Source organism: Nesterenkonia suensis (genome assembly GCF_054782935.1).
In genome coordinates this window covers 284,477-501,593 of the sequence record NZ_BAAGRN010000009.1, presented here as the reverse complement: position 1 = coordinate 501,593, position 217,117 = coordinate 284,477, and the positions used below count along the sequence as shown (strand labels likewise).

270 protein-coding genes, 5 tRNA genes and 1 pseudogene (2 of these 276 cut by a window edge) are annotated in these 217,117 nt (G+C 67.2%); 128 read left to right on the top strand and 148 right to left on the bottom strand.

Translation table 11 applies throughout. The features are described 5' to 3' along the window. The 11 genes from ACYVKI_RS11315 to ACYVKI_RS11265 all read right to left on the bottom strand — a co-directional run. Window positions 1-680, bottom strand: the 5' portion of a protein-coding gene (locus tag ACYVKI_RS11315; RefSeq protein ID WP_460690447.1) for a Ppx/GppA phosphatase family protein. 361 nt of this gene lie to the left of the window's left edge; only the first 680 of its 1,041 coding nucleotides appear in the window; it begins with the start codon at window positions 678-680; its stop codon lies beyond the left edge, outside the window. Beyond that, window positions 677-1,279 carry a DUF501 domain-containing protein gene (locus ACYVKI_RS11310; protein ID WP_460690446.1) on the bottom strand — a complete coding sequence of 201 codons (603 nt, stop codon included), beginning with the start codon at window positions 1,277-1,279 and terminating at the stop codon, window positions 677-679. The genes ACYVKI_RS11315 and ACYVKI_RS11310 overlap by 4 nt, the downstream gene beginning before the upstream one ends. A 66-nt stretch (window positions 1,280-1,345) precedes the next feature. Then, the gene (locus tag ACYVKI_RS11305; protein WP_460690445.1) at window positions 1,346-1,960 is read right to left on the bottom strand and encodes an FtsB family cell division protein; all 615 of its coding nucleotides are present in this window, start codon (window positions 1,958-1,960) and stop codon (window positions 1,346-1,348) included. A 188-nt stretch (window positions 1,961-2,148) separates the two neighbouring features. Beyond that, the gene (eno, locus tag ACYVKI_RS11300) at window positions 2,149-3,429 is read right to left on the bottom strand and encodes a phosphopyruvate hydratase (RefSeq protein WP_460690444.1); all 1,281 of its coding nucleotides are present in this window, start codon (window positions 3,427-3,429) and stop codon (window positions 2,149-2,151) included. Window positions 3,430-3,451: 22 nt separating this feature from the next. Further along, entirely contained in the window at window positions 3,452-4,267 is an 816-nt protein-coding gene (locus ACYVKI_RS11295; RefSeq protein WP_460690443.1) for a MazG nucleotide pyrophosphohydrolase domain-containing protein, read from the bottom strand. Beyond that, entirely contained in the window at window positions 4,264-5,421 is a 1,158-nt protein-coding gene (locus tag ACYVKI_RS11290; RefSeq protein ID WP_460690442.1) for an adenosine deaminase, read from the bottom strand. Before ACYVKI_RS11290 ends, ACYVKI_RS11295 begins: the two co-directional genes overlap by 4 nt. Window positions 5,422-5,662: 241 nt before the next feature. Further along, window positions 5,663-6,388, bottom strand: coding sequence for a DedA family protein (locus ACYVKI_RS11285; RefSeq protein WP_070161492.1), 726 nt, complete (start codon window positions 6,386-6,388; stop codon window positions 5,663-5,665). 35 nt (window positions 6,389-6,423) lie between these two features. Next, on the bottom strand, window positions 6,424-7,812 hold the full coding sequence (locus ACYVKI_RS11280; protein ID WP_460690441.1) for a thymidine phosphorylase: 1,389 nt from the start codon (window positions 7,810-7,812) through the stop codon (window positions 6,424-6,426). Window positions 7,813-7,867: 55 nt separating this feature from the next. After that, entirely contained in the window at window positions 7,868-8,392 is a 525-nt protein-coding gene (locus ACYVKI_RS11275; protein ID WP_460690440.1) for a cytidine deaminase, read from the bottom strand. Between the two features lie 40 nt (window positions 8,393-8,432). After that, complete coding sequence (locus ACYVKI_RS11270) at window positions 8,433-9,671, bottom strand: amidohydrolase (protein ID WP_460690439.1); 1,239 nt, start codon at window positions 9,669-9,671, stop codon at window positions 8,433-8,435. After that, complete coding sequence (locus ACYVKI_RS11265; RefSeq protein WP_460690532.1) at window positions 9,661-10,785, bottom strand: mannose-1-phosphate guanylyltransferase; 1,125 nt, start codon at window positions 10,783-10,785, stop codon at window positions 9,661-9,663. Before ACYVKI_RS11265 ends, ACYVKI_RS11270 begins: the two co-directional genes overlap by 11 nt. Window positions 10,786-11,202: 417 nt before the next feature. On the opposite strand from ACYVKI_RS11265, the gene sdhC reads away from it, so the two are divergent. The 5 genes from sdhC to ACYVKI_RS11240 all read left to right on the top strand — a co-directional run bounded on the left by sdhC (window position 11,203) and on the right by ACYVKI_RS11240 (window position 16,264). Beyond that, window positions 11,203-11,583, top strand: a complete 381-nt coding sequence (sdhC, locus tag ACYVKI_RS11260) for a succinate dehydrogenase, cytochrome b556 subunit (RefSeq protein ID WP_460690438.1) — start codon at window positions 11,203-11,205, stop codon at window positions 11,581-11,583. 3 nt (window positions 11,584-11,586) lie between these two features. Next, a complete protein-coding gene (locus ACYVKI_RS11255; protein WP_460690437.1) occupies window positions 11,587-12,084 on the top strand; it encodes a succinate dehydrogenase hydrophobic membrane anchor subunit in 498 nt (165 codons plus the stop codon). Window positions 12,085-12,217: 133 nt separating this feature from the next. Continuing rightward, window positions 12,218-14,005, top strand: coding sequence for a succinate dehydrogenase flavoprotein subunit (gene sdhA, locus ACYVKI_RS11250; protein WP_460690436.1), 1,788 nt, complete (start codon window positions 12,218-12,220; stop codon window positions 14,003-14,005). Then, the gene (locus ACYVKI_RS11245; protein ID WP_460690435.1) at window positions 14,005-14,793 is read left to right on the top strand and encodes a succinate dehydrogenase iron-sulfur subunit; all 789 of its coding nucleotides are present in this window, start codon (window positions 14,005-14,007) and stop codon (window positions 14,791-14,793) included. Before sdhA ends, ACYVKI_RS11245 begins: the two co-directional genes overlap by 1 nt. Window positions 14,794-15,223: 430 nt before the next feature. Next, window positions 15,224-16,264, top strand: coding sequence for a hypothetical protein (locus tag ACYVKI_RS11240; RefSeq protein ID WP_460690434.1), 1,041 nt, complete (start codon window positions 15,224-15,226; stop codon window positions 16,262-16,264). Here ACYVKI_RS11240 and ACYVKI_RS11235 read toward each other — a convergent pair. The 9 genes from ACYVKI_RS11235 to ACYVKI_RS11195 all read right to left on the bottom strand — a co-directional run bounded on the left by ACYVKI_RS11235 (window position 16,194) and on the right by ACYVKI_RS11195 (window position 23,782). Beyond that, complete coding sequence (locus tag ACYVKI_RS11235) at window positions 16,194-17,279, bottom strand: YihY/virulence factor BrkB family protein (protein ID WP_460690433.1); 1,086 nt, start codon at window positions 17,277-17,279, stop codon at window positions 16,194-16,196. The two genes, ACYVKI_RS11240 and ACYVKI_RS11235, sit on opposite strands and share 71 nt — an antisense overlap. 39 nt (window positions 17,280-17,318) lie before the next feature. Then, complete coding sequence (gene trpS, locus ACYVKI_RS11230; protein WP_460690432.1) at window positions 17,319-18,362, bottom strand: tryptophan--tRNA ligase; 1,044 nt, start codon at window positions 18,360-18,362, stop codon at window positions 17,319-17,321. A gap of 144 nt (window positions 18,363-18,506) precedes the next feature. Then, entirely contained in the window at window positions 18,507-19,289 is a 783-nt protein-coding gene (locus tag ACYVKI_RS11225; RefSeq protein WP_460690431.1) for an alpha/beta hydrolase fold domain-containing protein, read from the bottom strand. Continuing rightward, window positions 19,286-20,557, bottom strand: a complete 1,272-nt coding sequence (gene kynU / locus ACYVKI_RS11220) for a kynureninase (RefSeq protein WP_460690430.1) — start codon at window positions 20,555-20,557, stop codon at window positions 19,286-19,288. Before kynU ends, ACYVKI_RS11225 begins: the two co-directional genes overlap by 4 nt. 4 nt (window positions 20,558-20,561) lie before the next feature. Beyond that, complete coding sequence (kynA, locus tag ACYVKI_RS11215) at window positions 20,562-21,428, bottom strand: tryptophan 2,3-dioxygenase (protein WP_460690429.1); 867 nt, start codon at window positions 21,426-21,428, stop codon at window positions 20,562-20,564. 29 nt (window positions 21,429-21,457) lie between these two features. Further along, window positions 21,458-21,739, bottom strand: coding sequence for an Lrp/AsnC family transcriptional regulator (locus tag ACYVKI_RS11210; protein WP_460690428.1), 282 nt, complete (start codon window positions 21,737-21,739; stop codon window positions 21,458-21,460). A 54-nt stretch (window positions 21,740-21,793) separates the two neighbouring features. Further along, window positions 21,794-22,558, bottom strand: a complete 765-nt coding sequence (locus ACYVKI_RS11205) for an exodeoxyribonuclease III (protein WP_460690531.1) — start codon at window positions 22,556-22,558, stop codon at window positions 21,794-21,796. Window positions 22,559-22,806: 248 nt separating this feature from the next. After that, window positions 22,807-23,460 carry a hypothetical protein gene (locus ACYVKI_RS11200; protein ID WP_460690427.1) on the bottom strand — a complete coding sequence of 218 codons (654 nt, stop codon included), beginning with the start codon at window positions 23,458-23,460 and terminating at the stop codon, window positions 22,807-22,809. 43 nt (window positions 23,461-23,503) lie between these two features. Next, the gene (locus tag ACYVKI_RS11195) at window positions 23,504-23,782 is read right to left on the bottom strand and encodes a hypothetical protein (protein WP_460690426.1); all 279 of its coding nucleotides are present in this window, start codon (window positions 23,780-23,782) and stop codon (window positions 23,504-23,506) included. A gap of 170 nt (window positions 23,783-23,952) precedes the next feature. Here ACYVKI_RS11195 and ACYVKI_RS11190 point away from each other — a divergent pair, with 170 nt between their 5' ends. Then, complete coding sequence (locus ACYVKI_RS11190) at window positions 23,953-25,431, top strand: MFS transporter (RefSeq protein WP_460690425.1); 1,479 nt, start codon at window positions 23,953-23,955, stop codon at window positions 25,429-25,431. A 47-nt stretch (window positions 25,432-25,478) separates the two neighbouring features. On the opposite strand, the gene ACYVKI_RS11185 is transcribed toward ACYVKI_RS11190, so the two are convergent. The 6 genes from ACYVKI_RS11185 to ACYVKI_RS11160 form a co-directional block, all read right to left on the bottom strand. Beyond that, window positions 25,479-25,820 (bottom strand): hypothetical protein, encoded by a 342-nt coding sequence (locus ACYVKI_RS11185; RefSeq protein ID WP_460690424.1) that lies wholly within the window; start codon window positions 25,818-25,820, stop codon window positions 25,479-25,481. An 87-nt stretch (window positions 25,821-25,907) separates the two neighbouring features. Next, window positions 25,908-27,653 (bottom strand): amidase, encoded by a 1,746-nt coding sequence (locus tag ACYVKI_RS11180; protein WP_460690423.1) that lies wholly within the window; start codon window positions 27,651-27,653, stop codon window positions 25,908-25,910. Further along, window positions 27,650-28,750 (bottom strand): agmatine deiminase family protein, encoded by a 1,101-nt coding sequence (locus ACYVKI_RS11175; protein ID WP_460690422.1) that lies wholly within the window; start codon window positions 28,748-28,750, stop codon window positions 27,650-27,652. Before ACYVKI_RS11175 ends, ACYVKI_RS11180 begins: the two co-directional genes overlap by 4 nt. Before the next feature lie 30 nt (window positions 28,751-28,780). After that, window positions 28,781-30,346 (bottom strand): APC family permease, encoded by a 1,566-nt coding sequence (locus ACYVKI_RS11170; protein WP_460690421.1) that lies wholly within the window; start codon window positions 30,344-30,346, stop codon window positions 28,781-28,783. A gap of 14 nt (window positions 30,347-30,360) precedes the next feature. Next, window positions 30,361-31,212 (bottom strand): universal stress protein, encoded by an 852-nt coding sequence (locus ACYVKI_RS11165; RefSeq protein WP_460690420.1) that lies wholly within the window; start codon window positions 31,210-31,212, stop codon window positions 30,361-30,363. A gap of 27 nt (window positions 31,213-31,239) precedes the next feature. Next, a complete protein-coding gene (locus ACYVKI_RS11160; RefSeq protein WP_460690419.1) occupies window positions 31,240-32,646 on the bottom strand; it encodes a flavin monoamine oxidase family protein in 1,407 nt (468 codons plus the stop codon). Window positions 32,647-32,813: 167 nt separating this feature from the next. Between ACYVKI_RS11160 and ACYVKI_RS11155 the strand changes: the two genes are divergently transcribed. Then, a complete protein-coding gene (locus ACYVKI_RS11155) occupies window positions 32,814-33,521 on the top strand; it encodes a TetR/AcrR family transcriptional regulator (RefSeq protein ID WP_460690418.1) in 708 nt (235 codons plus the stop codon). Window positions 33,522-33,609: 88 nt separating this feature from the next. Here ACYVKI_RS11155 and ACYVKI_RS11150 read toward each other — a convergent pair whose 3' ends face one another. Then, window positions 33,610-35,037: an aminobutyraldehyde dehydrogenase gene (locus tag ACYVKI_RS11150; protein WP_460690417.1), complete on the bottom strand. Its 1,428-nt coding sequence runs from the start codon at window positions 35,035-35,037 to the stop codon at window positions 33,610-33,612. 234 nt (window positions 35,038-35,271) lie between these two features. Between ACYVKI_RS11150 and ACYVKI_RS11145 the strand changes: the two genes are divergently transcribed. Together ACYVKI_RS11145 and ACYVKI_RS11140 are read left to right on the top strand one after the other, a co-directional pair. After that, the gene (locus ACYVKI_RS11145) at window positions 35,272-36,294 is read left to right on the top strand and encodes an LLM class flavin-dependent oxidoreductase (protein WP_460690416.1); all 1,023 of its coding nucleotides are present in this window, start codon (window positions 35,272-35,274) and stop codon (window positions 36,292-36,294) included. A 27-nt stretch (window positions 36,295-36,321) separates the two neighbouring features. After that, entirely contained in the window at window positions 36,322-37,077 is a 756-nt protein-coding gene (locus ACYVKI_RS11140; RefSeq protein ID WP_460690415.1) for an alpha/beta hydrolase family protein, read from the top strand. A gap of 171 nt (window positions 37,078-37,248) precedes the next feature. Here ACYVKI_RS11140 and ACYVKI_RS11135 read toward each other — a convergent pair whose 3' ends face one another. From ACYVKI_RS11135 to ACYVKI_RS11125, 3 genes are all read right to left on the bottom strand, one after another. After that, window positions 37,249-37,725 (bottom strand): hypothetical protein, encoded by a 477-nt coding sequence (locus ACYVKI_RS11135; RefSeq protein WP_460690414.1) that lies wholly within the window; start codon window positions 37,723-37,725, stop codon window positions 37,249-37,251. Between the two features lie 198 nt (window positions 37,726-37,923). Then, window positions 37,924-39,234 carry an ABC transporter permease gene (locus ACYVKI_RS11130; protein WP_460690413.1) on the bottom strand — a complete coding sequence of 437 codons (1,311 nt, stop codon included), beginning with the start codon at window positions 39,232-39,234 and terminating at the stop codon, window positions 37,924-37,926. Beyond that, window positions 39,231-39,995: an ABC transporter ATP-binding protein gene (locus ACYVKI_RS11125; RefSeq protein ID WP_460690412.1), complete on the bottom strand. Its 765-nt coding sequence runs from the start codon at window positions 39,993-39,995 to the stop codon at window positions 39,231-39,233. Before ACYVKI_RS11125 ends, ACYVKI_RS11130 begins: the two co-directional genes overlap by 4 nt. Before the next feature lie 271 nt (window positions 39,996-40,266). Between ACYVKI_RS11125 and ACYVKI_RS11120 the strand changes: the two genes are divergently transcribed. Both ACYVKI_RS11120 and ACYVKI_RS11115 read left to right on the top strand, forming a co-directional pair. Further along, a complete protein-coding gene (locus tag ACYVKI_RS11120) occupies window positions 40,267-41,244 on the top strand; it encodes an ABC transporter ATP-binding protein (RefSeq protein WP_460690411.1) in 978 nt (325 codons plus the stop codon). Continuing rightward, window positions 41,237-43,027 (top strand): ABC transporter permease, encoded by a 1,791-nt coding sequence (locus ACYVKI_RS11115; RefSeq protein WP_460690410.1) that lies wholly within the window; start codon window positions 41,237-41,239, stop codon window positions 43,025-43,027. Before ACYVKI_RS11120 ends, ACYVKI_RS11115 begins: the two co-directional genes overlap by 8 nt. Window positions 43,028-43,081: 54 nt before the next feature. Here the strand turns inward: ACYVKI_RS11115 and ACYVKI_RS11110 are convergent, their stop codons facing one another. Then, window positions 43,082-44,098, bottom strand: coding sequence for a 1-aminocyclopropane-1-carboxylate deaminase (locus ACYVKI_RS11110; protein ID WP_460690409.1), 1,017 nt, complete (start codon window positions 44,096-44,098; stop codon window positions 43,082-43,084). A gap of 86 nt (window positions 44,099-44,184) precedes the next feature. Here ACYVKI_RS11110 and ACYVKI_RS11105 point away from each other — a divergent pair, with 86 nt between their 5' ends. Then, window positions 44,185-44,631: a GntR family transcriptional regulator gene (locus ACYVKI_RS11105; RefSeq protein ID WP_460690408.1), complete on the top strand. Its 447-nt coding sequence runs from the start codon at window positions 44,185-44,187 to the stop codon at window positions 44,629-44,631. Between the two features lie 143 nt (window positions 44,632-44,774). Here the strand turns inward: ACYVKI_RS11105 and ACYVKI_RS11100 are convergent, their stop codons facing one another. Beyond that, window positions 44,775-45,680, bottom strand: coding sequence for a bifunctional methylenetetrahydrofolate dehydrogenase/methenyltetrahydrofolate cyclohydrolase (locus tag ACYVKI_RS11100; RefSeq protein ID WP_460690407.1), 906 nt, complete (start codon window positions 45,678-45,680; stop codon window positions 44,775-44,777). Further along, entirely contained in the window at window positions 45,680-46,981 is a 1,302-nt protein-coding gene (glyA, locus tag ACYVKI_RS11095; RefSeq protein WP_460690406.1) for a serine hydroxymethyltransferase, read from the bottom strand. The genes ACYVKI_RS11100 and glyA overlap by 1 nt, the downstream gene beginning before the upstream one ends. A 317-nt stretch (window positions 46,982-47,298) precedes the next feature. On the opposite strand from glyA, the gene ACYVKI_RS11090 reads away from it, so the two are divergent. The 4 genes from ACYVKI_RS11090 (at window position 47,299) to ACYVKI_RS11075 (ending at window position 52,036) form a co-directional block, all read left to right on the top strand. Further along, the gene (locus tag ACYVKI_RS11090) at window positions 47,299-48,711 is read left to right on the top strand and encodes an ABC transporter substrate-binding protein (protein ID WP_460690405.1); all 1,413 of its coding nucleotides are present in this window, start codon (window positions 47,299-47,301) and stop codon (window positions 48,709-48,711) included. Continuing rightward, a complete protein-coding gene (locus ACYVKI_RS11085) occupies window positions 48,708-49,664 on the top strand; it encodes a carbohydrate ABC transporter permease (RefSeq protein WP_460690404.1) in 957 nt (318 codons plus the stop codon). Before ACYVKI_RS11090 ends, ACYVKI_RS11085 begins: the two co-directional genes overlap by 4 nt. A 129-nt stretch (window positions 49,665-49,793) precedes the next feature. Continuing rightward, window positions 49,794-50,576, top strand: a complete 783-nt coding sequence (locus tag ACYVKI_RS11080) for a carbohydrate ABC transporter permease (RefSeq protein WP_460690530.1) — start codon at window positions 49,794-49,796, stop codon at window positions 50,574-50,576. A 56-nt stretch (window positions 50,577-50,632) separates the two neighbouring features. Then, the gene (locus tag ACYVKI_RS11075) at window positions 50,633-52,036 is read left to right on the top strand and encodes a glycoside hydrolase family 32 protein (RefSeq protein ID WP_460690403.1); all 1,404 of its coding nucleotides are present in this window, start codon (window positions 50,633-50,635) and stop codon (window positions 52,034-52,036) included. Here the strand turns inward: ACYVKI_RS11075 and ACYVKI_RS11070 are convergent. After that, window positions 51,999-53,027 carry a LacI family DNA-binding transcriptional regulator gene (locus ACYVKI_RS11070; protein WP_460690402.1) on the bottom strand — a complete coding sequence of 343 codons (1,029 nt, stop codon included), beginning with the start codon at window positions 53,025-53,027 and terminating at the stop codon, window positions 51,999-52,001. The two genes, ACYVKI_RS11075 and ACYVKI_RS11070, sit on opposite strands and share 38 nt — an antisense overlap. Window positions 53,028-53,197: 170 nt before the next feature. Between ACYVKI_RS11070 and ACYVKI_RS11065 the strand changes: the two genes are divergently transcribed. Continuing rightward, window positions 53,198-53,656 carry a Fur family transcriptional regulator gene (locus tag ACYVKI_RS11065; protein ID WP_460690529.1) on the top strand — a complete coding sequence of 153 codons (459 nt, stop codon included), beginning with the start codon at window positions 53,198-53,200 and terminating at the stop codon, window positions 53,654-53,656. Window positions 53,657-53,744: 88 nt separating this feature from the next. Then, a complete protein-coding gene (locus ACYVKI_RS11060) occupies window positions 53,745-55,208 on the top strand; it encodes a catalase (protein ID WP_460690401.1) in 1,464 nt (487 codons plus the stop codon). Window positions 55,209-55,350: 142 nt separating this feature from the next. On the opposite strand, the gene ACYVKI_RS11055 is transcribed toward ACYVKI_RS11060, so the two are convergent. The 12 genes from ACYVKI_RS11055 to ACYVKI_RS11000 all read right to left on the bottom strand — a co-directional run bounded on the left by ACYVKI_RS11055 (window position 55,351) and on the right by ACYVKI_RS11000 (window position 68,161). Further along, entirely contained in the window at window positions 55,351-55,668 is a 318-nt protein-coding gene (locus tag ACYVKI_RS11055) for a hypothetical protein (protein WP_460690400.1), read from the bottom strand. Between the two features lie 482 nt (window positions 55,669-56,150). After that, a complete protein-coding gene (locus ACYVKI_RS11050; protein WP_460690399.1) occupies window positions 56,151-56,342 on the bottom strand; it encodes a hypothetical protein in 192 nt (63 codons plus the stop codon). Between the two features lie 272 nt (window positions 56,343-56,614). Then, a complete protein-coding gene (locus ACYVKI_RS11045; protein ID WP_460690398.1) occupies window positions 56,615-57,547 on the bottom strand; it encodes a hypothetical protein in 933 nt (310 codons plus the stop codon). 71 nt (window positions 57,548-57,618) lie between these two features. After that, window positions 57,619-58,455, bottom strand: coding sequence for a hypothetical protein (locus ACYVKI_RS11040; RefSeq protein WP_460690397.1), 837 nt, complete (start codon window positions 58,453-58,455; stop codon window positions 57,619-57,621). Between the two features lie 123 nt (window positions 58,456-58,578). After that, window positions 58,579-58,839, bottom strand: coding sequence for a hypothetical protein (locus ACYVKI_RS11035; RefSeq protein ID WP_460690396.1), 261 nt, complete (start codon window positions 58,837-58,839; stop codon window positions 58,579-58,581). Between the two features lie 84 nt (window positions 58,840-58,923). Next, window positions 58,924-59,457: a gamma carbonic anhydrase family protein gene (locus tag ACYVKI_RS11030; protein WP_460690395.1), complete on the bottom strand. Its 534-nt coding sequence runs from the start codon at window positions 59,455-59,457 to the stop codon at window positions 58,924-58,926. A gap of 90 nt (window positions 59,458-59,547) precedes the next feature. Further along, on the bottom strand, window positions 59,548-60,465 hold the full coding sequence (locus tag ACYVKI_RS11025; RefSeq protein ID WP_460690394.1) for a D-isomer specific 2-hydroxyacid dehydrogenase family protein: 918 nt from the start codon (window positions 60,463-60,465) through the stop codon (window positions 59,548-59,550). Window positions 60,466-60,626: 161 nt separating this feature from the next. After that, window positions 60,627-62,849, bottom strand: a complete 2,223-nt coding sequence (locus ACYVKI_RS11020; RefSeq protein ID WP_460690528.1) for an NADP-dependent isocitrate dehydrogenase — start codon at window positions 62,847-62,849, stop codon at window positions 60,627-60,629. A gap of 130 nt (window positions 62,850-62,979) precedes the next feature. Continuing rightward, window positions 62,980-64,314, bottom strand: coding sequence for a magnesium transporter (gene mgtE, locus ACYVKI_RS11015; protein ID WP_460690393.1), 1,335 nt, complete (start codon window positions 64,312-64,314; stop codon window positions 62,980-62,982). 112 nt (window positions 64,315-64,426) lie between these two features. After that, the gene (gene purH / locus ACYVKI_RS11010; RefSeq protein ID WP_460690392.1) at window positions 64,427-66,097 is read right to left on the bottom strand and encodes a bifunctional phosphoribosylaminoimidazolecarboxamide formyltransferase/IMP cyclohydrolase; all 1,671 of its coding nucleotides are present in this window, start codon (window positions 66,095-66,097) and stop codon (window positions 64,427-64,429) included. 139 nt (window positions 66,098-66,236) lie between these two features. After that, window positions 66,237-66,917 carry a response regulator gene (locus ACYVKI_RS11005; protein WP_460690391.1) on the bottom strand — a complete coding sequence of 227 codons (681 nt, stop codon included), beginning with the start codon at window positions 66,915-66,917 and terminating at the stop codon, window positions 66,237-66,239. Then, on the bottom strand, window positions 66,914-68,161 hold the full coding sequence (locus ACYVKI_RS11000) for a sensor histidine kinase (RefSeq protein WP_460690390.1): 1,248 nt from the start codon (window positions 68,159-68,161) through the stop codon (window positions 66,914-66,916). The genes ACYVKI_RS11005 and ACYVKI_RS11000 overlap by 4 nt, the downstream gene beginning before the upstream one ends. Window positions 68,162-68,404: 243 nt before the next feature. Here ACYVKI_RS11000 and phoU point away from each other — a divergent pair, with 243 nt between their 5' ends. Further along, window positions 68,405-69,064: a phosphate signaling complex protein PhoU gene (phoU, locus tag ACYVKI_RS10995; RefSeq protein WP_460690389.1), complete on the top strand. Its 660-nt coding sequence runs from the start codon at window positions 68,405-68,407 to the stop codon at window positions 69,062-69,064. Between the two features lie 37 nt (window positions 69,065-69,101). On the opposite strand, the gene ACYVKI_RS10990 is transcribed toward phoU, so the two are convergent. From ACYVKI_RS10990 to ACYVKI_RS10980, 3 genes are all read right to left on the bottom strand, one after another. Further along, window positions 69,102-69,848, bottom strand: coding sequence for a phosphoglyceromutase (locus ACYVKI_RS10990; protein WP_460690388.1), 747 nt, complete (start codon window positions 69,846-69,848; stop codon window positions 69,102-69,104). Window positions 69,849-69,953: 105 nt separating this feature from the next. Then, window positions 69,954-70,286 (bottom strand): DUF2516 family protein, encoded by a 333-nt coding sequence (locus ACYVKI_RS10985; RefSeq protein ID WP_460690387.1) that lies wholly within the window; start codon window positions 70,284-70,286, stop codon window positions 69,954-69,956. Window positions 70,287-70,295: 9 nt separating this feature from the next. After that, window positions 70,296-71,543, bottom strand: coding sequence for a trans-sulfuration enzyme family protein (locus ACYVKI_RS10980; RefSeq protein ID WP_460690386.1), 1,248 nt, complete (start codon window positions 71,541-71,543; stop codon window positions 70,296-70,298). Between the two features lie 124 nt (window positions 71,544-71,667). Between ACYVKI_RS10980 and tmk the strand changes: the two genes are divergently transcribed. The 5 genes from tmk (at window position 71,668) to ACYVKI_RS10955 (ending at window position 76,551) form a co-directional block, all read left to right on the top strand. Next, window positions 71,668-72,399 (top strand): dTMP kinase, encoded by a 732-nt coding sequence (gene tmk / locus ACYVKI_RS10975; protein WP_460690385.1) that lies wholly within the window; start codon window positions 71,668-71,670, stop codon window positions 72,397-72,399. Further along, entirely contained in the window at window positions 72,392-73,606 is a 1,215-nt protein-coding gene (locus ACYVKI_RS10970; protein WP_460690384.1) for a DNA polymerase III subunit delta', read from the top strand. The genes tmk and ACYVKI_RS10970 overlap by 8 nt, the downstream gene beginning before the upstream one ends. Window positions 73,607-73,620: 14 nt before the next feature. Continuing rightward, the gene (locus ACYVKI_RS10965) at window positions 73,621-75,186 is read left to right on the top strand and encodes an alpha/beta hydrolase (protein ID WP_460690383.1); all 1,566 of its coding nucleotides are present in this window, start codon (window positions 73,621-73,623) and stop codon (window positions 75,184-75,186) included. A gap of 155 nt (window positions 75,187-75,341) precedes the next feature. Beyond that, window positions 75,342-76,352 carry a universal stress protein gene (locus tag ACYVKI_RS10960; protein WP_460690382.1) on the top strand — a complete coding sequence of 337 codons (1,011 nt, stop codon included), beginning with the start codon at window positions 75,342-75,344 and terminating at the stop codon, window positions 76,350-76,352. A gap of 123 nt (window positions 76,353-76,475) precedes the next feature. Then, window positions 76,476-76,551, top strand: a tRNA-Thr gene (locus tag ACYVKI_RS10955). 98 nt (window positions 76,552-76,649) lie between these two features. On the opposite strand, the gene ACYVKI_RS10950 is transcribed toward ACYVKI_RS10955, so the two are convergent. Both ACYVKI_RS10950 and ACYVKI_RS10945 read right to left on the bottom strand, forming a co-directional pair. Beyond that, the gene (locus ACYVKI_RS10950) at window positions 76,650-77,075 is read right to left on the bottom strand and encodes a hypothetical protein (protein WP_460690381.1); all 426 of its coding nucleotides are present in this window, start codon (window positions 77,073-77,075) and stop codon (window positions 76,650-76,652) included. A 66-nt stretch (window positions 77,076-77,141) separates the two neighbouring features. Next, complete coding sequence (locus ACYVKI_RS10945; RefSeq protein ID WP_460690380.1) at window positions 77,142-77,603, bottom strand: DoxX family protein; 462 nt, start codon at window positions 77,601-77,603, stop codon at window positions 77,142-77,144. 151 nt (window positions 77,604-77,754) lie between these two features. Here ACYVKI_RS10945 and ACYVKI_RS10940 point away from each other — a divergent pair, with 151 nt between their 5' ends. Then, window positions 77,755-78,246, top strand: a complete 492-nt coding sequence (locus tag ACYVKI_RS10940) for a MarR family winged helix-turn-helix transcriptional regulator (protein WP_460690379.1) — start codon at window positions 77,755-77,757, stop codon at window positions 78,244-78,246. Window positions 78,247-78,272: 26 nt separating this feature from the next. Beyond that, window positions 78,273-79,049, top strand: a pseudogene (locus ACYVKI_RS10935) (SDR family oxidoreductase). A 36-nt stretch (window positions 79,050-79,085) separates the two neighbouring features. Here ACYVKI_RS10935 and ACYVKI_RS10930 read toward each other — a convergent pair. Beyond that, a complete protein-coding gene (locus ACYVKI_RS10930; RefSeq protein ID WP_460690378.1) occupies window positions 79,086-79,790 on the bottom strand; it encodes a pentapeptide repeat-containing protein in 705 nt (234 codons plus the stop codon). 141 nt (window positions 79,791-79,931) lie between these two features. On the opposite strand from ACYVKI_RS10930, the gene ACYVKI_RS10925 reads away from it, so the two are divergent. Together ACYVKI_RS10925 and ACYVKI_RS10920 are read left to right on the top strand one after the other, a co-directional pair. Further along, entirely contained in the window at window positions 79,932-80,369 is a 438-nt protein-coding gene (locus ACYVKI_RS10925; RefSeq protein WP_460690377.1) for an NUDIX hydrolase, read from the top strand. A gap of 116 nt (window positions 80,370-80,485) precedes the next feature. Further along, window positions 80,486-81,106 (top strand): flavin reductase family protein, encoded by a 621-nt coding sequence (locus ACYVKI_RS10920; protein ID WP_460690376.1) that lies wholly within the window; start codon window positions 80,486-80,488, stop codon window positions 81,104-81,106. Here the strand turns inward: ACYVKI_RS10920 and ACYVKI_RS10915 are convergent. The 4 genes from ACYVKI_RS10915 to ACYVKI_RS10900 form a co-directional block, all read right to left on the bottom strand. Continuing rightward, window positions 81,097-83,106: a glucose PTS transporter subunit IIA gene (locus tag ACYVKI_RS10915; RefSeq protein WP_460690375.1), complete on the bottom strand. Its 2,010-nt coding sequence runs from the start codon at window positions 83,104-83,106 to the stop codon at window positions 81,097-81,099. The two genes, ACYVKI_RS10920 and ACYVKI_RS10915, sit on opposite strands and share 10 nt — an antisense overlap. A 107-nt stretch (window positions 83,107-83,213) precedes the next feature. Next, entirely contained in the window at window positions 83,214-83,648 is a 435-nt protein-coding gene (locus tag ACYVKI_RS10910) for a hypothetical protein (RefSeq protein WP_460690374.1), read from the bottom strand. A 173-nt stretch (window positions 83,649-83,821) separates the two neighbouring features. Continuing rightward, window positions 83,822-84,808 (bottom strand): NAD(P)H-quinone oxidoreductase, encoded by a 987-nt coding sequence (locus ACYVKI_RS10905; RefSeq protein ID WP_460690373.1) that lies wholly within the window; start codon window positions 84,806-84,808, stop codon window positions 83,822-83,824. Window positions 84,809-84,889: 81 nt separating this feature from the next. Continuing rightward, window positions 84,890-85,678: a class I SAM-dependent methyltransferase gene (locus ACYVKI_RS10900; protein ID WP_460690372.1), complete on the bottom strand. Its 789-nt coding sequence runs from the start codon at window positions 85,676-85,678 to the stop codon at window positions 84,890-84,892. A gap of 137 nt (window positions 85,679-85,815) precedes the next feature. Here ACYVKI_RS10900 and ACYVKI_RS10895 point away from each other — a divergent pair. The 7 genes from ACYVKI_RS10895 to ACYVKI_RS10865 all read left to right on the top strand — a co-directional run bounded on the left by ACYVKI_RS10895 (window position 85,816) and on the right by ACYVKI_RS10865 (window position 89,039). Continuing rightward, window positions 85,816-85,903: transfer RNA gene (locus ACYVKI_RS10895), tRNA-Ser, on the top strand. Between the two features lie 98 nt (window positions 85,904-86,001). Next, window positions 86,002-87,135 carry a tyrosine-type recombinase/integrase gene (locus tag ACYVKI_RS10890; RefSeq protein ID WP_460690371.1) on the top strand — a complete coding sequence of 378 codons (1,134 nt, stop codon included), beginning with the start codon at window positions 86,002-86,004 and terminating at the stop codon, window positions 87,133-87,135. 107 nt (window positions 87,136-87,242) lie between these two features. Beyond that, entirely contained in the window at window positions 87,243-87,569 is a 327-nt protein-coding gene (locus ACYVKI_RS10885; RefSeq protein ID WP_460690370.1) for a GNAT family N-acetyltransferase, read from the top strand. A 14-nt stretch (window positions 87,570-87,583) separates the two neighbouring features. Beyond that, window positions 87,584-87,805: a hypothetical protein gene (locus tag ACYVKI_RS10880; protein WP_460690369.1), complete on the top strand. Its 222-nt coding sequence runs from the start codon at window positions 87,584-87,586 to the stop codon at window positions 87,803-87,805. Window positions 87,806-87,807: 2 nt separating this feature from the next. Then, a complete protein-coding gene (locus tag ACYVKI_RS10875; RefSeq protein WP_460690368.1) occupies window positions 87,808-88,023 on the top strand; it encodes a helix-turn-helix domain-containing protein in 216 nt (71 codons plus the stop codon). After that, complete coding sequence (locus ACYVKI_RS10870; protein ID WP_460690367.1) at window positions 88,020-88,622, top strand: hypothetical protein; 603 nt, start codon at window positions 88,020-88,022, stop codon at window positions 88,620-88,622. Before ACYVKI_RS10875 ends, ACYVKI_RS10870 begins: the two co-directional genes overlap by 4 nt. 99 nt (window positions 88,623-88,721) lie before the next feature. Beyond that, on the top strand, window positions 88,722-89,039 hold the full coding sequence (locus tag ACYVKI_RS10865; protein WP_460690366.1) for a hypothetical protein: 318 nt from the start codon (window positions 88,722-88,724) through the stop codon (window positions 89,037-89,039). 73 nt (window positions 89,040-89,112) lie between these two features. On the opposite strand, the gene ACYVKI_RS10860 is transcribed toward ACYVKI_RS10865, so the two are convergent. From ACYVKI_RS10860 to ACYVKI_RS10520, 69 genes are all read right to left on the bottom strand, one after another. Further along, window positions 89,113-89,322, bottom strand: coding sequence for a phage holin (locus ACYVKI_RS10860; protein WP_460690365.1), 210 nt, complete (start codon window positions 89,320-89,322; stop codon window positions 89,113-89,115). An 8-nt stretch (window positions 89,323-89,330) separates the two neighbouring features. Continuing rightward, window positions 89,331-90,260 carry a M23 family metallopeptidase gene (locus ACYVKI_RS10855; protein WP_460690364.1) on the bottom strand — a complete coding sequence of 310 codons (930 nt, stop codon included), beginning with the start codon at window positions 90,258-90,260 and terminating at the stop codon, window positions 89,331-89,333. Between the two features lie 132 nt (window positions 90,261-90,392). Next, the gene (locus tag ACYVKI_RS10850; RefSeq protein ID WP_460690363.1) at window positions 90,393-90,638 is read right to left on the bottom strand and encodes a hypothetical protein; all 246 of its coding nucleotides are present in this window, start codon (window positions 90,636-90,638) and stop codon (window positions 90,393-90,395) included. Window positions 90,639-90,648: 10 nt separating this feature from the next. Then, complete coding sequence (locus ACYVKI_RS10845) at window positions 90,649-93,093, bottom strand: serine hydrolase (RefSeq protein WP_460690362.1); 2,445 nt, start codon at window positions 93,091-93,093, stop codon at window positions 90,649-90,651. Window positions 93,094-93,380: 287 nt separating this feature from the next. Further along, complete coding sequence (locus ACYVKI_RS10840; protein ID WP_460690361.1) at window positions 93,381-94,031, bottom strand: hypothetical protein; 651 nt, start codon at window positions 94,029-94,031, stop codon at window positions 93,381-93,383. Continuing rightward, the gene (locus tag ACYVKI_RS10835) at window positions 94,028-95,245 is read right to left on the bottom strand and encodes a hypothetical protein (protein ID WP_460690360.1); all 1,218 of its coding nucleotides are present in this window, start codon (window positions 95,243-95,245) and stop codon (window positions 94,028-94,030) included. Before ACYVKI_RS10835 ends, ACYVKI_RS10840 begins: the two co-directional genes overlap by 4 nt. Then, window positions 95,245-96,459, bottom strand: coding sequence for a hypothetical protein (locus tag ACYVKI_RS10830; protein WP_460690359.1), 1,215 nt, complete (start codon window positions 96,457-96,459; stop codon window positions 95,245-95,247). The genes ACYVKI_RS10835 and ACYVKI_RS10830 overlap by 1 nt, the downstream gene beginning before the upstream one ends. Window positions 96,460-96,463: 4 nt before the next feature. Next, a complete protein-coding gene (locus tag ACYVKI_RS10825; protein ID WP_460690358.1) occupies window positions 96,464-97,525 on the bottom strand; it encodes a hypothetical protein in 1,062 nt (353 codons plus the stop codon). An 8-nt stretch (window positions 97,526-97,533) separates the two neighbouring features. Next, window positions 97,534-98,148 (bottom strand): hypothetical protein, encoded by a 615-nt coding sequence (locus ACYVKI_RS10820; RefSeq protein WP_460690357.1) that lies wholly within the window; start codon window positions 98,146-98,148, stop codon window positions 97,534-97,536. A 265-nt stretch (window positions 98,149-98,413) separates the two neighbouring features. Then, window positions 98,414-102,205, bottom strand: coding sequence for a phage tail tape measure protein (locus ACYVKI_RS10815; RefSeq protein ID WP_460690356.1), 3,792 nt, complete (start codon window positions 102,203-102,205; stop codon window positions 98,414-98,416). A gap of 31 nt (window positions 102,206-102,236) precedes the next feature. Beyond that, the gene (locus ACYVKI_RS10810; protein ID WP_460690355.1) at window positions 102,237-102,563 is read right to left on the bottom strand and encodes a hypothetical protein; all 327 of its coding nucleotides are present in this window, start codon (window positions 102,561-102,563) and stop codon (window positions 102,237-102,239) included. A gap of 155 nt (window positions 102,564-102,718) precedes the next feature. After that, complete coding sequence (locus ACYVKI_RS10805) at window positions 102,719-103,051, bottom strand: hypothetical protein (protein ID WP_460690354.1); 333 nt, start codon at window positions 103,049-103,051, stop codon at window positions 102,719-102,721. 24 nt (window positions 103,052-103,075) lie between these two features. Beyond that, the gene (locus tag ACYVKI_RS10800; RefSeq protein ID WP_460690353.1) at window positions 103,076-103,255 is read right to left on the bottom strand and encodes a hypothetical protein; all 180 of its coding nucleotides are present in this window, start codon (window positions 103,253-103,255) and stop codon (window positions 103,076-103,078) included. Between the two features lie 86 nt (window positions 103,256-103,341). Next, window positions 103,342-104,010: a hypothetical protein gene (locus tag ACYVKI_RS10795; RefSeq protein ID WP_460690352.1), complete on the bottom strand. Its 669-nt coding sequence runs from the start codon at window positions 104,008-104,010 to the stop codon at window positions 103,342-103,344. Between the two features lie 30 nt (window positions 104,011-104,040). Beyond that, complete coding sequence (locus ACYVKI_RS10790; protein WP_460690351.1) at window positions 104,041-104,460, bottom strand: hypothetical protein; 420 nt, start codon at window positions 104,458-104,460, stop codon at window positions 104,041-104,043. Window positions 104,461-105,556: 1,096 nt separating this feature from the next. Then, a complete protein-coding gene (locus ACYVKI_RS10785) occupies window positions 105,557-106,540 on the bottom strand; it encodes a major capsid protein (RefSeq protein ID WP_460690350.1) in 984 nt (327 codons plus the stop codon). After that, entirely contained in the window at window positions 106,540-106,893 is a 354-nt protein-coding gene (locus ACYVKI_RS10780) for a hypothetical protein (protein ID WP_460690349.1), read from the bottom strand. The genes ACYVKI_RS10785 and ACYVKI_RS10780 overlap by 1 nt, the downstream gene beginning before the upstream one ends. Before the next feature lie 11 nt (window positions 106,894-106,904). Next, a complete protein-coding gene (locus ACYVKI_RS10775) occupies window positions 106,905-107,411 on the bottom strand; it encodes a hypothetical protein (RefSeq protein WP_460690348.1) in 507 nt (168 codons plus the stop codon). Window positions 107,412-107,517: 106 nt separating this feature from the next. After that, window positions 107,518-108,075 carry a VG15 protein gene (locus tag ACYVKI_RS10770; RefSeq protein WP_460690527.1) on the bottom strand — a complete coding sequence of 186 codons (558 nt, stop codon included), beginning with the start codon at window positions 108,073-108,075 and terminating at the stop codon, window positions 107,518-107,520. Window positions 108,076-108,077: 2 nt separating this feature from the next. Further along, window positions 108,078-109,622, bottom strand: coding sequence for a hypothetical protein (locus ACYVKI_RS10765; protein ID WP_460690347.1), 1,545 nt, complete (start codon window positions 109,620-109,622; stop codon window positions 108,078-108,080). Next, window positions 109,622-112,084 carry an LAGLIDADG family homing endonuclease gene (locus ACYVKI_RS10760; RefSeq protein ID WP_460690346.1) on the bottom strand — a complete coding sequence of 821 codons (2,463 nt, stop codon included), beginning with the start codon at window positions 112,082-112,084 and terminating at the stop codon, window positions 109,622-109,624. The genes ACYVKI_RS10765 and ACYVKI_RS10760 overlap by 1 nt, the downstream gene beginning before the upstream one ends. Window positions 112,085-112,166: 82 nt before the next feature. Continuing rightward, window positions 112,167-112,457, bottom strand: coding sequence for a hypothetical protein (locus ACYVKI_RS10755; protein ID WP_460690345.1), 291 nt, complete (start codon window positions 112,455-112,457; stop codon window positions 112,167-112,169). 138 nt (window positions 112,458-112,595) lie between these two features. Next, entirely contained in the window at window positions 112,596-112,922 is a 327-nt protein-coding gene (locus ACYVKI_RS10750; RefSeq protein ID WP_460690344.1) for an HNH endonuclease, read from the bottom strand. 417 nt (window positions 112,923-113,339) lie between these two features. Then, window positions 113,340-113,558 carry a hypothetical protein gene (locus tag ACYVKI_RS10745; RefSeq protein ID WP_460690343.1) on the bottom strand — a complete coding sequence of 73 codons (219 nt, stop codon included), beginning with the start codon at window positions 113,556-113,558 and terminating at the stop codon, window positions 113,340-113,342. A gap of 183 nt (window positions 113,559-113,741) precedes the next feature. After that, window positions 113,742-114,005 carry a helix-turn-helix domain-containing protein gene (locus ACYVKI_RS10740; RefSeq protein ID WP_460690342.1) on the bottom strand — a complete coding sequence of 88 codons (264 nt, stop codon included), beginning with the start codon at window positions 114,003-114,005 and terminating at the stop codon, window positions 113,742-113,744. Window positions 114,006-114,016: 11 nt separating this feature from the next. Continuing rightward, window positions 114,017-114,223 carry a hypothetical protein gene (locus ACYVKI_RS10735; RefSeq protein ID WP_460690341.1) on the bottom strand — a complete coding sequence of 69 codons (207 nt, stop codon included), beginning with the start codon at window positions 114,221-114,223 and terminating at the stop codon, window positions 114,017-114,019. A gap of 47 nt (window positions 114,224-114,270) precedes the next feature. Beyond that, window positions 114,271-114,348, bottom strand: a tRNA-Pro gene (locus ACYVKI_RS10730). Window position 114,349: 1 nt separating this feature from the next. Continuing rightward, window positions 114,350-114,426: transfer RNA gene (locus tag ACYVKI_RS10725), tRNA-Met, on the bottom strand. A gap of 741 nt (window positions 114,427-115,167) precedes the next feature. Next, a complete protein-coding gene (locus ACYVKI_RS10720) occupies window positions 115,168-115,446 on the bottom strand; it encodes a hypothetical protein (RefSeq protein WP_460690340.1) in 279 nt (92 codons plus the stop codon). Beyond that, a complete protein-coding gene (locus ACYVKI_RS10715) occupies window positions 115,443-116,027 on the bottom strand; it encodes a hypothetical protein (protein WP_460690339.1) in 585 nt (194 codons plus the stop codon). Before ACYVKI_RS10715 ends, ACYVKI_RS10720 begins: the two co-directional genes overlap by 4 nt. Next, entirely contained in the window at window positions 116,024-116,188 is a 165-nt protein-coding gene (locus ACYVKI_RS10710) for a hypothetical protein (RefSeq protein ID WP_460690338.1), read from the bottom strand. Before ACYVKI_RS10710 ends, ACYVKI_RS10715 begins: the two co-directional genes overlap by 4 nt. Next, window positions 116,185-116,460 carry a hypothetical protein gene (locus ACYVKI_RS10705; protein ID WP_460690337.1) on the bottom strand — a complete coding sequence of 92 codons (276 nt, stop codon included), beginning with the start codon at window positions 116,458-116,460 and terminating at the stop codon, window positions 116,185-116,187. The genes ACYVKI_RS10710 and ACYVKI_RS10705 overlap by 4 nt, the downstream gene beginning before the upstream one ends. A gap of 254 nt (window positions 116,461-116,714) precedes the next feature. Continuing rightward, the gene (locus tag ACYVKI_RS10700; RefSeq protein ID WP_460690336.1) at window positions 116,715-116,903 is read right to left on the bottom strand and encodes a hypothetical protein; all 189 of its coding nucleotides are present in this window, start codon (window positions 116,901-116,903) and stop codon (window positions 116,715-116,717) included. After that, on the bottom strand, window positions 116,900-117,124 hold the full coding sequence (locus ACYVKI_RS10695; RefSeq protein WP_460690335.1) for a hypothetical protein: 225 nt from the start codon (window positions 117,122-117,124) through the stop codon (window positions 116,900-116,902). The genes ACYVKI_RS10700 and ACYVKI_RS10695 overlap by 4 nt, the downstream gene beginning before the upstream one ends. Next, on the bottom strand, window positions 117,121-117,363 hold the full coding sequence (locus ACYVKI_RS10690) for a hypothetical protein (RefSeq protein WP_460690334.1): 243 nt from the start codon (window positions 117,361-117,363) through the stop codon (window positions 117,121-117,123). Before ACYVKI_RS10690 ends, ACYVKI_RS10695 begins: the two co-directional genes overlap by 4 nt. Window positions 117,364-117,851: 488 nt before the next feature. Continuing rightward, window positions 117,852-118,223, bottom strand: coding sequence for a hypothetical protein (locus ACYVKI_RS10685; protein WP_460690333.1), 372 nt, complete (start codon window positions 118,221-118,223; stop codon window positions 117,852-117,854). Continuing rightward, a complete protein-coding gene (locus tag ACYVKI_RS10680; RefSeq protein WP_460690332.1) occupies window positions 118,220-118,432 on the bottom strand; it encodes a hypothetical protein in 213 nt (70 codons plus the stop codon). Before ACYVKI_RS10680 ends, ACYVKI_RS10685 begins: the two co-directional genes overlap by 4 nt. Before the next feature lie 120 nt (window positions 118,433-118,552). Further along, window positions 118,553-119,029, bottom strand: a complete 477-nt coding sequence (locus tag ACYVKI_RS10675; RefSeq protein WP_460690331.1) for a hypothetical protein — start codon at window positions 119,027-119,029, stop codon at window positions 118,553-118,555. Then, the gene (locus tag ACYVKI_RS10670; RefSeq protein WP_460690330.1) at window positions 119,026-119,223 is read right to left on the bottom strand and encodes a hypothetical protein; all 198 of its coding nucleotides are present in this window, start codon (window positions 119,221-119,223) and stop codon (window positions 119,026-119,028) included. Before ACYVKI_RS10670 ends, ACYVKI_RS10675 begins: the two co-directional genes overlap by 4 nt. Window positions 119,224-119,239: 16 nt before the next feature. Continuing rightward, window positions 119,240-119,890, bottom strand: a complete 651-nt coding sequence (locus tag ACYVKI_RS10665; protein WP_460690329.1) for a DNA-methyltransferase — start codon at window positions 119,888-119,890, stop codon at window positions 119,240-119,242. Continuing rightward, complete coding sequence (locus tag ACYVKI_RS10660) at window positions 119,887-120,108, bottom strand: hypothetical protein (RefSeq protein WP_460690328.1); 222 nt, start codon at window positions 120,106-120,108, stop codon at window positions 119,887-119,889. Before ACYVKI_RS10660 ends, ACYVKI_RS10665 begins: the two co-directional genes overlap by 4 nt. An 11-nt stretch (window positions 120,109-120,119) precedes the next feature. Then, window positions 120,120-120,347 (bottom strand): hypothetical protein, encoded by a 228-nt coding sequence (locus tag ACYVKI_RS10655; protein WP_460690327.1) that lies wholly within the window; start codon window positions 120,345-120,347, stop codon window positions 120,120-120,122. A 48-nt stretch (window positions 120,348-120,395) separates the two neighbouring features. Continuing rightward, window positions 120,396-120,821 (bottom strand): hypothetical protein, encoded by a 426-nt coding sequence (locus ACYVKI_RS10650; protein ID WP_460690326.1) that lies wholly within the window; start codon window positions 120,819-120,821, stop codon window positions 120,396-120,398. Then, window positions 120,818-121,648: a hypothetical protein gene (locus ACYVKI_RS10645; RefSeq protein WP_460690325.1), complete on the bottom strand. Its 831-nt coding sequence runs from the start codon at window positions 121,646-121,648 to the stop codon at window positions 120,818-120,820. Before ACYVKI_RS10645 ends, ACYVKI_RS10650 begins: the two co-directional genes overlap by 4 nt. Then, window positions 121,648-121,857: a hypothetical protein gene (locus ACYVKI_RS10640; RefSeq protein ID WP_460690324.1), complete on the bottom strand. Its 210-nt coding sequence runs from the start codon at window positions 121,855-121,857 to the stop codon at window positions 121,648-121,650. Before ACYVKI_RS10640 ends, ACYVKI_RS10645 begins: the two co-directional genes overlap by 1 nt. A 79-nt stretch (window positions 121,858-121,936) precedes the next feature. Further along, window positions 121,937-122,728, bottom strand: coding sequence for a ribonuclease H-like domain-containing protein (locus tag ACYVKI_RS10635; RefSeq protein ID WP_460690323.1), 792 nt, complete (start codon window positions 122,726-122,728; stop codon window positions 121,937-121,939). Continuing rightward, window positions 122,725-122,982 (bottom strand): hypothetical protein, encoded by a 258-nt coding sequence (locus tag ACYVKI_RS10630; RefSeq protein WP_460690322.1) that lies wholly within the window; start codon window positions 122,980-122,982, stop codon window positions 122,725-122,727. The genes ACYVKI_RS10635 and ACYVKI_RS10630 overlap by 4 nt, the downstream gene beginning before the upstream one ends. Next, window positions 122,979-123,389 carry a hypothetical protein gene (locus tag ACYVKI_RS10625; protein WP_460690321.1) on the bottom strand — a complete coding sequence of 137 codons (411 nt, stop codon included), beginning with the start codon at window positions 123,387-123,389 and terminating at the stop codon, window positions 122,979-122,981. The genes ACYVKI_RS10630 and ACYVKI_RS10625 overlap by 4 nt, the downstream gene beginning before the upstream one ends. Window positions 123,390-124,331: 942 nt before the next feature. Next, window positions 124,332-124,805 (bottom strand): single-stranded DNA-binding protein, encoded by a 474-nt coding sequence (locus ACYVKI_RS10620; RefSeq protein WP_460690320.1) that lies wholly within the window; start codon window positions 124,803-124,805, stop codon window positions 124,332-124,334. Window positions 124,806-124,884: 79 nt separating this feature from the next. Beyond that, window positions 124,885-125,127, bottom strand: coding sequence for a glutaredoxin-like protein NrdH (gene nrdH, locus ACYVKI_RS10615; RefSeq protein WP_460690319.1), 243 nt, complete (start codon window positions 125,125-125,127; stop codon window positions 124,885-124,887). Beyond that, entirely contained in the window at window positions 125,124-125,639 is a 516-nt protein-coding gene (locus tag ACYVKI_RS10610) for a hypothetical protein (protein WP_460690318.1), read from the bottom strand. Before ACYVKI_RS10610 ends, nrdH begins: the two co-directional genes overlap by 4 nt. A 109-nt stretch (window positions 125,640-125,748) precedes the next feature. Next, complete coding sequence (locus ACYVKI_RS10605; RefSeq protein WP_460690317.1) at window positions 125,749-126,093, bottom strand: hypothetical protein; 345 nt, start codon at window positions 126,091-126,093, stop codon at window positions 125,749-125,751. Continuing rightward, window positions 126,078-126,413 carry a hypothetical protein gene (locus tag ACYVKI_RS10600; protein ID WP_460690316.1) on the bottom strand — a complete coding sequence of 112 codons (336 nt, stop codon included), beginning with the start codon at window positions 126,411-126,413 and terminating at the stop codon, window positions 126,078-126,080. Before ACYVKI_RS10600 ends, ACYVKI_RS10605 begins: the two co-directional genes overlap by 16 nt. Window positions 126,414-126,613: 200 nt before the next feature. Next, a complete protein-coding gene (locus ACYVKI_RS10595; RefSeq protein WP_460690315.1) occupies window positions 126,614-127,180 on the bottom strand; it encodes a hypothetical protein in 567 nt (188 codons plus the stop codon). Next, window positions 127,177-127,992 carry a PD-(D/E)XK nuclease-like domain-containing protein gene (locus ACYVKI_RS10590; RefSeq protein WP_460690314.1) on the bottom strand — a complete coding sequence of 272 codons (816 nt, stop codon included), beginning with the start codon at window positions 127,990-127,992 and terminating at the stop codon, window positions 127,177-127,179. The genes ACYVKI_RS10595 and ACYVKI_RS10590 overlap by 4 nt, the downstream gene beginning before the upstream one ends. A 295-nt stretch (window positions 127,993-128,287) precedes the next feature. Further along, window positions 128,288-128,686 (bottom strand): hypothetical protein, encoded by a 399-nt coding sequence (locus ACYVKI_RS10585; RefSeq protein ID WP_460690313.1) that lies wholly within the window; start codon window positions 128,684-128,686, stop codon window positions 128,288-128,290. Then, entirely contained in the window at window positions 128,679-128,906 is a 228-nt protein-coding gene (locus ACYVKI_RS10580; protein WP_460690312.1) for a hypothetical protein, read from the bottom strand. The genes ACYVKI_RS10585 and ACYVKI_RS10580 overlap by 8 nt, the downstream gene beginning before the upstream one ends. Then, window positions 128,903-129,085 (bottom strand): hypothetical protein, encoded by a 183-nt coding sequence (locus ACYVKI_RS10575; protein ID WP_460690311.1) that lies wholly within the window; start codon window positions 129,083-129,085, stop codon window positions 128,903-128,905. Before ACYVKI_RS10575 ends, ACYVKI_RS10580 begins: the two co-directional genes overlap by 4 nt. Then, window positions 129,078-129,395, bottom strand: a complete 318-nt coding sequence (locus ACYVKI_RS10570; RefSeq protein ID WP_460690310.1) for a hypothetical protein — start codon at window positions 129,393-129,395, stop codon at window positions 129,078-129,080. Before ACYVKI_RS10570 ends, ACYVKI_RS10575 begins: the two co-directional genes overlap by 8 nt. Beyond that, entirely contained in the window at window positions 129,392-129,580 is a 189-nt protein-coding gene (locus tag ACYVKI_RS10565) for a hypothetical protein (RefSeq protein ID WP_460690309.1), read from the bottom strand. The genes ACYVKI_RS10570 and ACYVKI_RS10565 overlap by 4 nt, the downstream gene beginning before the upstream one ends. Continuing rightward, window positions 129,577-129,930, bottom strand: coding sequence for a hypothetical protein (locus tag ACYVKI_RS10560; protein ID WP_460690308.1), 354 nt, complete (start codon window positions 129,928-129,930; stop codon window positions 129,577-129,579). Before ACYVKI_RS10560 ends, ACYVKI_RS10565 begins: the two co-directional genes overlap by 4 nt. Further along, the gene (locus tag ACYVKI_RS10555; RefSeq protein WP_460690307.1) at window positions 129,920-130,084 is read right to left on the bottom strand and encodes a hypothetical protein; all 165 of its coding nucleotides are present in this window, start codon (window positions 130,082-130,084) and stop codon (window positions 129,920-129,922) included. Before ACYVKI_RS10555 ends, ACYVKI_RS10560 begins: the two co-directional genes overlap by 11 nt. Beyond that, complete coding sequence (locus tag ACYVKI_RS10550; protein WP_460690306.1) at window positions 130,077-130,373, bottom strand: hypothetical protein; 297 nt, start codon at window positions 130,371-130,373, stop codon at window positions 130,077-130,079. The genes ACYVKI_RS10555 and ACYVKI_RS10550 overlap by 8 nt, the downstream gene beginning before the upstream one ends. Further along, on the bottom strand, window positions 130,366-131,055 hold the full coding sequence (locus ACYVKI_RS10545) for a hypothetical protein (RefSeq protein WP_460690305.1): 690 nt from the start codon (window positions 131,053-131,055) through the stop codon (window positions 130,366-130,368). Before ACYVKI_RS10545 ends, ACYVKI_RS10550 begins: the two co-directional genes overlap by 8 nt. Beyond that, entirely contained in the window at window positions 131,052-131,213 is a 162-nt protein-coding gene (locus ACYVKI_RS10540; RefSeq protein WP_460690304.1) for a hypothetical protein, read from the bottom strand. Before ACYVKI_RS10540 ends, ACYVKI_RS10545 begins: the two co-directional genes overlap by 4 nt. Window positions 131,214-131,307: 94 nt before the next feature. Then, window positions 131,308-131,445 (bottom strand): hypothetical protein, encoded by a 138-nt coding sequence (locus ACYVKI_RS10535; RefSeq protein ID WP_460690303.1) that lies wholly within the window; start codon window positions 131,443-131,445, stop codon window positions 131,308-131,310. Then, a complete protein-coding gene (locus tag ACYVKI_RS10530; RefSeq protein ID WP_460690302.1) occupies window positions 131,442-131,705 on the bottom strand; it encodes a hypothetical protein in 264 nt (87 codons plus the stop codon). The genes ACYVKI_RS10535 and ACYVKI_RS10530 overlap by 4 nt, the downstream gene beginning before the upstream one ends. A 97-nt stretch (window positions 131,706-131,802) precedes the next feature. Then, a complete protein-coding gene (locus ACYVKI_RS10525) occupies window positions 131,803-132,054 on the bottom strand; it encodes a helix-turn-helix domain-containing protein (protein ID WP_460690301.1) in 252 nt (83 codons plus the stop codon). Then, window positions 132,051-132,329, bottom strand: coding sequence for a helix-turn-helix domain-containing protein (locus ACYVKI_RS10520; RefSeq protein ID WP_460690300.1), 279 nt, complete (start codon window positions 132,327-132,329; stop codon window positions 132,051-132,053). The genes ACYVKI_RS10525 and ACYVKI_RS10520 overlap by 4 nt, the downstream gene beginning before the upstream one ends. 207 nt (window positions 132,330-132,536) lie before the next feature. On the opposite strand from ACYVKI_RS10520, the gene ACYVKI_RS10515 reads away from it, so the two are divergent. From ACYVKI_RS10515 to ACYVKI_RS10485, 7 genes are all read left to right on the top strand, one after another. Next, window positions 132,537-133,046, top strand: a complete 510-nt coding sequence (locus ACYVKI_RS10515; RefSeq protein WP_460690299.1) for a helix-turn-helix domain-containing protein — start codon at window positions 132,537-132,539, stop codon at window positions 133,044-133,046. A gap of 33 nt (window positions 133,047-133,079) precedes the next feature. Then, window positions 133,080-133,460 carry an ImmA/IrrE family metallo-endopeptidase gene (locus tag ACYVKI_RS10510; RefSeq protein WP_460690298.1) on the top strand — a complete coding sequence of 127 codons (381 nt, stop codon included), beginning with the start codon at window positions 133,080-133,082 and terminating at the stop codon, window positions 133,458-133,460. 14 nt (window positions 133,461-133,474) lie between these two features. Continuing rightward, window positions 133,475-134,188, top strand: coding sequence for a hypothetical protein (locus tag ACYVKI_RS10505; RefSeq protein WP_460690297.1), 714 nt, complete (start codon window positions 133,475-133,477; stop codon window positions 134,186-134,188). Window positions 134,189-134,449: 261 nt separating this feature from the next. Continuing rightward, window positions 134,450-135,574: a tyrosine-type recombinase/integrase gene (locus ACYVKI_RS10500; RefSeq protein ID WP_460690296.1), complete on the top strand. Its 1,125-nt coding sequence runs from the start codon at window positions 134,450-134,452 to the stop codon at window positions 135,572-135,574. A gap of 43 nt (window positions 135,575-135,617) precedes the next feature. Beyond that, window positions 135,618-135,944 carry a GPW/gp25 family protein gene (locus tag ACYVKI_RS10495; protein WP_460690295.1) on the top strand — a complete coding sequence of 109 codons (327 nt, stop codon included), beginning with the start codon at window positions 135,618-135,620 and terminating at the stop codon, window positions 135,942-135,944. Continuing rightward, window positions 135,941-138,178 (top strand): baseplate J/gp47 family protein, encoded by a 2,238-nt coding sequence (locus ACYVKI_RS10490; RefSeq protein ID WP_460690294.1) that lies wholly within the window; start codon window positions 135,941-135,943, stop codon window positions 138,176-138,178. The genes ACYVKI_RS10495 and ACYVKI_RS10490 overlap by 4 nt, the downstream gene beginning before the upstream one ends. 3 nt (window positions 138,179-138,181) lie before the next feature. Continuing rightward, on the top strand, window positions 138,182-138,847 hold the full coding sequence (locus tag ACYVKI_RS10485) for a phage tail protein (RefSeq protein WP_460690293.1): 666 nt from the start codon (window positions 138,182-138,184) through the stop codon (window positions 138,845-138,847). On the opposite strand, the gene ACYVKI_RS10480 is transcribed toward ACYVKI_RS10485, so the two are convergent. From ACYVKI_RS10480 to ACYVKI_RS10460, 5 genes are all read right to left on the bottom strand, one after another. Beyond that, entirely contained in the window at window positions 138,828-139,223 is a 396-nt protein-coding gene (locus ACYVKI_RS10480) for a hypothetical protein (RefSeq protein ID WP_460690292.1), read from the bottom strand. The genes ACYVKI_RS10485 and ACYVKI_RS10480 overlap by 20 nt on opposite strands. 9 nt (window positions 139,224-139,232) lie before the next feature. After that, window positions 139,233-139,610, bottom strand: a complete 378-nt coding sequence (locus tag ACYVKI_RS10475) for a hypothetical protein (protein ID WP_460690291.1) — start codon at window positions 139,608-139,610, stop codon at window positions 139,233-139,235. A gap of 81 nt (window positions 139,611-139,691) precedes the next feature. After that, window positions 139,692-140,015, bottom strand: coding sequence for a PH domain-containing protein (locus tag ACYVKI_RS10470; RefSeq protein WP_460690290.1), 324 nt, complete (start codon window positions 140,013-140,015; stop codon window positions 139,692-139,694). Between the two features lie 11 nt (window positions 140,016-140,026). Continuing rightward, window positions 140,027-140,404, bottom strand: coding sequence for an ImmA/IrrE family metallo-endopeptidase (locus ACYVKI_RS10465; protein WP_460690289.1), 378 nt, complete (start codon window positions 140,402-140,404; stop codon window positions 140,027-140,029). A gap of 69 nt (window positions 140,405-140,473) precedes the next feature. Next, window positions 140,474-140,977: a hypothetical protein gene (locus tag ACYVKI_RS10460; protein ID WP_460690288.1), complete on the bottom strand. Its 504-nt coding sequence runs from the start codon at window positions 140,975-140,977 to the stop codon at window positions 140,474-140,476. A 201-nt stretch (window positions 140,978-141,178) separates the two neighbouring features. Here ACYVKI_RS10460 and ACYVKI_RS10455 point away from each other — a divergent pair, with 201 nt between their 5' ends. From ACYVKI_RS10455 to ACYVKI_RS10205, 51 genes are all read left to right on the top strand, one after another. Next, on the top strand, window positions 141,179-141,457 hold the full coding sequence (locus ACYVKI_RS10455) for a helix-turn-helix domain-containing protein (protein ID WP_460690287.1): 279 nt from the start codon (window positions 141,179-141,181) through the stop codon (window positions 141,455-141,457). 56 nt (window positions 141,458-141,513) lie between these two features. After that, window positions 141,514-142,278: a phage antirepressor KilAC domain-containing protein gene (locus tag ACYVKI_RS10450; RefSeq protein ID WP_460690286.1), complete on the top strand. Its 765-nt coding sequence runs from the start codon at window positions 141,514-141,516 to the stop codon at window positions 142,276-142,278. Further along, complete coding sequence (locus tag ACYVKI_RS10445; protein ID WP_460690285.1) at window positions 142,275-142,445, top strand: hypothetical protein; 171 nt, start codon at window positions 142,275-142,277, stop codon at window positions 142,443-142,445. Before ACYVKI_RS10450 ends, ACYVKI_RS10445 begins: the two co-directional genes overlap by 4 nt. Further along, complete coding sequence (locus ACYVKI_RS10440; protein WP_460690284.1) at window positions 142,423-142,677, top strand: hypothetical protein; 255 nt, start codon at window positions 142,423-142,425, stop codon at window positions 142,675-142,677. Before ACYVKI_RS10445 ends, ACYVKI_RS10440 begins: the two co-directional genes overlap by 23 nt. 162 nt (window positions 142,678-142,839) lie before the next feature. Next, window positions 142,840-142,980, top strand: a complete 141-nt coding sequence (locus ACYVKI_RS10435) for a hypothetical protein (RefSeq protein WP_460690283.1) — start codon at window positions 142,840-142,842, stop codon at window positions 142,978-142,980. Continuing rightward, window positions 142,977-143,213: a hypothetical protein gene (locus ACYVKI_RS10430; RefSeq protein WP_460690282.1), complete on the top strand. Its 237-nt coding sequence runs from the start codon at window positions 142,977-142,979 to the stop codon at window positions 143,211-143,213. Before ACYVKI_RS10435 ends, ACYVKI_RS10430 begins: the two co-directional genes overlap by 4 nt. Continuing rightward, window positions 143,210-143,443, top strand: coding sequence for a hypothetical protein (locus tag ACYVKI_RS10425; RefSeq protein ID WP_460690281.1), 234 nt, complete (start codon window positions 143,210-143,212; stop codon window positions 143,441-143,443). Before ACYVKI_RS10430 ends, ACYVKI_RS10425 begins: the two co-directional genes overlap by 4 nt. Beyond that, entirely contained in the window at window positions 143,443-143,658 is a 216-nt protein-coding gene (locus ACYVKI_RS10420; protein WP_460690280.1) for a hypothetical protein, read from the top strand. Before ACYVKI_RS10425 ends, ACYVKI_RS10420 begins: the two co-directional genes overlap by 1 nt. Further along, on the top strand, window positions 143,655-144,491 hold the full coding sequence (locus tag ACYVKI_RS10415) for a hypothetical protein (RefSeq protein WP_460690279.1): 837 nt from the start codon (window positions 143,655-143,657) through the stop codon (window positions 144,489-144,491). Before ACYVKI_RS10420 ends, ACYVKI_RS10415 begins: the two co-directional genes overlap by 4 nt. Before the next feature lie 18 nt (window positions 144,492-144,509). Beyond that, complete coding sequence (locus ACYVKI_RS10410; RefSeq protein ID WP_460690278.1) at window positions 144,510-145,496, top strand: hypothetical protein; 987 nt, start codon at window positions 144,510-144,512, stop codon at window positions 145,494-145,496. Beyond that, a complete protein-coding gene (locus ACYVKI_RS10405) occupies window positions 145,493-145,729 on the top strand; it encodes a hypothetical protein (RefSeq protein ID WP_460690277.1) in 237 nt (78 codons plus the stop codon). Before ACYVKI_RS10410 ends, ACYVKI_RS10405 begins: the two co-directional genes overlap by 4 nt. Then, entirely contained in the window at window positions 145,726-146,070 is a 345-nt protein-coding gene (locus ACYVKI_RS10400; RefSeq protein ID WP_460690276.1) for a hypothetical protein, read from the top strand. Before ACYVKI_RS10405 ends, ACYVKI_RS10400 begins: the two co-directional genes overlap by 4 nt. Then, on the top strand, window positions 146,067-146,603 hold the full coding sequence (gene ssb / locus ACYVKI_RS10395; RefSeq protein ID WP_460690275.1) for a single-stranded DNA-binding protein: 537 nt from the start codon (window positions 146,067-146,069) through the stop codon (window positions 146,601-146,603). Before ACYVKI_RS10400 ends, ssb begins: the two co-directional genes overlap by 4 nt. Window positions 146,604-146,932: 329 nt before the next feature. After that, entirely contained in the window at window positions 146,933-147,454 is a 522-nt protein-coding gene (locus ACYVKI_RS10390; RefSeq protein WP_460690274.1) for a hypothetical protein, read from the top strand. A gap of 799 nt (window positions 147,455-148,253) precedes the next feature. Beyond that, window positions 148,254-148,637 (top strand): hypothetical protein, encoded by a 384-nt coding sequence (locus ACYVKI_RS10385; RefSeq protein ID WP_460690273.1) that lies wholly within the window; start codon window positions 148,254-148,256, stop codon window positions 148,635-148,637. Then, window positions 148,634-149,062, top strand: coding sequence for a hypothetical protein (locus tag ACYVKI_RS10380; RefSeq protein WP_460690272.1), 429 nt, complete (start codon window positions 148,634-148,636; stop codon window positions 149,060-149,062). Before ACYVKI_RS10385 ends, ACYVKI_RS10380 begins: the two co-directional genes overlap by 4 nt. After that, entirely contained in the window at window positions 149,059-149,319 is a 261-nt protein-coding gene (locus tag ACYVKI_RS10375; RefSeq protein ID WP_460690271.1) for a hypothetical protein, read from the top strand. The genes ACYVKI_RS10380 and ACYVKI_RS10375 overlap by 4 nt, the downstream gene beginning before the upstream one ends. After that, the gene (locus ACYVKI_RS10370; protein WP_460690270.1) at window positions 149,316-150,926 is read left to right on the top strand and encodes a DNA cytosine methyltransferase; all 1,611 of its coding nucleotides are present in this window, start codon (window positions 149,316-149,318) and stop codon (window positions 150,924-150,926) included. The genes ACYVKI_RS10375 and ACYVKI_RS10370 overlap by 4 nt, the downstream gene beginning before the upstream one ends. Window positions 150,927-150,938: 12 nt before the next feature. Continuing rightward, window positions 150,939-151,142: a hypothetical protein gene (locus ACYVKI_RS10365; RefSeq protein ID WP_460690269.1), complete on the top strand. Its 204-nt coding sequence runs from the start codon at window positions 150,939-150,941 to the stop codon at window positions 151,140-151,142. Further along, entirely contained in the window at window positions 151,139-151,453 is a 315-nt protein-coding gene (locus ACYVKI_RS10360) for a hypothetical protein (RefSeq protein WP_460690268.1), read from the top strand. The genes ACYVKI_RS10365 and ACYVKI_RS10360 overlap by 4 nt, the downstream gene beginning before the upstream one ends. Beyond that, window positions 151,450-151,929: a hypothetical protein gene (locus ACYVKI_RS10355; RefSeq protein WP_460690267.1), complete on the top strand. Its 480-nt coding sequence runs from the start codon at window positions 151,450-151,452 to the stop codon at window positions 151,927-151,929. Before ACYVKI_RS10360 ends, ACYVKI_RS10355 begins: the two co-directional genes overlap by 4 nt. Then, window positions 151,926-152,189, top strand: a complete 264-nt coding sequence (locus ACYVKI_RS10350) for a hypothetical protein (RefSeq protein WP_460690266.1) — start codon at window positions 151,926-151,928, stop codon at window positions 152,187-152,189. The genes ACYVKI_RS10355 and ACYVKI_RS10350 overlap by 4 nt, the downstream gene beginning before the upstream one ends. Beyond that, window positions 152,189-152,440: a hypothetical protein gene (locus ACYVKI_RS10345; RefSeq protein ID WP_460690265.1), complete on the top strand. Its 252-nt coding sequence runs from the start codon at window positions 152,189-152,191 to the stop codon at window positions 152,438-152,440. Before ACYVKI_RS10350 ends, ACYVKI_RS10345 begins: the two co-directional genes overlap by 1 nt. After that, a complete protein-coding gene (locus ACYVKI_RS10340) occupies window positions 152,430-152,645 on the top strand; it encodes a hypothetical protein (RefSeq protein ID WP_460690264.1) in 216 nt (71 codons plus the stop codon). The genes ACYVKI_RS10345 and ACYVKI_RS10340 overlap by 11 nt, the downstream gene beginning before the upstream one ends. Next, window positions 152,642-153,070: a DUF4326 domain-containing protein gene (locus tag ACYVKI_RS10335; RefSeq protein ID WP_460690263.1), complete on the top strand. Its 429-nt coding sequence runs from the start codon at window positions 152,642-152,644 to the stop codon at window positions 153,068-153,070. The genes ACYVKI_RS10340 and ACYVKI_RS10335 overlap by 4 nt, the downstream gene beginning before the upstream one ends. Further along, on the top strand, window positions 153,067-153,645 hold the full coding sequence (locus ACYVKI_RS10330) for a type I-E CRISPR-associated protein Cas6/Cse3/CasE (protein WP_460690262.1): 579 nt from the start codon (window positions 153,067-153,069) through the stop codon (window positions 153,643-153,645). The genes ACYVKI_RS10335 and ACYVKI_RS10330 overlap by 4 nt, the downstream gene beginning before the upstream one ends. A gap of 485 nt (window positions 153,646-154,130) precedes the next feature. Next, window positions 154,131-154,385 (top strand): hypothetical protein, encoded by a 255-nt coding sequence (locus ACYVKI_RS10325; RefSeq protein ID WP_460690261.1) that lies wholly within the window; start codon window positions 154,131-154,133, stop codon window positions 154,383-154,385. Beyond that, window positions 154,382-154,786 (top strand): hypothetical protein, encoded by a 405-nt coding sequence (locus ACYVKI_RS10320; RefSeq protein ID WP_460690260.1) that lies wholly within the window; start codon window positions 154,382-154,384, stop codon window positions 154,784-154,786. Before ACYVKI_RS10325 ends, ACYVKI_RS10320 begins: the two co-directional genes overlap by 4 nt. Then, window positions 154,786-155,658, top strand: a complete 873-nt coding sequence (locus tag ACYVKI_RS10315) for a hypothetical protein (RefSeq protein WP_460690259.1) — start codon at window positions 154,786-154,788, stop codon at window positions 155,656-155,658. Before ACYVKI_RS10320 ends, ACYVKI_RS10315 begins: the two co-directional genes overlap by 1 nt. Further along, window positions 155,651-156,268, top strand: a complete 618-nt coding sequence (locus tag ACYVKI_RS10310; protein WP_460690258.1) for a hypothetical protein — start codon at window positions 155,651-155,653, stop codon at window positions 156,266-156,268. The genes ACYVKI_RS10315 and ACYVKI_RS10310 overlap by 8 nt, the downstream gene beginning before the upstream one ends. Continuing rightward, window positions 156,259-157,008: a phosphoadenosine phosphosulfate reductase domain-containing protein gene (locus ACYVKI_RS10305; RefSeq protein ID WP_460690257.1), complete on the top strand. Its 750-nt coding sequence runs from the start codon at window positions 156,259-156,261 to the stop codon at window positions 157,006-157,008. The genes ACYVKI_RS10310 and ACYVKI_RS10305 overlap by 10 nt, the downstream gene beginning before the upstream one ends. Beyond that, window positions 156,992-157,888, top strand: a complete 897-nt coding sequence (locus tag ACYVKI_RS10300) for a DNA methyltransferase (RefSeq protein WP_460690256.1) — start codon at window positions 156,992-156,994, stop codon at window positions 157,886-157,888. The genes ACYVKI_RS10305 and ACYVKI_RS10300 overlap by 17 nt, the downstream gene beginning before the upstream one ends. Before the next feature lie 2 nt (window positions 157,889-157,890). After that, a complete protein-coding gene (locus ACYVKI_RS10295; protein WP_460690255.1) occupies window positions 157,891-158,214 on the top strand; it encodes a hypothetical protein in 324 nt (107 codons plus the stop codon). Window positions 158,215-158,581: 367 nt separating this feature from the next. After that, a complete protein-coding gene (locus tag ACYVKI_RS10290) occupies window positions 158,582-158,932 on the top strand; it encodes a hypothetical protein (RefSeq protein WP_460690254.1) in 351 nt (116 codons plus the stop codon). Then, on the top strand, window positions 158,929-159,333 hold the full coding sequence (locus ACYVKI_RS10285) for a RusA family crossover junction endodeoxyribonuclease (protein WP_460690253.1): 405 nt from the start codon (window positions 158,929-158,931) through the stop codon (window positions 159,331-159,333). Before ACYVKI_RS10290 ends, ACYVKI_RS10285 begins: the two co-directional genes overlap by 4 nt. A 135-nt stretch (window positions 159,334-159,468) precedes the next feature. Continuing rightward, the gene (locus ACYVKI_RS10280; protein ID WP_460690252.1) at window positions 159,469-159,618 is read left to right on the top strand and encodes a hypothetical protein; all 150 of its coding nucleotides are present in this window, start codon (window positions 159,469-159,471) and stop codon (window positions 159,616-159,618) included. Window positions 159,619-159,697: 79 nt separating this feature from the next. Beyond that, a complete protein-coding gene (locus ACYVKI_RS10275; protein WP_460690251.1) occupies window positions 159,698-160,423 on the top strand; it encodes a hypothetical protein in 726 nt (241 codons plus the stop codon). Beyond that, window positions 160,416-160,721 (top strand): hypothetical protein, encoded by a 306-nt coding sequence (locus ACYVKI_RS10270; protein WP_460690250.1) that lies wholly within the window; start codon window positions 160,416-160,418, stop codon window positions 160,719-160,721. The genes ACYVKI_RS10275 and ACYVKI_RS10270 overlap by 8 nt, the downstream gene beginning before the upstream one ends. Beyond that, window positions 160,714-160,944 carry a hypothetical protein gene (locus ACYVKI_RS10265; protein ID WP_460690249.1) on the top strand — a complete coding sequence of 77 codons (231 nt, stop codon included), beginning with the start codon at window positions 160,714-160,716 and terminating at the stop codon, window positions 160,942-160,944. Before ACYVKI_RS10270 ends, ACYVKI_RS10265 begins: the two co-directional genes overlap by 8 nt. 138 nt (window positions 160,945-161,082) lie before the next feature. Further along, entirely contained in the window at window positions 161,083-161,421 is a 339-nt protein-coding gene (locus tag ACYVKI_RS10260) for a hypothetical protein (RefSeq protein ID WP_460690248.1), read from the top strand. Beyond that, the gene (locus tag ACYVKI_RS10255) at window positions 161,418-161,645 is read left to right on the top strand and encodes a hypothetical protein (RefSeq protein ID WP_460690247.1); all 228 of its coding nucleotides are present in this window, start codon (window positions 161,418-161,420) and stop codon (window positions 161,643-161,645) included. Before ACYVKI_RS10260 ends, ACYVKI_RS10255 begins: the two co-directional genes overlap by 4 nt. After that, entirely contained in the window at window positions 161,642-161,851 is a 210-nt protein-coding gene (locus ACYVKI_RS10250; protein WP_460690246.1) for a hypothetical protein, read from the top strand. Before ACYVKI_RS10255 ends, ACYVKI_RS10250 begins: the two co-directional genes overlap by 4 nt. Beyond that, window positions 161,848-162,309 carry a hypothetical protein gene (locus tag ACYVKI_RS10245; protein WP_460690245.1) on the top strand — a complete coding sequence of 154 codons (462 nt, stop codon included), beginning with the start codon at window positions 161,848-161,850 and terminating at the stop codon, window positions 162,307-162,309. Before ACYVKI_RS10250 ends, ACYVKI_RS10245 begins: the two co-directional genes overlap by 4 nt. Beyond that, entirely contained in the window at window positions 162,306-162,488 is a 183-nt protein-coding gene (locus tag ACYVKI_RS10240) for a hypothetical protein (protein ID WP_460690244.1), read from the top strand. The genes ACYVKI_RS10245 and ACYVKI_RS10240 overlap by 4 nt, the downstream gene beginning before the upstream one ends. After that, entirely contained in the window at window positions 162,481-162,855 is a 375-nt protein-coding gene (locus tag ACYVKI_RS10235) for a hypothetical protein (protein ID WP_460690243.1), read from the top strand. The genes ACYVKI_RS10240 and ACYVKI_RS10235 overlap by 8 nt, the downstream gene beginning before the upstream one ends. A 45-nt stretch (window positions 162,856-162,900) precedes the next feature. Next, window positions 162,901-163,221 (top strand): hypothetical protein, encoded by a 321-nt coding sequence (locus ACYVKI_RS10230; protein WP_460690242.1) that lies wholly within the window; start codon window positions 162,901-162,903, stop codon window positions 163,219-163,221. Next, window positions 163,218-163,679, top strand: coding sequence for a helix-turn-helix domain-containing protein (locus ACYVKI_RS10225; protein ID WP_460690241.1), 462 nt, complete (start codon window positions 163,218-163,220; stop codon window positions 163,677-163,679). The genes ACYVKI_RS10230 and ACYVKI_RS10225 overlap by 4 nt, the downstream gene beginning before the upstream one ends. Window positions 163,680-163,776: 97 nt before the next feature. Continuing rightward, the gene (locus ACYVKI_RS10220; protein WP_460690240.1) at window positions 163,777-164,226 is read left to right on the top strand and encodes a hypothetical protein; all 450 of its coding nucleotides are present in this window, start codon (window positions 163,777-163,779) and stop codon (window positions 164,224-164,226) included. Continuing rightward, a complete protein-coding gene (locus ACYVKI_RS10215) occupies window positions 164,223-165,167 on the top strand; it encodes an AbiTii domain-containing protein (RefSeq protein WP_460690239.1) in 945 nt (314 codons plus the stop codon). Before ACYVKI_RS10220 ends, ACYVKI_RS10215 begins: the two co-directional genes overlap by 4 nt. Before the next feature lie 188 nt (window positions 165,168-165,355). Continuing rightward, window positions 165,356-165,757 carry a hypothetical protein gene (locus tag ACYVKI_RS10210; RefSeq protein ID WP_460690238.1) on the top strand — a complete coding sequence of 134 codons (402 nt, stop codon included), beginning with the start codon at window positions 165,356-165,358 and terminating at the stop codon, window positions 165,755-165,757. An 86-nt stretch (window positions 165,758-165,843) separates the two neighbouring features. Continuing rightward, complete coding sequence (locus ACYVKI_RS10205) at window positions 165,844-166,500, top strand: hypothetical protein (RefSeq protein ID WP_460690237.1); 657 nt, start codon at window positions 165,844-165,846, stop codon at window positions 166,498-166,500. Window positions 166,501-166,588: 88 nt separating this feature from the next. Here ACYVKI_RS10205 and ACYVKI_RS10200 read toward each other — a convergent pair whose 3' ends face one another. Continuing rightward, entirely contained in the window at window positions 166,589-166,864 is a 276-nt protein-coding gene (locus ACYVKI_RS10200; RefSeq protein WP_460690236.1) for a hypothetical protein, read from the bottom strand. A 113-nt stretch (window positions 166,865-166,977) separates the two neighbouring features. Here ACYVKI_RS10200 and ACYVKI_RS10195 point away from each other — a divergent pair, with 113 nt between their 5' ends. From ACYVKI_RS10195 to ACYVKI_RS10065, 27 genes are all read left to right on the top strand, one after another. Next, window positions 166,978-167,469 (top strand): hypothetical protein, encoded by a 492-nt coding sequence (locus ACYVKI_RS10195; RefSeq protein WP_460690235.1) that lies wholly within the window; start codon window positions 166,978-166,980, stop codon window positions 167,467-167,469. Beyond that, on the top strand, window positions 167,466-168,920 hold the full coding sequence (locus ACYVKI_RS10190; protein ID WP_460690234.1) for a phage terminase large subunit: 1,455 nt from the start codon (window positions 167,466-167,468) through the stop codon (window positions 168,918-168,920). Before ACYVKI_RS10195 ends, ACYVKI_RS10190 begins: the two co-directional genes overlap by 4 nt. Window positions 168,921-168,967: 47 nt before the next feature. Continuing rightward, window positions 168,968-170,500 (top strand): phage portal protein family protein, encoded by a 1,533-nt coding sequence (locus ACYVKI_RS10185; RefSeq protein WP_460690233.1) that lies wholly within the window; start codon window positions 168,968-168,970, stop codon window positions 170,498-170,500. After that, window positions 170,497-171,414: a hypothetical protein gene (locus tag ACYVKI_RS10180; protein WP_460690232.1), complete on the top strand. Its 918-nt coding sequence runs from the start codon at window positions 170,497-170,499 to the stop codon at window positions 171,412-171,414. Before ACYVKI_RS10185 ends, ACYVKI_RS10180 begins: the two co-directional genes overlap by 4 nt. Window positions 171,415-171,458: 44 nt before the next feature. Next, window positions 171,459-172,967 (top strand): phage protease, encoded by a 1,509-nt coding sequence (locus ACYVKI_RS10175; RefSeq protein ID WP_460690231.1) that lies wholly within the window; start codon window positions 171,459-171,461, stop codon window positions 172,965-172,967. After that, a complete protein-coding gene (locus ACYVKI_RS10170) occupies window positions 172,967-173,341 on the top strand; it encodes a capsid cement protein (protein ID WP_460690230.1) in 375 nt (124 codons plus the stop codon). The genes ACYVKI_RS10175 and ACYVKI_RS10170 overlap by 1 nt, the downstream gene beginning before the upstream one ends. A 27-nt stretch (window positions 173,342-173,368) precedes the next feature. Continuing rightward, window positions 173,369-174,256, top strand: a complete 888-nt coding sequence (locus ACYVKI_RS10165; RefSeq protein ID WP_460690229.1) for a phage major capsid protein — start codon at window positions 173,369-173,371, stop codon at window positions 174,254-174,256. Window positions 174,257-174,288: 32 nt separating this feature from the next. Further along, window positions 174,289-174,786 carry a hypothetical protein gene (locus ACYVKI_RS10160; RefSeq protein ID WP_460690228.1) on the top strand — a complete coding sequence of 166 codons (498 nt, stop codon included), beginning with the start codon at window positions 174,289-174,291 and terminating at the stop codon, window positions 174,784-174,786. A gap of 2 nt (window positions 174,787-174,788) precedes the next feature. Further along, window positions 174,789-175,388, top strand: a complete 600-nt coding sequence (locus ACYVKI_RS10155; protein WP_460690227.1) for a hypothetical protein — start codon at window positions 174,789-174,791, stop codon at window positions 175,386-175,388. A 3-nt stretch (window positions 175,389-175,391) separates the two neighbouring features. After that, window positions 175,392-175,859, top strand: a complete 468-nt coding sequence (locus tag ACYVKI_RS10150; RefSeq protein ID WP_460690226.1) for a phage virion morphogenesis protein — start codon at window positions 175,392-175,394, stop codon at window positions 175,857-175,859. After that, window positions 175,856-176,446: a hypothetical protein gene (locus tag ACYVKI_RS10145; RefSeq protein ID WP_460690225.1), complete on the top strand. Its 591-nt coding sequence runs from the start codon at window positions 175,856-175,858 to the stop codon at window positions 176,444-176,446. The genes ACYVKI_RS10150 and ACYVKI_RS10145 overlap by 4 nt, the downstream gene beginning before the upstream one ends. A 41-nt stretch (window positions 176,447-176,487) precedes the next feature. Further along, a complete protein-coding gene (locus tag ACYVKI_RS10140; protein WP_460690224.1) occupies window positions 176,488-176,946 on the top strand; it encodes a hypothetical protein in 459 nt (152 codons plus the stop codon). 3 nt (window positions 176,947-176,949) lie between these two features. After that, complete coding sequence (locus ACYVKI_RS10135; RefSeq protein WP_460690223.1) at window positions 176,950-178,422, top strand: hypothetical protein; 1,473 nt, start codon at window positions 176,950-176,952, stop codon at window positions 178,420-178,422. Between the two features lie 19 nt (window positions 178,423-178,441). After that, entirely contained in the window at window positions 178,442-178,849 is a 408-nt protein-coding gene (locus ACYVKI_RS10130) for a hypothetical protein (RefSeq protein ID WP_460690222.1), read from the top strand. A 262-nt stretch (window positions 178,850-179,111) separates the two neighbouring features. Further along, window positions 179,112-179,678 carry a hypothetical protein gene (locus ACYVKI_RS10125; RefSeq protein WP_460690221.1) on the top strand — a complete coding sequence of 189 codons (567 nt, stop codon included), beginning with the start codon at window positions 179,112-179,114 and terminating at the stop codon, window positions 179,676-179,678. 80 nt (window positions 179,679-179,758) lie between these two features. Beyond that, window positions 179,759-179,905 carry a hypothetical protein gene (locus tag ACYVKI_RS10120; protein WP_460690220.1) on the top strand — a complete coding sequence of 49 codons (147 nt, stop codon included), beginning with the start codon at window positions 179,759-179,761 and terminating at the stop codon, window positions 179,903-179,905. Window positions 179,906-179,925: 20 nt separating this feature from the next. Beyond that, complete coding sequence (locus tag ACYVKI_RS10115; RefSeq protein ID WP_460690219.1) at window positions 179,926-184,284, top strand: tape measure protein; 4,359 nt, start codon at window positions 179,926-179,928, stop codon at window positions 184,282-184,284. Further along, window positions 184,284-184,952, top strand: a complete 669-nt coding sequence (locus tag ACYVKI_RS10110) for a LysM peptidoglycan-binding domain-containing protein (RefSeq protein WP_460690218.1) — start codon at window positions 184,284-184,286, stop codon at window positions 184,950-184,952. The genes ACYVKI_RS10115 and ACYVKI_RS10110 overlap by 1 nt, the downstream gene beginning before the upstream one ends. Window positions 184,953-184,996: 44 nt before the next feature. Further along, entirely contained in the window at window positions 184,997-185,920 is a 924-nt protein-coding gene (locus ACYVKI_RS10105; protein ID WP_460690217.1) for a hypothetical protein, read from the top strand. Then, window positions 185,920-186,330 (top strand): hypothetical protein, encoded by a 411-nt coding sequence (locus ACYVKI_RS10100; RefSeq protein WP_460690216.1) that lies wholly within the window; start codon window positions 185,920-185,922, stop codon window positions 186,328-186,330. The genes ACYVKI_RS10105 and ACYVKI_RS10100 overlap by 1 nt, the downstream gene beginning before the upstream one ends. A gap of 161 nt (window positions 186,331-186,491) precedes the next feature. Then, window positions 186,492-187,148, top strand: a complete 657-nt coding sequence (locus ACYVKI_RS10095) for a hypothetical protein (RefSeq protein ID WP_460690215.1) — start codon at window positions 186,492-186,494, stop codon at window positions 187,146-187,148. Next, window positions 187,145-187,402 carry a hypothetical protein gene (locus ACYVKI_RS10090; RefSeq protein WP_460690214.1) on the top strand — a complete coding sequence of 86 codons (258 nt, stop codon included), beginning with the start codon at window positions 187,145-187,147 and terminating at the stop codon, window positions 187,400-187,402. Before ACYVKI_RS10095 ends, ACYVKI_RS10090 begins: the two co-directional genes overlap by 4 nt. Before the next feature lie 43 nt (window positions 187,403-187,445). Further along, window positions 187,446-188,528, top strand: a complete 1,083-nt coding sequence (locus tag ACYVKI_RS10085; protein ID WP_460690213.1) for a pyocin knob domain-containing protein — start codon at window positions 187,446-187,448, stop codon at window positions 188,526-188,528. Window positions 188,529-188,592: 64 nt separating this feature from the next. Further along, complete coding sequence (locus ACYVKI_RS10080) at window positions 188,593-188,958, top strand: hypothetical protein (protein ID WP_460690212.1); 366 nt, start codon at window positions 188,593-188,595, stop codon at window positions 188,956-188,958. A 6-nt stretch (window positions 188,959-188,964) separates the two neighbouring features. Continuing rightward, the gene (locus ACYVKI_RS10075; RefSeq protein WP_460690211.1) at window positions 188,965-189,348 is read left to right on the top strand and encodes a hypothetical protein; all 384 of its coding nucleotides are present in this window, start codon (window positions 188,965-188,967) and stop codon (window positions 189,346-189,348) included. Between the two features lie 176 nt (window positions 189,349-189,524). Next, a complete protein-coding gene (locus ACYVKI_RS10070) occupies window positions 189,525-190,457 on the top strand; it encodes a peptidoglycan DD-metalloendopeptidase family protein (RefSeq protein WP_460690210.1) in 933 nt (310 codons plus the stop codon). Window positions 190,458-190,467: 10 nt separating this feature from the next. Beyond that, complete coding sequence (locus ACYVKI_RS10065; RefSeq protein ID WP_460690209.1) at window positions 190,468-190,698, top strand: hypothetical protein; 231 nt, start codon at window positions 190,468-190,470, stop codon at window positions 190,696-190,698. Window positions 190,699-190,760: 62 nt separating this feature from the next. Here ACYVKI_RS10065 and ACYVKI_RS10060 read toward each other — a convergent pair whose 3' ends face one another. The 5 genes from ACYVKI_RS10060 to ACYVKI_RS10040 all read right to left on the bottom strand — a co-directional run bounded on the left by ACYVKI_RS10060 (window position 190,761) and on the right by ACYVKI_RS10040 (window position 193,104). Continuing rightward, window positions 190,761-191,363, bottom strand: a complete 603-nt coding sequence (locus ACYVKI_RS10060) for a hypothetical protein (protein WP_460690208.1) — start codon at window positions 191,361-191,363, stop codon at window positions 190,761-190,763. After that, entirely contained in the window at window positions 191,360-191,575 is a 216-nt protein-coding gene (locus ACYVKI_RS10055; RefSeq protein WP_460690207.1) for a helix-turn-helix domain-containing protein, read from the bottom strand. Before ACYVKI_RS10055 ends, ACYVKI_RS10060 begins: the two co-directional genes overlap by 4 nt. Before the next feature lie 2 nt (window positions 191,576-191,577). Further along, entirely contained in the window at window positions 191,578-191,790 is a 213-nt protein-coding gene (locus ACYVKI_RS10050; protein WP_460690206.1) for a hypothetical protein, read from the bottom strand. 22 nt (window positions 191,791-191,812) lie between these two features. Further along, complete coding sequence (locus tag ACYVKI_RS10045; RefSeq protein ID WP_460690205.1) at window positions 191,813-192,139, bottom strand: GNAT family N-acetyltransferase; 327 nt, start codon at window positions 192,137-192,139, stop codon at window positions 191,813-191,815. A gap of 626 nt (window positions 192,140-192,765) precedes the next feature. Then, window positions 192,766-193,104, bottom strand: a complete 339-nt coding sequence (locus ACYVKI_RS10040; protein ID WP_460690204.1) for a hypothetical protein — start codon at window positions 193,102-193,104, stop codon at window positions 192,766-192,768. Between the two features lie 167 nt (window positions 193,105-193,271). Between ACYVKI_RS10040 and ACYVKI_RS10035 the strand changes: the two genes are divergently transcribed. Beyond that, a complete protein-coding gene (locus tag ACYVKI_RS10035; RefSeq protein WP_460690203.1) occupies window positions 193,272-194,183 on the top strand; it encodes a DUF4190 domain-containing protein in 912 nt (303 codons plus the stop codon). Between the two features lie 93 nt (window positions 194,184-194,276). Here the strand turns inward: ACYVKI_RS10035 and ACYVKI_RS10030 are convergent, their stop codons facing one another. Next, entirely contained in the window at window positions 194,277-195,245 is a 969-nt protein-coding gene (locus ACYVKI_RS10030; protein ID WP_460690202.1) for a hypothetical protein, read from the bottom strand. A gap of 109 nt (window positions 195,246-195,354) precedes the next feature. Between ACYVKI_RS10030 and ACYVKI_RS10025 the strand changes: the two genes are divergently transcribed. Continuing rightward, window positions 195,355-196,788, top strand: coding sequence for a phosphomannomutase/phosphoglucomutase (locus ACYVKI_RS10025; RefSeq protein WP_460690526.1), 1,434 nt, complete (start codon window positions 195,355-195,357; stop codon window positions 196,786-196,788). A 164-nt stretch (window positions 196,789-196,952) separates the two neighbouring features. Here ACYVKI_RS10025 and ACYVKI_RS10020 read toward each other — a convergent pair whose 3' ends face one another. The 10 genes from ACYVKI_RS10020 to ACYVKI_RS09975 form a co-directional block, all read right to left on the bottom strand. Beyond that, entirely contained in the window at window positions 196,953-197,915 is a 963-nt protein-coding gene (locus tag ACYVKI_RS10020; RefSeq protein ID WP_460690201.1) for an alpha/beta hydrolase, read from the bottom strand. An 89-nt stretch (window positions 197,916-198,004) separates the two neighbouring features. Next, entirely contained in the window at window positions 198,005-200,143 is a 2,139-nt protein-coding gene (locus tag ACYVKI_RS10015) for an iron ABC transporter permease (protein ID WP_460690200.1), read from the bottom strand. A gap of 44 nt (window positions 200,144-200,187) precedes the next feature. Beyond that, entirely contained in the window at window positions 200,188-201,126 is a 939-nt protein-coding gene (locus ACYVKI_RS10010) for an ABC transporter substrate-binding protein (RefSeq protein ID WP_460690199.1), read from the bottom strand. 110 nt (window positions 201,127-201,236) lie between these two features. Further along, on the bottom strand, window positions 201,237-202,130 hold the full coding sequence (locus ACYVKI_RS10005) for an ABC transporter ATP-binding protein (RefSeq protein ID WP_460690198.1): 894 nt from the start codon (window positions 202,128-202,130) through the stop codon (window positions 201,237-201,239). A 13-nt stretch (window positions 202,131-202,143) separates the two neighbouring features. After that, a complete protein-coding gene (locus tag ACYVKI_RS10000; protein WP_460690197.1) occupies window positions 202,144-202,989 on the bottom strand; it encodes an ABC transporter ATP-binding protein in 846 nt (281 codons plus the stop codon). Further along, complete coding sequence (locus ACYVKI_RS09995) at window positions 202,982-204,019, bottom strand: FecCD family ABC transporter permease (protein ID WP_460690196.1); 1,038 nt, start codon at window positions 204,017-204,019, stop codon at window positions 202,982-202,984. Before ACYVKI_RS09995 ends, ACYVKI_RS10000 begins: the two co-directional genes overlap by 8 nt. Further along, window positions 204,016-205,119 (bottom strand): FecCD family ABC transporter permease, encoded by a 1,104-nt coding sequence (locus ACYVKI_RS09990; protein WP_460690195.1) that lies wholly within the window; start codon window positions 205,117-205,119, stop codon window positions 204,016-204,018. The genes ACYVKI_RS09995 and ACYVKI_RS09990 overlap by 4 nt, the downstream gene beginning before the upstream one ends. Next, a complete protein-coding gene (locus ACYVKI_RS09985; protein WP_460690194.1) occupies window positions 205,109-206,137 on the bottom strand; it encodes an iron-siderophore ABC transporter substrate-binding protein in 1,029 nt (342 codons plus the stop codon). Before ACYVKI_RS09985 ends, ACYVKI_RS09990 begins: the two co-directional genes overlap by 11 nt. A 157-nt stretch (window positions 206,138-206,294) precedes the next feature. Next, a complete protein-coding gene (locus tag ACYVKI_RS09980; RefSeq protein ID WP_460690193.1) occupies window positions 206,295-207,404 on the bottom strand; it encodes a D-TA family PLP-dependent enzyme in 1,110 nt (369 codons plus the stop codon). A gap of 179 nt (window positions 207,405-207,583) precedes the next feature. After that, on the bottom strand, window positions 207,584-209,428 hold the full coding sequence (locus ACYVKI_RS09975) for a phosphoenolpyruvate carboxykinase (GTP) (RefSeq protein ID WP_460690192.1): 1,845 nt from the start codon (window positions 209,426-209,428) through the stop codon (window positions 207,584-207,586). A 347-nt stretch (window positions 209,429-209,775) separates the two neighbouring features. On the opposite strand from ACYVKI_RS09975, the gene ACYVKI_RS09970 reads away from it, so the two are divergent. The 6 genes from ACYVKI_RS09970 (at window position 209,776) to ACYVKI_RS09945 (ending at window position 216,816) form a co-directional block, all read left to right on the top strand. Then, window positions 209,776-209,849 (top strand) — tRNA-Arg (locus ACYVKI_RS09970). A 673-nt stretch (window positions 209,850-210,522) separates the two neighbouring features. Then, window positions 210,523-211,329: a DeoR/GlpR family DNA-binding transcription regulator gene (locus tag ACYVKI_RS09965; RefSeq protein ID WP_460690191.1), complete on the top strand. Its 807-nt coding sequence runs from the start codon at window positions 210,523-210,525 to the stop codon at window positions 211,327-211,329. Next, complete coding sequence (locus ACYVKI_RS09960; RefSeq protein WP_460690190.1) at window positions 211,326-212,324, top strand: 1-phosphofructokinase family hexose kinase; 999 nt, start codon at window positions 211,326-211,328, stop codon at window positions 212,322-212,324. The genes ACYVKI_RS09965 and ACYVKI_RS09960 overlap by 4 nt, the downstream gene beginning before the upstream one ends. Window positions 212,325-212,379: 55 nt before the next feature. Beyond that, the gene (locus ACYVKI_RS09955) at window positions 212,380-214,416 is read left to right on the top strand and encodes a PTS fructose transporter subunit IIABC (protein WP_460690189.1); all 2,037 of its coding nucleotides are present in this window, start codon (window positions 212,380-212,382) and stop codon (window positions 214,414-214,416) included. A 217-nt stretch (window positions 214,417-214,633) separates the two neighbouring features. After that, window positions 214,634-216,388: a phosphoenolpyruvate--protein phosphotransferase gene (gene ptsP / locus ACYVKI_RS09950; protein ID WP_460690188.1), complete on the top strand. Its 1,755-nt coding sequence runs from the start codon at window positions 214,634-214,636 to the stop codon at window positions 216,386-216,388. A 155-nt stretch (window positions 216,389-216,543) separates the two neighbouring features. After that, window positions 216,544-216,816 carry an HPr family phosphocarrier protein gene (locus tag ACYVKI_RS09945; RefSeq protein ID WP_460690187.1) on the top strand — a complete coding sequence of 91 codons (273 nt, stop codon included), beginning with the start codon at window positions 216,544-216,546 and terminating at the stop codon, window positions 216,814-216,816. 124 nt (window positions 216,817-216,940) lie between these two features. Here the strand turns inward: ACYVKI_RS09945 and ACYVKI_RS09940 are convergent, their stop codons facing one another. Further along, window positions 216,941-217,117 carry the 3' portion of a SixA phosphatase family protein gene (locus ACYVKI_RS09940; protein ID WP_460690186.1) on the bottom strand. The gene runs 333 nt beyond the window's last position, so 177 of the gene's 510 nt are visible here — the last part of the coding sequence; its start codon lies off the right edge, out of view; it ends in the stop codon at window positions 216,941-216,943.

The window sequence follows — 217,117 nt, the reverse complement described above, 5'->3', positions numbered from 1 at the left end:
GTCTCGTCCAGCGGCATGACCTGTCCGACGTCCTCCAGGAAGGACAGCGTCTCAAAGCTCGCCATGGAGGTCTCGGTCTCGGCCGGCGGGTCACTGCGCAGGTGCCGCTCGGTGAAGCGGACACACCCCATATCGGTGGAGATGGCATGCTCCATGCCCCGCGAAGTGCCCAGGACGAACTCGGTGGAACCGCCGCCGAGGTCCACCACGAGCACCGTGCGGTCCGGGTCCCAGTCCAGCAGTGAGGCCGCCCCCACGAAGGACAGGCCCGCCTCCTCGCTGCCGCGGATGATCTCCGGCTCCACGCCCAGGCGCTCCTTCACACCCTGGACGAACACCTCACGGTTCTTCACGTCTCGAGTGGCGGAGGTGGCCACGAAACGCACCGCCTCGACCTTGTGCCGGCGGATGAGCGCCGCATAGCTGTCCACGGCGGCGAAGGTCCGCTCCAGCGCGCCCTGGGAGAACTCACCGGTCTCGTCCACGCCCTCGCCGAGGCGGACCACGGTCATCTGGCGCACGACGTCGGTGAGTCGGGAACGGTGCATCTGAGCGATCGCCGTCCGCTCCCCGGCGTCCCTGCCGAGCGGCCGGCCCGGGCCAGTATCCCCTGGGCCCTCCACATCAGCGATCAGCAGGCGGATCGAATTGGTCCCACAGTCGATGGCGGCCACTCTCATTGCTGCTCCTCCTCCAGTCGCCGCACGTGTCGGCTGAGGTCTCGGGTCGGGATCTCGGCGTCGTGGTTCCACGCCTTCGCGCAGGTGCAGTCCGCCGGCGTCCACTCCTCGGCGATGCGGTCCAGCGTCTCATCGCCCAGTGGACTGATGCCGCGGCCCACGGCGAGCGCGTGGCCGACCAGCACATGCAGGCACTTCACGCGGTCGGGCATGCCCCCGGCGCTGATGCTCTCGATCTCCCACACCGGGTCCAGGCCGGCGGCGAGCCGGATGCGCTCCCGCTCAGCCAGGTAGTTCTCATGGGCCGCACGGTGGGCGGCGGCGAGGCCCTCATCATGGCTGAGACGTTCGGTCATCTCCGCCATCACCCCGGCGGCTTCCAGACGGGAGACCGCCTGGGTCAGCGTCGGGTGGGTGAGGTAGAACGTGGTCGGGAAGGGGATCCCGTGGGAGAGCCGCGGTGCGGTGGTGGCGACCAGCGGGCTGCCGCACCGGCAGCGGGCCGGGATCTCGACGACGTCGCGCACCGGCCTCCCCAGCTGCAGGCTGAGGGTGTCCAGGTCTTCCTGGGTCGGGGTGGACGAGCTGGGCTGGGTCATCGTCTCGCGGGGTCTCCTGGTGCTCGGGGACGGCCCGCTCCCTCGGCGGACTCTGCACAGTCGAGACTAATCTACGGCAGACCGCACCAGGGAATCCCAGAGGGCGTCGGCCCACGGGAGGTCGGTGCGCACCTCCTGGTCCTCCTGATTCTCCGGGGTGCTCTCCTCACCGCTGAGGTCTCCGATGACGTGGTAGCGCCGCTCCCCCGGCATGACCAGGTTGACTCGCTCCCGGGCCTGCTGACGGACGTACTCGGGGTCGTCCCAGCGGTTGATCTGGGACTCGAGCTCGTCCTGCCGCTCCTGCTCCTCGGCGATGCCGGCCTCAAGCTCGGCGATCTCGCCGCGCTGCTGAAAGTAGGTGCGCACCGTGGGGACCAGGAAGGAGACCACGACCAGCGCCACCAGCGTCATCACGATCAACCGGCCCGACAGGGTCCGCTCCGGGACCGCAGTGCGCGCACTGGCGGTGGTCTTCCCGGCCGACTGTCGGCCCGGATGCCGCGGCGGAGCGGCACGGCGGGCCCGCCGCGCGGTGAGGTCGGCCGGCATGCGGATCTCTCCGGAGATCTGTTCGCGTTCGGCCAGCCGACGCGCCTCGGCGGAACGACGGGCACCTGCTGGCCTGGCGCTCTCCGCCGGGGAGGGCTTCTGAGAGAGAAGCTTGGCGTGCCGGGCCATGGTCACCGCCTTCCTTCACGCACCGGTGTCTCACCTGCGACGACGCGGTATGCACCGTCGACTCTCCAGGGTAGTCGCGGCTGAGGCTCCGACACCGGTGGACACGCAGAGAGGCCGCTCACAGAGCGTCGGACGGTGCTCTGCGAGCGGCCTCTCCAGCTGCGCCGGCCAGGGTCAGCCGGTCAGGGTCAGCCGCGGAAGCGCGGGAAGGCGCTCGCACCGGCGTAGGCGGCGGCGTCGCCGAGCTCCTCCTCGATGCGCAGCAGCTGGTTGTACTTCGCCACACGCTCGGAGCGGGCCGGGGCGCCGGTCTTGATCTGACCGGCGTTGGTAGCCACCGCGATGTCGGCGATGGTGGTGTCCTCAGTCTCCCCGGAGCGGTGGGAGACCATGGTGGTGTAACGGCTGCGCTGGGCCAGCGACATCGCGTCCAGGGTCTCGGTGAGCGAGCCGATCTGGTTGACCTTCACCAGCAGCGAGTTGGCGGTGTCAGCGTCGATGCCCTTGGCCAGGCGGTCCGGGTTGGTGACGAAGAGGTCGTCGCCCACCAGCTGGACCTTGTCGCCGATGGTCTCGGTCAGGGTCTTCCAGCCGGCCCAGTCGTCCTCGTCCAACGGGTCCTCGATGGAGACCAGCGGGTAGGCGTCGACGAGCTCCGAGTAGTAGGCGCTCATCTGCTCGGGGGTCTTCTGCTCGCCCTCGAAGGTGTAGGTGCCGTCGGAGTAGAACTCGGTGGCGGCGACGTCGAGAGCCAGCGCCACATCGGTGCCCGGAGTGTAGCCGGCGCGCTTGATGGCCTCGGTGATCAGGTCCAGGGCCTCGCGGTTCGACGGCAGGTCCGGGGCGAAGCCGCCCTCGTCACCCAGGCCGGTGGCCAGGCCCTTCTCCTTCAGCAGGGCCTTCAGAGCGTGGTAGACCTCGACTCCGGAGCGCAGCGCCTCGGAGAAGGTGGCCGCACCGATGGGGGCGATCATGAACTCCTGGATGTCCACGTTGGAGTCCGCATGGGAGCCGCCGTTGAGGATGTTCATCATCGGCACCGGCAGCAGGTGGGCGTTGGGGCCGCCGAGGTACTTGTACAGCGGCAGGTCGGAGGCGTCGGCGGCGGCCTTGGCCACCGCCAGCGAGACCCCGAGAATCGCGTTGGCGCCGAGGCTGTTCTTGTTCTCCGTGCCGTCGAGGTCCAGCAGGATCTGGTCGATCAGGCGCTGCTCGGTGGCGTCCTGACCTTCCAGGGCCGGGGCGATGACGTCGTTGACCGCGGACACGGCACCGGAGACGCCCTTGCCGAGGTAGCGGCCCTTGTCGCCGTCGCGGCGCTCCACGGCCTCGAAGGCGCCGGTGGAGGCGCCGGAGGGGACGGCCGCCTGGCCGAAGCTGCCGTCGTCGAGCAGGACGTCGACCTCGACGGTCGGGTTTCCGCGTGAGTCGAGGATCTCGCGGCCGTACACACTGGCGATGAGTGACATGAGTTGTCGGCTCCTTCTTGGGTTATCTGGACACTCCGGGGCCGACGCGTCCTTGCGCCAGCGTGCTGAGGTGGCGGCGCAGGGCGCGTTCGGGGTCCTGACCCCGAGAACGTGCTCTCTCCACCACCGAGAAGAGTAGTTCACCTAAGGCGTCCTCGTCAGCCGCGGCGAGCGGATCCTGGGCTGAGGAAGCGGATCCGGCGTCGACGTCGTCGCCTCCCCCGGGGCCGGCCGACACAGTGCGGTCCAGCCGGTCGATGAGCTTGGCCGCACGCGCCAGCGCGGGCAGGTGAGCCGGCAGCGAGCCGACGACGGCGGCGAGCTCGGCGTCACCATCGGCTCCGTTCCGACCGGCCGCCACCTCCTCAACGGCCTTCTCCTCGGCTTTCTCCTCGGCTTTCTCCTCGGCTTTCTCAACGGCCTTCTCCTGGGCCTTGATGCGGGTCCAGACGCGTTCGATCTGGTCCAGGGAGGCCTGGGCGTCGACGTCGAGCTGCCCGTCAGAGGTGAAGACATGCGGGCTGCGGCGCACCAGTTTGGCGGTGATCGCCTCGGCCACGCCGTCGAGGTCGAAGCTGGAGCGTTCGGCGGCCAGCTGGGCGTGCAGCACGATCTGGAAGAGCAGGTCCCCGAGCTCCTGACGCAGGGATTCGTCCAGGCCTCCGGCCTCGATCTCCTCGACCGTCTCGTAGGCCTCCTCCACCAGGTACTCCACGAGGGAGTCATGGCTCAGCCGCTGCGTCCACGGACAGTGGAGGCGCAGCTGGGCCACCACCCACTGCAGCCGCCGCAGAGAATCCTGCGGCGGCTGCAGCGGAGGCTGGTGACCTGAGGTCACTGCCAGGCCTCGAGGATCAGTGCGGAGAGCGCCTCCCGCTCGTCGTGACCGAGGAAGGACGCCTCCAGTGCGTTGACCTGGAAGTCCGCGAGATCGGCGAGGTCATAGCCGAAGGTCTCAGCCAGCAGAGCCAGCTCCCCGGAGAGCGTGACGCCCGAGACCAGACGGTTATCCGTATTGACCCCCACGTTGAAGCCCAGCTGGTACAGCATGTCGAAGGGGTGGTCGCTGATCTCCGCCGGGGCATCGTCCGACCCGAAGGGGGCGATGGCACCGGTCTGCAGATTGGAGGTGGGGCTGACCTCCAGGTGGATCTGTCGGTCGCGGACCCAGCGGGCGACCTCCCCGAGGATGACCTCGTAGGCGTCGCCGGCGTCGTCGGAGGTGACGGGGTCCTCAGAGATTTCGATGTCCTGGGCCACACGCACTCCGTGGCCCAGCCGCTGCGCGCGCCCGGAGACCAGCGCGTCACGGATGGACTCGACGCCGTCGGCCTCACCGGCATGGACGGTGGCGGGGATCATCGCCTCGGCCAGGGTAGTGAAGGCGTCCGCGAAACGGGAGGGCGGGAAGCCGTTCTCCGGGCCAGCGATATCGAAGCCGACCACGCCGCGGTCCCGGTGGCGCATGGCCAGCTCCACGGCCTCATCCGCGCGATCCGACTGACGCATCGCGGAGATCAGCTGCCCCACGACGACGACCCGGTCCTGCTCCTCCAGGGAGACCATGGCCTCCTCCAGGCCGGACTGGACCGCTTCGACGGCCTCGTCCAGGCTCAGCCCCTGCTTCTGATGCTGCTCGGGCGCCCAGCGAACCTCGGCGTAGAGCACACCGTCATCGGCGAGGTCTTCGACGTACTCCCGCGCGACCCGGCGCAGGTTCTCCGCGGTCTGCATGACCGCTGTGGTCAGGCCGAAGGCCTCCAGGTAGCGCTCCAGGGACCCGGAGTCCGCGTTCTCCCGGAACCGGCGGGCCAGCGCCTCGGGGTCCTCGGTGGGCAGCTCGACACCGGCCTCGCGGGCGAGCTCGATGAGCGTGGCCGGGCGCAGACCGCCGTCGAGGTGATCGTGGAGGCTGACTTTGGGCAGCGAGCGGATCTGCTCGAGAAGGGAATCGGTGGAACCGGTGGTCTCAGGCGAGGAATTCGCAGTCATGGCACCAGCCTATCGGCCGTAGGGTGGGCGGGGAATCGATGAGACAGAAGACGAGACGGCGGGAGGATGATCACGCATGGACGTCCACTGGCTGGTCTTTTCTCCCTCGTCCTGGTCAGCTACATCTCCCCCGGTCCGGACGCTGTGGTGATCCTGCGTTCCAGCGCCCGCGGGCTGCGAACAGGCATGCTGGCCGCCGCCGGGGGTGGCCGGGGGCGTCCTTCTCAGGGCGGGGCCGCTGTCACCCCTCGTCGTCGTGCTCCCGATGGTGCCGCCGCAGCCGGATCGGCCGCTCCACCTCGATCACACCCGTGTCCTGGTAGCCCTCCGGATCGATGTGCACACCCTTGCGATCGAGCCAGACGGACAGCAGGCGGAAGAGCCGGTCGCAGAGCAGACCCAGCAGCACCGCCACCCCGATGCCCACCAGCATCGCCAGCAGCTGGCTGCCCAACAGCTCGGTGCCCACTGCACCCAGCACGATGAGCCAACTCGCCCAGACGAGGGAGGCGACCGCGTCGATCAGCAGGAATCGTCGCTTGGAGTACCGAGTGGACCCGGCCACGAAATTGATCGCCACCCGCGCGCCCGGGATGAACCGGCCGACGAAGATCAGCAGCACTCCCCGTTTGTCCAGCTCATGGCGGGACCAGGTCAGGGTCCGCTGCATCGCCGGTCGACGCAGCCAGGCCCACCGATCGGTGCCGATCCGTCGGCCCAACAGGTAGGCCACGAAGTCGCCCAGCACGGCGGCGCCGGCGGCCACCAGGATCACCCACAGCCACCAGGGCGTCCCCGGCTGGTCCTGGACCGAGCCGAGTGTGATGATCAGCGAATCCGACGGCAGCGGCGGGAAGACCCCATTGATGAAGACGAAGCCCCCGAGGCCCAGAAGGGTCCACCAGCCGGAGGCCACCTCAATGACCAACGCGTTGAAGAACTCGCTCCACTCCTGGAAACGCGTCATCGGGGCCCCCTCAGCAGCTCCGCAGCCGGTGCCGCTTAGAGGTCCTCGGCGCTGATGCGGTCCAGCACCAGGTCCCCGAGCTCCACCGGACCACCCTCCGCATCGACGTCGACCGCCCCCTGAAGCGCCTCCTCGGCACGGGCCACCCGCGACTCCTCATCGGTGAGCAGCGTGAACAGCGGCTGGCCCTCCTGGACCACGTCACCGGGCTTGACGTGCATTCGCACCCCAGCCCCGGCCTGCACGGCGTCCTCCTGGCGGGCCCGCCCCGCCCCCAGGCGCCAGGCGGCCACCCCCACGGCCATGGCGTCCATCCGGGTCACCGTCCCGGCGCCCCCTGCGGTCACCGTGTGCTGATGCGCCGCAGTCGGCAGGTCCGCGTCCGGATCCCCGCCCTGGGCGGCGATCATCCGCCGCCAGGTGTCCATGGCCCGTCCGTCCTGCAGCGCCTCCCCCGGGTCCGCATCCGGAACCCCAGCGGCGGTGAGCATCTCCTGCGCCAGCGCCACGGTCAGCTCCACGACGTCGGACGGTCCGCCCCCGGCGAGCACCTCCACCGACTCCTGAACCTCGATGGCATTGCCGGCAGTCAGTCCCAGAGGGGTCTCCATGGCCGTGATCAGGGCAGAGGTCGCCACCCCGGCGTCGGTGCCCAGGGCGACCATGGTGCGGGCCAGCTCCTCGGCGTCCTCGCGGGACTTCATGAAGGCCCCGGAACCGACCTTCACATCCAACACGAGCGCGTCGGTACCCTCGGCGATCTTCTTGGACATGATGGAGCTGGCGATCAGCGGGATCGCCTCTACGGTGCCGGTGACGTCCCGCAGGGCATACAGCTTCTTGTCCGCCGGCGCCAGCCCGGCGCCGGCCGCGCAGATCACCGCGCCGACCTCGTCCAGCTGGGCCAGCATCTCCTCGTTGCTCAGCGACGCCCGCCAGCCGGGGATGGCCTCCAGCTTGTCCAACGTGCCGCCGGTGTGGCCCAGGCCGCGGCCGGAGAGCTGCGGCACCGGCACCCCGAAGCTCGCCACCAGCGGAGCCAGCGGCAGGGTGATCTTGTCCCCCACCCCACCGGTGGAGTGCTTGTCCGCCGTACGGCGGCGGGCTCCCTCAGCAGTGGTCAGCGAGGAAAAGTCCATCCGCTCCCCCGAGGCGATCATCGCCCGGGTCCACGAGGAGATCTCGTCCCGACCCATGCCGCGCAGCAGGATCGCCATGGCCATGGCCGACATCTGCTCATCGGCCACCCGGCCGGCGGTATAGGCGGCGATCACCCAGTCGATCTCCGCGGCCGAGAGGACGCCGCCGTCGCGCTTGGTGCGGATCAGGTCGACGACGTCGAAGGCTCGAGGATCGAAGGGACCCTGGTCAGCTGAGGTGCCGGCAACGGAGGTCTGGCCGGCGGAGGTGTGCTCGGAGGTCATCGGGGTGTCCTCTCGGTAGACGGTGCAGGGGACGACGACTGGGCTCGGCAGCCCCTCAGCGCTCCAGGTCCCGCGGTCCGAAGGACTGCGGCAACAGCCCCTCCAGGGTGGTGACGCCCTCGGCGGTCTGGATGTACATGGTCTCAGCGGAGAACTCAAGCAGCAGCTGGCGGCACCGTCCGCAGGGAGTGATGGCCTCGCCGTCGCCGTTGACACAGGTGAACGCGACGATGCGCCCACCCCCGGTCATCTGCAGCTGCCCGATCATCGTGCATTCGGCGCACAGGGTCAGCCCATAGGAAGCATTCTCCACATTGCACCCGGAGACGATGCTGCCGGTCTCCAGCAGCGCCGCCGCACCCACCGGGTACTTCGAATACGGCACGTAGGCCTTGGTCATCGCGATCCTCGCCTGGGTGCGCAGCGCATCCCAGTCCACCGCCCCGCCGCCCGGGGTCAGCCGCAGGCTGCCGGTGACGTCGAAGTCGTCCGGCACCGCGGCAGGTCCGCCGACCGGGCCGGCAGAACCACCGGCAGCGCCGGGAGGTGAGTCGGAGCCGCTGTGGTGATCATCGTTCATAGGGGTCATCCTACGGGTGCTCGGCCTACGGGTGCTCGTCCTACGGGTGCTGAGCGACGCCGTCCTGGGATCCGGTCTGCAGCAGTCGCAGCGCCGCGGCCACCATGACCTTCGTGCCGGCGACCAGCGCCCGCTCGTCCGGGGCGTAGTCGCCGCGGTGCAGGTCGTAGTCCTCCCCGCCGGGAGTGCGGGTGCCCAGACGGAACATCGCCCCGGGCCGCTCCTGGGTCATCCAGGCGAAGTCCTCCCCACCCATGGACTGCGGGGCGAGCTCCACCGAATCGGCGCCCAGCATGGCCCGCCCGCACTCCTCCAGCAGCATCGTCTCCGCCTCGGCGTTGTTCACCGGCGGCACCCCGCGGATGTGCTCCAGGTCCACGTCGACCCCGAACGGCGCCGCACACTGGGCGATGATCTCTTCCAACAGCTCACCGGCCCCGCGCCAGGCCTCCGCGTCCAGGACCCGCATGGTGCCCACCAGCGTGCCGGTCGACGGGATGGCGTTGTGCGCGCTGCCGGCCTGGATCTGACCCCACACCAGGGACACCGCCGAGCGGACGTCCACCCGGCGGGAGAGCACGCTGGGGGCGGTGCTGGCGATATGGGCCAGTGCCGAGACGACGTCCTCGGTCAGATGCGGCCGGGAGGTGTGCCCGCCGCGGCCGGTGACCTCGATGCGCACCACATCCGCCGCCGAGGTGATGGCGCCGATGCGGGTGCCGATGGTCCCGACGTCGATGCGCGGATCCGAATGCAGCGCGAAGACCCGCGGCACCGGCTCCAGCACCCCACGACGGATCACCTCCAGGGCACCGCCGGGCATGGTCTCCTCAGCCGGCTGGAAGATGATCCGCACCGACCCGCCCAACCCGTCAGGGCACTCCGTGTGCAGCCGCTGCAGGCTCAGCGCCAGCCCCAACATCACCGTGGTGTGGATGTCATGGCCGCAGGAATGGGCGACCCCGGGCTTCTGCGAGGCGTAGTCCAGATCGGTCAGCTCCGTGACCGGCAGCGCGTCGATGTCCCCGCGGAAGCCGGCCACCAGCGGCCCGGCGCCGACGTCGACGAACAGGCCCGTGGTCTCGGGCAGCATCTGCGGCTCCAGCCCGACGTCCCGCAGCCAGGCCGCGACGCGGGTGGTGGTCTCCACCTCCTGCCAGGACAGCTCCGGGTGGCTGTGGATCTCGCGGCGCATGGCGATCAGCCGCTGCTCAAGCTCCTCGACGACGCCGGTCGCGCCCTGACGTGTCGCCCCGGAGGGCACCTGGCTAGAGGACATCGGAGTCTCCCTTCTCGCGCAGCGCCTCCACAGCCTGCTTGACGGACTGGGCGTGATCAGTGGTGGTGACCAGCAAGGCGTCCTCGGTGTCGACGACGACGATCCCCTCCACACCGATCAGGGCCACCACCCGCTGGGTGTCCGAGACGACCACTCCGCTGGACTGGTCCGAGTAGACCCGGGCCTTCTCCCCCAGCACGGTCATCTCATCCTGCTCATGGGCGGGGTTCAGCCGCGCGATGGCGGCGAAGTCGCCGACGTCGTCCCAGGTGAAGTCCCCCGGGATGACGGCCACATCCCCGGCGTCGGCGGCGGGCTCGGCCACCGCATAGTCGATGGCGGTCTTCGGAAGCGACGGCCAGACCCGCTGCATGACCTCGTCCTGGCGCTCAGTGCCCCAGGCCTCGGCGATCTCCACCAGTCCCGCGTGCAGCTGCGGCTCGGCGGCCTGCAGATGCTGCAGCAGCAGGCCCACCGGGGCGACGAACATCCCAGCGTTCCAGAGATAGCCTCCATCGGCCACGTACTGCCGGGCCGTCTGTTCCCCCGGCTTCTCCACGAACTCGGCGACCTGCCGAGCGCTGGGCGCGTGGGCGACGTCGAGGCTGGCTCCCCGGCGGATGTAGCCGAAGGCGGTGGAGGCATGGGTCGGAGTGATGCCGATGGTGACGATCTTCCCGCTGGCCGCCGTGGCGACCGCCTCCCGCACCGCCGCCTGGAAGGCGTCCACCGGGGCGATCACCTGGTCGGCGGCGAAGGAGCCCATGATGATGTCCGGGCTGCGCCGGTGCAGGATCGCCGCAGCCAGTCCGATCGCCGCGGCGGAGTCCTTCGGCGAGGGCTCCAGCACCAGATCCTCCTCATCCACCTCCGGCAGCTGGGCGCGCACCGCCTCACGGTGCTGCTCGCCGGTGATGACGACGACCCGCTCCCCCGTCAGCGGTGCTAGGCGCTCGTAGGTCCCGCGGATCAGCGTGGTCCCCGAGCCGGTGAGGTCATGCAGGAACTTCGGCGCGTTCGCGCGCGAGAGCGGCCACAGCCGGGTGCCCACCCCGCCGGCGGGGATCACCGTGTAGAAGCGCTCGAAACTGACCGGTGCGTCGTCGGGGCCCACAGCGTGCCGGGGGCCTGCGGACCCGGCCAGGGAGGCGTCATGTGCGGAAGTCACCCCACCAGGGTAGACGCGACCGCCGCAGATGACCTGATCGACCCCCGGAGAACCGTCATCCCGACCCGACCGCCGGAGGTCCTCGCCGGGTGCCTCGCGGCGGATGACCTCGCCGGGTGGTGCCGCTGAGGTGGAGCAGATCACGATTCACCCCACCCGGCAGGGACGGTCTACGATGAACGGCGCAACATTGCGTCCAGGAGTGTGCCCCGGCCCGTGTCACAGGCGACGGTGGCTTACCCTGGTACGTAGATCGCACTCGCACCGGCGTCACAGCCGTCCGCTCCGCCAACTGCGATCAGATGCGCACCCAAGGTAAGGGCGAGCGGAACGCCATGCGACGATGCAGGGAGGTTTACACACGTGACGCAAACCAAAGGCACCCTCTACAGGGGCCGAGAAGGCATGTGGTCCTGGGTCGGCCACAGGATCACCGGCGTCGGCATCTTCTTCTTCCTCCTGGTCCACGTGCTCGACACCTCGCTCGTGCGCGTCTCCCCGGAGGCCTACGATGCCGTCATCGGCGCCTATAAGAACCCCGTGATGATCGTCGGCGAGATCGGCCTGGTCGGCGCCATCGTCTTCCACGCCTTCAACGGCCTGCGGATCATCCTGGTGGACTTCTGGAAGAAGGGCACCCGCTACCACAAGCAGATGCTCTGGGGCGTGCTCGCCCTCTGGCTCGTGACCATGGTCGCCTTCAGCATCCGGCATCTGATGCTCTTCCTGGAAGGGTGGAACTGATCGATGACCACCACGAACTCTGAAGCCATCCTTCCCGCGCAGGGCATCGAAGCCCCGCGTTCGGGACGCGTGGACCCCAAGTACCTGCGCAACAGAACCTCCTCCGGAAGCTTCGAGATGGCCGCGTGGGTGTTCATGCGCGTCTCGGGCATCGCCCTGGTGGTGCTGATCTTCGTGCACCTCTGGGTGAACCTGATGGTCGGTGACGGCATCCACCAGGTCGACTTCGGCTTCGTCGCCGGCAAGTGGGCCAACCCGGTCTGGCAGTTCTGGGACCTGACGATGCTCTGGCTGGCCATGCTGCACGGCACCAACGGCATGCGCACCATCATCAACGACTACGCCGAGAAGGACTCGACCCGCCTGTGGCTGAAGTCGATCCTCTACGTCGGGAGCGCGGTGATCATCATCCTGGGCACCCTGGTGATCTTCACCTTCGAGCCCTGCCTGCTGGACAACACCACCGGCGAGCCGCTGCCGCGGGCCGTCTGCCCGAGCTGACCCGCCCGCGAGACGTGCGCCCCTCCCCGCCGTCGTGCCCGCCGGGCCACACAGCCCGGCACGACGACGGCGGGGAGCGTGGGCCCCTCCGAGACGCTTCCACCACTTCGACCGAAGAGAGACACCCAAGCTGATGCAGGTTCACAAGTACGACGTCGTGATCGTCGGCGCCGGCGGCGCGGGGATGCGCGCCGCCATCGAATCCGGCCAGCGTGCCCACACTGCTGTGCTGACCAAGCTCTACCCCACCCGCTCCCACACCGGCGCCGCCCAGGGCGGCATGTGTGCCGCGCTGGCGAACGTGGAGGAGGACAACTGGGAGTGGCACACCTTCGACACCGTCAAGGGCGGTGACTACCTGGTCGACCAGGACGCGGCCGAGGTGATGGCCAAGGAGGCCATCGATGCCGTCCTCGACCTGGAGAAGATGGGCCTGCCCTTCAACCGCACCCCCGAGGGCAAGATCGACCAGCGTCGCTTCGGCGGCCACACCCGCGACCACGGCAAGGCCGCAGTGCGCCGCGCCTGCTACGCCGCGGACCGCACCGGCCACATGATCCTGCAGACGCTCTACCAGAACTGCGTCAAGCACAATGTGGAGTTCCATAACGAGTACTACGTGCTGGACCTGCTCACTGTGGAGGAGGAGGCCACCCGCGAGGACGGCACCACCTACATGCAGAAGCGCGTCGCCGGCGTCGTCTCCTACGACCTCGCCAACGGTGAGGTCCACGTCTTCCAGGCCAAGTCCGTGGTCTTCGCCACCGGCGGGCTGGGCAAGATCTTCAAGACCACCTCCAACGCACACACGCTGACCGGCGACGGCATGGCCATCGCCTACCGTGCGGGCATCCCGCTGGAGGACATGGAGTTCGTGCAGTTCCACCCGACCGGACTGGCCGGGCTGGGCATCCTGCTCTCCGAGGCGGCCCGCGGCGAGGGTGGCATCCTCCGCAACTCCGAGGGTGAGCGCTTCATGGAGCGCTACGCACCCACCATCAAGGACCTGGCCCCGCGTGACATCGTCGCCCGGTCCATGGCCAACGAGGTCCGCGAGGGCCGCGGCTGCGGTCCGAACAAGGACTACGTGCTGCTGGACCTGACCCACCTGGAGCCGGAACACATCGACGCCAAGCTGCCGGACATCACCGAGTTCGCCCGCACCTACCTGGGTGTGGAGCCCTACACGGAGCCCGTGCCGGTCTTCCCAACCTGCCACTACGCGATGGGCGGCGTGCCGACCACCGTCACCTCCGAGGTGCTGCAGGACAACGACACCACCGTCCCCGGCCTCTACGCCGCCGGTGAGGTCGCCTGCGTCTCGGTGCACGGCTCGAACCGCCTGGGCACCAACTCCCTGCTCGACATCAACGTCTTCGGCAAGCGCGCCGGCATCGCCGCCGCCGAGTACGCCCAGGACGCCGACTTCGTGGAGCTGCCGGAGAATCCGACCGCCCGCACCGAGGAGATGCTGGCCACCGTCCGCGACGGCAACGGCGGCGAGCGGGTGGCCACGATCCGCGCGGAGCTCCAGGAGACCATGGACGCCAACATGCAGGTGTTCCGCTCCGAGGAGACCATCAAGGAGGCCCTGCAGGTCATCGCGAACCTGCGCGAGCGCTACCAGCAAGTGCAGATCCAGGACAAGGGACGCCGCTTCAACCTCGACCTGCTCGAGGCCGTGGAGCTCGGCTTCCTGCTGGACATGGCCGAGGTCATGACCGTCGCCGCGCTGCACCGCCAGGAGTCTCGTGGCGGTCACTACCGGGAGGACTTCCCGGACCGTGACGACGAGAACTTCATGCTGCACTCGATGCTCTACCAGGACCCCGAGGCCGAGACCGAGGGAACCCAGGGCATCCGCTTCGAGACCAAGCCGGTCGTCTTCACCCGCTACGAGCCGATGGAGCGTAAGTACTGATGAGCACCCCCACCCAAGACGTCGAGCCCGCCTCGAAGGTCGACCTCGCGCAGAGCACCGGTGGAGGCGGGGAGATCCCCAGCTTCGACATCACGCTGAAGGTGCGCCGCTACGATCCGGAGTTCTCCGACGAGGCTCGCTGGGACGAGTGGACGCTGACCATGTACGGCACCGACCGTGTGCTCGACGCGCTGCACAAGGTCAAGTGGGACATCGACGGGTCGCTGACGTTCCGTCGGTCCTGCGCCCACGGCATCTGCGGCTCCGATGCCATGCGCATCAACGGCCGCAACCGTCTGGCCTGCAAGACCCTGCTGAAGGACCTCGACACCTCCAAGCCGATCACGGTGGAGCCGATCAAGGGCCTTCCGGTGGAGAAGGACCTGATCGTGGACATGGAGCCGTTCTTCCAGTCCTACCGGGAGATCATGCCCTTCCTGGTCAACAACTCCCCCGCTCCGTCGGCCGAGCGGCTGCAGTCCCCGGAGGACCGTGAGCGCTTCGACGACACCACCAAGTGCATCCTCTGCGCAGCCTGCACCTCCTCCTGTCCGGTGTTCTGGACCGACGGCCAGTACTTCGGCCCCGCGGCGATCGTGAACGCCCATCGCTTCATCTTCGACTCGCGCGACGACGCCGGCGATATGCGCCTGGAGGTCCTCAACGACAAGGAGGGTGTGTGGCGCTGCCGCACCACCTTCAACTGCTCGGACGCCTGCCCACGCGGGATCGAGGTCACCAAGGCCATCCAGGAGGTCAAGACCGCCATCCTGACCCGGTCGCTGTGACCCGCTGACCCGTTCGGGCAGACACAGGAGGGGCCCGCCGCATGATGCGGCGGGCCCCTCCTGTGCAGTGAGCCCCCCTCCCCCGCGAAGATCGTCTCTCTATGAGGAATCGTGTCCGAATCTACGGACGATCTCTCATCGAGAGACGATCTTCTGCCAGGTATCCGGCCGAGGGCTGCGGGAGGGCTGTGGATAGGCTGTGGATAACGCCTACGGCGCGGGGTCCAGATGCGGCAGAGTGCTCCCATGGAGAGTCCCCCACGGACCCGGATCCCCCTAGCACGTCGCCCAGCCCACCCCTGACGGCCTGCATACCGGCGCTCGGCTCAGCAACGAGGTGAGCACGGGCCACAGGCTCAGGCTTCGACGGGGCGTCTACGTCCCCGCACAGCAATGGCTCGACGCCGCCCCGTGGGAGAGACCACTGCTGATGATCGCCGCCACGGCCCTGGCCGACCCTGATGCCGTCTTCTGCCGGACGAGCGCGCTGCTGCTCCATGGCATCCCGCTGCTGCTCCATGGCATCCCGCTGCTGCGCCCGGCTCGACGGGTGCACGTCCGGACGCTGCGCAGGAGCTCGGTCCGCATCACCCCGCAGACGTCGATGACGGGACGGCTCTCCGCCATCGACGTGCTGGCGACGCACGGCCGCCCTCCGTCCCAGGCAGCGATCCTGGAAGGCCTGCCCACTCAACGCCATGAGCCGATCATTCCTCCCGGCCAGCATCGCTCGGCACTGCGCGCCCACGCCCGGCAGGACAGTCGGCTCGCCGAGGAGCTGCTCCTCCCGCAGCAGGTCCTCCCGGCCTCGGCGCTGGGGATCTGCCTGGGCCCTGCCGCGGGGTACCGGACCGAGCCTCTGGAGCTGGCCGCGGTGGACACCGTGACTCGGTTGCCCGCCGCGGACGCCGTCGTCATCCTCGATGCCGTGCTCGCCCGGCTCATGGACCAAGGATCAGAGGACGAGGCGGCGCGACGTCGTCTCCTCGCCTGGCAAGGCCATATCAGCTCGCGACGCCGGCGCGGAGTCCTGGAGAACCGACTCGCGTTCGCCGACCCGCGCGCCGAATCCCCGGGAGAGTCCTGGTCCCGTGTGCGGATCCACGAACTGGGATTCGTCACTCCGCAGCTGCAGACCCGGGTCAGGCTGGAGACCGGCCATGCTCGTCTGGACTTCGAATGGCGCGACGCCGTCGTCGTCGGAGAGTTCGATGGCCGGCTCAAGGACCTCATCCCGCAGGATCAGACGGGCCGAAGCGCCTCCCAGGCCGTCTACGAGGAGAAGATCCGCGAGGACGCGATCCGCAGGACCGGCCGCACCGTGGTGCGCTGGGGATGGGAGGAGCTGCGCAGCCCTGCCGCACTCGGCACGCGATTGAGCGCCGCGGACGTCCCGCGGCTCAGGTCCTCGAGGAGCGGTCAGCGGCGACGACGGCGCCCCAGGCGGCCGCCAGCAGGTACACCAGGCTGAACAGATAGAAGTAGAAGAAGAGCCCCAGCACCGTGGCGAAGGGCAGCAGCACCTCGTTGGTGGTTGCATTCGAGATCAGCTGCGTGGAGAGCTGACGCAGCAGCGAGGACCCGATCCCCGCGATGATCGCCGCCTGCCACAGCGCCGAGACGGGGATGACGATCCGTGAGGCCACCCGCATCAGCAGGATCGCCACCAGCACATCCAGGACGAAGGACACCGCGATCGTCGTCAGACGCGTGAGCGGACCGTCGATGGCCTCCCATCCGAGGACGCCCAACGTGGCGTCCAGGAAGACCGTGGTCAGCAGGTTCGCCGCCGTGGTGGTCGCCAGCACCGCCCCGAGGATCAGCATGATCAGGAAGTCCCGAGACTTCACCACCCAGATGTACTCCGCCATCAGCGGGCGGTCGAAGATGCTGCGGATCCCCGAGCGCAACCCATGGATCCAGCTCAACGAAGCCACCACCGTCACGGTCAGCGAGACCACCAGCGCGGCGTTGAACCCGGCGGTGTCGAAGAGCCGATCGGGACTGGCCAGGCCGCCCTCGCCGGTGTCGATCACCCCCGGCACGGCGGTCTCCACCGCCTCCACGATGAAGGCCTGCATCTCCTCGTCTCCGCCGACGACCAGTCCCGCCACGGAGAACACCGCGACCAGCATCGCGGCCACGGAGAAGAACATCATGTAGGCCGCACCGGCGGCCATCACCGTGCCGTAGTGGAAGAAGAACAGGTTGATCGCCCGGACCAGCCGGAATCGGGCCCACCGCGCCAGCCCCCACTCCAGCAGGGTCATCCCCACCGTCACCGGGCCCTGGCCCTCACGGCGGGCCCGGCCGAAGGCCATCCGAGCGCGCAGCTCCTGCTGCTTCAGCACCGCCGCATCGATGGGATCCGGACGAGCGCGGACCTCGGCGCTGTCATCGATCTTCTCGATCCGGGCGCGGGCCGACTGCACCAGCGCGTTGTGACCGGAGCTCCGAGGACGCAGCCGCGAGGGGTTGTGGGTCACGGGCGGCTCACCTCCGGTCTCGGCATCGTGGGGTCTGGTTCAGGACCGCGCTGCGGGTAGGAATCCGACCTTCTCGTAGACGTCGGCGAGCACCGGGGCCGCGATGGAACGGGCCTTCTGCGCCCCCCGAGCCAGCAGGGCGTCCAGCTCCGCCGGGTCCTCCAGCAGCTCCAGGGCGCGATCCCGGATCGGGCCGAGCCGCTCCACCACGGCATCGGCCAGGTCGACCTTCAGGTGGCCGTACATCATGCCCTGGTACTCCTCGACCAGCGTGTCGATGCCCTTGCCGGAGACAGCCGAATAGATGCTCAGCAGGTTGGAGACCCCAGGCTTGGTCTCGCGGTCGAAGCGGATCTCGGTGCCGTCATCAGTGACCGCGGATTTGATCTTCTTGGCGAGCTTCTTGTCGGTGTCCAGGATGTTCAGCAGTCCGTTCGGCGAGGACGCGGACTTGCTCATCTTGGTGGTCGGGTCCTGCAGATCGTAGATCCGCGCCCCGACCTCGGGGATGAAGGGCTCGGGCACCCGGAAGGTCTCCCCGAAGCGGTGGTTGAACCGCTGGGCCAGGTTCCGCGCCAGCTCCACGTGCTGTTTCTGGTCGTCCCCCACCGGCACGCCGTCGGGCTGGTAGAGCAGGATGTCGGCGGCCATGAGCATCGGGTAGGTCAGCAGCCCCACTCCGGCGGAGTCCGCTCCCTGCTTGGCGGATTTGTCCTTGAACTGGGTCATCCGCGAAGCCTCGCCCATCCCGGTGATACAGGTCAGGATCCAGGACAGCTGCACGTGCTCGGGCACATGGGACTGCACGAACAGGGTGGAGCGCTCCACATCGATGCCGCCGGCCAGGAACTGGGCGGCGGTGACGCGAGTGCGGTGCCGCAGCTCGGCCGGGTCATGCGGGACGGTGATGCCGTGCAGGTCCGGGATGAAGAAGAAGGCGTCGTACTTCTCCTGCATGGTCACCCAGTTGAGCAGCGCGCCCACGTAGTTCCCCAGGTGCAGGGAATCTCCCGAGGGCTGCATCCCGGAGAGCACCCGGTGCTCGTCTGAGATGCCCACCAGCTGCCCACTGTCCTCGGCCATGTTCTCCCTCATCGCTCGCGCCGGATCAGCTCCAGCGTGGTCTCGTCTGTGTGCCCCGCCAGATTACCAGCGCGTCGAGTGCCGCGCGGCCGGACTGCCCGGTCAGGAGACCGGCACGGTCTCACCCCGCCCGACGGAGCGCCCTCAGTCCACCAGTGCGTCCCGAACCGTCGGGAACCAGACCGACTCCGGGTCGATGAGGTCGAAGTGACCGGCACCGTCCAGCTCGGTCAGCGGCAGCGGGACATCCCGGGAGAACTCGACGTCGACAGTGGCGTCGGCGGTGCCGTGCAGGATCTGCACCTCACACCCGGGGGACAGCAGCCCGACCCGCGAGCGCGGATCCTCCCACCGGTAGGCCTCCGGGGCCTGGGCCGGGTCGGTGTCCATGTAGTCGCGCACCGCACCGTCGGCGAGCCCCAGCCGCGCCTCGCGGACCAGGTCGGTGATCGGCGCCAGCGCCCGGACCCTGGCCTGCGGCAGGTCAGCGCCCCGGTGGCTGGCCCAGGTCAGGGCCAGGCAGCCTCCGGCGGAGTGCCCGGCGATCACCGGGGCCTCGTCCAGGCCCGGGCGCAGCCCCCACCCCGGCCAGTGGTCCACACAGTGGGCGACGGCGTCCATGATGTCCTGCAGGGTGCGGGGATGCCCGCCTCCTCCCCCGGTGCGTCGATACTCCACCAGCGCGACGGCGGCGCCCGCCTCGGCGAGCGCGACGGCCAGCGGACGGGCATGGGTGAGATCGATGCTGTGCCGGAAGTAGCCGCCATGGATCAGGATGACCGCCCGCCGAGCCGTCTCTGCCTCGCCGAAGAGCTCCAGGTGCTGCTCCGGATGCTCCCCGTAGGCGATGCGCTCACCGGGTGCGGCCTCACGTGCCAGCAGCGTCTCCTCCTGCTGACGCTCACGCTCCTCGTGCGGGTGGGTCATCGGGGCCCACCCAGGAGGTCCTCGAGGACGTGCCGGATGGCCTCCACGCCGAGGAGCACCTCGGTGAAGCTCGTCGACAGCGGCGACAGGCCCAGCCGCAGGCCGTGCGGCGGACGGAAGTCAGGGATCACGCCTTGTTCCCAAAGCCGGGGCAGCGCGTCGGCGAAGGCCTCGTGGTCCACGGTGATGTGCGATCCGCGCTGCGACGGGTCCCGCGGCGAGGAGTACCGCACCCCCTTCGGCAACAGCAGTGCGTCCACCAGTTCGGTGGCGAATCCGGTCAGCGCGACGGACTTCTCCCGGATGGCCGGCATGCCGGCCTGCTCGATGAGGTCCAGCATCGAGTCCATGGCGATCATGCCGGTCACCGGCGGGGTCCCGCTGATGAATCGGCGGATCCCCGGATGCGGCTGGTAGGCAGGTCCCATCGCGAAGGGGTCGGCCGCCCCCATCCAACCCTGCACCGGCTGACGCAGGGCCTCCTGATGCCGGTGGGCCACATAGCCGAAGGCCGGCGCCCCGGGGCCGGCATTGAGGTACTTATAGGTGCACCCCACCGCCAGGTCCACGGCGCAGGCGTCGAGGGAGAGCTCCACCGCACCCACCGAATGGCACAGGTCCCAGAGCACCAGAGCGCCATGGCGGTGCGCCGCCGCGGTGATGCCGGGAAGGTCCACCAGGTGGCCGGAGCGGTATTCCACGTGGCTGAGCACCACCAGGGCGGTGCGTTCGCTCAGCAGCGCGACGACGTCGTCGAGCCCGACGCCGTCGATCGGGTCCGCCGAGATCCAGCGCAGGGTCATGCCCCGCTCGGCGGCGATGCCCTCCAGAACGTAGCGGTCGGTGGGGAAGTTCCCGGCGTCGAGGATGATCTCGTCTCGATCGGGCTGGGCGGTGAGCGCCGCGCGGATCAGCTTGTAGAGGATGACAGTGGTGGAGTCCCCGACGAAGGTCTGCCCCGATGCGGCGCCGAGGGTCAGTGCGGCGATGCGGTCACCGAGGCGCAGCGGCAGCTCGAACCAGGACTCGTCCCAGCCGCGGATGAGCCGGGCGCCCCATTCCTCCGCGGCGAAGCTGCCCAGCCGTTCAGCGGCGGCACGGGTCGGCCGGCCCAGGGAGTTGCCGTCCAGGTAGGAGCGCACCTCCTCGGGCAGGAGGAACTCCTCACGGAGCGGCGCCAGCGGGTCCTGGGCGTCCAGGGCGGCGGCACGGGCAGCGGCACGGGCAGCGGCACGGGAGGCGACGGCGTTCGTCGGTGGGGTGGTCACCGGCTCAGCCCCGGATCTCGGTGCGCACCGCGAACAGCTCGGGGAAGAAGGTCAGCTCGAGGGCCTTCTGCAGGAACCCGACGCCGCTGGACCCTCCAGTGCCTTGTTTGGTCCCGATGATCCGCAGCACAGTGCGCATGTGTCGGTAGCGCCAGATCTGGAAGTTCTCCTCCAGATCGACCAGCTCTTCGCAGCTCTCGTAGATCAGCCAGTGGGCCTCAGGGTCAGCGTAGACCGCACGGAACACCTCCGTCAGCCCGTCATGGGCGGTGTGCGCCCGGCGCACATCACGACTCAGCAGTTCCTCCGGCACCGGGTGTCCCTGCCGGGCCAGATGGCGGATGAACGCGTCATAGATGCTGGGTTCCTCCAGCAGCTGCGCCAGCTGCCGGTGAGACTCCGGTTCGGCTTCGAAGACCGTCAGCATGCGGGAGTTCTTGTTGCCCAGCAGGAACTCCACGGCGCGGTACTGCCAGGACTGGAATCCGGAGGAGCTGCCCAGGGAGTCGCGGAACTCGGCGTACTCGCTGGGCGTCAGCGTGGCCAGCACGGACCACTGCTCGGTGAGGGTCCGCTGGATGTGCTTCACCCGGGCGATGCGCTTCAGCGCGGGCTGCAGCTGGTCCGCGCTGATGAGATCCCGGGCGGCGAGGAGCTCATGGACGACGAGCTTGAGCCACAGCTCAGTGGTCTGGTGCTGGATGATGAACAGCAGCTCATCATGGTGCTCCGGGTCGCTGACCGGATGCTGGGCGGAGAGCAGCCGGTCCAGCTGCAGGTAGGACCCGTAGGTCATCCTCTCGCGCAGATCCGTGTGGATCCCCTCTTCCAGCGCACGCTCGTTGGCCCGCGCCGTCGACGACTCTGTCATGACACCTCTTCTGCTGCGGTCTGTGGTCCTCACTCGTCCAGGCCGAGGGCGAATCCCGCCTCGAGGTCCTGGTCCGAGTAGGTGCGGAAGGCCAGCAGCGTCTCGGTGTCCCGGATGCCGGGCACCTTCGAGATGCGGTCCGGGATCAGCTCGGCGAGCTCGTCGAAGCTGGGGCCCTGGACCATGGCGACCAGGTCCCAAGAGCCGGTGACCGAGTAGACGGCCGCGACGCCGTCGATGTCGGCGATCTGCTGGCCAGCCTCAGGGATGCCCTGCGGGTCGGTTGTGATCATCACGAAGGCTGTCACCATCGCCTGCTCCTCGTCGAGTTCTCGTGGTCTGTGGCCTGTGGTCTGCGGATCAGCTTACGGGAGGCGGTAGTCCACCACGAGGGGGGCGTGGTCGGACCAGCGCAGCGAGTAGTCCAGCGCCCGGTCCACGGTGGCGTTCTGCGCCAGGGCCGCGAGGTTCGGGGTGGCCATCTGATAGTCGATGCGCCAGCCGGTGTCGTTGTCGAAGGCCTTCCCGCGGTAGGACCACCAGGTGTAAGGGCCCTCCACCTCGCCCGCCAGGCTGCGGGCGACGTCGACGTAGCCGACGGCCTCACCGAAGAAGTCGTCGAAGTAGGCGCGTTCCTCCGGCAGGAAGCCGGAGTTCTTCACGTTACCCTTCCAGTTCTTGATGTCCAGCTCGGTGTGGCCGACGTTGAGGTCCCCGACCACCAGCACGTGGTCCTTGGTGCGCGCCAGTTCCGGCAGGTGGTGACGCATGGAGTCCAGGAAGCGCATCTTGTGGTCCTGCTTGACCGACCCGACCTCCCCGGAGTGGACGTAGACGCTGACCACGGTCAGGGTGCTGCCGTCGCCCAGGGTGTAGTCGGCCTCGACCCACCGACCCTGGTCCTCGGGATGCCCGTCACCGATGCCGTTGCGGACCTCCGTGGGCTCCATGCGGGAGATGATCGCGACCCCGGCCCGGCCCTTCGCGGCGGCCTCCTCCTCGTGGATGTGCCAGTCCACCCCGGTGGGCTCGGTCATCTGGGTGACGAGCTTGGTCAGGATCGTCTCATCGGCGCGGACCTCCTGCAGGGCGAGGACGTCGATCTCACGCTCGGCCAGCCACTCCCCCATGCCCTTGCGGTGCGCGGCGCGGATGCCGTTGACGTTCACCGAGGCCACCCGAGTCACCCCCTCGGGCTTGGGGTCGATGACGCGGTGCGGGAACTCGCCGAACGGGTTGGTCTCGTCTGCCACTGGTGGTCCTCTCCAAAGTCTGCGGGCACGCCTGGACGGTGACCGACGATCCGTGGGACGCCGGTCGGGCATGCGCTGTCAAGTCGGGGTCTCGTCGGGGTCTCGTCGGGGTCTCATCGGAATGTCTAGTCGACGACCTCGCCGCTGATGGGACGATCGTCCTCCCCGGGGCCGCGGCGGTGCTCGCGTCCCCGCGCCTCGGGTCCCTGCTCCTCGGGTCCCTGCTCCTGGGGTGCCTGCTCTTCGCGACCCTGCTGTTCGCGGCTGCGGCCGACGTGCTCGGCCAGCATGTCCCGGCCGTTGGTGGCGGTCATCTCGATGGTCTCCAGGGCGCGCTCGACCATCTGGTGATCAGCCTCCTGGCCCTTGGCGAGCTCGCCGACGATCACCCGGCGCTGGACCTGGACGATCTTGAAGGAGTGGTCCAGCTTCATGTTCCGCGCGTGGGTGTCCTCGTCCACCACGGCGGTGCCGCCGCCGGCCTGTGTGTGGCGCGCTGCGGCGTCGGCACGGGCGGAGTCGAGGGTCTGGCCGACCTTCTGCGCCCCGCGGCGCACGGAGAGCACCAGGATGGCGGCCAGCACCAGCCAGCCGGCGGAGATGGCGGCGATGATCCACCCGATGACGTCGTTCTGGTTGGCGGCGAAGACCAGCGCCACCAGCAGCACCGTGATCATCACGGCGAAGGTGATGCCGGAGGATCGGCGCCCGAAGCTGCGGAGAGCGTCATCGGCACGGCGGCCGGTGGGCCCGGAATCGAGGGGAGGCTGCGAACTCATGGTCCCGATTATCTCCGAGATCGGGCCGGGACGGCGAATCGCGTCAGTGCGGCGGCCACACCAAGTGGTGCTCCCAGCCGAAACGCGGCAGCGCCTGCTGCGGATCGCGATGCAGCCCCTCGTCGTCGACCGGTTCGGAGAGCTGGATCTCGGCGTGTTCTCGGTGCTGGGAGTAGGTGTACTGCTCCACGGTGAAGGTGAACCCCTCCTCCCCGCGGATCAGGTGCTGGCCGGTGTAACCCTCGACGTCGTTGTCGTGATGCTCCTCCTCCTTGACCAGCATCCCGCCCCGAACCTTCAGGATCAGCGTCGCTGTCAGCATGCCCCTCACCCCTGTTCGTCGCCACAGTGATCGGCCCTCGTGATCGGCCCTCGTGATCGGCCCTCGTGATCTGCCACTCTGCTCGGCCGCTGTACGCCCTGTGAGCGTGAGTGTAGGGCGGGGTCGAGCCCCGGGGGAAGATTTCGCAGGTCCGGGCGGTTGCCCCCGATGTGACCTCCCTCTCGCCGCACGATGACACCCACCGGGACGCCGCATCGGCCGACGCGCCCCCCGATCCTCCGGGCCGCCGGGTGATGATCGCGCTGTTCACGCCGTTGTTCGCCGCGCTGATGAGCATCAGCATCGTCAACGTGGCGCTGCCGGCCATCGAGCGCGGACTGGGCGCCGGGTCCGCGGACCTGCAGTGGGTGCTCTCCGGCTATGCGCTGGCCTTCGGCGTGGTCCTGGTGCCGGCGGGCCGGGCCGGGGACCTGTGGGGGCGACGACGGTTCTTCCTGGTGGGGGTGGCCTCCTTCGGTGCCGCCTCGCTGCTCTGCGCCCTGGCCCCCACCCCGATGGTGCTGAACATCGCCCGCGTGCTGATGGGCATCGGCGCCGGCCTGCTGACCCCGCAGATCATCGGCATGATCCAGCGGATGTTCCGCGGGGCGGCCCGCGGACGCGCCTACGGGCTGATGAGCACGGTGATCGGTCTGGCGGTCGCGGCGGGCCCGGCCATCGGCGGGCTGATCATCGACGTCGCGGGTGAGGATGTGGGCTGGCGACTGACCTTCCTGATCAATGTGCCGCTGACCCTGCTGGCCTTCGTCCTCGCCGTACTGTGGCTGCCCAGACATGACGACGCCGTCGGCCCGGTCACCGGGCGCCGCGGGCTGGGTGCGCTGGATCCGCTGGGAGTGGTGCTGCTCTCCGCGGCCGTGGTGCTGATCATGCTGCCGTTCATCCAGTTCCGCTCGGCCGCCGGAGTGGCGATCGGCCTCGCCGGAGTGACGCTGATGGGCCTCTGGACCCTGTGGGAGCGACGCCTCGGACTCCGGTCGCCTCAGGCGCCCATGGTGGACCTGACCCTGTTCACCTGGCCCAGCTACACGCTGAACACCCTGGTGCTCTCCCTGTACTTCCTGGGGATGCCGGCGGTGTGGGCGATCGTGGCGGTCTACGTGCAGCAGGGTCTCGGGCAGGGGGCGCTGGTCGCCGGGGTGGTCACGCTGCCCTCGGCGGTGATGGTCATGCTGCTCTCCTCCCAGGTGGGCCGTCGGGTGGAGAGCAGCGGCCCGGCGATGTTGCTGGTCGGCACGATCCTCTCGGTGCTCTCGATGCTCGCGCTGGCCGGTGCGACCGCGCTGATCGGCACCGGGGTGGACTCGCTGTGGCTCATCGGCGCCGCGCTGGCGCTCAACGGGATCTCGCAGGCGCTGATCATCCCCTGCGCGCAGACGCTGTCCATGCAGGACGTCCCCCACCGCATGGCCGGCGCCGCCGGCGGCGTCGCGCAGACCTCCCAGCGGCTGTTCACCGCAGTGGGCATCGCCGGGGTGACCGGGGTGTACTTCAGCATCGCCGCCGTGGCCGACCATCACACCGCGATGCTGGTGAGCTCGCTGACCATCGCCGGATGCATGCTGAGCTCCGTGGTGGGGGCCGTGTTCGCCGCCCGACGGGCCCGCCGGGCGGCGATGAAGTCATGACCACGGCATGACTACGGCATGACCACAGCACGACCGTGCCATGGGGCTCAGCGCAGTCGGGTGACCTGCCGAAGATCCTTCTCCAGCACGTACTTCGGCCGGCCGGAGAAGATCCGGGCGCGCTCCTCGGACTCCTCCCAGGCCTTCTCGGCCTCCGCGAACTCCTCGGCCGTGCCGAACCGGCTGGCGAACCAGGTCAGCTGACTGCTGTCCGCGGAGAGCCACACGGACTCCACGGTGAAGCCGCGCTCCTCGCGCGCCGGGAAGACCTCCTCGCGCAGGAAGCCGACGAATTCCTCGGCCAGAGCAGGGTCCACTGTGTAGCGACGCATCCAGGTGGTCCGCTGGGTCCCCTCGGCGCGGGCGGCGGTCTCGGGAAGCTCGGTCATCTCACTCCTTCGGGGCAGGCCTTCGTACCAGGCGCTCGTACCAGGCATTCGGGACAGGGGCTGAGGGATGGCCCCTCGGCACCCATCCTACGGAGCGTCCAGGCGCGGCGTCCTCGGCGGTGCGGTGCGACGTCGTCCGGTGGCCTCGACGGCGGCGGCGATCTGCAGCAGCCTCACGTCATCGTGGGCGCGTCCGGCGAAGGTCAGTCCGACCGGCATTCCCGTGTCGTCCATGGTGCCCATCGGCACTGTGACCGTGGGGATCCCCAGATGCCGCCAGACGAGGTTGCCGTTGGCCACCCAGACGCCGTTGCGCCAGGCCAGCTCTGCGGAGTCGGGGTCGACGTCGGCGTCGGCCGGGCCGACGTCGGCCACCGCAGGGAAGGCGATGACGTCGAGGCCGAGCCGGTCCATCCACTGCTCGACGTCGATCTGCCGGGTGCCCACCAGTCCGTGGAGGCCCTCGGCCAGATGGGGGATGTCCTGAAGACGCAGATCGGGGTTGTCCCGGACGAACTGCGGGTAAGCGGCGATGTCGTCGTCGAAGCCGTGGTACCGGTCGGGCAGAGCCCCTGGAGGGTGAGGGAAGATCTGGTCGCCGTCCACCTCGGCCAGCCGCGGCAGCTGCGGGTCCCCGTTGGCGCGCAGGAAGTCGTCCCACGCCCAGGCCGAGAGGTCTTGGATCTCCCGATCCAGGTAGTCCTCCCCCACGAGCCCGCGGGTGCGGATGGTCGGTGCTCCCGGTCGGTCCCCCTCATAGTTGGTGACCACCGGCAGGTCGGTGATGCTCACCTGGCTGCCGTGGCGCTCCAGATCCCGCCGGACCTGCTCCCAGAGCCGCAGCACGCTGGGCCGGGGCACGATGCGGCGTCCGGTGGAGCCTCCGATACCGGTCACCCCGTCGGGACCCGGCTCGGCGGTGCCGGCCTCGTCATCCAGGCCCAGGTACATCCCCGGCGCGCCGATGCGCAGGCCGCGCAGCACCTCGGACGCCTCCTCCGGGGCCGTCGGGCGCAGCGTGGTGAAGCTCGCCGGCCGCAGCTCGGAGGCCTTCGGGATCTCCACCCAGGGCTGGACGCGCCAGAAGTCTCCGCGGGTCTGGTCGTCGTCGACGACGATGACGTCCAGCAGCTCCAGCATGTCCTCCATGGTGCGGGTGTGCGGGACCACCACGTCCATGGTGGGCACCAGCGGCCAGTTCCCGCGGATGGAGATCACCCCCCAGGAGGGGGTGTAGGCGCACAGCGCGTTGTTCGACGCCGGGGCCCGCCCCGAGGACCAGGTCTCCTCCGCCAGCCCGAAGGCCGCGAAACTGGCCGCCGTCGCGGTCCCGGAGCCGTTGGAGGACCCGGAGGCGAAAGCGGAGGTGAGCCAGTCCGCGCTGTAAGGGCTCTCCGCCCGTCCGCGCAGGCCGCGCTGCATGCCGCCGTTGGCCATCGGCGGCATCGTGGTGAGGCCGATCAGCACGGCCCCGGCCGCGCGCAGCCGTTCCACGGTGAAGGAGTCCTTCTGAGCGAGAAGGTCGGCGAAGGCCGGCGACCCGGCGGCCACGGTGAGCCCGGCGGCCTGATAGCTCTCCTTGGCGGTGTAGGGGATGCCCTCCAGAGGCCCTCGAGACTCTCCGCGGGCACGGCGGGCGTCAGAGGCCCGCGCCTCGGCGAGCGCGTCCTCGTTGAGCACCGGCACCGCGTTGAGCCGGGGCCCCTGCTGGTCGTAGGCCGCGATGCGGGCCAGATGGGCGCCCACCAGCTCTTCGCTGGTGATCTCGCCGCGTTCCAGGGCGGATCGCATCTGCGGGATCGTGGCCTCCACGACGTCGAATGCTGCCGTCATCGCGTCTCCCCTTCCGTAAGGCGTGCGGGCTGCTGCTGGGTGATGCAGTGGATGCCTCCGCCGAAGCAGAGGATGTCCCGGGCGTCCACCAGCTGGATCCGGTGGTCCGGGTAGGCCCGGGCCAGGATCTCGGCGGCCTGCGCGTCATGGGGGTCGTCGTAGCCGCACAGCACCACCAGGCCCTCGGCGACATAGTGGTTGATGTAGGTCCAGTCGACGAACTCGCCGTCCTCGTCGCGGATGGTGCGTGGAGCGGGGACGTCGATGATCTCGAACGGGTTCCCGTCGGCGTCGACGGCCGCCTCCAGGACCTCGCGCAGCCGGCGGGTGACCTCGTGGTCCGGGTGCGCGGGGTCGTCCTGCCGGTGCAGCAGCACGCTGCCGGACGGGGTGAAGCAGGCGAACATGTCCACATGCCCGCGGGTGCCGAACTCCTCGTAGTCCCGGGTGAGACCGCGGGGGAACCAGACGGCGTGGCGGGTGCCCAGCTTCGCGTGCAGCTCCGCCTCGATCTGCTCCCTGCTCAGCGCGGGGTTCCGCCCCGGATCCTGCTGGACGGTCTCGGTGAGCAGCACCGTGCCGCGGCCGTCGACGTGGAAGGCTCCACCTTCGTTGACCAGCGGGCTGCCGATCCGTTCGACGCCGGCGGGCCCGGCCATCTCCACTCCGACCTTGGTGTCCCGCTCATGGGGGGCCCAGGGCTGGTCGCCCCAGCCGTTGAAGATCCAGTCCACCCCGGCGACGGCACCTGAGGCGGTGTGGACGAAGGTCAGCCCGATGTCACGCATCCAGGCGTCGTCGAGGGCGATGGTGACGATGTCGGCGACCTCGCCGAGCGCCTCCCGGGCGGTCTGCTCGTCCGCCGGGTCGGCCACCACGGTGACCGGTTCGACGGCGGCGATGGTGCGCGCCACCTGGGACCAGGCCCGCCGGGCGCGGTCCAGGGACTGCGAGCCGTACGGGCCGAAGGTCTCGTTGGCCGGGGGGAAGGCCATCCAGGTGCGCTCATGCGGCGCCCATTCGGGCGGCATGACGGTCATCTCCGTGGTGGCGCCGACCGGCTGTGCCGTCGTCGGCTGCGAGAGGGGGGTGTCCATGTCTCTCCTCAGGGTCCTGCGCAAGGGCGGTCAGTCAGTGGGGTGCTCAGCGGGGTGCTCAGTGGGGTACTCGGTGGTCTCGAAGCGGCGGCGGAAGAACTCCGGGCTGCGGCGGTGCTGGTAGAGCATCGCGGCCACGCCGAGCACGAAGATCAGCACGCCCAGGATGAACACCAGGCCGACACCACCGATCTCGGAGCCCGAGCCGTAGGCCGGGTCCATCGAGTCCCAGGCGGTCTGGAAGAAGAAGATCAGCAGCAGGATGCCGCCCAGCAGCGGGGCCAGCAGCTTGTTGACGAACGATCCCACTGAGGCGGTGGCCTCGGCACGGAAGTACCAGACGCAGGCCAACGCGGTGACGCCGTAGTAGAAGCAGACCATCATGCCCAGAGTGGTGATGGTGTCCCACAGGACGTTCTCGGAGACCACCCGCATCACCGCATAGAACACCGAGGCGATGATCACCGAGACGACTGTGGCATAGGCCGGGGTCTGGTGCGTCGGGCTGATGCGGGCGTACTTCTCGTTCAGCGCGCCGTAGTGCCCCATGGCGAGCATGGTCCGGGCCGGGGAGATCATCGTGGACTGCAGCGAGGAGGCCGAGGAGGACAGCACCGCCAGGGAGATGAGGATCGCGAAGGGCCCCATCACCGGGCCGGCGAGCGCGGCGAAGACGTTCTCCTGGATGCCCGGGTTGCCCAGGCCGAAGTCCCCGGTGGAGACTCCGGCGTAGGACAGCGTCGCCAGGGTCACCAGGGTGTAGAGCCCGACGACGACCAAGATGGTCAGCACCGCCGCCTTGCCCGGGGTGGTGGTGGTCCCGCGGGACTCCTCGTTCATGGTCACCACGACGTCCCAGCCCCAGTAGATGAACACCGACAGGGCGATGCCTGCGGCGAAGGCGGAGAAGGACTCCACACCGAACGGGTTGAACCAGTCCCAGGACAGGTGCGTCGCGTCGAAGGCGGTGCCGCCGGCCACGTGGCGGAAGGCGGCCACGGAGAACCAGACCAGCACGATCATCTGGAAGGAGACCAGCACGTACTGGAACGCCTTGGTGGCCTCCAGCCCTCGGTAGGAGATGTAGGCGGCGGCTGCCATGAAGGCCAGGCAGGTGAGGATGTTGACCGGCACGTTGCGGGTCAAGTCCGCGACCCAGTCCAGGCCGGTGAGCTGGCTGATCGCCAGATAGAAGAAGTCCACCGCGATGCCGGCCAGATTGGACAGCACCAGGATGGTGGAGGCCAGCAGGCACCAGCTGCCCATCCAGCCGATCCAGGGCCCGAAGGCCCGGGAGGCCCAGGTGAAGGTGGTGCCCGAGTCCGGCATGGCGCGGTTGAGCTGACGGTAGCCCAGGGCCACCAGGAGCATCGGGATGAACCCGACGATCAGCACCGCCGGAAGGTGCTCCCCCACGGCCGAGGCGGTGGGCCCCAGCGCCCCCGAGAGGGTGTAGGCCGGGGCGATCGTGGAGACGCCGATGACGACGCCGCCGAGCACGCCGATCGCGCCCGCGCTGAGGCCCTTCCTGTGGTCCGGTCGCCCGGGGGCGGTTCTGCGCACGCCCGCGGCGGCGCCTGTTCGGGTCTGGGTCATGGCTGTCTCCTCCCTCAACGGACGGCGTCCGCGGGGTTCCGGTGGTCGTTCCGGTGGTCAGGGGTGTCGTGCCGCGGCATGACGATCAGCGGGATCGGCAGCTGCGTGAGGATGCGGGCGGCAGTGTCGCCCAGGAAGAGTCGGCGTCGGCCGGCCAGCCGGGAGGATCCCATCATGAGCAGGCCTCCGGCGGGCCAGTCGTGGGCGGCCACGGCGCGGGCGGGGTCCCCATCCTGCGGAAAGGTCACCTGCGACACCGGCACCTGCAGCTGTGCTGCCCAGGCGGCGGCGTCGGCGGCGATCTGGTGGACGCTGCGACCCGGGGAGACGGCGGCGAGCATGTGGTCGACGGGCGTCTCGCCGCGGTGACCGGCGGGCGCCAGCGCCAGCGGCACCGGCGAGCTGTGCAGCAGGGCGTCGACGGCGGGATGGGTGGTGAGCCGACGGGCCCCCACTCCGGAGCCGGTGACCAGCAGGTCGGCCGCCTGCTCCTGCGCGGCGGCGATCAGCCCTTCGGCCACTGAGGCGGCGGGGCTGATCGCGCTGCTGTGCGCGACGTCGTCGGGGATCATCTCCTGGGCCTCGGCGAGCCAGCCGCGCGCCTGATCGGCGATGATCTCGCCGACGTCGCCCACCGGCGGGTAGGCCGGAGTGAAGGAGGAGTCCTGCCGCAGGATCAGCTGCAGGTGCAGGTGCGCTCCCGCGGCCCGGGCGAGGGCGACGCCGAGACGCACTGCATCGCGGCTGCGCTCGTCACCGCCGTATCCGACCAGGATGCGCCGCAGGGCGGAAGTCGTCGCCACGGGCGGGGTCGCCGTCTCGGTGACGGCGACGGTCTCAGCGCTGGTGTCTGTGTGGGGGCTCATCAGAGGTCCTCTCTCAGGGGCCGTCACTCACACCGTGGTGGCCGGAGCCGGCAGTGTGGCGAGCACGTCCTCGGCGGCGCGACGCCCCTGGCGCAGGGCTCCGTCGACGTGCTGGTAGCCTTCGGCGGCCAGGTCGGAGCAGGCCCAGTGGATGGGGCCGACGGGCTCCCGCTGGTGGGCGCCGTAGCGGCTCAGTCCTCCGAGGTCGAAGCTGGCGGCGTAGGCCCCGCGGGTCCATTCCTCCGAACCGAAGTCGGACTCGTAGTAGACCTCCGGGCTCAGGGCCTCCTCACCGAGGTAGTGAGACAGGGACTCAAGGATCCGCCGGCGACGCTCCTCTTCGGGGAGGGCGAACATCTCATCGGCCTTCTCGTCGGAGACGAACGCGACCAGTGTGCCGCGCGGGTCCCCGTGGTTGGTGTTGTCGTAGACCTCCTGGCAGACTTCCGCGGCGCCGAAACCGGTGCCGGAGAGACCCGCCTCGCGCCAGAACGGGCGGTCGTAGACGGCGTGGACCTTGATGACCAGGCCCATGGACTGGTGCTGGTGCATCTGGTGCTGCAGCCGCGGCAGCGGCGGCTCGAAGCTGATGCGGGAGTACAGGTTCGGCGGGACGGCCACGACCACCTGGCGAGCTCGGACGGTCACCCGGTCGGACCAGACGGTGGCCCCGTGCGGCTGCTCCCAGGCGATGGTGCGCACCGGCGTCTCGAGGTGCACGGTGCCCGGCTCGAGCTGGGCGGCCATCACCTCGGAGACGCTCTGCATGCCGCCGACCACACGACGGTCGAGGATGAAGTCCTCGTCCACCAGGTTGCTGAACGATCCGGCGGAGGCGGCCATGAGCACCGCCTGCAGCGCGGAGAAGGAGTGGTCCGGCTTGGTGAGCATGCCACCGGCCAGGAAGATCGCGATGTTCTCGCGGGCCGCGGCGTCCTCGGTCTGGTCGCGCAGCCACTCGGCGAAGGTGACGGTGTCGAGCTCGCGGGCCTTCGGGTGCGCCCAGGGTTCGTGCACGCCGATCTCGTCGACGAGCTGGTCGAGGACGCCGATGATCCGGGTCATCTCGGCCACGGTCTGCTCGCCGGCGGGGAACATGCCTCCGGTGAACTCATGCCGGGTGCCGTCCGGTGCCAGGTAGACGTTGGCGCCGTCACGGTGCCGGGGGAAGGTCTCCAGCCCGAGTTCGTCGAGCAGGCCGAGCAGCTCGCTCTGGTCCGGCGAGACCCACTGACCGCCGATCTCGAGGAATGCGCCGTCGATCTCCTGGGACCAGGTGCGGCCGCCGACGCGGCCCCGAGCCTCCAGGACCGCCACGCTGTGGCCGTCTTTCTGCAGACGGCGGGCCGCGCTGAGGCCTGCCGGGCCGGCCCCCACCACGACGACGTCACGGTCGAGGACCTCGGTGCTTCCCACGGAACGGATGCCTGTCACTGTGCTCTCCTTCACAAATAAATGAACTCTATTCATTAACGCGTATGGAGCCGCGTTTGTCAACCCCCCTCCCCCTCTCGAGTCGACCCGTGCATAGACTGGGACGGGGTCGACGTCCGCGACACGGACCCCGCAGAGACCGCCCCGTGACCAGCGGAGACCTCCGCATGCGCCCCTCAGCCGCCGAGATGAAGGACCCCCTGATGACGCCGGAGACGCCCAGACCGCGACGCCGTGGCCGACCCTCATCGCCGGTCCTCTCCCGTGAGGGCATCACCGCGTCCGCCATCCGGATCGTCAGCGCCCGCGGCTACGAGGACCTGACGATGGCCTCGCTCGCCCGTGAGCTCGGCGTCTCCACCTCGGCGCTGTACAACCACGTCTCCTCGAAGCAGGATGTGCTGCTGCTGCTCCAGGACCGCCTGAACGAACAGATCGACACCAGCGGATTCGGCACCCTGGAGTGGGACGAGGCTCTGCGCCGCTGGGCGATCTCCTACCGGGACTGCTACATCCGCCACACCGAACTGATCCCCATCATGGCCGTCCTCCCGGTGGCGGACGCGCCGCAGACGCTGGGCATGTATGAACGCGTCACCGCAGCCCTGGAGGACGCCGGAATCCCCGGCCCGGAGGCCGTAGACATGATCGTCGGCGTTGAGGCCCTGGTGTTCGGCGCCGCCTACGACGCCTCCGCGCCGGCGGACATCTTCAACCCGGGGCGGCGGGCCGACCTGGCCCCGCGCTTCACAGAGGCCGCATCAGCGCGCGTCCGGGACGCGCGGACTGCCGCAGACCGGGCCTTCACCCTGACCCTGGACGCGCTGATCGACGGGCTGCGGCGACATGTGGCCGCCCACCCTGCCGGCGACTGAGCGCCACCGGCCCGGCGCACCGGCGCCCCGACGGATGGCATCCGTCGGGGCGCCGGTGCGCCGGGCCTTCGCTCAGGCCCGCGGCTTCTCAGGCCTCGATGGCGTGCATGACGTGCTTGACCCGGGTGTACTCCTCCACCGCATAACCGGAGAGATCCTTCCCATGCCCCGAAGCTTTGAACCCACCATGAGGCATCTCAGCGACCAGCAACAGATGCGTATTGACCCACACACACCCGAAGTCCAGATCCCGGGTGAACCGCATCGCCCGCGCCCCATCAGCCGTCCACACACTCGAAGCCAACGCATACTCGACCCCATTGGCCAACTCCAGCGCCTCCTGCTCCGAGGAGAACGACTGCACCGTCAGCACCGGCCCGAAGACCTCCTCCTGCACGATCGCATCCGACTGCTCAACCCCAGTGATGATCGTCGGCTCAAAGAAGAACCCCGCACCACCCTCCACCGGACGACCCCCAGTGACGACCTGCGCATGCCCCGGCAGCCCATCGACCTTCGCCTGCACCGCCGCGAAATGCCGCGCATTGTTCAACGGCCCAAAATCATTCAACCCATCATCGACATTGCCGGTCCGGGTCGCCTGCGCCGCAGCCACCAGATGCTCCACCAACTCATCATGAGCTGACTCCTCGACCAACACCCGCGTCACCGCCGTGCAGTCCTGCCCCGCATTGAACGTCCCCGACTCCACCAACGCCTTCGCCGTCGCCGCAAGATCCACATCACCGAAGACCACCGCCGGAGCCTTCCCACCCAGCTCCAGATGCGTCCGCTTCAACCCCGCCTGCGAGGCCACCGCCTCCCCGGCACGCACCGACCCGGTCAACGACACCATCGCCGCGGACCTGTGCTCGGTGAGCAGCCGCCCGGTCGACCCATCACCGAGAACCACATTGACCACCCCGGCCGGGAAGATCTCCCCAGCCAACCTCGCCAACACCACCGTGGACTCCGGAGTGGTCTCCGAGGGCTTGAGCACCACCGTGTTCCCCGCCGCCAACGCCGGGCCGATCTTCCAGATCGCCATCATCAGCGGGAAGTTCCACGGAGCGATCTGGGCAACCACCCCCACCGGCTCCCGCCGCACATAGGAAGTATGACCCTCCATATACTCCGCCGCACCCCGACCCTCGAGCATCCTCGCCGCCCCGGCGAAGAAACGCAGCTGATCCGCCCCGGCGGCGACCTCCTCCTCAGCGATGATCTGCCGCGGCTGCCCGGTATTGCGATGCTGAGCCTGCACCAGCTCATCACTGTGCTCCTCGAGGGCATCAGCCAGCGCCAGCAACAGCTTCTGCCGATGGGCAGGAGTCACCTGCTTCCAATCAGCGAAGGCGCGCTCGGCCGCGGCGAAAGCGGCCTCGACATCGGCAGCCCCCGAGATCGGCGAGACCGCCACCTGCTCCCGGGTAGCCGGGTTCACCACCTCAAAGACATCAGCGCCCTGAGCCGGCACGAACCGACCATCGATGAAATTCTCCAACCGCTCACCCATCAGTGAACCTCCTGATCCGTTATGAGGGATGCCCGCACCGAGGCGCGGGTCGGCCTCTGGCCGGCGGACTCCCCTGAGCACCCCTCTTTTAATGACTTAGATTCATTTTATGGGCTCGGACACGTGATGCGCAACACGTCTCCAGGCTCGGGCCCCGGGATGTGCCACCGTCCTCAACCCGCCCGCGCACTCCCAGGGAGGAATACCCCGGCACCGTCGCGGGTTCCCCCGGGTGTGAAGAGCATCGGATTCCTGTCCTTCGGACATTGGACGCCCTCCCCGCATTCGCGGACGCAGACAGCCCAGGACGCGCTGCGGCAGTCCATCGACCTGGCTGTCGCCGCCGAGGAGCTCGGCGCCGACGGCGCGTACTACCGGGTCCACCACTTCGCGCGCCAGCTGGCCTCACCGTTCCCGCTGTTGGCCGCGATCGGCGCACGCACCAGCCGGATCGAGATCGGCACCGGGGTGATCGACATGCGCTACGAGAACCCGATGCACTTCGTCGAGGACGCCGGGGCTGCGGACCTGATCTCCGGCGGGCGGCTGCAGCTCGGCATCTCCCGCGGGTCCCCCGAGCAGGTGATCGACGGCTGGCGGCACTTCGGGCATGTCCCGGCCGAGGGGGAGTCCGACGCCGACATGGCCCGCCGGCACACGGAGACGGCGCTGCAGGTCCTCACAGGCGAGGGATTCGCCGAGCCGAATCCGCGGCCGATGTTCCCGAATCCACCCGGACTGCTGGGGGTCGAACCGCACTCCCCCGGGCTGCGGGAGCGTCTGTGGTGGGGCGCAGGCTCCGACGCCACGGCCCGCTGGGCCGCCCAGCAGGGGATGAATCTGATGAGCTCCACGCTGAAGGACGATGAGACCGGGGAGCCCTTCCACGTCCAGCAACGGCGGCAGATCGAGGCCTTCCGCCAGGAGTGGGAGACCCACGAGCACGGTTTCACCCCGCGGGTCTCGGTGAGCCGGTCCATCGTGGCGATCACCAGTGACCAGGACCGCGCGTACTTCCTGGGACAGCGCGAAGCCCAGGACCAGGTCGGTATGCTCGATGCGAGAACCCGGGCGATCTTCGGGCGCAACTACATCGGCGAGCCGGATGAGCTGGCCGAGGAGCTGGTCCGCGACGAGGCGATCGCCTCCGCGGACACGCTGCTGATCACGGTGCCGAACCAGCTCGGGGTGGACTACAACGCCCATCTGTTGGAGTCCATCATCACGCACGTCGCCCCCGAACTCGGCTGGCGCTGATCAGGGCGCCTGGCATCAGGAGTGATCATGTCTGAATCTGTCCAGTTTCCCAGCTCGACCGGCCCCGCTCTGGCCGGCCGGATCGACCTCCCTGAGGGCGAGGTCCGGGGGTGGGGCGTGTTCGTCCACGGATTCACCCTCGGCAAGGAGAGTCCGGCCGCTGCGCGGATCTGCAAACAGCTCGCCGCCGAGGGCATCGGCATGCTCCGCTTCGACGCCCTCGGTCTGCGGGATTCAGAAGGGGACTGGGGCGACGGGTCCTTCACCGTCAAAGTCGACGACACCGCCCAGGCGTGTCAGTTCATGGCCGAACGCGGCACCCCGGCGGACATCCTCGTCGGTCATTCCTGGGGCGGAGCCGCAGTGATCGCGGCCGCCAGCCAGGCCCCCGACGTCCGTGCAGTGGTCAGCATCGGCGCCCCGGCCGATCCAAGCCACGTGGAGCATCACTTCGACGCGATCGCCGACCGTGCCGTGGCCGACGGCGAGGCGGAGTGGCTGGTCGGCGGCCGGGCGCTCACGCTGAAACGCGATTTCGTCGAGGACGTGCGCCGTGCCGACATCGACGACAAGATCCGTGCCCTGTCATTGCCGTTCATGGTGATGCATTCCCCCACCGACAACACCGTCAGCATCGACAACGCCAGCACACTGTTCTGGGCCACCAAGCATCCCCGCAGCTTCGTGGCCCTCGAAGGGTCAGACCACCTGCTCACTGCGGATGGCCAAGCCGCGCGGGCCGGGAGGATCATCAGCGCGTGGTCCGATCAGTACTTGGGCTGAGGTGTCAGAGGCTCCGCGATCGCCTCAGCCGATCGGCCGGAGTCGTCACGTCCCTCACTGACCGTCGAGGGATTCGCGCAGCAGGTCGGTGTGACCCCAGGCCCACAGAAGGGGCGGGGCCCCTGTGTGGTGACCCCGCCCCTGGTGCTGCTGGTGCTGCTGGTCAGGCGATCAGGCCGCGCGCCCCTGCTCGAAGTACTGACCGACCTCCTTGCTGAAGGCCACCAGGAACCAGTAGATGTTCACCGCGATGAACGCGATCGACAGGGCCAGCGAGATGACCCCGATGGCGCCCATGGCCAGCATCGCCCCCATGCCGACGAGGCCCCAGAGGGTCACCAGCGTGCCCAGGGCGGCGAAGACGGCACCGACGATCCGCCCCCAGTTCTTCACCTTGGTGATGCCCAGGTAGGCGACGATGTAGAGCGCCACCGGCACGATCAGCATGATCACGGCCACGACGAGTCCGGCCGTCGTCGCCATGGCGAGCATCTCCTCGTCGACGGTCACTCCCTGACCGCCCAGCTCCTCGCGCAGGAGGTCCTCATCACCAGCGGTGAAGAGGCTGGTGATGCCGGAGAGCACGTAGATCCCCAGCGAAACGAGGGTGAGCTTCTTCAGCAGGGCGAACTTGGGCGGCTCCGCCATCGGGCCGCCGACCGCGCTGGGGTCATAGGGGGTGGTCCCGAACTTCGCGTCGGCATCCGGACCCGGCGCCTAATAAGGGTTCTGGCCCGGGTTCTGGCCCGACTGTCCGTTCGGGTCCTGCGGGTTCTCATAGGGTGAGCTGGTCACGACTCTCTCCTTTGTCAGGTGGTGTGGTTCATGGGGTACAGTACCGGGCGCCTACTCGTAGCGCAGCGCCTCGATCGGGTCCTTCTTCGCCGCACGGGCCGCAGGCAGCGTGCCGGCCAGGAATGCGATCCCCACCACCAGCACAGTGATGCTGAGGATCGCCACCGGACTGACCGCATAGAGGACGAGCCCGCCGACGTCGCCCAGCGGGCCCCCGCTGCCGGTGAGCAGAGCATTGGCCACCACTCCGGCGACCACACCGCCACCGACCCCGATCAGCGAGCCGAGCAGACCGATCATCACCGCCTCCATCGAGAACAGTCCGAAGATCTTTCCGCCGGACATGCCCAGCGCCTTCATCAGGCCGATCTCGCGGGTGCGCTCCTGGACCGACATCAGCAACGTGTTGACGATGCCGAAGGAGGCGGCGATCAGCGCGATGATCGCGAACCCATAGAGCACCCAGGCGATGGCGTCGATGACAGTCTGGATGATGCCCATGAAGTCCTCAACGGTCAGTCCGACCATACCCTCCTCCTGGAGGGCCTCCTTGATGGACTCCTCGTAGGCCGCCATGTCCTCCACGTCCACTGCGGCCTGCACGAAGGCCTCAGGCTGCTCCACGTCCAGTCCGGAGCGTTGATGGTCGTAGAGCTCCTCATTCAGCGCATGCGAGGGCATGGGCGAGCCTCCGATGCCGGCCAGATTCGGCACGGAGACCCCGACCACCTCAGCTTCCACGGAGTGTCTCTCGTGGGCTCTGTCGGTCACGCCGATCTCCACGGTCTCACCGATCGCGGTCTGCGGGTCAGCCTGCTCATAGTCGTCGGTGGAGTCGTCGAAGGCCGCCAACCAGCTCTCCGGCACGGTGATCTCCTTCGCCTCCCTCGAGGGGATCTCCCCCGCCACCAGGTCCATGCCGGGGGCGTCCGCGGGTAGGCCGATCTCGCTCAGCAGATATTGGTCCCCGTCCGGGGCCTCCAGGTAGTCCGGTGAGACGAAGACGATGGGATCCACCGTCGTGATCCCTTCGATCCCCTCGATGGTCTCGATGTCCTCCTCGGAGAGCATCTCCTGGCCGAACTCGCTCTGCTGCCGGGAGGTCTCCGGGTCATACGGCTGAGGGCCCGGGCCGGTCTCCTCACCCTGACCCATGGCGCTGCCCTGCATCACGTAGATCTGGTCCTGCTCGCCGTAGCCCTCGACCATGTCCTCGATGGTCTGGTTCACCCCGGCGGCCAGGCCCGTGGTCACCGCGAGGGTGAAGGCCCCGATGACGATGGCGATGACCGTCAGGAACGTGCGCAGCTTGGATCGCAGGGTGTTGCCCAGCGCGGTCCGGGTGACGTCTGCCGCCCTCATGCCCGGTCCTCCTCGTCGTCGATGCCCAACTGGGCGGGGTCAAAGGTCGTGTCGAGCTGCCCCTGGGTGGTCACACCCTCCTCCTCGGCCACGATTAGGCCGTCCTGCATCTTCAGGCGTCGCTCACAGCGTCCGGCCAGCTCCTCGTCGTGGGTGACGACCACCAGCGTGATCCCCCGATCCCGATGCAGGCCGAACAGGATGTCCTCCACGACCTCCGAGGTGGCGGTGTCGAGGTTGCCCGTGGGCTCGTCGGCGAAGATGACCGACGGCTTGTTGACCAGGGCACGGGCGATGCAGGCCCGCTGCTTCTGCCCGCCGGAGAGGTCGGTGGCGCGGTTCTTGGCCTTGTCGGCGATCTCGAGCTGCTCCAGGACCTCCATGCCTCGGGCGTGACGCTCCCCCCGGCTCCAGCCGGCGATCTTCAGCGGCAGCGTCACGTTCTCCAGCACCGTCTGGTTCGCGTTGAGGAAGAACTGCTGGAAGACGAAGCCGAAGGTCTCGTTGCGCAGCCGGGAGACCTTCTTGGGTTCGAGCTGGCTCACCGGGCGACCCTCCAGGGCGACGACGCCGGAGGTCGGCTCATCGAGGAGCGCCAGCAGGTGCATCAGCGTGGACTTGCCGGAGCCGGATTTGCCGACGATCGCCACCGACTCACCGTCGTGGATCTCGAAGGTCAGGCCTTTGAGCGCGTCGAAGCGGGAGGCTCCGCGGCCATAGACCTTGACCAGGTTCTCCGTTTCGAGGACCGGAGTGGACATGGGCGGTGTCCTTTCCATGCAGAGGGATGGGAGGAGGAACGGTGATCATTCTTCCGGATGAGACGCTTCCTGACATCGCCCCTGAGGATGATCCCCGTCTCATCGACCCAAGACCTTCCGGCGGCGGGCACCGCGGAGCTCAAGACCCTGGTCACCACGTGGTTGCACGCGTAAACTGCCTGGCATGCCCGATTCCGTCCGTGCCACCAGTGTGTACCCACGATCTTCCGACCCCGCCCGCGGGGGAGAGCGCGCCGAGGAGGCGGGAGCCATGACCCGTTCCGCGTCCCAGCCCACCACAGTGCCTGCCGCCGCGATCGTCGCGTCCCGGCTGACCAAGCGCTACGGTGACTTCTCCGCCGTCGACGGCATCGACTTCACCGTCTCGCGCGGCGAGTCCTTCGGCCTGCTGGGCCCCAACGGAGCCGGGAAGTCCACGACCATGCGGATGATCGCCGCGGTGGCCTCGCGCACCTCGGGGAAGCTCACCGTGGCAGGGCTGGACCCCGAGAAGCAGGGCCCGGAGGTCCGTGCCCGGCTGGGCGTAATCCCCCAGCAGGACAATCTGGACGAAGAGCTCACCGTCCGGGAGAACATCATCATGTACGGCCGCTACTTCGGACTGCCGCGGCGCTGGCTGCTGCCCAAGGCCGAGGAGCTGCTGGACTTCGCTCAGCTCACCCCGAAGGCCAAGGCCCGGGTGGAGGATCTCTCCGGAGGCATGAAGCGCCGGCTGACCATCGCCCGCGCGCTGGTCAACGAGCCTGACGTGCTGCTGCTCGACGAACCGACCACCGGCCTGGACCCCCAGGCCCGCCATGTGCTGTGGGATCGGCTCTTCCGACTCAAGGAGAACGGCACCACGCTGGTGCTGACCACCCATCACATGGACGAGGCGGAGCAGCTCTGCGACCGGCTGATCGTGGTGGACCACGGCCGCATCATGGCCGAGGGAAGCCCTTCCGGGCTCATCCGGGAGCATTCCACCCGGGAGGTCCTCGAACTGCGCTTCGGGATGGATCGCAATGCCGAGCTGGCCGACGAGCTGACCGGCGTGCTGGTGGGCGGCGGTTCCGGGTTCGACCGGATCGAGATCCTGCCGGACCGACTGCTGGTCTACGCCGAGCACGGTGAGGCGGCGCTGGAGCAGGTCCACGGCGCCGGCCGCCGGCCGGTGACCTCCCTGGTGCGGCGCTCCTCGCTGGAGGACGTCTTCCTGCGGCTCACCGGAAGGACCCTCGTTGACTGAGACGACACTGTCCTCCTCGGCACCTGGACCACACGACGACGGCGGCGCTCGGCCCTCACCGGCGGCCGACAAGGCCGTGCTCGCCGCCCGCGTGCGCCGACGCGGCATCCTCTACCAGGCGGAGCACACGCTGCGCGGCATGCGCGCCTATGCGGTGGTGATCCTGAGCAGCTCCATCGCCCAGCCGATCCTCTACATCCTGGCCATGGGCCTGGGGCTCGGGGTGCTGGTCGGCGACCAGGCCGATCTGACCGCCTATGGTGCGGACTCCTATCTGATGTACATCGGCCCGGCGATCCTGGCCTCCACCATGGCGATGTCCGCCGGCATCGAGTTCACCTTCCCGGTGATGGAGAAGTTCAAGTGGCGGCGCATCTACTACGGGGCTCAGGCCTCGCCCCTGTCACCGACGCAGATCGCCGCAGGCCACATCCTGGCGGTCTGCGCCCGTTTCGGCATCCATGGGCTCGTGTTCACCGGGGTGCTGGTCGCCGTCGGCGCGACCACGAGCCCCTGGGCCTGGCTGCAGGTGTTCACCGCCGCGCTGGGCTCTCTGGCCCTGGGCCTGCCCATCATGGCCTACATCGCCTCGCTGCGGGATGAGAAGGGCCATGCCGCGCTGATCCAGCGGTTCATCATCATGCCGCTGTTCCTGTTCTCCGGGACCTTCTATCCGCTGACCAACCTGCCGGGGCCGTTGCAGCTGATCGGCTGGGTCTCGCCGATCTGGCATGCCAATGAGCTGGGCCGTCTGCTGGCCTTCGGACAGCCGGTGCCGCCCGGCATGGCGGCCGCGCACCTGGGCTACCTGCTGCTGCTGGCCACGGCCGCCTGGTTCTGGGTGCGCCGGATCTACATCCGCCGCCTGGGGCTGACCGAGTGGCGGGGGCGCACCCCCGGGGAGAAGTCCCGGCTGAAGCGTGAGGCCCGGCTCGAGCAGAAGGATCTGGCCGCCGGCCCGCCATCGCCGGGGACCCCGCCGGTGAAGGTCCGCTCGGGATTCGCCGGGAACTACTACTCGGGGAACATCCGGGCGGTCTTCTCCCGGGGGATGTCAGCGATCCGGAACAACCGCGGGGTCATCTTCCTCTCCGGGTTCCTGGAGCCGGTGCTGTTCCTGACCTCCTTCGGGCTGGGCATCAGCCCGATGATCTCCGGCATCGAGGCCGCCGACGGCGGTCAGCTCAGCTACGCGGCGTTCATCGCCCCCGCACTGCTGGCCGTCTCGGCGATGAACGGCGCGGTGTTCGACTCCACCTGGAACGTATTCTTCAAACTGAAGATCACCAAGCTCTACCAGTCGATGATGGCCACCTCGCTGGGCCCCCTGGACGTCGCCGTCGGGGAGATCCTGCTGGCGCTGTTCCGGGGCGGGATCTATGCGCTGGGCTTCCTCACCGTGCTGGTCGCGGCCGACCTGGTCAGTCCGCTGGCCGCCGTCGTGATGCTGGTGACCGCCCTGTTCATCGCCTTCGGCTTCGCCGCCGTGGGGATGGCGGTCACCTCGTTCATGACCCGGTTCCAGCAGATGGACTGGATGATGATGGTCATGATGCCGATGTTCCTGTTCTCCGCCACGCTGTTCCCCATCGACGTGTACCCCGCCGGGGTGCAATGGATGATCCAGGCGCTGCCGCTGTGGCATGCGGTCGAGCTGATGCGGGACATCGCGGCGTCCTCGTTCAGCATGCTCACCCTGGTGCACATCGGCTACTACCTGGTGATGATCGCCGTCGGGATGACGGTGGCGACGCTGCGCATGCGCCGGCTGTTCCTGCGCTGAGCCGCGGCGACGCTGAGCCGCTGGACCCGGAACCGCTGGGCTACCGGGCCGCGCTCAGAAGACCTGGCTGTAGGCGTTGAGCGCCGGCTGGCCGCCGAGGTGCGCGTAGAGCACGGTCGACTCGGCGGGAATCTCGGCCCCGCGGACCAGATCCATCAGACCGGCCATGGACTTGCCCTCATAGACCGGATCCAGGATGACGCCCTCCAGCTGGGCGGTGGTGCGGATCGCCTCGACAGTGGAGTCCACCGGGATGCCGTACTCGTCTCCCGCCCAGTCGGGCAGTACGGTGATCTCCTCGGCGCGCAGCTCGCGACCCAGCCCGATGAGCTCAGCCGTGGTCCGGGCGATCCGCTCCACCTGAGCGCGGGTCTTCTCCAGCATGGCGGAGGCGTCGATGCCGATCACCCGCCGCGGGCGACCGCCGGCCTCTTCGAGGGCCGCGAATCCGGCGATCATCCCGGCATGGGTGGAGCCGGTGACCGTGCAGACCACGATCGTGTCGAAGAAGACCCCGAGCTCGCGCTCCTGGGTGGCGACCTCATAGGCCCAGTTGGCGAAGCCCAGGCCGCCGAGCGGATGCTCCGAGGCGCCGGCCGGGATGGGATAGGGGGTGCCACCCTCGGCCTCGACCTCCGCGACGGCCTCCTCCCAGCTGGTGCGGATGCCGATGTCGAAGCCGGCGTCGTCGAGACGCACGTCCGCACCCATGAGGCGGGAGAGCAGGATGTTGCCGACCCTGTCGTCGACGGGGTCGTCCCAGTCCACCCAGCGCTCCTGGACCAGGCGCGCCTTCAGACCGAGCCGCGCGGCGACGGCGGCCACCTGACGGGTGTGGTTGGACTGGTAGCCGCCGATCGAGACCAGCGTGTCGGCGCCCGAGGCCAGGATGTCCGGGACGATGTACTCCAGCTTCCGCGTCTTGTTGCCGCCGAAGGCCAGGCCTGAGTTCACGTCCTCCCGCTTGGCCCAGATCTGCGCCCCGCCCAGATGGGCCGTGAGCCGATCCAGCCGATGGACGGGGCTGGGGCCGAAGGTCAGCTCGTGGCGGGGAAAGTCGGTGATGGCCATGGGACTCCTCGGGATGGGCCAGGGCGGCACCGGCCGTCCCGACGATATGCGATACATCGCACTGAGCATTCCACGCTCTGGATGCGATGGTGTCAAGGCCCGCTCCGCGACATCACCTGTCGAGACGCCCCCTGTCAAGACGCCCTGCCCGCCTGCAGCCTCCACTGCCGCCTCCACTGCCGCAGCGCCCCCGAGGAGCCGACCATACCCGTCCCCGCAGTCCGCGGCGTCCACCGTCGCACCCTGCTGCGCGACGAGGTCCACCACACCATCCGTCAGGCGATCGTCACCGGGGACTTTCCCCCCCCGGTGAGCAGCTGCGCGATGCCGAACTGGAGGACTGGCTGGGGGTCTCCCGCACACCGATCCGTGAAGCCCTGCTGCGCCTGGAGCGGGAGGGACTCGTCGACGCCCAGCCGGGTCGCCGCACCACCGTGGCCGAGGAGGATCCGGAGCGTGTCGCCCAGGCCCGCGACGTCGAGAAGGCGGCCCGGCTGACGCAGTTCAACTGGGCGGGCCTGCGGACGCTCTGACGTCGTCAGGCGGCGATTCTGCCCGCCGGTGACACAGTGCGCCGGTGACACACGAGTGGCCACGAATCCCGGCTTCTCCCCGGCGACACGCGGTGTCGCAGGGGCAGTTGCCGGGATTCGTGGCCACTCGATGCGGAGAGGAGTCAGCCGGACTGACGCTCGGCGGCCTCCACCACGTTGGTCATCAGCAGCGCCACCGTCATCGGGCCCACTCCTCCGGGGTTCGGGGAGAGCCAGCCGGCGACGTCGACGACGTCGGGGTGGACGTCCCCGTAGACCTTCGCCTTGCCTCCGGCGGGGTCCGGCTCCCGGGTGACCCCGACGTCGAGCACCGCGGCACCGGGTTTGACGTCCTCGGGAGTGACCAGGTGCTTCACTCCGGCGGCGGCGATGATGACGTCAGCCTGACGCAGATGGTGGGACATGTCCACCGTACCGGTGTGCGTCAGCGTCACCGTGGCGTTGAGCTCACGGCGGGTCAGCAGCAGGCCGACGGAGCGGCCGATGGTCACCCCACGCCCGACGACGACCACATGTTTTCCGGAGAAGTCGTAGCCCTCGCGCATGAGCAGCTCGATCGCCCCGCGCGGCGTGCAGGGCAGCGGGCTGTGGATGGGCTCGTTGACATTGAGCACCAGCCTCCCCAGGTTGACCGGGTGCAGACCGTCGGCATCCTTGGCCGGGTCGATCCGTTCGAGCACACGGTCGGTGTCGAGGTGCTTGGGCAGCGGCAGCTGGACGATGTACCCATGGCAGGCCGGATCGGCGTTGAGCTCGTCGATCAGCGCCTCGACCTGCTCCTGGGTGGCATCCTCCGGCAGCTCCCGTTGGATCGAGTTCATCCCGATCGCCTGGGACTGCTTGTGCTTCATCCCCACGTAGAGCTGCGAGGCCGGGTCAGCGCCCACCAGCACAGTGGCGATGCCCGGGGTGATGCCCCGCTCCTTGAGCGCGGCCACCCGCTCGGTCAGCTCCGCGCGGATCTCCGCCGAGGCGACCTTGCCGTCCAGGCATCGCGCAGTGCCGGTTGCGGTGTTCTGCTGAGCCATCACCACTCCTCAAGACCTTCGTAGAGCGGGAAGTCGGCGGCCAGCTTGGCGACCCGGGCTGTGAGCGGCTCGAGATCGACCGGACCGGCAGCACCCTGCTTGAGCACCTCGGCGATGATGTCGGCGACCTCGGCGAACTCGACATCGCCGAAGCCCCGGGAGGCCAACGCGGGGGTGCCGATGCGCAGACCGGAGGTCACCATGGGCGGGCGCGGGTCGTTCGGCACGGCGTTGCGGTTCACAGTGATGCCGACCTCGTGGAGCAGGTCTTCGGCCTGCCTGCCGTCCATCTCCGAGTTCCGCAGGTCCACCAGCACCAGATGCACGTCGGTGCCGCCGGTGAGGACGTCGACGCCCTGGGCGGTGACGTCGTCGGCCACCAGGCGCTCCGCGAGGATCTGCGCGCCGGCGACGGTGCGCTGCTGACGCACGGCGAAGTCCTCGGAGGCGGCGATCTTGAAGGCGATCGCCTTCGCCGCGATGGCGTGCATCAGCGGCCCGCCCTGCTGACCCGGGAACACGGCGGAGTTGATCTTCTTCTTGTGCTCCTCCTTGCAGAGGATCATCCCGGACCGCGGCCCGGCGAGCGTCTTGTGCACCGTGGTGGTGACGACGTCGGCGTACGGTACCGGGTTCGGGTGCAGTCCGGCGGCCACCAGGCCGGCGAAGTGCGCCATGTCCACCCAGAGGATGGCCCCGACCTCGTCGGCGATCTCCCGGAACCGCGCGAAGTCGAGCTGGCGGGGGTAGGCGGACCAGCCGGCGACGATCATGTCCGGACGCTCGGCCAGGGCCTGCTCCCGGACCGTGTCCATGTCGATCAGGCCGGTCTCCGAGTCCACCTCATAGGCGGCGACCTCGTGGAACTTGCCCGAGTAGTTCAGCTTCATGCCGTGGGTCAGGTGACCGCCGTGGGCCAGGGACAGACCCATGAGCTTGTCACCGGGTTTCATGAATGCGGTCATCACCGCGACGTTGGCCTGGGCTCCGGCATGGGGCTGCACGTTGGCGTGCTCCGCGCCGAAGAGCGCCTTGGCGCGCTCGATGGCGAGGTTCTCGGCGACGTCGACGAACTCGCAGCCGCCGTAGTAGCGACGGCCCGGGTACCCCTCGGCGTACTTGTTGGTCAGCACCGAGCCCTGTGCCTCGAGGACGGCACGGGGCACGAAGTTCTCCGAGGCGATCATCTCCAGAGTCCCCCGCTGGCGTCCCAGCTCGTCAGAGATCGCCTGGGCGATCTCGGGGTCGACCTCGGACAGGGGGGCGGTGTTGATGTTCACGGTGGACTCGGCAGTGGTCATCGACGCGGTCTCCTCGCTGTGAGTTCAGGGGACGACGGCGGCCCGGCCCCTCCAAGGGCCACGGCGACCCTGGAGGCCTGCCATGGGTGACGAAGCACCTGCACCCGGCCGCAGTCCCGAGACAGTCTATCGCCGGGGCGCCCTCGCGTCCCGCGTGCGCGCAGAATCTGTCCGATCAGCAGCTCCGCAGGACCACGACGGCGGCGGCCACCGCCCCTCCGAGCTGTGACGAGCTGTCCTCCACCGGGTGCTGACCTGCATTGCTTGACGTGTGCTGTGCCTCACAGTATATTTCCTCACACGTGTTAGGAGGCAGGATGCACATCTCATCACAATCTCGGAATCTCACCCGCCGCACATTGCTCGGCGTCGGCGGACTCGCCGCCCTCGGAGGCACCGTCGCCGCGTGGCCCCGACTCTCCGGCCAGGACATCCCCGGCCGGGGCGAGGACGTCCTGCGCGTCGCGATCCAGGGCACCGCTCAGGACGCCGCGGCCCGCCAGGAGCTGGCCGACGAATTCTTCGCGGAGAACCCCGACATCCCCGTGCGGATCGAGGCGATCCAGGCGGTCGACTGGGGCGACTTCTTCACCAAGATCCTCACCATGGTGGCCTCGGGAACGGCACCCGACGTCGTCTACGTCGCTACGGAGGGCGCCCAGCTGTTCGCCGAGCGGCTCGCCGAGCCGCTGGACGACTGGATCACCCACGACCAGGCGGCCTTGACGGACTACTTCGAGGACGTCCACCCCTCGCTCATCGAGGCCTTCATGTACCAGGGCAGCCTCTACGTGCTGCCGCTGGACTTCAATGCGGCCAACATGTACCTCAACCTGCCGACTCTGGAGCGTGCAGGCCTGGACCTGCCGTCCGCGGACTGGAACATCGACGAGTTCGAGCAGATGCTGCGCACCATGCGCGACACCGCAGACGGCGGATTCGTCCCCTATTTCTGGACCAACCGGCTCTTCGGCGGGATCGTCCCCTGGCTCTATGCCAATGACACCAGCATCCTCACCGAGGACAGGTTCGACGGCGGCGACTGGCTCTGGGACCGGTTCTACACCCCGGAGCTGACCGCCGAGCGTCGTGGCGGGTACCGCTGGACCAGCTCGAACGTCGGCGACCCGCGCGTCGTCGAGACCTTCGAGCGGCTGCAGGGCTGGGTCAACGAAGGCCTGAGCATCCGCCCCGAGGAGGGCGGAGGCACCTCACTGATCGGGCTGTTCGCCTCCGACCGCATCGGCGCCACCCCCGCGGGCGGCTATTGGGCCCAGGGCCTGCATGAGAACGGGATGGCGGACGAGGACTTCGACGTCCAGTACTTCCCCAAGTGGCGCAGCCAACGGCACCAGTTCGGCACCGCCGGGTACTCGATCATGCGCACCTCTGAGCGCAAGGAGCAGGCCTGGCGCTGGCTGGAGTTCACCACCCGCAAAGAGTCCATGGAGATGGCGATGCCGGAGCCCACCACCACCCCGACGCGCCGCTCGATGGTCAACGACGCCTTCTACCGGGAGACCGGGCCGCGCAACTGGAAGGTCTTCTACGACACGCTCGACGACTTCCCCTCCTCCGGACCGATTCCGGCTCCTCCGCAGCAGGCCGAGGTGGAGAACGCTCTGGCCCGCAATGTCGCCCTCGGCATGAGCGGCGGCGCCGGGCAGCTGGAGACAGCACTCGACCGACTCGACCGTGAACTCACCGTCGCCATGGAGAAGAGCTCATGACCACCACCCCTGTCCCCACCCAGGAGGCGGCCCGTGCGGCCCGACCCTCGACGCCCGCATCCACCGAGCCAGCCCGCCGTTCCCGCTCCGAACGTTGGGTGATCCTGCTGCTGCTCGCTCCCACTGTGGTCGGCATGGGGATCTTCACCCTGCTGCCGATCGTGGGATCCCTGGCCCTGGCGTTCTTCCGCTGGGACCTGCTCTCGGCTCCGGAGTTCGCCGGGATCGACAACTTCATCGCCCTAGGCGCCGACCCCACCGTCAGGACCGCCTTCCTGAACACCGTCGTGTTCGTGATCGTCGCGGTGACCCTCCAGCTGAGCCTCGCGATGTTCCTGGCCGTGATGGTCCAGTCGCGCATGCCCGAGTGGCTGCGGCTGTTCTTCCGCTCCACGTTCTTCTTCCCGCTGGTGCTCTCCGCGGCCGGGGTCTCCATCTTCATGAGCTACCTGTTCAACGAGCAGTTCGGCGTCGTGAACTGGTTGCTGGGCCTGGTGGGCATCCCGGACGTCCCGTGGCTGACGACGCCGACCGGTGCCGCCGCCGTGGTGATCTTCGTCTTCGTCTGGCAGAACTTCGGGTTCTCCTTCCTCATCCTGCTCGGCGGCATCGCCTCCATTCCGAAGGAGCTCTACGAGGCCGCCGAGATCGACGGCGCCCGCGGCTGGGGAGCCTTCAAGAACGTCACCTTCCCGCTGGTCTCCCCCTCGCTGCTGGTCGCCTCCGTGACGGCGATGATCATGGCGCTGCAGGTCTTCGACCAGCCCTACGTGCTGACCCGCGGCGGTCCCGGCGACTCCACGAGATCCGCGGTCATGGTCGTCTTCGAGGCCGCCTTCCAGCGTCTCGAGTTCGGACTCGCCTCGGCCGCCGGCCTGGTGCTGATGCTGATCATCATGCTCATCACCTGGGCGCAGTTCCGCCTCTCCCGCCGATTCGTCTTCTACCAGTGATCCTCCAGACGCCCCCGCGCCTGATGAGGAAGGAGCTCTGAACCCATGACCACCCTCCAGCCTGTCACCGACAGACCCCGCCGGCGCCTGCGCCTGCCCTCACCCTCCCGGACCGCCGCCTTGCTGTTCATGGCCGTGGCCGCCCTCGCCGTGCTCGGCCCCGTGATGTGGACGCTGTCCACCTCGCTGCGCGACCCGGCCGAGTCCTTCGACCTGCCCCCGCATTTCATCCCGCTCAGCCCGGACTTCACCGCCTACCGTGAGGTCTTCACCCAGATCGACGTCACCCGGCTGGTGCTGAACTCGGCACTGGTCACCGCGCTGATCGCCGCCGGGCAGATGCTCACCGCGGCGATGGCCGGCTATGTGTTCGCCCGGATGCGCTTCCGCGGCTCCACCCTGCTCTTCGCCCTGGTGCTGGCCACGATGATGATCCCCGTGCAGGTCACGATCGTTCCGGTGTTCATGCTCATCCGCGGCATGGGGCTGGCCGACACGCTGCTGGCACTCATCATCCCCGCGGTTCCGACAGCCTTCGGCACCTTTCTGATGCGGCAGTACTTCCTCAACCTCCCCGGCGACTACGCCGAGGCCGCCTCCCTGGACGGCGCCGGGCCGTGGCGCGTCTTCTTCTCCGTGTACCTGCCGCTCTCCGCCCCCGGCATGGCGATCGTGGGCATCCTGGCCTTCAACTACCACTGGAACGAGTTCTTCCGGCCCCTGGTGCTGGTGAACTCCGAGGAGAACTTCACCCTGCCGCTGGGACTGGTCTCCCTGCAGGGCCACCTCGGGACCGGGAGCATCTCGGTGGTGCTCGCCGGAGTGGTGCTCTCGATGATCCCCGCGCTGATCGTCTTCCTCTTCGGGCAGCGCTATCTGCGCGAAGGCCTCACCGCGGGAGCCGGCAAATGACCCCGCGCCCACTGCAGACGACAGCCTCTCCGACGACGAACTCTCGAAAGGACCCGATGTCCGTCACCCCCCAGAACCCCGCCCGACAGTCCACCCACGGAGACAGGGCACCACATCCGGATCCGGCCTTTCCCGTGGCACACCCCCGGCCGGCGGCGGGTTGGCTGAACGATCCCAACGGGCTGTGCCGCGTCGACGGCGTCTGGCACGTGTTCTTCCAGTTCAACCCGTACTCCGCTCAACATGACCGGATCCATTGGGGCCACCTCTCCTCGCCGAACCTCGTGGACTGGACCGAGGAGCCGGTGGCGCTGACCCCCACCGTGGACGGTCCGGACCGCGCCGGATGCTGGTCCGGGGTCATGGGTTTCGAGGACGACGGCACGCCCGTGGCGGTCTACAGCGGGGTCCAGGGCATCGAGAACGCCTCGGAAGTGACTTTGGCCCGCGGATCCGCGGATCTGAGCGAGTGGTCGCAGGAGCGTCATGTGGCGGCGGGCCTGCCCGAGGACGAACGGGTCATCGGAGTCCGGGACCCCTTCCTGGTGACGATCGGCGGCCGACGCTGGGCGTTGCAAGGGGCCGGGCTGGCCGACGGGCAGGCCGCGATCCTGCTCTACGACGCCACGGATCTGGACCAGTGGACCTACCACGGGGTGTGGCTCAGCTCGGGCCAGGCACCCGACGCCGTGGACGCCGACATCTGGGAGTGCCCTCAGCTGGTACGGCTGGCCGACCCCGGACTCTGGGTGCTGATCGTCTCGCGCTGGCACCGCACGGACGACGGCGGCCACGAGCTCGGCGACACGCAGGCCCTGCTGCTCGAGATCGAGGACGCCGACCCCGCAGACCCCGACCCCGCAGACCCCGGGTCGGACGGCGCCTCCGCCGCTCTGCCCACGCTGCGCATCGTCGGCACCTCGGCGGTCGATGAGGGCCCCAGCTTCTACGCCCCGCAGATCCTCGCCGAGCCGGACCGGGCGGTGATGATCGGGTGGGCGCGAGACCTCCGTCCCCAGGAGGTCAGCGACGCCGCCGGATGGCGAGGCCTGCTCACCTGGCCCCGTGAACTGACGCTGCGCGACGGTGCCCTGGTCAGCCACCCCGCTGCCGAATGCGCGGGCTGGCGTCAGGGTCCGGCCCACCGCTCCGATGACGGCGACGTCGTCCTTCCGGACGCCTGCGACGTCGTCATCGAGCCCCCTGGCTCTGCGGCGGCTCCGACCTCCGTGACGCTGCGGATGCTCACGAACACGCCGGCGGGACAGGAACGGGCCGAGACGGTCTTCTCCGGCCCGGCCTCCCGGATCGTGATCGACCGGTCCATCATCGAGGTCTGCCGGGAGGACGGGCCGGCCTGCACGCTGCGGGTCGAGCCCGCGGCGGATCAGCAGTGGGAGCTGAGCTCCGACGGCGCAGCCGTCACCTGGTGGGCGCTGCGCCCGTGGAGTCCCGCCTGATCAGCTCGGTGGCGAGCAGCTCCGGCTCATGAGGCGCCTGCGTGTCGGCCGTGGAGTTCCCGGAGAGCAGGATCTCCATGGCACGGCGCCCGATGCCCTGGTGGGGCAGCGCCACCGTGGTCAGCGCCGGCACCACCTGCGCGGCCACATGCGCCTGGTCGTCCACGCCGACCACGGACAGCTCACCGGGCACGTCGACGCCACGGTGGGCCGCGGCGAGCAGCACGCCCACCGCCGTACGGTCGTTCGAGGCCAGCACGGCGGTGGGCGGAACGTCGTCGTCGAGGAGCACGGCGGCGGCGCGGTAGCCCTCGGCGATCTCCCAGCCGCACGGGAGCACCCGATGCCTCACGTCTCCGGCGGCCTGCAGGAATCCCTCGCGGCGCAGCGCTGTGGCCGGCGAGTCCTCGGTGCCGCAGAGCAGCGCGATGTCCCGGTGCCCCAGCTCCAGCAGGTGACGCACCGCCTGCACCGATCCGGCGGCCTCATCGGCGACCACGGCGGGAGCGCGCCGCGCAGGATCGAGGCAGTTGGCCAGGACCGCGGGCGCTGAGAAGAACGTCTCCGCCGGGTCCACGGTGACCAGCCCCCCGGTCGCGAGCATCAGCGCGTCGACGTTGCGGGCGAAGAAGACCTCGCACATCCGTCCGATGCGCGCCTCCTCACCCTCCGTATCGGCCACCATGACCATATAGCCGGACTCCCGCGCCACGGCGTCGGCCCCGCTGATGATGCCCCCGGCGAAGGGCGAGGTCACGATCTCGTCGGTGATGATCCCGATGGTGCGCGTGCTGCGGCTGCGCAGCGACTGCCCGACGCTCTGCGGGATGTAGCCCAGCTCCTCGACGGCGGCCCGGATGCGCTCCTGCAGAGCTGGGGCGACGTTCCCGTCGGCACGCCCGTTGAGCACCAGGGAGACCGCACTGCGCGACGCCCCGGCCCGGGCGGCCACATCGGACGCACTCACACGTCGACGCCCTGTTCGTTCCACGTGGCCTCCTCATCCCTGTGACTTCGGGACCAGTCTAGCGGCGGGCCGGACGCGCTCCTCAGGAGGCCACGGGTCGGCTGCGGCCTGACCTGCGGATGCACACCGGCCGACGAGTCGGCGGCGCTTTATTGTGAATCACTCAGATCTAGGGCAGACTGGTGTTCGTGACCATGACGACCGACTGGGCCTCCCAGCTGCGCGACCGCGGACTGCGCGTCACCCGTCAGCGCCTGGCCGTGCTCGACGCCGTCGCGCAGGAGCCGCACCGTCCGGCGGAGGCCATCCACGCCAAGGTCACCGAGCAGCTCCCGGAGATCACCGTGCAGTCCGTCTACACCGTGCTGCATGATCTGACCGCCCATGAGCTGCTGCGGCGCTTCGACCCGCCGGGCTCCCCCGCCTGCTACGAGACGCGGACCCATGACAACCACCATCACGCGATCTGCACCGTCTGCGGGCGGATCGAGGACGTCGAATGCGTCCACGGCGAGGCGCCCTGCCTACAGCCACCTCCCGGCCTGGGCATGACCGTGGAGGTCGCCGACGTCGTCTTCCGCGGCATCTGCGACGACTGCGCCGCCCGCCAGGAGGCCACGCCCTCTCCCGCCGAGGTGCCGGCCGCCCGCTGAGCGCCTCGGCGGTCCCGACCGCCGCCGAGCGGTCCCATGACCTGCCTCCACCCGAGAAACACCCAAGTAGAAGAGAAAGGGAACAGTGATGACCACTGGCAACACCCCGAACGCCACCGGGTCGACGACCCAGGCCGGCATCCCCGCGGGCAGCGACCGCCACTCGCTGAGTGTGGGACCGGACGGCCCGCTGCTGCTGCATGACCACCACCTGGTGGAGACGCTGGCGCACTTCAACCGGATGAACGTCCCGGAGCGCCGCCCCCACGCCAAGGGGGCCGGAGCCTTCGGCACCTTCGAGGTGACCGAAGACGTCTCGCAGTACACCAAGGCGGACGTCTTCCAGCCGGGCCGCACCACCGAAACCCTGCTGCGCTTCTCCACTGTGGCCGGCGAGCTCGGCTCCCCGGACACCTGGCGCGACGTGCGCGGCTTCGCGCTGAAGTTCTACACCAATGAGGGCAACTTCGACATCGTCGGCAACAACACCCCGGTGTTCTTCGTCCGCGACCCCATGAAGTTCCCCCACTTCATCCGCTCACAGAAGCGCCTCCCGGACTCCGGCCTGCGCGACGCCCACATGCAGTGGGACTTCTGGACCCAGAACCCCGAGTCCGCCCACCAGGTCACCTACCTGATGGGCGACCGTGGCCTGCCCGCCACCTGGCGCCGCATGAACGGCTACGGCTCCCACACCTACCAGTGGAACAATGCCGACGGCGAGCGCTTCTGGGTGAAGTACCACTTCATCAACGACGCCGGCTTCGACACGATGACCAACGACGAGGCCGAGAAGCTGGCCGGCGCCGACGCCGACTTCCACCGTCGTGACCTCTTCGACGCCATCGCCCGCGGCGAGCACCCCAGCTGGACGCTGTACGTCCAGGTCATGCCGTACGAGGACGCCAAGACCTACAAGATCAACCCGTTCGACCTGACCAAGACCTGGCCGCAGGCGGACTACCCGCGCATCAAGGTCGGCACGCTGACCCTGAACCGCAACCCGAAGAACTTCTTCGCGGAGATCGAGCAGGCCGCGTTCTCGCCGGCCAACATGGTCCCGGGCACCGGCAACTCCCCGGACAAGATGCTGTTGGGCCGCAACTTCGCCTATGCGGACGCCCATCGCTACCGCATCGGCACCAACTTCCAGCAGCTGCCGGTCAACCGCCCCAAGAACGAGGTCCACTCCTACAACTTCGAGGGCAACATGTGGTACGACCACAGCGGCGACAAGCCCGTCTACGCCCCGAACACTGTGGAAGGCTCGTCCTGGTCCGACGAGCAGGGGCCGGTGGACAACGGCTGGGAGGCCGACGGCGAGCTGGTCCGCTCCGCCTACACCCTGCGCGAGCAGGACGACGACTTCACCCAGCCGGGCATCCTGGTGCGTGAGGTCTTCGACGACGCCGCCCGGGACCGCCTGGTGGAGACCGTCTCCGGCGCCCTGGACGGCGTGCGCGAGCCGGTTCTGTCCAACGCCTTCCAATACTGGAAGAACATCGACGCGCAGGTCGGCCAGCGCATCGAGGACGCCGTGAACAACGGCTGATCCGCGCCGCGCGGATCGCGTGCTCCGCGTCAGCGGGCATGCACAGACAGGAGGCCCCTGCTCCGGCATGATGCCGGGGCAGGGGCCTCCTGTCGGTGAGGAGGGTGCGTCAGTCAGACTCCGACGCACCCGCCGAGCGGGATCAGCCGTCCAGGCCGTCCTCCTCCTCGGCACCGTCGTCCTCGAGTCCACCGTCGTCCTCGAGACCGCCCTCGACGTCATCCTCAGCCGGGTCGTCCTCGAAGCCGGTGTCCTCCTCAGCCGGGTCCTCCTCCGGGAGACCCTCATCCGCCGGGTCCTCCTCGGGAGCACCCTCCTCCGGAGCGCCTTCCTCCTCGATCGGAGCGTCCTCGGGAGCCTCTCCCTCGGTGTCGCAGGCCGTGATGCCGAACAGAGCCAGCGAGCCGACTCCGACCGCGGCGGCCAGGGAACGAAGCTTGTGTGCGTCGGTTGCAGCCATGATGTGCACCTCCGTGTTCTCGCATCGCAAGTGATGCTCCGCGGACTCTCCGCGATTCTCTCTCGGCCGCCCGACATGGGGTTCTCGTCTGCGAACCGCAGTGCCGTCTCGGGCGGCTTGAGACCATCATGGACATAGCCGTCAGGTCCCGCGAAAGCTGAGAGCGGCCTTTTCGCGCAACTCACGGGAAGTTCTTACGAGCCTTTGAGCACTTACCCATGTTCCACCCTTTGCCTGGTCAGAGGCTGGATGACTCCCCGATGCGCTGCGCCGAGAGCTCCTGTGCCCCACCGCGCGAGCACCCCGGCCAGGCACACAGAACGGCCCCGGTGACATGCACATCGATGCACATCACCGGGGCCGTTCCAGGCCCACAGATCCGGTCTGCCATAGACAGACCTGCGGGCCCGCGTCGGGGCATGAGAGTCCGATGCGAGGGCGAGGCCCTCGCCGGAACCGTCAGGCGGGGGACGAAAGAGGGATCAGCCCTCCTCTTCCTCCTCCATCGGGTCCTCAGCCGGGTCCTCTTCCAGACCCTCCTCTTCCTCCATCGCCGGGTCCTCGTCGCCGGTGTCCCCATTGGTGTCACAGGCAGTCACGCCGAACAACGCCAGGGAGCCGACTCCGATTGCGGCGGCCAGAGAGCGAAGCTTGTTGTCGTCGGTGGTAACCATAGGATCAGTACCTCCGTCCAGGTGCATTATGGATGCATTGCGGACTTTCCGCCGGTCACCTGATCTGACCGTTCTGCGGCAGTGACCTGCCTCGACCAGATGACTCGCCTCCATTCTCACCACAGACCTTCCCTGAATGAAAGCTCTGCAAAGGCTTTCTGCAGATACTATGAGGCCACTCACATGAAGCGTTCAGGTTATCGCCCAGATCACGCCTTGCCTGAATGCCAGCTGGACGCCAACTCCCCAGACCGCGTGCACTGCGCAGGTCCTCAGCCCAGGATGTCCTCCAGATCCTCCATGGAGAGGATGTCTTCCTCCGCCGGACGCTCAGGCTCCTCAGCGGCATTCCAATCGCTGAGATGCATCTCGATGCGACCGGACTCACTCTCCGCCTGGACGGAGAGCAGCACCGGTTCTTCTCCGGCGCGGATCACCAGCTCCCGGAGGTCATCGGTGTAGACCCAGACCTCTTCACCCTCGCGGGTCTCCGTCTGCCCTTCAAGCTCACCGAAGCCACCGCCGTCTTCCAGACTGCGGCGGAAGTCATCGATCTCGGCGGTGATGGTGAAACCCTCTGGAAGAACGTCCGAGTAGTCCACCCACTTCCCCTCGAACTCCTCGGCGAGCTCGTCCTCATCGATCTCCCCCGGGAACTGCTCCGCGACAGCCGCCAGCTCATCCTCGCCGCGCACATAGGTCGCGTCCTCGAAGGTGATCATCTCGGTCGCCTCACCACCGAACTCCTGACGCATGATCAGGCCCGAGCCGTCCATCTGGCCGGAGAAGTGCTGCGTGAACCGCTCGCCCTCCTCCGCGTCGATCTGCTCCGGTCCCTCCACCTGCGCCTCGTCGGCCGGGATGTCCACCTCGAGCACCACGGATTCGGCCTCCTCCATGGCGCGCCACAGATCGTCCTCGATATCCGTGATCTCCGGAGCGTCGCCTGGGTCATCGTCCGCCTCGTCCGCCTCGTCAACCTCGTCAACCTCGTCAGCGTCGGCAGCGTCATCCTCGGCGATCTCGTCCGGCTCGTCGCCCTGGTCCTCAGCCCCGTCGGGGTCCACGTCCTGCTGGCCGGCATCCTGCTGCCCGGCCTCCTCCTCGATCCCGACGCAGGCGGTCAGCGTCAGCAGCGAGATGCCCATGATGCCCAGCGTCTTCACCGTCGTCGAGACCGCGGCGGCGTGCCTCTCCTCCGTCATGTGATGTCTCCTTCAGGCGGTCGTTGGTTCCTCTGTTCCGTCGTGTGAGGTCCGGTGAGCACGCGAGCCCATCAGCCGTCGGCGCCGTCGTCATCCGTCGGCCAGCCCTGCTGCTCAGCGATGGCGTCGAAGATGTCATCCAGAGTGATGACGTTCTCCGGCTCCTCAGGGGTGTCGGCGACGTTCCATTCCGTGAAGGTGTACCGGCTGTCCTCATCGCGCAGCTCCAGCAGATGGGGCGGTCCGGAGGCGGCCACCACATATTCGGCCTCGCCGTCCTCCTCGGCGTAGACGTAGACCTCTTCGCCATCCCTGGTCTCCCGGACACCGGTGACGTCGTCGAGGTCCTCCTCTGCCACCTCGCGTTCCCAGATGGTGAGGAAGTCCTGAGCGGAGAAGATCGAGGCGGAGCCGTCGGCGGAGAACTCGACCCATTGGTCCGCGACCAGCTCCTCGATGAGCTCCGGCTCCACCGCCGCGGCGACCTCATCATCGAGCTGGCGGTACAGCAGCGAGCCGAAGTCCTCACCCCGGTGATACTCCACGCCGTCGACCATCCGCTGGGTGAAGGTGTTGCCCTCCCCGACGGAATAGCTCATCTCCGAGTCCCTGCCGTCCAACGCGCCGGTGAGGATGATGTCTCCGACGGCGTCCTCGTCGATCTCCTCGAACAGCTCGTCCAGGTCCGCCTCGCCGGCCTCGACCTGCCCCTCGATGGTGACGGTCTCGGCCGAGAGCATCGCCTCCCACATCGGTTCCTGGATCTCGGCGAAGGTGGGAACCTCGGCCTCGGCGGCCGTGTCGGCGTCGGGGACGTCCTGGTCCTCGCCGGTGAAGGGATTCGCCCCGCAGGAGGCGAGCATCACCGTCCCGACGATCACCAGGCCGGTCAGCGCAGTGGGCTTCATGATCGGGCCTCTCAGCAGCTGGGGCAGGATTCCGGCGGATCACCCGGCTTCAGCACAGGGTGGTCCGGAGCGTGACTATACTGACGGATCCTGGCGTCCGCCTCAATGTGACCTGGACGCGTCTCAGACCAGGCGGGGCTCACCCCAGCTCAGCTCGGGCGACTCGCGATGCCGTTGACTGAGCGTCGCTACATGCTGCCGCAGACAGTCCCCGTCACGCCGGGCGTCGGCGGCGGTGACCTGCGCGGGGCCAGAGGGCCCCTCCACCGGGGGACCCGACAGTCGGCTGGGCCGTGCCGCGGAGAACCCTCCGTTCTTCTGCGCCGACCCCTGCATCGGCGTCCGCACGGCGGCCCGACCATCACGGTCCAGCCGCTCCCCCATGCCGAACTCCTCGCGTGCCTCCTCGGTCAGCAGGTCCAGGGCCAGCCCCTCCTGAGTGCGCAGGAGGGTGCCTACTGACCGGTCTCAGGGAGTCCGCGAGGCCGGCTCGGCGTGGCTGTGGGCGTCCTTCAGCCCCAGGTAGACCTCGGCGTTGTTCCCCAGACCGGCGATCTCCTCCTCGCTGAGGTCCCGGCGGACCTTCGCGGGGACCCCCGCCACCAGCGAGCGCGGGGGGATCTCGGTGCCCTCCAGCACCAGGGCCCCGGCTGCGACGAGACTCTGCTCCCCGATGACCGAACCGTTCAGCAGCGTCGCCCCCATGCCGATCAGGCTGCCGTCACCCACGGTGGAGCCGTGCACCACGGCACCATGGCCGACTGAGACCCCGGCGCCCACAGTGCACGGAAAGCCCTCATCGGCGTGGAGGACCACGTTGTCCTGCAGGTTGCTCCCGGATCCCACGGTGATCCGGGCGGAGTCTCCGCGGACCGAGACGCCGTAGAACGCCGAGGAGTCGGGCTCCATGACGACGTCGCCGGTGACGGCGGCCGTCGGTGCGAGGAAGACGCCGGCCCCGATGGACGGGGTCCTGCCCTTCACGGTGAGGATATGTGCCATGTTCCGGTCCTCTCTGATCGGGATGGTCGTTCTCCGGACGGTGGAAGCAGGTCAGTACCCCGGGTTAGTACCCCGGGTTAGTACCCCGGGTTAGTACCCCTGGGCCGGGTCGACGACGCCGACCGGAGGCTCGGCGTCGCGCAGTCTACGATGGTTCTCCAGGATGCGTTCACGCAGCAGCGGGATCACCATGGCCTTGGTGTCGGCCGTATGCGGTGTGATCAGGCAGTTCTCCAGCTCCCAGAGCGGGTGTCCCTCGGGCAGCGGCTCGGGTTCGGTGACGTCCAGCCCGGCCCCGCGCAGCGTGCCGCGCCGCAGCGCCCCTTCCAGGGCCTGGTGATCGATCAGCCGGCCGCGCCCGACATTGGCCAGCACCGCCCCGTCGGCCAGCAGCTCCAGCTGCTCGGCACCGATGATGTGCTCGGTGGCCGGGGTGACCGCGGCGGCCAGAGCCAGGACATCGACGCCGTCGAGCACCTCGTCCAGCCGGTCCTGGGTGACGGTGCGGTCCGCGCCGTCCATGGGCCCGAAGGTGCGGCGCACCACGGTGACGTGGGTGTCGAAGGCCTTGTAGAGCCGGACCAGCTCGGCCGCCACTCCTCCGGCACCGAGCACCACGCAGCGCAGCCCGTGCAGCGAGATGCCGCCCTCGTCGCCCCAGCTGGTCGCCTGCGCCCGAGCCTTCAGCCCGCGCAGCGCCGCCAAGGTGAGCAGCAGCCCGTGCTCAGCGACCGGGAGCGCGTAGGCCCCCTTCGCCGAGGTCCACAGCCGGTCGGGGAAGCGCCGCAGGATCTCCCCGTACTTCTCGATGCCGGCGCTGGGCAGCTGCACCCACTCGACCTGGGGGTTGTGCTCGAGGATCTCCTCCAGGTTGAAACTCTTGAACATGCCGGTCACCACCACGGCGGTCGGCTGCTCCCAGGCGCCGACGATCTCGGCCCCCTGGTCCTGCAGGCCAGCGATCAGCTCCGGCTCGCCGTCGGGGAGCAGGTGGATGCGTGATGTCACAGTATCTCCGTCCCATCGACTGGGGGTCGGTGCCGCCGTCGACGATGCACCGACGGTGTGTCAGCTCACCATCCTACGGGGAAACGCGAAGGGCCCGGCCTCCCTCAGGATGCCGGACCCTTCATGCTGCTCCTGGCCGAGCCTCGCTCAGCCGCGATGGTTCAGCTCTTCAGACCATCGACGATCCCGTTGAGCGTGGCCGAGGGGCGCATCGCTTCGGCGGCCTTGGTGCCATCCGGCCGGTAGTAGCCGTCCAGCTCCACCGACTGGCCCTGCACCCCGGTGAGCTCGGCGAGGATCTGCTCCTCCTGGGAGACCAGCTGCTCGGCGACGGGTCCGAAGACCTCCGCCAGGCCGACGTCCTCGCTCTGCTGAGCCAGCTCCTGGGCCCAGTACTGAGCCAGGTAGAAGTGCGAGCCGCGGTTGTCGATCGTGCCCAGCTTCCTCCCCGGGGAGCGGTTCTCCATCAGGAAGGTGGCAGTGGCGCGGTCCAGCGCGGAGGCCAGCACCTTCGCCCGCGGGGCGTCCGCCTGCTCGGCGTACTTCTCCAGGGAGGGCACCAGCGCGAAGAACTCCCCCAGGGAGTCCCACCGCAGATAGTTCTCCTGGACCAGCTGCTGGACGTGCTTCGGCGCCGACCCGCCCGCGCCGGTCTCGAACAGGCCGCCACCGGCCATCAGCGGCACGATGGACAGCATCTTCGCCGAGGTGCCCAGCTCCAGGATCGGGAAGAGGTCGGTCAGGTAGTCACGCAGCACGTTCCCCGTCACCGAGATGGTGTCCTCGCCGCGGCGGATGCGCTCCATGGACAGCTTCGTGGCTTCGACCGGGTTCAGGATCCGGATGTCCAGGCCCGCGGTGTCGTGGTCGCCCAAGTACTTCTCCACCTTGGCGATCAGCTGGGCATCGTGGGCGCGCTCCGAGTCGAGCCAGAACACCGCCGGGGCCCCCGATTCGCGGGCACGGGTGACCGCCAGCTTGACCCAGTCCTGGATCGGGGCGTCCTTGGTCTGGCAGGCACGCCAGATGTCGCCGGCCTCGACCCGGTGCTCCATCAGCACCTCCCCCGAGGAAGTGAGCACCTGCACGGTGCCGCTCCGCGGGATCTCGAACGTCTTGTCGTGGGAGCCGTACTCCTCGGCCTTCTGCGCCATCAGGCCGACATTGGGCACCGTGCCCATCGTCGCCGGGTCCAGAGTCCCGTGCGTGCGACAGTCGTCGATCACCGCCTGGTAGACCCCCGCGTAGGAGGAGTCCGGGATGACGGCCAGAGTGTCGTCCTGCTCGTTCGACGGCCCCCACATGTGGCCGCCGTTGCGGATCATCGCCGGCATGGACGCGTCGACGATGACGTCGGAGGGCACGTGCAGGTTGGTGATGCCGCGGTCTGAGTCGACCATCGCCAGCCGCGGACCCTCGGCCAGGCCCTTCTCGATCTGCGCCTTCACACCCTCGGCGACCTCAGCGTCGAGGTCCTCGACGCCGGAGAGGATCGAGGCCAGGCCGTCGTTGGCGGACAGGCCGGCCTCGGCCAGCTGCTCGCCGTAGGTCTCGAACAGCTCCGGGAAGTAGGCCTTGACGATGTGGCCGAAGATGATCGGGTCCGAGACCTTCATCATGGTGGCCTTCAGGTGGGCGGAGAAGAGCACCCCTTCCTCCTTGGCACGGGCCACCTGGGCGGCCAGGAACTGGTCCAGGGCGGCCGCGCGCATCACGGTGGCATCGAGGACCTCGCCGGCCTGCAGGGGCAGCTCATCCTTCAGCACCACCGTCTCTCCGGACTCGGTGACCAGCCGGATGCTGCAGGTGTCCTCCGACTCCAGGACCACCGACTGCTCGTTGGAGGCGAAGTCGTCGGCGCCCATGGTCGCCACATTGGTCTTGGACTCAGCCGTCCACTCCCCCATGCGGTGCGGATTCGCCCGCACGTAGGCCTTCACCGACTCCGGGGCGCGACGATCGGAGTTGCCCTCTCGCAGCACCGGGTTCACCGCAGAGCCCTTCACCCGGTCGTACCGGGCACGGATGTCCTTCTCCTCCTCGGTGGAGGGGGATTCAGGGTAGTCCGGCAGGGCGTAGCCCTGAGACTGCAGCTCCGCGATCGCGGCCTTCAGCTGCGGCACCGAGGCGGAGATGTTGGGCAGCTTGATGATGTTGGCCTCAGGGGTCTTGGCCAACTCACCCAGCTCGGCGAGCGCGTCGGACTCGCGCTGCTCGTCGGTCAGATGATCGGGGAACTGGGAGATGACCCGTCCGGCCAGCGAGATGTCCCGGGTCTCCACCTCCACCCCTGCGGTCGAGGCGAAGGCCTCCACGATGGGCTTGAACGAGTAGGTCGCCAGCAGCGGCGCTTCGTCAGTGTGGGTGTAGATGATCTTGGCCATCGGCGCGTGATCTCCCTCGAGGTCTGTGGTCAGGGTCAACGGTCCAAATCTACCGGAGGACAGGCGGCGGGCCGCATCCGTGTCATCGCGGACTCCGGGCCCGGAGTCTCGCAGCGGAGCCGCCCGGCGGTCATATCCCCAACACGGCACGGGCGATGACGAAGTAGATGATCAGCCCGGTCGCATCCACGAAGGTGGAGATGAACGGGTTCGCGAACACCGCCGGATCCGCCCCGAGCTTCTTGCCCAGGATCGGCATGAGCCCTCCGGCGGAGGCGGCCAATGTGCAGATGGCCAGCAGAGTGAGTCCGATGACCGCCCCCACATGCCACTCCCAGCGCCAGCTCACCAGCAGGAACCCGAGGATGCCCAGCACCGAGCCGAGGGTCAGCCCGACCCGGATCTCGCGCCAGAAGACCTTGAACACGTCCCGGGTGGTGACATCGCCCAGCGCCAACGCACGCGTGACCGTGGTGGCCGCCTGGTTGCCCGTGTTGCCTCCCGTGCCGATCAGCAGCGGGACGAACAGGGCCAGGACCACCACCGCCTCCAGGGTCTCCTCGTAGACGTCGAGGACCTGCACGGTCAACGTCGCACCCACCGCCAGGATCAGCAGCCAGACGATGCGCGAACGCATGATCGTCAGCACCGGCGTGGAGAGATAGGGGCGATGCAGCGGCTCGGCACCACCATGGCGGGCCGCGTCCTCCGACTCGGCCCGCTCCAGGATGTCCAAAGCGTCGTCGACTGTGAAGATCCCCACCACACGGTGCTCGGAGTCCGTGACCGGCATCGCCAGATGCTTCCGATCGGCGCACAGGCGAGCGGCATCCTCGGCGTCATGGTCCACGTCCACCGAATCGACCTCGGTGAGCAGAGACTCGATGGTGTCTTCGGAATCGGCGGAGACCAGGTCGCGCAGTGAGACCACGCCCTTGAGCAGCCGCTGCCGGTCGACCACCGGCAGCGTGTAGAGGGTCTCGGCCTCGTCACCTGCCCGACGGATCTTCTCCATCGCCTGCTCCACCGTCCAGTGCTCCGGAAGGGCGACGAACTCCGGACTCATCTGACGTCCGATCGTCCCCGACGGGTAGCCCAGCACGATGTTGGTCAGGCTGCGCTCGCGCGGATCCAGATGGCGCATCATCTTCCGCGCCACCGAAGCCGGCATCTCATCCATCAGCCGGACACGGTCATCCGGATCCAGCGAATCGAAGTACAGTGCGACGTCGACGTCCTTGAGACCCTCGATGATCTCGTGCTGCAGCGCCTGGTCCAGCAGGTCGAACACTTCGACCGCCTGGTCCTTGGGCAGCAGGCGGAAGGCCACCGCGCGATCCTGCACCCCGAGGCGCTCCAGGAAATCGACGATCTCGCCGATCGGATAATCGTTCAGGGCCTCGCGCAGCTCGCTCATCCGATCATGGCGGACCAGGTCTGCGAGTTCATCCAGCTTCTCTGACACTGACTTCACCCCTTCCGAGGGTGTTCGCACCGATGAGTGGTCGCCGCCTGCGAGCCGGACCTCCCTGCACCGGGGCCCTGCTCACACACTGACGGGCGCTCTGCCCGTCAGATCAGTGGAAGAAATGTCGCGCACCGGTGAGGTACATCGTCAGTCCGGCCTCCTGGGCGGCGTCGACGACCTCCTGGTCACGCTGCGAGCCGCCCGGCTGCACCACAGCACGCACCCCCGCGGCGATCAGGCTCTGCAGCCCGTCGGCGAAGGGGAAGAACGCGTCCGAGGCGGCCACCGAGCCCCGGGCCCGGTCCACACCGTCACCGGCCAGCGTGTTGGCCCGCTGCACTGCCAGCCGACAGGAGTCCAGACGGTTGACCTGGCCCATGCCGATGCCCACTGTGGCGCCCTCACGGGCCAGCAGGATGGCGTTGGACTTCACCGAACGGACCGCCCGCCAGGCGAAGTCCAGGTCAGCCAGCGTGGCGTCGTCGGCGGCCTCACCGGCGACCAGCTTCCACGCTCGGGGAGAGTCGCCGTCAGCGTGGAGAGCGTCCGAAGCCTGCAGCAGCATGCCGCCGGAGATCTGCTTGTACTCCACGCGGTCCCGCCGGTGCCCGTCAGGGAGCCGCAGCAGACGGATGTTCTTCTTCCGGGTCAGGATCGCCAGTGCCTCGTCCTCGAAGTCCGGAGCCACCACGACCTCGGTGAAGATCTCCGACACGGTGGAGGCCATCTCCGCGGTGACGGGACGGTTCGCCGCGATCACTCCGCCGAAGGCCGAGAGCGGATCACAGGCGTGGGCGCGACGATGCGCCTCGGCCACCGTCTCGCCCACCGCCACACCGCAGGGGTTGGCGTGCTTGATGATCGCCACCGCCGGCTGCGCGAAGTCATAGGCGGTGCGGACCGCCGCGTCGGCGTCGACGTAGTTGTTGTAGCTCATCGCCTTGCCGTGCAGGGTCTGCGCCTGGGCGAGGCCGGGAGCAGCGTGGCTCTCCGCGTACAGCGCGGCCGGCTGGTGCGAGTTCTCTCCGTAGCGCAGCCCGGTGATCCGCTCCAGGGCCAGCCCCGCATAGGGCGGGAACTGCAGCGCCTTGTCCTCGGGCGAGACCGGCGGGGACGGCACCGAGGCGGCGTCGAAGTCGTCGTCGAACTGTTGGGAGGTCCACCGGGCGACGGCGGTGTCATAGGCGGCGGTGTGGGCGAAGGCCAGCGCCGCCAGACGCTGGCGGACGGGCAGGGTGAAGCCGCCCTCCTCCGCGGCGGTGACGACGTCGCCGTACCGCAGCGGATCCACCACCACGGCCACCGACGCGTGGTTCTTCGCCGCGGCACGGACCATGGACGGCCCGCCGATGTCGATCTGCTCGACGATCTCATCCTCCGAGGCGCCGGAGGCCACCGTCTCCGCGAACGGGTACAGATTGACCACCACCAGGTCGAACGGATCGATCTGAAGCTCCTCGAGCTGGGCCTGATGATCCTCGCGGCGGCGGTCGGCCAGGATGCCGGCGTGCACGCGCGGATGCAGCGTCTTCACCCGGCCGTCCAGGCATTCGGCGAAGCCGGTGACCTCGGAGACCTCGGTGACCGGCACCCCAGCGGAGGCGATGCGCTTCGCCGTGGAACCGGTGGAGACCAGCTCGACCCCGGCGGCGTCCAGCCCCTGGACCAGCTCCGTCAGACCGGTCTTGTCATAGACGGAGATGAGGGCACGCCGAATGGGGCGCCGTTCGGCGGAGGAGGTCTTCTCAGGGCTGGGACAGGTGTTCGGCACGTTGGACACGCACGCTCCTTCTCTCCGACACGGCTGGAGGGCAGGACCGCTGCGGGTCCCGCCGCTGCGGGGCACGGCGGCCTCACGCACCTCGGCTCCGGGCGCGACAGGCCTTGATCAGTCTAGCGCGCCCCGCCGACGCGTCACCTCACTCGTCGAACTTGTACCCCAGGCCGCGCACCGTGATCAGGTGGGTGGGCTGCGAAGGGTCCGGCTCGATCTTCGCGCGAAGCCGCTTCACATGCACATCCAGGGTCTTGGTGTCGCCGACGTAGTCCGAGCCCCACACCCGGTCGATGAGCTGGCCGCGGGTCAGCACCCGACCGGAGTTGCGCAGCAGCATCTCCAGCAGCTCGAATTCCTTCAGCGGCAGGCTCACCGCTTCCCCGCTCACCTCCACCGTGTGCCGCTCCACGTCCATGCGCACCGGCCCGGCGGCGACGGTGGAGGCGTCGTCGACCTCGGTGTCCACATGCCGACGCAGCACCGCCCGGACACGGGCCAGCAGCTCCCGGGAGGAGTACGGCTTGGTCACGTAGTCGTCAGCACCGAGCTCCAGGCCCACGACCTTGTCGATCTCCGAGTCCTTCGCCGTCAGCATGATCACCGGCACGTTGGACCGCTGCCGGATCTGCCGACACACCTCGGTGCCCGGCTGCCCGGGCAGCATCAGGTCCAGCAGCACCAGGTCGGCGCCCACCTTGTCGAAGAGCTCCACGGCGCGCAGGCCGTCGTCGGCGACCGAGACGTCATACCCCTCCTTCTGCAGGGTGTATGACAGAGCCTCGGAGAACGAGCTCTCGTCTTCGACGATGAGAATCCTGGTCACGCTGTTCCTCCTTCACCGGCGCGAGCGCGTCCGGGCTGCTGATGAGAAGCACGGGGGCCGCCGACGTCGGCCGGTGCGCTGTCGGCCGGTGCGCCGTCCTGCGGCTCACCTGGCCCCTGGCCCTCCTCGAGCTCCGGGATGCGCACGGTGAACGTGGATCCTCTGCCCTGCTGGGACCAGAGGGAGACCTCTCCCCCGTGGTTGGTGATGACATGTTTGACGATGCTCAGCCCCAGCCCGGTCCCCCCGGTCTGGCGCGAACGAGCGGCATCGACCCGGTAGAAGCGCTCGAAGATGCGCTCCTGATCCTCCGGAGAGATGCCGATGCCCTGATCGGTGATCGTCACCTGGGCGATGCCGTCCCTCGACGAGAGGCCGACGCCGATGCGCGTCCCCTCCGGCGAATAGCGGACGGCGTTGTCGATGAGGTTCCGGAAGGCCATGGTCAGCTGATCGTGGTCCCCGTGGACCGCGCGCGGCAGAGAGCCTCCGACCCGGATGGCGATGTCCTTCGCCTCGGCCGGGAGCTTGGACCGGTCCACCGCTTCCGAGATGACCTTCCCCAGGTCCACCGGCCGGCCGGTGTGGACCACGTTCTTCCCCTGCACCCGGGAGAGCTCGATGATGTCCTGGACCAGCGCGGCCAGCCGGGACGACTCGCGCTGCAGCCGCTGGGCGAAGTGCCGCACCGCCTCCTCGTCGTCGGCGGCGTCCTCGATCGTTTCGGTGAGCAGGGAGATCGCCCCCACCGGGGTCTTCAGCTCGTGGGAGACATTGGCCACGAAGTCGTGGCGGACCGCCTGAGTCCGCGAGAACTCGGTGCGGTCATCGGCGAGGATCAGGATGTACTCGTCCCCCAACGGCGCCACCCGCAGGTGCACCACGATGCTCGACTCCCCTTGGAGGCCGCGCGGCAGCTCATGGTCCTGGTCGATGATGACGCCGTCGGCGCGCACCCGGGCGGTGAGCTCCAGCAGCTCCTGGTGCACCACGGTGTGGCCGCGCACCAGTCCGAAGGCGTAGGCGGCGGGATTCGCCCGCACCACGCCGTCGACGGTGTCGACGACGATGTAGGCCAGTCCCAGCGAGGCGAGCACCTCGGTGGCGCCGGCGGGCATGGTCGGCTCGTCGACGTCGATCCCGGCCGCGCGCTGCAGCTCGCTCACCCGGAACGCATGCATCCCGGCGATGCCGAGGAGCAGGCCGACCAGACCGGAGGAGATGGCGATGAGCAGGGAGTCCACGAGTACAGCTTAGGCATATGTCCCCGCGCTCGTCGCCGTGGGACCTCGGACCGGACAGGGATTCAGCCAGCGTTCACCTGGCCGTCGGCTGGCACATGTGTCCCTGTTCACGTGCCTCGGCGAGCCTGAGGCGTCGGGACGGTCGGCAGCCCATCCGGCAGGACTCCCCGGATTCCTCCGGCACGTCCCGGTGCCTGTGCGGCGCTGCCGCGACCGCCCCCACGACGAAAGGATCCGTCCGCTGTGCGCAAGCTCTTTCAGGAAGACCTCCAGAACCTCGGTGAACAGCTGATCGAGATCTCCACCCTGGTCTCGCAGGCGTCGAGCAAGGCCTACCGGGCCTTCGAGACCGCTGACCTGCAGCTGGCGGAAGAGGTCATCACCGCCGACCAGCGGATCGACAGCCTGCAGGTCGACCTGGACGAACGTGCCATCGATCTGCTGGCGCTGCAGGGACCGGTCGCCTCCGATCTGCGCACCATCGTGGGTGCGCTGCGGATGAGCACCTCCCTGGAGCGCATGGGAGACCTCGCCCGGCACATCGGTCAGCTGGTGCGCCTGCGGTACCCCGACCATGTCGCCCCGGACCAGCTGAAGCCGGTCTTCGCGGCGATGGCCGACCACGCCCAGCAGGTGGCCGAGAAGGTCGTGCAGCTGCTGCAGACCCGGGATCTCACACTGGTCGAGGAGATCGCGGCGCAGAACGCGGCGATCGATGAGCTCCACGCCTCGGTGTTCCGGCTCCTCGCCGCCGACGACTGGGACGCCTCAGCCGCCACCACGGCGGACTGTACGCTGGCCAGCCGTTTCTTCGAGCGTTTCGGCGACCACGGGGTCTCCGTGGCGAGGAAGGTCGCCTACCTGGTGACCGGCGAATGGGACGCGAAGACCCCCACCGAGTGAGCCCGGCGGGGGTCTTCAGCGGCCCACGGTCAGCTCGTCACTTCTTGCCCTGGTTCGCCACCGCTTCGATGGCGTCCTTCGCGGCCTCCGGGTCCAGGTAGGTGCCTCCGGCGGTGAGCGGCCTGAAGTCGTCGTCGAGCCGGTAGTGCAGCGGGATGCCGGTGGGGATGTTCAGCCCGGCGATGTCGGAGTCGCTGATGCCGTCGAGGTACTTCACCAGGGCACGCAGCGAGTTGCCGTGCGCGGCCAGCAGCACCGTCTTGCCGGCCTTCAGGTCCGGGATCACCGCCGACTCCCAGTAGGGGAGGAAACGCTCCACGACGTCGGCCAGGCACTCGGTGCGCGGGGCGGCGTCTCCGAGGTCCGCGTAGCGGGGGTCGCCGACCTGCGAGAACTCGTCGTCGGCGTCGAGCTCAGGCGGCGGGGTGTCATAGGACCGGCGCCAGGTCATGAACTGCTCCTCGCCGTACTCCTCACGCACCTGAGACTTGTCCTTGCCCTGCAGGGCGCCGTAGTGGCGCTCGTTGAGCCGCCAGTCCCGGGTCACCGGGATCCACAGGCGGTCGGCGGCCTCCAGCGCCAGGTGGGCGGTGGTGATGGCCCGCTGCAGCAGCGAGGTGTGGACGACGTCGGGCAGCAGGTCGTTCTCGGCCAGGAGCTCCCCGCCGCGGGCGGCCTCGGCACGGCCCTGGTCGGTGAGCGGCACGTCCACCCAGCCGGTGAAGAGGTTCTTCTGGTTCCAGTCGCTCTGTCCGTGGCGGAGCAGAATGAGGTCATAGCTCATCTGGCGGTGATCCCTTCCGATGCGTGATGTGTGGTGGAACGTCGGTGGTCAGGGCGCACGTCAGCGGGCGCGGAGTGGAACGGCGATCGCGTCAGCTCATCCGGCTCACTCAGAGACGGCGGGCTCGACGTCGGCCAGGTAGACGGCGGCCATGGTCGCGCCGATCGCAGGGAACAGGAGGCTGAACGCGCCGGCCATGACCCCAAAGAAGCACATCAGGACGGCACCACCTGTCATCGCCAACCAGAAGCCCTTGGTGCGTTTGAACGCCATATCGAAGCGCTGGGCATCTTTGGGCAGGACCTTGAACAGCGCGTAGCCGGCAACCGCGAGACACACCAATCCGAACAAGGGCTGTAGCCAGAGGATGTCGAAGCACACAGCCATATTCATGAAGCTGCCGCCGCCGAAACATTGGGGCGCGAAAATCGGTTGCATGTGTCGATGCTATCGGTTCTCGTCGCGGTTTTCCGAAGCGACCAGCCGCAGGGCCTGCAGCAGGTCCTCATAGAGATCGTCGACATGTTCGATGCCCACCGACAGCCGGATCAGCCCGTCCGGGACGGTCTCCGGCTCCGTGCTGTGCCGGCGACGGCGCTCGGCCAGGGACTCCACGCCGCCGAGACTGGTGGCCGGGGTCCACAGGCTCAGGTGATCCAGCACCGCGTCGGCGGAGGCGGCGTCGGGCAGCTCGATGGTGAGGATGGCACCGAAGCCGCCCAGCTGCGCGGCGGCGCGCGCGTGCTGCGGATGGGTCTCCAGCCCCGGGTAGCGGACTCCCCGCAGCGGGGTCTCCCCGGTGGGCAGCAGCGCAGCGAAGCGCCGGGCGAGCTCTGCCGCGTTGGACTCAGCGACGTCGAGCCGGACCGCCAGCGTGCGGACTCCCCGCAGCGCCAGGAAGACCTCCATGGGGCCGGGGATCGCGCCGTGCAGGGTGCGGTGCTCGTGCAGCCGACGATGCAGCTCCTCGTCGGCGGTGATCGCCGCACCCATGATGAGGTCCGAGTGACCGGCGAGGAACTTCGTCACCGAATGGACCACGACGTCGGCCCCGTGCTTCAGCGGCTGCTGCCGCAGCGGCGTGGCGAAGGTGTTGTCCACCACCGTCACCATGCCGCGCCGCTTCGCCTCAGCGAGCAGGGCGGGCAGGTCGGCGACCTCCAGCATCGGGTTGGTGGGGGACTCGACCCACAGCATCACCGGGGCGTCCTGGGCCTGGGCGAGGGTGGCGACATCGGCGATGGTGGTCTGCACCGACTCGGTCTCGGCGATGTCGACACGATGCAGGGTGAGCAGTCCTCGGTCAGCCATCTGCTGGGCCAGCGTGGAGAAGCCCATGTAGCTGTGTCGCGGCAGAATGAGGTGTCCGCCGGGAGGCAGCAGATGCATCACCGCGGAGATTGCGGCCATTCCGGAGGAGAACAGCAGCCCCGGCAGCACTGGGACCGGATGTTCCTCGGCGGTGGTGACGAACCCGTCTCCGCGGTGCCCCTGCCGGGTGCCGGCCTCCAGCTGGGCCAGCAGCTCCTCCAGCGGCTCCCAGGACGGGACACCTTCCCGCGCGTAGTCCCACCGGTTCTCCCCGCCGGGGCGGTAGCGGTAAGTGGAGGTGAAGTCCACCGAGGGGCTCACCGGGGCGCCCCCTTCATGGGCGCCGCGGCCTCCGGACACGAGATAGGTGCGTTCGTCAGTCACATCCGACACCGTAGCCGAACCCCCCGCGGGGCGGCACCACCTCCGCGAGCCGGTTTCATGGTGTGAGACGTCGGCGGGCCGCAGGACGACGAAGTCGTCAGCGGGAGCCGATAGGCTGGCCCGCGTGACACAGACCGAGCTCGGGAGCACCCGCGGAGCGTTCATCGTCGTCGAGGGCGGCGACGGCGCCGGCAAGACGACCCAGCTGGACCTGTTGGAGGCCTGGCTGCGGTCCTGCCGCGTGGCCTGCCGACGAACCCGCGAACCGGGCGGCACCCCCATCGGCGAGCGCATCCGCTCCCTGGTGCTGGACCACGGCCAGGGAGAGGTGGATCCGCGCACCGAGGCGCTGCTCTTCGCCGCCTCCCGGGCCGCCCATGTCGCCCAACACATCGGCCCCGCCCTGCGCTCCGGGGCCACGGTGCTCTGCGACCGCTACATCGACTCCTCCGTCGCCTATCAGGGCGTCGGGCGCGGGCTGGGCGCAGAGAAGGTCGCCGAGATCAACGGCTGGGCCACCGGCGGACTGCAGGCGGACCTGACCATCCTGCTCGACGTGGACCCGGAGATCTCCCAGCAGCGACGCACCGGCCGCGACGGCGGCCCCGGGGATCGCATGGAGTCCGCCGACGACGCGTTCCGCGCCCGCATCCGGCAGGCGTTCCTGGCGCGGGCGACGAGCGAGCCGGAACGCTACCTGATCATCGACGCCGGCCAGGACGCCGAGACGGTCCACCAGCAGATCCGCGTCCGGGTCGCCGGACTGTTGTCCTCCCCCACGGCGACGTCCCCCGCTGAGCCGCACACCGCTGATCCGCACACCGCTGATCTGTCCGAGGAGGTCGACGATGCCTGAGAGCACGACGGCGCCCCCTGAAGCCGCGGGCGCCCCCACGGAGCTGCCCGCGGTCTTCGGCGAGCTCGTCGGTCAGGAACCTGTGGTGGATCAGCTGCGTCGTGCAGTGGCCTCCCCCTCCCCGTCCCACGCGTGGCTGTTCACCGGCCCCCCGGGCTCGGGCCGGTCCAACGCCGCCCGCGCCTTCGCCGCCGCACTGAACTGTGAGGCCCAGGCACCACAGGCTCGCGGCTGCGGCTCCTGCCACACCTGCCGCCTCATCGTCTCCGGGACCCACCCGTCGGTGAAGCTGGTCTCCACGGAGAACGTCAGCTACCGCATCGAAGACGTCCGCGAGCTGGTCACCACGGCCCAGGACCGGCCGCAGGGCACCCGCTGGAGGGTGATCGTCGTCGAAGATGCCGACCGGATGACCGAGCGGGCCACCAACGTGCTGCTGAAGGCCATCGAGGAGCCTCCTCCGCACACCATCTGGGTGCTCTGTGCACCCAGCCCGGCCGATGTGCTGGTGACCATCCACTCCCGGTGCCGGATGATGAGCCTGCGCATCCCGCCGGCCGAGGCGGTCGCCGAGCTGCTGGTGGCCCGCGACGGCCTCAACGCCCAGCAGGCGCATTTCGCCGCCCGGGTCTCGCAGAACCATGTGGGAGTGGCCCGTCGGCTCGCCCAGGACCCGGAGGTCCGCCGTCGTCGCGAGGACGTGGTCACCCTGCCGCTGCGGGTGCGCAGCTCCACCGACGCCGTCCAGGCCGCCGGGAAGCTGGTGGAGATGACCCAGGCCGACGCCGAGTCCACCGCCGAGGCTCGGCTGGCCCAGGAGCAGGCGGCCCTGCGCCGATCTCTCGGCCTCGAGGCCGAGGAGAAGATCCCCCCGAAGCTGCGCAGCCAGTTCAAACGGCTCGAGGAGGAGAACACCCGCCGGGCCAAGCGCGCGGTGGCCGACTCCCTGGACCGGGCCCTGATCGACCTCACCGCCGTCTACCGCGACGTGCTGAGCCTGAAGCTCTCCGCCGGCGTCGAGCTGATCAATGATCATCTGCGCGCCGAGCTGACCGAGCACGCGGAGAGCCTGAGCCCCGAGCACGCGCTGGGATGCCTGGATGCGATCAGCGCCGCGCGCCGGCGCATCGGGCAGAACGTGCCTCCGCTGCTGGCCATGGAGGCGCTGATGATGTCCTTCCTGCCTGTCGAGGATCACCGCCGCTGAAGGGAAGCCCCATCATGGAGACCACGTCTCGACGTCGCCGGCGCGCGTTCTCCGCAGTCGGCGCCGCCTCTCTGCTGCTCAGCGGCTGCGTGCCCCTGGACTCCCCGGAGGAGGCCCCCGCTGCGGAGGAGGAGACCGGACCGGCCGCCGAGGGGCGCGGCTTCGCCGCAGACCCCGCCTACTCCCGGTTCTACGAGCAGGAGCTGCACTGGGAGGACTGTGAGGGATCGGCACGGTGCGCCACCGTCGAGGTGCCTCTGGACTACGCGGACCCCGATGGAGAGACCCTCGAGATCCAGATCATCAGCTCCGACACCGGCGGGCCGGACGCCCCGCACCTGCTGACCAATCCGGGCGGTCCCGGAGTCTCCGGGTACGACGCCGTGGCCGAGGATCTCCGCTACTTCTTCACCCCCGAACTGTTGGAGAACCACCACGTCGTCGGCTTCGATCCGCGCGGGGTGCACCGCTCCGCTCCGGTGGAATGTCTGACCGACGACCAGATGGACGAGAACCGCAAGCAGGTCTCCGAGGCCGACGAGGAGCTCGACGATGCGGCGGCCGTCGAGCAGGCCCGCGAGGACGCCCGCTGGCTGGGCGAGCAGTGCCTGGAGAACACCGGGGAGGTGCTCGGCCATGTGGACACCGTCTCCGCCGCCCGGGACATGGACATCATCCGGGTCGCCCTGGGCGAGGAGCAGCTGCACTATCTCGGATTCTCCTACGGCACCCATCTGGGGATCGCCTACGCCGAACAGCATCCCGCCTCGGTGGGCCGGTTCGTGCTCGACGGCATGATGGACACCTCGCTGAGCGACCACGAGCTCTCCCTGGACCAGGCGGTGGGTTTCGAGGAGGCGCTGCACGCCTATGCCGAGTGGTGCGCCACGCAGAGCGACTGCCCGGTGGACGGGGAGGCCCAGGACGTCGTCGACGCCGTCGCGGACCTCTTCGAGCAGGTCTCCGAGGAGCCGTGGGAGGCCGACGACGGCCGCGTCGTCTCGGTGAGCGTCCTGGTCAGCGGATTCATCCAGCCGATGTACTTCTCCGGCGGGTGGCCGATGCTCACCAGGGCCCTCACCGAGGCCCTGGAGCAGGACGATCTCTCCTCCTTCCAGCAGTGGGCAGACCTCGCCGCGGGCCGCGAGCCCGACGGCAGCTACGGATGGAAGAGCCAGCTGGCCTTCCGAGCGATCATGTGCCTGGACCACCCGGTCTCCGAGGATCTCGACACCATCGAGGCCGAGTATGAGGAGAGGGTCGAGGCGGCCCCGACGTTCGGGCCCTATCTGGGGCATTCGGGCATCCTCTGCTCCGAATGGCCGGTCGGACCGGTCGGCGAACCCGGCCAGCCGCAACTCGACGGCGTGGAGGACATCCTGTTCATGGGCACCACGGGAGACCCGGCGACCCCGGTGCAGTGGGCAGAGGACATGCACGAGATGGTGGAAGACTCCTCGCTGCTGGTCTACGAGGGTGAGGGGCACCTGGCCTACCGGCCGGGGAACGCCTGCGTGACCGACATCGTGGACTCCTACCTGCTCACCGGCGAGCTGTTCGCCGGCCGGCAGCAGTGCTGAGCCCGGTCCGCAGCGGTGCTGGACCCGGCCCGCATCCCTCCTGAGCGGGGCCGCCCTTCGATAGAATGGTCCCAGCTGGGGGACGGTGTCCTCGCCAGCGGTGGTGAGCATCGTCGTCGCCCGCTCCATTCCGTCGCTGTGCCCGGGAGGTCACCATGCATGAGGACGCTCGCCATCGCCGCGCCATCCCCTACACCCGCGCATCCCGCGGGCTGGGAGTCATCGTCGGATTCGACGCCTCGGACCAAGGCACCAGAGCCCTGCGCTATGCGGCCGTCGAGGCCAACCGCCAGGGCCTCCCCCTCACCGTGATCAGCGCCTTCACGGTCCCGCGCGCCGTCGCCGGCTATGTGGACTCGGCCGCGGAGATCACCGGAGACACCTTGGCCCGCCGCGGCGCCGAAGAGGCGCTCGACGAGGCCCGCGAGTATCTGCGCAGCTACCCCGGGGCGTTGGAGTATCGGGTCGAGCATGGCGACGCCGCCGGGGTGATGGTCGCCCGCTCGGAGAACGCCGCCTACGCGGTGGTCGGCGGTCGCGGCCGGGGCGGGTTCGTCGGTCGGCTGCTCGGGTCGGTCGCCTCCGCACTGCCCGCCCACGCGCACTGTCCCACAGTGGTGGTCAATCGGCGATACGACCCTGATCTGATCGGCGGCGCCACCCGCTTCACCGCCCGCCCGGACGACCGTCCGGTCATCGTGGGTGTGGACGGCTCGGACCACGGACGGGTCGCCGCCCTGCACGCCGCCGAGGCGGCGGTGAGCCGCGGCACCCGGCTGGAGCTGCTGCTGGCGCTGCCCCGCATCGACTCCTCCGTGCTCTGGTACTCCTCGCGCACCGCCAAGGAGTCCGGCCTGACCCGAGCGGAGCTGCAGGAGCTGCAGGATCGCCTCGACGGCGAGACCCGGTGGCTGAGGTCCCACTTCCCCGATCTCACGGTCGAAGGCCACCTCGACGAGGGGTCTCCCAGCCAGGTGATGGCCTCCGCCACCGAGCGGGCACAGCTGACGGTGCTCGGCACCCGGGGCCGCGGCGGCCTCACCAGCGCCCTGCTGGGGTCGGTCTCACGCAGTGTCCTGATGGAGGCCAGCGGCCCGGTGCAGGTGGTGCCGCGGCTGGCCGATGACCGACTGGAGGACCACGGGGCGCATTCACCGGTGCTCTGAGGTGAGGCCAGGTGCTCTGCTCCCGGCGAGGTGGCGCCCACAGGACCTCCCGTTTTGACCGGCGCGAGGGGAGCCGAGTAATGTAATGGATCGCGCGCGTGGGCAGCTGCCACAGGCGCGCAGGCCACCTTAGCTCAGTCGGTAGAGCAATTCACTCGTAATGAATAGGTCGCCGGTTCGATTCCGGCAGGTGGCTCCAGATGCGCAGCGGAGCCCCTGGTCAGAAGTCTCTGGCCAGGGGCTCTGCTGCGCCCGGAGCAGGCCGCCAGCACCACGGCCGGTGCAGCGACACGTGCGTCACTGCTCCCAGGTACCGCAGTGCAGGGTGCCGTGGACGACGGCGTCGCCCACGTCGGCGGCCTCGAACGTCACCTGTCCGTCGCTGAGGTCGATACCCTCGGAGCTGGTGGTCTCATGGGAGCGCTCGTCCTGAGCGAGCCTGACGAGCACGAAATGATCACCCGCCACTTCGGCCCGGGGCGCGTGCCCCTCGGTGGTGGCGATCAGGTGATGGGTCTCCTCCGGGGAGCCGGAGCACCGGACCTCAGTGGGCGCGATCCGGTGGGCCTCGTCACCGACAGTGACCTCCAGCTCGCCGAGCTCGTCCGAGTGACCCCCATGACCGGCGTCGGTCACCTCCAGGTCAGTGGGCTCCTCGCCTCCGGCACATCCGCTCACCAGTGCCGCCGCGGCGAGCCACGTCACCACCGTCGTCGTCCTCATGCCCCGGAGGCTACCACTGGAACCCGGGTCGGGTCCGCCGTCGGCCAGGCGATGCGGCTCATCGCCTCAGGTGCGCGCCGGTGCCCGCCGCCGACCCTTCGCCGGAGAGATCAGCCGGTCCAGGCTGAAGCGTCCGGCCCCGCCGACGGCGAGGATGATCAACCCGGCGAAGAGCGCCAGGACCAGCTCGTAGCCACCCTCGGAGACGAACAGCCCCGCAGGGGCATGGACCAGGAACAGCGCCACCAGCATGGACACCGCGTTGAGGGCGGCGACCACCGGAGTGAGCAGCCCGAGGATCAGCAGTGCGCCGCCGATCAGCTCGACACCGGTGACGAGGGTCGCGCTCGCCGTCGGGGCGGGGATCCCCATGCCTTCGAACGAGGCCGCTGTGCCCGCGACGGTCCATTCGTCGAACTTCTGCCAGCCGTGGGCGACGAGGATGACACCGAGGGCCACGCGTGCGATCAGCAGGGCCAGGTCGGTCAGCGCCGGCGCGGCGGCGGAGGGGCGGAGCAGAGCATGCATCTGAAGAGAGCCTTTCGACACGGATGAGAGCGCCCCGGTGCAGCTGCTCGGCAGGGCCGCGAGGTCAGAGCACCGGAGGTTTTTGTTGTTGCTACAACTAGCCTAAGGCAGCACAGTTGTTCCTTCAACTCATCTGGGTGAGAATCATCCTGTGGACGCTCAATGGTTGGACAAGAGACAGCTGGCCTCCTGGGTGCGCCTGACCGCGGTGCTGGAGCTGCTCCCTGGCGTGCTGGACACCCAGCTGCGTCGCGACGCCGGCCTCACCCACTTCGAGTACTACGTGCTCGCCATCCTCTCCGAGACCGAGGAGCGAGCCCTGCAGATGAGCACCTTGGCGGCACGCACCAACGCCACCCTCCCCCGACTCTCCCATGTGATCCGTCGGCTCGAGGACCGCGGCCTGGTGGAGCGCCGACGGAGTCCCGACGACGCACGCGTCACCTGCGCCAGACTCACCGACGTCGGCTGGGAGAAGGTCCAGGATGCCGCGCCCGGGCACGTCGCCACGGTCCGCCATCATGTGATCGACGCGCTCGCCGATGAGCAGGTCGACCAGCTCGGTGAGATCGCCGAGGCCATGTTGGAACGCCTCGACCCGGACGGCCGGCTCATCCCGGTCTACCGCCGTCACGACTCCTGAACCGACTCCAGACCTACTATGGGCTCATGACCCACAGCACCAGCTCACTGTCCCGTGATCCGATGCCGCTGCGCGGACGAAAGATGCTGATCACCGGTGTGAGCCGCCGTGACGGCATCGGGCACGCGATCGCCTGCCGGCTGGCTGCCTACGGCGCCGAGGTCTTCTGCCACCACCATCGCGCCCATGACGCCGCACAGCCCTATGGTGCGGACGACCTCGACGCCGTCATGGCCAGCATCGCCACGCATCTGTCACCCGGTGCACGACTCGAGGAGCTGGGTGCCGATCTCACCGAGACCGGCGCGCCGGAGCGGGTGATCGACGCCGCCGTCGAGACCTTCGGTGGTCTGGACGGACTGGTGTGAAACCAGGCGCTCAGCGGCCGCGACAGCGCGCTCGGCGAGCTGACCGATCAGATGCTGGACCGGCATTGGGCCGTGGACGCGCGTGCCTCGATCGTCTTCATGACCTCCGGCCAGGGCGAGGGGCCCATGCCCGGCGAGATCGCCTATGCGGCCGCGAAGGCCGCCCTGGCGGGGGTCACCGCTACGATCGCGGACGAGGTCGCCGAAACCGGAATCCGGGTGAACACGGTGAACCCCGGCCCGGTGGACACCGGCTACATGACCCCGGAGATGTGGGGGCGGGTGGCCTCGATGTTCCCCCGTGGGCGGTTCGGTCGTCCGGATGATCCGGCGCGGCTCATCGCCTGGCTGATGACCCCAGAAGCGGAATGGATCACCGGCCAGGTCCTCAGCACCGAGGGCGGGTTCGCCCGTGGGAGGCCCCGCGAGGACTGAGCCCCGGCGTCCCTGCCTGTCCGGCGGTCCTGCGCATCAGTCCCGCACATCCAGGCCCAGGTGCTCCGCGAACGCGGGGGCAAGGTCCATGAGCTGCTCCGGGCTGATCGTGGTCCCGCGCAGTCCGGCCAGGCCGACGATCCGGGACACCCTTGCTCCGCGCAGATCCACGTGCTGCAGATCCGCACCGGTGAGATCCAGGGTGCCGATGGCGCAGTCCTGCACCTGCATCCGGCGTACCTCCGCCGCGCCGAGATCCAGCTCGGTGAGCGTGCACCCATCCAAGACGACGTCGGTCAGCAAGGCGCCGCGCAGGTTCACCAGGTCCAGCTTGGAGTCAGCGATCCGCAGCTCAGAGATCCCGGCGTCGTGGAGCTCGGCCACCCCAATCCGGCTGCCGAGGAACTCCACCGCACGCCAGGTGGACCGGGCCGCCGCCAGGTGCGGGCTGGTGAGCCGGACCAGCCGCGACTCCGCCACGGTGGCGCCGGTCAGCGCCACCTCCTGCAGCTCGACGTCCAGGAGCTCGCACTCCACAAGGCGTGCCCCGGTGAGGTCATCCCCGGTGAGCGACTGCTCCGTGAACCGCAGTCCTTCAGCATGCGGGCTGACCACCAGCTCGCGAAGCTCGCCGGGGAGCAGATCCGCCGGGGCACGGAGATCGAGCCGGGGCGGGTGCGGCACCGGTAGGGGGACTGTTCCAGGCGAGGCGCGTCGAGGAGCGCGGCGGGAGGTCGGCATGAGCCGAGGCTATCGGTCTGCCCTGACAGGTTCAGGAAGCCCAGCCCCAGAAGCACCGGGGCCCGGAGCACCCGGCTCGCCGTCCGCGGAGATCCCCCGCCCCTGACCACTTGTGCGGCCCCGGTGGTAGAGTCCGGGACCGTGGACCTGAGAGTGGGCGTGTACGCCGTGATCACCGACGACCAGGGCCGGATGCTGCTGCCGCACTGGCGGGATGAGGGCATCGGAACCGGCTGGACCCTGCCCGGCGGAGGCATGGAACCCGGCGAGCATCCGGCCGACACGGCGGTGCGCGAGGTGCTGGAGGAGACCGGCTACGACGTCGAGCTCGGCGAAATCCTGGGCGTGGACAGTGCCGTCATCCCCGGAGACCGGCGGAAGGCGGCTCAGCTGGGCACGCCGCTGCAGGCGCTGCGGATCATCTACCGCGCCCACATCACCGGCGGCTCCCTGCGTGTGGAGCAGGGCGGCTCCACTGACGACGTCGCCTGGTTCCGCCCCGAGGAGATCGACGAGCTGCACCGGGTCGGGCTGGTCGACGTCGCCCGCCGCCAGGCCGGGCTGCTCACCTCCGTCTGAACCGCCCCGTCTGAACCACCCCGAGACTCCCCGAGACTCCCCGAGACACCCCAGGACGCCCCCTGAGGAAGCCGCTCGGCTGACCGGTGCCGTGCCCACCTGCTACGCTCGCGGCTGTGCGCCCGACCCACTTCTACGAGCCGGCCTCCGGCCATGGCCTGCCCCATGACCCGTTCAAGGCGATCGTGGGTCCCCGACCCATCGGCTGGGTCTCCACACAGTCGGCCGAGGGTCGGCTCAACCTGGCTCCCTACAGCTTCTTCAACGCTTTCCACGCCGCACCCCCGCTGATCGGATTCGCCAGCACCGGATACAAGGACAGCGTGGCCAACATCGAGGCCACCGGGGAGTTCTGCTGGCATCTGGTCACCGCCGAGCTGGGCGAGCAGATGAACCAGACCTCCGCAGAAGTGGACGCCGCGGTCGACGAGTTCGATCTGGCCGGTCTCACTCCGGCCGACTCTCGCGTGGTCAGCGTCCCCCATGTGGCCGAGGCGCCGGTGGTCTTCGAATGCCGCCGCACCCAGATCCTGCCCTTGACCGACGCCTCCGGGCAGGACACCGGAGCCCATATGGTCTTCGGAGAGGTCCTGGGAGTCCACATCGACGACGAGCTGCTCGACGACGGGATCTACCGTACGGCCGCGGCGGACCCGTTGCTGCGCGGCGGCGGCCCGGCGGACTACTTCCGCATCCGCGAGGACGATCTGGTGCAGATGCACCGCCCTCAGGTCTGAGCGTCCTCGGTCGAGCCTTCCGTCGCTTCCTCCGCCGTGATGACGGTCAGCACCAGATCCCCGGGCTCGACGTCGGTCGCCTCGGTCGGCGTCACCGAGGCGAAGTCGCCCGCATTGGTCACCACCACCGCGGTGATGGCGTCGAACCCGACTCCGTGGATCAGCTCCAGATCGACATCCACCAGAGGCTGGCTGACCTCGACCCGTTCTCCGCGGCGCACCGCCGGAGCGAATCCCTCCCCCTTCAGCTCCGGGGTGTGGCTGCCGCAGTGGACCAGGACGTCGACGCCGTCGTCGGTGCGGATGCCGTAGGCATAGCCGCCCGCCGGAGCCGCGATCACCACACCGGCCACCGGGGCCACCAGATGCCCGTTGACCGGCCGGATCGCCGCACCGGGCCCGACAGTGCCTGAGGCGAAGAGCTCGTCCTCCATCGCGTCCAGGGGCAGCACCCGCCCGGGCAGCGGTGCCAGGATCTCCACAGCCGAGGGCATGGGTCCGCGCCGAGCCCGCTCCGCAGTGGGCTGCGCCGAGGGTGCCACCGCCATCATCGTGGACGTCGTCGCCGGCTCCGGGTCCGGCTCGGCATCGGGGTTCTCATCCGCGGCTTCCCGGTCCACCAACAGCCAGGTGGGCACCAGTCCGATCAGCAGCGCCGCCCCCAGCCCCACCAGCAGCAGCACCGACGAGCCCTGGGCCGTCATCGCCGGCACCCCGGCCAACGCCGGCGGCACCATCTCCGCCGCAGCCGCCCCCGAGGAGGCCGTCACCGCACCACCGACGGCGCCGCCGAGTATCCCGAAGATGAAGGGCTTCTTCAGCGGAAGGGTGACGCCGTAGATCATCGGTTCGGAGATTCCGCCGAACAGCCCCGCCACGGAGGAGGCCCCGGCGATCTTGCGACGCGCCTGAGAGCGGGTGCGCAGCAGCACCGCGATCGCTGCCCCGGCCTGAGCGAGCACGGCGGCGGCGATCACGGCCGGAAGGGTCGCCGTCGTCGGGGCCCCGGAGGTGTCCTCCCCCACCGACTCGGCGATGGTGCCCAGCATGCCCCACTGCAGTCCGAGGATGGTCAGCACATGCCACAGGCCGCCCAGCACCACTCCGGCCAGCCAGGGAGCGGAGTCCAGGATCCCCTCCACACCGGCCACCAGCCCCTGCCCGGCGATGACGACGGTCGGGCCCAGCAGGACCAGGGCTGCGAAGACCACCACCAGCAGCGTGATCAGCGGAGTGCCCACGCTGCGCAGGGCGGCGGGCAGCATCCGATCCAGGGCGCGCTCCACCCACGCTTGGACCAGCACGACCACCAGAATCGGGATCACCGAGGCGGCGAAGACCATGATCGGGAACGGCACACCCAGCAGCGAGCCGGTGGGCGTGGCTCCCGGTGCCCGGGACTCCCCGATGTCGAGGATCGAGGGGTAGACCAGGGCGGCGGCCACCGCCATGGCGGTGAACGGCTGGGCGCCGAAGCGGCGGGCGGCTGTGACGGCCAGGAACAGCGGAAGGAACAGGAAGATGCCCTCCGAGACCGCGTGCACCACAGTGAACGTGCCGGCGTCAGGATCCAGCCAGCCCAGCTGGCCGAGCACCAGCACGGCCGTCTTGAGCAGACCTGCGGCGGCCAACGGCCAGATCACCGGGGCGAAGACGGCGGCGAGCATGGCGACAGTCCGGCTGCCCAGCCCGCGCAGGGAGCGTGCCGCAGAGGGAATCCTCAGCTCCGGGGTGGTGCCCACCGGACGGCGGGTCAGCAGCTCGAGCTCCTGATGGGTCAGCTCCGCACGCTCCCCCGTGACCACATGCAGCTCACCGTGGGCCTTGATGACCGTGACCACTCCGGGCAGTGCTTTGAGCGTCTCTGCGCGTACCGCCGACTCGTCCCGCAGCACCAGCCGCAACCGGGTGGCGCAGTGCCCGGCGGAGGTGACGTTGTCAGCTCCGCCGACGCCGTCGAGGATGTCCTCGGCGAGAGCACGATGGTCTGTGGTGCTCATCCGTTCGCGGGCTCCTTGGCTGCTGTTCCTGGTGCGGCCGGAAGCGTGCGGCTCCCGGCTCCGCGAGTATAGGCCAGCCCCGGGCGGATCACCAGGTCAGGGGCGCGTCAGCCGAGGCGCTCCAGGGCGGCTTCGGCGTCCTGCAGGCTGGTCAGCACCCGATCGGCGCGACGCCGCACCGCGATCACCTCGGCGCTGCCCAGGCGCACCATCGCGGCGGCCTCCGCCGTGGTGGCCACATGGTTGGCGGCCTTGGAGAGCTGAGAGTGCAGCTCGGAGGCCCGCCCGGGGATGTCCATCCCCTCCCCCGGGAAGAGCCGGTGGGCATGGCTGCACAGGTCCCTGACGCTCGGGAGCTGGTCGGCGAGCTCGTCGCCGATGGCGACCAGCTGGTTGTGGACGACGTCGTCGTCGACGCCTGCGATCACCTGGTGATAACGGTCCAGGCCGCGGACGAAGCGGTCATGGGCCTGCCGCCAGAGGCCCCGCCCGAGATCCTTGTCGAGGCGGCGACCCCGGCGACGACGCGCAAAGAGCTTCATGCATCCTCCACCTGCGTGCTGGGCCGGCTGCGCGCCGGGCGGGCTGGTCATCTTCCTGGGGCGACGAACAGCAAGTCTACCCATGCCGGTCGAGCCGGAAGGCGCCTCGGCGACCACGGGGTGCAACGCCTGTCCGTCGGTCAGCAGGGACGCTCAGGGACGCTCAGGGACACTCAGGGACGCAGCAGCACTTTGCCGGTGTGGCGGCCGCTGTCGAAGTAGGCGTGGGCGGCCGCGGCGTCGTCGAGGGCGAAGACCCGGTTCGTCTGCACGGTGATCCGGCCGTCCTCGATCATCGGCCAGACCTCCTCCCCCGTGGCGGCGACGATGCCGGCCTTGGCCTCCGCGTCGCGCGAGCGCAGGGTGGTGGCGATGATCCGCAGGCGGCGGGCCAGCAGCAGCCCCAGGTCCACCTCGGCCTTCCGCCCGCCCTGCAGCCCGATGATCACCAGCCGGCCCGCGGGCGCCAGGCTCTTCAGGTTGGTCTCCAGATACTTGGCGCCGACGACGTCGAGGATGACATCGGCACCTCGCCCTGAGGTGATCTCCTCCACTCGGGTCCGGACGTCCTCCTGCCGGTAGTCGATCACCTGGTCCGCGCCCAGGCTGCGCGCCAGCTCAGCCTTCTCCGGGCTGCCCACCGTGGTGAGCGTGGTGGCTCCGAGGGCGCGCAGGAACTGCAGCGCGAAGGTGCCGATGCCGCCGGTGCCGCCGTGGACCAGCACGGTCTCGCCGGGCTGGACGTCCGCCTCACCGCGCAGAGTGGAGTGCACGGTGGCGGCGACCTCGATCAGTCCGGCCGCGTCGACGACGTCGACCCCCTGGGGCACCGGCAGCACGTGGCGGGCGTCGACCACGACCTTCTCCGCGTGTCCGCCCCCTGCCAGCAGCGCGACGACGTCGACGCCGACCAGCTCCTGCACTGCCGCCGGACTGCCCAGTCCCGCGGCGACCACCCGACCGGAGACCTCCAGCCCCGGGACGGGCGAGGCGCCCGCCGGTGGTGGGTAGACACCCAGACGCTGCATGACGTCGGCACGGTTCAGTCCGGCGGCGGCCACCTCGATGAGGACCTCACCGGCGGAGGGCACGGGGTCCTCCGCTTCGGTGAGTCCGATGACCTCGGGGCCGCCTGCTCCGACGTATTCGACTGCTCGCATGGTGCTCCTTCGGTTCTGCTTCGGTAAGTGGGGCTGGATCGGCGGGGCTGGTTCGGTGGGACTGGATCGGCGGGGCTGCCGTCAGCCCGGCGCCTCGGCGGTCCACAGGGTCCAGCGGTCGGCCTCGATCACCGGCCCTTCGGGCAGGCTGGCCCGGACCACGGACACCAGGTGGGCAAGTTCGACGTCGTCGAGCTCGTGGAGGATGCTCCGCCCGGTGCGGCCGGCCAGATCAGCGATCAGCGCCTCCCGGTCCGGATGCTCGGCGCGGACCTCCCAGACCGTGCTGGTCTCGACCTGGGCGCCACAGTCCTGCAGGGCCTGGCGCAACGCAACGACATCGGGACGTCGCGCCGCCTCCAGCTCCCGCAGGCGCGGGAACTCCTGGAAGAACCAGCCGCGCAGATGACGGGCCCCACCGGGGAGGTCGACGTCGGCGGGCTGGTCGACGTCGTCGAGGGTGCGGTCCTGGATGATGAGCGTGCCGCCGGGGCGCAGCAGCCGCCGCGCCTCGCGGGTGAAGGCCGACAGATCCTCCAGATGGTGGACCAGGGCGCGGGAGAAGACGATGTCGGCGCAGGCCTCCGGCAGTCCGGTCGCCAGCGCGTCAGCCTGCCGGAAGCTGATCCGCGGATCGTCCCGGTGATCCTCGGCCGCGCTGGCGAGGATCAGGGCACTGGCATCGACACCGACGACGCGGTCCGCCCCGAGATCCCGCCAGGCTCGGCTGTAGATCCCTCCCCCGCAGCCGATGTCGACGACGTCGGCGCCGTGGGGATCCACGAGGGCACTGAGGTGCTCGGCCCAAGTCGGGTGGGCACGACGACCGGAGTAGGTGCGCGCGTTCTGCGCGGCGGTGAAATCGATCATGTGTCTCTCCCGCAGGGCTCGACTCGATGGCGCCCGACCACCTCGCGTATAGTCTGAGCCTAGGTTTTCACATCAGCGCGACACCACCGGAGTTCCCCGCCAGCGCCTGACCCCGTCGTCGATGTGACATCACACCTGGAGCGCTGTCCGAGCGGCCGAAGGAGCCGGTCTTGAAAACCGGTGTGCGGCAACCCCGCACCGTGGGTTCGAATCCCACGCGCTCCGCTGAGAAACCCCCGGAATCAAGCCGATCCGGGGGTTTACTCATGCAAATATCCCCTCGCGGCCCGAAAATATCCCCTCACGCACGGTAGAATGGGGACATGGCAAGCATCGAGCGGCGCACAAACACCACGGGGTCCACCACCTACCGGGTCATCTGGTACATGGACGGCATCAAGCAGCCACCCATGACCTACCAGACAGAAGAAGACGCCCTGAGGTGGAAGCGCGCCGTCGAGACCACCAAAGGCGACGCCGACAAAGCCGCACTCATGCTCGAACGCGCCAACACCGAAACACCCACACTCGTGTCTGCCTCAGATCACTACCTCGAACGCCTCCGAGGCGCGCCCTACACCAAACAGACCTACCAGTCCTACATGCGCAACCACATCGGCCCAGCACTCGGCGGACTCCCCTGCGACACCATCACAGACGACGACGTGCGAAACCTCATCGGACGAATGGAAGACAAGAGCCTATCCGTCAAGATGATCCGCAACGTCTGCGGCTACCTCACCGGCGTACTCGACCACGCCGTAGAACGCGGATGGGCCACCAGCAACCCGTACAACCACAAGATGCTCCCCGAGGCAGAGCCACGCGAAGAACGAGACATGTTCCTCACACTGTCCGAAGCCGAGGCGATCATCGACAGGGCCAGGCCAGGGCACCGCGACCCGATGCGCCTCATGCTCGCCACTGGCCTGCGCCCCGGTGAACTCCGGGCGCTCCTGGTCGAGGACGTGAACCTGACCGCACGCCAGCCCTCCGTGCGCGTCACTAAGGCCATGAAGCAGAACCGCGAATCCGGCGACTACGTAGGCACGCCGAAGTCCAAGAAGTCTGTGCGATCCGTAGGCCTGCCTCCCTCTGCCGTGGACACGCTCCGCCCCTATGTCGAAGGGCGCTCCCCCATCGATTCCCTGTTTTTGGGGTCCACAGGCAAGCGCATCGACGGGTCCACCCTCCGTGCATCGTGGCGCGCTGCGGTGGCTCAGGCGCGGAAGGACGGCAAGCTCACCAAGACGCCCAGCCTGTACAGCCTCCGCCACACGCACGCCTCACTGATGCTGGACGCAGGCATGAGCATCTTCCAGCTCTCCCGGCACATGGGGCACGGCAGCGTGACGGTGACGGAGGACGTGTACGCGCACCTCATGCCCGACGCTCAGTATCAGGCGGCGAGCTTTGCGGCTAAGGCGCTGGGTGGTCAGGGGCAGATCGACCGGTAGACGCAAGAATGCGCCCCGCCCGTGGTGGGCGGGGCATTTTCTTTGCCATGCCGCTTGCATCCGCGTGACACATGTGTCATACTGGAATCACAGCAAAGGAGGAAGCCATGACCTACACAATCACCTACCGGACAGGCCGCTACAGCGAGGGCGACAACACCTCCCACATCTGGGAGGCCACCGACGAGGGCAAGGTCATCGGCTCCCTCTACGTCACCACCGACACCCAGGAAGTCGCACAGATCGAGGTCGCCGCCGACCGCCGCCGCGAGGGCATCGCCACCGAGCTCTGGGAGACCGCCACCGACCAGATGGACGTGTACCACGCATACGAGGCCCACCGCACCCCCGAAGGTGCCGCATTCGCCGCCGCTGTCGGAGGCGACGAGATCGAGACCTGCGAAATCACCCACTGCTACTGCACCCAGGACTGAGCAGCATCGAGAGGATGAGCGCCATGCACACCACACGAGCAGACGTCATCACCCACATCACCCAGGCCATCGAAGCCGCCGGATCACCAGTGAACGACGCGGCCGCCGAGTACAACCTCGACGCGATCGCCGACGCCACCCACGAGTACAGCGAAGAGCTGCAGGGCTTCGTGCAGACCGTCGACACCGAGGGCTTCTGGGCTGCAGTCGAGTCCTACGCCACCGAGGAGGGGTGACCATGTCCGGCACAGATGATCGGCTAATTGATGAGGTGATCGCCGCTCACGAGGCGGTCGCGGCCGCTGAGCAGGAGGTCACCGAGAAAGTAGCTGAGCGGGCGATGGTGGTGCAGAGTGCTCTCGACCGGGGGGCAGGCTCACAGGCCATAGCCGACGCTCTCGGGGTGGACCGCTCCCGCGTCTACCGGCTGGCCAAGCCTCAGCAGAGGCGATGATGGTCCGGCTGTCGAAGCGCAAGGACGCCCGCGAGGTGGAGGAGGCGATCCTCTCGCTGGGGGATGAGATTCACCAGATGACGAAGGCTGAGATTGGTGAGCGTCTGGGCTATCTGGAGGAGCGTATCCGTCTGGCGATGCGCCGTATGGGGGTCGAGCACGACGGCCACGCGGCGCACCCGACACAGGTCCCACACGGCACGCCGAGCGGCTGGTCCTGGCATAAGTGCCGATGCGAGGTGTGCGTAGAGGCGCGCCGGGAGTACAAGCGGGCCGAGCGGGTTCGCCGACTGGACGGCTTCGACCCCGACAAGTACGAGCACGGCCGTACCGAGACCTACCAGGCAGGATGTGACTGTGAGCCATGTGCCGCAGCGATGAGGTCATTCCTCGCGGCGCGCAATGACCTGTCTCGGCGGACGGCGCGTCAGCACACCTCCCCGTGGACCGGCCCGGATGTCGAGTACGCCATGCGGGATGATATCCCGCTGGCTCAGATTGCCCGCGACCTGGGGCGCACCTACGCGGCCGTGTCGAATGTGCGGAAAGCCGTGGCGGCGGGCAATCACCACTATCTGGAACTGCTGGGGCGGGCGTGAGGTGCACTGGTCTCCCAGTGGGGGGGGCTTGCGCTGGTGTGATACATGTGTCATACCAGAGGTACGGCAAGGGAACACCAGCACAGAAAGGCCGGGACAATGGACACCACCACCCGCATCCAGGAAATCGCTACTAGCAACAACGCCCGGACCCGCCCGCAGAACATCGGCGGAGGCAAGACCGCCACCGCCTACGTCGTCGGCATGATGCGCGAGGTCCCCGTCGAAAGCTCACCCGGCCGCTGGTCAGTCCTCGTCTACGACTACGACGCAGACCGCGACATCTGGTACAGCGCCGATGTCCTCCCAGCGCCCGGCGAGACCATGAGCGACGACGAGGCTGTGGAGCACTTCACCAAGGCCCTCACCCCAGCAACTCGCCGCCCCGGCGCACGAGTCGCCTCATGGAACCGCTGACCCCCAAGACACAAGAAAGCGCCCCGCCTCCCACTCGGGAGACGGGGCGCGTCTTTTGTTCGCTTTATATCCTTTATACTCCAGGCCGCTCAGGCTCCGGTTCGGTGTTCGCGGCGGCGAGGCCAGACGTGCCGACACCAAGCACGGCGGCGGCTATGAGTGCAACCTGCCCGGCCACATCCTCAGTGAGTACGCCGAGTGTGACGAGCAGCGGGATCACGGCGACTGTCACACCGTACAGGTACTTGCGTGTTTTCGTGTCATGGATGATGCGTGAAGGCATCGGTACTCCTATCGTCCTGGGTGGGTGGGGATGCCGAGCATCCCGCAGAAGATGGGGCCGGGAACGCCGTCGATGATCCCCTTGTAGGCCCGACGATGGTTCCGGCTCATCAGGTCTGTCACCCGGTTCTGCGTCTGCGCCCGGTAGTCGCCGTCTACGGCGATCTTGTTGCCCTTCCATCGGTTCATCGCCTGCTGGAGACGACGGACCCACTGGAAGTGGGCCTCCGTGACGTCCCCCCAGTGCCCGTCTGCTACCAGGCCGCCGAACCGCTGTGACTCCTGGTAGCGCTTGACGCGATCCTTCATCCAGCGCTGACGCGGGTAGCCCATGGCGTCCATGCGCTTCGTGAGGGTCGAGTTGGGCACTGCGTGATCCGTCGCCGCCTTCGACCCGCTGGACGAGGTGCCCGATGACGCCACCGGTGTGACGGGGGGGTCCTCGCCGACCGTCACGCCCTTGGAGCGCAGCCATCGGTCAGCGTCGATCCATCCCGGCGCGCCCAGCCGGGGAGCCGCGAGCACGGGACGGTCGTGGTTCTGGGCCACACCGAAGTGCAGATGCACCGGGAAGTCGGACATGCTGCGCGCCCCGGAGCCGCCCATGACGCCGATCTGCTCACCGGCACGGACGCGCTGCCCGACCCGGACGATGATCTTGTCGAGGTGCCCGTAGTATGTCCGCATCCGATCGCCGCCGATGGTTCCGTGATCGATCCAGACGCCGTGACCGGAGTGCCAGGGCACCACGGAAGCGCCGGGGCCGCCGTCGCTGCGCCCGGTGCGGACCACCTTGCCGTCTGCGGCGGCGTACACGGACACCTTCCGTCCCGGAGTCGGAGGACCGTAGTCAGTGCCCGCGTGGAGAGTGCCCCAGCGACGGCCGAAGGCACTGGTGAGCCGGGACTTCGCCGGGACTGGTGAGCTGAACGTGGTCACTGGTCTTCCTCCTCATCTGCGGGCGGCCCGTCCGTACAGGGCTCGTCCTCGTCGGCGATCTCCGGGACGGTGATCTCCTTGGTGTCTCCCATGGGTGCCTCCTCGGGCATGAGACCCCCAGCGATGTGGGGTTCAGGTGAGTTTTGGGCGGGCAGGTGGCGGCGGACCAATATCATTACGGATGTGGTCCTCTAGCGCGTCGATGTGGTTATCCAGCAGTACCCGGTTCTCCCAGGCGGTGGAGCGCGCTTTGACGAGCATGTCAATCTCGCGTTGCATGTCGTGCACGCGCTTGTAAAGGTGTCCCATCATCGCCACCAGTGCAGTCAGGATCACACCCAGGACGCCAAGGATCGCTACGAAGGCTGGCTCAGTCATGTTCGCCTCCTCACGTGTACGGGTTGCCCTCGCCGTGGCTGATTCTCAGCGGCTTCCCTGGCCATGGCGGCTTGGGGAAGTCCTCGCTTGTTTCTGAGGGGACGAGCCACGTCAGCGTGTCATCAATGATGTCTTCCTGGTCGTGATTATCGGAGTCAATGTAGATTGTCCCGGTCGGGCGAATTCGGAGAATCAGTATTTTCTCAGCAGGCCCATTTCTGGCGGACACCGAGAATCGGTGCGTGAATGGGGGTCGGAATCCGGAAGGGATAGCCTCACTGAATGGACCGTCATGGGGAAACTTTATTCGATGCACCTGGAGCATCACTGCTGATCCCGTGCGGACCAGGTGCAGATATGCCTCCGGTGCTTCACGCTCGACGTCGTCCACCTCATCGGTGATGTCCCGCCGATGCGTCGTCTTTTCCTGTGACCCGGACAGCTCAGATGAAGCACGGTCGATGTGCACCAGGTCGCCCAGCATCGCGTCCTGCACCCGCCTGAACTGGTCCTCGCGGTCGCCCTGATCCTCCGGCCGACCGTCCGGGAACCACGAATCCCGGTAGACATGCTGGATGACGGTGATGTGCTCGCCGCCCTCGGGGTGCTCCCAGGCGACACAGATGTGCCTCCTGGTGTTTCCTGTCCCGGTTTTCTTGGCGATCCATGTGCCGGTCGAGAACTGGGCCGCGTGCTCCAGGGTGATTTCGCGGGGATTGACCCCCTGTGTCGTGAAGACAGTCGTTGAGGGGCCGAAAGCCTCCCGCAGCTCGGGATCATCCAGGATCATGCGCATGATTCGCGCCACCTGACGGGGAGACATGCGCGCCCCGCCGGTGGCTTGCCTCATCGTCGCGCCGGGACATCCCCACTCCTGATTCAGGAGCCGGTCTGCCTCCTGGAGAAATGCCTGATAGGGGGAGAAATCTGGGTAGTCACCCATGAGGAATTCCTCAGCAGTGGCCCTGGCGAGCACGCCCGGAGCGTCATTGTCCGACACCTTCGCAGCCGCATGGATGAGATGCTTCCAGGAGATAAGGTCTCCCGCCTCGAAACGCTGAAAGGTGCTGTGGAATGAGTCTTCTTCCTTGACCTCCAGAAGGTCGTCCAGGTCCTCGTCGGGCAGGTAGTGACGGACGACCAGCGAGGTGATCATCTTCGTCATCGACGCAATCGCCCCATTGAATGATCCGTCCGGGTCGCCCTGAGCGAACCTGATGCGGTCGTCGGCGTCCACGTGGAGCGCCACCGTCTCAGGATTCAGTGCGGGGAGTCCGGGGTGGATACCGGTGGCCCCATAGATCATGTGGTGCATCCGCAGCATCGCGTCACGTGAAGCACCGCCCAGGTGGATCAGGTGGACGCCCCAAGACCCGGCCCAGTCCTGACCTGTGCCGACACGCCCGCCCATGGTCAGGGTACCGAGGGGCTGCTCATCGCCGGAGAGGCCACGCAGGGAGGTCTGCCCGTCGATAGTGAAGGTCGAGTCCCACTGGTCCCATGTGCCTGCGAGCACGTGGGGGCGCTGGTCGGTGAATCCACCGTAACGCCAGGCCGAGTTTGCATGTCGCCAGCGGCGATCCGATGACCCCATGTAATTACGGAGCCGCCGCCCTGACTCCCCGTCTGTGAGGAACTGCAACGAGCCGGTCGGCGCGGCGGGCCGGTGCACCGTCATCATCGTGAGGGGCGGGAAGTGATCCTGTCCGAAATCCACGTCCAGCAGGCCCCCGGAGAGTCCGGCGAGCTGACCGTATTCGCCCTTGTGGAGCAGTGGCCCGTCTCCCACTGCCGTGAGCGGCGGAAGGTTTCCGAGGCCGTCGCGGAGCTCGGTAACACGGCCGTTCTCGTCGAGGTCCACGGTGTTCGGGTTGGTCGGGTCGTAGACGGCGGTCCACCCGTCGCGTGCGGCGAGGTCTAGGAGCGCGGCCCATGCGGCGACGTCCTTACCCCTCGGTCCCTCCGGTCCCTCTGGGCCTTCTGGTCCTTCCGGCCCGGTCAGGTACTCCCACATGTCCTCGATGGTGGCTGAGGGGTCATCCTGGTCTGCACGAAAAAGCTCCAGGGCGGAGTCGCCATGGAGCCAGTCAAGCATGTCTTGCACGGTAGTGGTGCCGGGGTCGTGCCCCTCGCGCTGCTCCCACTGCTCGTGGGCCGTCTTCCCCCTGTAATGCTCGTGCATATCCTCGGAAGTGAGCGTCGGGTCATCCTGATCCTGCCGAAAGAAATCCAGCGCGGTCAGACCGTCCAATCCGTCCTCGCCCGCGTCGCCCCTCGGCCCGGTAATCTCCTGCTTGAACTCCGAATCCGTGTAGGAGGTGCCGTCCAGCTCCTCGATAATCTCCTTGGCAGACTTCCCAGGGATGCCCCCCAGCGCCTCAATGCGCCGCGCCCAGGACCACCACTCAGGGTCGGGTGTCCAGGGCAGACCGGCTTTTGGGTCAATGCGCTCCAAGTCCCCATAGTCAGCCTCGGACACCTCGCCGGGGACACGCACATGCTCGCTGAAAGACCAGCCGGAGGCGTCCCGGATGTTGACCCGATACCACCACCCAGGAGGCGAGGGCATCAGGTCCACCGTCGTGGAGTCGCCGGACACGTCCACACGCACCGGCACCCCAGACACGACAGCACCGTCGTCTGTCACTGCCTTACCCGTAGTGGAGTGCTGGGCAGTGAAAGTTGCGCTGCCGTCCAGCCACTCACCGCTCGACGGGTGCTTGATCGCCACGCGGATTGTCGTCATTGATGCTTCCTCTCCCAGCTGCCCGGATTACCGGGAGTCATGTGGTAGCCCGCATGTCGTAGCGGGTCGATGCGGTGCCCGGTCAGCGTGTGACAGAAGCGCCGCCGCCGATCCTCAATCGCGGGCAGGTGCGGTGCGACGACCGCCCTGAGCTCTTCCCTGTCCTCGTGGGACAGCAGCCGCTCCCGGTCGCCCGTGTCCTGCGGGTCCACCTCGCAGGACAGGCAGGCTCCCCGCACCGCCGATGGGTCACGCGCTGGCGTCGGCACGCCCAGCAGGTCACGCGCCCGCTGCTGGTCGGCTCGCTGCTCGCCCAGCATTTCGCGGGCGCGAAACGCCGCTCGCAGCTCCGGGCTTCGCGGATCGTCCGCCTTGCCCTCGATGAGCGCGCGAGCTGCTTCCCGCTCGCGGGCGCGCTCCACACGGGCGACCGCCCGGTAGGGTGCGTCCCACATGTCCGGGGCAGGCTCACCGCCGCGTGCCTGTGAGCCGATGATTGCCTCGATGGTGTCCAGGGCGTCTGTGATGCCCAGCAGCTCGCCCCATGAGGACAGAGCTTCCAGTGGAATCAGGTGCGCAGTGCCGGTGTCTCGCGTGATCCGCAGCCACTCCTGGCCAGCGTCATTAGTGTCATGCTCGATCCTCATAGGCTCTGCCCCCAAGTCGCCAAGTAAGTCACGGCGGTGCGCGGCGGGTCATCGCCGGAGAAAAGCGGTTGCATCCAGTACCGGAACTGCGCCGCCTGCCGCGACATGGAAGAGACCGCCACCAGTCCGGCCGGGTCGCCCCAGCCGGACGCAAGGTTGGTGGAAACGACCGGCAGGCGGTTGCCGGTCGGTGCAGGCTCCGCATAAGTTACCCAGGCGTCATGCATCGTCGTCGGCGGCTCAAAGTAGGGCGTGGTGCCTGCGACGAACTGGTCGTAAGCTCCCGCATCGTCAGGCATGCGCCCCTCAATGCGAATCCGCCCCTCACCGGTCGGGACAATCCCACCCTCAGAGCTGCTGCCCACCCGGAGCGCGCCCTGCAAGTCGATGGACTCCGCCATCAGGTCGCCGCGCAGGAAATTCGACTCTCCGTCGATCCTCGCGGTGAGCCCGCCGCCCCCATTCCACATGCGGAACCCGGACGCCGGGTCCAACTTCCATCCAGTCTCCGGGGCATCATGAGACTGGACCAGCGGCGCAGTCGCCACCGTGCCAGCCCACGAATTCGAGATGATCTGCCCAGCCTCAAGCGCGATGAAAGCCGCCGACCGCGCCATGAGGCTGTCATATACGGCGTCATCCAGCTCACCATCAGTGAGCGCCTGGATACGCGCCTCGATGTCCCCCGCGTCCACCAGCGGCTCAATCACCACGTCAGACGGCTCAGAGAACGGACCCACGGTCTTGCCGTCCGCGCCGACCATCACCCACCAGAGACGCCACGGGCCACCATCCAACTTCACGGTCACAGCGCCACCAGACCGCTCATGCAGAGACCCCAGGTGGCGCGCCTCAGAGACGCCGGGACTCGTGCCCGGTGCACCCCACAGCCGCACACGGCCGAAAGCCGTCGGGACGCGACCGGACGTCACACCACCATCCCAGCCCGCCTGCACCAGCCCGGTAGCGACCTCCGTCACGGGAGCAGTCGGCTGAGGCTGAGGCCCCGACTCCACCACCTCATCCCCGAACGACCCATCAGGCTGCTTGCCGATGACCTGCTTGATGCGGCCCTCGCGGTCACGCACTCGCAGCGCCCCGTCGTCGATTGATGCGTGAGTCAGCATGGACACTGATTGGAGGGTTTTTACCTGCTTGCGGAGGTCTGCAATCTCAGCAGAGAGACGGCGTGCGAAATCCATGGAGTCCGACATCAGGGGGACACCTCCAGGGCTAGCGTCTGCGTCTCCGCAGTCAGGTCGTGCGAGATTGAAACGATTCGGTAGTCCTCATCCAGGCGGACCCATCCCACGTCGCCGCGCACTGTGATCACGTCGCCAAGATCGAATGTTCCGAACCTCGCGGCGGGGTGATCAGTGACGGTGATTTCTGAGATGAGCGGCGCGGATGTGTAATGCTCCAGCAGCTCCCGGCCCAGCTCTATGGCGCGGGTCTTGGAGCGGATGCCCCGGTCAGCCTCGACGTGAACCCTCCGAAGACGATTCGTCACCTCGGAGACATGGGCGCGAACACGGTCAGACCCCTCCCCCTGACCAGCCACCAGCACCACAGATGCGTGCTTCTGAAACTCCACCGTGGAGATGCCGACCACATTCGCCCCGACTTCGAAAAACAGGCTCGTCTTCCGGGTCGTCGGCTTCGACGGGTACCACAGCCGCATACGTGTAGACGGCTGCTCACCGTCCCAACGGGATTCCTCCGCCCACTCGAAAGGCGTCTCCTGCGCCAGACTGTCAATCTCGCCGCCCATGTCGTGCGAGCTGTGCCAGGACAGCTTGTAAGGGCCAGCCGTGAACTCGACGCCCTCGCCAGCCCCGGTGGTGAATTCAACGTCGCGTTCTTCCTCGCCTATCCGCACAGGCGAACGGGTGCTGTCAATGGTCAGGCGCAGGTCCGAGCGGGGCGCGGCGAGAAGCATCGTCCAGATCGCGCGCACCATGTTCAGCGGGTCCACCTCCACGGCGGAGATTGAGCCGGTGCGGGAGACCCAGCCGATGCCACCCGACTCGCCACCAGACTCAAGCGACTTGGGACGAGGCACGGACGCGGCGTGCAGATCAGCCAAAGCCGATCGGACAGCAGCATTCGCAGGCAACCACGGCTGATCCTTAGCGAAAGCACACACACCGCCCGCACTGATGCCTAGCGTCTCCTGCTCACCCTCAGTCACAGTCCCGTCCACAATGAACACATCAACCCGGCCAGCGACCTCCGACACAATCGCCGTCCCCCACTCACGAACAAGCGGGTCACCCTCGTCGTCCAAAAGGTGCGCGTACCTGCGATCAAGGTCAGCATCCAAAGACTTAGGGGTCGAGAGTGCGCGGGTGATCGTCACATTATTCAGCGGAAGGTCGCCATCCAGCAGGGTCCACCCAGGGAGCTTGTACGCCCAGAACCGGGCCATAAGATCACGCTCCATTCACGCTGTAGCGCGGCCCCTCTTCCCATACTCTCCAGCCGTCGAGCATGGCCGTGTGAGAGCTGAAGTCAGGGATTCTGAGAGTCCCCGGACGGTCCGCCGGGTCACCGGTCCTGCGAATCTGCACCGCCATGGTCGCGGTCGCGCCCGGTGTCGTGCGATGCAGTCGTATCTCCCCCGCGCAGTGCAGAGAAAATCGATTAGACCCCGACGAGTCCTCGATGAAATTAGACGCCTGGGTGGGGACAGACGCGTTCTGCCCAGTGGACAAGACTCGAAACACGCCGCCCACCTTCCCGCCGACCGCATAGGCGTGAGTAAGCGTCATGGAGATTTTCGAGTACGTCGCCCACGCTGGGACTTCAATGTCCGTGAATGTCGCAATCGTGACCCAATCAGTCTCCTCGGGGCCGATTTCGATGTTCCCGCCGGACGGGTTGGCCGGGGAAAGCATCTTCACAGCCTCCGAATTTGGCTTCGACACCCTGCGGACGTCCTGGATCATGTCGTTAGTGATCGTTGCCGTAGACGCCGGGATGTGGACCCGTGCCAGAGGCAAAACCGGGCGGGGCAGGGACGAGAGCTGCCACGGGTATCGGGTCGTCGTGGAGACGCCCTGGATCACCCGGAAGCGGACGAACTCATGAGTCGCGTAGTCCACCGTGCCGGACGTGCCCTCGAACTCCGGGTCATTTATCTCGATGCACACCAGGTCAGTACGACCACCAGCACTAGAGGTCGGCTCGATGTCCACCTGAGTCAGTGAGTCGCACCGCACCGGCACAAGCTGATCCGGCGCGCTGGCGTAGGCGCGGTCCTGCCGGTTGCCCTGACCCTGCGCATAAGTGATCGTCCCCGCGCCAGGGCCAACCGTCACAAAAGGCCCCGGAGTCGCACCAGCCGCAACCTCCAAAGACCCCGGCCCAATGATGCCCGTCTGACCACCCAATGCAGAGAACATGCCCTGCCGCATCACACCAGCGCTGTGAAGAACCTGCTGCCCCTCACCAGTGCCCCCATTAACCATCAGCGGTACACGCTGCAAAGACATGCTGCCTCCTAGAAGGACTGGTAGGCGTCACGCCACTGGATGACCGCCGTAGAACTGTTCGTGTCGTCAAGGCCGGAGAAAAACACGTTCGTCGTGCCCGGCGGGATACTGATACTGGAGAGCTGAGACCGGCGGGTCAGCCGACTGAACGCCGTCCGCCCGATACCGTCCCCGTCGTAGAGGCGCACCGTGTGACGAATCGGATCAATCTCCAGCCGCTCATCGTGCTTCAGGTGCCCCGTCGCGCCGACCTCCCAGCCCGTCTCAGACGACACCCTCGGATCAGTCACAGGCCCCCGGAACACGATGTGCGCCGGGGAATCCACCGTGCCCAGATTCGTCAACGAACCAGACTGCTGCCCCGTGCCACCCTGAGTAGCGATAGGGGCAGAGAACGGGGCATAGAAACCACCCGTCATCTCCCCCGTATGAGTCAGCGTCACCTCACGCAACCCTGACTCGCTGCCGGAATAGAAGCGCGGGTCCAACACCTCGAACTCGCACCCGAAATCAGCGCGCCCCTGAGTCATCAGCACGTCACCACGGGCCGGGTCGAACGAGCGCGGCCTGCCGTACACCCTGCGCCACTCGTTCGTGCCCCGAGCCTCATAGTCCAACGCCACAAGCTCACCAGCAGCACCCCGGGTAGCTGGGTCATGCCAGATCGCTTGGAGCTGTGAGTACACGTCACGCGCCTCAGAAGCCCGCTTCACATTCGTAGACAGCTCAAACGCCCAGGTCGCGCCACCCAGGAAATCCCGGCCCGGCAGAACACCATCCCTACCAAGACGCGGATTATCCCTGGTGCGGACCTCAGCCCCCGCAGGGTCAAAGGACCGCACCAGGATCGGACCGTGCCTCCCGTTGGGGTGCGAGCCGAACTCGATATCACGAATGCGGAACCGCATGTGCACCCCCTCGCTCAGCGCGTCGCGTAGCCTTAGCGAACTCGCTCACCACGCCACGCGAATCCCGGTAGTCCATGCCGTACTGATTCACAGTCAGACCAGGCCCAGCAGACCCGCCGCGCTCTGCAATCCGATTCAGATTGTCGAACTGGCTTTGGTTGAACACATATTCAGCGCCGCCAGTCTCATTCCTGACCAGGTTCATGCCCGGATAAATCAGGCCGCCCTTGTCACGGAACATCGAGTTCACATTGACCGCACGACCAACGCCGCCACGATGCAGCTCCCAGTGCAAGTGAGTACCCGTCACATTTCCGGTTGCACCCTGCGCGCCAATATGCTGACCAGCGGACACCTGATCACCAGGCGAAACACGCACACCACCAACAGGGTTATGCCCATAGTAAGTGTGCATCCCGCCACCATGATTCAGCAGGATGCCGATGCCCGTACGACCCGGAACAATGTTCCAACCCGTACGGCTCACCACGCCGTTATAAGCCGCGTAGGTCGGGCCACCACCAGCGATATCAATACCACTGTGAATCGTGCCCCAACGCGGCCCATACCACGACGTGATCGGCCCCTTAGACGGACGCCGCCAATCACCAGTCGGACCAGTGAAAGCACCATCAAACGAGCCAAACTCGCCCGCCTTATCATCCTCACCCTTAGCCCAATCAAACACCGAGCCAACCATATGAGCCATCCAGTCCCCACCAAGCTCACCCAGCAGACCAAACCCACCAAGCTTGCCCGTCAACGACTCGACCAGCGGCATCGCCAAGCTGCGCGCCCAATCAACAAAATTGCCGCGCACCAAATCAACGACAGAACTCACAGAACGCCAGGCACTAAGCAGGCCATCCAGCGGGCCACCCATCGGCAACAGAGCCTCAGACGGAGACGACCCCGCCAACCGCTCAGACACCTCAGGCTGCACATCATCACCACGCCGGATACGCCGACGCAGATCATAAACCGCATCCTGACCACCAAGACGCTTGACCTCATCAGCAGTCAACACATGCTCCCCATTAGAGAGCCGCGCCAGAATGTCATCCGACGTGCCAGTGCCCGCACCAATTACGGCACCACCCACAGCGAAGCGCCGCTGAAGCATCGGCCCCGTATCATGGGCACCAGAGCTAGAATCGCTCCGACCAAACTTGCCAATCTCTGAAATCTCACCAAGACGAGCCTCAGAGTCAACAGCGTTAGCCACAGCATTAAACGCCTTGACAATTCCGCCATTCCATACAGTGCGAATAACCCAGTTAATAGGCGTGCGGAAGAAGTTAGCAACCTTCTCCCACGCAGACCGAATCATGTCAACGCCCTGCTCCACACGAGGAACAACTTCATCCACGATGAAATCCTTGAACTCGCTCAAGGCAGGCTTGATCGTGTCTTCCCAGAAGCCCTTAATCTTCCCAGAGACCCAATCCCACTTGTCGCTGATCCACTCCAGAGTCGGCTTAATGTGGGACTTCCACAGAACCCCCACAACCTCCATGAACCTGTCCAGAGCGGGCTTAATCGTCTCGCGCCAATGGTGGCTAACCCACCCGGCCATGACCTTAAAGCCTTCCCAAATGTTCCTGAAGTAAGGCTTAGCCACGTTATTCCACAGCCACATGATGATGTCGGCCACTAGGGTAATAACAGGCGAAAGAATGTTGTCCCAGTACCACTTGATCCGGTCCACCATGCGACCCCACGCATCCCGGATATGATGAAAAGCCGGACGCAGCACGTTCTCCCAAAGCCAGACCGCAACCGTGGCTATCGTGTCCCAGGTGGGCTTCAGAACGTTCTCCCAGTACCAAGAGATATAGTCCACCAAGATTCCCCAGGCGGTCTGAATATGACCCCAGGCGGGCTTAATAACGTTCTCCCACAGCCACACAGCGACAGTTGCAATAACACTGAATGTAGGCTGCAGAACATTCTCCCAGTACCATTTAATCGCAGATACCAAGATGCTGAAGCCAAACTTAATCGCAGACCAGACAGGCTGAATCACATGATCATTCAGCCAATTCAAGCCGATCATGATGCCGTCCCACACGCGCTGAAGAATCGGAAGCGCCGTCTCCATGAACCAATCGACAACGAACGCAGTGGCCGTCTTGATTGCGTCCCAGGCGGTCTCCCACCAACGCTGCCCCGTCTCCGTCTGCGTAAAGAACCACGCGAAGAAACCACCCAGCGCACCGATCAGCGTGATGATCCACCCGATAACCGGGATAGACCGGATCGCCAGACCGATACCCCGGATACCACCAGACAGAGCAATCGTTGAAAGCAACAGGATCGCGTTCTGCGCGGCCCACAAAGCCTTAGCCGTACGCACAATCGCAATCGCCGTACGCGCCGCATAGATGCCCAACACCAGTCCGCCAAGAGTTGAAGCGAACCCAAGAATCGTGCCCCGGTTATCAGACAACCAGCCACCAAAATCAAGCAGCCTCTCCCACGCCGAGCGGGCATGGAACGCCACGCGCTCCATAAACCCAGGGAAACCCGACCTCGTGACATCACCATCCGCGTCATTCCACGCATCACGGAACGCGCCGACGCCCTCAGCAATCTCCCCCAGGATGTCACCCAGAGACTCAAACAAGCCGGACGCGAAATCAACAGCCTTCGGCAAATTGTCCTGCAAGAAATCCGCGAAGCGATGGAACGCTGGAGCAATGTTGTCCGCCAACTCAAGCGAAGCATCCTTCAGCAAGATGCCAATACGCTCCATCGCACGGGCAATACCCTCATCCATGCCGTCATACGCATCAGCAGTGGCACCAGCAGAGTCCGCCATTTCAGCGATATTGTCCGCATACCCGGACGCGTTATCCCCAGACAGGGCCAGGGCCGCATTACCAGCCTCCACCGAACCAAACAAATCATTGATACCAACGCCCGTGTCCTGGGCGTGCTGATGCAGAAGCGCCAAAGCCTCCTGAGTGTTGCCACCCTCAGCAACAAACTCCTTGAAAGACTTCCCCGCGACCTCCTGGAAAACCTCAGAGACAGCCCCGCCGTCCTTCGACAGCTCCACCATCATCTGCCGCAACTGGGTCGTCGCAACACTGGTAGGCGTACCCTGCGCAGTCATCGACGCCATAGCCGCCGTCACATCACCGAACTCAACACCCAGCGCAGAAGCAGTCGGCAGCACGTTGTACAGCGACCCCGACAGCTCCTCAAAGTTCGTCTTGCCCAAACGAACCGCAGTGAACATCAGGTCAGACGCCTCCTGCGCCGACATGTTCTCCTGCCCATAAGCGTTCATCACCGACGTGAGACCATCAACAGCGGTCTCCATGTCAGTCACGCCACCGACAGCCGCCTGAGCGGCCACCTCCATAAAGTCAAAAACATTCTCACGCGGAATACCCGCAGAGATCGCCGAATACAAAGCCGGAACAGCCTGATCATGCGCAATACCCATCTCGCGGGAAAACTCGCGCACGTCATCACTCATCTGCTGCATCGCCTGCTCAGAGATGCCAGGCAGAAGAGTGAACACCTCATTCATGCCCTTCTCGAACTTCGCGAACTCCTTCAGCCCATACCCAGCGAAACCGGCCACAGCAGCAGTCAGAGCCGCGCCACCAATAGCCAGACCCTTAGCCATGGACTTCCCCAGCCCAGCACCCAGGAGAAGCCCCTGCTTCGTCACCGCCGGGCCACCCTCACGCGCCAGAGTCGGACCAAACCCCCGCATGGAGGGCACCACACGCACCGCGACAGAACCAACAACGGACATGGGTGCCCTCCTCTATGCGTTTACTGGGACATCACAAGTCTTCATCCGGGACGCCAAACAAGCGCGCAAAAGCATCAGCCTTAGCCTTTTCACGCCTGGCGCGCAGCCGATCAACCGCCGGAACAGGAAGCGGCCACGGGTCCGGGTACTTCGGCTTGCCCGCTTTGCCGCCATTCGAGCGGGCCGCAATAATCGGGGCCTCGGCGCGGATTGCCTTCAGTGTGGAGTCGATACTCATCAGCAGTGATTCCCGGAACCCGACCTGCGAATATCGGAGGCGCGAGCTAGCACCCTCCATCGCCTTACGGGACTCCTCCAGCTCCAGCAGAAGCTCCGCGTATTCCTCATCCTCAGACATGGCCTCACGGAACCTGGAGTACGGGTCCGGCAAATCCAAGATGCGATCCAGCAACCACCCGTACCGGTAGTTCGCCAGCTCCTCATCAACGTCAATCCCGTACACCTCCAACAGGTCCGACGTGATAGGACGCCGATACCTGTCGAGCAGGTCCGCTAGGCCTTCGATTCCCCCAGAGACCCGGCCTGCTCCTGGATCACCTTCGACACTTCCTGGATCACGTCGAGCAGGTCTTCCAGGCTCGCGTCGTCGTCCTCAAAGAACTTCTCCAGGTCATCGAGGCCGTTCTCCGCGAGCATTTCGAACAACGCCCGGATGTCTTCTGACGCCTCCGCGTCAGCCATTTTCTGTAGCGTGTCCAGGCCGTCATGACCCTTGCGCTTCAGTGGGGACAGGAACTTGATCTGTCGCCCCTGTGTGGTCTCGACGATGATGTCTTCTGACTTCGGGCGGCGATCACGCAGCGCCTTCGTCTTGATTACAGCCATTGGGTGTGTCCCTCCGTAGATCGCTTACTTGTCGTCCGGCTTCGGGGCAGGCTTCGGGGTCGGCTTCACTTCCACCTGCACCTCGCCCACCGGCTTGCCCTTCGCCTGCTTCTCTGACCAGCCCTGCACGAGCATCGAGCGGCGCTCCGCCTCAGTGCCCACCGTGCGCGTCTGATTGCCCTTCACGAGCGTGTACTTAGCCATATTTGAGCTCCTGATATTGGATGTTAGAAAGGGTGCCGCCGCCCACCCAATGAAACGGCGGCACCCGGTCTAAAGCGCTAGCTAGATCAGCCAGCGGTCGGGACGGTCCAGCCCATAGACTCAGCGCGAGCAAGGAACTTAGCGCCGCCCTCAATCTCAATCTCCGGCACACCCAGCTCGTCATCACGGAACACCCGGAAAGTGAACTCGCGGCTGATAGCGTCGTCGCCGCCCCACTGCTCACCACCAACAGACGAGACCTTCACAGTCGGGAAGACCTTGCCCATCAGGTGCTCATTCCCCGCAGGCCCGTCGATAGCGATCACCACCAGGCACCAGTCGTCATGCATGGGAGCCTCAGCCTTGTGCTTGACCAGCTCGTGCTCCCCGACCTCCACGCCGGAGTAGTCGGCACCGTCAGCAAGCTCCTGGATGATCCGCTTACGGGACTCCAGGAAGGTGACACCCACGGTGCGCTCAACCGACTGGAGGTCTTCACGCACAGGCGACATCTCACCGTGCGCCGACACCTCGCTGTTGCTGTCTTCACGGTCAAAGCTGAAACCATCCGTGGTCACATACCCGCCATACGTGAACCCCTCCGCAATGAGGTCCACCAGCTCCCCATCAGCGAGGAACAGAGACTCCGGTGGCTCCACCTCAGAGCGTCGCGCCAGAAACGAAAGCGACTTAATCGCTTTCGGAATATTGCCGCGACTGTGAGCCTCGGCATGAATCGTGTCAAAAGTAGCCATAATGAGAACCCCTAACAGGTCACGGCATTATCAGAAAGAAATTGGGCGTGCCCGGATATCCAGCGTCATAGCCACCGGGAAAATCTGATCCGGCCAGTCCATCGCGGACGGCCCCACACGCTGCCGGATCGAATCAAAATAGAACGACGGGACATCCTCAAAAGGAGGCGACGAAACACCATCACCCGTCACATAAGAAATAATCGCCTCAGCAATGTCCTGAGACTGCAACGGCTGGAACCCATACACCGTCAGCCGCACTTCCTCTACCCGATCAATCGCGCCCACCGTCGCATTGACCCGCTGAATATGGACCACCACAGGCTTGCTGACATCAGAAAGATCGTCAGGAACAATCAACTGCGGCCGCACCGGGAAACCCGCAACATCGCCAACGGACAGCAGCGAGAACAGGCCACGGACGCCACACGGGAAAACCTCATCTTGCATCAGCCGCCACCCCGCATCCGATACTGCTTAGCGATGTTCACAAGACGTCGGTTATGGACATCCGCCCAACTGCGTCTCGTCTCCACGACCTCGGCCCCAGACCGAGCCGTGTTCCGCCAACCAGCAGTGACCACCCGTGGACGAGCCTCATACGAACTGCGCCCCGCACCCTCCGCCTGACGGGCCATATCAGCCGCGACCTTCAGCATCGCGTCAGAGAGCGCCTGAGACCGCATGAACTGCTCAAACCCACGAGGGTCCGCCTGCCACCTACTACCTGTCATGTGGCACGCTCCAACATCAAAACGGTACCCATCCGCCAATGGTTCGGACGGCCAACAACCGCCCAATCACCATGCCCCGGAATACGGATACGGTCAGACGAATCAACCGGCACATACTCATGAAAGAACAGCCGTGCCTTATGCTCCGTCACATCCGAGAGCATCGTCTCCTCAGACGACGCACCAGGAGCAAACAAGGCCTCCGGCAAAGGCGACTCATCCCATTGCCCCGGAACCGGCTGGCCCCACGCATCACGAGCACCAACAAGCCGCGACGGCTTCACATAGTCACGGCCCGGACGAAGAAACCGGCGACGAACGTTATGCCGCATCACCGATCACCCCAGCCCATACCGAGGACGAACCGAGAACGCCCGCCGACCCTGAGCCCCAGGAGGAGACAACGCCCGCTTATCCTCGTCCGTCAGATACATCTCCCCTGGGTTATCACCAGCGAAAGTCGTGGACCCCGAGAACGGGCCAGTAGAGTCCTGAATCGTGCGAATACCCTCCGGGTTACGGAGCTTCCGCACCACCACATTCGCCAACACCCTGCGCACACGCGCCACACTCGGCTTGCCCGCCGACACCCGCTCCGCCAGATCAGGGAACGACTGCAACGCCAAATCCTCAGCGTCCTCCAGCAGTACCTCAATGTCCTCATCCGAATACTCGGAATCAGAACCCAAAGCACGAGAACGAACATCCGCAACCTGCAACCACACTGCCGCCATACCAACCCCCCTAAAGGCTGCTGGCACACCAACGGCCCCCAGCCCCGAAAGGCTGAGGGCCGTCAATGCGACCAGGCGTCAGGAAGAAAGAACCTGCGCCGACAGCGACAGGTTCGCATTCTTCAGCAGCGGCAGAACAGTAGCATTCGCACGAATGATCTGAGTATCAGGGTCATTCTGACGGTAAGAACCAATCACAATTCCCGGCAGAGATGCGCCCAGCGCCTCATAGTCACCATGCGGGTCAGACGTAGTGCCCCACACGGTCGAACCCAGAGCGTCAATACCACTCGTGGCGAACAGGATGTGATCCTGAGAGAACGTCCGAGACGAGTGCACCGTCAGCGACGGCAGACCATGAGAAGCCAGCACCGACCCCAGCGACTCCTGAGACACGAAAGTCGTAGCCCCCAAGTAGTCACGGATGTTCTCGTTACGCATCAGCGCAGACACCACCCGACGCGGCACGATCAGATGAGACGGCTCCTCGCCGTTCTCCTCCACGTACTCATCACGCCAAGTCTCCAGGTCCGCAATCGGGTCCGCAGCCTCATCCGACCACAGGGTGGAAGCAGTCTTAGTGAAATCAGACCGACGACCATAATCAATCGTCTGCGACCCACCATCCTCGAACTCCACCACAACCCCGCCAGTCAGCAGAGCCTGACCACGCAGCCCATCCAGATCAAGAATCATCCGACGCACAAGGTTGCGGATGATCTGATCAACACGAGCAGACAGCGCGTCATCACCAGACGAACCAGCCCGACCAAGGAACTCAAGCTCCCCAATCGACTCCTTGATGGACTGCGGCTGAAGGAACGCAGACCGCTTCTCGCCACCATAGGAATGCGCCCGGTTCGACTCCGCGTCAAACGCGCGGAACGTCGAACCCTTAGAGAACCGCTCCGCACCAACCGTGAACTCCACGGCAGGCTTAGTAGTGGTCTCGCGCGGGAGGAGCTGAGCGGTGATGCTGTTCTCCTCGATAGCGTCCTGGACGCCACGAGCAGTAGCAGTCAGCTCAACCGGGTCAACATCATAGAGAAGGTTGTCACCCATCAGCCCTCACCCCCCTCAGAAACAGGAACGTTATACGTGAACGCGTTGCCAGCGGTCGGAGTGAACTCGACCGGCAGGTTGCCGACCTTGATGTCGCCGTGAACAACCACAGCAACCGGGTAGTCCCCGTGCTCCAGCGGGTAGTCGCTGTACAGGAACCCGCGCAGCTGACCAGTGTCATACGGGACAGCAAGACCGTTCTCGTCCAGCTCCACCGGAGTGCCCGAGGGAACCACATCCCCCGAGAACTCAGCAGCGTTCAGCACGTGCGTCTTACGAATATTGTGGTCCGACCCAAGCCAAGTGCGATCATTCGCACCCAACTCCGAATCATGGACCTTGAAGTAAGCCATATCGGCACTCCTTAAAGGTTCTTGGCCCTCTCATAGGCCCTCTGTTTAACTTCGTCGTAGGAAGGTCGCGGAGGCTTCTCTCCGCCCGTCCCAGCGGAAGGCACCGGCTCATGCGGAGGCTCAGTGGTCGCCCCGTCCCCAGTGCCGCCGGGATCGCCAGGCGGCTCATTGGTCGCACCACCGACACCGCGCGCATCAGACAGCCAGTCATCCGCAGACGAGCGCAGCGAATCCTCATCTTCACCAGACAGCCACCGGGCAGGAACGCCCTTCTCGTGAGCCACCCGCGTCACAAGCACCTCACGAGACAACGCGCCCTTATCCTTCTCAAGCGCCTGGATCGACTCATCACGAGCAGCAACATCGGACCTCGCCGCATCCCGCTCAGACGACACCTTCGACAGGTCCGCCTCAAGCTCCTGGATACGGCGATTCTTAGACGCCACACGCTCTTGAATAATCCGATCCAGCTCCTCCTGAGTCTTCGGAAAATTCGGGCTCTGCTCGGTTTCAGACATAGCGATGCCTTCCTCAAAATGTCGGAGTTACGGCCTCCTAGGCCAAGAACACCGGTTACGGCCGGTTAACACGCCACCCCGCAGGGCGGAAGAATGAGGAGCCGGGTCAGCGGAACACAGGAACCGCGACACACCGGCAATTGTCGTGCGCAGGGAAATCAGCATCCCCACCCGGATAGATGTTGCCCGACAAGTCCTGACACCTGGCACAAGAATCAGCCCGCGCCTGCCGCTGCCAGCCACGCGCCCGACGGTCCGCCCGAGCATTCAGCGAAACCGTGTTACGGCCAACGCCCATCACCTGACGGATCAGCGGACCCTCAAGCGTCTGAAACGGCGACACCCGGTCCTCAACAAACAGCGCTCCAGCCGCCCACCGCACGTTCCGCTGCACCACATCAGGGTCAGGAAGATCAGCAGGAACCGCCACAAACGAGCCACCAACGACCGCAACACGGGCACGCTCATACCAGTCAGCGGTGCCCTCAGCCATTACCCGGCCATACCGGTCAGCCACACCCGGCACGAGCTCCAACAGCCCATCCCGGACAAGCTCAGGCGAACCACCCGCAAGACGCCCCTCCAGCTCCCGCAACGTCCCCGGAAGCCCACGCAACACGCGCTCATTGAAGCGCCGCAACTCCTCAACATGAGCCGCAAGCATCGTCACGCACCCTCATCACGCAGAGACGCAGGAATAATCCCCGGCACCATCTCCACACCCTCCAGCCCCGCAATACGGGCCGCAGACTCAGGAGACACACCAGAACGAATCAGAATCCCAAACGTGTTCGCGCGGTCAGACAACGGGACACCATCGCCAGCAGACTCAGCCATGATCTGATCCAGCAGAGAGCCGCCAGCCGCCCGCTCGTTCTCACGAGCCGCAGCCTCCACCGTCTCCTTGGAGAACGGCAGCAGGCCCAGAGTCGTCCGCGTGCCAGCCTGGAGATTCCCGATCTGCGTCTGCTGGTGCACCATGTTCGACTGCTCCGCCATGGACCGGGTGCGCGGGTCCTCCCAGCGCGCCGTCAAACCGCGCAGCTCCGCGTACGCCTCCGGGTCCAGCCGGGAGCCATGGATGAGCGACAGCACGTTCAGCGCCAACGTCCGACGTCCGCGACCAAGGATCGGATTCTGAGCGCGCACCTTCCGAACCAAATCAACCTCAGACGCCTCAATTGCCTGCGCAGACGTAGGGTTACTGTCCTGAACCACACCGAGATACTGCGGCGGAATAGACGACTCACCCGAGAACGCCGCCGCCAGCAACCGGAACTGATCGCTGAACGGCTGCATCGACAGCTGCTGGAACGTGTGCACACCAGCGCGACGCAGAGAGTCCGGCACATCCGGGTCATCATCAGTCGTCACATCCGGCAGACCATTGACCGCGCCCATCATCACGTCCCACGGCGACAACTCGCGCCCCGTCGAAGGATCAGTAAACGACGACACATCCGCACCCAGCAGCAAGAAACGCGGATGCATGAAGAACTGCGCCGCAACCTCCTGACGAATCAGGGTGCGCATCCCCGCCAGCGTCAAATCCATCACCGGCCGCGAAATGCGAGAACGACCAAACGGCTTCCCCAGCTTCGACCCATGCACATACACCGCGCACTGCACACGAGAAGTCGGCGTAGACACCTCATCAACACGCGACCACTCGCCACCCGTACCACGCTCAAGATGCACAACACGATGCGGCAGATACAGGTTCGCCTCATCCTGCCCCACAACCTCAAGAGCAGCAGACACCTCACCCGTACGCGGATCAAGCTCAGCAGTCGCCGTCAACGCCGTACGCGGAGACAACACCACATACGGCTCCCCCGCCGACACGTCACCATACGTCGAGAACACGAACGAACAACCGAGCTCATCCGCAGCCTCAATCGCCTCACGCTCACGCGAATCAAAGCTATTGTCCTCCCACGCCGCCTCAACATCATCCACAAGCGACGTAGGCTCATGCGTACTAAAACCCGTAGGAATCTGACGATCAGCAAACGCCGTCACAGCCTTCTGCGGCCACGACAACGCCGTCATAAACCGCTCCATACCAGGCGGAATCTCCACACCCAGCGAACGCAGCTTCACCTCAGCCTCAGAAAAATCCCCACGCAACAGGTTCCGCCTCGAACGATCCTGAATCGTACGAAACAACCGAGACACAAGAAGCCGCTCATCCTCCGTCAAACCAGACATCAGCGACCCCCTCGCCTCAACGGCGCACGACCACGCACCGCACGCCCACCACGCCCAGAACCACCCGCCCCAGGATTACGCTTCGTCGTCACCGCACCCCAATGCGCCAACGTCACAGCCTCCAGAAGAGTCACCGTCCCACCCTCCTCAGCCTTCCAACCAAAACCACCCTGAGTGCCAATAGGACGACGCAACGCACCCTCAACCTGCGAATCCAAACCAGCATCCCCACAATGCGACAACGACCCATCCGTCACCGCCTGCCGCAACATCGCGTGCGCAGTCGTCACCTCATCCAGCTTCGGCACAATCACAAGCTTCGGATTACGCACACCCGCCGCCCGCAAATCATTCACCAAAGCGCCAGTGCCAGACTTCCCATCAACCACAATCTGCGCCGCACCCTCAGCACGCTCAGCCAGCCAATCAACCAACCAGCCCGTGCCCTCAGACATCGACACATGCCGCACAGGGGCAACATGAACCGGACCCTCACCAGGACGACGCGCAACCCCCAACGCCACCTCAGAACCATCCGGCGAAAACTTCACCCCATACACCGTCCGACCCGCAGCAGGTACAGTCTCAGGACTAATCGCCAGACGACCCCAACGCCTCACATCCAACGCAGAAGACTCAGACGACTCCTCATCCCAAACACCCAGCCCCTCACGAACGAACGACTCAGGCGACATCTTCTTCTTCATGCGCATAATCGCCGTCTTCGACGTACGATGCGGAAACGACGGGTTAGCCTTAGCAAGCTGCTCCCAATCGTCAGGGTCAGCATCATCATCAGCACCCAACTCCACATACAGGGCGTCCTTCTCCTCACCAGAGAGCGCCTGACGCCGAGCCTCAGAAAACACCTCAGAAGGATCAACCGGCTTCGGCGGCGTGCCGATCATGATCACCAGCGCGTTCTCCACACTGTTCGTCGCAGGAAGCATGTCATCAATCGCGCGATCAGTAAGAATCTGCGCCTCATCAAACACAGCGATACTGACCCTCGTGAACCCACGACCAAAACCCTGCTCACGCGCACCAAACATGATCCGCGAACCATTCCTGAAACGGATCGCCTGCTGACCGGCACCATTCAACGGATCATCCATATAAGGCGCGATCTTCGACTTCGAAGACATCCCCTTCATGTCATCGAACGTCTCATCAGCCGTCCGCGACCGGTGCGCAGTCCACAACACCGTCATCCCCGGATTCAAGATGCACAACGCGAAAATGATGTGACCGATAGTGAACGTGTTATGCGTCGGGACTAGCCCACGACCAGCCAGGTAAAGGCTGTCCTCCGAATCAACGGCGATGCACTGGACCGGCACAGAATCCACTAGTTCAATGGCCTCGACCGACACCGTGCGCGTCCCACGACGCACCGTCTCCTTAACGCGCGAAGCCTTCCGCGCCATGCGGAACGGGCTAAACCCGCGACCAGAATCAGGAGTGAAAGTCACGCGATAACGAGTCTTGTGCTCAACACCGTTCAGGAAGCTCCGCCCCTCACGAAGAACCGGACGCCAACCCAGCGACCGGGCAAGGAACAGCACGCCCTCAGCAAGATCGCGCGTCGTAGAGCAGAACTCCACCTTGCCCCGCTCACTGATACTCCCGTCAGTGTCCATGAGACCCTGCAGCAGCGCCTCCCGCTGACTAGCGGAAGACGTCAGATACGCTTCGGGAATGTGCTTGTTCCCCAGCACACCAAGGGCGCGGAGCTTTCCCGCCATCGACCGAGACTGCCGACCCGGCCCCTGCGTGGTCGTGATGCCAACCTCCGTGCACGTGCGGCCTTGGCGGACAGCAGGCACAAACCCGGCATCCCGGACTGCCTCATACCAGTGCGACACGTCGTCGCTGTGGCAATGCAGCCTTCCATGGGCGGAGGTTCCGTCACCCAGCCATGCACCCAGCAGGTACGGATCAAGCGGAAGGTCTACATCAGGCGAGTCCACCGCCTCCTGATCGGGGAGGTTCCACCGGAACTCCCGAGTCTGGTAGCTCCGCCCATCGCATGTAACCGAGCGACGGGAAGAGCACGTGCGATACAAGCCACTCTCGAGCATCTGCCGCGTGGTGACGTTCACCCATTCGCCACCCTTGCCCTTGCGCTTATCCTTAACGGTCCAGATGTGGTCCGCGTCCGCATCAAGCACTCGACCATCGGTGAACCTTACGCGGTAGACATCATGGTCATGCATGACGCCCGACTTGAAGGTAACGCGGACAGGCTCCCCGGACGGACCAAAGACGCAATCCCCGACCTCAAGCGACCCCATAGTCTTCCAGCCGCCAATGGAGAGGACCGGGGTGCTTGTAGGCAGCGCCTTTCCTACCTGGCGCGGAATCGACCAAGTGACACCACCAATAGCAGCCGCATACAAGCCGTCAGCACGCTTCCCCAACGTCAACTGACCGATACCGTCCTGCCACCGGTCAAACGTCACCCCAAGGTCAGCACACTTATCCCGGACCGCAGGCCAGCCCGTCGATACGATCCCCTCCGGGATCACCAGGTGCTTAGCAACCTCAGATAGCTTCGGCTGAGAACTCCTCATCGCTGGAGACATCACTTTCGCGCGCCTCCTCAGCCCACTGCTTCTGCAGCCCCTCAATCTCCTTGCTGATATCACCCAGCCGCTTAGTCAACGCCGCCAGGTCACGAGCCGACGTGTCCTCAATGTCCAGGCGACGGGCAATGACCCGACGCATCTGGATCAGCTCATCCAGCCTGGTCCCGAACTCGACCGCATCAGACACGGACTCCACGGGCCGGAAATCGCTATCTTCAGGGCCAACAGCCTTTAGCTCTGCCGCCATAAGCCGTCCACCTCCTGTGGAAAAAGCTGTGAGTATAGATGCTCAGTGCCGCCGGGCGAGCTTTACGGGTGCAAACGGGGGGTAAACCCACCCCTTGTTTGCAAATTTTGACCCGCTGACTTGGGGTTTTGTGGTTTGCTACCAGTTGTTGGCGTCGTCGGACCAGTCGGGAAACTGTTTTGTGTTCATCTTCTTCGGCTTTTGTTTCGCGCCGAGTGATGCGTTGCACCGTGCGCAGCAGACTCGCAGGTTGGTGAGTCTGTCGGTGCCGCCTTGGGCGACGGGCAGAATGTGGTCTACCTGTACGGAGTTCCGTCTGCCGTGGTTGTGGTAGTCGAGTGTGATACCGCATTCGGGGCATTGGGTGATGTGGTCCCGTTGTGCGCGTCGGATGACTTTGCGGCGTGTTGCTTTCCATTGTGTGGTTGCTGTGCGGGGTGTTTGTCCGGGCTTGTGTGTGGGCATGTTGTTTCCCGGTGGGCGTGTTTGTGGTGCCGCCCAGCACGGAGAGAGCGTGGCTCAATCTGCGACGTGCTGGGCGGCGGTCCGGCTGGGAAGGAGAGTAACCGGCCGGACGTGTGTTGCCCTTCGCCTGTCGTCCGCCTGTACACGGGGTGTGTTTGGGGCGGGCTAGTGCGTGGGCGGTCTTGTGGGGGTGGTGGGCGGTTCCGCATGTGGGGTGCGGATATGCCAGGGGCTAGTCCGTCTCCGGCTGGTCCCATTCCCTTGTCTGGGGTCGGGGTTGGGGCCGGATGATGCGTTCGGGGTGTCCCGTGTTGTTCTTGATCACGATGGGTCCGGGGTAGATAGTGCTGGGAGCGTCTTGGCAGTCGCGCCCGTTGCAGCAGTGTTCGGCTTGGCAGCTGGTTTCTCCGGGGTCAATCATCGGCCCCGCCGTGTCGCTTGGCGTCGTTTGGCTCGATCCCAGGCTTTCTTGGTCTCGTCTGCTAGCTTGTCGAGCTGGTTCGCGTTGAATGCGAGCTCGGTTTCCCCGGTGTTGTTGTAGACGTTGGTGACGGGCATAGGCTGTTTGCGGTTTCGTTCGCGTTGGTTGTGTTCGCGCAGCTCGGAGAGGATTGCTCGTAGGGTTTCGTCACTCATCGTTGAGTCTCCTTCGGATGTCCTGCTTGGCTTGTCTGCGGCGCGGCTTCGACCGGTACATGCGTTTGGGCCGGGTGCCTTTGTGGCACATCCAGCAGGTGCGTGAGTGTGATGCCTATGCGTCGCCGCGTGTGGTGTATCCGTCTGCGGGGCTGGTCTTCTCAGAGCGGGACATGACGGGTCCTATCCGGCGTCGTGTATGGGCACCAGGGTGATATCGAGTCGAGCGCGGAGGGCGACAGCAATCTCTACGAGCTCCCCTAAGTGCAGCTCGTAGTCGCCTTCTTCGATGTCCTCGACCATGGTCTCGTCGATTCCGAGACAGCGAGCCACCTCTGATCGGTTTTGCCCTAGGTTCTTTCGGAGGGATTTAATGCTCCGGGGAACCTCGTTCTTGGCGCGCACGGCATGGTGAGCCGCCGCCTTCATCGCTTCGTCCCTGCCCACGTCGTCTCCTTCTAGCGCTCAGCGAGCCATTCGAGTTCGTCTCGCCATTCGTCTACGAACGCTTCGACGGCCTGTTCACTGACCATGAGCGCGCCGTCTTCGTCGTAGCTGAAGCCTCGTGTTTCCAGGTGTGCTTGGATGCTGGCTTGCGAGAGTTCGGCGGCGGTGTCGTGGACGGGTGCGTTGTCGATGTCGAACTTCTTCCAGAAGTCGTCCATGCTGCCTCCCGTGGTGAACTATCAAATGATATTTGAATGTTCATTGTTGGTCGGACTGGAAGGATTCGAACCTTCGGCCCCTCGCGCCCAAGGCGAGTGCGCTGACCAGGCTGCGCTACAGTCCGTTGGTTCCACGGGCCAGATTCGAACTGGCGACCTCCAGGTTATGCGCCTGGCGGGCTACCTAACTGCCCTACCGTGGTGTGAGCCGCAGAGGCTTGGGGGCGGTCTATGGCGCGTCCCATTTGAGCGTGCGGCTTGAGGCCATGCCCTGGGGTGCTGTGTGCACCGGTACATGACGTGATTCAGTTGTTGCGCCGCGTGTCCGGCTGCTCACGTGTCAGCCGGTGGAGCGCCTATGAAGTTGTTGGCGCGGGCACGTTGGCCGGTTGCCCTAGGGCGTCCGGGAATTCGAGCGCGCCCGCGCTATGAAGTTGTGACAAGTCCTCGTCACTTACGCGAGACGGGGAGCGTGCCATGTATGAATGCCGGAGACCTTGTTCCGACGCTCGTGGTAGCTACCATCCCTTGTAGCAGCCGCCGCCCCCGGATTTGCACCGGGGTCACTTCCATGACGTGTGCCGTTCTGTTGTGTCGGCTTGGTGATTTCGTCTGGCGCGGTCTGTCCCGCAGTGCGGCGCGCCCGTTTCCGGGCATAATAAAAGGCACCCAGTCCCGGAGGACGAGTGCCAGCTAGGTGATCTTCCGTTTTTGGGTTCGCCAAATACGACCGATCGCTACCATTTTAGCACAGGTTATCTGCCTGTGGGTGTGATTGTTCTGATTTTTTCTACGATCCAGTCCCAGGCCGTCGCGAATGGTTTGCACCATTTGGGGAGTTCGGCTTCCCCGCCTATCAGTTGCGATAGGTATATGCCCAGGAATAGTGCTGCGGCGCAGATCATGATGTACATGAATTCGTCTGGTTGGTTCAAGTTAGGCTCCTAGGCGGCCCAGGGGTTTTGTGCCCACAGCTCGACGGGCACTCCTGTGTTGATGTGCGCGGGCCTCCAGGAGGTGACCTGTTCCGGCTCAAGGCGCATAAGTTCTCCTTCTTTTGTGATGCCTTCAGGGTCGATCTGTGTCCACATGTCGTCGTTCGAGTACATCGCGAAAGAGTGGTGCGCTCGGCCTTCGACTGCGAGTATGACGATGATGTCGCCGGGTTGCGCCCATTCGCTGTACTCGACGCAGAGGTCACGGTTGAGGATTGTTGCGGTCATGTGGTCCTCCTGTCGTTGTGGTGGGCGTGGAGTACGTCGGCTGGGTGGTAGGTGGGGTGGCCGGTGTCGTTGTGTCGGTCGAGTTTACCTCGCCTGGCCCAGTCTTTGATGTTCTGTTTGGTGAGGTTGATGCCGGTTTTTTCGCGGAGCCAGGGGATGAGGTGTCGGACGGGCATGGGGTGGATGTCGCGGAGTCTGTAGTTGATGTAGTCGGGTGTGGGTTTGTCTTCGTCGGCCCCGTTGACCATGTGGTCGGCTGTTTCGACCCAGGCGTGGATGCGTTCTTTGGCTCGTGCTCCGTCTGCCTGCCTGGCGTAGGTTGTGGCGGGCTCTACCATCTGGAAGTTATGCAGCAGTGAGAGTGCGCTCATGTTGATGGGTTCGCGTGGCCCTCCCCCGCTGCCCGTTCCGCCGCCTGATGCTGTGCGTTGGGTGAAGGGCTTCTCTTCGCCGGTGACGATGAGCTGCAGGACGGGCACGAGGTCGGGGATGCGGTTGATGTCGTCTGCGAGGCCGGTGGTGCAGTCGTGGCAGAGGTATTCCTGTGTTGGGCGGTCACATCCTGGGTAGGTGCAGATCATCCGTCCTCCTGTGGTGTGCGGAAGTAGGTGCCGTCTTGGGCTGCTTGGCGGGTTTGTTGTTCGAGCCATTCGCGGCGGGCTCGTGCGGCTTCCTGCACTGCCGCCAGGTCGCCTTCGTAGTAGCCGGTGAGGTGTTCTGGGAGCCCGGTGTCGTCGGTCATTGGTTGAGTTCCTTCCCGGTGATGAGGTTCCAGAAGCTGCGGGCGATGATGAACGCGAGGACTGCGGGCCATATCCAGACGTAGAGCGCTGTCTTGCGTGCCTTCCGTGCCGCGTCCCGATGACGAGACGGCGTGCAACTGATGGGGTAGCAGCACTGCCGGTCCCAGTCCTTTAGGCGTCGAATCTCTTGCGCGTAGATAACCCACGCCACCAGGGTTGCCATGACAACGATCCCCAGGTAGGCGAACGCGAATTCCGGGTGGATGGTCATGTCCACTCTCCTGTTCCGTCCGGCCACACGATGAGGTAGCCCGGTGGCTTGTCTCTGAGCACTGCCTCCTTGGTTTCTTTGTCGTCTACGGGTTTGCCCATCCAGAAGCGCTTGTGTTCGTGCTCGGTCAGCGGCCCCATTTGTTCAGTCCCATCCGTGCCAGGGTTCGTGTGTGGTGATTGTGGGTGTGCCCAGGTAGGTTTCGAGCTGGTGGATGCCGTGGGCGATGTAGGCGAAGAAGCTTGTCCCGTGGATCATGTGATTGCCCCCATCCATTCGTAGAGCCATAGCGGTATCGCGATGCAGGCTGAGAAGAGTGCGATGACGCTGAACACGTCGGCCAGCGTCTGGCGTCCCGCGTATCGAGCGACGAAGAACACGAAGCTGGTCAGCATCCAGACGGCGAACGCGATAATGGTCACGGGCGACGGGTCAGTGATCATGAATCCATCCCCTCTCGAATCTTGCGTAGGCGCTGGGAAAGCAGTCCGGCGAGCCACAGGGGCCAGGCGAGGAAGCCTCCACGGAGGAGGAGGTACGCGTTTCGAACTACTGGGTCGCGGTGGTCGTCGTCGGTGACGATGATGATGACGCTGAAGAAGAGGATTATTGCCGCGACGCCGAGATATATGCCGACGGCGGTTCCTGTGACGATGCTGATCATCGTTTGCGTCCTCCTGCGACGAGTGTGATGCCGCCGATGGTGAGTGCTGCTACTGCCCCGGTGAATGTCCATGTGGCGATGTGGCCGAATCGGTCGAGTCCGAATCCCCAGAGGATGCCGCTGATTGCGCTGATGGGGATGAGTCCTGCCCCGGTGAGGAAGGTGATTGCTCCGGCTGTTTCGGTGGCGGTGGGCTTGTCCTGGTTGGGCAGGTGGGGGCTGAATGGTTCACGGGTCATGGTTGTTTCTCCTTGCGTGGTGTTCGGTGTGATGCGAGTTCGGCGCGTGCTCGTTGTCGGTTGAAGGCTGGTCGTGGTTCTGGGTGTCTTCGCCATGTGATCCATGGGGCGACTGTTGCGGTGAAGACGATGAGCGCGACCGCCCACCGGATGAGCTTCGGGGTCATGGTTGGTGGTTCCTTTCGCAGGTGTCGCGGATGAGGTCTAGTTGTCGTCGCACCCGGTTGCGCCATTCGCGGTAGTTTGCTGTTTCGGCGTCTCGGATCGAGGAGACGCTGATTCGTCCGACGGCGGGGAGGGTGTTCTTGATGTGGTGGTGTCGCGGTTCGAGCCAGGCGTCGTGGGCTTTCTGGCATGGTGGGCAGAGCAGCGGCGTCCTCCTTCGGGCATTAGAAAAGCGCCCTGAGCGTGTCTCAGAGCGCTTGTGGGGTTCGGTGGTCCGTGGGGACCGTCATGGGTTGCTGGGCCGGGAGAATGGCGGACAGCGGCTATGCGGGCCAGATTTCGACTCTCAGGCCAGGGTCATCGACGCTGGTCCCTCCGTGTCGCATGTCTGGTCCGATGAGGTGACGGTGGTCGTCGTCCGGCAGTAGACCGGCTTTCACCATGCCGTCAATGACGGCCTTGGCGGAGGGATACCAGTTGCCTGGGTCCCACCGTCCGCCGCCAGGGTTCTTCACGAGGTGCACGACGATGTGCGCACGCGCGAATCGCGGCCCTCCATCCGCCGCCTTCCACCCGGCTGTCTTCCATGCGTGCACGAGCGCGTTCCGGTGTCCGTGGTTGCGGATGTGTTTGTTCGAGTTGAGCCAGTCGGTTGGCTTCGGCACCCAGAAAGTATGCAGCGGCTCAGTCATCATTCGTCGTCCTCTTCGTCGTAGTCGTCGTCCCATTCGTCAGCACGGAGCAGGGTGTCTTTCGCGAGTGCGAGCATTCCGAGCTGTGTGACGAGTGGCAGGTCTTCAGCGAAGCTCATGCCTACGTCTGGTTGTCCGTCTGGGTCGATTGCGTAGCTGATGCTGATGGTGCCGAGGGCAATCGCGCCGCCGTGGTCTGGCTGCTCACTCATCGTGGGTCTCTTCCTGTTCGAGTGCGTGGATGCATCTTGCGAGTCGGGCGCGGGCTTCGGGTGAGCAGTCCGCGAATCGTTCTTGCAACCGGCGGAGTTGTTCGAGCTGTGCCTCAGTCATCACGTGTCCTCCTGGTGGCGGGTTTCTACGATGCGGTCGTGGGGGATGCGGGGCGGGTCCATGCCGGGGCCGGATTCCTGGCAGGTGACGGTGGTCCGGTTGACGCGTTTGACGCGGAGCCAGTTGCCGACGCTGTGACCGTGACTGCGGTATCGGATGAGGTCGCCGGGCTTGAGCCGGGCGAGGTCCACCGTGGCGGCCGCGTTGGCCTCTGCCTCCTTCTGCTCGTGGCGCAGCTTTGCTTCCAGCCGCTCGACCGCCTTCCGGGTGCGCTCGGCTTCCTTGTACGCATCCAACGCACGGTCAGTCAGCGCGGCGGATCGTGCGACCTGGCGGGGTGTGCTCTTGCGTCGGATGCCGGACACTGCGCCGGGGTCGTCGGGGACTCCGGTGTGCCGGTAGAGGTAGTCAGCTCGGTCCTGGGCGACGCGGTTTCGTTCGCGGGCCTGTTCGAGCTTCTGTTCTGTGCTGCTCACGTTTGGTCCTCCTTGCTGGTGGGGTCGATGAGTTGTTGGATGAGGGCGAGGTGTGCTTCTCCTTCGTCCCAGGCTGGTTCTGGGTCTTGCCGCATCGCCGCCCTGTGACCCGCTCGCTGCATGGCGAGACCGTATGCGCACACGTGTTTCCAGATGAGGTCGCGCCGGTCCTGGGTGATGATCCGGGTCGTCATGGGGTCTCCTTCAGGGTCAGAGTGAGGTGAGGTCGAATACGCCTTGGCTGAGCCTCGTCGCGATGATTTCGCAGTAGCGTTCTTCCAGCTCGACCCCAATAGCGCGGCGGCCGAGATTCCGGGCCGCGATGAGGGTTGCCCCGGAGCCTGCGAACGGGTCGGCTACAGTGCCGGGCGGGCACTTCATGAGAAGGGCCTGCATCAGCGACAAGGGCTTCTCGTGGGGGTGGTTTCTCCCGTTGCGGGCAGTGGACTGAACCGGCGCGATGCTGAGCACGTCTGTGGTTCTGCGTCCCCCGAATCCGTTCCCAGCGATGTAGATCTCCTGGTGCGCGGGTTTCCAAGGCAGGTCGAGTGCACCCATACCCAGCGCCCCCTTGGTATCCCATACGAGCAGGGCGCGGGTGCTCGCTGGGCGAGGGATTCTCCAGGTGCCGAACGTGACGGAGGGTCGGTCGCCCCAGGCGTCGAGGACGTGGTCTCGTGCGCTGGTGTCTTTGTCTCCGATGATCGACCGCGCCAGACGCTCACGGCGAGCACCTGATGTGTAGTTGATCCCGTATGGCGGGTCAGTGACCAGCACGTCGGCGTCGAGCCATTCGCGGTGCTCGGTAAGGCAGTCCCCGTGGTACAGGGTCACCTGGTCGTCTTGGTAGTAGACGCTCATGGGGCCTCCTTGGCGAGTTGGTCTACGAGGGCGTAGAAGCGGCGGCGCGATTCCCTCGCGAGTCCGGCAATGTGGTGGGCCTCTGGGGTGTCGGACCACCCTGTGATGCGTCCATCGAATAGGGCGGCTTGGCGGGCCTTCTCAAGGCTTGATGTGTGGATGACGTCTTCGTGGTGCAGCTGGCGGAGTTGGAGCCGCTGATCCTCGGTGATGGGCATGCGTGGTTCTCCTAGAGAATGGTGATTTCGTGGGTGGTGATGTTCACGGGGATGAGCGCGTCACGTTCGGGCACAGGCTTGCCGTCGATTTCGGTGACTTGTTCCATGCGGACGGACCGCCAGTCGTCGGTCATGGCGTCGATGTCCACGAGCTTGCAGCCGTAGATGGTTGGGTGTCCTGTCCCGATTGGTGCGATGGTGACCGCAGTAATGGGCGGCTTCGGCGGGTTGGCGTGCATGTGGTTCTCCTTCGGGCATGAGAAAGCCCCGGCCGTTTGGTCCGGGGCTTAGGTGTCTGGGTAGTCGTTGGGGTTCCGGTCGGTCAGGTATCCCTTCGCTTGGAATCGTCGGAGGGTGCGTTTCGGCATTCGTCGTGGAGCCCGTGTTGGGGTCGGGCCACGAGTCAGCGCATGATGCCTCAGCTGCTCGACCTCGATCTGCTGTTTAGCTTCCTTGCGGATCGTGGCCGGGTCGATCACTGGCCGGTATTCCTTGTTCCGGTAGACGAGGTGCCAGGCTTTGATGGTGTCGTGGATGATGCCGAATGGTGCCCCGGCCAAGGCGTCGTACCAGAGGTCGGTGTTCGCTGTGGTGGGCTGCACTCGGGCGTCGATGGATGAGCAGTAGCCGACGAGCATTGCGGCGTGGTGGCGTTCGATCCGGTCGTCTCTCGGGATGTTGTTGAGGTTGATGTCTGGTGTGGGGTTGTTCATGTGCCGATCTGTCTCCTTCCGTCGTCATCCATGCCAGGCATGTTGCGGGCTACGAGGTCAACGATCTGGTGTGCCCGCCTGTCTTGTGCGTTACTGGTCTGCCCCCTCGCTGGTAGCGGGTCGTTATCCCAGGCGTCGGCGTTGAGCCATGACGCGGGGTATTTGGTGTAGGCGTCGTCCCGGTTCGGGTCGTCCGCGTACGCCTGCGCGCCTCGCAGGATGGTGTCTGGGTCGGCGCGCTTGAGTGCCGCCTTGTAGGCGGTGCGGGCTTTCTTCTTGTCTGCCTTTCTGGGGTAGGTGTTCCAGAACTGGTCGAAGGTGTCGGGTTCAGTCATGTGCGCGACGGCGGAGCCGGTGCGCGAAAGGGTTTCTTCCCCTGTTCCCCTGTTCCCCTGTTCCCCTGTTCCAGGCGCTGGGATTTCCTGGACCCTCGCGACACCCTCGCGACACCCTCGCGAATCCCCGCCCGATGCCTGCAATTCCGGGGGTGGAGCGTCCAGCCGCGCCTTGTTCGGCTTGTCGATGCGCTGGTGCTTGTTCCAGTTGACGATGTACAGGCAATCGCCCTTTTCGGTGGGGTATCGGGCGATTCGGCCAGCTTCGGAAAGGTTCTGCAACCCTCGCGACACTCTCGCGACTGTCTCGCGAGGGTTCTCGAACATGTCCCCGGCGAACAGGTCTCCAATGATGCTGGGCACGTCATCCCGGCCCACCCCGTTGTCATCCACGTAGGACCACAAGCCGATGAACAGCAGCCGGTCGTCCCAGTCGAGCTGCCGGATGTCTGGGGACCGCCAGAACTCAGGTTTGATGCTTCGGATGCGCACTAGGCCCGCTCCTCCTTCCTGCTGTCGATGATGATTTGGCAGAGTTCTTCGGCGTCCATGCCGTGGTCAGTGCCGAGGTTCCACCACTTCACGAGCTGTTGCCGCCCGTCGTCGGACAGGTCGCGTGCGTACAGGTACAGGTTTGCTGCGATCCAGGCGCGCGACATTGCAAGCTCTAGCTCGCGTGGCTCGAATGGCTGGATGACCATGCCTTCCTCCTCTCTGTGTGAGCATGAGTAAGGCCACCCCGTATGGAGTGGCCCGTGCGTGCTCGTGTGGTGGGGCTGGTCAGGATCGGACGCCTTGTGTGTTGGCTAGCCTGGATTCGCGCCATGATGACCGGACGAGGTTGGAGCAGGTGTCGCACCGGTACAGGGCGTAGTCGAGCAGTACCGCCCGGTATCGTGTCGGCTGCTTCGTGAGCTTCTTGGAGCCGCAGGAGTTACAGGACGGCTCATCGGTGGACCCCAGGTGCGGGTGCCCGTTGAGCCACGGTGTGAGCCGGTCATAAAGCCACTCGGTGAGTTCGATGTCGCCCACGTTGTAGGTGCGCAACTCCTTCTGCGCCTGCCGGTTGCCCGCCACAGCCTGGAGTGTGGTTTCGAGGTCGTAGTGGGTCTCCTTACCTGGTCGTCCAAGCCGCCGGGTTACAGTGTCGAGCGACTTGGACTCGTACCCGAACTGCTTCACCTGCTGAAACAGGTCAATGTCTTTCCATGGTCGCGGCTTCCCGTAACCGGCCTCCAACCAGTCGGTACGCAAATGCTTATTGTCAAAGCGGATTCCATTGAACGTGACTACGGCGTCAGCCTCGTCGTACAGCTCCCACGCCCGCTCAATCATCCGTGTACGGTCTTTCCACTCGGCCTCGAAGATGACCCGTGACTGTCCGTACCAGCGTGCGGCGAAACAGACCATGCGCGGCCACTCGATGAAGTTCCGGGGAGAGATGTACCGGGTCTTTGGCTCCCACACGTACGCCTGGCCGGGTAGGCGTTCGATGTCGATGGTGAGCACCCGTCCTGGTCGTCCGGTCTTCTCCGCCTTGATCTTCTCTAGAGCCTTAAGTGCGTCGCTCATCCGTGGTTCTCCTTCTCGGCCTGGCGCTGTTTCCAGTCGCGCACGTGGTGGCGGCGCACCTGAAGCCCGGTGTGCTCGGTGAGCAGTCGGGCTATGGTTGGCTGTGGGACTCCGCCCGTGAGGATTTCGGTTGCGTACCGTTCGGCTGTGGCTGGCCCTTCCTCCGTGGACAGCTTGTCTAGTGCTGCTTGCAGCAGTCCGTCTGGGTGTGCTGCTTGGGCGTGTGCTTCGAGTGCTTTGAGTGCGTCGCTCATGCGGCGTCCTCCTCTTCCATGAAGGTTGTGATGTTGAATTCAACCTCTGGGTGTTGTGGCCATAGGATTTTGTAGACCTGTTCGAGGGCGGCGATGACTCGTAGGTTCTGGTCGTTGGTTGGTGGGGCGTCGTCGCTGAGTAGTGTTTCGGCGACCTGTGCCCCGTAGATGCCGCGCTCGTGGATGTACTGGTATGCGGCGTGCATGAGTGCTGTCCTATTGGGCAGTTGCATGACGCCTTCCTCCATCTGGTAGCGGGTCATGCGCCGCTCTTCTCCCGTCCTCCATGTCTCCCCGGCGTACGCCCGCTTGGCCCTGAGCAGCACCAGCGCGGATTCGTGTTCCTCTGCCAGGTCTCCGGCCAGGTGCACCAGCGCGGACACGGCGTATGTTTTGTTGTAGGTCATCCTGTCCTCACCTCATCGTGTTCGCACCTGCAAACATGTTTGATGTCGTAGCAGGTGAACTCAGAAATGCACTTATCATGAATGCGGCCAATACGCGGACCACACAAGAACGACTTACTCATGCCGCCGCCTTTCTCCAATTAGCGTTAAGCCAAGCCCGCGTATCCAGCGCCATTTTTCGCACCTCCGGGTCAGGGTGATCGACCTGTAGGCGCAGGTCCGGGCAGTTCGACCGGGCATTGCTGCATCTCCAGCACAGGCCGTCGCGCTTGTGCAGCACCGTCCCCGGCCACTCATTACGGTCAGCCTTTTCCGGGCGGATCAGTCGAAAACAGTCGGCACACGTTGCGCCCGGCTCCAAGGTCCTATGCCTTGGCTCGCCTGGGTGGCCCTCGTTTGAGCACACCCGGCAAAGGGTGCGCCCGTGATGCCCCCGCGTCCCTGGCCACTCGGTGGCAGTTGTGTTGGCGGGCCGGAGTGGGTGCCCGCATGACACGCACGGGGTCATGGGTTCAAGTCGTCTCATAGTGCACCTTCTTCGTGTTCGAGTCCCCACGCTGGGACGCCACGAGCGCGGCGGCTGTGTATCCAGTCGCGGAGTGCCCTCGCGTCTTCTGCGACGAGCGGGTCAGGGTGGCCGAGTGTGGGTGGTTCGTATGGTTGGTGTAGCCGCCACGGCGAGAATGGGTCGTCTATCCGTCGTGTGCCGGGCTCCCGGCGGGTCTTGTAGCACTCGGAGCAGAGGCCCTGTCCTCGGTGCGTGCGGTGTCCTTCTAGTGGTGGTTGTCTCCGTGCCCGCATTGGGGATTCGCAGTATTGGCATGGTGTGCCTGTGATGAATCGGGGTGGCATGGGGCCTCCTTTTGTGCCCTGTGTGGGGTACATTCGGACGCCCCGCCCACCGTGTGAGGGTGGACGGGGCGACGATGACGGGTGGCGGGGTCAGAAAGCCGTGGGGCTTGAGTCCGGGGTGTCCCACTGTCCAGACGGTGCGCCACCCCAACCACTAGGCGCGGGCGCTTCACCCCAACCACCCCCAGCAGGTGCCGCAGCCGGGACAGGGGCAGGCGCGTTATCGCGGGGAGCCCAACGTGGGATCACCACACCAACCTCATCCGCCAGCACCTCCAACGAGCTACCGGGCGTGCCGTCCTGCTTCGTGTACTCGCGGGTCTGCTCACGGCCCGTCACCGTGATGAGTGACCCCTTGGTGAGCTGGTCGGCGGCGTTCTCGGCGTGCGGGCCAAACAGTGTGACCCTGCGCCATGTGGTGCCGGAGTCTTCCCACTGCTCGGTTTGAGGGTTCTTGCGGCGGTGGTTCTCAGCGACGTTGAGTCCGAGGACCGCCTTGCCTGACGGGCCGTACTTGATTTCGGGGTCCATCGTGACGCGACCCGTGAACGTGGTGGTTGCCATGCGCTGTTCTCCTTGGTGTTTGGGCATAAGAAAAGGCACCGCCCCTGTTCGGGTGGTGCCTTGTGGTTCTGTGTCTTGGTTATGCGGCTGTGTCTGGTGGTGTGAGCTGGGCTATCAGGTCTGGTCGGAAGCCGGACCAGTGCTCATCGCCAGCCACGACGACGGGCGCTTGCATCACGCCCAGCGACTGGACGTATGCGTACGCTTCGTCGTCTTGCATGATGTCCACCACCTCATATGTGATGCCCGCCTTATCCAGCGCACGATACGTCGCCGTACACTGCACACACTGCGGCTTGCTGTAAACAACAACGTCTGTCACTCAGTCTCCTTGTCGATTGATTCATCGCCCTCCACTATCAGGAATCCGCGATCCTTTGCTCGCCTGATCCAGTAACCCGCCGTGGAAGCGGACACCCCCATCTGCTCCCGGACACCCTTAGCCGGACGGTGGCCGCTAAGCGCTTCCCGTGCGTAAATCCGAGCAGCCTCTACCAGCGTCGGGTGATAGGCCGCATCAGGGGCGCTCAACCCGCCCGGCCACAAGTCACCCTGCGGTACACCTGCCGATGAGCGGGCAATAGTCCACGCCATGTCAAGGAAGCCAGTGAGTGAAAGCCTCCGTAGCATCGCCGCGTCAATCTCATCGCAGTCTGGCTCAGCTCTCAGTTGGAGGGCGAATATCGAGTACCGAAGGCGGCTAACGTCCAGCGCGTACCATGCGCTTACTTCACACCCCTCAACGGTTCCTGCAACCAATAGCGTGTCGGGGAACCAGGTGTCCGGCGCTACCTCAATCCACCTTCCGCAGTGGTCCGGGTCGTAGTGCATCATTCCTCCTCGACACGGACCACTGCGACGCGGAACGCGGCGAGCACATCCTCAAGGTCGCCTGACTTGAGGGCGTCTTCAATCTTCTCCAAAGCTTCCATTTCCTGGTCACTCATTCGGCCTCCTCGCCTCGCGGCAACTCGATCAGCTGGACCGATCCAGACTGCTCGATCAGTTCTTCAGAGAACCGATACACGGGTCGATTCCACCAAGCGCCCGTCACTTCCTTGAAGAATGCCGTCCCTCCCCTGTCCAGCACCACGGACCCCTCCGGCAGCGCGTCCAGTTCCTCCGGTGTGCGGAGGATGATGGGGTGGGCGAGCGCGTGACGGGCACCAGCGAGGAAGCCGTCATCATAGGCATCACTCTCATTCCCCCACCCCATGAAGCCCGCGTCGAATCGGTCATGCCGCGTTTCGAACGCCGCGTCTCGGAGCGGCTTCAAGATGTCGGCCATTCGTCGCCCTCCTCTACCCTGAGCCCTGCGGAGCGGAACAGCATAGTTACGTAGTCCCGTGCGTGCCTTACGGCCCTCGGGTGGTATCCGTCCGGGTACGAGTTGTACTCATCTGTCTCCCAAGGGATATGAGCCTCAGTCGCCTTCTCGATCTGTTCCGCATTGATCGGCTCCGAGAGCGCGAGTCGGGCACCAGAAAGAAAACCCGAGACGTAGGCGTTGTAAGCCTTCACATCATTGCCGGGGTGGTACTTGTCCAATGCTCGGACCTGCGCCGCCGCGTGATACGGGAGCGGCACATCATCAACTTCACTCATCATCAGTCCTCCATTTCCGGTACGGGTTCAGCTTGTCAGGCAGCTCAGCACCCGCCCAATACGCCACGGCATCGTTGCATGCGTCCCACACCTCTGCCATGACTCGGTTAAGCCATTCATTGAACACCTCGTCACTAACCCTCATGTTGACAGTCGTAGCGCACGCCCGAATCGTATCCGTCTCATCTTCTGTAGCTGACCGCTCACTCATCAGCGCTTCCTTCCAGTTCGTTCATGATCTGTTCTGCTTCGTCCTGCGTGAGGTCGAACGGGGACGACAACGTGCGGCCAGCAACACGAGCGGCCAACGCGGGCAGGTCAACATCACCCGCCGCCGCCGTGATACGCGACCACTGCTCCTCAGTGACACGCGGCGACACGGTGAGCGGCTGGAACGTGTACGACACGCGGCGATTCATCGCACCCCTAACCTCCACCGTCTGCGGCTCACTGATCCCCGTAATATGCGAGACCCTGATGCCCCCTACAGCCTCCTTCCCGAAACGAACCGACTCATCCCGGTACAGGGTCACCTTCTGACCCACCCAGTTGCTCGTCTCGCGGGACCAAACGACCGCCAGCGCCTTCAGGACAGTCAGTGCTGGCACCCAAGTCTTACCCTGCGTCTCAGCAAGCTGCACAGCATGACGCTTCTTCTCGCCCTCTAGCGTCGTCTCCGTGACGCCCGTGATGGTGAACGTGTCTGGCCCGTCTGCAAACAGGTCAGCGCTGATGTGATCGCTCCCTGATGTGTGGATGATCCTTGTCATAGTGTCAACTCGAATTCCTCTTCGTCTTGGCTCATGAGCCACATGGGCGGCTCGATGTCGTGGATGTGGCTGGGGTATGCGGGCCATTCGCCGGTCTGCTGTGCCCGGTGGTAGAGCTGCACGGCTTCTTCGACCCGCGCCCGGCCAATGTCCATGAACGCCGGTTCGAGCCTGACCACGGATACCGCGTGTGGTCGCTCTTTCTCGGCCAGGATGAACAGGAAGTCGGATGGTCGATTACCGGTTGCCAGCTCGTACAGGACGCTGTAGTGGGCCGCTTGAATGTGGTAGCCCAGGCTCGCGGCGGTGCGGTGAAACTCACGAGGGTCAGCGCTCATGGCCGTCTTCAAGTCGATCAACACGCCGGACTTCACCGCATCAAACCGGCCACGCAACGTCACCCCCGAACCATGCCGCCCATAAGCCGACACCTCAGTATCAGCACCCCGCAACAACGGACCCGCCACAGGGTGAGCATGAACCGCGCGAGCAATGTCCTCCGCCCTCGTGTAATCAGCGGCCAGCAGCGGCACCATGCCCTCAGCCTCGATAGCGTCCTTCTCCGCTTTCGCCGCCTTAGTGCGCCACGAGTCTGCGTGCACCAGGACGACACCCTCGCCCGCCTCTAGCACCATGCTGTGAACCGCTGTGCCGAACTCCATCGCGGGCGTGGTCTTGCGATCGCCGTCCAAGTAGGTGCGCAAATGAGCGGGTGAACGCAGGATCATCTTCGCCATAGTGGACGACAAGCTGCCGTCGTTCACGTGGTACTCATGCGGCGGCACATCCGGGTAAAGTCCAGGCTCCTTCATTCGTCTCTCCTTTCAGGGCACAACTAAGCCCCCACCAGATCGGCGAGGGCTTGCGTGTGCGCGTGTGGTCTAGTCGGTCAGTTCGGCGGCAGTCGCCGCCACTTCTGTCTCGGGCATAGGTGCTCCGTGAGCGCTTGATGTCGGCGCGCCACACTAGGGTCGGTGAAGGTTGTCTCACAATCGACGCATTCAGTGCCATGCCGCGTCTCTCGACCGTGGATCACGACCGAAAGCGCGTACATGATTCCATCCCTCTTAATTTCGGGAATGACGCCGCCCTTATCGCTGAAAATACTCATCCCGCCCCTCCCATCGCGTCCTGCACGGCTTTGCGGATGCGCTCGGCTCCGGCTTGAGACACCAATCCCATGTCGTAGCCAGGCGACCCCGGCAGGCTGGTCATGAACAGCCTCTGCGCGTTGCGGTCCATCTCGTCGGCGGCCTCCATCACAGCCCGGATCACGGCCTCCATCCACACGGCATCGGTACGCATAGCGGCGATGAACTCCGCGTCGAACTGGCCGTCATCGTGCCCCTGGGTCACCTCATGGGCTATAACCAGGTCTCCCGGCTCCGGGTCATCCGCTATGACCTCGTGCCCGTAGTCCCCTTCTCTTGCCTCCCACGGTCCATCTGTTGCCGCGTCCGTGAGGGCCTTCACCCGGTCCAGACGGGCAATGATCGGGTCAGTCATCGCGGGACCTCGCTACTCGGATCGTGATGTAGTTCTCTGCCTCCACGTCCACCTCTCGTCCACGTGAGGGCGAGTCGAATACGGTGGCAAGTCCTGCGCTCACCAGCTCTCCCAGCGTGGTGTCCTCAGTGACAGGGATCGCGGAGTGCATGTCTTGGGCGTGGTCGCCGCAGTTCACCGCCGTCCGGGTCAACGTGGCCTGGATGTAGATGTCGCTCATGTCTCGTCTCCTTCGATTCGGAACCCGACAGCGCGGAAAATCATGGACACGTGTTCCCTCGCGTACTCGACCGCTCTTGGGTGGTAGTCGTGCGGGTATGCGCACAGCTCATCCTCCAGCCACGGAATGGCCGCCTCCGCCGCCTTCTCGATCTGCTCGGCAGTGATCTGGTCAGTCATTTTTCTCGCTCCTCCATCGGTCGAGGTATCTCCGCATGTCGCTAACGAGGGGATGTTGTACGTAGGCCGGGAATACGATGCCAATGCACCCGAGGCGGTTGATCACCATCCGGAACCATTCACTGTCTTCGTGCTTGCGCAGCTCGTCGGTGACTCGCTCCAGGCTGTATCGGCGCTGTCCCGTGCGAGTGAGCATTTCCCGATAGCTCTCGTAGTCGCGGCCCTCTGGCTTCTGGTGGTCCGGGTGTCCGGGCCAGTAGGGCTGCATGATTTCGGACTCGGCAAACTCTTCTAGGTCAGTGACCCTCATGTCTCGTCTCCTTCGATTCGGAACCCGGCGGCGCGGAATGCGGCGCGGGCCTCATCTCGGTACTTCTCCGGGTCGCGCCACGACGGCCAATCGACGGGGAGGCTCTGGGGTAAGGAATGCACCTTGCAGTAGATAGCCCACGCTGCCTTCTCGATCTGGTCGGCGGTGATCACCTGGTCAGTCATGCTTCCTCCCTCGGCAAGCGGATCAGCTCGACGGGGGCCGTCGCGACCAGTGAGGCTGGGGTGAGCGCGTAGTCATGCGTCAAGCTGTGCCAGCCCTTGCCTGCGGTCTGCACGTAGAGCCTGCCGATGCTGATGTGCCCCACGATCGACCCCACGGGCAACGCGTACAGCTCCTCCGCCGTGCGGAGGATGATCGGCTCCGTGAGTGCGTGACGGGCACCAGCGAGGAAGGCGCGTTGATAGTCCTTGATCACCAGGGACGTAGCGCAGTCGTGCGACCCGTTTATCGGGTATCGCTCCTCCGCCGCGTCCCGGATCGGCTTCAAGAAGGCGTTCAGATCAGTCGGCATCTTCACGGATCACCTCTGTCACTTCGCCGTCGATCATCTCGCTACTCATCGGGGGATTGTCGGACCACTTCTCGCGGGCTTCTTCCTCGGAGTCAGCCTCCACGAGATATTGCTCGCGGACGGTTCCTTCGTAGATCACTGTGTACTCAGGCATTTTTGTTCCTCTCGGTCTCAATCTGGTCGGCGCGGTCCAGGAGCCAGCTTTGTGCGCGGGTCTCTGGGCGCGGGCACTGGAGGAGACGGGCCTCCCCATTAATGCCCTCCGCCGCTTCCCTGAGCGCAGCGACCTTGGCATCACGGACCACGGCGGCAAGCCAGCGGTCAAACTCGGCATAGCGCTCAACGATTGACGGTGAGCGTTTCCCGGCATACGTCGCGTTCTGGAAGCGTTGCCCGACGTAATACGACCTCACATCCTTCTCGCTCGGCGTGTGCTCACTCATCGTCGGGCACCACCTTGGCGCGGGTGACGGTGACCTCGGAGGGAAGTGCGACATCCCTCTCGTCCGGCCAGTTTCGACCGTCCACGCGAAGCCAGTACCCACCGTCGAACCACGCCTCGGTCGGGAAGTCGAGCCTCGCACCGCCGTTGAAGTGGGTGACGATGCCGACGCAAGGCTCGTCCGGCTCCCACGGCTCCGGCTCAGGGTCAGTAAGCGCGTCAGCCAGGAGGACAATGCACCGGGCCATACCCACCGTCAACGCCATTGCGCCGCTATCAGTGACCAGGGCACTGCCCTTCGGCCTTAGGACCATCCAGGAGCCAGCGGCGTCCTTGGCTGCCACTACCTGCCCTTCTCGCAGTTCGTCCGGGGTGATCACACGGGGAACGGTGGCGACCGGCGAGAAGTCCTCCGGCTCGGCCTCATTCAGGTCCATGCCGTGGTGCTCGACCAGGAGGTTCCAGCGAGAGGCGGCGGCGTGGGCCTCGTCGCGCTCCTTGACTAGACGGTCCACCTGCTCGATGGTCACTTCGTACCGCGAGGCGATGTGTTCGTGGTCAATGCGGGCCTCGTCGCGCTCCTTCTTGATGCGTTTGATGTCCTCGTGCAGGTTGTCGAGCGCTTCCGCGAACTCCATCACTTGCTTGCCGATGTCCCGCGCGTGCTCAGTGTTGATACTCATGTTCTCTCCTTCTCTGTGTGTTCTGCGATGATGCCGAGTGCCCCGATGGTGAGTACGGTCCAGCCGATCAGGAACAGGTGCGGGTCGTGGTGGTTGAGGGCAACGAAAAGGCCCCCAGCAATTGCTAGGGGCCACCAGATGATGAGGGCGCGTGTCATGTGCGCTCCTTCTGTCGGCAGTCGTAGCAGTCCTCGCCCTCATTCAGGCGCTCACGCCTGCCGCACGACCAGCAGCGGTAGTACCTGTCGTCGCTCATGCTGTTGGCTCCGTCCCGTGGAACAGGCGCGTCCACTCGATAGCGTCCTCCCACGAATCAAAGCGTTTCGCATAGCAGCCAATAGCCCACCAGCCGCCACCAATCTTCTTCACATGCCAGCGCATGATCATCACCACTCCCTCTCCCTGTCCGCGTTCCTCGCCGCCCGCTCACCAGTCGGGTCCGGGTACCCGATCACCGACACCAACTGCTCCGGGTCCATGCCCAGAAGCATGTCCAGATGACGTGCCACCCAATCGGACGGCAGATGCGGGAAGTGCTCAGCGAAATGCGCAACCGCGTCCAGCTTTGATCCCTGCTCGCGTGCGTCCTGCTGAACCTCTGCAATGTCTTCAAGCCGCTCCCACTCGGGCGGCGCGAGAATCGATGCCATGCGGACAGTCCTCTCCCTTTTGACCGTCTCCCTTGGGGAGTCCGGGGTGCTGACCGGTGGAGCACCAAAGTTCTCCGGTCGGGTAATGCTGGGCGGTTCAGGCGGCGGGGCGGGTGGCCTTCTGATATCTCTTACGGTCGAAGGTCTTGCCCCGCGCTTGCCCTTGCTTGATGCGTTCTATCTCTGTCTCGGGGATGCGCCACTCTGCTCGCCGCTCTGATGCCTTGTCGCCTGTCCTGTGTGGGAGCTTGTAGGCGTCGAGGGTCTTGTCTGCGATCCACCTGTAGACGGTCCACCGGCTGACCTTCAGCTCTTTCATCACGTCCGCGACGCTGAGGTCACCACTCATGCCGCCCTCGCTTCCTGCTTACCCGTAACGGGGAAGACCTCGGGCATGAAAATGATCTGGCTAGGTGCCCCGAATACCTCCTCGAAGCGTACCGCCGTTGTCAGGTTCACGTGGGTCTTGTTCCGCTGGTTGATGATCTGCCCGATGAGCGTGTGGGTCACACCCACGGCCTCCGCGACTCGGCGCTGCGACCCGTGCTTCTTGAGCGCTAGCGAGTAGTACTGCTCGAAGGCCCGCTTGTTGATCCGCATCCGAACCGCGCCGTCGTTGCTCATGCCCCGCTCCTTCCTCCTGGCTGTTGTTCCTGCTTACGGGTAAACAGTAACACGACTTTCCAGGAGGTGGCAACACCCCTGCTGGTAAATTTCCCTACTGGTGCGGCATTCCTGGAAATTACAGGCGTGTAGTTACTTTCCAGTCAGCCGCCACCACTGGAAACGCCGCCAGTTGCCCTACTTGCACACCGGATGGAGCATTGAGCCATGAACACGTTCGACCAGTACCTCAGAGCAGCGATGGACGAACGCGGCTGGACTCAAGCAGACCTGGCGAGAGCTACCGGGCTGAGGGACAAAGACATCAGCGTGTATCTGAACAAGGGTGTTACGCCTTCGAGCGGCAACCTGAGGAAGATCGCTGACGGGCTTCGTCGTCCTCTATCGGAAGTTCGCCAGGCGGCAGGGAAGGCCCCCGCTGTGGGGGAGTTCCATCTATCCGAAGAACGTCAGGCCGACGCGGAGACACTTACGCCTCCGCAGCGGCAGGCAGTTGAAGACATCATCCGTCTACTGGCGGAGGGCAACAGAAAGGCGGTGGGGGACGATGAGCCACGTTCCGCCTCCAAGACACAGGCCGACCACGGGTCGGCGCAGGACGATGAACACGAAGACGAGCACGAGGTTGAGGTCCGCGAGAAGTGGATGTACGGCAGGGCGGCGCACGAAAAGCGGCGAGACGATGCCCACCGGGACTGGGAAGAGCAGGCGCTGTAGCGTCCTGTCACACCCGGCCCGTACCGTGGATTCATGGACCTACACCATCACGCAGAGGTGCTAGGGGTAGACGAAATTCGCTACGTGGAGGGCCTGAGCAGGTGGGGCCGGTATGACGACCGGACGCACACGATCACTCTGCTCGCCGGAATGGGCCTCATACAGCGGCGGTCCACCCTGGCGCACGAACTTGGACACGCCTATCACCGGCACACAGGTGATGGGCCGAAGGACGAGCGGCAGGCTGACCTATACGCGGCACGGCTGCTGATCCCGCCGTCCGCCTGGGCGTGGGCGACGAGCCAGGCTGACTCCATCCCAGCGCTCGCAGAAGAGCTGCTGGTGCACCCGCGCCTGGTCGCGGTGGCGCACCAGATGTACGGCGACTACACCATGTGCGGCTACGCACCTTAGATGAGGGAGACACCATGAGGGGAACTGCTATCAGCGGTGCTAGCGCTGCTGCACTGCTACTGATGGCCGGGTGCGGGGCTGATACTGAGCCTGACGCGTCGGAACCGGGGGACACCGAGGCAGTGGATGCCACGGAGGTTGAACAGGCCGTCGAGGACGAGGCAGCGGAGACCGAATCGGAAGACGAGGACGACGACGAGGGTGTCGCGGCGAAGGACCGTGACTTCTCGGATGACCCGATCCTGGAGGACCGGGAATTCACCGGGCGCATGACTGGTGATGTGACGGCTCGGATCGGTGAGCCGGTGGAGTTGGATCAGGGCGTCTTTGAGGGCATCGGCGACTACGTTGGCACGGTGACGCTGACGGAGTTGTCGGCGGGTGACGGCTGCTACATGTATGACGATGAGGTGTCCTATTCCACGCACGGGTTCATCGTGTACGCGACGTTCCTGTTGGAAGCAGACGGGGACGATGAGCTGCACATCTCGGACGGTGATTTCCGGTGGGGTGGTTCGGATGTGCAGATCGCGGACTATGAGACGTGGCAGTGTATGGACTACATCAATGGGGTCACTGATCCGGTTAGGTCCGGTGAGTCCCGCGAGCGCGTCTATGTTTTCGATGTGCCGGACGTGGACGGGACTCTCACCTACCGGGGCGCGACGCATTACGTCGATTGGGAGATTGAGCGGGGCGACTTTGAGAACGCTGAGCGTATCCCCTGAGGGGATGCGATTTGCCAAATACAGCCAAATACCGCACCAGATGCCATAGTGGTTGGCATCGTGGACGAGGCGGCTACTTCCCTGTCATGACGCGGATGGCAACGTTGTAAATTTCCGAGTAGAACACGGGTTCGAATCCCACGCGCTCCGCTCTCCCGCAGGCCCCTGACCAGGGATTTCTGGTCAGGGACCTTCGCTTTGTGGGCGAGAAACCCGGATTTGTGGGCGAGATGTCACCGGTCGCGCCTACGCTCATGGGCCATGGCCACCATCCGCACTCGCACACGCAAGGACGGGACCGCTGCACACACCGTGAAGTGGCGCGACCCCGACCACGGCTTCAAGTCCCGCACCTTTGCCAACCTGCAGCGCGCCCAGGACCTCAAGGACTTCCTCGACGCCAACGGCAACAGCCTCGCGCTCGCCACCCAGGCGAAGAAGGCGGCCGATCGGCGAGCCCCCACCGTCGCCGACATCGTGGAGCACCACCTCACCGAGCTGCGCGGCATCACCGAGGGCACCCGAGGCAACTACCGTCGCCTCATGGAACGCCACCTGGAAGGCACCCAGCTGGCTACCACCGCCGCTGAGGACGTCGTCCAGAAGGACGTCCGGGGTTGGCTCGACGGCATCACCACCAAGTCCGGTGACCCCGCATCCTGGAAGACCCGGGCCAACCTGGTCGCCATCGTCTCCGCCGCCTACCGCACTCAGGCCCGCGAGGGGAAGCTCACCGCCAACCCCGCCGAGGGCGCCTTGGGCAAGGACATCGACCTCCCCGACCGGGAGCCGGTGCTCCTGACCGTCGACCAGCTCAAAGCACTCCGGGAGAGGGTCACGCCCCGCAAGTATGCGTTGCTGATCTGGACGCTGACCGCTACGGGCATGCGATGGGGCGAGGCCACCGCACTCCGGGTGAAGGACCTGCGCCTCAACGGGGACCGATCCGTGATCCACGTCTGGCAGGCCTTCAAACGGGGCCCCAACGGCACCGTCACCCTGGGCACTCCGAAGACCCGGCGGTCATCCCGGCTGATCAGCATCCCCGCTGACCTCGCCGAAGCGCTGGCCGACCGCACCCGAGGACGCGCCCCGGATGCTCTCGTGTTCACCAACAGCGCCGGCGGGATCCTGACCTCCTCCCGCTTTCACCGGTCTGTCTGGCATCCGCTGATAGACCGGCTCATCGAGGACAAGACGCTCACGGAGAGACCCTGGGTGCGGGAGATCCGCAACGCGCACTGCACACACCTCCTACAGGCCGGCGTCCGGGTGGATGTGGTGCAGAAGCGCCTCGGCCACGAGTCCCCGGCCACGACGTTGGGCGTGTACGCCAGGATGACTCAGGAGGACGACTTCGCTGCTGCAGCCGCCGTGGACTGGTAAGCCCTCCCCCACCCCCGGCTTGCGGACGCCCACCATAGGGGTCATGGCTGACGGTGTGATCTCGTTCCCGTTCCGACTGACCCCGCAAGGGCATGTCGCCACGGCACCGCACGGGTCCGACCAAGAAGTCGAGGAGCTCCTGGCCGCCCTGGTCCTGACCCACATCGGGGAGCGGCCCATGGAGCCCGACTTCGGCATCCCAGACCCCACCTGGATGGGGATCACCCTCAACGACGTCGAGACCGGACTGGCCGAGTTCGGACCACCCGGGGTCACGATCGACAGCCTGGACGAGGAGCCCCTCACCGACACCCAATCCAGCTATGTCCTCAGCTGGTCCCGCGAGCCCGTTGATCAGGAGTCACTGTGACCGAGCCTTTCCCCGAACTCGACGGCGCCACCACCGGGTCCCCGGACGCCCCGGCCCCGGTGTCTCCAGACCTGCTGGAGTCCATCACCGAGGAGGACCTGGTGCAGGCCGCGATCGAGCACGCGCAAGTCGCGATCCCCGAATGGGAACCCAGGGCCGGGCACGCCCAGCCTCTCGACGCCCTAGTCCTCACACCGGATGGGTACCGTCGCATGGGTGACCTGCAGGTCGGGGATGCCATCTGCGCACCTGACGGTGGACGGTCTGCCGTAACGGGAGTGTTCCCTCAGGGTATCCGGCCGGTCTACAGAGTCTCCTTCAACGACGGCACATCTACCTTGGCTTCAGATGACCATCTCTGGGAGCTCCACTGGCGGAACAACGGAGCCCGGTATGGTTACCGTGCCGCTGGGTCAACCGTGCATCGTACTCACGAGATGATCGACATGGCGGGGTGGGGGCAACGCCTGCGCCCCCGACTGCCGGACATGGAGCCCCAGGAACTCATGGATGATGAGAGCAGACAGCCGCTGGACCCGTGGCTCCTCGGCGCTCTCCTTGGCGATGGTGGCCTCACACGCGACACGGTGAAGTTCTCGAATCCCGAGGCGGACCTGATCGACATGCTGCGAGCCAGCCTCCCTCCGGGAGCCGTAGTCAACCACTACGGCGGCATCGAGTACTCCATCAAGGGCACAGAGTTCCGGGGACGGCACCGGTACAACCCCGTTCGTGCGGCCTTGGAGGAGATCAGGGTCATGGGGTGCCCGGCGCACCACAAGTTCATCCCCGAGGCGTACCTGTTCGGCTCCATCGCCACACGAACCGCGGTCCTGCAGGGGCTCATGGACACCGATGGGTACGCGGGCCGATCCGGGGCCGAGTTCAGCAGCGTCTCCCGTGATCTGGCCGAGCAGGTCGCGATGATCGTCCGCTCTCTCGGTGGACGGGCACGAGTGGCCACGAAGACAGGCCGGAAGTACACCTCTCCGACCCAGCGGACGAAGAAAGCCGCCAGGGACTGCCACTTCGTTCACGCGCAGATGCCTGAGGGGATCAACCCCTTCCGGCTCCCTCGGAAGGCGGAGCGCTACCGACGTGGCGATGCTGGGCACCTTCGACGTCGTGTGCTGGAATCAGTCGAGCATGTCGGGGATATGGAGGTGCAGTGCATCTCCGTGTCGTCCCCGTCGAAGCTGTACATCACTGACGACATGATCCCGACCCACAACACCGAGGTCGTGCTGATGGAGTCGTTGGCGCAGATGCTCACGATCCTGTCCTTCGCGGTCCAGCAGGCCCCCACCGAGCTGCTGGAGCAGCTGATGCGCCTCTACGGCACCGACCGGGACCAGGGCGCGGCCACACGGGCCGTGGCACGATTCGAGGTCTCCGGCTCACAGCCGCTCTACGTGGTACCCGAGGGCACCCAGCTCCGCACCACCATGGCCTCCACCGGGGAGGTCGTGGACTTCACCACCACTGGCCGGTTGGAGATCCAGCCCCAGGAGTCCACCAGCGGGCTGCAGGAGATCGTCGCGGTCGAGGCCGGAGCCGGGTTCAACGGGATCCCCGCCGGCACCACCATGGAGATGGTCGACAACCTGCCGTTCCTGGAGCACGTGCAGCTGGACACCCCCACCGCCGGTGGCCGGGACGTTGAATCGGATGCCGCGTTTCAGGCGCGGGCCTCCGCGATGCTGGGCCGCCTGGTCTCCACCCTGGTGCTGCCGGATCACTTCCAGCAGGCCGCCCTGGAGCTCCCCGAGGTCGGCCGAGCCCGCGTCATCGACGTCTACGACCCGACCGACCCCGAAGCCGGGGAGTCCCCCGGCCACGTCACCGTCGCTGTGGCCGACAACGACGGCCAGCCGCTGACCTCAGAGCAGATGGGTGAGGTCAAGCACCACCTGGAGCAGCAGGCCATGGCGTCACTGATCATCCACATCATCGAACCCACCTACACCAGCCTGGACATCACCATCGAAGTGCGGGCCGAACCAGGCAAGAACCTCGAGGAAGTCGAGGCCGCGGTCGAGGGGCGGGTGCAGTCGTGGCTGTCCCCGGCCCGGTGGGGATGGGGCGACACGGTCAGGCAGTTCGCTCTGGTCTCCGAGGTCTCTCAGGTCGACGGGGTCGCCCAGGTGCTCTCAGCTCCGGCCGACATGTCCCTGGACGGGGTGGCGCCGCTGCCGTCGGTGGACCAGTTGACCGTCACGGTGCAGGAGGGGTGAGCCGTGTCCCCTGAGAATCAGGCTGAGGTGCACGACTTCACCCGGGACTGGTGGGGTCGTCTCCCCCGCGCCTGGAGGGTCGCTGACCGCGAGCAGAACCCCGAAGCTGGGGCGGTGCCGCTGCTGCGGTGGATGGACGGCATCGGGCAGATCGCCGGCCGCACCCGCGACCTGAACACCGACATGTGGGAAGGCCGCCTACTGGCCCCGGACCACACTCCGGATCATCTGCTGCCCTGGCTGGGCTGGCTGCTGGGCATGTCCGAGCACCGCCGGCAGGCACCCCCTGCCACGCTGCGGGACAGGATCCGGGCGCAGACAGCCTCCGGCTCCCACGGGGTCGGGACCCGCCGGCACATCGCCCAGGCCGTCCGTGAGTTCCTCCACGAGGGCGCCCAGGTGCAGATCCTCGCCTCAGCGACCTACCCGTTCACCCTGGTGATCGGCGTGACGGAGGACGACGTCCCCGGGGCCGACTATGGGCTGCTCGAGGAGCGGATCCGAGCGGCCGGGGTGATCCCGGCCGGGCACGTGCTCGTCGTCCAGGACGTGCGCACCACCTGGGACGCCTGGGAAGACACCGCCGGGGAGACCTGGGACGACAAGGAGACCAACATCTCCACGTGGGATGACTCTGACACCGCCGGGGTCACCTTCGAAGAGCCCTGATCGCTGCCTCCACCCGGGCCCGATGCGAGGGGTACTGGGGCCGGTCTTCGGGCCAGTGATCGAGCCACCGGGTCAGCAACACCTCTGCCGCCCGGGCCTCCCCCTGTCGTTTCAGGATGCGGGCGGCGTAGAGGTACCAGTAGGCCTGCGGCTCCCGGGAGTCATACTGGGCGAGAGTCTCGACAGCTTCGGTGATCTCGCCGAGCAGGGAAAGGACCTCCTCGTAGAGGCCGGCGTCCTCCCATTGCCGGAGTTCGGCGTGCCAGTCGTTGAGGTCTCGGCCCCGCACCTGGCGGCGCCGGTAGAGCTCCTCGGTGTTGATCCGCCGGATCGCCTCGTCCGCCGGGGTGCGGGGGTGGTTCCAGTCCTCGAGCACCAGGACCAGTCACCCCGGGGTCTGGGTGTTGGCGGTCTGCAGTTCGCGGACGATCTGCGCGACGGCGGTGCGCTGGGTGCGGGTGAGGTCGGACCACCCATCGAGAATGAGGTGCTGGGGCTGCCCCCAGTCGGACTCGGCCCAGAGGCCCATGGCCAGCCCGAAGGTCTGCACGATCACGGCCGGCTTGACCCTGAGCCCGCGGGCGAGGCCTTCGATCTGGGAGCGGGTAGGCATCTGCTCGGGTGTCTCGTCCAGCCAGCGGGTGATGGTCTTTCGGGGCGGGTTGCCGCCGCAGTCGTCCTCGAGCTGCCGCATGGACCGGTCACCGCGGAGGGTCTCGATGAGGTCGGCCACGGGGTTGGGGGTGGGTGTGGTGGTGTCCATGGTGGTCCATTCTGCTACTGACGGGTCCGCCCCGCCCCTGTCTTGTTGGGGCGGGGCGGAACGACGGGTGGGGGCCTTGGGTCAGTCGGCGAGGGCGCGCAGCTGGTTGGCGACCTTCTGCGGGTCCTTGATGTAGAGGAACTCCTCCTGACCGGCCGTGGTGTGGAACGTCAGGGAGCCGCCCTTGAACAGGGACTCTGCCCCGTTGATGTTCTGCACCTTGGCCAGGTCGACGTTGGCGTACTGCTTGCCGACGAAGCCCCGGCGCTGAGTGACGGTCTTCCCGCTCACGGTGGTCTCGACGGAGGCGACCTTGAGCCAGACGAACAGGGTCGGGATGAACGCCAGAATCCACGACCAGGCGAGAGATGCGGCTACGGGTCGGGTGTCCTTTTCGATGTGCATGGTGCTTCCTTTCAGGGTGCGAGTGAACGGATTCGGTTGTGCGAGTAGAGGTCTGCGGCTGTTTCGACCAGTCTGGGGAGGACGCCGAGCTCGTGGGCGACGGCGACCGGGCTGCAGTGGACCCGGGTGGCTTCCGCCCATGCCTGTGGGCTGATCAGCAGCCACACGGCGTAGGCGTCAGCCTGCCGCTCGAGCTTCGGGCAGTCCCCCTCGTGGCCGTAGTGCGCGTGGCCGAGCTCGTGTGCGAGCGTCGAGCGCCACTGCACCGTCCCCATCCCGGCGCGGAGGGTGATCCGCCTGGTCGGGTGGTGGTACCTGCCCCATCGGTCGAGGCGGTGGACCTCATGGACCCACACTCCCATCTGCGATGCGAATTTCTGCAAGTCCATGAGAAGACGGTACGTGACGGGGGTGACAAGAATGCATTGCCCAACTATGCCTGGTCCGGGGCTGGACCGTCAGGGGTCCTCTGACGGGAGCTCGTCGTGAGCGATACCGTGTTGCTCGGGATGCGCGGCGAGCCCGTAGAGCTCAGCATGATCTGCTGGATCATCCTGCTGCCGGCGTTGGGCCAGCTCATCGTTCATGGGGGCGGAGTCGTCCTCATCCTCCACCACCTCCTCGTCCTGGCGCTGCTTGTTCTGGATGAATGCGGCGACGACGCTCCGCACTGCGGCTCTCTCATGAGGTTCCAGCAGTGCGGCCTCCGCGGGGAGCTCGAAAGGCTCTCCCAGCTGCGGCATGGCCGCCGCCTCCGTGAATGCGCTCTTGTCCATGCCCAATCCGACAGCGATTGCCTCGAGCTTCTCTCGGGTGTAGCTCCGGGTCTTCCCCGATGCGTAGGTGCTGACCGTGGAGAAGCTCAGGACGTAGCCCTCATCTTCAGCGCGAGCGGCGATCGCTCGATATGAGAGGCCCCGGTCCGCGATCGCTTGTCTGATCAGGCTGGGCAGGTTGCTCACAGTGGTCATCCTTCTGTGGCTCGGCAGGACAAGACAAGCCTATGCGCGTACCGGGGGTACGCAAACCACGCCCGTGTAATTCGTACAGATCCCCTCAATGACAGTGTTCACGGCGCAACGAGACTAACTGCTTGCACACCCTAGGGTGTGCGTGTAGAGTGTTGGCACAACATCAAACAGCGTCACGGAGGGAGGTGCGCAGTGACCTACGACGAGACACGGAGGTTGGGGAATGCCCGAGTCAAGCGCGGCGAACTCCGACTCGCCATGAAGTTCAAGGGCTGGGGATACGGGACACTCGCCAAACATGCAGGGCTCCACAAGTCCACCATCGCGACACTCATGACTCGGCGAGACACGTGCTCCACCGAGACGGCCGAAGCCATCGCCAAGGCCCTCGGAGAGCCGCCTGAGACATTTTTTTTGCGCAACATGTTCGACGTTGCCGCAACACAGCACGGCCGACGCAGCGCCGCATGAGAAGGGCCCCCAGCTGCGGCATCAGCTGAGGGCCAGATGAAGACAAGGAGTAGTCAATGACTTCACCCACGATCGTACAGCGCACCCCGGAAGGGGACCTGTTCACCACCTCTGAGGCGATCGCTGCGGGGGCGGACATTCAGCACAAGAACGTCCTGGAGGCGGTCGGCAAGTACGCCGCCCAGCTGGATGAATTCGGAGGGGTCGCGTTTGAAACGCGACCCTTCGAGACCCCCGGCGGCACCCAGCAGAAGCGGGTCGCTCTGCTGAACGAGCAGCAGGCCACCCTGATCCTGACGCTGGCACGCAACACCGAGAAGGTCGTCGCGTTCAAGGTCGCACTCGTCAAGGAGTTCGACCGACTCGCACGCCAGCAGATCGACGCTCCCCAGTCCCGCGAGGAGCGCCTCGCGCTGGCCGTCATCGACGCGCAGAAGATCCTCACCGAGAAGGACGAGCAGATCGCGGAGCTCGCCCCGAAGGCCGAGGCGTGGGACTCCATCGTCGGGTCGACCGGGTCTTGGTCGTTCAACGACGCGGCGAAGGTCCTGCACGAGCACCAGGAGATCGTCATCGGTGAGAAGCGGCTCTTCCGGCTTCTGGTGGAGCGCGGCTACCTGTACCGCGACGCCAAGGGCCGGCCGCACGTCTACCAGCGGTTCCTCGAGCAGGGACTCTTCGTCGCCAAGGCGCGCACGTTTCGGGACTTCGAGACCGGCGAGATGCGCGTCTCGAGCGCCCCGCAGGTCCGGGTCACCGGCAAAGGGCTGGACACGCTGCGCCAGCTCCTCACCCCAGCACAGAAGGAGATCGCATCGTGATCAGTTTCCACTTCATCTGGAGCCCGGACTTCACCCGGGTGACGGGCCTGCTCATGGGCACCCCCGGTGCTGGTGACCTGCGGATCGTCACGGAGCCGGCACTGGTCGCTGAGGCCGCCGCCGCGAATGGGGAGGTGAGTGTCTATGACGACGCATGCGCCGCCTAAGCGGGTCCGCCGGTTCGAGCGCATCGGGCCGGTGGCTGACCGTCTCGGCGTCAGCGTCGACGCTCTGCGCGACCTCGCCAGGGCCACCGGCGAGTACACGCGGATCACCCCGAAGAGCAAACGATCCACGATGCTGTTCTCCGCTTCCCACGAGGCCGCGATCGCGCAGTACCTCGAGGACGCCGGCGGCCGCCGCAGCCACTCCACCCCCGACGACGAGGACCCTTTCTGAGGGGCCCTGGGAAGACCTGAGGCCCCCACCCGGTAGGGGCAGGGGCCTCGGCGTCAGTAGCGCACCGGAACCACCCGGTGAACCGCCTCCAGCTTAACACCCCCGCCCCGTCAGTACCGCACCGGAACCCCACCACGACACAGGAGAGGAGGGGCGCTGACCATGCCCCGCGACACCACCCTGAACGAAGAGCTCACCTACCACTTCGCCCTCGATCTGCTGCGCTCCCGGCGCGTCTCCGTGCCGGGGATCGTGATCTACCTGGTCGCGATGCTCGACCCGACCGAGGAGGCGACGGCATGAGCCCCGAGGACACCACCGACACCGAAGTGGACGCCATGAACGAGCGGCTGCGCGCTCAGGTCACCGCCGCAGAAACCCGGATGAAGGACCTGCAGGCAGCCTGCCGCCTCGGCGACCGCCGGAAGCTCCGGCAGACCGCCGACATGGCCATAGAGCTGGCGACCTTCGCCGAGGGCATCCACCACACCCTGGCCCGCCTGGCCGAGCACCTCGAGAAGGAGGAGGACCGATGAGCGCCACCTGCACCGCCGACGACGTCGAGTGCGGTCACTGGTTCCGGGAGGACGACAAGTGCACCGCCCTGGCCGTCCCCCACGGTGAGCACTGCGCCCGACACGGCGGCGACCGAGAACTGGACCTGTTCGTCGCCGAGCACGAGGCCGACGACTGCTGCCCCCTCCACCACGAGGAGGACGAGACCGTGCACCTGGTCGACGGCGTCCACATCCAGGAGGCCGCCTGATGGGTGTCACCCACACGGACCTGGTCGCCCAGCACCGACCCGCGCACGTCCGCCGAAAGCTCCGCCTGTGGGCGCCCCTGGCCGTCATCGGGTCCAGCATCTACATCCTCAACTTCCACGACGCGGGCCTGGCCCTCTCCGGGGCCGGGATCGCGACCATCGGCGTCCTCGGTCTGATCGGGGATCAGACGAGCATGGACAGGAGCGCACTATGAGCCTCACCTTCGACCCAGCCGCGCACCGGTACCGGCTCGACGGCAAGCCCGTCACCGGGGTCACCACCCTGATCTCCAGAGGCACCCCGAAGGAGGCCCTGATCTGGTGGGCCGCGACGACCGCCGGAGAGTGGGCCGCCGAGCACAAGGACGAGCTGGCCACCATGGCAGATGAGTCGATCATCCGCGGCGCCCAGCGGGAGCACATGCGCCGCCGCGACGACGCCGGGATCACCGGCACCGCGGTCCACGCTCTGGCTGAGCAGCTGCACGAGCACGGCACCGTCGAAACCTCAGACCCGCTGCTGGCCAGCTTCGTGGAGGGGTACGCAGACTTCCTGGACGCGTGGGACATCACCCCGGCGCTGTTCGAGCGGCCGTGCGCGAACCGTACCCACTGGTACGCGGGCATGTTCGACCTGCTGTGCACCTCCCCGCACCTGGCGGGTGGGGAGCTGGTGCAGATCGACCTCAAGACCTCCAAGTCGGTGCACGGCGAGACCGCCATGCAGACAGCCGCCTACTCACGGGCGGAGTTCTACGTGGATGGGTTCGACACCGAGACCCCCATGCCCGAGATCGCCGCCACCTACGTCGCCCATGTGACCCCGACGCACCGGGACGGGGCCGCCGCGAGGTACCGGTCCGCACCCCTGGGTACGAGCCTCTATGCCCTGGCCCAGACACCCCGCCAGCTCGAAGACCACTTCTCCTGGTTCCTGCACGCTGCTGCGACCGCGAAGACCACGACCAAGCGGGACCGACTCATCAAAGACCCCCTGACCACCCCCGAGACCACCACCACGGACGCCGCCACCACGGCGGCGGCCTGACCACCGGAAGGAAGCACCATGACCGAGATGACCAGTTTCAACAGCACCAGCCCCGCCCCCGCACTCGCGCCCACCGGGCAGTCGCCGTCCAGCGTCGTGCAGATCGCAGAGTGGGCGGCCGAGCTCGATGCCGCGCACAAGCTCGGCACCGCGCTGGCGACTTCCCGTTTCCTGCCCGACTCCCTGACGATCGAGAACAAGAAGCCGAAGCCCGCCGAGCAGGTCGCTGCCGACGCCGCAGTGATCATCCTCGCCGGGAAGTCCCTCGGCCTGGACCCGCTGGCCAGCGTGCAGAACATCTTCACCGTGCGCGGACGGCCCGCGATGTACGCCCGCACCGCAGTCGGGATCAGCATGTCCCACGGCCACGAAGTCGAGCGCACCAACGCCGACCAGAACAGCGTCACCGTCCGGGCACGCCGCAAGGGTGCCCGCGAGTGGCACACCTTCACCTGGGACATGTCCCGCGCCAAGCAGGCCGGGTACGACTCCAACCCGCTCTACCAGCGCGACCCGATCGCGATGCTCACCGCGAAGGCCCAGATGGAAGCCTGCCGCAACCTGTTCCCGGACGTGCTGGCCGGCATGCCGTACTCGGCCGAGGACATCGAGCTCGAAGACCTCGGCGAGGTCCAGGAGACACCGAAGACCACCGTCAAGCGCAGCACCCGGTCCAAGAGCACCAGCGGCACCAAGTCGAAATCCTCCGGGAAGTCCACCAAGGAGGAGCCCCCGGCCGAGCAGGAGACCCCGGAACCCGCGCCCACGCCCGCTGAGGAGTCGGCAGAGGACCCCGCCCCGCAGGACTCCCCGGCTGGTGATGAGCCGATCCAGCAGCAGACCTGGGACGAGATCAAGTCCCTGCTGACCGAGAAGGACCCGACCGCGAAGCCCGGACCCTGGGCCATGGAGACCATCGGCCGCACCGTGAAGCGCTGGCAGGACTTCACCCAGACCGAGGGCGACCAGATGCTGCAGCTCCTCATCAACGGAGAGACCCAGTGACGTCCCGCCTGACACCCGAGGACGCGGCGAACATCTGGATCGCCGCGCAGGATCTCGCGAACGCCGCGCTCTCGGCAGCCCGTGTCACTGAGCTCGAAGCACAGGGCGTCCCACCCGTTGACGAGGACGACGCCGAGAAGCGGGCGCAGGTCCACATGAGCTACGAGGCGAACCGTCACCGCCTCCACGCCACCATCGCCCAACACGTCACAGAGAAAGGCGCCAACCAGTGAAGCGATCCCTCACACCCGAGGCGGAGCAGGCCCAGGGGCGGGCGCTGAGGATCCTTGCCCAGCGCGGCTGGTCTGCCCAGCGTCTCGCCGACACCATCGGCGTCTCCGGGGACATCATGCGTGGCCTGACCAACGGGGTCACTGTTCCCCACCGGTCCAACATGGCCCGGATCCTCCACGGGCTGGACGCCGTCGAGGCCGGCACCACACCCGAAGAGATGCCCCGCCCCGAGGACCAGCACAACATGCGGGCCCTGGCCCGATTCATGGACGCCAGGCGCCGCCGACGCCGCACCCGCACCACCCAGAACTCACGAGCATTCAGGAGAACACCCGCATGAGCACGAACACTCTGACCATCACCGGCAACCTGACGGGACCGTTGGAGCTCCGCTTCACCCCGTCCGGTGCGGCCGTCGCGAACGGCACCATCGCCTCCACCCCCAGGAAGTTCAACCGCCAGACCAACGAGTGGGAGGACGAGCCCACCATCTTCATTCGCTTCTCCTGCTGGCGCGCCCTGGCTGAGAACGCCGCCGAGACCCTCAGCGAGAAGGGCCTCCCGGTGGTCGCCACAGGCAAGCTGAAGTCCCGCCCGTTCGAGGACAAGGAAGGCAACCAGCGGACCTCCTGGGAGCTGGACGTGGAGACCATCGGCCCCGACCTGCGCTTCTCGACCGGGCAGGTACGACGACACCGCCCCGGGTCCGGCAGCACCGGGTCCGGAGGGTTCGGCGGTGGTGCGGCGAACACCTACGACGCCACCAGCAGTGGTGGGGGCTCCGGGTTCGGCGGCCAGTCCGCCGACCCCTGGGGAGGACAGCCCACCAGCGCGGGCGGATCCGGCTGGCCCGCCGAAGAGCCCCCGTTCTGAGCTACACCCCTTGATCTGGCGTCCCCGGGTCTTCATCCCCTTGCGGCCCGGGGACGCCCCTCCCCCACCACTGACCAGCGCGGGGACAGCATGACCCACATGCCAGCGAACAAGCCCCGCAATCAGCCCATCGCCCTCCGCCGCGCCCACAACTGGCCCACATCGAGAGCCAAGGGCAGGTGGCGCCGCCAAAACCGGGCACGCATCGCACGCGACGCCCAACGCACCCGAGACAGAGAAGCAGCCCGCACACCATGAGCACACCCAGCACCGCCAGCGTGCTGCGGCCCACGGTGTCGCCGACCCTCGCACAGGACCAGTGATGCCCCTTGCCACCACGTAAGACGGATGGACCTGACTTCCGCAGGATCTACGTCTCCATCTGGGACGACCCCGACTTCACACGGTTGCCGCGACGCGCACAGCACCTCTACCTGATGCTCATCAGCTACCGGCACACCCGCAGCACAGGGGTCCTGGACTGGGCGCCCGGCCGGTTCGAGGACTTCGCAGCCGACGCCGACAGCGACGACCTCACCGACGATCTCCACATCCTCGAGGACGCCGGCCTGGTGGTCGCTGACACGAAGTACGCCGAGGTGCTGATCCGCACCTACATGAAGCACGACTACCACCTGAGCAACGGCAACAGGGCCGCCGGCCTCGCCTCACAGTTCCAGTTCATCAAGTCCCCGAAGATCTACGACGCCATGCTGCGCCAGCTCGGCCGCCAGTACCGCGAGGCCCCGGACCTGAAGTGCTGGGAGGTGTTCCGCCGCAAGACCCCGGAGGCCATGAGGACGATCCAGGAGCACTCCGAGAAAGACGAGAGCGTCGACGCCGCGTTCTGAGCTCTGAGCAAGTGACCCCCTTCCACCACGTGGGAGGGGGTCTTCGTATGCCCAAGGAATCCTGTGGATATCTCCGAGCGTAGGCAGCGTGCCAAGGCGGACCCGAGACGCCTCCTCACCATCGACAGTGACCTCCCGAGTCACTGCACCAGTGACTCCTGAAGTGACTTCGACAGTGACTTCGACAGTGACTTGCGAAGTGACTTCACAGGTGACCGGATCCCCGGAATGACGCGGAACCGAAGTGACTAGGGAAGTGACTTCCCAAGTGACTAGGGAAGTGACTTGGACGGTGACTCCCGAAGTGACTGGGCAAGCAAATATCTCAAATATCCCAAATGACCTACTCACCTCTCCTACGACACTCACCTCTCATAGAGCCCACCTTTAAACACCTGGTTACGAAACTGAACTTGGTCACCAGCGCGCGAGAGAAAAACAATCCACAACTGTGGAAAACAGAGACTCCGCGGAACCAGAACGAACCCGCCGCATCACCGCTGACACCCGAACCCCGCCCGCGCCTGCCCCGACTCCGGGGCCTCATGTGATCCACTCCGGAGCTTCTGCGGTTCCGTGCGCCGTTCTGCGGGCCTGGCACCCCGTCGCGGGTGCATCCACCCCGCCGGGGGCCTGCTGGGCCGGGAGCGTGGCACGCAGCGCCGGAGAGTGGCATCTCTGATGCCAGGCTGGCGAGGCCATTCCCTGGCGCTTCCTCACCCCCGGTTGGGGTTGCTTCACCTCCGATCCTTGCTATAGTTGTTGTCGTCAGTAGGAGCACATCAACCACGGAGGAACCATGACCACCACGACCACCAGCAGCAGCCCAGACATGGGCATGCTCGAAGAGCTCGCCGACGAGTACGCGACCCTCGCCGCTGAGCACGAGACCATCAGCGCCCGCATGGAGGACATCCGCAAGGCTTTCCGGTCACTGGCCGTCGGCCACACCCACGACGTCGGACCCCTGACCGTGACGGTGTCGCGTAACGCCCGGTTGAACACTCGGGCGCTGGCGGCTTCCTACCCGGAGTCCGAGGCCCCGGAGCTGTACAGCAGCAAGATCGACACGGGTCGGGTGCGGGAGCACCTGGACGAGGACATGCTCGAGGACTTCACCACGGAGGCCGACCCGAAGGTCACTATCAAGGTCACCGGCGAGGCGCAGGGGGCCGCAGCATGACCGCCGGCCACGACACCCACACGACTGCGGTGCTCGACGTGGAAGCCACCATCGACCGGCTGGACGATCACCACCGGGAGGCACTGGCGCTGCTGCGGCAGCAGGTGATGACCATGGACCGGGCCGGGCGCCCCAAGCACGGGGACGACGCCCAGGGCCTGGTGCGTGTGATCGGTCGGGAGGACATCACCTGTCGGATGACGATCACTGTCATCCGCCCCAACCGCCGCGGATATGGACCCGGCGTGGAGGTCTTCGGCGGGACCGTGGAGAACATCATCCAGGACATCCACGGGGTCTGCGCGGTGACGTTCACACACGAGCACACCCGGATGCGGAGCATCACGGACCAGGACCTCGTGCTCCTGGTCGATCAGGGCTTCATCACCGGCGACCTGGTCGAGGCGGAGGTGGTGGACCAGTGAACACCTGGACCCCGCACCGTGCCCGTCGCCGGGTGCCCACCGGGGAGGCCGCGGAGCTCCTGGCCCGGATCAGTCGGCACGCGTCGACCGTGGAGATCTCGGCCCGGTCCGGGTTGACCATCCGGACGCTGCGCCGGGTGCGGTCCGGCGCTCAGCCGACCGTGCACATCGAGACGATGCTCGCTCTGGAGGAGGCCGCGTTCGTGCTCGGCATCGGCGACTGGCCCGAACCCCACACCCTGGAGGCAGCCGCGTGATCACCCTGACTGACATGTTCTGTGGCGCCGGCGGGAGCAGCACCGGCGCCCTCGAGGTCCCTGGTGTCGAGGTGCGCACCGCGATGAACCACTGGGACCGCGCCATCGAGACCCACAACACCAACCACCCGACCACCGACCACGTCCACGCGGACATCTCCCAGGTCGACCCCCGCTACGTGCGACGATCAGACATCCTCTGGGCCAGCCCGGAGTGCACCAACCACAGCGTGGCGAAGGGACGCCGGAGGGCCACCAACCAGCCGGACCTGTTCACCGGGGAGACCATCGCCGACGAGGCTGCCGAACGGTCCCGGGCCACCATGTGGGACGTCCCCCGGTTCGCTGAGCACCACGACTACAAGCTGATCATCACTGAGAACGTGGTCGACGCGGCCCGGTGGGTCATGTGGGACGCATGGCTCCACGCGATGGACTCCCTCGGCTACGACCACCACGTCGTCTACCTCAACTCGATGCACGCCCAGGCGTACGGGCTCCCCGCACCCCAGTCCCGGGATCGCATGTACGTCGTGTTCTGGAAGAAGGGCAACCCGGCCCCGGACTTCGACGCGCTGCGCCCCTGGGCGGAGTGCGACACCTGCGGGCCTGTCCAGGCCGTCCAGTCCTTCAAGAACCCCACCTCGCGATGGGGCAGGTACCGGGCCCAGTACGTCTACCGGTGCCCCAACGCGACCTGCCGCCACTCCATCGTGGAGCCGGGCTGGCTGCCTGCCGCGTCCGCGATCGACTGGTCCATCCGGGGTCAGCGCATCGGAGACCGCGACCGACCCCTGGCCGAGAAGACGATGCGCCGCATCCGAGCCGGCCTGGCCAAGTACGCCGACCACCGGATGGGTGAGGGGTACCGGCCGCCGCTGATCGTGAACAACCTCTCCGGCAACGACGCAGGCCGGGCCGCGACCGCGTGGGATCCGCTGCGCACCCTGGTCGCCGGCGGGCTGCACGAGTCGCTTCTCGTGCCGGTGGAAGGCCGGGACGGCAAGGACGCCCGGGCGGTGCACGAAGTGATGCGCACCCAGACCACCCGCAACGAGACCGGGATCCTCACCCCGGCCTACATCATGCGCAACAACTCGAGCACCGGCGACGGAGCCGAGATGGTCACCCCTACCGACGAGCCGCTGCGGACGTTGACGACGAAGGGCCACCAGTCGCTCCTGGTTCCTGCCGGAGGCACCTGGCATGACGCCGCCCACCACGTGACAGACCCGCACCGGGCGTTCACCACCCGGGAAGCGCACGCGCTGGTCACTCCGGCCGTGCGCAACACCATGGTCACCACCATGCGTGGCACCAGCCCCGGCCAGCTCGAGGCATCATCCCGCCCCGCAGACCAGCCCATCGGCACACTCACCGCCGGCGGCAGCCACCACGGGATCACCGCCTACGAACCCGACCTGATCGACGTCGACTCCGCCGAGTTCCGGATGCTGCAGCCCCACGAGATCACCTGGGGCATGAGCTTCCCCCGCGACTACGTGATGCTCGGCAACAAGCGCGAGCAGGTCAAGCTCGCCGGCAACGCCGTCACCCCACCAGCCGCACGCGACCTCATCGCCATCGCCGCCGCCACCCTGAACTGACAGGAGGAGCCCATGACCACCCCACCACGTCACACAATCACCCCCGCCGAGCTCGAGGCGGCCGCCCGGGCGTCCTACGAACACGACGCCGAGCGGCACCGGGTCCTGACTGGCCGCTGGCCTGACTGGAACGCGCTCGGCTTCGAGGTGCAGGCGAGCAACGTCGCTGCATTCCGGGCAGGGCTGTCCACCATCGGAATCGAGGTGCAGTCATGACCGCGCACCTGATCACCGACGAGCAGGTGCGGCGCGTCCTTCGCCTGGCAGACCTACACGCCGACAACCCGGACGCCTGGCCCCTGCCGTCCGCGCTGGACCCGAGGGAGCAGCTGTCCATGCTGCTCGCCAACCTGCCCCGGGTGGAGGATGGGCGCCTCACCATCAATGATGTGCAGGTTCAGGCAGCGATGGCCGCATGGGACCTGCACCGGCCAGATCCCGACAAGGAACTCCTGGACAACCTTCACGACGCGATGCGATCCGCTCTCCGTGCCGTGGGCATCACCGTCGAGGAGGACGACCGATGAGTCCGGCCGTCCGAAGGATCGCCGCTACCTGTGAGGACTGCGGCCGGGCACTCCGCCCCCGAGGCACCAGCCTCGAGGACCACCCCGGCACCCTCGTCGCGGTCAGCAGCACCCGCTGCTCCCGCTGCGCCAAGACGCACAGGCACGGGAAGCCCACCTACAGGAAGCACCCCAACATCACCGTCGGTGACCCCTGCGCCGAATGCGGACGCCCCATGCGCCCCAACACCTACACCATCGCCGAGGCCCCCGGCACCGTGGACCACTTCCACCACGGCATCTGCCGCACCTGCGTCCGCCGCACAGAGCGCCTCGACGTCCGCACCCGGCCACCCCGGCCCAAGCCCGTCGAGCCCCCACCCGCCGGGCTCGAGTCCGACGACCCCACCATCCGGTCCGCGGCCGCGAGCCTCGCCCGCTTCATGAGCCGGCGCCGCCGCGGCACCCCGACCCCAGCAAGGAGCACAGCCCCATGAACCGGACCCCCAACCCAGCCCGTCGTCAGCCGATGTCCGAGCAGATGCAGGAACGCCTCTTCGAGCGGATGATCGGCGGCGGTGAGAAGCCCGACACCAGCCCCACCCTCGGCGAGCTGGTACAGGCGGCCGATCACTTCGCACGCCGCGCTGAAGCGAACACCAATGTGTCCGGGCGGCAGAAGCATCAGCGGCGCATCGCTCACATCACCGGCATGATCGACCAGCGTCTCGGCTACGTCGACCAGGAGGACCTGTGATGGCGCCGCAGCGGACACCCAGGTGGCGGGTCGAGCGGCACACCAACCGCGGATGGGTCACCCGCACCCCAGAAGGACACATCATCAGAGACCACCCCACCCACCAGGACGCGATCGGCTGGGCGCAGCGCCGCGCCTACCGGGCCACGCTGCCGCCTATCGTCGGCGCGGTCCTGCACCTCATCGGCCACGGCCCCACGACGGGGCCTGGGACGTTCGACTCCAAGGAGAACTACACCCGTGCCGTATAACCACTCCCGCCCGCGCACCCGGATGTCCGGACCTGAGGCGCTGATCATCCTCATATGGCTGCTCTCCACCCTCATAGGGTTCGGGTCCCTCATCGCCTGGGCCGCCGGCGCAGACCGGTTCCTCATCATCGCTGCAATCATGGGCATCATCGCGACCTTCGCCATGGCCGGATGGAAGATCACCAGCGGCGGGCGGCCCCAATGAGCAGCCGGATCCACGCGCCCCGCCACATGCGGCACCGGCTCCCCGCCGGTACCCGGTGGGTCGGCCGCGGGTCCCCCTGGGAGAACCCCTGGACCGCCCGCCAACGGCTCGCCACCCGCCCCGCTGGTGACGATCACCCCGACGCCGGCGAACCCCACCCCGGCAGGTGGCAATGGGACGTGATCAACCTCCACACCGGGGAGCTCCACCAGACCCACACCGGCCGCTACGGGCACCCCGAACACGAAGCCCGCCGCCAATGTGTGGAGCTGTACGAGGCGCTCACCCTCCCGTACCGGCTCGAGGCCGGACAGCTGAACCTCCACGAGCTCACCGGGCGCACACTCGCTTGCGACTGCCCGACCGGCGCCCCGTGCCACGCCGACGCCCTGGCAACCCTCGCACTCCAGGAGACCCCCGCATGACTACATGGATCACCGAGATCATCCTCAACAACGCCTCCGCACGCCTGCCCAAAGACACCCACAAGATGCACCGCATCCTCGCCAAAGCCACCGATGGGCCCCACCATCTCTGGGCCAATCCCCGCCCCGGCACCCTCATCGTCCAATCTCCCAGCCCCCTCAGGCGCGACGTCCTCACCAACGACGCGCACCAGATCAGATCAAGTCCCATCGACCGAGACTTCACCCCCGGCGATCAACTCACCCTCACCGGCATCATCTCTCCCAGAAAATCAGCGCGCCCGCCAAGTACCAGACAACGGGGAAAGAAGACCTTCCTCACCGTCGAAGAAACCCCCGCCTGGATCATTCGGCACCTCCAGGACGCCGCGACACTTCGAGACATCGACGTCCAACAGCTCCCCCCATCCCACGGGACCAAGCCCAACGGAACCAGGATCGTGTACGGACGCCGAGCCTTCACCGCGCACGCCACCGTCCGATCCCCCGAAGCTCTCGCACACGCACTCGACCACGGGATCGGACCAGGAAAACGCTTCGGATCAGGGCTGATCCTCGGGAGGAAGACCACATGAACGCCACACGACTCGTCCACCAGCTAGCAGGATCACCGCCCCCTCAAGGCGCAGCCGCCCGACAGGTCAAAGGGCATCCCGCCACCTGCGCGATCTGTTCCCACCACTCCGACCGCACCGCTGATGCCGACCGAGCCCTCGGGAAGAACTTCACGGACCGCCGACTCTTCACTCACCCCGGAAGCGACAGAGTATGCGAGCCGTGCCTCGCCGTCTGCTCGGGGAAACCCCCAGCGACGTTCCGCATGTGGAGCATCATCGCCACACCTGGCGCCTCACAGCCCCCATCAGCTGAGAAGGCCGCTGCCTGGATCGGGAATCACCACGGCCTATGCCTCACCAGCCGGGGCGATACAAGCCCGATCATCCAGACACTCACCGCCCCACCCACCGACGAATGGGTAGTCAGCATCGCCGTGTCCGGGCAGAAACACGTTCTGCCCTACGCCCGCGTCAACCACGGCACCAGCCGATGGACCGTGCGCATGGAGACAGTGGACGTCACCTCCACCCCAGACGAGTTCTCCCACATCCACCACCATGCGGTACAGCTCCGGCGCCTCGGTGTCCGGGCAGACGACATCCTCGCCGGTGTCCCGCCCCTCATGCGCGACCGAGACCACTACCACCAGTGGCAGGAACACGCCGCACCGCTGGCCCCCTACACCTCCAGCCCTCTGCTGGAGCTCGCCCTCTGGACCATCACCAAGACCACCATCGACCGGAAGGACCCCTCATGAGCACCACCGACGCACCCACCCTTGACGAGCTCGACGCCGTCACCATCGACCTGATCTTCATCCTCCGCGACAGCCTCACCGAGCTCTCCGCTCTCGACTTCTGGTCCGGTCGGGCCGTATCAGCGATCCAAACCGCCGCCGCCGAAGCCGACGACCCAGGACACGCGATCAGCCGCGCCGCCGAGAAGCTGCAGATCGACTCACTTCCCGGATCCGTTGCAGAGAAGGTCCGCGACATCTCCACCACCATCCGCCGCGACTACCAGGCCTGGGCTGACCACGTCGATCGGAACCTGATCCAGGTCGTCGCTCTGGCCTCCGCCGAGCGAGACCAGCGCCGCCGCGGCACCAAGCACACCCACCAGACCGAGACAGCCACGAATGAGGAGATCCAGTTCTGATGACTACCACCATCACCCCCACCCACCAGCACACCACTCTCACTGCAACCCTGACTTCACCGCTGCACCACGGCGCCGGAACCAGCGGCAACACATCACTCCTGCGCACCATGCAGGTCGTCCAACCCGACGGCACCACCGCCCGCGTCCCTTTCGTATCGGCGAACTCGGTCCGTCATGGACTCCGCGAGGCCCTCGCCTGGCACGTGGTCAACGTCCTCGACGTCGACCACGGATCCCTCTCCAAGGCCGCCGTGGACCTGCTCTGGACTGGCGGCGCAGTCACCTCCACCGGAGCGCGAACCAACCTCGAGCTCTCCCGCCGCATCGAGGACACCCTCCCGTCCCTGGCGATGCTCGGCTACGCGGCCCAGTCCGACATTGTCGCCGGAACCCTGCGGGTGCAGAACCTGATCCTCGCCTGCCAGGAATCCGCGCACCTGCTGCCCACCACCGTCGACACCGACAGGCTGCGCCGGGCAGCGGCCTATCGGGGTAGCGAGTTCGGCACCCGCCACGACGTCTCTGCCTCCCCCGTCGACCGGTTTATCAGCGCCGCGTCCGAGACCGCCGGCGGCACCCAGATGATCTACGACGTGCAGACCATCAACCCCGGCGCCGTCCTCGCCGGCGGCGTCTCCCTCACCCCGGCGGCGACCCGCATGCACCAGGTCACCATGGAGGCCGCACTCGCGCTCTGGGCCCCCGGAGGGGAGACAGGGCTGGCCGCCAAGACCGCCGTCGGCTACGGGTCCGTCCACATCGAGGGCATCCCCGACACTGCTGATGCCTCCCTGCAGGAGTGGACCCAGCATCTGCAGACCCATCGTGGCGAGGTCCTCGACCTCATCCGTGAGGTGGCCGATGGGTGAGCATCTGCGGATCACCGCCCACCTGGCCACCCCCGCGGTCGGGCTGCTGGAACACCCCGCCCCATTGGACGGCCCCCTGGCGTGGGCATACTTCCAAGACGCGATGGCCCGAAGACTGCCGATGGAGCCGCTCACCGCGGAGCACGCCCCGGACGCTGACCTGCCCCTCGGCATCTGGGAGCAGTACGGCACCTGGGGGTGGCGAGTCTCCAGTGCCCACATCCCAGTGGTCGGGGCCCACGATGCGCTGCAGATCCGCCGCAAGCCGGCCACGATCCCCATGGGCCGGTATGCCCGCGACCGGGAGCACCATTCGGGGCTCGGCCCGCACAAGGCCCGCGACTCCGTCATCTCCGCAACCCACCTGGCCACAGTCAGCTGGGACGCCGAGGTTACCGAGGCGTCGCGGCTCGAACAGCTGCTGGGTCTGATCACTCACCTGGGCGGACACCCCTCCCGCGACATGGGACGAGTGGACACTTGGGAGGTCACCGACGGGCCCCCCGGCGGCTGGAAGGAGCGCCCCATGCCTCACCCCGAGGGCACGTGGCAGGGGATCCGCGCCCCGTACTGGCACCCCACCCGGAAGGCTCCTGCACTATGCCCCTGATCCGCACTTCGCGCATGCGTCCCGGCGACGAGGAGGCCTGGGACAAGCTCGAACGCTATGATGCGGCTCTCGCCCGTCGCCTCCCCCTCGACCAGATGGCAGAGAGGGCTAGGCAGGTGATCGTTGACTTCGCCGCTCAAGGCCCCTGCTACGCCTCCACCTCATGGGGGAAGGATTCCACCGTGCTCGCCCACCTGGTCGCCACCATGCCGGTGAGCATCCCCCTGGTGTGGGTACGCGTCCAGGACATCGAGAACCCCGACTGTCTGCTGGTCCGCGACGCGTTCCTCGACGCGCACCCGCAGATCGACTACCACGAGATCGAAGTCGAGGCGTCAGCCGCCCGCTGGTGGGACCACCAGGCGCAGGACGAATCATCCACCCGACGCACCAGCCGCGGCGGATTCGACATTGCCGAACAGCGGTTCGGCGGCCGGCACATCTCCGGGGTCCGAGCCGAAGAGTCGAGGGTCCGGCAGATCGCAATGGGCCGATGGGGAGAGGCCGGACCTCACGCGGCCCGCCCCATCGGCCGGTGGCAGGCCACCGATATCTTCGCCTACCTGCACCACTACGACCTGCCAGTCCACCCGGCCTACTCCTACTCCATGGCCGGGCGGCACGACCGCCGGTGGCTGCGTGTCTCCTCTCTCGGCGGCATCCGCGGCGCCGACCGAGGCCGCGCCGAATGGGAGCAGACCTACTACTCGGAGGTGATCGACCATGCCCGACAATCCTGAACAGGAGCAGGGGCGTGAGCTCGCCCCTATCGATGTGCACGGCATCTGGCCCTGGACGACGCTGCGCTCAGACTCCCGAATCTGGCAGGACAGAAAGACCCACTGGAAAGACAGCGGGGTCGATGACCTCGCCGGACGCCAGCAGGTCGAGATGTTCCGCCATGGGAAGTCGGGCCGGCACCACCGGATCAGTGGTGGGAGGTCCCGGTTCGATCCGTTCCTGGCCGAGCTGGCCTACACCTGGTACGGGGCCTCCCGGGTGATTGACCCGTTCGCTGGAGGATGCACCCGCGGGATCATCGCCGCCGAGCTCGGCATGGATTACACCGGCATCGACCTCCTCGCCGACCAGGTGGCCTCGAACCGGCGTATCGCTGCTGACTGGCCCACCGTGGGGCACGCTGAGTGGGTCCATGGCGACGCCGCCGAGCGGCTGGCTCTGATGCCCGACGACGCGTTCGGGTACTGCTTAACCTGCCCGCCCTACCACCGGGCAGAACGGTACTCCGACGACCCCAGGGACCTCTCCGTCATGGGGTGGGACGAGCACCTCGACACACTGGAGCACGTGGCCGCGCAACTATACCGGGTGCTGGAAGATGATTCATTCATCACGTGGGTCGTTGGAGATCTCCGGGCGCCTTCAGGACATCTACGGCTGCTGCCCGAGCGGACAGCACTGATCCTCGAGGAGGCAGGGTTCCGGCCGGTGAATCATCAGATCCTGGTGACCCCGGTGGGGACGATGTTCCGCATGATTCGCCGCTGGTGGACGAACACCCGATCCGCGGGGCGCACACACCAGCATGTCCTTACATTCGTCAAGGGAGACCGGCGCCGAGCCACAGCGAAGGTGAAGCGCAGAAACGCAGGGAGATGATCATGGCCCACCAGAAACTAATGATGGGAGAGATCGGGGAAGCGTTCGCGAAGAACATCCGAGCTGTTCGTGAGGTCCGCCGCATTGGATACGACGAGATCGTCCGTGTGCTCGCGGAGCGAGGTGTCGTCATGAACCGAGACGGCCTGTACCGCATTGAGACGATGGAGCGGCACGCTCGACTCGACGAAGCGGCTGGGATCGCTGTGGCGTTGAATGTCCCGCTGATGCAGCTCATGACACCAGGCCACCTCGCAATCGTCCCCAACCGTCCGGCTCGATGGGCGCGGGCCCCCCGAAGAACGCTGGGGTCGGTGAGCGCATGACCTGGCGACCCGATCTCCCGCCCCGCTGGGACGGGTACGAAGTCACCTGGTCCGGACGGTGGAACCCACGGGCATCCACCATCCATGCGCACCTCACCGACTACGGAGCCTGCGAGAGCTGCGGATCACTCGCGATCCCTCTCTGCCAGACCGGCGAGTACGCGGGTGTGGGGCTCCGCCTGGCGCACAGCCCACTCCCCCGGCGTCACCGGAGGAAGCTACTACTCGCGTGCCGTTGCGCAGACTGCCAACACACCGTCGTCATCGACCTATACACGCTAGAGGTCTGGGATCTCGACTCCAGCGACTACACCGACCAGGGCAGCTACGAGACCGCCCCACCCTGTTCTGAACGAAGGACCCGCGCATGACCCCGACGCTGACCGTCACCGCCACCCACATCCCCCACCAGCAGGAAGCCGGGTGGCCCTCCCACTGGTGGCACTACCAGCTCTCCGAGCCCCACACCCAGATCGAGCACGACCACACCCGCACGACCTTCACCGACCTGACCGTCGCCCACCTGCCCGACCTCATCGACCCGGAGATGGTCACCACACGGATCATGCCGGCCACCCGCGACGGTGAACCCATCCCAGGGGCGGACGCCCGCACCCTCGACGGCCACCACGACCCGGCCACCGCCGTGCGCTGGTGGCTGCAGCGGTGCGCCCTCCCCCTCGACCCTGCGACAGGCGGGCACCCTGAGACCCCATGACGGCCACACCCACCACCGGCACACCCGTCCTATTGGGCGAGTTCGAGGTGCCCGGCACCCCGGTGCCGAAGGCGCGTCCCAGGGTGGCGCAGGACCGGCGCGGCAGGAACCGCACTCACACACCGGCCCGCACCTTCGACGCCGAGGAAGCAGTCCGGGCGGCGTGGGTGGAGACGGTGCGGCGCCGCTACCTGGACAAGACGTGGCGGTACCGGCTCGAGTTGGAGTTCTACGGGGCTCACGGGTCGGCCGATGTGGACAACCTGTGCAAGCTCGTCGCGGACGCGCTGAACGGGTGGGCGTGGTCGGATGACAGGCAGGTCACTGAGCTGCAGGCGGTGAAGCGGGCCGCTCCGGCGGCTGCTCGGCGCACGCTGGTGCGGGTATTCCGGGTGGGGTGACCTACACCCCGTTCGGGGTTGTGCAACCCCCGTTAGATGCTATAGTTGGTGTGTCAGTTAGCGCCACAACCAACCACCCCATCGGAGGCCCCATGCGCCCCATCTCCCCCACTCACCTGCTGCCGGAGGCACGGCATGACGCCGAGCACCCGCACCAGTGACCCGGCAGCCGTCCTGGACCCCGACCGCAACGGGCACCACGACCCCGGCACCACCCCCGAAGACCACCAGGCGGTCCTCGCCCGCGAGGTCGACGCCTTCCACCAGCACAGGAGACAGGGATGAGGATCTACCGCCGCCGCGGACGGCTCCGCCTCTGGCTCGCATGGGCCACCCACCGAATCAGGACCACGAGGAGACGACCATGACGAACTTGGACAAGACGGTGGCCCACATAAGGGACAAGTCGCTGGATCTGCGCGAGCTCGCGGACGACGTGGAGCAGCTGATCCACGAGCGCGACGAGGCCGTGGCCGCGAGGGACAGGGCACGTGAGACGAGTGCTGCGAATGCTGATGACCTGGAGCGTGTCGCAGCCGAGCGCGACGAGGCCCGCGCCGAGATTGATCGGCTTACCTGCGAGCTGGATGAAGAGCGCGGGCGGGACGACGTGATGGAAGCGCACCGAAAGCTTGGAGAGACGCTGGCGCGAGAGGGCGCTCTCCGTTGTGAACTCGACCGCCTCCGCACCACCGTCCCCCGTGTGATCTCCCCGGAGGAGCTGCGGGAAGGGCAGGTTGTGGCGGTGCGTTTCGGCACGCACTGGGCGGTGCTCCGCGTGGAACTCACCAGCGACGAACCCGAACTCTCCGGTGACGCCCTGTGGCCGCCGGCCAAGGACGCAGACAGCATCGTCCTCCTGTCCGACCCGCCCGCTGACCCTGAGCCGGAGCCGTGGGAGCCGGAGGTGGGCGACGTGGGCATCGTTACTCATTTCAGGGGCGTGGAGCTGGACGAGTCGATCACCGTCCACTCCATGGACGGCCTGTCCTGGTGGCGGACAGACGGTCGAAGCTGGCCGGACGGGGATCGCTTCGCCTTCCCTTCCGAGGTCACCGTGGTCCGCGCCAAGGTGGTGCCGGATGAGTGAGTACGTGCCGACGACAAAGGGCGTCACCCGCGCCTACGTAGAGATGACGGCAGGGCGAAGCGAGGTTCCCGTTCCACGCGAGCGGCGGCGACGTGCCGAGTTCGACCGCTGGTTGGCGGGCATCATCCGTGACGCCAAGGCCGAAGCGCTCAGGGAGTTCGCGGACGCGATGGCCGAGGTGCCCGCCTACACGCCCACCACCTACGACCAGGGCCGCACGGATCAGCGCTGGCAGACGGAGATGGAGATCCGAGTCCGCGCCGACCAGATCGAGACCGAGAGGCCCGACGATGAGTGACTTCGAAGACAAGATTCTGGACTACCTCATCGACGAGCTGGACAAGGAGCCACCACAAGACGCCGGTCAGCACCCGTCCATGGAGTTACACGAGCGTGTCGGTGCCGCGTGGGCCGAGTGGGACAAGGGCGTCCAGGGGCTCAGACTCCTACTCGGGGTGCGGCTGGTCAATGAGGCTATCGAGAGGCGCAAAGCAGAGAGGACCGATGATGCCACCGATTAGGGAATGCCCAGACTGCGGGTGCGAGCACTTCGTCAAGCACGAGCCCAGGTGGCGCGCTGACGGCACCTTCTTCATGCTCCAGACAGGGTGCACATGCCCCGGACAGCGGGAGCGCGCCAAGGGAGGAGAGGACCGACGATGACGACTGATCTGGATGACATCTTGACGCCGCATCACGACGAGGCGTTGAAGTACGCGACGGAGATGGACGGGCTTGTGTCGCTGGACGAGGCATTCGCTGACGGTGCCCGTCACGCACTCACGGAGCCGATCATCCTCCGCACAGCCGAGGAGCTGGACGCGCTGCCCGTCGGTTCTGTGGTGCTGGACTGGGTGGATCGCGCCTACGTGCGGAGCGACCTTCGCGAAGGCTGGTCGTGGGTGGCGCAAGACGGTTACGCGGCAACCCACGACGGGCTGGCCTTGGCGGCGTCTGGCCCCGTCGAGCTGATCCGCCTGCCGAAGGAGGACGCATGAGTGAGACCACGATCTACGGTCACGCGGTGCCGCTGGAGGAGCTGGAGCCGGGAGATACCGTCACGGACGTGATCGTCCTGGCCCGTGCTATCCGCATGGAGGACGACGGGACGATCAGTGACGCGCTGCTGGCCACCGGCACGCCGCAGACCACCGGCCTTATCCAGGAGGGCATGGCCGCTCATCTCGTACGCCGAATCAACACACCCGAGGAGGAAGCATGAAAGCGTACTTGATTATCCACACGGTCAGTGGCCGCAAGATCGCCGGTGACATGGCTCCCATTACCGAACAGGAGTACAGCCAGCTGGTGGACGCAATAAAGACGATTGGATCATTCAATCACTTCAGCACTTTCGTTGAGGGGCGAGAGGTGTTCTTCAACCCCAGGCATATCGAGAGCGTGTGCATCGTCAAGGAGGACGCATGAGCCTCACCGCCGCCCTCATCCTCGACGCGATCCGGGCCAAGCACACGGACGCGGCTATCGTGCCCGAGCTGACCATCAGCGACCTTGACTGGCTGGAACTCTGCGAGCCGGGCACCCGGATGCCGCCTGAGCGCCGAATCGACGCCCTGATGATCCGCACCTTCCAGCGCACCGCCATCGAGATCAAGACGACCAGGTCCGACTTCGCACGGGATGACTGGTACAAGCGCCGCCCATGGGCGCGAGTGGTCCACAGATTCGTCTTCGCGGTGCCGCACGATCTGGACGTCATGGCCCCGCACGGATGCGGCCTCTGGAAGGTCGCCCCTGACGGACGGATCACCGTCGCCAAGAAAGCCATCGTGCAGAAGCACCCCGAACACCTGCCGCAAGAAGTCATCCAGCGCCTGGCCCACCGAGCGTCAGGTGCGCACCGATTCGAAGGAGACGAGACATGAGTGATCAGGAAGCTAGGGAGAGGCTGGGACGAGCCGCATACCAGGTGGACTCCAAGCACCATTTCGGCTACGGCGACGACGGTCTCACCTGCCTGTGCGGATTCACCGGGAACGCCCGTAAGCGCACCCAGACGGAGCACATCACTGCGGCTGTGATTGAGGAGTTCACCGATGACTGACCAGATCATTGCCCGTCTGGACCGGGTGAAGGCCCTCGCAGACGGAGCCACAGATGGACCGTGGGAGGCAAGAGAAGGGGACTACGGGCACGAGGTCATAGCGGATGACCCGGAGCCGGGAGACCTGGTTATAGCCCATGAGGTGACCCAGGGGCACGATGACGGCCAGTTCGACGCGGAGTTCATCGCCGCCATGCGCACCGACGCCGTGTGGATGGAGGCCGTGATCCGAGCCGTGATGGAGAAGCACGCGCCCGATGAGCACAACGAGTGCACCTCGTGCCACACCGATGTCCTCGACCCGGCTCCATGGCCCTGCCCGACCGTGCGAGACATGCAGGACGCGATGGGAGGCGTCCATGAGTGAGGAGACCGCTGACTTCATCCACTGGTCCGACGACAAGGAGGACCAGTGAGCTACGACGACCTACGACACCTCATGCTGCACATCGCCCTCGCCACCGGGTGCGTCTCCCTCGGCCTCGCGGGGCAGGGAAGACCGTGGGTATGGGCCGCGCTCGTGATCGCCATAGGCGGGGTCCTCACGAACTGCGTCATCCGCTGGAAGCTGGTCCGCCGGAGGGCAGCATTCAAGAAGCACGGAGAGCTCCAAGTTCTCACGACCAGCAGCGGGACCCCGGTGACACTCATCGAGGTCACCGATACCGACTGGCGGACCGTGCACATTCCCAGGTGGCTGACCTTCCCCGAACCCCGCAAGGAGACCCCATGAACCCGTTGGACTGGTTCGAGGACATCACGGACCGCCTCGCCTGCCTGATGCGGCCCGGCGGTCACCAGTGGGTGACCACAACCCGGGATGGCATCGTAGAGAACTCGGGGTGCGCCCGGTGCTCCGCACCGTCACCGTTCACCGGTCCCGGCGACGAGACCCCATGCGAGGAATTCGACTGGCTGTACGCCCGGCTCGGCATAGACCCGGAGGGCCCTGAATCCGTACTCGCCCGGCAGCTCACCGAGGCGGACTTCACCCTCATGGAAGACCTCACCGCCATCAGGCACCAGCGCGGACTGTCCCTCGCACATGTGGCCGACCGGATGGGCCGCACCGTGACCGAGGTTCGGATCATGGAGCAGTGCGGCCGCGACCCGCGAATGTCCGAGGTCCGCAGGTACGCCCTCGCCGTCGGCGCGACCATCACCCACACCGCCCAGCCCGCCCGGGTCTGACATCGAGACAGCTCAACTGTCAGCGGCCTCACATACCCTGGTGAGTACGGGGTTCGCACAGCCCCGGTCAATCACACCATGAGAGGAAGCACGGAACATGTCCGAGCTCGCGCTTTCCCAGACCACCCGAGAGGACGCGGTGGCTATCGCGTCGGTCCGGCTCCGCCGGCAACACGCATCCCGCCCTAAGGACGACCCCGCATGGGAGGCGTTCGAATACCTCATCCACACCAAGAAGCTCGACTCGCTCCTGGAGTTCTACGTCGAGGCCTACTGCTACGAACCGAAACGCATCTTCGATGAGCAGTGGCTGACCCCGCAGGAGTTCCAGGAGAACATCAACGACATTATCTCGAACCGGCGGCTCCCTCGTCCTGCCGCGCTCACCGCCGGGTTCTTCCGATACCGGGACCAGCTTCAGGAGCCGCTGACCCACGAGACGGCACAGGTGATCCTGGAACTGATCCGACCGCAGAAGCGGATGACGGACTGGGACGCCGACCGCGCCCGCTGGGGGCTGGACGCTGACGGGGTGGCGTGGGCATGAGAGACATCCTGGACCAGGCGATCCAAGCCGCGAACGATGACAACACTCCCCTCACCACCGTTCTGAGGAACCTGCTCACCGTCGGCCATCGGGTCGGATCGGCCGCACTCAAAGAGTGGGCGGAGAACGAGCTGCACGGATACGGGGAGGAACCAGCACGGCTGCCCCATTACCGGAAGGACGTTCCGACCGCCGTATCCTTTACGTTCGTCCCCATGTACGGAATGGGGCAGGAAGTGCGCTACGCGTCACCGACGGACGTTCCCGACGACGACGGCTTCCGAGACAGCCTGTTCAAGGTGCAGCTGACCCATCCTGCGAGCGAGATGGTCGAGTGGGTGGGCAAGGACAATGGTCCCTCGAATCATGTCGGGGTCCATGTGATCAGCCAGCTCCGTGAGTGGGGCGATCAGAGGAAAGCACCGGCGATAAGCGGCGCTGTACTCAACGGCGTGAGGCGGCAGTTGTCTCCTGCCACCATCGCGGGCGTGGTGGACCAGATTCGCACCACCGCGCTGGAGCTGTGCCTCAGCATCGAGTCGGAGCTCCCGCCGGACGGGGCACCGGACGATGAGCCGGGCCGGGCCGACGCCGGGCCGGGCATGCCGGAGCGGGTCAACAACCTCACCATCCAGTACGTGTACCAGGGAGCGACCGGGCACCTGTATCAGGCGCAGCACATCGACGTGACGGTCAACCAAGGAGACGTGGACGGCCTCCTGAAGGTGGCTCGGGAGCTTGGCCTCGGTAACGACGCGGTATCGGAGCTCCGGGAGGCTGTGGAGGCCGACGGCAGGACGATTGGAGATCGGGTCAAGGACTGGGTTGGGAAGGTGAAGCAGGGCGCGTTCAAGATCACTGGAGAGGCCTCGGCTCAGATCATCGCAGGCCAGATGTTGCTTGCGCTGGGCCAGTTCGGCGGATCCATCCCCGTGGTGTAAGAAGGCCACCGAGTAGTCGACCCGTGCCGTCGATAGAGGAGATGAAGACGATGAGCTCTGACATCCGATACCTGTTGTCCCTTGGCGTGAGTGTTGAGGAGGTGGCGCGGCGTGCGGGTCGGACGGTCAGCGCCGTGCAGGCGGAGCTGGACAGGGACCAGACCCGGACCAGGATGAGGGAGGACTAGGTGTTCAAGGACAAGTTCATCGGCGGGCCCCTGGACGGGGAGGTGCGCGACGTCGCGCAGGAAACCCTGGGCGGGGCCAACGTGCGGGACCGGGAGACCCAGGTGGAGTACACCCGCGCCCCGCACCTGGACACCGAGGAGGTGCGGGCGTGGATCGTGGCAGACTCAGAGCCCGAGCCGGTCCAGCAGCAGACTCCCGCCCCGTCACGGGCGGCAGCCCCGCCTGTGACGGAGGGTGACCCGCTGCAGGTCATCGTGGAGAACAAGCGGGGCCTCACCCTCGGGGAGCTCGCACGGTTCGTGGACGCCGCCCGAGCCAACGGGTGGCAGGACCACCAGCAGGTCGAGGGCGTCTCCGGCTGGTCCCTGCGGCTGCGGAAACTCTCCATGCGGAAGACCTGAACACGCGGAGGCAACACGACCCCATCATGGGGTCTACGGGGTACCATTGAACCGGATCACACAACCCGGCTTCGTGAGGTGCACCCGTGACATCCCGCCAACTCTGCCCCGCCTGCACACACCGCGAGAACCACCTCATCGACCCCGACTGCCTCATCTGCGACGGGGTAGGCATCATCTACCTCGGCGACCCCGCCCTCACCATCTACCCAGCCGAGGTCGTCGCAGAAGCGGTCACCATCACCCTCGAGGCAGCAGCCCGCCTCGGCGACACCACCGGCACCCTCTCTGACGACCGACAGGCCCACCTGCGGGCCGCGCTCCTCGACCTACGCGACGCCGGCCTCCTCGACTCTGAGACCACCACCCTCACCCGGGCCATGGCCTCCAAGACCGGGGCCAGGAATCCAGCTGTGGCGCTGGCCGCTGAGGTCATCCAGGAGCCCATCAGCGGTCTCGATCAGCTGCTCCCCCACGCGGAGCCCCACCAGTACGCCGAGAGTGACAGGCCCGGCCGCAGGGGCACCCCCGTCCTGTCGGCCAATGGGCACCCGTCTCACCTGGCCAGGGTGTGCGACCCGCGGGACCCGACGCTGGACACCCCGGCTGATGTGCGGCGCCGGCGGAGGAAGGCCCGGCAGGCGAGGGTGCTGTCAGAAGCGGCTCGGGAGGTCCAGGCTGTGCGGGCGCGGAAGGGGCGCTGGCGTCAGGATGAGCAGCTGCCCGTGAGCGTGGCGGCGTGACCCCGCACCCGTGCAACGATGCCGCGGTGGCCGCCCTGTGCGCGCTGCTGGCGCTGGCAGGCCTGGTTGCCGCCCTGCTGGGGGCGGGCTAGTCGCGGCCGAGGCGGGCGACTCGCTCATGGATCCATGGTTCGATCGTGCGGCGCCGCCAGGCCGCCGAGTCCTTCCGGCCACGGGGCGAGTCAGACCGGAACCGTTCAGGCAAAGGGGCCCGCCCCTCTGAGGGTGGCAGGTCATGGCGGCCAGGCTTGCCGTCGCGGCGGCGCTTGTCCGTCCGGGCTTTCTCGACCTGGAGGGACCGGACGCTGATGCCGATGGCTTCGGCCACCTCGGGGAGGGTGATCATCTCATCTGGCGCACTCATGACACACCAACTATAGCACCCGCGTGATCGGCCCGTCCCCCACCAGCGCCCGGCACAGGTCCAAGGTTGAACCCACCGAGACAACCCGCACGACACCGAACGGAGCCACCGACATGGGAGCAGCCCGCCGCCGCACAGACAAAGCCACCATGGAGCAGCGCAAAGCCTCCGCCCTCGACCTCCTCGCCCACGGACACACCTACGACCAGATCGCCAAAACCCTGGGCTACAAGTCCAAGGCCTCCGCGTACAACCTCGTCCAGCAAGCCCTGGAAGAGCACGTGAAGCAGAACGTCGAAGCCATCCAGGAGATCCGCGCCCGCGAGCTCCTGCAGCTCCAAGCCCTCGAACACAAACTGCTCCCCACCGTGCTCGACGCCGACTTCACCCTCCTGCACGGCCGGGACCTGTTCCCCGTGCTCGAGACCGTCGACCGGATCGTGAAGATCAAGGAGCGCCGCGCCAAGATGCTCGGCCTGGACGAGCAGGCAGACATGCAGCTCGGCTCCAACGGGAACATCCAGGTCATCATCGACGGCACCGTGGTGGACAAGACCCGCTCCGAGGTCGAGGTGGAGATCCCCGCCGACGGAGGCGGCCAGTGAACGGAGGCCCCCTCCGGTACGACTACACCCCACACCCCAAACAGGCCGAGGCCCACAGCGTCCTGGTGGACGAGCTGCTGTTCGGTGGGGCAGCCGGCGGGGGCAAGTCGCATTGGGCGCGGGCGGAGGCTATCTCCTTCGCCGTCCAGGTGCCCGACTCACGCACTGTGATCTTCCGCCGCACCTTCCCCGACCTGCAGCGGTCCGTCGAGGAAGAGATGAAGAAGGAGATCCCCCAGGGGCTGGCCACCTACAACCACTCCAAGCACGTGTGGACCTTCGCCAACGGGGCGATCATCGAGCTCGGGCACCTCCAGCGCAAGGACGACGTCCTCAAGTACCAGGGCGCCCAGTACCAGCTCTGCGTGTTCGAGGAGGCCACGCACTTCACCGAGTCCCAGTACCTCTACATGAAGTCTCGGCTGCGCGCCGCAGGGGCCGTGCAGAAGCGAATGAGAGAGCTGGGTCTCCGCCCCAGGATCATCGCGACCGCGAACCCCGGAGGGCCCGGGCATCACTTCATCAAAGCCCGCTTCGTAGACCCGGCACCTGCGGGGAAGATCTTCCGCACCACCCCCACCCCGGATGAGCCCCGGCCAGGCACCCGCTGCTACATCCCCTCGAGGGTGACCGACAACCCCAGCGTGAACCCCGAGTACATCGACATGCTCAACGCGCTGCCCGAGACCCAGCGGAAGGCTCTGCGCGACGGCGACTGGGACGTCCTGGAAGGCGTCCGATTCAAGGACTGGCGGGCCAGCGCCCACGTCATCCGCCCAGAGCAGCTGCCCGTCCCGATCAGCACCGGGCAGAAGGTCATCGCCGTGGACTACGGTCACGCGGCCCCGTTCGCCGCCGTGTGGCTGGTGAAGCTCACCGACGACATGGTGGTCGTCTACCGGGAGGCCTACGCCAAGAACCTCACCCCCGCCCAGCAGGCCGAGCTGATCCGCGACCTGTCATCCGATGAGGAGGCCCAATCCGGGGAGAAGATCCCGGTGGTGTGTGACCCGTCCATGTGGAACAGGTCCACAGCCGGGGCGGCGAAGTCCCTGAACCCGGACAAGCCTGCCCCCGGCACTCCGGCACACGCCTACCAGCAGGTCCTGGGCCGCACCCCGATGAAGGCGGTCAACGCCCGCGTCAACGGGTGGGCGCTCGTGGATGAGCATCTGCGGATCCGAGAGGACGGGCTCCCCCGGCTCCTGGTCCACGACCACTGCGTGGAGCTCATCCGTACCCTGCCGGCCCTTCCCCGGGATCAGAAGCGTCCAGAGGACGTGGACACCACCGCGGAGGATCACCTGGCGGACAGCCTGCGCTACGGGCTGATGTACCTGGCGGGCAAGAGGGTGCTGACCGCGAAGGAACAGCAGCAGGCCGCAGACCAGCTGCCGGTCTCCCCCGGGGCGAGGTCGCTCACGGCTGGACTGGGGCAGGCCGCCTTCTGACCACCCCGTCCCACACCGGAGAGAGGCCCGACCGGATGGTGGTGTGCATGGCGACTCCTCCGACTCATGAGCAAGGCACCCCCGGCGGCATCCGCCCGTCCTGGAACCCCCACACCGGGGGGCAGGGCACTTTCGAGGTGGACCCGCTGGAGCGGTCCTGGGAGCTGCAGTTCCCGCGCAGCATCGCTGTGTTCGATCGCATGCGGTCCGAGGACGGGCATGTCGGGTCGGTGCTCTCCGCGCTGACCCTGCCTGTGGTGAAGGCCGGGTGGCAGCTCGACACCGAAGGGGTGGATGAGAAGGTGGCGCAGTTCGTGCGCTCCGAGCTGGGGCTGCCCGCCCCAGGTGAGGCGAGGGCCCGCCGCCGTCGGGAAGGGATCTCCTGGACCGAGCATGTCGAGCAGGCCTGCCACATGCTCTGGGCCGGGTTCATGCCATTCGAGCAGGTCTACAGCATCGGCCCAGCCCGTGCGGACCAGGGTGTCACCGGTGAGGTGGTGCATCTGCGGAAGCTGGCCCCCCGGTTGCCGAGGACGATCCAGCGGATCGAGACCGGCGCTGACGGCGGGCTGGTCGCCGTGCACCAGGAGACAGCAGACCCGGCTACGGGGCGCAGGGGTATCAGCATCGGGGTGGACCGGCTGGTGATGTACACCCACCGGATGGAGGGCGCCGACTGGTCCGGGCGGTCGATCCTGCGGCAGGCGTATAAGCACTGGCTGATCAAGGACGTGCTGATCCGCCTCGACGCCCAAGCCGCCGAACGCAACAGCATGGGCATCCCGGAGGTCACCTACGACCGTGACAACGCCGAGGACAAGGCGCGGGCGGAAGCGATCGCGACCTCCCTACGCGCTGGCGAGTCAGCCGGAGTCGCCCTCCCCACGGGCATGAGTCTGAGCATCAAGGGCGTCCAGGGCTCCACCGTGGACCTGATCGAACGGATCAAGTACCACGACCAGGAGATCGCCCGATCAGCGCTGGCCATGTTCCTGGACCTCGGCCACGACGCTGGCGCCCGGTCCCTGGGAGAGACGCTGCGGGACGTGTTCATGGACAGCGTGCAGGCCTTCGCAGACAGCATCGCCGAGACCGCCACCGAGCACATCGTCCGTGACCTGGTCGAGTACAACTTCGGCACCGACGAGCCCTACCCGACCATCACTCCCGGGGACCTGAAGGCAGCCCAGGGCATCGCGCTCGACGCCCTGGTGTCCCTGGTCAGCGGCGGCGTGGTGCGGGCCGATGATGACCTGGAGTCCTGGGTGCGGACCCGATCCGGGCTACCTGCCGCCGACGCCGGCACCTCCCGGGTGCCCTCGGAGACTGCGGACAACGCGGAGACCGCTGGCGCGCTGGTCCGTGCCGGGTTCGAACCAGCCGCTTCCGCGCAGGCTGCTGGGCTCGGGGACCTCCCGCACACTGGCCTGGCCCCGGTCACGGTCCAGTCGGCACGCATGCACGCCGAGGATCGCGCCCCGGTGGCGGCCTCGCAGCCGGCCCTGGCCGGCATGGATGAGCTGATCGCTGAGCTGATGCAGAGCTACCAGGGGCGCCGTCGGCGAGGTGACCGCCAGTGACCCTGGACCAGAAGCGACTGCTCACAGTGCTGCTGGCTGCTGAGCATCAGGAGACGCTGCGGATCACCGAGCAACAGCACCAGAGGAGGGCGCCGCGTGTAGCGCAGCGCGCCCTGACCGACCGGGAGCTCACCGCTGAAGTGCGGTTCGCTGACATCGAGGACGACCTCGACGCCGCAGTGGACGAGGCCACCGCCCTGCTCGAGGACCTTCACAACGAGGTGAAATCCCTGATCCTGGTAGAGCTGTTCGGTGAAGACAGGGAGCCCCGGACCCCGGCTGAGGCGCACGAGGTCATCCACCGGCTCACCACCGACCAGCCCGACCAGGTGCAGGAGTCCGAAGCCCGGTTAGGGCTGGCGATCGCGGGGATCCTCGCCGCCCTCTACTTGGCCGGTGGCCGGAGGGTGATCGAAGAGGCTGGACGGCAAGGCGTGAGCGTCACCGGCCTCAACCCCGCAACATTGCCGGTCGAGACGTTCCAAGAGCAGGCGGCCACGGTGGCGCAGCACCCGTGGCGGAGGATCACCCGCAAGATTGAGGACGACCTCTCCGACCAGGCCACCCTGGCCCGCCCGCAGATCACCTCCGACGAGGTCGAGCGGGTCCTCGATGACATCAAGATCGACGGCTCCCGGGACCAGGCCCGCCAAGCAGTCAACAACAGTGGCGGACGCGGCCGGATCGACACCGTCGAACAGACACCCCAGCTGGAGCCCGTCGAGGTGTGGGCCATCGAGATCATGGACGGCAACCAGTGTGAACAGTGTGAGCTGATCGACGGCCGAAACTTCGCCTCCCTGGCGGAGGCACGCCAGTTCTACCCCTCGGGCCAGTTCACCAACTGCCTCGGCGGTGCCCGATGCCGCGGCAATCTAGCCTTCCTGTTCTCGGCTTCACAACTCGACAACTGACCCCGTCCCCCACCCGGCCCCATGGGCCGCTGACCCTGGGGGGCATGGACTACACGACCGTCACAGGAATCGAGATCGTCAAGGTCGGCACCCACAAAGCCGGCACCGGCGAGTTCACTGTCACTGCCGAGGACCTGCACCACATGGTGGAGGCCGCCGAGTCTGGGCGGCTCCCGAAGCCGGTGGTGAAGATCGGGCACGTCAACGCCGCAGTGGAGAACCCCGAGTGGGGCGACGGTGCACCCGCCTACGGGCAGCTGACCAATCTGCAGGTTTCCGACGACGAGACGACCCTGCTGGCCGACTGGGTCAACGCCCCGGCCGACCTGGTGGAGAAGCTGCCCTCGGCCTACCCGCACCGGTCCATGGAGGCCACGTTCAACCTGGTCCTCAAGGACGAGCAGGGCAACGTGGCTGAGGAGTACCCGGCGGTGCTGACCGGGTTGGCGCTGCTGGGTGCGACCCCGCCGGCGGTGAAGAATCTGGCCGAGGTGCACACCGCGTTCAGCGACAAGATCACCGGCCGTCTGGTGCACGCCTCCGGGGGTGAGCGGGTGCAGGTGGCTGCGTCTCTGCCTGGTGAGATGACGAAGCAGGAGCTGGACGACGCGCTGCGCGCCGCTGTCCGGGCGCTCGAGGTGGCCGGTGATGTCATGTGGCCGTACCTCCTCGACTGGGACGACGAGCAGGCCTTCTACGAGATCGAGACCTCCACCGGGGTGAGCACGCTGCGTCGTTCGTATCAGGTCGACGGGAACCAGGTCGTCTGGACCGGTGACCCCGAGCAGGTGGTGGCCCGACACTCCTTCGAACCCGTCACCGACACCGCGAGCCAGGTCAGTGCGGGGACCGTCCCACACCAGCATGCGCGGGCCTCTGATCCTGGTGCCACGGACGCCGCCGAGCCGGTGGCGGAACCCGCGACCGAAGGAGAAACCCCCATGCTCAGCGAAGAGACCCTGCAGGGTCTGCGCCAGCAGCTCGGACTCCCCGCCGACGCCACCGCCGAGAAGGTGGTCGAGGCGGTGAACACGGCGTTCGAGGCCAACGACACGACCAGCGGCGACACCGGCACGGCCAACGCCGACGGTGAGACCCCCACCGACGACACCGGCCAGGAGGGTGACGGTGAGGCTCCCGCAGCGCAGGCCCCGGCCGCTCAGCCTGTGGCCGCCTCCGCACCGTCCACCGTGCAGCTCTCCGAGGCCCGTCTGGAGGAGCTGCTCAAGGACTACGCCGAGATGAAGGTCCAGCTCTCCGACATTCAGGCGGAGCGGCAGGCCACCCACGTGGACGAGCAGATCGCCGCCGCCAAGCGCGCCGGGAAGATCAGTCCCCGCGAGGAGGCCAACGTGCGGGCACTGTTCTCTGAGGCTCCCGAGGCCGCTGAGAAGTTCCTGTCCAACCTGTCCCCCACGATCCCGGTCACCGAGGTCGGCACCCACGAGGCCGTCATGGCTTCCGGTGACGACGAGGTCGCCCGCCTGGAGCGCCAGGCCCGCCGGGAGCTGCTGGGACTTCCCACCGACACCACTGAGAGTGAGGCCCGCTGATGCCTGCCAACACTGTTGCACCGTTCTTCAAGCCCGGCCAGGACGTCACCGGCCACGCCACCGCCGCCATCACTGGCAAGCGGTTCGTGAAGGCAGTCCCGGGTGGCCGGGGCACCCTGCCCGACATCGCCCCGGCCGCAGCTGGTGACCCGGTGCTCGGCGTCGCCGGGCACGACATCGAGCAGGGCGACCACGTGCACGTCCACGTCGCCGGTGTCGTCACCGTGACTGCTGCCGATGACATCACCGCCGGCACCGAGGTGTCCGTCGGTGCTGACGGGCAGGTCGCTCCCACCTCCGAGGGAGCGGTCGTCGTCGGTTACGCCGTCGCCAACGCGGCCACCGGGGCTGACGCTCCGATCCTGCTCAAGTGAACCTGACCTGGAAGGAAACCACTTCAAATGCCTAACACTGGCTTCTACCCGCCGGCGCAGGTTCAGCCGAAGCTGCGGGACTACGTGTCCAACCCGACCGAGATCCGCCGCGACCTCGATGAGCTGATCAACAAGGCCACCATCGCGGACTACGCGTTCGCGCAGGGCCCGGCGAACAACGGCGCCGTCGTCTACGACGAGGTCACCGGCCGCGTCGGCGGTGAGCGTGAGGCTGAGGCCATCGCCCCCGGTGCGGAGTTCCCTCACCTCGACGGGGACACCATCGAGCCCAAGACCGCGAAGACCCAGAAGTTCGGTGGCCGTGCCGATCTGACCTGGGAGGCCCGGGACCGCAACGAGTGGGACACCATGACTCGGAAGATGAACCTGCTGCGGCAGCGCGTCATCCAGAAGGTCAACCAGGTGTCCGTGTCCGCGCTGACCGCGAACCAGAACGTGCGCACCTTCGGTGTCGGCACCGCCTGGGGCGAGTCCGGGTCCGACCCGGTGGGTGACATCATGCGCGCCGCCGCCGTCGTGGAAGAGGACGAGGACTTCGCATACCAGGCGAACCTCGCCCTGGTGAACCCCGTCGACAAGCGGGACTTCCTGCTGTCGCGTGAGATCCGGGACCAGTTCCCCCGCGAGAGTCGTGAGCTGAACCCGGCCCTGTCTGGGGACATCGACGGCATCGCCGGTCTGGAGTGGATCACCTCCCCGTCCGTGCCGGAGGGCACCATCTGGGCGTTCCAGCGGGAGGTCATCGGGTCCGTGCGTGACGCCGGCGGCGGCCTGCAGGTCCACTCCTTCGATGATGACGTCCGCCAGGTCGCGATCATCCAGGCGTGGCGGCACATCGTCCCGATCATCACTGACCCGCTCGCCGCGGTGAAGATCACCGGATTCCGCAACTGATTCGAACCGAGACACGGGAGGGCCTGGTCAGCATGGCTGCACGGCAGAGGAAAACCCAGCAGAGCACGACCCAGAAGCGCACCACCACGGCGTCCAAGGCCAAGCAGGCTGAGGACCAGGTGGAGGTGGAGGAGACGGTGGAAGCCGGCGCCGAGGCGCAGCCTGAGGGCGCGTCAACCGTCGAAGACACCACCGCCACCAGCGACGGTGCGCAGGACGGCGGCGCTGGGGGTGATGCTGACCAGGACCCTGCCGCCGAGAGTGGCAGGGCTGACCCTGACCCTCTGCTGTCGCGGTTCGTCACCGGCGAGGCACAGCCACAGGAGACCCCTGCCGAGGAAACCCCGACAGACACACCGGTCGAGGAGACCACGGACGTGTCGGTGGACGCCGGCGACCTGGTGGAGGCTCAGGTGGTCTCGGACGTCTACACCCGGACCGGTGCGTCCGCCCGCAAGGGTGACATGATCACCGTCACCGGGGAGCAGCTGGCCCGTGGTGTGCGGGCCGGGATCCTCCGGGCGGTCTGAGCATGTCCGATCAGGACTCCACGGTGGCCTGGGGTGTCTCCGTCACGGATGTAGTGGCGGTGGCATCCCAGGCCGACGTGTTCCTCAGTGTCGAGGGCGGAGCTGTCGTCAGCAACGATGTCTTCGAAGCTGGTGAACAGCCGAACATGTCCCGGCGGGTGTCCTTGGAGAACGTGGCTGGCTGGATTGAGCGTGTGGGGGCTGTGGTCTCGACCCGGCTCCACCGGCGCTCCCGGCTGTCCCCGACGGCACGGGACGAGTTCGAGACCGCCATGGGGACCGTGGTGGAGGTCGGGGCCGCCGCCTACCTTGTGGACGCCGCCTACCCGCAGCGGGCCGGGGTCAACGACCAGGGATCCTACGGGCACGTGCTGTGGACCCGGTACCGGCAGGGACTGGACGATCTGGAGGAAGCCCTCAGCTCCCGGCTCAACGATGGAGATGAAGGCGAGACCCCCGACGTCGCCGGGGACCACGCCGCCGCCGCGTTCCCGCCCGTGGTGTTCACCGACACCTGGGTGCGGGACAACACGGACCACCTGCGCCACCGGCCCCGCTCAGCGGGGCGCGCCCCTGGGGCAGAGTCCCCGGGCGGGTGGTGACCTATGCCAGCGACGATCAGGCTCCACGGTGACGGGTTTGAGGGACTGTCTCTGCTGCTGGACCGATTTGGCGAGAACATCTCCAACCCGGCGCCGGCATTCGATCAGATGGCAGACCTGTTCGCGCAGACACAGCGGACGAACTTCGCCACCGGAGGCGGCTACTACGGGCACTGGGCACCCCTGTCCCCCGCATATGCGGCGTGGAAAGACGCCCACTACCCCGGCCAGCCGGTCCTGACCCGCACCGGCCAGCTGCGCGAGAGCCTTTCATCCCGTCCGCTGGGGGTCGAGCACATCGACAACAAGCGCATGGTCCTCGGCACCCAGGTCGAATACGCCCAGTTCCACCAGCACGGAGGTGGCTTTCTTCCGGTGAGGCGGATGCTCAACCAGCCGACCCCGTCTGAGATCCGCCAGTACGGCCGAATCCTGCATCGGCACGCGTTCGAAGGAGTGACAACCACATGATCGGCCATGAAGGTGTCGCGACAGCTCTGGTGAAGCTGCTGCGCGACCGGGGCACGGCAGCGGCTCGGATTGTCGAGTCCCAGCTCGGCATCCCTGAGGGGTCCATCACCACACCGGAGGACCAGAACATCCACCCGACCTGGCTGGACGTGGTCGCCAAGGGAGCGTTCCCGTCCTGGATGGTGGTCGCTCAGGACACGCCGCTTCGCCGAACTGGCCAGGCCGCCAGCGTCGACGGCGGCGCGGACGAACACACCTGGCTGTATCCGTTCGTCATCGTCACCCACGTCGTCGGACGGGATGAGCCGCACGTGGAGCTGCAAAGGTACCGGCTGATGCTGGTGGTCCGCACGATCCTGATCCAGACGAAGCTGCTCCTCAAATCCGGGGACGAGGACGCCCGGATCCTGGTGGACGACATGCAGGAGGTTGTCGGCGGCATGTCCCAGAACCCTGAGACGAAGCAGTACCTGCTGGAGGGGCAGAATCACTTCCATGTGCGGACCACGGAGCTGACCCCTGCGCTGCAGGTGCCGTGGGGGCCGGTGACTTCGGTGGAGTCTGACGAGCAGATCCTCGAGGGGTGACCGTCCCACACCCGCCGGGTGGTGGCGGTGAGCCTGGGGTCATGAGCCGACAAATCCTTGTCCACAATGCCGGTCCCGGTGCGCTGGTCTTCACCCAGGGTGGCCGGGTCCTGTCCCCGTTCAAGACGGCCGAGTCCGACCCTCGCGACGCGGTGACCGCCCGCCTGGTGGCCACTGGGCGTCTCATCGACGTCACCCCCGCGCAGGAAGCTCCGGCCGCTGACTCGGAGGCCCAGGAACCTGGCCAGGCCACCACGAGCCAGGTGGCCGCGCCGTCCGGGAACGCGTCCCGCGCTGAGTGGGAGGCCTACGCACTGACCCAGGGACTCACTGAGGCAGACCTCGAAGGGCTCGGCCGCAACGACATCCGCGAGCTCCTCACCGACAGTGACACCCCGACCGGTGAGGACGACCCCACTGACTCCCCCGTGGACGGGGAGACGTCCACCCAGACGGCCACCAGCCCCGGTGACGCCGACACATCCGAGAAGGAGCAGTAAACCATGGCACGACGCATTGGCGTTGAACTCACCTCGGGCGTCCGCAGCGGCCCGACCAACACCGGGACCCCGTCCGGGATCCTGCACCTGGCCGGACTCGCGGAGAAGGGCCCCACCAGTCGGGCCGTGACCGTCCGATCCTTCGCGACCTACTCCCGCCTCTACGGCGGCCGGGCGCCCTACGCCGGTCACCTGTTCGACGCGGCCCGCCTGTTCTTCGAGGAGGGCGGCTCCGAGCTGCTGGTCTCCCGCGCAGTCGGCCCGGCCGCTTCCGCCGCTTCGGTGGACCTGCTCACCCCCGACGACGGTGAAGGCGGCGGCAACGACCCCGTCGCCCATGTGGCCGCGGCCGATCTCGGAGGGTTCGCCAACGTCTGGACCGTCCGCGTCGAAGAGTCTGACGACGCCTACGACGTCACCGTGCTCGACGGTGACGAGGAGACCATTGGAGCCTGGCGGGGTGTCACCAGCATCGAGGAGCTCGTCACCCGCGCCGCCAGCAACACCGCTGTGGAGATCACCAGCCTCACCGAGGACGAGGGCCCCCTCGTCCTCGACGCCGGGGACTTCGACCTGACTGGTGGAGATGACGACCGGGAGAACGTCGACACCGATCAGATCATCGCCGCTCTGGAAACCGCCGGCACCGATGGGGAGGGTGGGGCCGTCGCGGTGCCCGGCTACCCGGCTGATGTCATCGGAGGTCAGCTTGCCGCCTATGCCGCCGCGTCCCGGAAGGTGGCTCTGCTGTCCGCCGGAGATGAGGCCACCCTCGGTGAGGCTGAGTCGCTTGCTGGTGAGCTTGTCGACACGATCGATGGTCAGCATGCGGGCCTGTTCTTTCCACACGTCACCATCCCTGATGGCAACGCCACCCGGACGGTGTCCCCGGAGGCGTTCGTGGCCGCGCTGCGCGCCAGGGCGTTCTCGACGGGACAGTTCTGGCAGATCCCCGCCGGCACGCAGCGCGGGCGTGCCCGGTGGATCGTCGGCACTGCGACCCCGATCAGCTCGGACCTCAATGACCGGCTGGATGAGGCACACGTCAACGGCATCCAGACCAACGGGGCCCGCATCTTCCTCAACAACTGGGCGTCCCTGTCTCAGGACCGAGAGAACTTCGAGTTCCTCTCAGCCCGGGACGTGCTCAACAACCTGAAGGTCCAGATCCAGCGGCGGCTCGAGCCGTTCGTGTGGGAGACCATCGACGGTCGGGGGCACCTGCTCTCCGACATTGATGGGGCGGTCACCGCCGTGTTGTCCCCGATCGCGAACCAGAACGGGTTCTATGCGGCTGTCGACTCTGAAGGTGAGGAGCTCGACCCCGGGTACCGGGTGCTCGTGGACGCCACCAACAACAGTACGGAGACCGCCGCAGACAACCGGGTCCAGGTCGACGTGTCCGTCCGGCTGTCTCCGGCGGCCAAGCTGATCCAGGTCGAGATCGTCAAGGTCGCTCTCGGCGGCGCACTCTGAGAAAGGAAACCCCTGACCGATGAGCAAGACGACGCAGCACCAGTTCCGAGTCAAGGTGTCCGGGATCCCCGGAACCTTCAACACGTTCTCCGGCGGCGGCATGGAGCGGGAAGCCACCCAGTCCTGGAACGGTGGATCCCCGAACTACGACAACCTGGCCGGACCGGCCACCTACGGCAACATCGAGGTGTCCCGGCCACACCGGCTCTCCGACGAGGAGTGGCTGTCCCAGTGGCGTCACGGAGAGCGGGTTCGCCGCGCCACCGTCACGAAGCAGCCGCTGGACGAGAACCTCGTCGCCGTGGGCAAACCGACCACCTACGCGGACTGCCTTCTGCTGAGCGTCTCTGAGCCCGATGCGGAGGCCGGTTCCTCTGCGGAGGGGACCGTGTCGCTGACGTTCGCGACCACCGGACCGGAGAAGTGAGGTAGCCCCCTCATTTGGTTCTCCCTTCGTCGCTGGTGGTCCCTTCCTCCTGCCAGCGGCGCTGGGGAATGTGCCGCCACCCGTTGTCTCGGGGGTGGCCACCCGTGGGACGGCACTCGATGGATCCCCTGTGATGGTGCGAGCACAGGGCGGGTGCCGTCCCACACTCATGTCTGGGCACAGCTGAGTCTGGGGTCATCCCCGGTGCCGCACAAGAGCCGGGGCGACCGAGACACCAGCAACACGATTGGACGTGACAACCGTGGCAGAGCAGACCAGCACCTTCGGAACCCTTGAGAGCGAGGGGCAGAAGCACACTCCGGGTCCGGACGCCCCGGCCGAGGAGGCGCCCGCCCCGGCGTCGATCCTGGACGAGATCGTCGCCAGCCTGGACGAATCGCAGGACACCACCGCCATCTGGGAGGTCGAATCCCGGAAGGGCTTCACCCTTGAGTTCGACACCTACATGCCCGCCGACGATTTCAAGCGCTACCAGGCGTCCGCGCAGACCGGGAACCGTAAGACCCGGCGCGGCCGTGGCGGCGCCGAAGGGATCGACCAGTTCGCCCTGTGCATGGCCATCGTCCGTGAGAAGAACACCCGCATCATCTTCAACGGACAGGACCTTCGGGAGACCAGCGGGGCGCTGATGACCCTGAACAGCCCTGAGTTCCTGGCCATGATCAAGCGCACGAAGTGGGGCCGAGATGTCTCCACCACCGGTGAGGCCATTGAGGAATTCCTGACCGCCGGATTTCTGGTGCAGCTGGGTGACTCGATCATCACCGAGGCCGGATACGCCGGGGAGACCGCCCCGGTAAATCGCTGACGCGGCTGGCCGAGGACCTGCGGGAAGATCCCCGGTTCCAGGACGCCGTCAACATCGCCCGGGCACTGGAGATCGACCCGGTGACCGTCCTGGAAGAGACCGACACCTACCGGCAGGCCGCTCGGCTAGCCGCGGCCCAGATGATCGCTGAGGACCAGAAGAAACACCGGCAAGAGCAGCAGAAGAAACAGGCGCAGGCCAAAGCGAAGGGCCGGCGCCGCCGATGATCAGGTGAAGGAGGGCGGTGGTGGCCCGAGAATCAGTCTCCTTGGTGGTGGAGATCCAGGATGAGGCCACCGCCGCCCTCGACCAGGTCAACAAGGGAATCGATGATACGGCCCGCAAGGTCGAGCGGGCATCCAAGCGCACCGGGAAGTCCACCGGCGCGATGGGCAAGGCCGTCGATCGGTTCTCCGGGGGTGGATCACGGGCAGTCCGCCGATTCACCGACGGGGTCGGGGACCGGTTCGGGAAGGCCCGCGAGTCGATGTCCCGGTTCACCCAGCACGTCGGGGCCTCCGAGACCCGGCTCGGCCGGTTCGTCCGATCCGGGCAGCAGGGGATGCGGAACTTCGCCTCCGGGTTCCGCGATTCCAACGCCGCCGCCTCCACATTCACCGGACGCATGGGCACCCTCGGCGGGACCATGCGCACCGTCACTGACCGTGCCAAGGGCATCGGCTCCGCCGCCGCCTCCGGTCTCGGCGCCATGCGGAACTACCTTTCCGACTCCAGCACCCTGGGCGGTCGGGTCGTGTCCAGCATCGGAGGCATCGCCAGCTCCGCCGCGTCTGCGGGTGCCGCGATCGCCTCCAACATCGCGTCCGCCCTGGGCACAGCTGCCAAACGGGCCGGGCAGGTCGGCGCGATCCTCGGCGGGCTCGTCATCGGAGAGGGCCTGCGCGGCGGTCTCTCTCGCGCGATGAACATCGAGGACGCCGAAGCTCGCATGAGGGGCATGGGGTACGAGGTCGCCGAGATCGACCAGCTGATGACCAACGCCTCCGACGCGATCATGGGCACCGCGTTCCGGCTGGACGACGCCGCCACCGCCGCCGCCCAGTTCTCCGCCTCCGGGGTCGAAGCCGGGGAGGACATGGAGCGGGTCATCGGCCTGGTCGGTGACTCCGCATTCGCGGCCGGCACGGACTTCAACCAGATGGGTGAGATCTGGGCGCAGGTCGCCGCCCGTGGCCGTCTCGACGGACAGACCATGAACCGGCTCCTCTCGGCCGGTGTCGGGATCACCGGAGAGCTCGCGGAGCACTTCGGGGTCGCGGAGGAAGAGGTGCAGAACCTCGTGTCCTCCGGACAGGTGTCGTTCGAAGACTTCGCCGCGGTGATGGAAGACAAGGTCGGTGGTGCGGCTCAAGAGATGGCGGAGACCACCCGCGGCTCACTGATGAACGTTCAGGCTGGTCTGCACATGCTCGGCGCCGAGGTGGCCGGCCCGTTCATGCAGCTCTTCCGGGGGGCCTTCAACCGGCTGCAGGAGCCCCTGTTCGCCCTGGCTGAGGTCGTCACGCCCGTCTTCGAGGTGTTCTCGGAGCGGGCGACGGAGTGGGCGGACGGCATGTACTCGGCTGGTGAGGACGCCGCTGAGGGGATCCGCGCTCTGGTGAGCCCTATGGAGGATGTCGCGGACTTGATGCGCGACGGGGTCCCCCTGGTAGAGGCGTTCGCTGAGGTGTTCGACATCGACCTCTCCGACGGTCCCCTGGGGTTCCTGAAGGAGATGGTGGAGACCGCCCTTGAGCTCTCGCCTGTCGCGGGAATCCTGCGCGGCATCGGTGAGGCTGGAGCCGAGGTCGGTGACGCGTTCAGTGATGCCTTCGGCACGATCCTTGACACGGTTGGGGAGATCGCTGAGCCGTTGAGTGGGGCGTTCCAGGACATCGGTGCCGCGGTGGCTCCGCTGCTCGCGACTGTGGCCACCACCTTCGCTGGACTGGTCGAGGCCGTCCTGCCGGTCGTGATGGAGATCGTCACGGTTGTCGCCGACCTGCTGGCCGAGCTGTTGCCCGTCGTGACCGAAGTGGCCGGGGAGATCGCCGGGGCCCTGGTGGTCGCGATTCAGGCGTTGCTTCCTGCCCTGCTGCCCATCGTGGATGTGGTCGCGGACCTGCTGACGACACTGGCGCCCGTCGCTGCAGAACTCGTGGTCGCTCTGGTCCCAGTGCTGGACCTCGTCGCTGCGCTCGCCGTCGTCCTATTGGACGCCCTCGAGCCGATTCTGGGACAGGTCGCTGGGGTGCTTGCGATTGTCGCGGAGTTCGCTGTGGACCTGGTCATCGCCCTGATGCCGCTGGTCGAGGTGGTGCTCGACGTGGCGGTGGAGCTCATCGAGGCGCTGCTCCCCGCGGTGACCGCCATCCTCGACGCGCTCGAGCCGCTGCTGCCCATCTTCCTCGACCTGCTTCTGGTGGTCCTGACCCCGCTGATCGGGGTGATCACGTTTGTCGCGGAGGTCATCGCGGACGTGCTCGTGTGGGCGCTTGAGCTGCTCGCTCCGGTCCTCGAATGGGTAGCCGACGGGCTGGAGACCTTCGCCGAGTGGTTGGGTGACAAGCTCGGCGACGACGTCGATATCGCCGGGGGCGCGGTGGAGTGGTTCACCGAGACCTTCGAGTGGCTGGGCGAGGTCTTCGAGCCGATCCTTGATGACCTCGGCGAGGCGTGGGAGTGGCTGTCCGAGGTGATTCCCGAGGTCTGGGAGGACTACCTCGAACCCGCTCTGGAGGAGTTCGGGAACTTCCTTCTGTGGCTGTGGGAGGACGTGGCAGAGCCCGCGCTGGGATGGATTCTCGATAAGTGGGATGAGCTCGGCGGCGGGGTCGCCGAGGTCTGGGAGGAACACCTTCAGCCGACCATCGAGACCCTGGGCGGGGTCATCGTCTGGCTGTGGGAGAACGTGGTCAAGCCGTACCTCGGGCACACGTGGGCGGCGTGGCAGACGTTCGGCAGCATCCTGCTCTGGGTGTGGGAGGAAATCCTCTGGCCGACGATCACCACACTCGGTGACACGATTCAAACACTGTGGACTGATTACGTCTCCCCGGCGCTGACGAACATCGGCGAGGCATGGGAGACGCTCTCCGACACACTCTCCTACATCTGGGAGACCTACATCGAGCCGGTGTTTGACGCTGTCGGCACCTTCGTGGAGGACGAGCTCGTGGGCCGGGTCGAATCCGGGCTCGACCTCATCGCCGACGCATGGGACGGGCTCAAGTCGGCCTTCGCCACCCCCGTGAACTTCGTCATCGACACGGTCTGGAACAACGGGCTCCGCAAGGCGTGGAACACGGTCGCCGGACTGGTGCCCGGCATGTCCGAACTGGAAACCGTGGACACCATCAACGAGTACGCCAAGGGCGGCCGAACTGAGCGGGGCCTCGCCCTCGTCGGTGAGGAAGGCCCCGAGCTCGTCTGGATGAACGGAGGCGAGCACGTCTCCACCGCCTCCGAGACCCGCGAGCTGCTGACCCAGTCCCTGGTGGACTCCGGGCAGGACGTTCCCCCACACATGGAGTCCGACCTCCTCGGCTCCTCCCCCGCTGAGTCGCTGCTGCCGGCCGGCGACGGGTTCTGGTCCGGCGTCATCGAGGGTGCAGGGAACATCGTCTCCACCATCGGCGACGCCCTCGGCAACCTCGCGGACTGGTCCATCGGCAGCCTCGTCTCCAACGCGAAGGAGGCCGTCTTCGGACCGGTCATGAGCATCGTGGAGGGTGCGGTCTCCGACATGGGCGGGTTCGGGGACATCGTGACCGGGTTCGCTGAGATGGCCATCGACGGGATCACCAGCATCTTCGGCGGCCACGACGACGCGGCATCCGGCGGTGGGGTCATGATCGAGGGCGAGTTCGAGGGCGCACGCGGAACCACCTTCCCGGTCTCCCACGGCCCCGTCACCTCCCGGTACGGCCCCCGCTGGGGCGGACACCACGCCGGTATTGACATCGCCGGTGGTGGCCCGGTCTTCTCCCCCTGGAATGGGATCGTCGCCGCCACCGGGTCGAACATCGGCCCCGGCCGGACCGGGCTCGGTGTGCTCATCAGCCACGGCGACGGGCTGTGGTCGTACACCGGCCACCACCCCGTCGGCGGCATCACCGTGGCCCCCGGTCAGGAGGTCTCCGGTGGTGACCGGATCGGCGCGCAGGGCGCGACCGGCAATGTGACCGGAATCCACACGCACGCCGAGGTCCACAAGGGCCGTCCCTGGGCCGACGTGGACCCCGCCCCGTACCTGCTGCGTGACACTGGCGGGGTCCTGCCCCCTGGCCTGTCGCAGGTCCTCAACCTCACCGGCGGGCCTGAGTACGTTCTCAACCGACCCCAGTTCGACACAGTCGCTGACCTGCTGGACCTCTGGTCGCAGACACCCGCCGCTCCCGAGGCGCCGGATGCCCCGCTCGTGCCCGCACCCACAGGGGCCGGTGGCGGAGACACGATCATCTACGAGCACAACGTCACCATCGAAGAGGGCGCGTTCCAGTTCACCAGCACCGGAACCGGCGACGACGCCGAGGAGCTGCAGGAAGCCGTCGAGGAGATCCTCGAGGACGTCCTCCAGCGCTCCAAGGAAAGGGACTATGCCTGATGCCCACCACCCGCATCCTCTCCGGCCGCACCACCAGCACCCAGGTGAGGATCCAATCCTCAGGCGGCGACAACATGCCGCTGCCCGTCGCCCCGCCCCAGTGGTCCACCGACGGCGGCGCTGAGATCGTCCAGCTGGAACGTCCCGGCCGGGAAGCCCTCACTCGCATCGAGGGGCCGAAGAAGGACACGCTGTCGTTCAGTGTCGCCCTTGGGAACATCGACTGGACAAGCAGCATCCAGCGGCAGATCGACTGGCTGATCACCCAGCGGGATGAGGGTCGGCGGATCAAGTTCTCGGGCATGCCTCGGCAGTTCTCCGGCTGGTGGCACGTCGAGTCCATGCCGGTGGAGGTCACGCAGATGACCCCGGACCACAAGATCAGCCGAGCCACCGTGGCGTTCAGCCTCATCGCGGCACTCGACGTTCGCACGAAGGTCCAGAGGACTCCACCCCGACCTCCCAAGAAACCGAAAGCCCCGAAGGCCAAGACACCTGTGAACCGGACGTACACGGTGAAGGCTGGGGACACGCTGTCTGGCATCGCAGCGCGTCACCTCGGCGCTGCCAACCAGTGGCGGCGCATCTACGAGCTCAACAAAGGAAACCCGGTCCGAAACCCTGATCTCATTCACATCGGCTGGAAGCTCAAGATCCCGCCGAAGTAGGCCCCTCCCCCACCCGCGACTGCATCCGCCCGACACTGTGGGGCATGAGCAACGCGTGGCATGGGCGCAGTTCGGGCGTCCCGTCGAACTCACGCCACTCGCCCATGGGTGAGAACAACCGGCTCCGTGAGGTGACGATCAACGGGTCTGGGCTGCGCGCTGACCTCATCGGCGCGTGCCTGTCGGCATCAGTGTCGGCTTCGATGGGGTCGATCACCGAGCTGCGGTTCACCTTCGCCGACGATCACGACCTGTCCCTGTTCCGGTCTGGGATCTTCCAGGACGGGCAGACGGTGCAGTACGCGCATTGGCGTGGCCGTCTGCGTGGTGGTGGTCGGGTCCGGTCGCGGAAGGGCGGCCCTGTGGTCGAGGTGGTGGCCCCGTCGTTGTTCGTCGCGAGGCTGCAGGGCCAGACGGGTGGTCGTGACTGGGGTCAGCAGAACATCGCTCAGTGGGTGCGCCGGCAAGCCGAGTCTGTGGGCATGATCCACCAGGTGCAGCCTGATCTGGGCACGGCCACGATCGTGCGGGAAAAGCCTGACGGCGACCGTGAGGAGTCCACCTGGGACGTGATCACCGCAGTGGCGCAGGAGGCTGGGGCGTGGGTGTTCGAGCACTCCACGCGGCTGATCATGGGCAAGCCGGCTTACATCGCGGAGCGCACCCCGGTGCGCCGGCACATTCCGCTGCGCTGGTCCGGGTGGGGCGACTCGTCTGCCGCCCTGGTGGGCCTACCCGAGTTCACCCCGGGCTCCCGTGAGGATCAGGAGCTGAAGCTCAGCATCGTCGGCGAGGACGCGGACCAGATCTGCCCGGGCGACACGGTGGAGCTCTCGGGCAGGCTCACTGGTGGCACCCGGGAGACGAACGCGAATGGGGTGTGGGTGGTGCGGGATGTGGAGTTGCCGCTGACCCGTACTGTGCCGGTGGGGTTGACCTGCATTCGTGCTGTGGCGGGTGCGCTGTGATGCCGGCCCGGGTGTGGACTGGGGTGCTGGCGTCGGAGGTGTGGCCGCTGGTCGAGTACCGGTACACGGTGGGCCGGGATCTGGACTCGGATTGGGCTGACCCGGAGATTCCGCGCACGGTGAGCATCGCCCAGGTGGTCTCGGCCGCGGTCGCGCCTCACGGTGTGGCGCTGCCCGACGATGATGCCCGCATGCTGGCGGTGCTGCGCCGCGACATGGTCATGGTGGAGTCGCCGCTGTGGTGGATGCTGGCCCTGCACTCTGACGGGGTGCGGCTGGGTGTGGTGACTCCTCGTGGCGTGGTTGAGTCGGCCGGTGAGCAGCTGGGCCTGATCCTGTCCCCGGAGTCCGGCCGGTACCGGGGGTACTTCCCCGTGCCCGGGGTCCGGTATCAGGGGGTGGGCCGGTGAGTCAGATCAGCAAGATCACTCAGGCCTCAAGGGCGGCCCGCAGGACAGAGTCGGGGGCTGACCGGGTCCCGGCCGTGTGGCGGGCACGAGTGGTGCACTCCGATGAGCAGGGTGTTTGGGTGGTGGTGCCTCGGCTGACTGGGGATTCGTGGACTGGCCCGGTGCAGGTGGTGGGTGATCAGCCGGTGGTGGGTGATCGTGTTCTGGTGGCTGCGGTGGAGGGCCGCAAGGGTGACATGGTCGCGCTCGTCGCACAGGGGGCGCACACTCATGACGCCTCGGACATCACAAGTGGGGTGTTGGATCCCGCACGTCTTCCTCTCGTGTCTGGGGAGGCTCCAGGGGCGATGGTCCCTGGTGATAAAGCGAAGCTGGACGGGCTGGTGGTCGATTCTAGTGCGGGGACTCGGGTGGTCTTCGGGGGTCAGACGATCTTCTATGATTCGGGGTGGCGAAACATTTCAGGATATCTCACGTCCTCAATGGATGCGGGGTCGGTATTGCTCGTCCGACGGACGGTGACGGATGTGTACTTCTACTTCTCCGGCGCGTTCGGTTCGTCGGGCGGCGCATCCGTCATGAATGACAGTCTCCCCTCCGGCTGGCGACCTTACTTCACCACCCATCCTCAGGTGGCGTACGAGACACAGCTTCATGGTCTGGACTATCTCCACACCGGCCGTCTCCGGTGGAAGTGGTCCTACGACCTGGAAACCTCGACGCACTCGGAGTCGCGCCCGACCTCTCCGATCACAGTCGCCCATTCCCTGATCGCGGAGGATCACATCCCTGACAGCCTGATCGGTGACCCAGCATGAGCAGCGAAGAGGTGCCTGTGGACCTTGAGGAGATGACCGACGAAGAGCTGGACGCGCACCGGCGTGAGGTGCTGGCCGAGCGGGAAAGACGACAGAAGCTCGCCGAGGGACTGGACACCCTCGGCCGGGCAATCTGCGACTATTGCCGCGCCGCCCGCATCGAAGCCCCGGAGGGGACCCCTACTGAGGTCGGCGCGGAAGCGATTGAGGCGCTGACCGGGCACATCCCACCACAGCCCGAACAGGAGCCATAGACCCGTCCCCCACCCCTGGTGGAGTCCCGGCCATGGTGGGCACATGGCTATCGAGGAGACCGACCGGCTGGGACTGCCGACCTACACCTCCGGAACAGACGCGCATCCGATCCGTGAGGACTTCAACACCCGGATGCAGCTGCTCGACCAGCTGGCCGCCATCGTGGAAGAAGGCCCCCACGAAGACCGGGGCCTCCCCCAGACCTGGGGCCGCTTCTGGCTGTCCACTGACACGCGGGACCTGTACTTCGACCGCGGGAACGAGTGGGTTCTTGTGGCCCGCATTGGTGCTGGTGGCCCCGGTGCTGACGTGGTCGTGGACGGCAGCCCTTCAGAGGGGACCAGCGACCGGGCGGCCCGTGCCGACCATACCCACAACCTCCCCCTGGCCACGGACTCCACCCCGGGCGCTATGTCCGCGGCGGACAAGTCCAAGCTCGACGCGGCCACTCACAACGCGACCCCCGACAAGGTCCTGAAACGCGACTCCGGCGGCCGGTTCTTCATTCTCAGCCCGAACAGTGGTGCCCACCCAGCGAACAAGACCTACGTCGACAACCAGGTGGACACCCGTGCCGAGGTGTCTCACACCCACGACGCGGACGATGTGACCTCCGGGACCCTCTCCCCGGACCGTCTCCCAGAGGCGACACAGTCCGAGCGAGGGGCGATGTCCACTGCGGACAAGTCCAAGCTCGACGGCGCGACACCGGCCTCCGACCCGGGGCATATCGTAGCGCGCGATGCGGAGGGACGGTTCACCATCCCGAACCCCATCGGCCCGGCACACGTCGCACGCAAGGGGTATGTGGACAACGAGGTCGCCACAGTCACGGGGCGGCTCGACAGCATCCCCGAGTCTGAGGGGGCCATTTCATCTGGCGACCTGAACGACCTGGACCCAGGTGTCTACCTGATCGTCAGCTCAAACCTGGAGAGCGTGGCCAACACCCCACCAACCTCGTGGAGCATCCAGGTCATGCACATCCAGGGCTCCAGCACGTCGTATGCCATCCAAGAAGCCTGGGAAACCCGGTCCAGCAGTGACTCCAAATTCTGGAAGAGGAACAAGAACGGCACCACATGGGGACCATGGCGGGAGGTCCAGCTTGTCCTCCCGCAGTAATGAGATGCGCAGATCACCTCGGTGGCCGCAGCTGCTCTGGTCCCGCCTCCAGGAGCCCCGGCTGATGACCGCCGCACACATCATCGCCTATGCAACGATCGCTGCGGCCGGTGCCTCCGTGCTCATGGACCCTCCGGCGTCGATCAGCACCCAGATTGGGCACACCATGACCGTCATCTGGGGGGTCATGTCCCTGCTCGGCGGGGTCGTCGCCATGATCGCCTGCCCGGCCGGGCGGTGGATGATCGAGAAGCCCGCACTGATCCTCTGCGCCACCGGAGTCCTGCTCTACGCGTGCACCGTTCTGGGTCTGCACTGGTCCACCGACGGGAACCGACTCCCTCAGGCACTCATCCTGACCGCCCTTTTCCTGCACCTCGCCGGGAGGTTTGTGTACATCAGGCCCTTCTCCTATGAGCCGGGCAAATGACAGGTGGTGGTGCACACGCTGCTGGCCGCGACGACGAGTGAGGGGAATCCGCGCATGTGGGACTGGTCAGTTTTCTGGCCCGCCGTGGCCAGCGTCTTCGGCGCCGGGGGCTTCCTCGCCGTCACGATCCAAGAGCTCCGCAAATGGCGCTCGGGGAAGGCCCAGGCTGAGCGGCGACGCAACAACGACTTGAAGGCGACCGCCGACCAGGCTGCTGCGGCTCGTGCACATGCTGAAGCGCTCCGGGACTGGGAGGCAACCCGGCGCAGGCAGATCGCTGAGCATGCCTCGCACCTGCGCAGGATCGCTCTGGAGCACGGTGTGCCGCTGCATGAGCTTCCCCCGTTCCCTGCCCCGCCGGAGCGGCCTCAGCGCGGCGACTACCACTGATACCTCCGTCCCCCAACCGGGACGGACGCGGGCGCTGAATGGATGGTGACAGGACACCACAAGCACACCCCGCAGGAGGCACCCATGGGAGACACCGAGGAGATCAGCGTCCCGGAGATCGCCGACGAGGACGAGCCCTGTACGGACGGGCCGCCCGCAGATGAGGAGGAAGACCAGTGACCACGTTCAGCTCACCCGTCCCGGCGAAGTCCCGGCTCACCAGTGCCTTCGGCCGTCGCTGGGGCACTCTCCATGCGGGCGCTGACTACGGGCCTCCGACTCCGGGCCGGAAGGTGTCCGTGTACGCCGCCGCAGACGGCAAGGTGGTCCGCACCGGGCGCGGCGACGGCGGCCCCGGCGCTTCCGTGGTGCCCTGGCACTCCGGGCACGGCGTCTGGATCGATCACGGAGCCATCGGCGGCGATCGGATGCGGACATACTACGGGCACCTCGACAAGATCATCGTCCGGGTCGGGCAGCGCGTCCGTGCCGGTGAGCAGATCGGCGTCATGGGCGGCTCCGGGGCGCGCAGCATGTCCGACTTCCCGGTGCATCTGCACTTCGGTGTGGCCCAGAACCACGACCGTCCCGTGCTCGCGGCTCCCCGGCTGGGCGCGCCGGGATGGATCGACGCTGACCGGTGGCTGCGCTCCAAGGGCGTGACGGTCGGCGAGGACTCCCCCGTCACACCGGTGGCGTCATCGGGCGGCGGGTCCAAGGCATCCAATGACCACGTCGTCCCCAATGCGACGCTCACAGAGCGCATGGACGCCATGGGCTACCCCCGCCAGCGATGGATGGTCGACCGCGTCAAGCGGTTCCAGGAGTCCCAGCAACACCCCACCGGCGGGGCCGCGCTGGTCGCTGACGGCCACTGGGGGCCGGTCACCGAAGCCCACTTCGAGTGGGTGTTGCGCCTGCAGCGCGCCCTCAACCAGTGGCGCGGTGCTGATATCCCCGTGGACGGTGACTGCCGCAGCGTCACCATGCGCCGGGTCCGGGAGGTCCAGCGGCGCAACCACGGCGGCGCATACAACGGCCGCGTTGACGGCGTGCCCGGACCAGTCACCTGCCGAATGCTCGGCATCCCCACACACCCCAGCATCTGAAAGGAACACCATGCCCGAGATCAAGGAGGCCCCCGACCGGGGCATCAAGTCCGACAACGTCCGGCAGGCGGTCTACATCGCCCTCGCCGCCGGACTCGCGATCCTGACCGTGTTCGACGTGATCACCGAGGACGTGGCCGAGCAGATCGAGTCCATCGTCCTGCAGGTCGCCGCACTGGCCGGCTTCTCCCTGGCCGCGGCGAACAAGCCCCGGCGGCTTTCGGATCAGACCGGCCAGTAGGTCGGCCGCAGACACAGTTGCGCCCCGTCTCCCGAGTGGGAGGCGGGGCGCATCTCGTGCATTCAGGCCCGACCCAGCAGCTCCAGATAGTGGTGATTGCCCGCCGCCACGGCTTTCCGTACATTCGACACGGCCGCGTAGGTGCGCCCCAGGTCGCGGGCAATCTGAGCCAGAGGGATATCATCCCGCATGGCGTACTCGACATCCGGGCCGGTCCATGGGGAGGTGTGCTGCCGCGCTGTCCGACGAGACTGGTCATTGCGCGCCGCGAGGAATGACCTCATCGCTGCGGCACATGGCTCACAGTCACAGCCTGCCTGGTAGGTCTCGGTGCGGCCGTGCTCGTACTTGTCGGGGTCGAAGCCGTCCAGCCGGCGGACCCGCTCGGCACGCTTATACTCACGTCGCGCCTCCACGCACACCTCACATCGGCACTTATGCCAGGACCATCCGCTCGGCGTGCCGTGTGGGATCTGTGTCGGGTGCGCCGCGTGGCCGTCGTGCTCGACCCCCATACGGTGCATCGCCAGACGGATACGCTCCTCCAGATAGCCCAGACGCTCACCAATCTCAGCCTTCGTCATCTGGTGAATCTCATCCCCCAGCGAGAGGATCGCCTCCTCCACCTCGCGGGCGTCCTTGCGCTTCGACAGCCGGACCATCATCGCCTCTGCTGGGGCTTGGCCAGCCGGTAGACGCGGGAGCGGTCCACCCCGAGGGCGTCGGCTATGGCCTGTGAGCCCGCCCCTTGGTCGAGCGCGGCCTTCACCACCACCGCCCTCTCGGAGACCTTCTCGGCGACCTCCTGCTCAGCGGCGGCGACCGCCTCGTGAGCCGCGATCACCTCATCGATCAGTCGGTCATCTGTGCCGGACATGGTCACCCCTCCTCGGTGGCGTGGACCTCGACGGCCGTCCAGAATCCTTCGGTGTCGACGGTCTGCACGAAGCCCTGCAGCTCTTCGCTGTACTCGTGGGTGGCGTCGGCGATCGCGTCGAGGTTGTACTCTGCGGCCGCGTCCTTCACCGGGGATCCGGCGGCTTCGATGGCCTGGGTGATGTGGGTGATGACGTCTGCGCGTGTGGTGTGCATGGTACTCAGCCTCTCGGTGGTCTCAGTCCTGGGTGCAGTAGCAGTGGGCGATCTCGCAGGTCTCGATCTCGTCGCCTCCAACAGCGGCGGCGAATGCCGCACCCTCGGGAGTGCGGTGGGCCTCGTATGCGTGGAAGACGTCCATCTCGGCGGTGGCGGTCTCCCAGAGGTCGGTGGCGATGCCCTCTCGGCGGCGGTCGGTGTCGACCTCGATCTGTGCGACTTCCTGGGTGTCGGTGGTGACGTAGAGGGAGCCGATGGCCTTGCCCTCGTCGGTGGCCTCCCAGATGTGGGTGATGTTGTCGCCCTCGCTGTAGCGGCCTGTCCGGTAGGTGATTGTGTAGGTCATGGCTTCCTCCTTTGCTGTGATTCCAGTATGACACATGTGTCATACGGATGCAAGGGGGGGACATGAGTAGACCCCCGACCCTGGCCAGCGTGAGGGGGACGCTGTATCGGCCAGACCCGGGGGGGTCCGAATCACTCGCACCTTGATGAGGTAGAGCCAGTCTATGGTCCACCCCTGACAAGAACCCTGCGACGTGCTGGCCGTCAGCTGGGAGCGTGTGGGCGTCGCCCACAGTCCGCCTCGGAACCTGGGGCAACGCCGCCTAATACTCCCCAGGGATCGGCGTCATTCCGGGCCGGAGGGGCGTAACAATCGCGTCAGATCGGGTTCGAATCCCACGCGCTCCGCTCTCCCGCAGGCCCCTGACCAGGGATTTCTGGTCAGGGACCTGTCCCGTGCGAACGGCAGGCGCTGTCGGCGGGCATGAGAAGACCCCCCGGGTCTGGCCAGCGTGAGAGAGACGCTGCGTCGGCCAGACCCGGGACCCGCGTTCGCCGCGCTGTTCCTCTTTCAGGGACAGAAACCGCTACTGACGCGATTCACCAGGAGGTTCGATCCCTGGAACACGGACAGCAAGGCACACCGACCGGCGGTGGTGACGGCGCCCGAGGCGAACGCAGCCCGCATCAGCGTGCTCCCTGTGCCGTGGCGTCCCGCAGCCGGATGAGGGACTCGTGCACGTCCCCCGGAACGATGTTCACCCAAAGCGTCTGGGGGCGGTTCTCGATCATGGCGATCATCGCGTCGCAGAGTTCTTCGACCGGCCGCGCGTCAGCCGTGGACTGGAGCATCGTGGCTGCACGGTGATTCGCCTGCAAGGAACCGGCTCGTGCGTCGACCTGTGCCGCCGCCTGGTCGCGCGAACTCACCAGCCACAGCTCCAGGAATCGGGCACCTGCCTGGGCAGCCACGTCCTCGAGTTCGTCGATGAACTCCTCGCGCTGAAGGAACTGGGGAAGGATCACGTCATGCCCCACGGACACATGGGTCTCGCATATGACCAGTCCGTACCCACCCGGCACCCAGGGCCCGGCCGGGCGTCCTGGCCCGCAGTCGGCCACGCCGGTCGCCTCCTGCTGGCAGACTGGTGTCCCAGCAGCCGGACGGCCCGGCACGATCGAGGGAGGGGACGATGTCAGACACACCGCATGATCCGCGCCGGTCCGGGGACCCCGAAGAGTTCGGCTCCGGGCCCCGCTATCCCTCTGCCCATGAGCCGGCCCGTTACGACCCCTCACCCTATGAGGCAGGCCCTCGTGACTCCTCGGTCCACAGCCACAGCACCGGACACGGGCAGCCGCCGCACTACCCCGCGCCCCATGGTCCGCACGCCGACTGGCATCAGCACGGGATTCCCGCCGGATACGGAGCCCAGACCGGCTACGGAGCCCCCACCGGCTACGGGCCGGGGCAGCCCACCTGGGGCGGTGCGCCCGGCCCCGCCCCGGCGCCCCCACAGCCCACCGGCCTCGGCGTCGCGGCGTTGGTCTTCGGCATCATCGCTCTGCTGCTCAGCTTCATCCCCGTGCTGGGGCTGGTCAGCCTTCTGCTGGGCCCGCTCGCGGTCATCCTCGGCATCCTGGCCGTCGTCCGCCGTCACGGGCGGGGTCTCGGCACCGCCGGGATCATCACCGGCGGACTGGGCACCGTGATCGCGATCGCGATGCTGGTGCTCACGGGACTGGCCTACACGACCTTCATGGACGAAGTGGATCGCATGCAGGAGGAGATCCAGCAACCGCTTCAGGAGGACGTCGAAGGTCCCGGCGAGGCGCCGGCCGATGATGACGCCGGCGAGCTCGGCGACGACGGAGCCACCCCGGAGGACCTCGGCGACATCGGGGATCTGGGTGACATCCCCCAGGAGGAGCTCGACGAGGCGCTCCGGGAATGGGAGCAGCGGATCGAGGACGGCGACGTGGACGATTGGCGCGAACTCGCCGACCAGTGGGAGGGCCAGATCGACGAGGAGGAGCTCCAGCGGATCCAGGAGGAGCTCGGGCAGCGTCTGGAGGATCTCACCGAACAGTTCTCCGACCGGTGACCCAGCAGGCCCGGCCAGTCTCCCGAGCGAGCTGACCGCTCGCACAGGGACTGAGCGCAGGCCCCGTTCACCGGACCCCGTTCACCAGGCCCCTCAGCCCTGGTCCTTGAACACCACCAGGAACTTGTGGGCTTCGTCCTTGGTGAGCGGCGAGTGGTCGGCCAGCAGCGTGGCGGCCTCATCCACGTGGTCGTCGCGCAGCAGCGCATAGAGCTGATCGTGGACCCAGGGCTCGAGGTCCTCGTGGGAGAGGGTGATCTTCTCGTCTCCCCGCTGGACCTCCAGATGGAAACCGGCCGGCTCCTGTTCCTGCTCCGCCCAGTCCTCCGGGATGGTCAGCTCGTCGTCGAGGGAGAAACCGGACTCCTCCATCAGGCGGCGGGCCTTCTGATCCACGTCGTCCTCGGCGGAGTCCTCGCCCCCAGCGGTGGCCCCGGGGCCAGGTTCGTCGGAGGACGGATCCTCCGGCGAGGCCGCGGAGACGCCCTCCCTGGGTCGGTCGCTGGGGATGTCCGGCACGCCCTCACGGTTCTCGCCGAGGATCTTCCCGGTCTCCGGGTCGGCCTCGGCGATCGGGCGCCCGTGGTCCTCGGCATCGGCATCGGCATCCGCGCGGACACCGTCGATGACGTCCTCCACGTATTCGCCGTCCTCGGCGCTCGGCGCAGACCCGGCCGGGGAGGCGGAGGAGGCCGCGGCGGCCGGACCCTCGTCGGGCTGGACGTCTGCCGTGCCGCCGTCGAGCTCATCCTGCAGCTGCAGCTCGGTGGGGGACGCCTGCGGATAGCGGTGCAGCGCCTGCACGGCGATGATGCAGTCCTTCACCGGGGCTCCGGTGGCCTGCTTGAACAGCGCCAGGGCGCGCTGACCATCCTCGGCCGCGATGGCCCGATACACCTCCCGGTGCTGCTCATCGGTCAGCAGTTTGGCCGCCATCCGGGCGTTCTCCGGCGTGACGGCTTCCTCGATCCGCTTGTTCAGGCGCTGTCCCTGCCGCTGGAGGAGCAGCCGGATCCCCAAGAACAGCAGAACGGCCATTGCGATTGCTGCGAGAAACTCCACACCGCCAGTCTAGGTCAGTCACCTGGACGGTGTCTCCGGGGTCACCCCTCCGACCGGTCCGGCTCCGCACCGCCCGGACCCGACCCAGGTGCCACGCGGCGGGACGGAGCTGGCCTACGATGAACGGGTGAGCATCGATCTTTCCGCCTCCTTCAAGGCCTACGACGTCCGCGGTCTCGTCGGCGAGACCATCACCGAAGACTCCGTCCGGGCGGTGGGCGCCGCCTTCGTGGACGTGCTGGGACTCGCCGGGAGTCGGGTGCTGGTGGGCGGGGACATGCGCCCCTCCTCCGAGGCCTTTGCGGCCGCCTTCACCGAAGGCGCCCGAACCCGGGGAGCCGACGTCGTGCAACTGGGCCTGATCTCCACGGACATGCTCTACTTCGCCTCCGGCAGCCTGCAGGCCCCGGGGGTGGTCTTCACCGCCTCCCACAATCCGGCGGCCTACAACGGGATGAAGATGTCGCGTGCCGGTGCGGTGCCGCTGTCCGCCGACACGGGACTGACCGAGATCCGTGACGCCGCCCAGGCGTACCTGGACGCCGCCGGGTGCGCCGGGGTGGCGATCCCGACCGCCGGGCCGATCGGTTCCGTGGAATCGGCCGACCAGCTGACCTGCTACGCGGAGTACCTGCGCTCCCTGGTGGACCTCTCCGGCATCCGGCCGTTGAAGGTCGTCGTCGACGCCGCCAACGGCATGGCCGGACTGACCACGCCCGCCGTGCTGGGCGACCAGATTCTGCCGGCGCTGCCGCTGGAGATCGTGCCGCTGTACTTCGAGCTCGACGGGACCTTCCCGAACCACCCGGCGAACCCGCTGGAATCGGAGAACCTGCGGGACCTGCAGGCCGCCGTGCAGCAGCACGGGGCCGACATCGGACTGGCCTTCGACGGCGACGCCGACCGGTGCTTCGTCATCGACGAGCACGGCGAGCCGGTCTCCCCCTCGGCGGTGACGGCACTGGTGGCGCGCCGGGAGATCGCCCGGACCCGGGCCGCCGGCGAGCAGACCCCGGTGATCATCCACAACCTGATCACCTCCCGGGCGGTGCCGGAGCTGGTGGAGTCCGAAGGCGGCCGAGCGGTGGAGACCCGAGTGGGGCATTCCTTCATCAAGGCAGTCATGGCCGCCGAGCAGGCCGTCTTCGGCGGGGAGCACTCCGCTCACTACTACTTCCGCGATTTCTTCAACGCAGACACCGGGATGTTGGCGGCGATGCACGTGCTCGCCGCACTGGGACAGCAGGAGCTGCCGCTCTCCGAGCTGGCCGCCGAATACAACCCCTATGTGGCCTCCGGAGAGATCAACTCCGCGGTCGAAGACAAGCAGGCCGCCGCCGACCGCGTGCTCGCCGCATTCGCCGACCGGGACGTCGTCGTCTCCCACATGGACGGCCTGACGGTCCGCGCCGAGGACGGCACCTGGTGGTTCAACCTGCGCCCCTCGAACACGGAGCCTTTCCTGCGCTACAACGGGGAGGCGCACAGCGCCGAGACGATGGAGGCCGTGCGTGACGAGGTGCTCGCGATCGTCCGCGGCTGAGCCGGTGGCGTCCCGCCCGCTCCCGGGTCACGCCGCGTGACTCAGCCACCTCCGAGGTGCCCCTCACGATTCATGGACCCCGTCGACAGTGGGGTGCGGAGTCTCAGGAATCTGGACGGGACGGATCGGTGCGACCGGCGGATCAGCGCAGGGCACCGGCGAGATCACACGCGGGTCAGCAGCCCCTGGCGGTCCAGCCAGTCGAACCAGAGGTCGATCCACGCGTCGACGGCGGTTCCCGTCACCCGGGCGCCGAAGCCGTGCAGTGCCCCGGGATAGATGTGCCCCTCCACCGCCGCACCGGCGGTCCGCCAGGTGCTGATCAGCTCCAGCACGTCGGCGGCACAGAGCGGATCATGCACGTCCACCACGGTGAACAGGTCCGGCAGGCCCGGCTCCACCTCGAAGCCGGCCTCCGGCAGACGGCCCCCGTAGATGCAGGACAGAGAGTCCGGCCGCTGCTGCGGGTCTTCGGCCGCGACGGCGGCGGAGACCGCATAGGCCCCGGCCGAGAACCCGATCGCGCTCACCCGGTCGGCATCCACACCCCATTCCCCGGCCCGACGCCGGATCAGCGCGAGCGCGTCCTCGACGTCGTCGACGGCCAACCGCTGGTGCCCGCTGCGGGTGTCCACCACGTCGGAGACCTCGTCCGGGGAGAAGGCGCTGGCCAGATGCGTCCCGAAGTCCTCCAGGGTCTCCCCGGTATGCCCGAGCCGATACTTCAGCACGAAGGCGGCCACCCCGCGTTCGCGCAGCAGGTGCGCGACGTCGGCGCCCTCGCTGTCCATGGACAGCTTCAGGAACGCGCCGCCTGGTGCGATCAGCACGGCCGCACCGGTGGCCGCACCCGGCTCCGGAAGGTACGGGATCAGCGTCGGGCGGGTGACGTTGCGCAGTCGGTAACCGCCGTCGTTGCGCCGCAGCGCCTCCTCACGGTCCGGGACGGCGTCCGCGGGACGCAACGGGATCTCCGGACCACTGGCGCCCAGCAGCGTGGGCTCGGTGATGATGAACGCCTGGGCGAACTGACGGGCCAGCTCCTCGTGGCTGGGCTCGGCCGGCACCACCCCGACGGACTGGTCCAGCATCTGCTCAGCTGCCTGCTCGGGCGTCTGGTCCGGCATGTCGCCCCCTCACATCCTCGCCTCGGTGATCGCCTGATCCTGCGGCCGGGTGATCACCCCTGACTCTCCTCGACCTTACATGGCCCGTGTCACGCCCGGGCGGTCTTCGCCGTGGACCGCTTCAGCAGCCACAGCAGGTAGGGAGGCCCGATGACGGCCACCACCAGGCCCGCCGGCAGCTGGCCCGGGGCGATGACCGTGCGTCCGAAGGTGTCGGAGAGCGAGACCAGCGCGGCGCCGAGCATCGCCGAGATCGGCAGGAACCAGCGGTGCTCACGGCCCACCAGCATGCGGGCCAGATGCGGAGCGGCCAGGCCGACGAAGCTGATCACCCCGACGGCGATCACTGCCACCGCCGCCAGCAGCACCGCGATGATCAGCGCGACACCGCGGACCACCGGCAGCGAGACGCCCAGGATCCGCGGAGTGATGTCATCGATGCCGGCCAGGTCCAGCTCCCGCCGCAGCACCAGCAGCACCGGCACGGTGAGCACCAGCACCAACAGCATCGGCCCCAGGTCCCGCCAGGCGGCGCCGAAGGTCGAGCCGCCGAGCCAGGAGATCGCCATCGCCTGGTTGTGCGGATGTGTGGTGGCGATCAGCAGCTGGGTGATCGCCTGGGCGGCGGTCATCACCCCGATGCCCACCAGCACCACCGTCTCCGGAGCGCTGGTGCGCGAGCTGGCCAGGGAGAAGACGATCAGCCCCGCCAGAGTCGCGCCCGCGGCCGCCCCTGCCGACATGGTCCATGCTGAGGAGGCGGGCAGCACGATCAGCGCGATGACCGCACCCGCCCCGCCGGAGGCCGCCACACCCAGGATGCCGGGTTCGGCCAGCGGATTCCGCGTCACGGTCTGCACCAGCCCGCCCGCCACCGCCAGCACTGCACCGGCCAGCAGCGCGGCCGCCACCCGCGGGGCCCGGAAGTCCAGAGCGATCTCGATCGCCCGCGGCGCCTGCCCCTGCATCCACAGCACCAGGTCTCCGGTGCGCAGCCACCAGTCGCCCAGCAGCATCCCTGCGGCCGTCAGTCCCAGCAGCAGCACCAGTACGACGGCGGCGACCGTCACCCGACGGGACAGCCGCACCCCGGAGGGCAGCCCCATCGCGGCGATCTCCTGACTGCCGCCGCCGCTGCGCATGCGCAGCGCGATCACCACCAGGAACACGGCTCCGATCAGCGAGGTCACCACGCCGGTGGGGATGCCGACCGCCAGGTTGAGATCTGTGAAGCCGAAGATCCCGCCCAGGAAGATCCCCCGCACCCCCACGTCGGCGCCGATCACGATGAGCGCGCCGAGCAGCCCGGATCCCGCCATGGCCCAGCCGAAGCGGCCGAAACGGATCACCCGGGCGGACAGCAGCCGCACGATCGCCGGGGCGCACAGCCCCACGAAACCCAACGGGCCCACCATCGTCACCGCGGAGGAAGCCAGGGCCACCGAACAGACCAGCAGCCCGGCGCGCACCAGACCGACGCGCACGCCCATCGACTGGGCGGTGTCGCTGCCTAAGGAGAGCACGTCGGTGGCCCGGGACAGCAGCACCAGCACCGCCAGGGCCACCAGCACGACCGGCAGCAGGCGCAGCACCGCCCCCATCCCGGAGAGGTTCAGGGTGCCTGAACCCCACAGGAACAGCCCCTGGGTGGACTGGGCGTGGATCATCAGCAGCGCCGAGGTCACCGAGGCCAACCCCATGGCCACCACAGTGCCGGCCAGCACCAGACGGATGGGCGCGGACTCGGAGAAGCCGGTCAGCGCCAGCACCAGTCCCGCGGCGGCGAAGCCCCCGACGAAGGCCAGGGCCGCAGAGCTCAGCAGCGGCAGCGAGAGCCCGAAGGCCGCCGCCGTGGTCAGCGCCAGGTGCGCCCCGGCGTTGACGGCCAGCGTGTCCGGGGACGCCAGCGGGTTGCGGGTCATCGCCTGCAGCGCGCAGCCGGCGATACCCAGCACCACGCCCACCACGAGACCGCCCACCAGCCGTGGCAGGCGGGAGTCCAGGGCGATGGCGGTCAGCTGGGCGTCCTGGCCGGTGAAGACGGCGGACAGCAGGTCCCGGGCGCTGACCCCGGAGGTGCCCTGGGTCAGGTGCACCGCGGAGAGCAGCACCAGAAGCCCCAGCCCCACCACCAGGGTGAGCAGCACCAGGGAGCGGGCCTTCGCGGGGGTGGTGCGCTCGGCGGCGGCGCTGGTGCGCACCGCCAGAGCGTCCTTCTGCAGGGTCACAGGTGTCCGCCGTCGTCTCGTCTCAGTCGTCGCCGAAGCCGCGCTCAGGCGTCGTCGGCGACGGTCTCGGCGAGCTGCTCGGTCCACTGCATTGCCGAGCCGGGACCGCCGTAGAGCCAGGTGCGCTCGATGACGTGCATGCGGTCGTGCTCCACGAAGCCCAGCGAGTTCCAGGTGGAGTTGTCCTCCAGCGGAACGAAGGGGTCCTCCGGCTCGGTGGAGGCGGTCCACCAGAAGAACTCGGTGTCCTCCGGCAGGGCCGTCAGCCCTTCGGTGTCGATGACGCTGATCGCCCATTCCTCGTCACCGGCCTCCTCCCAGGCGGGGGTCAGGCCGATCTCCTCACCCACCGCGCTGACCATGGCTCCGGGACCATGGAGGCGGAAGGTGGCGGTGTTGCCCTCCACGGACGGGTACGTGACCACGTAGGGGGTACCCGCGGCCCCTGCCTCGGCGAGGCGGTCTCGGGCGTCGTCGAGGGTCTGCTCATAGTCGGCCCAGATCTGGTCGGCCTCGTCCTCGGCGCCGAGCAGCTCGGCGGTCTCGAAGAAGGTGCGCTCCATGTGACCCAGCGGGTCGGAGGCATCGGCGGGCTCCTGGAGCACCACCGGGGCGATCTGCTCGAGGTCTTCGAGCATGCCGTCGGGCACGGAGCCCTCGGTCCCGAGGATCAGGTCCGGGTCGGCCTGGCCGATGGCCTCGATGCTGGGCTCCTGGCGGGTGCCGACGTCGACGATGTCCTCGTCGATCTCGGCGGCGGAGGTCCAGTCCCGGTAGCCCTCGAGGTCGGCCGCGCCGACGTGGTTGCCGCCGAGCACCTCGACGTTCTCGGTCTGCGCCCACTCCAGGGTGACGACCCGTTGTGCGGAGTCGCCGGAGTCGGCGTCGTCGACGTCGGTGGTGCCGCAGGCGGTCAGCGCCAGCGAGCCGAGGGCCGCCAGGGAGAGCAGCCGGCGTGTGGAGCGGGTGTCGGTGAGGGTCATGGGTGTCCTTCCGGAACGGTGAGGGGTCAGGATGCTTGGGGGCGACGCCCGCGGCCGGTCCGGGCACTGTGATGCGGCCCGGACGAGGGGCGCGGGAGGTTCTGGGCGGGTCAGGCCGGAATGGGCAGGCCCTGCGCGGTGGGGATGTCGGCACCGGCCCGTCCGTCGCGCCCGGCCTGTCCGCCCCGGCCGGCGCGCTGGGCACGGACTGCGAGGCCGCCGTCGGGCAGGGGCGCGGTGTGGATCGGGACTCCGTAGACCTGGCTGAGCCGTTCGGAGGTCATCACCTGCGGCGGAGGTCCGGCGGCGACGACGGCACCCTCCTGAAGCAGGACGACGTGGTCGGCGATGTCGGCGGCCTGCTCGAGGTCGTGGAGCACGACGCCGACGGTGAGCCGGTGCACGTCGGCCAGGTCGCGGATGAGGTCCAGCAGGTCCATCTGGTGCTTCAGGTCCAGGAAGGTGGTGGGCTCGTCGAGCAGCAGCACATCGGTCTGCTGGGCCAGGCAGGTGGCGAGCCAGACCCGCTGGAGTTGTCCGCCGGAGAGCTCGGTGACCGGCCGGTGGGCGAGCTCTGCGAGTCCGGCGAGCGCCAGCGCCCGGTCCACCGCCTCCGCTCCTGCGGGGTCGGCGCGGCGGAAGCGTCCCCGGTGAGGGTGGCGGCCGAGCTCGACCACTTCGGCCACGGTGAGCCCAGTGGGGGTGGGCCGCTGCTGGGCGAGGATGGTGAGCCGCTGGGCGAAGCTGCGCGGCGAGAAGCGGGTGATGTCGACGTCGTCGAGGGCCACCTCGCCCTCCGCCTCGGCCAACCGGCACATGCCGCGCAGCAGGGTGGTCTTGCCGCTGCCGTTGGGGCCGATCAGCGCGGTGACGCCTCCGGGGACGAGGGCGACGTCGACGCCGTGGACGATCCGCCGGGCACCGTAGGAGACGGACACGCCGGTCCCGCGGAGGGAGGTGCTGGGCTTCTGCGCGGGGCTCCGCTGCACGGGATCATTTTGCACATCTGCATCTTACTCAATGAAGCATAGGGTGGCCTAACATGTCTGCTCGGTGCGGCTGCGGACGACGGGCACGCGGGACCACCATGGGGCTTCCGGACTGGGGATCCGGCACCAGCTCGGAGTCCAAAGAGAACACCTCGGAGACGGTGGCCGGGGTGAGGACCTCATGCGGCTCACCGGCGGCGAAGATCTCCCCCTGCCGCATCACCACCAGGTGATCCGCATAGCGGGCCGCCTGGTTCAGGTCATGCAGGACCGCCACGACCGAGCACCCCTGGTCCCGGATGTCCTGGCACAAGTGAAGGACCTCCACCTGGTGGGCGATGTCCAAGGCTGAGGTCGGCTCGTCCAGCAGCACCAGATCGGTGTCCTGGGCCAGCACCATGGCGATCCATGCGCGCTGCAGCTGCCCTCCCGAGAGATCCTCGGCCCGGGACGGACCCAGATCTGTGATCCCGGTGGCCAGCATGACCTGTTCGATGACGTCGTCGTCTCCCGGCAGCCATTGGCGCAGCGGCGAGTGATAGGGATGCCGACCGCGGGCCACCAGGGAGCGCACCGTGATGCCGTCCGGCACCACCGGCGACTGCGGCAGCAGCCCGATGCGGCGGGCCAGCTCCCGACTGCGCCACCGGGTCAGCGGGACTCCGTCGAGCTCCACCGTGCCGCGCTGCGGCCGGATGGTACGGGCCAGGGCCTTCAGCAGTGTGGACTTGCCACAGCCGTTGGGGCCGATGATGGCCGTGAACCGCCCCTGCGGGACGGTGAAGTCCAGCCCGTCGAGCACCGGTCCCGTCCCGTAGCCGACGGTGACTCCGCGGGCGCGGAGTGCCGCGGCTCTGCTGAGCTGATCAGGCACTGGCCTTCCTCCATTCGTGGATGAGCAGATATCCCAAGTACACACCGCCGAGCCCGGCGGTGACGATGCCCACGGGGAGCCCGTCGAAGGCCGGCAGCTGCTGGACGAGCAGGTCTGCGGAGACCATGATCAGCGCACCGATGGCGGCAGAGGCCGCCAGGTTCGCCCCGGACCGACGGGTGAGCCGCCGGGCGATATGCGGTGCGGTCAGCGCGACGAAGGCGATCGGCCCCGCCACGGCGACGGCGGCGGCGGCCAGCAGGACCGCCAGGATGATGGCCGCCGTCCTGACCCGCACGGCCCTGACCCCCAGGGAGTCGGCGAGGTCGTCTCCCAGGTCCATCAGGCTGAGCCGGTGGCTCAGCAGCATCACCAACGGCCCCAGGACCAGCAGGGCGGCACTGATGAGCCCGGCGTGCTGGAACGTGCGCGTGCCCAGCGAGCCCACCAGATAGGCGGCCAGCTGATGGGCGCTGTCCCGCAGTCCGACCGCCACCACATACTGGGTGATCGCATGCGCCATGGCCGAGACCCCGATCCCGGTGACGATCACCCGTGCCGGAGAGGAGAACCCGTGCCCGGTGGCCTGGTGCACCAGCACCGCCGCGGCTCCGGCGCCGAGCACGGCACCCAGCATGGCGGGAGCCTGGCCCGGCCACCAGAGCGTGGCCAGCGCGACGCCGGCGCCGGCCCCCGCCCCCAGGCCGATCACGTCCGGGCTGCCGAGGGGATTGCGGGTCACGGTCTGGAACAGCGCCCCGGCGAGTCCCAGGGCGACGCCCACTCCCACCGCGACGATCACCCGCGGGCCCCGGAGCCGCTCCAGCACGAACGCCGCCGCGGAGTCCGCCTCGACACCCTCGGCACCGCGCAGGTGGTCGAGCACCGCCGCGGGCCAGCTGCCCTGAGCGCCCATGCCGAGGGTGAGGACCACCAGCGCCAGCACCAGCACCCAGATCAGCACCGTGATCACGGCCGCGCGCCGATCCAGGGGCAGGGCGACGGCGGTTCCGATCCGGAGCACCGTCACAGCCGCACCTTTCCGCGGCGCACGGCGAGGAGCAGCAGCGGCGCACCGATGAAGGCGGTGAGCATGCCGACCATCAGTTCCTCCGGCCGCAGGATCACCCGCGCCACCACATCCGAGGCGACCAGCAGCGCCGCACCGACCAGCACGGAGACCGTGGCCTGCAGGCGCACGTCGCTGCCGACGATCCCGCGGACCAGATGCGGGACGGCCAGCCCCACGAAGGCCACCGGCCCGATGGCGGCGGTCGCCGCCGCCGCCAGCAGCGTCACCGCGGCGACGGTGCCGAGGCGCAGCCAGCCGACCCGGACCCCCAGCGACACGGCGACCCCCTCCCCCAGGGCGAGCGTGTTCAGTCCGGAGACCAGCATCGCGGAGAGCAGGGCGCCCAGCAGCAGCATCGGCGCCAGGTCGGTCAGGGTCTCCAGCCGAGCCCCGGCCAGGGAGCCGACCACCCAGTGGCGATAGGAGTCGAAAGTGTCCGGCCGCAGCAGGATCATGGCCTGCACATAGGCGCCGAGCACTGCTGAGACCACCGCCCCGGCGAGGATCAGCGGGACCACGGAGCCGCCCCGTGCCCGGGCGCCGATCAGCTGGACCACCGCGACCGCCAGCACGGCACCCGGCACGGCGGTCCACGCCGCGGCCACCCCGGAGACGGGGCCGACGACGGCGACCACGGTCACCATCGAGGCCGACGCGCCCATGGTGATGCCCAGCAGGCCGGGCTCGGCCAACGGATTGCGAGTCAGCGCCTGGATCAGCACCCCGGACAGGGCCAGCGCCGCTCCGACCACCGCCCCGACGACGGTGCGCGGGATCCGGGCAGCCACCACGGCCTGCAGATGCTCCTCGCCGGCACCGTGCAGGGCTTCCCAGACCTGTCCCCACGGGGCCGGGCGGGACCCGTAGGCGATGCTCGCCGCGCAGGCCAGGGCCAGCACCAGCAGAGCCAGCAGATGGATGAGGAGGATCCTCGCCGGTGCTGACCGGCGCTGCGGCGCGGTCCTCGACCGCGACGGCCCTCTCGCCGGGAGGGCGGGGGCCGGCGCGGTCTCATCCGGGGCCGGCGTCGAGACGCGGCGGGGCGCCTCAGTCCTCACTGGCGGCGATGGCCTCTTCGATCAGCGGCTCGTAGCGGTCGATGACCCACGGCACGGTCAGCGGGTTGATGATCGAGGAGGCGGTGACCAGGGAGGTGTCCGTGGGGGCGACCACCGCGCCGTCGTCAATGGCGGGGATGGAGGCGTAGAGATCCTGGGCCTCGATCTCGGCGCGGTTCTCCTCATCGCTGTAGAAGGTGAAGATGAGGTCGGAGTCGGCCAGCATGTCGGCATTCTCCAGACCGATCATCGCTGAGTCGGTGCCCTCGACCTTGTACTCGTCGAGCTCCTCCACGATCGGGTCGACGGTCAGCCCCAGGTGGCGGACCATCGCGACGCGCTGCTCATCCGGGAACATGACGCCGAGGGTGCCCGGGCCGTCGTTGTAGATGAAGGAGAAGGTGTGCTCCTCCCACTCGGGGCGGGCCGCCTCGGCGAAGGTGTCCTCGACCTCGTCGATCAGCTCCTGGGCCTGGTCGCCTCGGCCGAGCGCGGTGGAGACCATCTCGATCTGCTGCTCCCAGGTGATCGTCCACGGCTCCTCCGGGTAGGCCACTGTGGGGGCGATGTCGGAGAGCACCTCGTACTGCTCGTCGGTGATCCCGGACCAGGGCGCGAGGATCACATCGGGGTCGAGCTCCAGGATGGCCTCGACGTCGAGCTCGGTGCCTCCGGTGAAGAGCTCGGGCAGCTCCTCACCACGGTCTTCGACCGCCTCATGGATCCAGGGGAGGTAGCCGGTCTCGTCGGCGCCCCAGGCGTACTCCTCCATCCCGACCGGGGTGACGCCCAGAGCGATCGCGGACTCCGCCGACCCCTGCCCGAGGGTGACCACGCGTTCGGGCTGACCGTCGATCTCTGCTGTGCCGAATGCGTGCTCCACGGTGCTGATCTCGCCGTCGCCTGCGGCGTCCGGCGAGTCCGGGGAGGTGGCGGTGGCACCGTCTCCGCAGGCGGCCAGGGCGAGCAGGGCCGTCAGGGCGAGACTGCCGGTGGTGGCGCGGGACAGTCGTGACATGTGTCTCCATTCGGTCGGCAGGGCGGGGTGCACCCGCCCGCAAGGCTTCATTTACATCACGTGTTCATGATGTATTCAGGCACACCTTACCTCTATGCGACGGGAACTCCAGAGCATCACCGCAGGATGAGAGGCAGATCACCCCGTCGCTGGCCGATCAGCGGTTCAGCCCCCGCGCGCCCACGGTCCACCGATCCACGACCTCGCCTCCGCGCACCACGGTCACCTCGTCGACCAGGTTCACCGCCATACAGACATGGTTGGGGATGACGGAGACCCGCTCCCCCAGCGCCGGCAGCTGCTGACCTTCGGGCCAGGCCACCGTCGCGTGGTGCTCGGAGAGCGCGGTGATCCGCGCCTGAGGGTGCCCCATGATCCGGCCGTGTCCGGTGGTCCAGGCCGGGCGGTCTCCACCGAGGACCTTGCTGCCCGCATCCAGGATGATCCGCCGGGGCACACCATCGGCGCCGGTCTCGTGACGACTGACCACAGTGGCCGCCACAGTCAGCGCGATGTCCTCCCAGCCGCAGCGGCCGAGCTCCAGCTGCTGGGCGTCGCCGAAGACGTAGACACCGGGCCGCACCTCGGTCACACCTCCGTCCTCGGTCAGCAGCGCCGACGGGGTGGAGCCGCCGCTGAGCCGGGTCACCGCGAACCCCGCGGCCGTGAGCAGCTCCGCGGCCTCGACCAGGGTCTGATGCTCCTGCGCGGCGGCTTCCGCCGGCCTCCCGGGCGCGTAGCTGTGCCCGGGGAAGGAGAAGACCCCCGTCACCTGGAGCCCGGCCTGAGCGGCGGCACGGGCGACGTCGACCGCTCCCTGGGGTGCCACGCCGCTGCGGTGGTGCCCGCTGTCCAGCTCGACGAGCACCTCGATACGGCGAGCCGCCTCCCTAAGGTGGGCCGCCAGGGCACGAGCACCGTCTGCTGAGTCCGTCCCGATGGTCAGACGTGCCGTCGCACTGAGCTCACGGAGCCGCCGACCCCGCGCGGGAGTGGTCCACAGCGGATAGGCGATGAAGAGGTCCTCGACCCCCTGGGCCGCGAAGTGCTCGGCCTCGCCGACAGTGGCGACCGTCAACCCACAGGCCCCGGCCGCCAGCTGCAGCCTGGCGACCTCGGCCATCTTGTGGGTCTTGGCATGGGGGCGGAGCCTCAGCCCGCGGGACCGCATGGCCTCGGCCATGCGGGTGACGTTCTTCCCGAGGACATCCCGGTCGACGAGGATCTCCGGGGTCTCAACCTCGGGCGGGACGACTGAGTGGACCATCCGACTCCTTCAGGGCAGTGGCGGACCGGTGCTTGCAGACACCAGGAGGGCCGACCCTGCCCAGGCTACGACGCCTCACTGGGAGGCGCTCACATCGGCAGGTGCCCCGGCGACGACGCGTCACCAGGGCACCTGCCGATACCAGATCGCCACGCGCGCGTCGCCACGCGCGGCCGCGGTCAGGCGCCGACCCGGTCGCGCAGCTGCTGCAGCTCCGCCAGGATGGACTCCGGCAGAGACTCCCCGAAGCGATCGAACCACTGCTCGATGTCGGCCAGTTCGGCAGTCCATTCCTGCTGGTCCACCCTCAACGCGTCGTGGAGATCCTCGGCGCTGATGTCCAGGCCGGTGGTGTCCAGCGCCTCCGGCGTGGGGGTGTACCCGATCGGGGTCTCCACGGCCTCGCCGCGGCCTTCGATGCGCCCCACCACCCACTTGAGCACGCGGGAGTTCTCCGCGAAGCCGGGCCAGGCGAAGCCGCCGTCGCGGTTCCGCCGAAACCAGTTGACCAGGAAGATCTTGGGCAACTTCTCCTCGTCGGCTTTTCCGGAGACCCGCACCCAGTGGTTGAGGTAGTCGCCGGCGTCATAGCCGATGAACGGCAGCATCGCCATCGGGTCACGACGCACCTGGCCGACCGCACCTTCGGCGGCGGCGGTGGTCTCCGAGGAGAGCGTCGCACCGAAGAAGATGCCGTGGTTCCAGTCCCGGGACTCGGTGACCAGCGGCACAGTGGTCTTGCGACGGCCGCCGAAGAGGATGGCGTCCAGCTTCACGCCGTCCGGGGAGTAGTACTCCTCGGCAAGCATGTCGGTCTGGTCGATCGGCGTGCAGAACCGGGCGTTGGGGTGGGCCGCCGGCCTGTCCGCATCCGGGGTCCACTCGTTGCCCTGCCAGTCGATCAGGTGCGAGGGTGACTCCTCCGTCATGCCCTCCCACCAGACGCCGCCGTCGTCGGTGAGCGCGCAGTTGGTGAAGATGGAGTTGCCCTTGGCGATGGCGCGCATCGCATTGGCGTTGGTGTGCCACCCGGTGCCGGGAGCCACGCCAAAGTAGCCGGCCTCCGGATTGACCACCCGGAACTCGCCATCCTTACCGGGACGGATCCAGGTGATGTCGTCCCCGAGGGTCTCGGCGGTCCAGCCCTCCAGCGTGGGGTCGATCAGCGCGAGGTTGGTCTTGCCGCAGGCCGAGGGGAAGGCCCCCGAGATGAAGTAGCTGCGGCCCTCGGGGCTGGTGAGCTTGAGGATGAGCATGTGCTCGGCCAGCCAGCCTTCGTCCCGGGCCATGGCCGAGGCGATGCGCAGCGCGTAGCACTTCTTGCCCAGCAGGGCGTTGCCGCCGTAGCCGGAGCCGTAGGACCAGATCTCCCGGGTCTCCGGGAAGTGGACGATGTACTTCTCTTCATTGCAGGGCCACGGGACGTCCTGCTGACCCGGCGCCAAGGGGGCGCCCACCGAGTGCACGGCGGGCACGAAGAACGCGTCGAGCTCCTCCATGCGGCGCAGCACGTCGGTGCCGATGCGGGCCATGATCCGCATCGAAGCGACCACGTAGGCGGAATCGGTGACCTCCACGCCGAACTTGGGGTCCTCGGCGTCGAGCGGGCCCATGACGAACGGGATCACGTACATGGTCCGGCCGCGCATGGCGCCGTCGAACACTCCGGCCAGCGTGGACCGCATCTCGGCGGGGTCCACCCAGTTGTTGGTGAAGCCGGCGTCGCGCTCGTTCTCCGAACAGATGAAGGTGCGGGACTCCACGCGGGCGACGTCCGCGGGGTCGGAGAAGGCCGCGAAAGAGTTCGGAAAGTCAGGGCTGGTCAGCCGAGTCAGGGTTCCGGCCTGGACGAGCTCATCGGTCAGCTGGCCATATTCCGCATCGCTGCCGTCCACCCAGTGAATCCGATCCGGCGTGGTCAGTTCTGCGATGTCGCTGACGAACTGGATCAGCTTCTCGTGTGTCGTGGGGGCATCCGCCTGGATGTCCTCCGCACCGGGCGCCTTTGCAACGGTGTCGACCATCGTTTCCCTCCATTGGGTTCCTGAAGTGCACAGTCCGCTCAATCGCACTCCTGCGTGCGGCGACGACGGCGGACATCGTGCGTCGACGGTGACGCGCGCCGGACGGTGTTCACATCATCGTGGACACCGAGCCCGTCGAGGCCTTGAGGGACCGGGTACCTTCCACTGTACTGGCCGGGGATCGCTGTGACGCCAAGGAAGTCCACATAGTGGGAGCTCCCGAGGTATTGAAGCGATTTTCGTGAGGAATACCACCTCTGGGCCCACAATTTTGCCCCGAGTCGAGAGCGCGTGTATAGTCTTTCTGGTCGAGATCGCGACAGCGAGATCGGCGGACAACAGAACATGCGCCTATAGCTCAGCTGGATAGAGCGTCGGTCTACGGAACCGAAGGTCTGGGGTTCGAATCCCTATGGGCGCACCGAAGAGATGAAGCCCCGCAACGGTGACCCGCTGCGGGGCTTCGTCGCGTCCGGGGCGACTGCGGCGACCCCCGACCGTCCACCAGGGCACCGACTCGGACCTGGACGACGGCCGAGCCTGCACAGCAGGGGTCGACGGCGACACGATCCCCGCCACCGCCACCGATCTGGAGCCACCTGGATGGCAGGGCGTTCAGCTCCGCGCCCCGGAGGACACCTCCTCCGCAGCAGCTCCGGTCCATGCGGAGCCCCTCGTCTCACGAGCGTTCCCCCGAAGCCATCTCCCCGGCCTCCGGCCGCGCCGGCCCCGGCGGGCGATCTGCACCACGACATCACGCCTGCCCCACCACATCTGCTGGGGCAGAGGTGATTCTGGTGTGCACAACGCCGGTGTGCACAACGCCGGTGTGCACAACGCCGGTGTGCACAACGCCGGTGTGCACAACGCCGGTGTGCAGAGCGACGCCGCCTCGCCGCCGAGACTCGGACGGAACCCGCAGCAGCGGACCGGGCGAGCCCCCGCCGAGCCTGCCCGTTGCGTTCACAGAAAAACACAGATAAAGTCTGGTCAATCCCACTGAACGTGGGTAGAATCACAGTCACAGCCGGAATCGAACCCAGAGTTGCTGTGGTCCACCTCATGGGCAGCACCCACCAGGATCGGAGGACACGATGCCCCTGCTCGCCCCCGAGCGGCACGAACGGATCCTGGCCCACCTGCGCGTCCACGGCACAGTGACCGTCCAGCAGATCGCCGAGGACCTCTCGGTGACCCGAGAGACCGTCCGGCGCGACCTCGACCAGCTCGAGTCCGCAGGCTCCCTGCGCCGGGTCCACGGCGGTGCAGTCCCCGCCTCCCCCTCGTCCCGTACCGAGACCTCCTGGCGGGACCGCCGCTCCAGCCACGCCGAGCAGAAGCAGGCCATCGCCCGCGCCGCGCTCGAGCTGCTGCCTCCCACCGACACCGGATCCCTGCTGATGGACGCAGGAACCTCCACCGAGGCCCTGGCCGACCTCCTCGCCGAGGAGGCGCGCGACGCCGAGACCGCCGGCACCCGGGTGCTGATCACCAACGCGGTGCCCATCGCCCAGAAGCTCAGCGACGTCGCCGCCGTCGACGTCGAGATCCTCGGCGGCCAGGTCCGCGGACTCACCGGCGCCGTCGTCGGAGACCAGGCTCTGGACACGCTGTCCCGCCGGCGGGCCGACGTGGCCTACCTGGGCACCAACGGCGTGGACGCCACCTTCGGCCTCTCCACCCCCGACGCCGCCGAAGCGGCCATGAAGTCCGCCTTCATCCAGGCCGCCCGCACCACCGTGCTGCTCGCCGACTCCTCCAAGCTCGGCCGCTCCACCCTCGTCCGCTTCGCCGCACTGAAGGAGATCTCCGTGCTCATCACCGATGCCGAGCCCGACCCCACCCTCGCCGAGGCTCTCGAGGCCGCCGAAGTGGAGGTCATCGTGGCGGTGCCGCGATGATCATCACCCTCACCCCCAACCCCAGCCTCGACAAGACCGTGGAGCTGGACGCCCCGCTGGCACCCGGGGCCGTCCAGCGTGCGGTGCGCACCACTGCGGAGCCCGGCGGCAAGGGCGTCAACATCTCCCGCGCCCTGGTCGCCGCCGGTCAGCAGACCCTCGCCGTGCTCCCCGGCGATGCGGCCGACCCGGTGCTGACCGCACTCACCGACCTGGACGTGCCCCACCGCGGGCTCCCGCTCGGCGAGGCGCTGCGCACCAACATCACCATCACGGACCCGGTCGGCACCACCACCAAGATCAACGAGCCCGGCCCCACCTTCGACACCGCACGGACCGAACAGCTGCTCGCCCTGGCCGTCGAGGCCGCCGACGGCGCCACCTGGGCCGCGCTGGCCGGCTCACTGCCCCCGGGCTTCCCCACCGACTTCTACGCCCAGGCCATCAGCGCCTTCCGTGACGCCTGCCCCGGCAGCCGTCCCCGGATCGCTCTGGACTCCTCCGGCCCGGCGCTGGCTGCCGCCGTCGCCGCCGAGCCCGAGCTGATCAAGCCCAACGGCGAGGAGCTGCTGGAGCTGCTCACACTGCTGACCGGTGAGGAACCGCTCTTCACCGACGGCACCCCGATGAGCCCTGGGGAGCTCGAGCGCCGCCCCGACGAGGTGCTTCGCCTGGTCCGCCTCGCGCAGGACCACGGCGTCCGCGCAGCCCTGGTCACTCTCGGCGCCCACGGGGCGATGCTCGTCCCGGAAGCCCCCGAGGCCGACGTGCTGCGCGCCTGGGGCCCGGCGCTGGTGGCACGTTCCACTGTCGGCGCCGGGGACGCCTCTCTGGCCGGCTTCCTGCTGGCCGACCAGCTCGACCGCAGCACCGCAGACTCACTCCGCCAGGCCGCGGCCCAAGGTCGCGCCGCCGCGGCCCTCCCCGGATCGGTCATGCCGAGCCCGGACGACCTCGACCTCGACACTGTCGTCGTGGAACCCCACCCGAGCTGACCCGTACAAACCCCGACGATCACGGAACACCGCACAGAACTGTGAGGCCCACGCCATGAACAGCATCATCACCCCGGAGCTCGTCAGCCTCGACGAACTCCATCCCACCCAGAAGCGGGACGTCATCGAGTCCCTGGCCTCCCGCATCCAGCAGGCAGACCGCACCACCACGGCGGAGACGCTGGTCGCCGACGCCTGGGCACGCGAGGAGAAGTCCGCCACCGGCATGCCCGGCGGCGTCGCCATCCCGCACTGCCGCACCGGCGCCGTCCAGGAGGCCACCTTGGCCTTCGCCCGTCTGGCCGAGCCGGTGGACTTCGGCTCCAAGGACGGACCCGCCGACCTGGTGTTCTTCATCGCCGCCCCCGACGGCGCCGACAAGGCCCACCTGAAGATCCTCGCCGCCCTGGCCCGCTCGCTGGTGAAGAAGGAGTTCGTCACCGCGCTGCGCTCCGCCGACGACGAGCAGGCCGTGGTCGACCTGGTCACCGAAGCCGTCGCTCCGGCGGTGGCCGAGCTCGAAGGCGCCGCGCAGACCCCCACCGAGCCGACCGACGCCCCGGCCGCACCCCCGGCGGGACCCTCGGCCGGGACCCGCCGGCTGGTCGCGGTGACCGCCTGCCCCACCGGCATCGCCCACACCTATATGGCCGCCGACGCGATCAAACAGGCGGCCCAGGACAAAGGCGTCGAGATCCACGTGGAGACCCAGGGTTCGGCCGGGGCCACCGCTCTGCCTGCCGACGTCGTCGCCGGCGCCGACGCCGTGATCTTCGCCGTCGACGTCGACGTCCGGGACAAGGCACGCTTCGCCGGGAAACCCGTGATCCACGTGCCGGTCAAACGCGGCATCGACGAGCCTGACGTCCTGGTGGACCGTGCCCTGGCCGCCATCGACGACCCCTCCGCGCCCCGGGTCTCCGCCGAGGAGTCCGAGGAGGGCTCCGGTGACGGCGGCGCCGAGGAGAGCTTCGGCAAGAAGACCCAGCGTGTGCTGATGACCGGTGTCTCCTACATGATCCCGTTCGTCGCCGCCGGTGGTCTGCTCATCGCCCTGGGCTTCCTGCTCGGCGGCTATGACATCACTGAAGTCGCCGAGGACGTGGCCCTGGGCAACACCCTGTTCAACCTGCCCGACGGCGGACTGCTCACCTACCTGGGTGCGGTCGCCTTCACCATCGGCGCGACCTCCATGGGCTTCCTGGTCCCCGCCCTGGCCGGCTACATCGCCTTCGGCATGGCCGACCGGCCCGGCATCGCCCCCGGCTTCACCGCCGGCATGGTCGCCGTCACCATGGACGCCGGGTTCATCGGCGGCATCGTCGGCGGCGTGCTCGCCGGCGCCGTCGCGGCCGGCTTCCGCCGCCTGGACGTCCCCCGCTGGCTCGCCGGCCTGATGCCGGTGGTGATCATCCCGCTGATCGCCACGATCGTGTCCTCGGGCCTGATGTTCCTGCTGCTGGGCGGTCCGATCGCCCGCCTGACCGCTTCCCTCGAGGGGTGGCTCTCCGGGATGACCGGCACCGCCGCCGTCGTGCTCGGCATCGTGCTGGGGCTGATGATGTGCATCGACCTCGGCGGACCGATCAACAAGGTCGCCTACTCCTTCGCCGTGGCCGGGCTGGCCGCCGGATCGATCACCGACAACCCGGGTCCGCTGATGATCATGGCCGCCGTCATGGCCGCCGGCATGGTCCCGCCGCTGGGCATGGCCCTGGCCACCTTCATCGACCGTCGGCTCTTCACCGTCGCCGAGCGGGAGAACGGCAAGACCGCCGTGCTGCTGGGCGCAGCGTTCATCTCCGAAGGTGCGATCCCCTTCGCCGCGGCCGACCCGCTGCGCGTGCTCCCCTCCGCGATGGCCGGCGGTGCCGTCACCGGCGCACTGACCATGGCGTTCAGTGTCACCTCGCAGGCCCCGCACGGCGGCGCGTTCGTGTTCTTCGCAATCGACTCCTTCATCCTGTTCGTGCTGGCCGTGCTCGCCGGTGCGGTGGTCACCGCCGTCGTCGTCATCGCCCTGAAGCGGTGGACCCGGCGCACCCAGCCGGGTGCACCCGCCGCCGTCGAACCCGCACCGGTGACCGCCTGACCCCCAGGCCCCTGGCCTGAACGGTCACTCCCCGGTGACCATCACCTGATCCCGCGATGAGGCGGCGGCCCCGGCTGAGGCTCCACGGCCGCCGCCTCATCGCATGCCGCCTCATCCCACTGCGGAGCAGGACGTCGCGTCGTAGTCTGTCCTGTGAGTCGGGCGCCCCACCGGCGTCTCGCCCCCAGAACCGTTCCGCACCATCTAGGATTCATCCATGAGCTCCCCCGAGAACATCAGCACCGCCGCCACTCAGCCTGCCAGCACCCTCCCGGGCACTCGCTTCACCGGGGTCGGAGTCTGCCCCGGCCGCGCCGTCGGGCCGGTGCTGTCCATGCCGGAGCCGGTCGAGGAGCCGGAGAACGCGCCCCGGGACTCAGGGATCGCCGAGGCCAGCGCGGTGGAAGCGCTCGAGGCCGCCACGGCCGCCGTGGCCGAGCAGCTGCGCGCCCGCGCCGCCGAAGCCTCCGGAGACGCCAAGGGCGTGCTCGAGGCCACCGCCATGATGGCCACCGACTCGATGCTGAAGAAGGCCGCCGTCAAGCGCATCGCCGGCGGCAAGACGGAAGAGCGTTCCTTCTACGAGGCCGCCGCGGAGGTCACCGAGATGCTCGCCTCCCTGGGCGGGAAGATGGCGGAGCGCCAGCGCGACGTCCGCGACGTCCGCGACCGGGTGATCGCCCAGCTGCGCGGCGTCACCCCACCAGGGATCCCGCACAGCGACACCCCGTTCATCCTGCTGGCCGAGGATCTCGCCCCGGCCGACACCGCCACCCTGGACCCGGAGAAGGTGCTGGCGCTGGTCACCCAGGACGGCGGGCCACAGTCCCACACGGCGATCATCGCCCGCTCCCTGGACCTTCCCGCCGTGGTCGCGGCCACTGACGTGCTGCAGATCCCTGACGGCACCGAGATCCACGTCGACGGTGCCGCCGGGCTGATCGACACCGAGGTGACCGACGCGCTGAAGGCCGAGGTGCAGGCCCATCGGGAGCGCCGAGCGAAGATCGCCGCCTTCGACGGCGACGGTCGACTCGCTGACGGCGCTCCCCTGCCGCTGCTGGCCAATGTGGGCAACGGGGCCGACGCCCGCGCCGCCGCCGAGGCCGGCGCCCAGGGGGTGGGGCTGTTCCGCACCGAGTTCCTGTTCTTCGATCGCGACTCCGAGCCCGGCCACGACGAGCAGGTCGCCGCCTACCGCCAGGTCTTCGAGGCCCTGGCCTCCCGGGGGACCGCCGAGGCCCCGGCGAAGGTCGTGCTGCGCACCCTCGACGCCGGCGCGGACAAGCCGCTGCCCTTCCTCACCGACGCGGACGAGCCGAACCCCGCCCTGGGCGTGCGCGGATTCCGCACTGAGCTCTCCTCCCCCGGTGTGCTGGCCCGTCAGCTCGCCGCCGTCGCAGAGGCGGAGAGGACCGCCGGAGAGACCGTGGACGTCTGGGTCATGGCCCCGATGATCTCCACCGCCGAGGAGGCCGCCCAGTTCCGCGCCATGGCTGACGAAGCCGGGCTGAAGACTCCCGGGGTGATGATCGAGGTCCCGGCCGCCGCGCTCACCGCCGGACCCATCACCGAGGAGGTCGAGTTCGTCTCCATCGGCACCAACGACCTCACCCAATACACGATGGCCTCAGACCGCCAGCTGGGCTCTCTCGCGGCCCTCAACGACGCCTGGCAGCCGGCGGTGCTGCAGCTCATCGGCGCGACCGGCTCGGCCTCCCACGGCCCCGTGGGCGTCTGCGGGGAGGCCGCCGCCGATCCCGCCCTGGCCCCGGTGCTGGTGGGACTGGGCGCCACCTCGCTGTCCATGAGCGCAGCCGCGCTGCCTTCGGTGGCCGCCGTGCTGCGCACGGTCAGCCCCGCCCAGGCCCAGGAGCTCGCGGCGGCCGCCACGGCCGCACGGAGCTCCGCGGAGGCCCGCGCCGCCGTCGTCGCCCAGCTGCCGGCCCTGCAGGAGCTGGGACTGGACTGACTCCGGCCCTGAGCCGCCCTGAATCGGGCCCAGGCCAGGCCCGGACCCACCCCGCGACGTCGTCGCGCACCATAGGATATGTACAGGCCTACGGCACCTGCCGCAGGAACCGACGACCACCCGAGCACGACTCCCGACCAGCAGGAGGAGAACCCATGGCCCAGAGGACCGCAACCATCGGCTCGAAGGCGGGACTGCACGCCCGTCCCGCCGCCGTCTTCGCCGAGGCGGCCAGCGCCCAGCCGGTGGAGGTGAGCATCGCGAAGGCTGACAGCCCGGACGAGACCTTCGAGGCCGGGAGCATCCTGGGCCTGATGGGGATCGGCGCCGAGTACGGCGACCAGGTCGTGCTCACCGCTGAGGGCGACGGCGCCGACGCCTCCCTCGACGAGCTGGTGCGCATCCTGGAGACCGAGCAGGACGACTGACCCTCACCCGGAGGGGCATGGCCGCCCCGTCGCGGAACACACGGAGGCCGGTGCGCGGATCACCCTGATCTGCGCGCCGGCCTCCGTACGTCGGGCCGGCCCTGCTGCGTCCGAGGCTCCGGGATCAGTCCCAGAAGTCGACGAGTCGGGCGTCGCGCCCGTCGAGCTCCGCCCAGGGCTTCTCGATCACGAAACGGGCCAATCCCGCCGTCGGGTATCGGGAGGCCAGGCGCAGCACCGGATCCTCCTCAGAGTCCACTGAGGCGAGATCCATGCCGAGATCCTGGACCGTGGGCAGATG

Coding starts and splice junctions, on each gene's coding strand:
- ACYVKI_RS10170 (WP_460690230.1), top strand. CDS start 172,967: ATGCCTGCCAACACTGTTGCACCGTTCTTCAAGCCCGGCCAGGACGTC.
- ACYVKI_RS10055 (WP_460690207.1), bottom strand. CDS start 191,575: ATGTCCGGCACAGATGACCGACTGATCGATGAGGTGATCGCGGCTCAC.
- ACYVKI_RS10775 (WP_460690348.1), bottom strand. CDS start 107,411: ATGTCTGAAACCGAGCAGAGCCCGAATTTTCCGAAGACTCAGGAGGAG.
- ACYVKI_RS10385 (WP_460690273.1), top strand. CDS start 148,254: ATGACCACCACGACCACCAGCAGCAGCCCAGACATGGGCATGCTCGAA.
- ACYVKI_RS11210 (WP_460690428.1), bottom strand. CDS start 21,739: ATGGTGACAGCCTTCGTGATGATCACAACCGACCCGCAGGGCATCCCT.
- ACYVKI_RS11035 (WP_460690396.1), bottom strand. CDS start 58,839: ATGGGGGAGCGGCTGGACCGTGATGGTCGGGCCGCCGTGCGGACGCCG.
- ACYVKI_RS10295 (WP_460690255.1), top strand. CDS start 157,891: ATGGCCCACCAGAAACTAATGATGGGAGAGATCGGGGAAGCGTTCGCG.
- ACYVKI_RS10650 (WP_460690326.1), bottom strand. CDS start 120,821: ATGAACAACCCCACACCAGACATCAACCTCAACAACATCCCGAGAGAC.
- ACYVKI_RS10085 (WP_460690213.1), top strand. CDS start 187,446: ATGGCTATCGAGGAGACCGACCGGCTGGGACTGCCGACCTACACCTCC.
- ACYVKI_RS10105 (WP_460690217.1), top strand. CDS start 184,997: ATGAGCAACGCGTGGCATGGGCGCAGTTCGGGCGTCCCGTCGAACTCA.
- ACYVKI_RS11255 (WP_460690437.1), top strand. CDS start 11,587: ATGACCACCACGAACTCTGAAGCCATCCTTCCCGCGCAGGGCATCGAA.
- ACYVKI_RS10640 (WP_460690324.1), bottom strand. CDS start 121,857: ATGGTCATCCAGCCATTCGAGCCACGCGAGCTAGAGCTTGCAATGTCG.
- ACYVKI_RS10590 (WP_460690314.1), bottom strand. CDS start 127,992: ATGAAGGAGCCTGGACTTTACCCGGATGTGCCGCCGCATGAGTACCAC.
- ACYVKI_RS10985 (WP_460690387.1), bottom strand. CDS start 70,286: ATGCAACCGATTTTCGCGCCCCAATGTTTCGGCGGCGGCAGCTTCATG.
- ACYVKI_RS10545 (WP_460690305.1), bottom strand. CDS start 131,055: ATGAGTATCAACACTGAGCACGCGCGGGACATCGGCAAGCAAGTGATG.
- ACYVKI_RS10510 (WP_460690298.1), top strand. CDS start 133,080: ATGGACCTACACCATCACGCAGAGGTGCTAGGGGTAGACGAAATTCGC.
- ACYVKI_RS11075 (WP_460690403.1), top strand. CDS start 50,633: ATGTCCGTCACCCCCCAGAACCCCGCCCGACAGTCCACCCACGGAGAC.
- ACYVKI_RS10875 (WP_460690368.1), top strand. CDS start 87,808: ATGTCCGGCACAGATGATCGGCTAATTGATGAGGTGATCGCCGCTCAC.
- ACYVKI_RS10240 (WP_460690244.1), top strand. CDS start 162,306: ATGAGTGATCAGGAAGCTAGGGAGAGGCTGGGACGAGCCGCATACCAG.
- ACYVKI_RS10945 (WP_460690380.1), bottom strand. CDS start 77,603: ATGCATGCTCTGCTCCGCCCCTCCGCCGCCGCGCCGGCGCTGACCGAC.
- ACYVKI_RS10755 (WP_460690345.1), bottom strand. CDS start 112,457: ATGGCGGCAGAGCTAAAGGCTGTTGGCCCTGAAGATAGCGATTTCCGG.
- ACYVKI_RS10570 (WP_460690310.1), bottom strand. CDS start 129,395: ATGAGGGTCACTGACCTAGAAGAGTTTGCCGAGTCCGAAATCATGCAG.
- ACYVKI_RS10890 (WP_460690371.1), top strand. CDS start 86,002: ATGGCAAGCATCGAGCGGCGCACAAACACCACGGGGTCCACCACCTAC.
- ACYVKI_RS11085 (WP_460690404.1), top strand. CDS start 48,708: ATGACCACCACCCCTGTCCCCACCCAGGAGGCGGCCCGTGCGGCCCGA.
- ACYVKI_RS10225 (WP_460690241.1), top strand. CDS start 163,218: ATGAACCCGTTGGACTGGTTCGAGGACATCACGGACCGCCTCGCCTGC.
- ACYVKI_RS10520 (WP_460690300.1), bottom strand. CDS start 132,329: ATGAGCAACGACGGCGCGGTTCGGATGCGGATCAACAAGCGGGCCTTC.
- ACYVKI_RS10175 (WP_460690231.1), top strand. CDS start 171,459: ATGGACTACACGACCGTCACAGGAATCGAGATCGTCAAGGTCGGCACC.
- ACYVKI_RS11060 (WP_460690401.1), top strand. CDS start 53,745: ATGACCACTGGCAACACCCCGAACGCCACCGGGTCGACGACCCAGGCC.
- ptsP (WP_460690188.1), top strand. CDS start 214,634: ATGAGCTCCCCCGAGAACATCAGCACCGCCGCCACTCAGCCTGCCAGC.
- ACYVKI_RS10355 (WP_460690267.1), top strand. CDS start 151,450: ATGAGTCCGGCCGTCCGAAGGATCGCCGCTACCTGTGAGGACTGCGGC.
- ACYVKI_RS11180 (WP_460690423.1), bottom strand. CDS start 27,653: ATGACGGCAGCATTCGACGTCGTGGAGGCCACGATCCCGCAGATGCGA.
- ACYVKI_RS10350 (WP_460690266.1), top strand. CDS start 151,926: ATGAACCGGACCCCCAACCCAGCCCGTCGTCAGCCGATGTCCGAGCAG.
- ACYVKI_RS10160 (WP_460690228.1), top strand. CDS start 174,289: ATGGCTGCACGGCAGAGGAAAACCCAGCAGAGCACGACCCAGAAGCGC.
- ACYVKI_RS10110 (WP_460690218.1), top strand. CDS start 184,284: ATGCCCACCACCCGCATCCTCTCCGGCCGCACCACCAGCACCCAGGTG.
- ACYVKI_RS10315 (WP_460690259.1), top strand. CDS start 154,786: ATGACTACCACCATCACCCCCACCCACCAGCACACCACTCTCACTGCA.
- ACYVKI_RS10610 (WP_460690318.1), bottom strand. CDS start 125,639: ATGATGCACTACGACCCGGACCACTGCGGAAGGTGGATTGAGGTAGCG.
- ACYVKI_RS11100 (WP_460690407.1), bottom strand. CDS start 45,680: ATGGCTCAGCAGAACACCGCAACCGGCACTGCGCGATGCCTGGACGGC.
- ACYVKI_RS10835 (WP_460690360.1), bottom strand. CDS start 95,245: ATGTCGGACTCCATGGATTTCGCACGCCGTCTCTCTGCTGAGATTGCA.
- ACYVKI_RS10700 (WP_460690336.1), bottom strand. CDS start 116,903: ATGATCACTGACCCGTCGCCCGTGACCATTATCGCGTTCGCCGTCTGG.
- ACYVKI_RS10310 (WP_460690258.1), top strand. CDS start 155,651: ATGGGTGAGCATCTGCGGATCACCGCCCACCTGGCCACCCCCGCGGTC.
- ACYVKI_RS10780 (WP_460690349.1), bottom strand. CDS start 106,893: ATGGCTTACTTCAAGGTCCATGATTCGGAGTTGGGTGCGAATGATCGC.
- ACYVKI_RS10540 (WP_460690304.1), bottom strand. CDS start 131,213: ATGACACGCGCCCTCATCATCTGGTGGCCCCTAGCAATTGCTGGGGGC.
- ACYVKI_RS10585 (WP_460690313.1), bottom strand. CDS start 128,686: ATGACTGACCCGATCATTGCCCGTCTGGACCGGGTGAAGGCCCTCACG.
- ACYVKI_RS10865 (WP_460690366.1), top strand. CDS start 88,722: ATGGACACCACCACCCGCATCCAGGAAATCGCTACTAGCAACAACGCC.
- ACYVKI_RS10840 (WP_460690361.1), bottom strand. CDS start 94,031: ATGAGGATCGAGCATGACACTAATGACGCTGGCCAGGAGTGGCTGCGG.
- ACYVKI_RS11240 (WP_460690434.1), top strand. CDS start 15,224: ATGATCGCCGCCACGGCCCTGGCCGACCCTGATGCCGTCTTCTGCCGG.
- ACYVKI_RS10575 (WP_460690311.1), bottom strand. CDS start 129,085: ATGACTGACCAGATCACTGCCGAGCAGATCGAGAAGGCGGCGGAGGCG.
- ACYVKI_RS11305 (WP_460690445.1), bottom strand. CDS start 1,960: ATGGCCCGGCACGCCAAGCTTCTCTCTCAGAAGCCCTCCCCGGCGGAG.
- ACYVKI_RS10265 (WP_460690249.1), top strand. CDS start 160,714: ATGAGTGACTTCGAAGACAAGATTCTGGACTACCTCATCGACGAGCTG.
- ACYVKI_RS11080 (WP_460690530.1), top strand. CDS start 49,794: ATGGCCGTGGCCGCCCTCGCCGTGCTCGGCCCCGTGATGTGGACGCTG.
- ACYVKI_RS10655 (WP_460690327.1), bottom strand. CDS start 120,347: ATGCACGCCAACCCGCCGAAGCCGCCCATTACTGCGGTCACCATCGCA.
- ACYVKI_RS10045 (WP_460690205.1), bottom strand. CDS start 192,139: ATGACCTACACAATCACCTACCGGACAGGCCGCTACAGCGAGGGCGAC.
- ACYVKI_RS11130 (WP_460690413.1), bottom strand. CDS start 39,234: ATGAGGGCGGCAGACGTCACCCGGACCGCGCTGGGCAACACCCTGCGA.
- ACYVKI_RS10800 (WP_460690353.1), bottom strand. CDS start 103,255: ATGGCTAAGTACACGCTCGTGAAGGGCAATCAGACGCGCACGGTGGGC.
- ACYVKI_RS11040 (WP_460690397.1), bottom strand. CDS start 58,455: ATGAAGCCCACTGCGCTGACCGGCCTGGTGATCGTCGGGACGGTGATG.
- ACYVKI_RS10745 (WP_460690343.1), bottom strand. CDS start 113,558: ATGAGTGACGAAACCCTACGAGCAATCCTCTCCGAGCTGCGCGAACAC.
- ACYVKI_RS11065 (WP_460690529.1), top strand. CDS start 53,198: ATGACGACCGACTGGGCCTCCCAGCTGCGCGACCGCGGACTGCGCGTC.
- ACYVKI_RS10735 (WP_460690341.1), bottom strand. CDS start 114,223: ATGGACGACTTCTGGAAGAAGTTCGACATCGACAACGCACCCGTCCAC.
- ACYVKI_RS10815 (WP_460690356.1), bottom strand. CDS start 102,205: ATGTCCGTTGTTGGTTCTGTCGCGGTGCGTGTGGTGCCCTCCATGCGG.
- ACYVKI_RS10690 (WP_460690334.1), bottom strand. CDS start 117,363: ATGACCCGTGAACCATTCAGCCCCCACCTGCCCAACCAGGACAAGCCC.
- ACYVKI_RS11280 (WP_460690441.1), bottom strand. CDS start 7,812: ATGACCTCCGAGCACACCTCCGCCGGCCAGACCTCCGTTGCCGGCACC.
- ACYVKI_RS09975 (WP_460690192.1), bottom strand. CDS start 209,428: ATGGTCGACACCGTTGCAAAGGCGCCCGGTGCGGAGGACATCCAGGCG.
- ACYVKI_RS10380 (WP_460690272.1), top strand. CDS start 148,634: ATGACCGCCGGCCACGACACCCACACGACTGCGGTGCTCGACGTGGAA.
- ACYVKI_RS10530 (WP_460690302.1), bottom strand. CDS start 131,705: ATGGCATCGATTCTCGCGCCGCCCGAGTGGGAGCGGCTTGAAGACATT.
- ACYVKI_RS10900 (WP_460690372.1), bottom strand. CDS start 85,678: ATGATCGATTTCACCGCCGCGCAGAACGCGCGCACCTACTCCGGTCGT.
- ACYVKI_RS10150 (WP_460690226.1), top strand. CDS start 175,392: ATGCCAGCGACGATCAGGCTCCACGGTGACGGGTTTGAGGGACTGTCT.
- ACYVKI_RS10515 (WP_460690299.1), top strand. CDS start 132,537: ATGAACACGTTCGACCAGTACCTCAGAGCAGCGATGGACGAACGCGGC.
- ACYVKI_RS10250 (WP_460690246.1), top strand. CDS start 161,642: ATGAAAGCGTACTTGATTATCCACACGGTCAGTGGCCGCAAGATCGCC.
- ACYVKI_RS10260 (WP_460690248.1), top strand. CDS start 161,083: ATGACGACTGATCTGGATGACATCTTGACGCCGCATCACGACGAGGCG.
- ACYVKI_RS10790 (WP_460690351.1), bottom strand. CDS start 104,460: ATGCAAGATGAGGTTTTCCCGTGTGGCGTCCGTGGCCTGTTCTCGCTG.
- ACYVKI_RS11165 (WP_460690420.1), bottom strand. CDS start 31,212: ATGAGCCCCCACACAGACACCAGCGCTGAGACCGTCGCCGTCACCGAG.
- ACYVKI_RS11200 (WP_460690427.1), bottom strand. CDS start 23,460: ATGAGTTCGCAGCCTCCCCTCGATTCCGGGCCCACCGGCCGCCGTGCC.
- ssb (WP_460690275.1), top strand. CDS start 146,067: ATGAGCACGAACACTCTGACCATCACCGGCAACCTGACGGGACCGTTG.
- ACYVKI_RS10705 (WP_460690337.1), bottom strand. CDS start 116,460: ATGACCATCCACCCGGAATTCGCGTTCGCCTACCTGGGGATCGTTGTC.
- ACYVKI_RS10435 (WP_460690283.1), top strand. CDS start 142,840: ATGCCCCGCGACACCACCCTGAACGAAGAGCTCACCTACCACTTCGCC.
- ACYVKI_RS10420 (WP_460690280.1), top strand. CDS start 143,443: ATGGGTGTCACCCACACGGACCTGGTCGCCCAGCACCGACCCGCGCAC.
- ACYVKI_RS11170 (WP_460690421.1), bottom strand. CDS start 30,346: ATGACCCAGACCCGAACAGGCGCCGCCGCGGGCGTGCGCAGAACCGCC.
- ACYVKI_RS10330 (WP_460690262.1), top strand. CDS start 153,067: ATGACTACATGGATCACCGAGATCATCCTCAACAACGCCTCCGCACGC.
- ACYVKI_RS09960 (WP_460690190.1), top strand. CDS start 211,326: ATGATCATCACCCTCACCCCCAACCCCAGCCTCGACAAGACCGTGGAG.
- ACYVKI_RS10715 (WP_460690339.1), bottom strand. CDS start 116,027: ATGATCTGCACCTACCCAGGATGTGACCGCCCAACACAGGAATACCTC.
- ACYVKI_RS10245 (WP_460690245.1), top strand. CDS start 161,848: ATGAGCCTCACCGCCGCCCTCATCCTCGACGCGATCCGGGCCAAGCAC.
- ACYVKI_RS10580 (WP_460690312.1), bottom strand. CDS start 128,906: ATGAGCGACATCTACATCCAGGCCACGTTGACCCGGACGGCGGTGAAC.
- ACYVKI_RS11175 (WP_460690422.1), bottom strand. CDS start 28,750: ATGGACACCCCCCTCTCGCAGCCGACGACGGCACAGCCGGTCGGCGCC.
- ACYVKI_RS10305 (WP_460690257.1), top strand. CDS start 156,259: ATGCCCCTGATCCGCACTTCGCGCATGCGTCCCGGCGACGAGGAGGCC.
- ACYVKI_RS10145 (WP_460690225.1), top strand. CDS start 175,856: ATGATCGGCCATGAAGGTGTCGCGACAGCTCTGGTGAAGCTGCTGCGC.
- ACYVKI_RS11225 (WP_460690431.1), bottom strand. CDS start 19,289: ATGACCCACCCGCACGAGGAGCGTGAGCGTCAGCAGGAGGAGACGCTG.
- ACYVKI_RS10280 (WP_460690252.1), top strand. CDS start 159,469: ATGACGCCGAGCACCCGCACCAGTGACCCGGCAGCCGTCCTGGACCCC.
- ACYVKI_RS10320 (WP_460690260.1), top strand. CDS start 154,382: ATGAGCACCACCGACGCACCCACCCTTGACGAGCTCGACGCCGTCACC.
- ACYVKI_RS10600 (WP_460690316.1), bottom strand. CDS start 126,413: ATGATGAGTGAAGTTGATGATGTGCCGCTCCCGTATCACGCGGCGGCG.
- ACYVKI_RS11030 (WP_460690395.1), bottom strand. CDS start 59,457: ATGGCACATATCCTCACCGTGAAGGGCAGGACCCCGTCCATCGGGGCC.
- ACYVKI_RS11135 (WP_460690414.1), bottom strand. CDS start 37,725: ATGGCGGAGCCGCCCAAGTTCGCCCTGCTGAAGAAGCTCACCCTCGTT.
- ACYVKI_RS11310 (WP_460690446.1), bottom strand. CDS start 1,279: ATGACCCAGCCCAGCTCGTCCACCCCGACCCAGGAAGACCTGGACACC.
- sdhA (WP_460690436.1), top strand. CDS start 12,218: ATGCAGGTTCACAAGTACGACGTCGTGATCGTCGGCGCCGGCGGCGCG.
- ACYVKI_RS10670 (WP_460690330.1), bottom strand. CDS start 119,223: ATGACGACCCGGATCATCACCCAGGACCGGCGCGACCTCATCTGGAAA.
- ACYVKI_RS10450 (WP_460690286.1), top strand. CDS start 141,514: ATGACTTCACCCACGATCGTACAGCGCACCCCGGAAGGGGACCTGTTC.
- ACYVKI_RS10195 (WP_460690235.1), top strand. CDS start 166,978: ATGGGAGCAGCCCGCCGCCGCACAGACAAAGCCACCATGGAGCAGCGC.
- ACYVKI_RS10290 (WP_460690254.1), top strand. CDS start 158,582: ATGACCCCGACGCTGACCGTCACCGCCACCCACATCCCCCACCAGCAG.
- ACYVKI_RS10595 (WP_460690315.1), bottom strand. CDS start 127,180: ATGACAAGGATCATCCACACATCAGGGAGCGATCACATCAGCGCTGAC.
- trpS (WP_460690432.1), bottom strand. CDS start 18,362: ATGGCCGAGGACAGTGGGCAGCTGGTGGGCATCTCAGACGAGCACCGG.
- ACYVKI_RS10135 (WP_460690223.1), top strand. CDS start 176,950: ATGGCACGACGCATTGGCGTTGAACTCACCTCGGGCGTCCGCAGCGGC.
- ACYVKI_RS11290 (WP_460690442.1), bottom strand. CDS start 5,421: ATGACTGCGAATTCCTCGCCTGAGACCACCGGTTCCACCGATTCCCTT.
- ACYVKI_RS10130 (WP_460690222.1), top strand. CDS start 178,442: ATGAGCAAGACGACGCAGCACCAGTTCCGAGTCAAGGTGTCCGGGATC.
- ACYVKI_RS11150 (WP_460690417.1), bottom strand. CDS start 35,037: ATGGGTGAGCGGTTGGAGAATTTCATCGATGGTCGGTTCGTGCCGGCT.
- ACYVKI_RS11270 (WP_460690439.1), bottom strand. CDS start 9,671: ATGTCCTCTAGCCAGGTGCCCTCCGGGGCGACACGTCAGGGCGCGACC.
- ACYVKI_RS10335 (WP_460690263.1), top strand. CDS start 152,642: ATGAGCAGCCGGATCCACGCGCCCCGCCACATGCGGCACCGGCTCCCC.
- ACYVKI_RS10810 (WP_460690355.1), bottom strand. CDS start 102,563: ATGTCTGAGGATGAGGAATACGCGGAGCTTCTGCTGGAGCTGGAGGAG.
- ACYVKI_RS10605 (WP_460690317.1), bottom strand. CDS start 126,093: ATGGCCGACATCTTGAAGCCGCTCCGAGACGCGGCGTTCGAAACGCGG.
- ACYVKI_RS10990 (WP_460690388.1), bottom strand. CDS start 69,848: ATGAGCTATGACCTCATTCTGCTCCGCCACGGACAGAGCGACTGGAAC.
- ACYVKI_RS10345 (WP_460690265.1), top strand. CDS start 152,189: ATGGCGCCGCAGCGGACACCCAGGTGGCGGGTCGAGCGGCACACCAAC.
- ACYVKI_RS10505 (WP_460690297.1), top strand. CDS start 133,475: ATGAGGGGAACTGCTATCAGCGGTGCTAGCGCTGCTGCACTGCTACTG.
- ACYVKI_RS10620 (WP_460690320.1), bottom strand. CDS start 124,805: ATGGCAACCACCACGTTCACGGGTCGCGTCACGATGGACCCCGAAATC.
- ACYVKI_RS10495 (WP_460690295.1), top strand. CDS start 135,618: ATGGCTGACGGTGTGATCTCGTTCCCGTTCCGACTGACCCCGCAAGGG.
- ACYVKI_RS10930 (WP_460690378.1), bottom strand. CDS start 79,790: ATGCCGACCTCCCGCCGCGCTCCTCGACGCGCCTCGCCTGGAACAGTC.
- ACYVKI_RS10155 (WP_460690227.1), top strand. CDS start 174,789: ATGTCCGATCAGGACTCCACGGTGGCCTGGGGTGTCTCCGTCACGGAT.
- ACYVKI_RS09945 (WP_460690187.1), top strand. CDS start 216,544: ATGGCCCAGAGGACCGCAACCATCGGCTCGAAGGCGGGACTGCACGCC.
- ACYVKI_RS10550 (WP_460690306.1), bottom strand. CDS start 130,373: ATGAGTGAGCACACGCCGAGCGAGAAGGATGTGAGGTCGTATTACGTC.
- ACYVKI_RS09985 (WP_460690194.1), bottom strand. CDS start 206,137: ATGTCACGACTGTCCCGCGCCACCACCGGCAGTCTCGCCCTGACGGCC.
- ACYVKI_RS10785 (WP_460690350.1), bottom strand. CDS start 106,540: ATGGGTGACAACCTTCTCTATGATGTTGACCCGGTTGAGCTGACTGCT.
- ACYVKI_RS10970 (WP_460690384.1), top strand. CDS start 72,392: ATGCCTGAGAGCACGACGGCGCCCCCTGAAGCCGCGGGCGCCCCCACG.
- ACYVKI_RS11050 (WP_460690399.1), bottom strand. CDS start 56,342: ATGGTTACCACCGACGACAACAAGCTTCGCTCTCTGGCCGCCGCAATC.
- ACYVKI_RS09965 (WP_460690191.1), top strand. CDS start 210,523: ATGCCCCTGCTCGCCCCCGAGCGGCACGAACGGATCCTGGCCCACCTG.
- ACYVKI_RS10950 (WP_460690381.1), bottom strand. CDS start 77,075: ATGAGGACGACGACGGTGGTGACGTGGCTCGCCGCGGCGGCACTGGTG.
- ACYVKI_RS10665 (WP_460690329.1), bottom strand. CDS start 119,890: ATGAGCGTCTACTACCAAGACGACCAGGTGACCCTGTACCACGGGGAC.
- ACYVKI_RS10475 (WP_460690291.1), bottom strand. CDS start 139,610: ATGGACACCACCACACCCACCCCCAACCCCGTGGCCGACCTCATCGAG.
- ACYVKI_RS10850 (WP_460690363.1), bottom strand. CDS start 90,638: ATGACTGAGCCAGCCTTCGTAGCGATCCTTGGCGTCCTGGGTGTGATC.
- ACYVKI_RS10325 (WP_460690261.1), top strand. CDS start 154,131: ATGGAGACAGTGGACGTCACCTCCACCCCAGACGAGTTCTCCCACATC.
- ACYVKI_RS10910 (WP_460690374.1), bottom strand. CDS start 83,648: ATGAAGCTCTTTGCGCGTCGTCGCCGGGGTCGCCGCCTCGACAAGGAT.
- ACYVKI_RS10220 (WP_460690240.1), top strand. CDS start 163,777: ATGTCCGAGCTCGCGCTTTCCCAGACCACCCGAGAGGACGCGGTGGCT.
- ACYVKI_RS10415 (WP_460690279.1), top strand. CDS start 143,655: ATGAGCCTCACCTTCGACCCAGCCGCGCACCGGTACCGGCTCGACGGC.
- ACYVKI_RS11120 (WP_460690411.1), top strand. CDS start 40,267: ATGACCCGTTCCGCGTCCCAGCCCACCACAGTGCCTGCCGCCGCGATC.
- ACYVKI_RS10825 (WP_460690358.1), bottom strand. CDS start 97,525: ATGTCTTTGCAGCGTGTACCGCTGATGGTTAATGGGGGCACTGGTGAG.
- ACYVKI_RS10805 (WP_460690354.1), bottom strand. CDS start 103,051: ATGGCTGTAATCAAGACGAAGGCGCTGCGTGATCGCCGCCCGAAGTCA.
- ACYVKI_RS10565 (WP_460690309.1), bottom strand. CDS start 129,580: ATGACTGACCAGGTGATCACCGCCGACCAGATCGAGAAGGCAGCGTGG.
- ACYVKI_RS10300 (WP_460690256.1), top strand. CDS start 156,992: ATGCCCGACAATCCTGAACAGGAGCAGGGGCGTGAGCTCGCCCCTATC.
- ACYVKI_RS10915 (WP_460690375.1), bottom strand. CDS start 83,106: ATGAGCACCACAGACCATCGTGCTCTCGCCGAGGACATCCTCGACGGC.
- ACYVKI_RS10500 (WP_460690296.1), top strand. CDS start 134,450: ATGGCCACCATCCGCACTCGCACACGCAAGGACGGGACCGCTGCACAC.
- ACYVKI_RS10860 (WP_460690365.1), bottom strand. CDS start 89,322: ATGCCTTCACGCATCATCCATGACACGAAAACACGCAAGTACCTGTAC.
- ACYVKI_RS10215 (WP_460690239.1), top strand. CDS start 164,223: ATGAGAGACATCCTGGACCAGGCGATCCAAGCCGCGAACGATGACAAC.
- ACYVKI_RS10425 (WP_460690281.1), top strand. CDS start 143,210: ATGAGCGCCACCTGCACCGCCGACGACGTCGAGTGCGGTCACTGGTTC.
- ACYVKI_RS10020 (WP_460690201.1), bottom strand. CDS start 197,915: ATGCCGGACCAGACGCCCGAGCAGGCAGCTGAGCAGATGCTGGACCAG.
- ACYVKI_RS10090 (WP_460690214.1), top strand. CDS start 187,145: ATGAGCAGCGAAGAGGTGCCTGTGGACCTTGAGGAGATGACCGACGAA.
- ACYVKI_RS11140 (WP_460690415.1), top strand. CDS start 36,322: ATGTCTGAATCTGTCCAGTTTCCCAGCTCGACCGGCCCCGCTCTGGCC.
- ACYVKI_RS10525 (WP_460690301.1), bottom strand. CDS start 132,054: ATGAGTGGTGACCTCAGCGTCGCGGACGTGATGAAAGAGCTGAAGGTC.
- ACYVKI_RS10430 (WP_460690282.1), top strand. CDS start 142,977: ATGAGCCCCGAGGACACCACCGACACCGAAGTGGACGCCATGAACGAG.
- ACYVKI_RS10635 (WP_460690323.1), bottom strand. CDS start 122,728: ATGAGCGACGCACTTAAGGCTCTAGAGAAGATCAAGGCGGAGAAGACC.
- ACYVKI_RS11285 (WP_070161492.1), bottom strand. CDS start 6,388: ATGACGCGTTTCCAGGAGTGGAGCGAGTTCTTCAACGCGTTGGTCATT.
- ACYVKI_RS10830 (WP_460690359.1), bottom strand. CDS start 96,459: ATGGCCCGGTTCTGGGCGTACAAGCTCCCTGGGTGGACCCTGCTGGAT.
- ACYVKI_RS10470 (WP_460690290.1), bottom strand. CDS start 140,015: ATGCACATCGAAAAGGACACCCGACCCGTAGCCGCATCTCTCGCCTGG.
- ACYVKI_RS11110 (WP_460690409.1), bottom strand. CDS start 44,098: ATGGCCATCACCGACTTTCCCCGCCACGAGCTGACCTTCGGCCCCAGC.
- ACYVKI_RS10555 (WP_460690307.1), bottom strand. CDS start 130,084: ATGCCTGAGTACACAGTGATCTACGAAGGAACCGTCCGCGAGCAATAT.
- ACYVKI_RS10630 (WP_460690322.1), bottom strand. CDS start 122,982: ATGAGCGACGCACTCAAAGCACTCGAAGCACACGCCCAAGCAGCACAC.
- ACYVKI_RS10660 (WP_460690328.1), bottom strand. CDS start 120,108: ATGCCCATCACCGAGGATCAGCGGCTCCAACTCCGCCAGCTGCACCAC.
- ACYVKI_RS11020 (WP_460690528.1), bottom strand. CDS start 62,849: ATGGCCAAGATCATCTACACCCACACTGACGAAGCGCCGCTGCTGGCG.
- ACYVKI_RS10365 (WP_460690269.1), top strand. CDS start 150,939: ATGACCACCCCACCACGTCACACAATCACCCCCGCCGAGCTCGAGGCG.
- ACYVKI_RS09980 (WP_460690193.1), bottom strand. CDS start 207,404: ATGGTCCACTCAGTCGTCCCGCCCGAGGTTGAGACCCCGGAGATCCTC.
- glyA (WP_460690406.1), bottom strand. CDS start 46,981: ATGACCACTGCCGAGTCCACCGTGAACATCAACACCGCCCCCCTGTCC.
- ACYVKI_RS10285 (WP_460690253.1), top strand. CDS start 158,929: ATGACGGCCACACCCACCACCGGCACACCCGTCCTATTGGGCGAGTTC.
- ACYVKI_RS10960 (WP_460690382.1), top strand. CDS start 75,342: ATGCATGAGGACGCTCGCCATCGCCGCGCCATCCCCTACACCCGCGCA.
- ACYVKI_RS10965 (WP_460690383.1), top strand. CDS start 73,621: ATGGAGACCACGTCTCGACGTCGCCGGCGCGCGTTCTCCGCAGTCGGC.
- ACYVKI_RS10560 (WP_460690308.1), bottom strand. CDS start 129,930: ATGCCGACTGATCTGAACGCCTTCTTGAAGCCGATCCGGGACGCGGCG.
- ACYVKI_RS10695 (WP_460690335.1), bottom strand. CDS start 117,124: ATGATCAGCATCGTCACAGGAACCGCCGTCGGCATATATCTCGGCGTC.
- ACYVKI_RS11045 (WP_460690398.1), bottom strand. CDS start 57,547: ATGACGGAGGAGAGGCACGCCGCCGCGGTCTCGACGACGGTGAAGACG.
- ACYVKI_RS10410 (WP_460690278.1), top strand. CDS start 144,510: ATGACCGAGATGACCAGTTTCAACAGCACCAGCCCCGCCCCCGCACTC.
- ACYVKI_RS10235 (WP_460690243.1), top strand. CDS start 162,481: ATGACTGACCAGATCATTGCCCGTCTGGACCGGGTGAAGGCCCTCGCA.
- ACYVKI_RS10710 (WP_460690338.1), bottom strand. CDS start 116,188: ATGACCGACGACACCGGGCTCCCAGAACACCTCACCGGCTACTACGAA.
- ACYVKI_RS11105 (WP_460690408.1), top strand. CDS start 44,185: ATGGTGTCAAGGCCCGCTCCGCGACATCACCTGTCGAGACGCCCCCTG.
- ACYVKI_RS10680 (WP_460690332.1), bottom strand. CDS start 118,432: ATGAGTGAGCAGCCAGACCACGGCGGCGCGATTGCCCTCGGCACCATC.
- ACYVKI_RS10165 (WP_460690229.1), top strand. CDS start 173,369: ATGCCTAACACTGGCTTCTACCCGCCGGCGCAGGTTCAGCCGAAGCTG.
- ACYVKI_RS10060 (WP_460690208.1), bottom strand. CDS start 191,363: ATGATGGTCCGGCTGTCGAAGCGCAAGGACGCCCGCGAGGTGGAGGAG.
- ACYVKI_RS10010 (WP_460690199.1), bottom strand. CDS start 201,126: ATGACCCTCACCGACACCCGCTCCACACGCCGGCTGCTCTCCCTGGCG.
- ACYVKI_RS10270 (WP_460690250.1), top strand. CDS start 160,416: ATGAGTGAGTACGTGCCGACGACAAAGGGCGTCACCCGCGCCTACGTA.
- ACYVKI_RS10200 (WP_460690236.1), bottom strand. CDS start 166,864: ATGAGTGCGCCAGATGAGATGATCACCCTCCCCGAGGTGGCCGAAGCC.
- ACYVKI_RS10065 (WP_460690209.1), top strand. CDS start 190,468: ATGCCCGAGATCAAGGAGGCCCCCGACCGGGGCATCAAGTCCGACAAC.
- ACYVKI_RS10685 (WP_460690333.1), bottom strand. CDS start 118,223: ATGATGACTGAGCCGCTGCATACTTTCTGGGTGCCGAAGCCAACCGAC.
- ACYVKI_RS11155 (WP_460690418.1), top strand. CDS start 32,814: ATGCGCCCCTCAGCCGCCGAGATGAAGGACCCCCTGATGACGCCGGAG.
- ACYVKI_RS11275 (WP_460690440.1), bottom strand. CDS start 8,392: ATGAACGATGATCACCACAGCGGCTCCGACTCACCTCCCGGCGCTGCC.
- ACYVKI_RS11185 (WP_460690424.1), bottom strand. CDS start 25,820: ATGACCGAGCTTCCCGAGACCGCCGCCCGCGCCGAGGGGACCCAGCGG.
- ACYVKI_RS10465 (WP_460690289.1), bottom strand. CDS start 140,404: ATGGACTTGCAGAAATTCGCATCGCAGATGGGAGTGTGGGTCCATGAG.
- ACYVKI_RS10080 (WP_460690212.1), top strand. CDS start 188,593: ATGACCGCCGCACACATCATCGCCTATGCAACGATCGCTGCGGCCGGT.
- ACYVKI_RS10765 (WP_460690347.1), bottom strand. CDS start 109,622: ATGTCTGGTTTGACGGAGGATGAGCGGCTTCTTGTGTCTCGGTTGTTT.
- ACYVKI_RS09955 (WP_460690189.1), top strand. CDS start 212,380: ATGAACAGCATCATCACCCCGGAGCTCGTCAGCCTCGACGAACTCCAT.
- ACYVKI_RS11055 (WP_460690400.1), bottom strand. CDS start 55,668: ATGGCTGCAACCGACGCACACAAGCTTCGTTCCCTGGCCGCCGCGGTC.
- ACYVKI_RS11205 (WP_460690531.1), bottom strand. CDS start 22,558: ATGGGGGAGTGGCTGGCCGAGCGTGAGATCGACGTCCTCGCCCTGCAG.
- ACYVKI_RS10770 (WP_460690527.1), bottom strand. CDS start 108,075: ATGCTTGCGGCTCATGTTGAGGAGTTGCGGCGCTTCAATGAGCGCGTG.
- ACYVKI_RS10795 (WP_460690352.1), bottom strand. CDS start 104,010: ATGGCTACTTTTGACACGATTCATGCCGAGGCTCACAGTCGCGGCAAT.
- ACYVKI_RS10440 (WP_460690284.1), top strand. CDS start 142,423: ATGACGACGCATGCGCCGCCTAAGCGGGTCCGCCGGTTCGAGCGCATC.
- ACYVKI_RS10100 (WP_460690216.1), top strand. CDS start 185,920: ATGCCGGCCCGGGTGTGGACTGGGGTGCTGGCGTCGGAGGTGTGGCCG.
- ACYVKI_RS11195 (WP_460690426.1), bottom strand. CDS start 23,782: ATGCTGACAGCGACGCTGATCCTGAAGGTTCGGGGCGGGATGCTGGTC.
- ACYVKI_RS10050 (WP_460690206.1), bottom strand. CDS start 191,790: ATGCACACCACACGCGCAGACGTCATCACCCACATCACCCAGGCCATC.
- ACYVKI_RS10360 (WP_460690268.1), top strand. CDS start 151,139: ATGACCGCGCACCTGATCACCGACGAGCAGGTGCGGCGCGTCCTTCGC.
- ACYVKI_RS11125 (WP_460690412.1), bottom strand. CDS start 39,995: ATGTCCACTCCGGTCCTCGAAACGGAGAACCTGGTCAAGGTCTATGGC.
- ACYVKI_RS10275 (WP_460690251.1), top strand. CDS start 159,698: ATGACGAACTTGGACAAGACGGTGGCCCACATAAGGGACAAGTCGCTG.
- ACYVKI_RS10035 (WP_460690203.1), top strand. CDS start 193,272: ATGTCAGACACACCGCATGATCCGCGCCGGTCCGGGGACCCCGAAGAG.
- ACYVKI_RS10140 (WP_460690224.1), top strand. CDS start 176,488: ATGAGCCGACAAATCCTTGTCCACAATGCCGGTCCCGGTGCGCTGGTC.
- ACYVKI_RS10625 (WP_460690321.1), bottom strand. CDS start 123,389: ATGACCTACAACAAAACATACGCCGTGTCCGCGCTGGTGCACCTGGCC.
- ACYVKI_RS10720 (WP_460690340.1), bottom strand. CDS start 115,446: ATGACCGCAACAATCCTCAACCGTGACCTCTGCGTCGAGTACAGCGAA.
- ACYVKI_RS11090 (WP_460690405.1), top strand. CDS start 47,299: ATGCACATCTCATCACAATCTCGGAATCTCACCCGCCGCACATTGCTC.
- ACYVKI_RS10185 (WP_460690233.1), top strand. CDS start 168,968: ATGGCGACTCCTCCGACTCATGAGCAAGGCACCCCCGGCGGCATCCGC.
- ACYVKI_RS10880 (WP_460690369.1), top strand. CDS start 87,584: ATGAGCGCCATGCACACCACACGAGCAGACGTCATCACCCACATCACC.
- ACYVKI_RS10905 (WP_460690373.1), bottom strand. CDS start 84,808: ATGCGAGCAGTCGAATACGTCGGAGCAGGCGGCCCCGAGGTCATCGGA.
- ACYVKI_RS10885 (WP_460690370.1), top strand. CDS start 87,243: ATGACCTACACAATCACCTACCGGACAGGCCGCTACAGCGAGGGCGAC.
- ACYVKI_RS10255 (WP_460690247.1), top strand. CDS start 161,418: ATGAGTGAGACCACGATCTACGGTCACGCGGTGCCGCTGGAGGAGCTG.
- ACYVKI_RS10870 (WP_460690367.1), top strand. CDS start 88,020: ATGATGGTCCGGCTGTCGAAGCGCAAGGACGCCCGCGAGGTGGAGGAG.
- kynA (WP_460690429.1), bottom strand. CDS start 21,428: ATGACAGAGTCGTCGACGGCGCGGGCCAACGAGCGTGCGCTGGAAGAG.
- ACYVKI_RS11245 (WP_460690435.1), top strand. CDS start 14,005: ATGAGCACCCCCACCCAAGACGTCGAGCCCGCCTCGAAGGTCGACCTC.
- ACYVKI_RS10750 (WP_460690344.1), bottom strand. CDS start 112,922: ATGCCCACACACAAGCCCGGACAAACACCCCGCACAGCAACCACACAA.
- eno (WP_460690444.1), bottom strand. CDS start 3,429: ATGTCACTCATCGCCAGTGTGTACGGCCGCGAGATCCTCGACTCACGC.